Here is a 230,686-nt window from a genome sequence, read left to right on the forward strand (position 1 = left end):
TGCATGGCCGATGGCGAACAGTGGGGATGCCGCTATTGTCTCAGGTCCGACTGCCGCGCGGAGCAGCGCCTGATGAATTAATCAGTGCTTCCCTACGTTAGAATTTGCACCGGTAAACGCTGCTATACCCCTTGATAAAGTGCAGAATATTCCAGTGTTGCGCAGCTACTATACTTACGGCGGACTAGCTTGGTTAAAGAGTGATGGCTACGTCTGGGGCGAAAACATTATTCGTTATGTTGGCTTGGTCCGAACTGGTGCGGGGCTCGAAGCAGTACTCAAGGGGCGCATTATGGCGACAGCAGCATTGGATGGCGAGCTTACTCGCACAACGGTTGCGTGGCGTTGTAAGGTGGTACGGCGCAAGGTGGCAGAGCTTGACCTATGGGAAGGCAAACCGGGAACGTCAATTCAGTCCTTTCATCCTGCTAATCCGTCACGTCCGGTTGATCATCTCTAATATGTACGCTGCGCTTACCTACGATGCGGAATCGGGGCTGTGGTACAACTGGAACCGGTATTATGATGCGCAGATTGGGCGGTATGTGCAGAGCGATCCGATAGGTCTGAAAGGTGGCATCAACCGGCATTACCAGCTTTCAGTGCAACTCGGTCGGTGCGCCGGTCAAATAGACCAACAAGGCCCGCTGAAATTTTTTGTGCGTCGCACAAAAAGTGTGTTATACTTCGTTTCGTCGTGAAGTTCTCGAGTACTTCACCGCTGTAGCACCAAATACGTTGGTCACAAGCTTGCACCTCGCAGATAGCAAGGGCGAGCAGCTCCGCACCGCGCAGATAGCGCGGGCTGGGGCCGAGATTGAAGCATTGGCATTACATTGAAACGAAGCCCGCCCTAGTGCGGGCTTTTTTCCATCCTCCAGACGGCACAGTTTTCGACGCCCGTCTGCCATCACCGCAGCTTGACACGCTGCGTTCACCCTGCAACCGCACGGAAAGGCCCCATTGGCTAAAGAAGAATTGATTGAAATGAGTGGACAGGTCGTCGAGATCCTGCCAGACCAACGCTTTCGCGTAGACCTGGACAATGGCCACAAACTGATCGCCTATACGGCGGGCCGGATGAAGAAGAATTTCATCCGCATTCTTGCCGGCGACAAAGTCACGCTTGAACTGTCGCCATATGACTTGAACAAGGGGCGTATCGTTTTCCGCCATCTTGAAAAGCGCAACACGACCGGCCCAGCGCCGGCCCGCCGCCGCTAAAGGCTGCAAGAGCGTCTTCTTTTACCAGAAGGCGCAAAAAAGCCCGCTCGAAAGCGGGCTTCGTTCAATCGACCAGTCTGGCTCAGGAATCGAGTCCCTTTGCCAGCACTTCGGCGACCAGCGTGTTCATATCGACCCCGCGTTCGGTTGCCAGCGCTTGCAAGCGCTTCACCAGATCGTTATTAAGCTTGACCGCGAAGGGCACCAGACCGAGCGCCTGGTCACGCTTGCGCTGCTCGCGTTTGTCGACGGCTGCGGCACCGGTATTGCCGAAATTCGAGGCGCCTGGGCCTGCCATCTTACCCATCAGTTTCTTTGCGTCGTTCTTTGCTAAGTCTGTTTTTTTCACGTTGCCATCCTTTTAAAGACGCTATTTTACGCGTTTGCCGCCCTGTTATGCGGGTAAGCTCAAGTGCTTAGTCCTGTGGCGGGAAGTCTTCGCGGGATTTCGGCGCATATCCCCAGATCCGTGCCACGTCCCCGCTGACCTCGAACTCGAAACCGATTTCTTTCAGCACTCCCGCAATCTCCTCGGTATGGTCCTTGAATTCGGGCGGCAGCAGACGCCCTTTGCGGGGTAGAGCCTCCCAAAGCCCAATGTCGAACCATTCAACGGTGGCGAAGGGGAAGGGCAGGTGCGCAAACCATTCGACGTCCCAGCCGGTGATGGGGCCGAGCAGGGATTTTGAGCGGTAGGAGGGGCACCAGCCCTCGCGCTCGCGGAAGTACGTTATCAGCTCGTTCCATTTGGTGTTGTTGGCGCACTTGGCGAGATTCCTGTCCGCCACTGCCGCTTGAACTGCCTTGCGCAGTTTTTCATTCTGTCCGGTGCCGGCCATCGGCAGATTATTTGTTGCGGTAGTCATGGCTAAGCCCTTCCCATTTCTCGCAGCAGGTTGATGAAGGCGCGCAGCGGCGCAGGCTGGCGGCGTCCGCTGGGGTAGTAGAGGAAGAGGCTTTCCAGTGGCGGATGGCATTCTTCCAGCACGCGCAGCAGGCGGCCTTCGGCCACGGCCTGCGACACGCGACCTTCATAGACGTAGGCCAGGCCGACGCCATCGAGCGCCGCGCTCACCATCAGATCCTCGTCATCGAGCAGCAGCGGGCCATCCACCGCTACGCTGAGCATTTCGCCGTCCTGGGCGAATTCCCAGGCATACACCGCGCCGCTGGGGAAGCGGCGGCCGATACAGGCGTGATTCTTCAGCTCGCCGGGCGTGCGTGGCAGGCCGTGGTGTTCGGCATAGGCTGGCGCGGCGACCACATTCATCCGGGGCAGGGGGCGCAGAGGGATGGCGATCATGTCCTGGGCCAGGCTTTCGCCATAGCGCACGCCGGCATCGAAGCCGTCGCGCACGATGTCGACCAGGCCGTCGTCCGTCACCACTTCCAGGCGCACATCGGGACAGGCTTGGTGAAAGCGCGCAAACAGGGGCGCCAGCAACAGGGCGGCGGCGGGACGCGGTACGTTCAGGCGCAGGCTGCCGCTGGGCGTGTCGCGCAGGGCGTTGATGTCGTCGAGGCCGGCATGGATTTCATCGAGGGCGGGCATCAATCGCGTCAATAGGCGTTCGCCGGCGTCGGTCGGGGTGACGCTGCGCGTGCTGCGGTTGAGCAGGCGCAGGTCAAGACGCTGCTCCAGGGCGCGCATGGCGTGACTCAGGGCGGATGCGGAAACGCCGCGTTCCTGGGCGGCCTTGCGGAAGCTGCGGTGCTTGGCGACGCAGGCGAAGGCGGCCAGATCGTCGAGATCGGGTGTTTTCATTGGTGAATTTGGCTCAGTAGTTCATGCATAATAACCGGACTTATCGCGCATAAACAAATTCGGCACACTGGCATCCTCCTTAACCACTGAATCAAGGATGTTTTGATGAAAATGCGCAAAATGGGCCGGCAAGGCCTGGAAGTGTCGGCAATCGGCCTGGGCTGCATGGGCATGAGCTTCGCCTACGGGCCATCGAACGAGGCGGAAGCCTTGTCCACCCTGGACCGGGCGCTGGAATTGGGCGTCAGCCATTGGGATACGGCCGAGGTCTATGGTCCCTATACCAATGAGGAATTGCTGGGCCGCGCGCTCAAGGGGCGGCGCGACAAGGTGACGCTGGCGACCAAGTTCGGCTTCGGCATCCTGCCGCATGGCGAGGGCATGGCGCGCATGGCGGGCTTGAACAGCCGCCCCGAGCACGTGCGCGCCGCCACGGAGGGTTCGCTGCGTCGCCTGGGTGTGGAAACCATCGATCTGCTCTATCAGCACCGGCTCGACCCGCAAGTGCCGATCGAGGATACGGTGGGTGCGATGGCCGAACTGGTGCGTGAAGGCAAGGTGCGCTATCTGGGCCTGTCCGAGATTGGTGGTATGACCTTGCGCCGCGCCCATGCCGTGCATCCGATTGCGGCGGTGCAGTCGGAATACTCGCTGTGGAGCCGCGATGTGGAGCAGGAGGTATTGCCTGTCTGCCGCGAGCTGGGCGTGGGCTTCGTGCCATACAGTCCACTGGGACGCGGTTTCCTGACCGGCAAGCTGGAAGACGTGTCGCAATTGGCGGCTGACGATTTTCGCCACCTTCTGCCGCGCTTCCAGCGGGATGCCTTGCAGCGCAACCGCAGGCTGCTGCATACGCTGACCGAACTGGCGCGCGCTCGCCAGGCGACTCCGGCGCAACTGGCGCTGGCCTGGCTGCTGGCCCAGGGTGACGATATCGCGCCGATTCCCGGTGCACGTCGCATCGTCCACCTGCAGGAGAATTCGGCGGCGGCCGAACTTGCGCTGAGCGCCCAGGAGCTGGACGCCATCGCCGCCACTTTCACACCAGACCAGGTCGATGGCGAACGCTACAGCCCGGCCGGCATGGCCTTGGTCGGCCGTTAAGCTGAGCCGGCGGCAATCCCATGCAGGATGCCGCATTCCCTGGCCGTCAGCGTTTCGTGGCATAGGCTGCGCAGATCCAGCAACTGGCGGCGCAGCGATTCCAGCTCGGTGATGCGCTGGGCCAGGGTTTCGATATGGCGGTCGAGCAGCGCATTGACGCCGCCGCAACTGCCGTCGGGCGTGGCGCGCAGAGCCAGGAGCTGCTGAATTTCCGCCAAGCCCATATCGAGCGAGCGGCAGCGGCGGATGAACATCAGTCGCTCCGCATGGGCTTCGTCATACAAGCGGTAATTGGCCGAGGAGCGCGCGGGTGGCGGCAGCAAGCCTTCGCGCTCGTAATAGCGGATGGTCTCGACCGCGCAGCCGGTTTGCAAGGCCAGTTCGCCGATCTTGAACGTTTTATCCATGATTTCCCGCCTTGGGTATTGACCCTGTAGCCGCTACAGGGTTTCTAATGCCAATATACCCCATACACAAGGAGTCATCATGGCAGGATGTTGTGATAGCGGCTGTCCGGCGCCGAAGCAGGCGGTCAGTCCGCGCTATCGGCGTATTTTATGGATCGCACTGGTCGTGAATGCGGCGATGTTCCTGGTGGAGTTGGGCGGCGGCTGGCAGGCGGCTTCGGTGTCGCTATTTGCCGATTCCGTCGATTTCCTGGGCGACGCGGGCAACTACGGCCTGTCCTTGTTCGTGCTGGCCATGGCGCCGGTCTGGCGCTCGCGCGCGGCACTGGTCAAGGGTTTGACCATGGGCGGCTATGGCTTGCTGGTATTGGGCGTGACCCTGTGGCGGGCCAGCCATGGCGGCGTGCCGGAGGCGGCCACCATGGGCGGTATCGGCTTGCTGGCGCTGTTGGCGAACGTACTGGTGGCGGTACTGTTGTATGCCTACCGCGATGGCGATTCGAATATGCGCTCGGTCTGGCTGTGCAGCCGCAACGACGCCATTGGCAATCTCGCGGTGATGCTGGCGGCGGCGGGGGTGTTCGGCACCGGCCAAGGTTGGCCGGATATCGCGGTGGCCGCTATCATGGCCGGCTTGGGCCTGTCGGCCGCGCGCAGCGTGGTGGGCCAGGCGCGCGGCGAGCTGGCCAAAGCTTAAGGCAGCAGACGGGCGGTGAGCAAGGCGGCCAGATACAGGCCGACGCCGAACACGGTATGGTTCAGAAGGCTGCGCAGGCGCGCGATGGCCGGCGCCGGCGTGCGCGAGGCGGCAACGCCCATGCCGAAAGCCGGTTGCATGATGAGGAAGGGCGCCAGGACAGTCGCGACGCCGACCATGATGGCGGGCAGCGGAGTCGGCTGGCGCGCCCAATCCAGACCAGTCAGTCCCAGCAGCAGGGCGGCGAAGCCGACGCCGATGGCGTAGTGGGTCAGCCAGCCCAGTGGACGTTCGCCCGGAACCGGCGCCGCCTTGGCGATGCTTTCATGCACGAAGCGGCCGCTTGGGAAGTGGCCGACCCAGCGTCCCACCATGGCCCAGTTCAGCGGCACGACGCCGAGTACGCGTTTAAGCAGCTCCGACCAAAGGTCTTGCACCATCGTCGCGCCTACGCCAATTGTCAGCACGCGCAAGCTAATTTCTGACACTTCATTCATTCTCTCATTCCTTTAAAACATCATTCAATAAAATAATTGATTGATTAAAGAATAGGGCAATGCTACCATCGTGTCAATGAGCGACTCTATCCAACCCCAAATCCTTGTCGAAATCGCCGAGCTGGCCCGCACGCTGGGCCATGCGCACCGTGTTGCCTTGCTTTGCCATATCTCGGAAGAGGAAAGGCCGGTTGAAAAGTTGGCAGAGCTGGCGGGCCTGTCGCTGGCGAACGCTTCCCAGCATTTGCAGAATTTGAAGCGGGCCGGCTTTGTCGATACCCGGCGTGACGGCAAGCGCATTCTCTACCGCCTCGGTAGCGGGCCGGTGATGGTCCTGTTGGGCGGCTTGCAGCAATTCGCAGAGTTTAAGCGCGCCGAGCTGCGCCAGGTGGTGGTGGACAGCTTCGCCCAGCCCAGCCGCCTGCACGGCATTTCGCGCGAGGAATTGCTGCTGCGCCTGGCCGACGGCGGCGTGACCCTGCTCGATGTGCGTCCCGAACATGAATACGCCCTGGGCCATCTGCCCGGCGCGCTGAATATTCCGCTGGAAGAATTGCAAGGCCGCCTGGGCGAACTGCCACAGGGCCAGCAGATCGTGGCGTATTGCCGCGGCCCCTACTGCGTGTTGTCGCGCGATGCCGTGACCATGCTGCGGACTAGCGGTCTGACAGCGCGCTGCCTGGAGAGCGGCTATCCCGACTGGCTGGCGGCCGGGCTGAAAGTGGAAAAGGCGGGCTGAGCCGCCGACTGTTCGCTTGCGCACCGACGGCGCGTCCGGCCATCGCCTAGGCTGCGGTTTGTGATCCACAGCGAAGGAGGGCATTTTGAAGCGTCTGACCAATGTGATAGCAGCTGCGGCCGCTGTTTTCTTGCTTGTTCCCGGCGCCCAGGCGGCGAAAGAGAAAACCATGAGCGATGTAAAGCTGAGCTTGGCAGTACAGGCGGAGCAGGGGCGGGTGCGGGTTGGCGTGGTGCTGAAAAACGAAGGCACGCACACCGTCTACGTGCCGCGCACCCTTGCCGTGGATAAAGATCCGCCCGGCCGCCTGTTCGATGTGCGCGATGCCGATAGCGGCGAGAAGCTGGCTTATGACGGCGTGATGATCAAGCGCGGCCCGTTGAAGGCCGCCGATTTCATGGAGCTGAAACCGGGCGCCGAGCAGCAAAACAGCATCGATATCACCAATAACTATAGTTTCAAGGCGGGCAAGCGCGTCTACCAGATCGCTTATGAGGGCCTATATTGGGACGATATGGCGTCGGAGCCGGATATGGCCAAGGCCTTGACGCTGACTTCGGCGCCACTGCTGTTCACCTACGGCGGCAAATAAGGCCATCCGGCCTGCGGCACGCAGGGGATGGCCTGGGGCCGGTTTATGGCAGGGATGGGGTGTTCTCGCCGAAGTATTCGTGCGAATCGGCGTTGTCGATGGCCTGGGAAGGATTGCTGATGGCCAGGCTGGCCGCTGCCGACTGGCCATAGGCCCAGTCATCGGTGCCTGCCACCACGGTGAAGTGGCTCATCTCATGCACCAGGGTGCCGCCTTTGGAGTCGGTGCCCGTGGTTGGGGCCGGCCAGAAGGCGTTGCAGACATAGATCTTGTACGGCTGGTTCGGATATACATAAGCGTAATAGCTTTCCTTGCAGCCGCAATCGACCACCACCGCCTTGTTGGCGAAAGCATCCTTGATGGCGTTGAAGTGGGATTTCACCGTGTTGAAGCGGCTGGCATTGTAGGCGCCGAACCATTTGGTATAGCGCTGACCTGGCGTGCCCGTCAGATAGCTTACGCTGCCGTTCGCCATGTTTTTCGCAGCCGTGTAAGCGGCTTTGATCTGGGTCTGCTGCGAGCTGCTGCATTGGGTGAAGGTCAGGCTGCCGGCCAGCGCGGCTTCCTGTTCGGCCGCTTTCTGCGCCGGGCTGGCGTCGCCTTCGATCCAGATCGAGACAGCTTCCGATTGCAGCAGGCCGGCGGTTTTCTCATCGGCGGCCTGCTCGCCTTTGTCGGTGCGCACCGGCGCTGCGGTCTTGCTCAGGAAGCGGATCGAATAGTCGCCCGTCACGCTCATATCGTAGAGGTGGGACAGTTCCACCGTGGCGGTGTAAGCCTTGCCCGGCTCGATCACCAGATAATCGGCGGCGGTCGGCGCGGGGCGCTTCACCAGCTTGCCTTCATACGGCACATTCACGCCGTCGCGCGTGATCTCGAACAGCGATTGTTCGATGGCGCCGAAAGGCGTGTGCCAGCGCAGGATTTTCTCGGCTGTGTCGCCGCTGTTAAACATGGTCACGCGCACCACCACATCATCCCCCGTGCCGAGGGCTTTCTTTTCCAGGCTGACGCTGGCGACCAGGCCGCTGGCGGCCGCGCTGGCGCTGAAGCAAAGAGCAATTGCCAAGACCGAACCGCCAAGCTTGAGGCGCTGATTCAAGTTCATGCTTTGTCTCCGTGAGGTTGGTTGTTTTAACGATGAGACTGGCTTGCGGGCCAGCTCATCGATACATCCTCACACAGCAGCGGAATGGCCGTAAACGCCGATTTGCTAGAAATGCTGAAATTTCGTCAAACTCGGCATTTGCGCAACATTCTACGATTTCTTTAGCGAAATTTAGCCGAAGAAAGCGTATAGATTTAAACAGATGGCAGATTTTGTTAAGAATGGGACAGCCCCGGCAAAGCCACGGCGCTGCCGGTTTTAATGCGGTCCAGCGCCACCAGGGTGCGGAAGCGCTTCACGTTCGGATTGCCGAAAAACATGCGCCGCGTGAGGGCGTCGTATTCGGCCATGGTGGCGACCAGGATCACCAGCACGAAGTCGGCGTCGCCCGTCACGTAATAGCATTGCTGGATTTCAGGCGCGGCCACGAAGGCCGCCTTGATCGCGTCCAGCAAGTCCAGCCGCTCGCTCTCGATATACACCTCGGTGAGGATGGTGAGCGACTTGCCGACCAGGTTCGGATCGACCAGGGCCGCGTTGGCGGCGATCACGCCGGATTCTTCCATGGCCTTGATGCGGCGCTGCACGGCCGGCGCGGACAGGTGCACCCGCTCGCCGATGGTGCGCAGCGGCGTACGGTTGTCCTGTTGCAGGATGTCCAGGATCGCGTAATCGAAATTATCCAATTGCGGCACGATTGATTTACAAAGTTGCGTAGGGAGGTATATTTTAGAGAATTTTTCCATGGTCAGCGCAATAAGATTTCTCTCATCGGAATGATCGGAGGAATCATGTTTGTACTGAACCGTATGGAAGCGCTGGCGGCCGGGGACGCGGACCTGTTCAGCGACAAGGAGCTGGCGCTGGTGCGCAGCCGGCTGGCCTGCCTGCCGGATTTTGCGCCGACGCCGCTGCATGCCTTGCCGGGGCTGGCGCGCGTGGCTGGCGTTGGCGCCATCCATAGATGAGCGCCGGCGGTCGGTGGCCTGGCCGGTGCGCTGGCGGCCAGGCTGGCGCTGCGCTTCGGCCGTGGGCGGCCACGCCTGATTGTGGTCGAACCACAACGCGCCGCCTGTCTTTATGCAAGTTGCCTGGCGCGTGAGCCGGTCAGTGTGGACCCGAGCCAGCCAACCGTGATGTCCATGCTGGAGTGTTATCAGCCATCCTTGCTGGCCTGGCGCATTCTTGCCGCCACGGCCCATGCTTTCATGACGGTGGACGAGGAAATGGCTCAGGCGGCGGTACTGCGTCTGGAGCGCCCGGCGGGCGGCGATCCGCGCATTCTCAGCAGTGAAAGCGGGGCGGCGGGTGTGGCGGGCTTGCTGCATGCCGCCGCTGAACCTGCCATGCGCTCAGCTTTTGGCCTCAATCAGCATGCGCGCGTGTTGTTGATTGTCAGTGAAGGCGCCGGCGAACCGATCGAACAATTCCGCGAGCCGATGTGAGGCGAGGAAGCGCCATTTTCCAGATGTAACATGTTTTTCGAGGATAACTACTAAAAAAGACACATTGCAAAAAAGGCCAGTATCTGCGATGATTTGTAAACGCGAATCATTATCATTTAAATTTTTCCGCAGATACCCATGTCCATCTCCTCTGCTGTAGATATCCGTCAGCTTTTCATTGCCTCCCGCGCCCAATTGCGCGATGCCGCCGCCCGCATTCTGGGCTGCCGGCAGCGCGCCGAGGACGTGGTGCAGGATGCCTACCTGAAGCTGGCCGACGGCATTGAGGAGCTGCACATCCTGAACCCCGGCGCCTATCTGTTCCAGCTGGTGCGCAATCTGGCGATTGACCGCCACCGCCGCTCCGCTTTCGAGCAGCAAGTGTTTTCGCCCGGCGAGGAAGCGCTGCAGGCGGGGTCGAACGTGACACCCGAGGTCCAGGCCATCCATACCCAGCACCTGGTGCTGGTGGCGCGCGCCCTGGACAAGCTGCCGGAGCGCACCCGCGCCGCATTCGAGCTGCACCGCCTGGCCGGTAAAACCCAGCGCGAAGTGGCGGCCGACCTGGGCATCTCCACCACGCTGGTCAACTTCATGATCCGCGATGCGATGGAATGCTGCCGCGATGCTTTGCGGGCCGCCTGAAAATCCAGGCTGCGCCAGTTGATATAATGGGGCGGACGGCGTCAATGGAGACGCCGTGCTTCTTTTATCAGCAAGGCCATGACTATAAATATAAACGGCGACCAGCATTGGCAAACCGCCCTCGATTGGATACAGCGCGAACACGAACACACGCTCGATGAAGCCGCGCAAGCCGAACTGGCGGCGTGGCTGAAAGCCTCTCCGGATCATCTGAAAGCGTATGAGGAAGCGCGCCGCGTATGGCTGGCCGCGGGCCTGGTGCCGCCGGCTGGCGACAGCGTTTAAACCTCCGGATTTTTCCTTACCCACTGCATTAAATTTCGCTTTGCCTCATGCGTCATAGGGGAGAGCAGTGCCGCAGGCCTTCCATATCGGAATGCGCGGCGCTGCCTTCACCAATGATGAGGTATAGCGCATGTCCACCAGTTGCTTCGACCGTGAAGACGAAATCTTCGTCGTCCTCGTAAATCACGAAGAACAGTATTCGATCTGGCCGCAATGGAAAGCGGTTCCCGGCGGCTGGCGCGCGGTCGAGGGTGTCAGCGGCAACAAGAAGGCCGTGTTGGAATACGTCGAACGGACCTGGACCGATATGCGTCCCAAGTCCCTGCGCGACTGGATGGCTGAACAAGCCAGCGCCCACTGATACGCGGGACGTCCGATGCCGAATCAGTCGCCCGCGCGCCACTATCCCGAGAATTTTGTCGCCCATCTGCGCGCGCTTGCCGTGCAGCGCCCCGACGACACCGCCCTGATCGTGGTGGCCGAACGGGATGGCGCAGCCCTCGATACCCCGATTTCCTATGCGCTGCTGGAGCGGCGCGTGCGCGCGCTGGCGGCGCAGCTGCAGCAGCGCTTCAGTGCCGGCGAACGCGTCCTGCTATTGCTGGATAACGACGATCATTATGTGGTCAGCTTCTTTGCCTGCATGTATGCGGGACTGATCGCCGTGCCGGTGTTTCCGCCCGAATCGGCGCGGCCACAGCACCTGGCGCGCCTGGCTGGCATCGCGGAAGACGCGCAGGCGGCTTGCATCCTGACCTCAGGCGCGATCCTGGACATGGTGGGCGATGCGATGAGCGCCTTCGGCGGCGCGGCCGTGATCGCGGCCGACAGCATTGCTATCGGCATGGCGGAGGAGTGGGCCGAACGCGAGCCTTTGAGCGGCGACGTCGCTTTTCTGCAGTACACCTCGGGCTCGACTTCCACGCCCAAGGGCGTGATGGTCACGCACGGCAATCTGATGGCGAATGAGCGCGCCATTGAGGCGACCATGGATGTGCGGGACAGCGATATTTTTGTGTCCTGGCTGCCGCTGTACCACGATATGGGTTTGATCGGCGGCTTGCTGCAGCCTTTCCATCGCGGCATTCCCGTAGGTTTGATGACGCCGAGGTTCTTCCTGGAGCGGCCGGTGCGCTGGCTGCAGGCTGTCGCGCGCCTGCGCGCCACGATCAGCGGCGGGCCGGACTTCGCGTTCCGGCTTTGTCTGGAACGGGTCAGGGAAGAGCAGATCGCGCAGCTCGATTTGTCGAGCTGGCGGCTGGCGTTCTCCGGCGCGGAACCGGTGCGTTACGACACTTTGCGCGACTTCATCGCGCATGCGGCGCCAGCCGGTTTCTCCGGCTCTTCGGTCTACCCCTGCTATGGCCTGGCTGAAGCGACGCTGCTGCTGACTGGTGGCCGCCGCGCGGGCGGCATATGCGCCCAAGGCTTTTCCGCCGACAGTCTGGCGCAGGGCCGGGCGCAGGCCGATGCCCGCGGCAATATGCTGGTCGCTTGCGGCGCGATCGCGCCCGACCATGTGCTGGAGATTATCGATCCCGCCTCGGGGCGCGCGCTGGAGGCGGGATGCGCGGGCGAGATTCAAGCCAGCGGTCCAAGCATCGCCGGCGGCTATTGGCGGCGCGAGGAAGCCAGCGCCGAAACCTTTGTCGAACGGGATGGGCGGCGTTGGCTGCGTACGGGCGACCTGGGCTTTCTGCATGATGGGCAGCTGTATATCACCGGCCGCATCAAGGATTTGATTATTGTGCGCGGCCAGAATATCTATCCCCAGGATATCGAGCGCGGCATCGAGGCCGAGGTGGAAGCGGCGCGCAAGGGCCGCGTGGCCGCCTTTGCGGTCGCGACGCCCGATGGCGGCGAAGGCGTGGGCGTGGCCGTCGAGGTTTCGCGCGGCCTGCAAAAACTGGTGCCGGTCACAGTGCTGGTGGATGCCTTGAGCCAGGCGGTTGTTGCGGCATGCCGGGAGCCGGCTTCGGTCGTGGTGCTGCTGAATCCCGGTGCGTTGCCCAAGACTTCGAGCGGAAAACTGCAGCGCGGCGCCTGCCGCAAGGGATGGCAGGACGGCACGCTGGATGCGTATGGGGTCTATCAGTTTGGCGCGTTCGCCTCGGGCGGGCCGGCCGAGGCGGAAGCGCAGACGCCGCTGAGCGAAGCCGAAGCTGCACTGGCCGTCCTGTGGCGCGAAGTGCTTAAGCGCGACGCGGCGGCGGTGTTCGCGCGTGACGCGCACTTTCTGGCCAGCGGCGGCAATTCGCTGGCGGCGGTGCAATTGGCGGCGCGCATCGAAGAACGCTGGAATATAGCGTTTCCCGTGCGGCTGATATTCGAACGGCCGCAGCTTGCGGCAATGGCGGCTGCGATTGCCGGCCGGCCGCAGGGTGGTTCCGTCAACGCGGCGCTGTGGTCGATTGTGCCGCTGCCTGCGGAGCGCCGCCGCCAGGCGCTGCCCCTGTCGCATGCGCAGCAAAGGCAATGGTTCCTGTGGCAGATGGCGCCGGAGAGTTGCGCCTATCACGTCAGTGGCGCGCTGCGCTACGCCGGTGCGCTGGATAGCGTTGCCTTGCATGCGGCATTCGATGCCCTGATTGTGCGCCATGAGCCGCTGCGCACCCTGTTCCAGGCCGGCGTGGATGGCAGGGGCGAGCAGCTGATTCAGTCTGGAATGCCGCTGGACTGGTCGGAATTCGACCTGCGCGGCCTGCCCGAAAATGAGCGCCAGCCGCAGGCGCTGCGGTTGGCCGAAGAATTGAACGCGCGTCCATTCGACCTTTGCCACGGCCCGCTGCTGCGCGCGGCGCTGCTGCGCCTTGGCGACGAGACGCATATTCTGGCGGTGGTCATGCATCATATTGTGTCGGATGGGGTGTCGATGCAGGTGCTGCTGGCCGAACTGGCCGCGCATTATCGCGCCCGTCTGGCTGGCGGCACGGCGGAATTGGCCGCGCTGCCGGTGCAGTATGCGGATTACGCGGCATGGCAGCATGAATGGCTGAAAGAGGGGGCCGGAGCGCGCCAATTGGCATATTGGCGGGTGCAGTTGGGCGGCGAGCAGCCGGTGCTGGCACTGCCGGTTGACCGTGCGCGGCCACCGGTGGCGAACTACCGGGCCGCCGCCCATCGCCTGGAGCTGGAACCGCAACTGCTCGATGCCCTGAATGCATGTGCCCATCATGCCGGCGGCACGCTGTTCATGGCGCTGCTGGCGGGCTTCCAGGTGCTGCTGCACCGCTACACCGGCCAGGGCGATATCCGCGTCGGCATCCCCATCGCCAACCGCCAGCGTATCGAGACCGAAGGGCTGATCGGCTTCTTCGTCAATACCCAGGTGCTGCGCGGCGAAATCCACGGCCGCCGCAGCCTGGCCGAGGTGTTGCGCGACGCGCGCGAAACGGCGCTGGCGGCGCAATCGCATCCCGACCTGCCGTTTGAGCAGTTGGTCGATGCCTTGCAGCCGGAACGCAGCTTGAGCCATACGCCGCTGTTCCAGGTCATGTTCAACCATTTGCGCGCCGACTTCGGCACGCTGGCGCAACTGCCCGGGGTGGATGCCGAATATTTCGCCCTGCGCGAACAGGCGGCCCAGTTCGAACTGACATTGGAAACCACGGAGCTGGCCAACGGCCGATTGGGCGTGCGCTTCATCTATGCGGCGGAACTGTTCGAGGCGGCCACCATCGCCCGCATGGCGGACGATTATCTGGTCATCCTGGACGCGCTGGCGCACCAAAGCGGGCGGGCGGTGGGCGATGTCGGTCTGGTCAGCCAGCAGGAACAGATCCATCTCGAAGAGTGGGGTGTCAATCCGGTGCGCCATGCCGACGCGGAGCCGGTGCATCGCAGCTTCGAGCGCCATGCGCTGTGCCATCCCGATGCGACAGCTTTGCTGTTCGGCGATCAGATCCTCAGCTATGCGGAGCTGAACGTCCGCGCCAACCGTCTTGCGCACCGCCTGATGGCGCTGGGCGTTGGGCTGGAGAGCCGGGTCGGCATCGCCGTCGAACGTTCGCTGGATATGATGATCGGCTTGCTGGCGATTCTGAAAGCCGGTGCCGCCTACGTGCCGCTGGACACCGACTACCCGGCGGAGCGCCTGCGCTATATGGCCGAGGACAGCGGCATCAGCCTGCTGCTCACGCATGGCGCACTGAGCGCCAGCTTGCCCCTGACCGCGGTGCCGGTGCTGCTGCTCGACCAGGTCGACGTCAGCGCCGAGAGCCGTGCGAATCCTGCCGTGCCGGTGCATGGCGAGAACCTGGCCTACGTGATCTACACTTCCGGCTCGACCGGCAATCCGAAAGGCGCGGCCAACCGCCACCGTTCCCTCTCCAGCTGCATGGCGTGGATGCAGGAGACTTACCACTTGACGCCCGCCGACACGGTGCTGCACAAAGCCGCCTTTGGCTTCGACGTGTCGGTATGGGAGCAGTTCTGGCCATTGACGACGGGCGCGCGTCTGGCGCTGGCCTTGCCGGGCGACCAGCGCGACCCGGCGCGCCTGGTGGCGCTGATCCAGCAGCACCAGGTGACCACGGTCAATTTCGTGCCGCCGATGCTGCAAGCTTTCCTGGCGCACGAGGGCATCGAAGCCAGCACGCGGCTCAAGCACATTATCTGCGGCGGCGAAGCCATGCCGGCCGAAACCCAGCGCGAAACCTTCGAACGTCTGCGCCGCGCCGGCTTGCACAATCTGTATGGACCGACCGAAACCGCGATCCACGTGACGCACTGGGCCTGTCGCAACGATGGCCAAAGCCTGGTGCCGATCGGCCGTCCGATCAGCGAAACCCATACCTATGTGCTGGACGCGGAGCTGAATATGGTGCCGGCCGGCGTGGCGGGCGAGTTGTATCTGGGCGGCGTGGGACTCGGGCGGGGTTACCTGCACCGTCCGGGTCTGAGCGCCGAGCGCTTCGTGGCCGATCCCTTCGATCCGCGCGGCGGCCGCTTGTACCGCACCGGGGATCTGGTGCGCTGGAATGGCGAAGGTCAGCTGGAATACCTGGGCCGCATCGATCACCAGTTGAAGATTCGCGGCCTGCGCATCGAGCTGGGGGAGGTCGAGGCACAGCTGCTGGCGCAGCCGGAAGTGCGCGAAGCTGTGGTGCTGGCGCGCGACGGCGCGGGCGGCAAGCGCCTGGTCGGCTATGTGTCGGCGCACGAAGGCAAGCTGGCCGATGGCGCGGAACTGAAGGCCCGTCTCGCGCTGCGTCTGCCGGACTATATGGTGCCGCAGCATATTGTGGTGCTGCCTTCGCTGCCGCTGAGCGCGAACGGCAAGGTGGACCGTAAGGCGCTGCCGGATGTGGCGCTGCCGAACCGCGCCGCCAGCGAGGCGCCCCAAGGCCAGCTGGAACAGGCACTGGGCCAGCTCTGGTGCGCCCTGCTGGAACTGGAGAATGTGGACCGGCGCGACAGTTTCTTTGAACTGGGCGGCAATTCGCTGTTGCTGCTGCAGTTGCAGCGTCGTCTGGCGCAGCAGCTGGACCTGCATCCCACGGTGGTCGATCTGTTCAAGTATCCGACGCTGGAAGCGCTGGCCGCTTTCCTGGGCAGTACCGCACCGTCGGCACGTTCCACGGCGGAAGTCGATGAGCGCGCAAAGCGCCAGCGCGGCGCATTTTTACAACGTAAAGCAGTAGCGGAAAGAGCTCCGACATGAATCTCGCGGACCAAGGCCTGCCGGAGCAGGAATTCACCGGCGTGGAAATCGCTATTGTCGGCATGGCTGGGCGCTTTCCCGGTGCGGACAGCGTGGACGCCCTGTGGCGCAATATCCTGAACAGCGTGGAAGCGCGGCGCGCCTTCGACGATGAGCAGTTGCGCGCGCGCGGCGTGGCCGCCGCCGCGCTCGCCGATCCGGCTTACGTAAAAGCCGGCATGGTACTGGACGGCGTAGACCAATTCGACGCCGGCTTCTTCGGCTATTCGCCGCGCGAGGCTGAGCGGCTCGATCCGCAGCAGCGCGTATTCCTGGAGACAGCCTGGCATGCCCTGGAAAACGCGGGCTACGCGGGAAGCGCCACGCCGGCGCTGACCGGCGTGTATGCGGGCAGCGGCAGCAATCTATATTTAATGCATAATCTGCTGCCGGGCGTGGATTGGGCGGCCAGCGATATTGCTTCCCTGCTTGGTCTGATGAACGGCAATGACCAGGGATCGCTGGCGACGCGCATCGCCTACAAACTGAATCTGCGTGGCCCGGCGGTTTCGATGCAGACGGCGTGTTCGACTTCGCTGGTGGCAGTGCATATGGCTTGCCGCTCCTTGCTGAACTATGAAAGCGACCTGGCATTGGCTGGCGGCGTCTGGCTCAACCTCCTGCAGGAGATGGGCTACCGCCATCAGGCCGGGGCGATTCTGTCGGTGGACGGCCATTGCCGCGCTTTCGATGCGGCGGCGGACGGCACGGTGATCGGCAGCGGCGCGGGCGTCGTTGTGCTCAAGCGGCTGGACGAGGCGCTGCGCGATGGCGATACCATTCACGCCATTATCAAAGGCTCCGCGCTGAATAACGACGGCGCGGGCAAGATGGCGTACAGCGCGCCCAGCGTCGATGGCCAGGCCGAGGTGATCCAGTCTGCGCTGGCGATGGCCGGCGTGGATGCAGGCAGCATCGGCTATGTGGAAGCGCACGGCACCGGAACTGCCTTGGGCGATCCGGTGGAAATCGCCGCCTTGACCCAGGCCTTCCGCGCCAGCACGCAGAAAAGCGGCTACTGCGCCATCGGCTCGGTGAAGACCAATATCGGCCATCTGGATGCGGCGGCGGGCGTTGCCGGCCTGATTAAAGCAGTGCTGGCCCTTAAGCATCGCACGCTGCCGCCAAGCCTGAATTTTGAGCAGCCGAATCCGCAAATCGACTTCCCCGCCAGCCCGTTTTACGTGAATACGCAAGCCCGTCCCTGGGCGGCGGCTGGCGCACCACGCCGCGCTGGCGTCAGCTCATTCGGCATGGGTGGCACGAATGCCCATGTGGTGCTGGAAGAGGCGCCTATGCCAGAGGTGCTGCAGACGCAGACCGGGCAGACAGACCAATTACTGCTGCTGTCGGCGCGCAGCGCCACTGCTTTGGATGAAACTATCGCGCGCATGGCAAGCCATTTGGAGCACCACGCGGAGCAGGCCTTGGCTGATGTCGCTCACACACTGCATTGCGGGCGGCGTCACTTTGTGCACCGCGCCGTTGCCCTGGCCCGTGATCATACCCAGGCGGCCCAAGTGTTGGCCGGAAGCGGCGGCTCGCTGGTCCGTGGCCAGATTATGGCCGAAGCGCCGGCTATTGCCTTCCTGTTCCCTGGCCAGGGTGCGCAGCACGTCGATATGGGGCGTGACCTGTATCTGAACAATGGCGTGGTGCGCGATACCGTGGACAATTGCTGCGTGCTGCTGAAGGATCGTCTCGGTCTTGACCTGCGCGAGCTGATGTATCCGGCGGAAGGCAAGGAAGAGGAGGCTGCCGCGCAGCTGGAGCAGACCGCCTATACCCAACCGGCGCTGTTCGTGCTGGAATATGCGATGGCGCAGATGTGGCTTAGCCGTGGTGTGCGTCCCGATGCGTTGCTGGGGCATAGCATCGGCGAGTACGTGGCGGCCTGTCTGGCCAGTGTATTTACGCTGGAAGATGCGCTGGCCATCGTTGCCGAACGCGGGCGCTTGCTGCAGGCGAGCGCCGAAGGCGCCATGCTGGCCGTCAGCCTGCCGGAAGCGGAACTGACCTTCTGCCGGGATGCCGGCTGCGATATCGCGGCCGTCAACGCGGCCGACCTCTGCGTCCTGGCTGGCCCATTCGCCGCCGTGGAAGCAGTTGAGCGCCAGTTGTCTGAACGAGGTATGGGGACGCGCCGGCTGCACGTCAGCCGCGCCTTCCATTCCAAGCTGGTTGAGCCGGTGCTGGCCGAATTCGAAGCCTTGCTGCGCAAGCTTACGCTGCAAGCGCCCAAGATTCCTTTCATTTCCAATCTGAGCGGAAGCTGGATCAAGGCGGAAGAGGCCTGCGATCCAGGCTATTGGTTACGCCATATGCGCGGAGCGGTGCGTTTTGCTGATGGGCTGACAACCTTGCTGGAAAAATCCAACCGCTTGTTGCTGGAAGTCGGTCCGGGCGAAACGCTGAGTAGTCTCGCGCGCCGCCACATGTTGGCGGCGGAACGTCCGGTGCTCGCCACGCAGGCGCATCCGGCGCGGCGCAGCCAGAACGCGCGGCAGCATGCGCTTTGCCTGGCGCAGCTTTGGGTGGCCGGTGTCGAGCTGGATGCGGCGGCGCTGGGCATCGGCGGCGGGCGGCGCGTGGCTTTGCCGGGATACGCTTTCGAGCGACAGTCGTATTGGGCCGAAACCGCCCCAGCGAAGGTGGAGAATGCACGTGGCATGGACGACTGGTTCCAGCGCCCCGTGTGGAAGCGCGCCTTGCCCCTGAGTTCCACGGGCGAAGTACGCAGCGCCCCGATACTACTGCTGGCCGATGAAACCAGCTTCGCCGACAAGCTGGCGGACCGCCTACTGGCGCAAGGGCGGGAGGTGATTCGGGTCGAACGCGGTTCGGGCTTTGAGCGCATCGCGGCCAACCGCTATGCCGTGCGCCCCGGCGATGCGGGCGATCTGGCGCAAGTGCTTCATGCGCTGCAAGGTGCCATGGCCATTGATGTATGCCATATGTGGGCGCTGAATTCAGGAGGCCAGCCGGATTCCCTGGAGCGCGGCTTCCATAGCCTGGTGGCTTTGGCGCAGGCGCTGGATGGTGCCGGTGTCGGCGCCGCCGCGATTACTGTGCTGGGTGATGGTCTGGAGGATGTCACCGGCATTGAGCAACTGTATCCGCAGCAGGCGACCTTGTATGGTCCCTGCAAGGTGATTCCGCAGGAGTACCCGAACATCTCCTGCAGGCTGCTGGATATTGTTCTGCCGGCGGCTGGCGGCGAACAAGCCCTGGTAAGCCAGGTAATCGACGAAATGAACGCGCCGCAGGGTGAGACGCTGGCGGCTTATCGCGGGCCGCATCGCTGGCTCAAGGTCTACGAAGCGTTGCCACGGCCGATTGCGGCAGGCCAACGCCTGCGCCGCCAGGGCGTGTATCTGATCACGGGTGGCGCTGGCGGCGTTGGCATGGTGCTGGCCCGATATCTGGCGCGGACGTGGCAGGCAAAGCTGGTCCTTGCGAACCGCAGCGCCTTGCCGTCCGATGCACCGGTCATGCTGGAACTGGAGGCGCTGGGCGCCGAAGTGCTGGCTGTTCAAGCCGATGTCGGCGACGCGGGACAAATGGCTGCCGCAGTCGCCGCTGCCCACGCCAGGTTTGGCTCCTTGAACGGCGTGATCCACGCTGCCGGTATCGCTGGCGGAGGCTTGATCGCAACCAGGCAGCGCACCAGCGTGGAAAAGGTATTTGCGCCGAAACTGCAGGGGACCATGGTCCTGCTGGATGCAGTGAGGAACGAGGCACTGGATTTCGTTCTGCTCTGTTCTTCGCTGACGGCGGTCACGGGCGGCTTTGCGCAAGCCGACTACTGTGCCGCGAATGCTTTCCTGGACGCGTTGTCGCAGCGCGCCGTCAGCAATGGCGGTTCCTGGCTGGTTTCGGTCAACTGGGATGTCTGGCGCGATCTGGGCATGGCGGCGGGGCAGCAACTGCCGGACGACGAAGGCATAGCCGCTGCCGATGCCGGCCCGCTGCTGGAACGCATACTCTCCGGTCCGCGGCTGCCGCAAGTACTGATATCGACCATTGGGCTGGAACGGCAGATGGCGCGCGGCGCATCGATGGAGCTGGCGGATCGCCTGTTGCTTGAGCCGGTGCCGCGCCGCCAGCGGCATGCGCGTCCCGCATTGTCCGAGGCCTATGCCGAACCGGCCGGCCCTCTGGAAGAAGGACTTGCTGCGCTATGGAGCGAATTCCTCGGCATTGCATCGCTTGGGGCTAACGACAATCTGTTCGAACTCGGTGGCGACTCGCTGCTTGCCATTCAGCTGCTGGCCAAGGTGCGCACCGCGTATGGCGTTGAGCTGCATCCGGCCGGCTTTTTCAAGAATCCGACGGTTGCCGCGCTGGCGGTGATGGTCGAAACCCGAATGATAGAAGACATCGAGCGCGCTGAAGCGGCTACGGTGTCCCCACAGCTGTAAAGGTTCCTCCATGTCCGATATGAACACCCTGGCCGCGCTGCGCGCGCGGCTCAGCCCCGCGCAACTGGCGAAACTCCAGGAGCGCCTGAGTGGCGCGGGCAAACCCGCCGCCGGCGCCGCATCGGCGCAAACCATATCGCGCCGCGCTTCAGGCGGTGCGGCCGAACTCTCCTTTTCCCAGCAGCGCCAGTGGTTTTTGTGGCAGCTCGATCCAGACAGCGCGGCCTACCATCTGAGCGGCGGCTTGCGCTTAAGCGGCCGCCTGGACGCCGAGGCATTGCGCGCCAGTCTGGAGGCGCTGATTGCACGCCATCCATCCCTGCGTACGATCTTCCGCCAGGAGCAGGATGGCAGCCTGCGCCAACTGGTGCAGGCGCCTCCCTCCGTCGGACTGCCTTGCCAGACTCTGAGCGCCGGCGAGCTGGAAAAGGAAATACGCCGCATCTGCTCACAGCCCTTCGATCTGGCAAGCGGTCCTTTGTTGCGCGCGGCCTTGTTCAGGCTGGGAGAGGATGAGCACCAGCTGGTGGTGGTCATGCATCATATTGTCTCGGATGGATATTCCACCCAGCTGATCCTGGATGAGCTGGCGCAGCGATATGCCGCCCGCGTGCAGGGAAGGGTGCTGCAACTGCCTGAACCGCCAATTGAGTACGGCGATTACGCGGCATGGCAGCGCAATTTGCTGGCGGGTGCGGAAGGCGACCGGCAACTGGCCTGGTGGCGGAACCTGTTGGGAGAGCAGCAACCCGCGCTGAACCTGCAAACGGCCCGTCCGCGCCAGGCCGAGGGAGCGTATGGCGCGGCACGCCATGCTGTCCAACTGCCATTCGAGCTGGTTGCTGCATTGCGGCGCCAGGGGCAAAATCACGGAGCGACTTTTTTCACGGCGCTGCTTACGGCGTTTCAAGCCCTGTTATTTCGCTACAGCGGCCAGACTGATATCCGTGTCGGCGTCCCCGTCGCCAACCGCCATCACGCGGAAACGGCGGGTCTGGTTGGTTTTTTTGTGAATACGCAGGTGCTGCCGGCGCGTCTGGACGCGAAACTGCCGCTCCAGCGGCTGCTGGAGCAGACCCGCGACAATGCTCTCGGCGCGCAGGCGCACCAGGATTTGCCGCTGGATTGGCTGGTCGAAGCCATGCAGGTGGAGCGCAGTCTGACGGGTAATCCGCTGTTCCAGGTGATGTTCAACCATCTGCGGCTGGATCATGGCTCCCTGGCTCAATGGCCCGGTCTTGCGGTGGAACGCATCGACTTCGACGAGCAGAATGTGCAGAGCGAGCTATCGTTGACAACTTACGAAAGCTCCGATGGCAAGGTGATGGCCAGCTTCAGCTACGCGCCGGAACTGTTCGATGCGGCCTATATCGAAGGCATGGCGGAACATTATCTGGTGCTGCTGCAAGCCTTGGCAGGCAAACCGGAGCAGACCCTGAGTGACATCGAGCTGCTGAGCGAAGCGCAGCAAGCCCGCCTGGCGCAATGGGGCAACAACCGCAAACATCACGATGGCGAAGAGCCGGTGCATCGCCTTTTCGAAAAACAGGCCGAGAACCAGCCGGCATCCTGCGCGCTGCTGTTTGGCGATGCGTCGCTGAGCTATGGCGAGCTGAATGCGCGCGCCAACCGGCTGGCCCATCATCTGATCGAGCTTGGCGTGCGGCCCGAGAACAAGGTCGGCGTCGCCTTGGAGCGCTCCTTCGAGATGGTGGTCAGCCTGCTGGCTATCCTGAAGGCCGGTGGCGCCTACGTGCCGCTCGACCCGGAATATCCGGCCGAACGCCTGCGCTATATGGTCGAAGACAGCGGTATCGGCCTGCTGCTGACGCATAGCCAGTTGCTGCCGCAGTTCCGCCACGACGGCGTGACCGCGTTGGCCGTGGACCAATTGAACCTGGACGAACAGCCGGCGCACAATCCGGCAACGGCTCTGCATGGCGAGAATCTGGCGTATGTGATCTACACCTCCGGTTCGACCGGCAGGCCGAAAGGCGCGGCCAACCGCCACCGTTCCCTGTACAACCGTCTGGCGTGGATGCAGCAGGCTTACCGGCTGACGCCTGCCGATACGGTGCTGCAAAAGACCCCGTTCAGCTTCGACGTCTCGGTCTGGGAATTCTTCTGGCCGCTGATGATCGGTGCGCGGCTGGTGATTGCCGCGCCGGGCGAACATCGCGAACCGGCGCGCCTGCGCGAGCTGATTTGCCGCCATCAGGTCACCACCCTGCATTTCGTGCCGTCGATGCTGCAAGCCTTCCTGGCGCATGAGGGCGTGACGGATTGCCGCAGCCTGACGCGCATCGTCTGCAGCGGCGAGGCCCTGCCTGCCGAGGCGCAGCATGGTGTCTTCAAGTTGCTGCCGCAGGCGGCGCTCTACAACCTGTATGGCCCGACCGAAGCGGCCATCGACGTCACCCACTGGACCTGCCGTGCCGACGGCGGCAGCCAGGTGCCGATCGGCCAGCCGATCAGCCAGACCAAGACCTACGTGCTGGATGGCGAGCTGAATCTGGTCCCCGCCGGCGTGGCGGGCGAGCTGTATCTGGGCGGGATCGGCCTGGCGCGCGGCTATCTGGAGCGCTCCGCGCTGACCGCGGAGCGTTTCGCGGCCGATCCTTTCGACCCGCTGGGTGGACGGCTGTACCGTACCGGAGACCTGGTGCGCTGGAACGGCGAAGGCCAACTCGAATACCTGGGCCGTCTTGACCACCAGGTGAAGATACGCGGCCTGCGCATCGAGCTGGGAGAGATCGAAGCCCAATTGCTGGCGCAGCCGGAGCTGCGCGAGGCGGTGGTTGTGGCACGCGAAGGCGCGGCCGGGACGCGGCTGGTGGCCTATGTCTCGTCGCAAGCTGGCGCGAGCTGCGAAGCAAGCCAGATACGCGAGCGTCTGGCCAAGCTGCTGCCGGACTATATGGTGCCAAGCGCCATCGTGGTGCTGGAGACGCTGCCGCTCAACGCCAACGGGAAAATTGACCGCAAGGCCTTGCCTGAACCGGAGCAGCAGCAGGCATCCCAGTACGAAGCCCCGCAAGATGGGGCGGAAGCCGCCCTGGCCGCCCTGTGGGCCGAATTGCTGGGGATGGACAGCATTGGCCGCAACGACAACTTCTTCCAGCTGGGAGGGCATTCGCTTCTGGCCGTCCAGCTGACGGCCCGCATTCAGCGGGATATGCAGTTTGAATTGAGCGTCAAGGACGTGTTCCGCCATCCGGTTCTTGCGGAGATGGCGCGGCATATCGGCGCTCAGTGCGGAAAGTCCAATGAACAGGCCTTGGCTGACCTGGATTCCTTTATCGATAGTTTGGAGAATGTTTGATGAGTGACGTCGCAACGCGCCGTATTGCGGAGAAATTTGCGCAACTGTCCGCCGGGCAGCGCCGTGCGGTGTACCAGCGCCTGAGAGCGGATGGCATGAGCATCGGCCAGTTCCCGATCCTGAAGCGCGACGGATCGGCGGCGCAGGCCTGCGCCTTGTCATACGCCCAGGCGCGTCAATGGTTCCTATGGCAGCTGGACCCATCCAGCACGGCCTACCATATCGCTGGCGGACTTGCGTTGAAGGGCGAGCTGAATGTCGATGCTGTGCATGGCGCCTTTTCTACGCTGGTGGCGCGCCACGAAGCGCTGCGCACGGTGTTCAAGCCGGGCAGCGATGGCTTGGCCGAGCAAGTCATCCTGCCGAAGCTGGATCTGAATATTGAGCTGACCGATCTGAGCGCTCTGGCCGAAGACGTGCGCGAAGCGCGCGTGCGGCAGGAAGCCATGCGCATCAGCCAACAGACCTTTGATCTGACCCAGGGGCCGCTGTTGCGCGTTGGCCTGATCAAGTCCGCCATCGATCGGCATGTGCTGGTCGTGGTCATGCACCATATCGTTTCCGATGGCTGGTCGATGCAAATCATCGTCGACGAATTTGCGGCGCTGTACCGCGCTGCGGTGCAGGATGGCGCCGCAGAACTGTCAGAGCTGCCGATCCAGTACGCGGACTACGCCGTTTGGCAGCGCAGCTGGATGGAGGCAGGGGAGCAGGAGCGCCAACTCGCCTATTGGACAGGACAATTGGGCAAGGAGCCGGCCGTTCTGCAATTGCCGGCCGACCGGCCGCGCCGTGCCGATGGCATTTATAGCGCCGCGCGCCACAGCGCCACACTGCCATCCGAACTGGCATCCAGCCTGCGGAAACTGGCGCAAACACAGGGCGCAACCCTGTTCATGGTTTTACTGTCCGGTTTCCAGTCCTTGCTGAACCGCTATACAGGACAGACCGATGTCCGTATCGGCGTGCCGATCGCAAACCGCCACCGCGTGGAAAGCGAGAGGGTGATCGGCTTCTTCGTCAATACGCAAGTGCTGCGCAACCGGCTGCATGGCCGTATCAGCCTGGCGCAGGCGCTGGCGCAGACGCGTGACGCAGCCCTGGGCGCGCAGGAGCATCAGGATCTGCCATATGAGCAGCTGGTGGAGGCGCTGCAGCCGGAGCGCAGCTTGAGCGGCAATCCGCTGTTCCAGGTGATGTTCAATCATCAGCGCACAGATTATCGCGCCCTGCAGCATTTGCCTGGACTGGAACTGAACGATTATGCCTTGGATCGCCAGCAGGCGCAGTTCGAACTGACGCTGGATACGCGGGAGGACGAAAACGGCGTGCTGAGCGCCACCTTCAGCTATGCCGCCGACCTATTCGACGAGGCGACTGTTGCGCGCATCGCGCAGCATTACCAGGCCATTCTGCAAGCCATGAGCGGCAACCCGGAACAATTGCTGGGCGATGTCGAGCTGCTGGATGAGGAACAGCATGCCCAGTTGCAGCAATGGAGCGATAACCACGAACATCACGATGGCGAAGAGCCGGTACATCGCCTTTTCGAAAAACAGGCCGAGAACCAGCCGGCATCCTGCGCGCTGCTGTTTGGCGATGCGTCGCTGAGCTATGGCGAGCTGAATGCGCGCGCCAACCGGCTGGCCCATCATCTGATCGAGCTTGGCGTGCGGCCCGAGAACAAGGTCGGCGTCGCCTTGGAGCGCTCCTTCGAGATGGTGGTCAGCCTGCTGGCTATCCTGAAGGCCGGTGGCGCCTACGTGCCGCTCGATCCCGAATATCCGGCCGAACGCCTGCGCTATATGGTCGAAGACAGCGGTATCGGCCTGCTGCTGACGCATAGCCAGTTGCTGCCGCAGTTCCGCCACGACGGCGTGACCGCGTTGGCCGTGGACCAATTGAACCTGGACGAACAGCCGGCGCACAATCCGGCAACGGCTCTGCATGGCGAGAATCTGGCGTATGTGATCTACACCTCCGGTTCGACCGGCAGGCCGAAAGGCGCGGCCAACCGCCACCGTTCCCTGTACAACCGTCTGGCGTGGATGCAGCAGGCTTACGGGCTGACGCCTGCCGATACGGTGCTGCAAAAGACCCCGTTCAGCTTCGACGTCTCGGTCTGGGAATTCTTCTGGCCCCTGATGATGGGCGCGCGGCTGGTGATTGCCGCGCCGGGCGAACATCGCGAACCGGCGCGCCTGCGCGAGCTGATTTGCCGCCATCAGGTCACCACCCTGCATTTCGTGCCGTCGATGCTGCAAGCCTTCCTGGCGCATGAGGGCGTGACGGATTGCCGCAGCCTGACGCGCATCGTCTGCAGCGGCGAGGCCCTGCCTGCCGAGGCGCAGCATGGTGTCTTCAAGCTGCTGCCGCAGGCGGCGCTCTACAACCTGTATGGCCCGACCGAAGCGGCCATCGACGTCACCCACTGGACCTGCCGTGCCGACGGCGGCAGCCAGGTGCCGATCGGCCAGCCGATCAGCCAGACCAAGACCTACGTGCTGGATGGCGAGCTGAATCTGGTCCCCGCCGGCGTGGCGGGCGAGCTGTATCTGGGCGGGATCGGCCTGGCGCGCGGCTATCTGGAGCGTCCCGCCCTGACCTCGGAACGTTTCGTGGCCGATCCTTTCGACCCGCTGGGTGGATGGCTGTACCGTACCGGAGACCTGGTGCGCTGGAACGGCGAAGGCCAACTCGAATACCTGGGCCGTCTTGACCACCAGGTGAAGATACGCGGCCTGCGCATCGAGCTGGGAGAGATCGAAGCCCAATTGCTGGCGCAGCCGGAGCTGCGCGAGGCGGTGGTTGTGGCACGCGAAGGCGCGGCCGGGACGCGGCTGGTGGCCTATGTCTCGACGCAAGCTGGCGAGAGCTGCGAAGCAAGCCAGATACGCGAGCGTCTGGCCAAGCTGCTGCCGGACTATATGGTACCAAGCGCCATCGTGGTGCTGGAGACGCTGCCGCTCAACGCCAACGGCAAGGTGGATCGCAAGGCGCTGCCGGAGCCGGATTTCAGCTCCGCCGCATATGAGGCGCCGCAAGGCCGGATCGAAGAGAATCTGGCGGCGCTCTGGTCCGAGCTGCTGGGCGTGGAAAAAATTGGCCGCCAGGATAACTTCTTTGAACTCGGCGGCCATTCCCTGCTGGCTTTGAAACTGCTGGAGCGCATGCGTGGCCAAGGCCTGCCAGCCCAGGTGCGCAACCTGTTCCAGTATCCACAACTGGCAGCGTTTGCCAAGGTGCTGGAGCAGGATGCCTCGGCATACGGATGTGTGGCCGTACCGCCGAACGGCATTCCGAAGGGCTGCATTGCGTTGACGCCGGAGATGGTGACGCTGGCTACCCTCAATGCCGAGCATATCGCCATCATCGAATCGGCGGTTCCCGGCGGCGCTGCCAATATCCAGGATATTTACCCGCTTGCCCCGCTGCAGGAAGGCATACTCTTCCACCATGTGCTGCAAAGCGAGGGCGATGCCTATGTTACGCCGCAGATGCTCAGTTTCGACAGCGAGCAGCGTCTATCGCGATTTGTGGAGAGCCTGAACCAGGTTATCGCGCGCCACGATATTCTGCGCACAGCCGTGCTGTGGGAAGGCTTGAAGGAGCCGCTGCAGATCGTATGGCGCGAGGCGCGCCTGCAAACGCAGTGGCTGGATGCCGGGACCGACGACGCTGCCGCCGTGCTGACCGCCGCCGTCAATCCTGCCCGCTACCGCATCGATGTGCGACAGGCACCGATGATACGGGCGTTGGCCGCGCGCGACCAAGCAAGCGGACGCTATCTGCTGCAACTGCCTAGCCATCACTTGGTAGTGGATCACACCACGCTGGAGCTGCTGGTTGAGGAAATCGGCTTGATCCAGCAGGACAGGGTATTGCCGCCCGCTGTGCCGTTCCGCGATTTTGTGGCACAGGCGCGTTTCGGCGTCAGCCAGGAAGAGCAGGAGGCTTTCTTCCGCCAGATGCTGGGCGATGTCGAAGAACCGACGGCGCCGTTCAACCTGATCGACGTTCAAGGCAATGGCAGCGCGGTCGAACAAGCCAGGCTGGAATTAGCGCCGTCCCTGTCCGCCCGCTTGCGCCAGGCGGCGCAGGGCCATGGCGTGAGCGCGGCGACGCTCTTCCACCTGGCCTGGGCCGTGGTGCTGGCGAAGGCTTCCGGCAAGGATGATGTGGTCTTCGGCACTGTGCTGTTTGGCCGTATGCAGGGCGGCGAGGACGTGAGCCGCGCGCTTGGCCTGTTTATCAACACCCTGCCGCTGCGCATCCGTTTGGGAACCCAAGATGTGGTGCAATGCCTGCGCCAGACCCAGGCCGCGCTGACCGGATTGCTGCAGCACGAGCATGCCAGCCTGTCGCTGGCGCAGCGCTGCAGCGGTCTGCCGGGCGGCACGCCGCTGTTCTCGGCTCTCTTGAATTACCGCTACGGCAGCAAGCCGTCCAATGATGCGGGCATGTGGCAGGGCGTGGAACTGCTGGGCGGCGAGGAGCGCAGCAATTATCCGCTTTCCATGTCGGTGGACGATATGGACGGTGACCTCGCGCTGGTGGCCCAGGTGCCGCCAGCCATTGGCGCATTGCGTCTATGCGAAATGATGCAGGAGACTTCTGCCGCCCTGGTGGACGCGCTGGCCTTGCAGCCTGCCACGCTGGCATGCGAGCTGCCAGTGATGAGCGGGATGGAAATGGCGCTGCTGCGTCAATGGAGCGTGAATCGCCGCCGTCATGCCGACGCCGCGCCGCTGCATCGGTTGTTTGAGCGTCAGGCGGCCTTGCAGCCGCATGCCCAGGCCTTGCTGTTCGGCGAGCAGGTCTTGAGTTATGCTGAGTTGAACGCCAAGGCCAACCGTCTGGCACATCGCTTGCTGGCCCTGGGCGTCAGGCCGGAGGACAAGATCGGCGTCTGCATCGAGCGTTCCATCGATATGGTGGCCGCCTTGCTGGCGATTCTGAAAACCGGCGCGGCCTATGTGCCGCTGGACCCCGAGTATCCGCCTGACCGCCTGCAGTATATGGCCGAAGACAGCGCAATCGGCCTTTTGTTAAGCCACACCGCCCTGCAGGGCATCGCTCCGGGACTCTCACCGGAGCGCGTGCTGCTGCTCGACCAGATCGATCTGAGCGCCGAGAGCGTGGTGAATCCGGATATCCCCGTCCACGGCGAAAATCTGGCATATGTGATCTACACCTCCGGTTCGACCGGCATGCCCAAGGGCGCGGCCAACCGGCACTATGCGGTGGCAAGCTGCATGCTGTGGATGCAGGATACCTATCATTTGAATGCGGATGATACGGTGCTGCACAAGGCGCCGTTCGGCTTCGACGTATCGGTCTGGGAGCTGTTCTGGCCTTTGACCTCGGGCGCGCGCCTGGCTCTGGCTTTGCCGGGCGACCAGCGCGACCCGGCTCGACTGGTCGCACTGATACAGCAACATCAAATCACGACCGTGAACTTTGTGCCCGCGATGCTGCAGGCCTTCCTGGCGCATGAGGGCATCGAGGCCAGCACGCGCCTGAAGCACATCATCTGCGGCGGCGAAGCCATGCCGGCGGAAACGCAGAAGGAGACTTTCCAGCGCCTGCGCCAGGCGCGTCTGCACAATCTCTACGGCCCGACGGAAACCGCCATCCACGTCACCAATTGGGCCTGCCGCGACGATGGGCAGAGCCAAGTGCCAATCGGCCGCCCGATCAGCGATACCAGCGCCTATGTGCTGGATGCGGGCCTGAGCCTGACGCCGGCCGGGGTGGCGGGCGAACTGTATCTGGGTGGCGTAAGCCTGGGACGCGGCTATCTTGGCCGCCCGGGCCTAAGCGCGGAACGCTTTGTGGCCGATCCTTTCGATCCGCGCGGCGGCCGCCTGTACCGCACCGGGGATCTGGTGCGCTGGAACGAGGAAGGCCAGCTCGAATATCTGGGCCGGATCGACCACCAGGTGAAAATCCGCGGCTTCCGCGTCGAGCTGGGCGAGGTCGAGGCGCAGCTGCTGGCCCAGCCCGAGGTGCGGGAGGTGGTGGTAGTCGCCAAGCAGGGACCAGGCGGCACGCTGCTGGTGGCCTATCTGTCCGCACATGAGGGGCAGGGCGTTGACGTGGCGTTGCTGCGCGAACGCCTGCGCCGCACGCTGCCCGAGCATATGGTGCCGGGTGCGATCATGGTCATGCCAAGCCTGCCGCTGAATGCCAACGGCAAGGTGGACCGCAAGGCGCTGCCGGAGCCGGAACTGGCGGCCCGCAGCTATGAAGCGCCGCAAGGCGAACTGGAAGAGACATTGGCCGCCATCTGGTCCGATGTGCTGGGTCAGGTACGTGTGGGACGGCAGGACAATTTCTTTGAGCTGGGCGGCGATTCGATCCTGAGCCTGCAAATTGTTGCGCGTGCGCGGCGCGCGGGTTGGGACTTGAATCCCAAGCTGATGTTCGAGCGTCCAACGATTGCCGATCTGGGATGCGCGCTGCGCCCGCTGGAAGCCGTGGCGCAAGCCGCGCCGCAGCAGGCGCGTGGCCGCTTAAGCGATTATCTGAGCGGTCCGGCGCTGTCAGCTCTGCCTGTCGACCAGGCCGACATCGAGGATGTGTATCCCTTGTCGCCGCTGCAGGAAGGCATGCTGTTCCTGTCGCTGGAGGCGGCGGGCAGCGGCCTGTATATGAATCAGCTCAGCGTAGCGGTGACCGGCTTGAATGCGGCGCGCCTGGCGCAGGCTTGGCATGTGATGGTGCGACGCCACGCGGTATTGCGTACCGGTTTCGTATGGCAGGCCGGCGCCGACATGGCTTTGCAAATGGTCTGGCGCGAAGCGGATGCCTTTGTCGAAACACTGGACTGGCGCGGCCACGGCGATATTGCGGCAAGCCTGAGCGAACTGCGCTCGGCCGAACTGTTGCGCATCACCGATTTCTCGCGCCCCGCGCTGGCCCGCCTGTTCCTGCTGCGCGTGGGTGAGAACGAGCACCGCCTGCTCTTAAGCATGCACCATATTCTGCTGGATGGCTGGAGCCAGTCACGCCTGCTCGGCGAGCTGCTGCAAACCTATGGCGGCCGGACGTTGGAGCCGGTGCAGGCACATTACGGCGACTATATCCGCTGGCTCAAGCGTCAGCCCGGTGAGGCTGCGGAGGAATATTGGCGCGGCCAGTTGCAGCACCTGGACGGCCCAAGCCTGCTGGCGAGCCGCCGTCGCGAGGAGACCGGCTACGGAAAAATCTATCTGCGCTGGGACGCGGCGCAGACCCGTGTCCTGTCCGACAACGCCAGAACCCAGCATGTGACGGTGAATACGGTGGTGCAGGCGGCATGGGCAACCCTGCTGCAGCGCCATCTGGGGAAAGACACCGTTTGCTTCGGTGCGACGGTGGCCGGACGTCCGGCCGACCTGGCCGGCGCGGAGGAAATGGTCGGCCTGTTCATTAACACCATTCCGGTATTGGCCGCGCGTCAGCCGCAACTGCCAGTGGGCGAGTTCCTGCGCCGCCTGCAGGCGGCCAACCTGGATGCGCGCCAATACGAGCATACGCCGTTGGCGCAGATCCAGCGCTGGGGCGGCAGCGGCGGCCAGGCGCTGTTCGACAGCATCATCGTGTTCGAGAACTATCCGATGCACAAGGCCTTGAGCGAGCCGCTGGCGCATGGCCTGAGCTTTGGCGATGTGGGCAGCGAAGGCCTGACCGGCTACGCCATGGACTTGCAGGTCACGCTGGAAGGCGCGCTGGAAATCGAATTCTGCTACGCGCGCGCCAGCTTTGGCGAGGACGAGGTACTGGCCCTGCGCGCGGAAATGGACGAGCTGTTGCAGGCCATGAGCGGCGCGCCGGAGCTGCCGATGGGCGAGCTGAAACGGCTCAAGGCGCCGGCGGCCGAAGCGGTTCTGGCGTTGGGCCGGACCGGCTTCAGCCAGCGCCCGGCCTGGGTGCATCAGCAGATCGAGCAGCATGCGCGCCTGCGTCCGGATGCGGTAGCGCTGCGCATGGGCGATCAAACCGTCAGTTTTGCCGAGCTGAATGCGCGTGCCAACCGCCTGGCGCACTGGCTGCTGGGGCAGGGAGTGAAGCCGGAAGACCGCGTGGCGGTGCTGCTGCCGCGCTCCACGGATATGATCGTGACGTTGCTGGCGATTCTGAAGGCCGGCGCCGGTTATGTGCCGCTGGATGCGGAGTATCCGCTGGAGCGCCTGCGCTACATCATCGGCGATTGCGCGCCGGCGCTGCTGATCGGCAGCGGCGCGTACCAGCATAATCTGCCTTGCCCAACGGTCTGGCTGGAGCAATTGCAGCTCGAAGGCGGGAATGCGGCCAACCCCGGCGTTGCCCTCGGCGAGCACCAACTGGCGTATGTGATCTACACCTCGGGATCGACCGGCCAGCCGAAGGGCGTGGCTGTCGCGCATGGTCCGCTGGCCATGCATTGCGCGGCGACCAACGAGATATACGCCACGCAGCCCGATTCTTGCGAGCTGCTGTTCATGTCCTTCTCCTTTGACGGCGCGCACGAACGCTGGATCAGCGCCCTGACAGCAGGAGCGTCGGTCGCCATCCGCGATCCGGAGGTCTGGACGGCGGAACAGGCCAGCGATGCGCTGCACCGCTATGGCGTGTCCACCGTTGCCTTCCCACCGGCGTATTTGAGCCAATTGGCCGATTGGGCCGGCATCGCGGGCAATCCGCCGCCGGTGGAGTTGTATGTTTTTGGCGGCGAAGCCATGCCCAAGGCGGGATTTGAACAGGTACGCCGCCATTTGCGGCCGCAGCGCTTGATCAACGGCTACGGCCCCACCGAAACCGTGGTCACGCCGCTGATTTGGCAAGCGCGCGGCGGCGACAGCTTTGCCTGCGCCTATGCGCCGATCGGCCGTCCGGTGGGCGAGCGTACCGCCTATGTGCTGGACGCCGATATGCAATTGGTGCCGCACGGCGCGGTGGGGGAACTGTATATCGGCGGCTACGGCCTGGCGCGCGGCTATATCGGTCGCAGCGATTTGACGGCGGAGCGTTTTGTGGCCGACCCATTCAGCGTCAACGGTGGACGCCTGTACCGCACCGGTGATCTGGTGCGCTGGCTGGACGATGGCAATGCCGAATACATCGGCCGCGCCGACCATCAGGTCAAGATCCGCGGCTTCCGCATTGAATTGGGCGAGATCGAGGCGCAGTTGCGCAAGGTGGCGGGCGTTAGCGACGTTGCCGTGCTGGCCGCAGCCGGCGACGGTGGCGCCAGCCTGCAGGCCTACCTTGCCAGCGATGCGCCAGCCCAGGAGGTGATGCAGATGGCGCGCATGGCGGTAGCCGATACGCTACCGGACTTCATGCAGCCGTCCGCCTACGCGGTGTTGCCGAAACTTCCGCGTCTGCCGACCGGCAAGCTGGATCGGCATTCCCTGCCGCCGATCCAGGCTGAAAGCGCGCGGCAGTACCGCGCGCCATCCACGCCAGAAGCACAGCTCATGGCAGGCTTGTGGCAGGAAGTGCTGGGCATCGAGACGGTGGGCGAAACCGACAATTTCTTCGAACTGGGCGGCGATTCGCTGCTTTGCCTGAAGCTGATTTCGCGTATGCGCGCCCTGAAAGATGCGCGCTTTAACTTCAAGCTGCGTGATTTGACGCAAAAGCCGACCATTGCCAAACTGCTTGGCCTGGAAGCGGAAGAGCAGGCGGCGCAATCCGGCGTCACGCTTCTGAACCGCGAAGGCAGCGAGCCGCTATTCTGCCTGCACGCGGGATTCGGCACCATTTTCGATTACCAGCCGCTGGCCAGGAAACTGGATGGCGTGGCCACTGTCTACGGCATCGCCTGTCGCATGCTGGCTGACAGCACCCATGTGGATGCCTCGCTGGAGCAGATGGCGCGCGACTATGCCAGCATGATTCGCCAGACGCAGGCTGCGGGACCCTACCGCCTGCTGGGGTGGTCGCTCGGCGGCACGCTGGCGGCAATGGTGGCGGCGCTGCTGGAAGCGGACGGGCAGTCAGTCAGTTTTGCCGGTCTGGTCGATCCCTTCATCCCCGGCACCGAGCAGGCGGCAATGCCGCCGTGGCAGCAGGATTTCAGCGATTTCCTGTCCCAGGTGCTGCCGGGCGTGACGCTGGATGCCTTGCCGCCGGCTCCAGGCCCCGAGCTGGAGGCGCTGCTGGCGCAGGCTTTGGCTGGCAACCCCAGCGTCTATGGCGCAATGGGGGCGGCCGAACTGCTGCGTGGATTCGAAGTGGCGCGCCACCTGAAAGCGCTGTCGATCGAAGCCGGGCCGCTGCGCAAGCTGGCTTGCCTGCCGCATTACTGGTGGGCCGAGGGCCGGGATGCCGATCAGAAGGCGGAACTGCTGCGCCAGACCGGCGCGCCAGGGACGTCCAGTGACATCGCGGCGGGGCATTACACCATCACACGCAGCGAGCAATGGCTGGAGCAGGCGGTGCGCTTGGGAGAAGGAGTGTTGCAGGGCTAGAGAAAAGAAACCCCAGATCAAGGTCTGGGGTTTTTTTCTTAGGGCGCCTGGTTTATTGCGGCGCCCAGAACTGCTCTTCGAAGAAGCGCTGCCGAGGCAGCACGCCCAGCACGGCGCGTTTATGCGGAAAGTCGAATTCGTGCAGCAGGTCGTAGCCGGAGCGCTGCAGGTTGCGGCGCATGCGCTGGTTGTCCGAGCGCGGTTCGATGACAAGCCGGCGCGTGCGGCTGTCATCCAGGAAGAGGTAGTGGGAGATCGAAGGCAGCCAAGCCGATACAAAGGCCTTGCCCCGGCAATCGGCCTCGCCGATCAGCACATGCCAGCCGCGGTCGAAGTCCGCCGCTTCGCAAAAGGGGGAGATGCGGTCTTCCTTGGCCCAATAGACCTCGAAATAGCCGATGGGGCGCTGGTCCAGGCAGGCGATCAGCGGGATGCTGTGCGGATCGGCGCCGAGCCGGCTGAGATAGGCGCGGTGGTAATCCATATCGCCTTCCTCCTCCCAGAATTCGGCCACATGCGGGTCGTTCATCCAGCGGTGGAAATGGGGCAGGTCGGTTTCAGCGTCGGCCACGCGGAAACTCAGCGTCCGCTCCAGCCAGGGAATATAGCGGCGGTACACCACGCCGGCCGGCTGCGGCGGACGTAGGGGATGATTATGTCCGGCGCTGATGCGATAGCTCAGAGGCAGCACCAGTTGCGCCTGCGGCAGCCATAAGGAACGTTCCTGCGCATTGTGCTTGTTCAGCAGCGGCGCGGCGCAGTCCTCCACGCGGGCCAGGTTTTGGCTGTCAATCATCGGCTGTTTCGCCTACAAGAAAGGCCGCGCCGGCAAAGACGCCGGAAAGAATGCGCGCCAGATCGTCGCGCAGGGTCTCGGCATCGTCCACGATATTTCCCAGTCGGGCAAAGTCATGCACCATGCCGGGATAAATTTTCAGGGTGGTCGCCACGCCGGCATCGCGCAGCTTGGCGGCATACGCCACGCCCTCATCCAGCAGCGGATCGTATTCGGCCAGGACGATATGCGCCGGGGCCAGACCGGAGACGTCGGATGCCGCCAGCGGCGCAAAGCGCCAGTCGTTGCGCTCATCCTGGTGATTCAGGTAGTTGGCGAACATCCATTGCAAGGTCGCCGCTTCCAGCAGATAGCCGCTGCCGTGACGCTGGTGGGATTGGCTGTTTTGCTGGCTGCTGGTGCAGGGATAGATCAGCACCTGCAGCGCGGGCTGCTGCTCGCCGGACTGGCGCAGGGCGATGCACAGCGCGGCCGCCAGCGTGCCGCCGGCGCTGTCGCCGCCAACAGCCAGGCGCCGGCTGTCGATGCCATGGTCCGCCGCATGGCCGCGCAGCCAGTTCCAGGCCTCGCGCGCATCATCGAAGGCGCCCGGGAATTTGTGTTCCGGCGCCAGACGGTAGTCAACGGCCAGCACCTTGCATGGCGTGCGCTCGGCCAGGTCGCGGCAAAGCGCATCGTGGGAATCCAGGCCGCCTATGCAAAAGCCGCCGCCGTGGAAGAACAGCAGGCACGGCAGGGCGTCCGTGGCGGGCGGCGAATACAGGCGGGCGCCGATCTGGCGGCCGCCGGGGCCGGATAGGGAAAGATCCTGGGTGGCGACCGATTCGGCGCCGGGCCTATCGATCATGGGCGTGGCGGCGTCGTAGCTGGCACGGGCGGCAGCCGGCGTTTGCAGATGCATGGGCTGGCTGTCGCCGAGCTGCACCAGCTCCAGGAAAGACTCGAGATCGGGATTGAGCGGCATGGCGAACAAAAATGATGACGGTGTCTTCTTGACGATCCGCCGCGCGCTTTGTTTAACTAACTTTTTTGCGCGCTCGCTCGTCATGGAGATTAAGTCCGGCTGTCCGTTGGACGTTCGCATTGCCAGCGGGCGGAAAAGCCTGTCCGGCCCGAATAACCAATTTCTGATCGCATCCATTCTATGTCGAAGGCAAAAATCGTCTATATCTGCTCGTTGAGGAACGCCACCGCCGATCAGGCGGGGCAGTACATCGAGTATAAGGAACAGCAGCGCTATATGAAGTCGCCGCTGGAATATCTGACCGAGGCGCTCAACGAGACCAGTCTGGGCCAAGCCTATAGCCTGGAGGCCGTCATCTATGACGATGACGAGAGCTCGCCGCGCGACCGCGAAAAACTGGCCGACTACGGTTTCCGCCGCGAAGCGGGGAAAAAGTGGATCTATCCGGAAGGCCTGGCCGTGCAAGGGCGTCCGCTGGACAGCCTGCTGCAGCCGATTCCCTCCACTTACCGCATCCATGCCAAGGGTTCGCCGGAGCATGTGGCGGGCAAGCGCGATTTCGAAGCCCGCCTGCTGGCCCGGCTGAATGAGCTGGATGCCGATCTGGTGGTACTCGATGGCCTGCTGGTCATCCTGGACGAGCTGGTACGTCCCGGCGCGGCCTATCACCGCCGCATCGTGAATATCCATCCAGGCATCACGCGTCTGGAGTCGCCCTATGAGCGGCGCGGCGCATGGGCCACGCTGGACGCCTTGTATGGCGCGCGCGGCGAAAAGGTCGTGGACTGGAATACCCGCGAGACCGTAGCGGTGGAGCCGCTGCGGATGACGGGCGCCTCCTTCCACTATGTCGACAACGGCATCGATTCGGGCGAGGTGATTGTGGATGTGCTGAAGACCGAGATCGACCCGGAAGATACGATTCTGGAGCTGCGCTGGAATAACTTCAATTACAGCCTGTTCCCGGCGCTCTACCAGGGGCTGACGCTGATGGCCGGCCGCCTGCGCAAGGCTGCCTGATCCAAGCCCGGATGCGGAAAACGGGGCCGGGCCGAAAAGTCCGGCCCCGTTTTGTTCAGGCGCTTAGAACTTGTACTTCAGGGTCGCCAGCACATTGCGCGGCGCGCCGAAGGTGATGTTCTTGAACGTGTCGATCTGGTTGGCGTAGTACTTCTTGTCAAACAGATTGTTCACATTCACCTGCAGCGAGAGCTGGGGACTGAACTGGTAGTGCGCCATCAGGCTGGCCACCGCGTAGGAGTCCTGGCCCACTTGCAGCGGCTTGCCGTTGCGCGGGTCGATGAACTCGGCGTAGCTGCGGCCTTCCCAATTCACGCCGCCGCCGATGGCCAGCTTGCTCCATGCGCCAGGCAGGCGATATTTGGTGTACGCCTTCAGCATCTTGTGCGGATGCGCGGTGTTGATGTCCTTGCCGCTGGCATCCTCGCTGTCGAACTGGCTCCAGCCCAGGCTTGCGCTCCAGCCGGGGAGCAGTTCGCCGCTCAGCTCAAACTCGTAGCCCTTGGTTTTGGTGCCGCTGGTGGTCTTGTAAGCCTGTTCGCGCGTGTTGGGAATGACCTCGTTGCCGTCCGGGATGGCGAAGTTGTCCTGCTTGATCTGGAACAGCGCGAACGAGGTATTCAGTTTGCCGTCAAACAGCTCGCCTTTGACGCCGGCTTCCAGAGCCTTGCCTTTCAGCGGATCGATATAGGTGCCGCTCTTGTCGCGGTAGTTTTGCGGATCGAAGATGCTGGTATAGCTGGCGTACAGCGAGGTATGCGGCGTCAGGTCGTACAGTGCGCCGACATAGGGCGTGATCTCGCCGTTATGGCGGATTTTGAAGGCGTTGGCCGTCCACAGCGCCTGGTCGCCCTTGCGTTCCCAATTGGTGAAGCGGCTGCCGACGATGAATTTGAGCGCATCCGTCGCTTGCAGACGGGCCATGGCATAGGCGCTGGTCTGGGTGTCGCGGGTGAAGGAACCGGTCTGGTAGGGCGCCCATTTCGGCTCGGGATAATTGCCGGTCCAGGCGCGGAAGTCGCCGATCGGCGGCAGCACGCTGGCGTCGCTGGACAGCCACAGCGTCTTGTGCGTGCCATGCAGCAGGCCGACCGCCAGTTCGTGCTTGCGGCCCAGCAGTTCGAACGGGCCGGATGCGGTGAAGCCGACGTCGTTTTGTTTGTCGCTCACGCCATAACCGATGATCCATGGCTCCAGTCCCAGGCCGGTGTTGCGGTCCACCATGCCATCCATCCAGTTCAGGCGCTGGTCGCCGGTATTGCTGCGGTGGTTGGCCGTGAACTGCAGTTTCCATTGATTGGCCAGGCGGTGTTCCACGGTGGCGAAGGCGGTGCGCTGCTTGGTGTTCCAGAAGTTCCAGTTGGCGGCGGTGGTGGTGGAGCGGTCCCAGTCGGTGCGCGTGCCGTCGCTGTAGAAGATGGGCAGGCCGGCCCACTGGTTGCCGCGGTGGCGGTCGCGCTGCTCGCTGAAGCCGAAGCTCAGGCGGGTGTCCGGCGTCAGATCGGCGTCGATCACGCCATATGCCAGGGTTTTCTTGGTGTTTTCCAGGCGGATGAAGTTATCCTTGTCCTCGGCGCTGATGACCACGCGGCCCCGGATCGTGCCTTCCTTGTTCAGCGGCGAACTCAGATCCACCACGCCGTTGCGCTTGTCCCAGGAGCCCAGGCCCAGGCTGGCCGAACCGGCGAACACCTTGCTGTCCGCGTGTTTGCGGATCAGATTGATGGAGGCGGAGGGGTTGCCGGTGCCGCTCATCAGGCCCGTTGCGCCGCGCACGATCTCAACCCGGTCGTAGATTATCGTATCGGCCTTGGCTTCGCCCTCGTTGGCGCCCGGCATGGGGATCCCGTCCAGCTGGATTTTGTCGATCTGGAAGCCGCGTGCATAAAAGTAGCTGCGCACGCTGTCGATTTCCTTGGCCGATACGCCGGTGGTGCTATTGACCACGTCGAACACGGTCTGCAGGGCTTGATCGTCCAGCCTTTCGCGCGTAATCACGGTGACCGATTGCGGCGTGTCGCGGATCGAGAGATTCAGGCCGGTGGCGCTGGTGCTGCCGCTGGTGGTATACGAGCCGCTGCCTTCGGAGGGGCCGGTGGCGCCCGCGGTGACCGTGACCAGGCCAAGGGTTTGACCATCCCTTGCCGGCGCGGCCGGGGCTTGCTGGGCGTGGGCCGCACCGCCAAGGGTAAGGCTGGCAACGGCCATTTGCAGGGCCAGCGCGCCGCGCCGGAGGGGAATATGACTGAGTTTAATGTGCATTTTTGCTTGCTTTGTTGATAATAAAGGAATGCGGATGCGCGTGCTCAAAAAATGGGCGCGACAAGCCGTACCCCTCTGACGAATCAGCGGGGTAGAAATTTAATAAAAAGATGCGCCGCCGTTGCGGCGGGCCTGGCTTGCGGGGCCGGGGAGGAGGGCGGCCCCGCGGCGGGGGGTTACACGGTGGCGTGCAGCGCGGCGCCGATTTCCTGGCTGCGGATGGCGGTAATGGAGAGCAGGGTGTCGGACAGGCCATGCGACGCTTCGCAGCTGCCCTGCAGGAAGACGCGCGGTTGGAAGCGATCGTCGGCGATCAATTGGTAGTTGCGGTCCACGGCCATATTGTCCAGCCATGGCGCCAGGGGCGCGAGCAGGTTCTGATGCTGCTGGCGGCGGTAGCCGGTGGCCAGGATCACGGCGTCGTAGCGGCTGGCGAAGGTGGTGCCGCTGTCCTGGTCCTTCAGCTGCAGCTGGATGCCGCCGGCTTCGGCGTTCACCTCGATCACCTCGTGGCGGCGCAGGAACTGGTGGCGCTGATGGCCCAGCACTTTTTGCTGGTAGAAGACGTGGAAGATCTGTTCGATCAGATCCGTGTCGGCCACGGCGTAATTGGTGTTCAGGTGTTCCTCGATCAGGGCGGCGCGCTCGGACGGCGCTTGCTTGAACACATAGTCGGTGTAGTCCGCGTTGAAGATTTCATTGATGAAGGGGCTGTCGTCGGCCGGCTTCATGGCGCGCGCCCGCGTCACCAGGTCCACATTGCAGCCCTTGCCGTGCAGGTCCATGAAGATTTCGGCGGCGCTCTGGCCGGCGCCGATCACGGCGATGCGGCGCGCATCCTTTAACTGGTTCATGCTGCCCAGGTAGGCGCTGGAATGGAAGACGCGGGCATCGTTGCGGAAAGGCGCGAAGCATTCCGGAATGGAGGCGGTGCCGCCGACGCTGACCACGAGATTTTGTGCCTGGCGCTCATGCTGCTGGCCCTGGCTGTCGCGCGAGAGCACCGTCAAATGCGTCACCTGGCCATCCTTCTGCACCGGCAGGACCGCCGTCACCTCCTCGCCGTAGCGGGTCTGCGCGGCGAACTGGCGCGCGGCCCAGGCCAGGTAGTCGTTGAATTCGTAGCGGCTGGGGTAGAAGGTTTTCAGATTGATGAAATCGGGCAGGCGCTGTTGCTGATGCAGGTAGTTCAGAAAAGTGAAGCGGCTGGACGGGTTGCGCAGCGTGGCCAGATCCTTGAGGAAGGAGATTTGCATATGGGTGCCATCCAGCAGCATGCCTGGATGCCAGGCGAAGTGCTCCTGCTTTTCGAGATACAACGCGTCCGCCGCATGGCCTTGCTCTTGCAGCGCAATGGCCAGCGCCAGATTGGATGGGCCGAAGCCGATGCCGATGAGATTATGGATGTGCATGGTGTTTGTCCTGTTATTCCTGTTAATCGGTTTGGGAACCGGCGTTGTACGGTCTTGCAGGCATGACGATCCTGGCTTCAAAGTGTTTAGCCTTGCGCGCTTTTTTCCTGTGAAGGCTTAAAAAACCTTGCGCTGAAACGTCAGGAGGAAAAGAGCGCAACGGAAAGGACTGGGAATGTTAAGGAATATGAAACTGGGCATGCTGGCCATGCTGATTTGCGGCGCCGTCCAGGCGGGCAATATCGATATCCGGCGCACGGCCGACGGCATCCCGCATATCAAGGCGGACAACTGGCGCGGCCTGGGGCTGGGGTACGGCTATGTGCAGGCCGAGGATGCCTTGTGCACGATGAGCGAAGCCTTTGTAACGTTCAAGGGCCGCCGCAGCCTGCACTGGGGCGCGGCCAACCGCCCCGCGCATGAATCGATGCTGGGCAGATCCAGCAATCTGGAAATGGATATTTTCTTCGCCGGCTTCCTGACGCCCGAGCTGATTCAGTCGTACCGCCGCGAACAGCCGGCCGAACTGCAAGAGCTGGTGAACGGCTTTGCCGAGGGCTTCAACCGCTACGTGAAACTGGCGCGCAAGCAGGGCAAGGCGGCATGCGCCAGCCAGCCCTGGGTGGAAGAAATCGCGGCGGACGATATCTACCGCCGCATGTATGCGGCGACCATCAGCGCCGGTTACGCGCGCTTTATCCCCGCCATTGTGAACGCGGCGCCGCCCGGGACGAAGGAGCAGGCGCGCAGTGCGGCCCCACCATCCCTGGATCAACTGCTGGCCCATACCATCGGCAACCAGCCCGGCGTCGGCAGCAATGCCCTGGCGCTGGGTGGCGACGCAAGCGGCAAGGCACAGCCGGTCCTATTCGGTAATCCACATTGGTTCTGGCGCGGTCCGGACCGGTTTTACCAAGCCCACTTGAGCATTCCTGGCAAATTGAATGTGGCCGGCGTCTCCTTCCTTGGCGTGCCGGTGGTGATGATCGGCTTTAACGACCATGTGGCGTGGAGCCATACCGTGTCGGAGGCGCGTCGTTTCGGCCTGTTCGACCTGGTGCTATCCGGCCCCACCAGCTACCGCGTGGACCAGCAGACAGTGGCGATGCAGGCCAGGACCGTCACGGTTCCCCTGCGCGAAGCCGACGGCAAAGGTGGCAGCGCCACGCGCACCTTGTATTTCAGCCAGTTCGGCCCCGTGGTCGACTTGGGCGCCCGGTCGCCGCAACTGGCCTGGAGCGGGCAGAAAGCCTTGGCGCTGCGCGATGTCAATGGCGAGAACTTCCGCGCTTTCCGCACCTTCTTTTACTGGAATCAGGCGCGTTCGCTGGAAGAATTCGTGGCGATCCAGAAGCGTGAAGCCAGCATCCCCTGGGTGAACACCATTGCCATCGGACGCGGCGACGCGCGGGTCTGGTATGGCGACATCGGCGCCGTGCCAAACGCCCCTGACGAGCTGCGGGCGCGCTGCGCCACGCCGGTGTCCAAGGCCTTTGCCGGCATCGATGGCGGAACACCGGTACTGGACGGCAGTCGTAGCGACTGCAACTGGCTGAACGACAGCAGCGCCGCCCAGCCGGGCGCCATGCCGGTTGCGCGCCAACCGGGACTGTTCCGCACCGACTATGTGGCGAATATGAACGACAGCTACTGGCTGACGAATCCAGCCCAGCCGCTGGAAGGCTACGCCAGGCTGCTGGGCGGCGAGCGCGGCATGCCCTCGCTGCGCAGCAAGGCGGGCCACGGCATCGCTGCCGGACTGCTGGCGCGCGCGCCGCTGAAACCGGCCGATATGGTGAGCAGCTTGCGCGAACAGGTGCTGGATGCGCGCTCGCTCGCGGCGCAACGATATAAGGAGCCGCTGCTGCAATCCATCTGCAAGCTTGACGAAGTGGAGGTGAAAGCCGATCCCGAGTCGGGAAAAACCTTCGACGTCGCCCGCAAAGCGTCTTTGGCTGAGGCGTGCGCCGTGTTGCGCGCCTGGCCGGGCAGCGCCAATGCCCAGGACCGGGGCGCGCTGCTGTGGGAGCAGTTCTGGGCCAGGGTGGAGCGCATTCCCGAGGCCGAACGCTTCCAGGTTGCCTACGATCCGGCCCGTCCGCTGGAAACGCCGGCCCAGATCCGGGTCGAAGACCCGCGCATGGCGCAAAGCCTCGGCGCGGCGGTGCTGGCGATGCAGGCTGATGGCCAGCCGCTTGACGCGCCGCGCGGCCGGGATTTGTTCGCCGGAACGGGCAAGCACCACATCGCACTGTACGGCGGCTGCCACCAGGGCGGCTATTTCACGGTCGCCTGCCGTCCGCTGGGCAACCGGGGCTTGACGGAGGAATTCGTGGGCAACAGCTATCTGCAGCTGGTGCGCTTCGATGAGCAGGGCGCCGTGGCGGAGACCTTGCTGGCCCATGGCCAGAGTGAAACCGGGCTGGATGACGTGGCGCGCAACAGCGCTCTGCAGCGCTATGCGGCCAAGCGCTGGAGCGTCTTCCCCTTCCGCGATGCCCAGGTTCGGGCCGCCACCGTTTCGCGCACCGTGCTCAAACCATAAACAAGCGGCCCAGCCATTCGTCTTGCTAGCAAAACCATACACAAGGATTCAAATATGTTGCGTTTTCTGATTCAACAATCCAGGAGCCTGCTGCTGGCCGCCGCCGCCGGCAGCGTGGCGCACGGTATTTGCAGCGTCACGCTGATCGCCCTGATCAGCGAAGCGCTCAGTGCCGAAGCCTCGGTCCGTACCGGCATGGCCTGGACTTTCGCCCTGCTGGCGGTGGGGTTGATGCTGACCCATATCATCGCCTCCGTGCTGTTCGAGCGCCTGAGCCAGCACGCCCATGCCGAACTGCGACGCTATGTGAGCGCGCGCGTGATCGCCGCCGACTACCGCAACCTGGAAGCCATCGGTTCGGCGCGGGTGCAGTCGGCGCTGTCCGAGCATAGCGCCAATGTCGCTGCCTTCTTCGTGACTTTCCCGGCCATCCTGAGCAATGCGGTGGTGGTGCTGGGCTGCCTGGTCTACATGCTGCTGCTGTCCTGGCAGATTTTCCTGTTCGCGGTGGCGCTGATCGGCCTCGGTTCCTTCGGCTACCACCTTGCCAATTTGCGCGCGATCCGCCACCTGAACCGCGGCGCGGAGGAGCAGGACCGCTTGTTCGGCCATTTCCGTTCGCTGACCGACGGCGCCAAGGAATTGCGCCTGCACTTCGGCAAACGTAAGGTGTTTCAGGAGCAGGTGCTGGGCGGCTCGATCGAAACTGTGCGCAGCGAACGCGCCCTGGGCATGTCGATTTTCGTGGTCTCGGCAAGCTGGGCCAACTTCCTGATCTACGCCTTTATCGGCCTGGTGCTATTTGTCCTGCTGGGCGGCGCTTCGGACCAGGCCCGCGTGATGACGGGTTTCGCCCTGGTCTTTGTATACATGGTGACGCCGCTCGAAGTGCTGCTGTTGAACATCCCGCGCGCCAACCTGGCCAAGGCATCGGCCCTGCGCATCGACGAGATCACGGCCGGCATGAACGATTCCGAGCAGGCCGTCGGCAGCGCCCAGCCCCAGCCCTTGCAGCAACTGGCGCTGGACAAGGTCGAACACCGCTATTACCACGAGCAGAGCGACGATTTCTTCGCCCTCGGGCCGGTCAGCTTTACCTTCAAGCCGGGCGAAGTGGTGTTCCTGGTCGGCGGCAATGGCAGCGGCAAGACCACGCTGGCCAAACTGCTGGTGGGCCTGTATCCGCCGGAACGGGGCAGCATCGTCTTGAACGGCCAGGGCGTGGACGACGCCCGCCGTGACCAGTACCGGCAGTTGTTCAGCACTGTATTCTCGGACTTCCACCTGTTCGACCGCCTGCTGCACAGCGGCGAAGCCAGCGCCGACCTGGATGCGCGCGGCAACCGCCTGATCGAGCGCCTGCACTTGCAGCACAAGGTTCAGGTGCGCAACGGCGCCTTCACCACGCAGGCTTTGTCGCAAGGGCAGCGCAAGCGCCTGGCTCTGGTGGTGGCCTGCCTGGAGGACCGTCCTTTCCTCGTATTCGATGAATGGGCGGCCGACCAGGACCCCGTATTCAAGAACGTGTTCTATCTCGAAGTACTGGCGGAACTTAAGGCCCAGGGCAAAACCATCCTGGTGATTTCGCATGACGACCGCTACTTCCACGTGGCCGACCGCCTGATACGCATGGAAAACGGCCAACTCAGCGAAGACAGCGTGCCACAGCGTCCGGCGCAAGCAGCATGAGCGCGCCGATTACCTTGCTATGCCTGCCGAACGCCGGCGCTAGCTCCGCCATGTATCAACGCTGGAAGCGCCTGCTACCGGACTGGATCAGCGTGATGCCGCTGGAACTGCCGGGGCGCGGCCGGCGCAGCAGCCAGGCGCCGATATGCGACTACGGCGCCATGGTGACGCGCCTGTGCAGCGAGTATCTGCTGCTGCCGCAGCGGCCTTACGCGCTGTTCGGCCACAGCATGGGCGGCCTGCTGGCATACGGCATGGCGCAACGTCTGCGCCAACTCGGGGAAAACCGGGCGCCGCGCGCGCTGCTGGTGTCCGCCACGGCCGCGCCGACGCGGCGTGGCCCCCTTATCAGCAATCTGGACGACGCATCCTTGATTGCCGAGATGCGTCGCCAGGGTGGCACGCCGCAAGAAGCCTTTGCCAGCGCGGAGCTGATGCAGCTGGTTTTACCCTTGATGCGCGCCGACTACCGGGTTTGCGCCAGCTTCCGCGCCGATGCGCGGAGCCGGCCGCTGGAGATTCCCCTGCATGTTTTTGCCGGACGCGCCGATATCAATACGCCACAGCAGATGGAGGCATGGCGCGCCGAAACCCAGTCCGCGTTCAGCCTTGACTGGTTCGAAGGCGGGCATTTCTATCTGCGTGGAGAACAGCAGGAAAGACAGCTGATGTGCGCTCTTGAGCGGCTGCTGGCCTCAATCGGCAGCGATCAGCTCTTGGCTCCGGACACGGACCGGATCGAGCGGACAAGCGCCGCAATAGCCCTGTCCGGGCAGCAGGTGGTATAGACAGCACTGGCTGTGCAGGGCGATAAGGCCATCGGCATCGGCCTTTTCTCCCGGCTTGGCCGGCGCGCGCCGCCGCCGCATATACAAAGGATTTTCTTCTCCAGCCCACAGCGCGCTATCGATCAGATGCGCGCGGTCGGCCATCACCGCAGCCACATGCTGTTCCCCGTGCGCCGCAGCCAGCCCCTGCGCCGCATCGAACAGGAAGTTCAGCCAGCGCACCGCGTTCCCCCACAAGATTTTCTGGGCCAGCCCCGATTGGCGGCTCAGTTGCGCGAACAGCGGCGCCAGATGGCCGCGCAGCAGCGCGTCGTAGCGCTCTTCGGCATCGGCTTCCGGCAGCGATTCGCCCAAGGCAAGGATGTGGAAACCTGTCACCTCGCCATGCGGCGCCAGACTCACGGCCATCTCTTTCGCGTTGGCGGGAAAGCGGTGGCGTAGCAGTGTCGCGCCGGCGACCAGCGGCGGAAGCAGCGCGCCCAGATAGCGGTTGCTCCAGTTTGAGGCCACGGGGCGCAGGTCTTGCTGGCCCAACCTGGCGGCGCTGGCACGCAACTGCCTTGTCAGCAGTTCCGGCTCGGACAGCAGCCGCGCCACAGCTAGGGCAGAGGGGGGAAACTGGGGCGCGCAAGCCAGCGATTCGCCATAGCTGCGCATCTCTCCCTGGAATAGCGGTTCGAGCAGCGGAATCATGATGAGTGGGTGTAGTCCATGCCCGATAGACGAATGAGCCAGCGGAAAATTCTGGGCGCCAGGCTTCCTTGAGCCTTTGCGTAGGGGTTTGGATTACTACCACTTTGACCTAAAGCTAATGTTAAGGATTAATTTCAGCTAGTCACATTTTTTCTTAAAAGAAATTTTGAAAATTTTTAACTGAATAAAATACAAAAAAATGACAGAAATTTCTTGCGGTATTTTCTAAAATATCAATTGTTGCATATATTGTATGAATTTAAGCAGTGTGTTGCATCTTAGGAGAAAGTCAACTTCCAGCCTGTATAATTCCAGCAAGTTGCCACAAAAGAATGTAAAAACAGCAATCAATGCAATTTTAGCAAGCGTCCAGTTCCACTAGTTTTAGCAATGAGCACCAACTGATCACCCATTGGAGCAAGCATGTCTGACTTGGAAAACCCGGCTGCAGAGTTGTACGAAGTAGTGGTAAACGAAGAAGAGCAGTACTCGATCTGGCCGGCCAGCAAAGAGCTTCCGCTTGGCTGGAAGAAGGCCGGAAAACAAGGCAGCAAAGATGTGTGCCTTGCCTATATCAATGAAGTGTGGACCGATATGCGCCCACTTTCCCTGCGCCGAGCGATGAGCTCATCACAGCAGTAGCCCAGCCTTTCCCAGAAGGCTTTTGCCGGGAGCGGCCGCTGGACTCTCCCGCGTGCGGCAGATTCACCATGTAAAGAAAGTGCGTTGAACCGCCTATGGTGGTTCGCGTGCTCCTGCATTGACCGGAGCGGTAGCGAGGCTCCTTTGTAGCGAGTAGCGATGAATCGAACTGTTTTATCCCCTTGCGAGTCAAGCCGTGGGGGCATGCGATGAGTAAAACCGTCTTCATGTTTTCGGGGCAGGGTTCACAGTACCGGCAGATGGGCCATGAGCTGTATCGGCGCGAACCCGTGTTCCGCGACGCCATGCAGCGCCTTGATCCTTTGGTGCGGAGCCGCTGCGGCGAGTCGGTGCTGGCTGCCTTGTACGAAGATGCGAACGGCGAGCAGCTGTTGCAGCGCGTTCGCATCAGCCATCCAGCCATCTTCATGGTTGAATATGCGCTGGCCCAGACCTTGATCGCGGCGGACGTGCGGCCCGACCTGGTGCTCGGTTCCAGCCTTGGTTCCTATGCGGCAGCGGTGATTGCGGGCTGCGTCTCCGCCGAAACCGCGCTGAAAGCCGTGATCGAAAAGGCGCTGATGCTGGAGCGGCATTGCGCGCCGGGCTGCATGGTCGCCGTCATGGGCGATCCCGCGGGGTATATGACGCCGGGGTTGCAGGGTCTCTGCGAATTGGCGGCCCGTAATTTCGATGGCCATTCGGTGCTGGCCATGCGGCAAGATCAACTGGCCCGCGTTGAAAACCACTTGCGCCAGCATGGCCTGGCCTTTCAGCGGCTGGACGTGGAATTCGCCTTTCATTCGCGCTGGATCGACGCGGCGCGCCAACCCTATCTCGATTATTTGCAGGGGCTGCATTTCCAGCCGGCGGCCATTCCGCTGGCGTGCTGCGCCAGCGCGAGCACGCTGCAAACCCTGCCAACCGACTTTTTCTGGACCGTGGCGCGCGCCCCGATCCGCTTTCACGACACCGTGCAAGCGCTGGAAGCGCGGGGCAGCTACCGCTATATCGACGTTGGACCGGCCGGCACGCTCGCCACTTTTCTCAAATATGGACTGCCAGCCGGTTCACCGTCCCAGATCTACACGCTGATGTCGCCCTTCGGCAGCGACAGCGGCAATCTGGCGGCCGTAATTGGCCAATGCCGCCAGCCGGCAAGCACGACAGAGCAGCATCAACCCACTAAGGAGAGCAGGGCTATGAAGGCAGTGATTTTTCCGGGGCAGGGCGCGCAGTTCAAGGGAATGGGCAAGGACGTTTTCCCCCTTTACCCGGATCTGGTGCGGCGTGCATCCGAGATTCTTGGCTACTCCTTGGAAGAACTCTGTCTCAGCGACAGTCAGAATCAACTCTCGCAAACCCGCTATACGCAGCCGGCCCTGTTCGTGGTCAATGCGCTCAATTATTACCAGCATCAGGCGCAGCATGGCGGCGCGGCGCCCGACTTCTTTGCCGGCCATAGCTTGGGCGAGTACAACGCGCTGCATGCCGCCGGCGCGTTTTCCTTCGAAACAGGGCTGCGCCTGGTGAAGAAACGCGGTGAGCTGATGGGCGGCGCGCGTGACGGCGCCATGGCGGCGGTGCTGGGCGCTTCGGCCAGCGAAGTCCAGTCCATACTCGATCAGCACAAGTTGGATCAGATCGATATCGCGAACTACAACTCGCCGACGCAGATCGTGATCGCCGGCAGCAAGGATGCCATCGCCGCGGCGGAGCAGATTTTCGCCGGCCACACTCTGCGCTACGTGACGCTGAACGTGAGCGCCGCCTTCCACTCGCGCTATATGCAGCCGGCGCAGGCGGAATTCGCGCGTTTCTTGAGCGAGTTCACCTTCACCGCGCCAACTGTGCCGGTGATCGCCAATGCCAATGCCCGTCCATATGAGGCGGACAGAATCGCGGAAACACTGGCCGCGCAGATTGCCGGCCCGGTACGCTGGGTCGATTCGGTGCGCTACCTGATGGGGCGTGAGGTGGACGCGTTCCAGGAAATCGGCGCGGCGGTGCTGAGCAAGATGGTGCTGGAAATCCGCGGCAAGGAAACGCCGATTGTGGATGAAACGCCGGCGTTGCCTGCGGCTGCACCCGCACCCGCACCCGCTCCCGCTCCCGCCTCCCTGCCGGTGGCAAGTGGCGGGCCTGGCATCCAGTCTACCCGTCTTGGCAGTGCCTTGTTCCGCCAGCGTTTTGGGCTGCAGTACGCTTACATGGCCGGCGCGATGTATCGCGGCGTGGCGTCGGCCGAACTGGTGATTCGCATGGGCAAGGCTGGCTTCCTGTCCTTCTTTGGCGCGGGCGGCCTGCCGCCGGCGCGCGTCGAAGCAGGCATCCAGCGCATTCAGGCCGAGTTGAAAGACGGCCAGCCCTATGGCATGAATCTGCTGGCGAACTACGAGTATCCGGCTGACGAAGAGGCGGTGGTCGAGCTGTATTTGAAATATGGCGTGACCAATGTCGAGGCTGCGGCCTTTATGCAGATGACGCCAGCGCTGGTGCGTTTCCGCCTGTCCGGCCTGCGCACCGATGCGCGCGGCGCGGTGGTCTGCGATCACCGTATCGTCGCCAAGATTTCCCGGCCCGAGGTGGCGAAAGCCTTCATGAGTCCAGCGCCTGCGGCCATCGTCGGCAAGCTGCTGGAGCAAGGCAAGATCACGCCGCTGCAGGCCGAACTCGCGCAGCGCGTGCCGGTTGCCCATGATATCTGCGTCGAAGCCGATTCCGGCGGCCACACCGATGGCGGCATCGCCGCCGTGATGCTGCCGCCGATGCTGCGCATGCGCGACGAGTTGCAGACCAGTCATGGGTACGCGGAACCGATCTGCATGGGCCTCGCGGGCGGCATCGGCGGTCCGGAGGCGGCCGCCGCCGCCTTCCTGCTGGGCGCCGATTTCATCATGACCGGTTCCATCAACCAGTGCACGGTGGAAGCAGGAATGAGCGACAACGGCAAGGCCATGCTGCAAGAAATCGATATCCACGATACCGAGTACGCGCCGGCCGGCGATATGTTCGAGATCGGCGCCCAGGTGCAGGTGCTGAAGAAATCGGTCTTTTTCCCGGCGCGCGCCAACAAGCTGCTGTCGCTTTACCGCCATCACAACAGCCTGGACGAAATCCCTGAGCGTACGCGCCGCCAGCTTGAAGGCACGTATTTCAAGAAGACCTTCGAGGAAATCTGGAGCGAGACCGCAGCCTGGTTCAAGGCCCAGGGCAAGGACCATGAAGTGGTCAAGGCCGAGGCCAATCCCAAGCACAAGATGGCCCTGGTGTTCCGCTGGTACTTCGCCTACTGCACGCGCATTGCCATGGAGGGACGCAACGAGGATCAGGTCAATTACCAGATCCAGACCGGCCCGGCCCTCGGTTCCTTCAACCGCTGGGTGAAGGGCACGGCGCTGGAATCCTGGCGCAACCGGCATGTGGACGAAATAGCCATCAAGCTGCTGGACGCCACTGCCGAGCATTTGAACCGTTCCTATACACGATTCCTTCAGGCTTAAAAGGTCCGCTGCGCTATGAATAACGACAACCATAAAATTCAGGGTGAAACCGGCGCTATCGCCATCGTCGGCATGGCTTGCCGCTTTCCCGGCGCGGCGAATTATGAAGAGTATTGGAAGAACCTGAGCGCTGGCCTGTCCAGCGTCAGCGAGGTGCCGGCGAACCGCTGGGACAAAGAGGCGTTCTACTCCAGCGACAGCCAGGCGAAGAACAAGGCCGTCAGTAAATGGGGCGGCTTCATGGACGGCGTGGAGTTCTTCGACGCGGACTTCTTCGGTATTTCGGGACGCGAAGCGGTGGCCATGGATCCGCAGCAGCGCATTATGCTGGAACTGTCCTGGGCCTGCATGGAGGATGCGGGCTACGATCCTTCGGCCCTGAACGGCAGTCGCACCGGCGTGTATGTCGGCGTATTCAACTTCGACTACCAGGAGCATCTGCTGCGCACGCTCGATTCCATCGAGGCCCATGTTTCGACCGGCACGCACACGGCGCTGATCCCGAACCGCATTTCGCACTATTTCAATCTGCATGGTCCAAGCCTGCCTATCGACACGGCTTGTTCGAGCTCCCTGGTGGCGCTGCACGAGGCGGTGCATGCGATCCGCCGTGGCGAATGCGAACAGGCGCTGGTGGGCGGCGTGAGCGTCTTGTGCAGCCCGACGCATTTCATTTCCTTTTCCAAGACCGGCATGCTGTCGCCGGACGGCAGCTGCAAGACCTTCGACGAGCGCGCCAACGGCTATGTGCGCGGCGAAGGCGCGGCCATGGTGCTGCTCAAGCCTCTCGCCAAGGCGCTGGAGGATAAGGACAATATTCTTGCCGTGGTGCGCGGCACGGCGCGCAATCACGGCGGCCGTGCGCGCACGGTGACGTATCCCAGCTCGCAGGCCCAGTCGAAAGTGGTGGCGGAAGCGCTGAGCGAGGCGGATATTCCCGTCAGCACCCTGACTTATGTCGAAGCGCACGGCACCGGCACGCCAAAAGGTGACCCAATCGAGATCGAGGGCCTGAAGCTGGCTTTTGCGCGCGTGGCGCAGCAGCGCGGCGAGGCGCTGCCGGAGCACAGCTGCGGCCTGGGCAGCGTGAAGACCAATGTGGGCCACCTGGAATCGGTGGCCGGTCTGGCCGGCGTGATCAAGGTCATCCTGTCTATGCGCCGGCAAACTTTGCCGGGCCTGGTGCATTATCAAAAACTGAACCCACGCATCGAACTCGATTCCAGTCCCTTCTATATCGTCGACCGGCTGCGCGATTGGCCAGCCTTGCGCGATGAACAAGGCCAGGCCGTGCCGCGCCGCGCGGGCGTCAGTTCCTTCGGTTTTGGCGGCGTGAATTCGCATGTGGTGATTGAAGAGTATCTGCCGGCGCAGCCGCAGGAGGCTGAGGAACCGGCGAGCCACGCGCCTGCACTGATTGTTTTGTCGGCCAAGACGGCGGCGGCCTTGCGCGGCCAGGCACAAAGCCTGCTCTCCATGCTGGACTCCGCAGAGATCCAGCGTGCCGGTATCGGTGCGCTGGCCTACACGCTGCAAGTGGGGCGCCAGGCGATGGCCGAGCGTTTGACCTTGCTGGCGGACGCTCTCCCAGCCTTGAAGGAGCAGCTGCAAACCTGGTTGAATGAGCCGTCCGGCTCGCGCCACGCGCGCAGCGCCCGCGTCACCGCCGAGATGCTGACGGCGATTCAAAATGAACCGGAAAGCCTGCAAGCCGTGGCCACAGCGCTGGACGAGGGCAATCTGCCGGAGCTGGCGCAGTTTTGGCTGCACGGTTATTCCATCGACTGGGCAAGCCTGTACGGGACCAGACAAGCACGTGTCGCGCTGCCTTCCTATCCGTTCGCCAAGGTGAAATACTGGGCCGAGACGGAAGGCGGCGCCGAACCGTCCGCGCGCGCCGAGCTGCATCCCCTGCTGCATCAGAATACCTCCGACCTGAATGGGCTGCGCTTCAGCAGCCAGTTCAACGGCAAGGAGTTTTTCTTCGCCGACCATGTTGTGCAAGGAGCGAAGACCCTGCCGGGCGTGGCCCAGCTGGAGATGGCTTTGCGCGCGGCGCAGACAGTCGGTGGCCGCGCCGGAAAGCTGCGCCTCAAGGACGTGGTCTGGGCGCGCCCCATCGTGGCTGGCGATCAGCCGCTGGACCTGCACCTGGCCTTGTACCAGGAGACGGAAGAAGAAATCGGCTACGAAATCTATCGCGAATCGGACGATGGCGAGATCGTATACGGCAAGGGTTCCTTGCTGCCGGCTGGCCGCGAGCCAGTCCTCGCCAGGCACGATCTGGCGGCCTTACAGGCCCAGTGCAGCCATGGCCGGTTCAGCGCCGAGGAATGCTATGCCGCCTTTGATAAGACGGGATTGAGCTATGGCTCCGGCCATCGTGGTCTGGCCAATATCCAGCTTGGCGTGGATCTGGCCCTGGCGCAAATCCGCTTGCCTGAATCCGTGCAAGCCGCCTTTGCGCGTTTCGAGCTGCATCCCAGTTTGCTGGATGCGGCCCTGCAGGCGGCCATCTGCTTCCAGGCGAGGGACAACGGCGGATTGGCCGGAATGAGCTTGATGCTGCCGTTTGCGCTCGGCTCCCTCGATGTGTTGGCGCCTTGCGCGCCATCGATGTGGGCGCTGGTGCGCCGCAGCGCTGGCAGTGGCGCAGGCGACGTGGTGCAAAAATTCGATATCGATCTATGCGACGACGATGGCATGGTTTGCGTACGCTTTGGCGGATTCTGCATGCGTGCCGCTTCCACGGTTGCCGCGGCGGGCGGGGAGAGCATCCGCACGGCGCTGTTTCAGCCTGAATGGAAGCCGCAAGCGGCTGCGGGCGCGCAGGCGCCAGCCTTCGCTCGTCATCTCGTGTTGCTGTGTGGTGGCATGGCGGCCGGCACCGCCCAAATCGCCGCGCGGCTGCCGGGCGCGGAATGCTTGTCCGGCCAGAGTGCCGCCGATATTGCGCAGGCGTTTGAGGCTGATGCATGCATGCTGCTGGAACGTATCCAGGCATTGAGCGCCCAGCCAGGCCAGCATTTGATTCAGGTGGTGATTCCGGCCGATGGCGCGGGCCAGCTTTGGTCTGGCCTGGGCGGCATGTTGCGCTGCGCCAGCCTTGAAAATCCCCGCATCGCGGTGCAGCTTATCAGTGTCGAGCAGGGGCAGGACGTTATCCTGGCCCTGGCCGAAAATATCGGCAGCGATGCCCAGCAGCTGCGCTACCGGGGCGGTCAGCGTCTGGTCCAGGGCTGGGCTGAATTGCCGTCAACCGAGGCAAACCGTGCTTGGAAAGACCGTGGCGTCTACCTGATTACGGGGGGCGCGGGAGGCCTTGGCCTGATCTTCGCGTATGACATCGCCGGCTCGGTACGCAATGCCACGCTCATTCTGACTGGCCGCTCCGTCGTCAGCGATGTGGTGCAGGCGCAGATCCGCGAACTGGAAGCGCTGGGCGCGGTGGTGCAGTATCGCCAGCTCGATGTCGGCGATGCGCAGGCGGTGAACCAGCTGGTGCAGAGCATTCCCGAGGAATTTGAGAGCTTGGATGGCATCATCCATAGTGCGGGTGTTCTGCGCGACAGCCTGATTCAGAGTAAGACCGCGCGGCAAGTGAGCGAAGTACTGCGCGCAAAGGTCGCAGGCCTGCTGAATCTCGACCATGCCAGCCGCGAAATCGCGCTGGATTGCTTTATCTGCTTCTCCTCGACCTCCGGGGCGCTTGGCAATGTGGGGCAGGCCGATTACGCCGCCGCCAATTCTTTCATGGATGCGTATGCCCATTACCGCAACGAATTGGCGGCGCAGGGGCAGCGGCACGGCCGCGCACTGGCGCTCAACTGGCCTTTGTGGGAAGAGGGCGGCATGCAGGTCGATGCCGCGACTATCCAGGAAATGCGCCAGCGAACCGGTCTGCGGCCTCTGCACAGCATCAGTGGCCGCAACGCCTTGGCCCAGGCCTTGGTTTTGAATGCATCGCAGGTATTGGTTGCGGAAGGCGAGATAAAGCGGTTCAAGGCCAGCCTGTCGCAGCAGCGCAAGGCTGCCCCTGCCCGCACCGAGTCCATCATGACGGCGGGAGCGCAGGAGAAGGCGGTGCGTTACTTCGTGCGTCTGCTGGCCGGAACGTTGCGGCGGCAGGCCGACAGCATTGACCCGCATGCCCAGATGGAGGCGTATGGCATCGACTCGATTCTGGTAGTGGAATTGACGCGCAAGCTTGAGCAGGTATTCGGTACGCTTTCCAAAACCTTGTTCTTTGAATATCAGACCATCGCCGCATTAGCTGCCTACTTCATGGAAAATCACGGCGAAGCGTTGGCCGCGCAGCTTGGAGACAACCTGGTACAGACGGTCGCACCCGCAGCGGCGGCGAGCATGGAAGAGACAGCAGTCAGTACGGCCTTGACAAGCCGTCGCTCGGGTTTCGCTTCGCGCACTGTGCCTGCGGTATTGGCGGCACCGGTGGCAAAAGCTGCTGCCGATGTCGGCGATATCGCCATCATCGGGCTGGCGGGCCGCTATCCCCAGGCCGGCAATGTGGAAGAGTTCTGGGCCAATCTGAGCCAGGGTAAGGACTGCATTGGAGAGATTCCGTCCGAACGCTGGGACTATAAGCTGTACTTCGACGCCAACCGCGATGCGAACGGCAAGACTTACAGCAAATGGGGCGGATTTATCGATGGCGTCGACTTGTTTGACCCGCTGTTCTTCAATATCTCGCCACGCGAAGCAGAGCGCATGGACCCGCAGGAACGCTTGTTCCTGGAATGCGTGCACGCCGCGCTGGAAGATGCCGGCTATACCCGCGACACCGTTGGCCGTCAGGATCAAGCCGGCTCGGATGGCAGCGTCGGTGTCTTCGTCGGCGTGATGTATTCGGAATACCAGCTGTATGGCGCACAGGAGCAGGCGCGCGGCCGCAATCTGGCGATGCTCAACAGCCCTGCATCCATCGCCAACCGCATTTCCTACTTCTGCAATTTCAACGGCCCCAGCATGGCGCTGGATACGATGTGTTCCTCCTCGCTGACCGCGATCCATCTCGCCGTGCAGAGTTTGCAGCGCGGCGATTGCCGCGTGGCGGTTGCCGGTGGCGTGAACGTGTCTATCCACCCGAACAAGTACCTGATGCTGGCACAGGGTAAGTTCATTTCGGGGAAAGGGCGCTGCGAAAGCTTCGGCGAAGGCGGCGAGGGTTACGTTCCCGGCGAAGGCGTGGGCGCGCTGCTGCTCAAGCCGAAAGCGCAGGCCATTGCCGATGGCGACCATATCTACGGCATCATCAAAGCCACCGCGATCAACCACGGCGGAAAGACCAACGGCTACACCGTACCCAATCCGAACGCACAGGCCAAGGTGATTGAAACCGCGCTGCGCGGGGCGGGCATCGATGCCCGCAATATCGGCTATATCGAGGCGCACGGCACCGGCACCAGCCTGGGCGACCCGATCGAGATTGCCGGGCTGTCCAAGGCCTTCCAGAGCTGGACGAAGGACAAGCAGTTCTGCTCCATCGGGTCGGCCAAATCGAATATCGGCCATTGCGAAAGCGCCGCCGGCGTGGCTGGCGTGACCAAAGTACTGTTGCAGCTGAAATATCGGCAGCTCGCGCCAAGCCTGCATTCGCGCTCGTTGAATCCAAACATCGACTTCGGCAATACGCCTTTTGTGGTGCAGCAGGAGCTGGCGCCATGGCTGCGTCGAGTGGACGAGAGCAGCGGCGTTCGGCGTGAACTGCCGCGCGTGGCCGGCATTTCCTCGTTCGGCGCCGGCGGCGCGAATGCCCACGTGGTGATCGAAGAATATGCGGATGCGCGCCCGGCAACCGCTTTGCCCGGCCCGGCCCTCGTGCTGCTCTCGGCGCGCGACGGCGAGCGCCTGCAGGAACAAGTTCGCCAACTCTTGGCGGTACTTGCGCAGCCGGGCCTGATCGACCTGGCCGACCTGGCCTATACGCTGCAGGTCGGACGCGAAGCGATGGACGAACGCCTCGCATTGCTGGCCTCTTCGCTGGATGACCTGCGCGGAAAGCTGGATGCCATTCTGGCAGGTGAGACTCAGCTGGAAGACGTTTATCGTGGGCAGGTAAAACGCACGGCGGAAGCGCTGGGTGGCTTGGCTGGCGATGAGGATATGTCTGCCGCCGTCGATGCCTGGATTGAGAAAGGTAAATTTGGCAAGCTGCTCGACCTGTGGGTAAAAGGATTGGCTTTCGACTGGCGGCGCCTCTACCGCGATGGCGCAGCGCGCCCGCGCCGTATCAGCTTGCCGACTTACCCTTTTGCACGCGAGCGTTATTGGGTGCAGACCAGCGCTGTCGTTGAAGGTGAGACTGGCAGCGAGATGCGTCTGCATCCCCTGGTACAGCGCAATACCTCTGATTTGGCCGGCCTGCGCTTCAGCAGCCGCCTGAGTGGCGAGGAATTCTTCCTCTCGCAGCACGTGGTCAACGGAAACCGCGTTCTGCCAGGCGTGGCCCAGCTGGAAATGGCGCGCAGCGCTGTGGCTCTGGCTGCGGGCGGCGATTGCCGCATCACGGTGAGCGATGTAGTCTGGGCGCGGCCGGTGATCGTCGGAGCGGAAGGACTGCTGCTGCATATCGCGCTCTATCCCGAGGACGACACGGCCGTCCGCTTCGAGATCTATGCCGATGCGGCGGATGGCGAGACTTCACCGTTCAGCCAAGGCCTTGCCATCGTTGAAGACCTGGATGAAGCACCGGCCGAAACATACGATATTCAGTCTATTCGAGAGCAATGCCAGCGCGCATATCTGAGCGGTGCGGATTTTTATCCGCTTTGCCAGCGCGCCGGCCTGGAGTACGGCGCGGCGTTCCAGGGTGTTGCGGAGCTGTTCCTTGGCGAGCAACAGGTTTTGGCCCGTATTACGCTGCCCGAAGCTGCGCGCTCGGAAGCGGATTATGTCTGGCACCCCAGCCTACTGGATGCGGCTTTGCAGGCTACGCTGGCTGTGCAGGCAGATGCGGCTGGCCTGCCGCCCCTGATGCTGCCATTCGCCCTGGAAGCGGTGGAGGAACTTGCTCCCTGCAGCGCGAATATGTGGGCGCTGGTCCGCTATAGCGCGGGCAGTTCGGCCAGCCAACGCGTGCCGAAGCTGGATATAGAACTGTGCGATGAAACTGGCCAGGTTTGCCTGCGCTTCCACGCATTCAGCCTGCGTGCCGTGGTGGCGAATCAGGCCGCTGCTGCGGAAGACAAGGCCGCACCAAGCGAAGACAAGCTGCTGCTTGCCCCGGTATGGGACGTTATCGGTGAAGCCGTTTCGGCGACTGTGCCAGAGCCGAATGCGCGCCTGCTGATCGTCGGCGGAACGGCAGCCCAGCAGCAGGCAGTGGTGGCTCTGTATCCACAAGCGAAAGTGTTGCCTTTTTCCGCAGGTGCGCAAATGGACGCCATAGATGCGGCTTTGCGTGGCGCCGGTTCGTTCGATCATCTGCTGTGGATCGTTGAAGCTGGTGAGCAAAATGATGACGAGGAACTGATCGCGGCGCAGGAAACAGGCGTGATCACGGGCTTCCGGTTGGTGAAAGCGCTGCTCGCAATCGGCATGGCCGATCAGCCGCTGGGCTGGACCGTGCTCACTTGCCAGAGCCAGTCCGTGCATGCTTGCGACGCCGTTGCGCCGGCCCACGCCAGCGTGCATGGCTTTATCGCTTCCATGGCCAAGGAGTTCCGCCGCTGGCAAGTGCGCCTGCTTGACATGCAGGCTGGCGTGCCCTGGCCTTGGCAGCGGATCTTCGGCCTGCCGTTCAGCGCTGCGGGCGATGCGCTGGCATGGCGCTCGGGCCAATGGTTCCGCCAGCAGTTGCAAACGGTACAAATGGCGGCGCCGGCAGCGACAGGGGCAGTCTACCGCGAAGGCGGCGTCTACGTCATCGTCGGCGGCGCGGGTGGCATCGGGCAGGCGCTCAGCGAACATCTGATCCGCAATTACCGAGCCAATGTGTTCTGGATCGGCCGGCGCGCCCTGGATGGCGAGATTGAACAGGCGATTGCCCGCCTGGGTTCCTTCGGTCTCGCGCCAAGCTACATATCAACCGACGCGACCGACCTGCGCGCGCTGGAGGCTGCGCGCGAGACGATTCTGGCGCGCTTCCCCCGCATCAATGGCGTCGTTCACGCGGCGATCGCCTTGCTCGACAAGAGCTTGGCCCAGATGGATGAAGAACGGTTGCGCGCGGGATTGGCGGCGAAAGTCGATATCAGCGTGCGGATGGCGCAGGTCTTCGGCAAGCTGCCGCTGGACTTCATGTTGTTCTGCTCATCGCTCCTGAGTTTCATCAAGGCGGCGGGACAAAGCAATTACGCTGCCGGCTGTACTTTCAAAGACGCCTACAGCTTGCAACTGGCCAAGCGCCTGCCTTACCCGGTGAAGACGATGAACTGGGGTTATTGGGGCAGCGTGGGCGTGGTCGCCTCGCAGGCCTATCGGGAGCGGATGGCGCAGCAAGGCATAGGCTCGATCGAGCCGGAGGAAGGCATGCTGGCTATCGACGCGCTGATGGCCGCACCGTTGCCGCAACTAGGCTTCCTGAAAGTGACGTCGGCGATGCCCAAGGGCGGCATCCAGGATCTGATCGGCGCGAATCGTGTCGATATCCATCAATCCGGATATGCCTCGGTGGCTGCGGCCTTGAGCGAGCAAGACACGCTGCCGCTGCCTGCCGACGTCAGCCAAGTGGCCGCGCATCGTCAGGAAATGGACCGGCTGTCGCTGGCAATTCTCTGGGGCGAACTACGCGCCATAGGCATGTTTGGCATGACAGCCTCCTTTGGCCTGAACGATGCAATGGTTTCATCCAGCATCCGGCCCGGCTACGCGCGCTGGCTGGCGCATAGCCTACAATGCCTGGCGCAGGCAGGCTGGCTGCGGCAGACCGCCGATGTCTGGCACGTGGCGGCGCAAGGCCCGGTCCGTGAGCAGGCCTGGGCAGACTGGGAGCAGCGCAAGCACGCCTGGCTGAACGATGCGAATCTACGCGCCCAGGCCGTGCTGGTGGAAACCATGCTGCGCGCTTTGCCGGCAATGCTTAGCGGCCGCACGCCCGCCACGTCGATCATGTTCCCGAATTCTTCGATGGAGCTGGTGGAAGGCGTTTATCGCGGCAGCCCGCTCGCCGACTATTATAACGATGTGCTGGCGGCCAGCGTGCTGGCCTTTATCGCGGCCCGTCTGCGCCAGGATCCTTCCGCCCGTATCCGCATTCTGGAAATCGGCGCGGGAACGGGCGGCACCAGCGCGCGCGTGCTGGCAAAGCTGAAACCCTACGCAAGCAATATTGATCAGTACTGCTACACCGATCTCTCGCGCGCTTTCCTGCTGCACGCGGAACAGCAGTATGGTCCGCATTATCCCTATCTGGCCTATAGCCTGTTCGACGCCAGCAAGCCGCTGGCGGGGCAGAGTATTGACGCCGGCAGCTATGACCTGGTGATCGCTACCAACGTTCTCCATGCCACCCGGGATATCCGCGAAAGCCTGCGCAATGCGAAGGCGGCTTTGCGCGGCAATGGCATGTTGCTGCTGAATGAGTTGAGCAGCTGCGAACTGTGGGCGCATTTGACGTTCGGCATGCTGGACGGCTGGTGGCTGTACGAGGATGAAACCCTGCGCATTCCCGGCTGTCCAAGCCTGGCGCCCGCCATGTGGAAGGCCGTACTGCGCGAGGAAGGCTACCGCCATATCATGTTCCCGGCGGATGCCGCACATGCTCTTGGCCAGCAAGTGGTGCTGGCGGAAAGCGACGGCGTCACGCCGCAGCGCCACGTCAAACAAACACCCGCGCCGACCGCGCCGGTAGTCCGCGCCACTGCCGCAACCGGAGACGCTTCAGCTCCGGTTCGCGCAGCCGTCAAGCCAGCGCCGTCCCTGCCTGCATCGTCGCTGCGCGACGGCTGCGTGCTGCGGCTGAAGAAGCTGGTTGGACAAGTGCTGAAAATGCCGGTCGAGAAAATCGACGCCGCCAGCAACCTTGATCAATATGGTATCGACTCGATTCTTGTCCTGGAGCTGACCAATGGCCTGCGCGCGGCGCTGGCCGATGCTGGCATTACGAGCAGTTTAAGCACCGCCCTGTTCTTTGAACACCAGTCCATCGATGCGCTAGCCGATCATTTTGTGCAGACTGAAGCCGCAGCGATGGCCCGGTGGACGGGCCTGGATGCGGCAGTGGAAGCGGTTCCGGCATATCAGCCGATGCGCGCCTTGCCATCGTCCAAGGGGCGCCGGGCGCACGCTTCCCAAGCATGGAGGGGCAAGGCGTCGGCCAAGGCCGTGGAACCGGCTGGACAGTTTGACGTTGCCATCATCGGCCTTTCGGGCCGTTATCCAATGGCGGAAAACGTGGAGCAGTTCTGGGCCAACCTGAAGGACGGCCGCAATTGCATTGGCGAGATTCCGCCGGAGCGCTGGGACCATAGCCGTTATTTCGATCCGGCCAAGGACCGTCCCGGCAAAACCTATACGAAATGGGGCGGCTTCCTCAGCGATATCGACTGCTTCGATGCGCGCTTCTTCCATATCTCGCCGCGCGAGGCCGAGGCTATGAGTCCTCAGGAACGCCTGTTCTTGCAAGAAGCATACAGCAGTATTGAGGACGCGGGTTACACGCCGTCCAGCTTGAGCGCAAGCCGCAAGGTCGGCGTGTTCGTCGGCGCGATGAATGAGTATTACGGCGCCGGCAGCCGTTTCTGGTCCATCGCCAACCGGACTTCCTGGCTGTTCAACTTCCAGGGACCGAGCATGGCGGTCGATACCGCTTGTTCCTCATCGCTGACGGCGGTGCATCTGGCGCTGGAAAGCCTGCGCAGCGGCGCGAGCGAAGTCGCCTTGGCCGGTGGCGTCAATCTGATTGTGGCTCCAGATCAGCTGGTGGAACTGGCGGCGATGACCATGCTGTCCAGCGGCGACAAGTGCAAGTCCTTCAGCGCCGATGGCGATGGCTTTGTGGATGGCGAGGCCGTTGGCGCAATCGTGCTCAAACCCCTGCAGCGAGCGGTCGAGGATGGCGACCATATTTATGGCGTCATCAAAGGTAGTGCGGTCAATGCCGGCGGAAAAACCAATGGTTATATGGTGCCCAACCCGAACCAGCAGGCACGGTTGGTAAAGGATGCGCTGGAGCGGGCCGGCGTCAACGCCCGCAGCATCAGCTATCTGGAGGCACAAGGCACGGGAAGTAGTTTGGGCGACCCGATTGAAATTGCAGGTTTAAGCAAGGCATTCCGCAACTGGACGGAGGATACGCAGTTCTGCGCGCTGGGCAGCGCGAAGTCCAATGTCGGCCATTGCGAAAGCGCGAGCGGCATGGTTGGCATCAGCAAGGTGCTGATGCAGATGAAGCATAGGACGCTGGTCCCCAGCCTGCATGCGGCTGTTCTCAATCCGGACATCGACTTTGGCAATTCGCCGTTCGCGGTACAGCAGAATCTTGCGGCCTGGGAGCGTCCAAAAGTGGAGATCGACGGCCGCCGCGGCGAGCAGCCACGTATCGCGGGCATCTCGTCATTCGGCGCTGGCGGCGCCAACGCCCACCTGATTATCGAGGAGTTCATCGCTGCGCCGCTTGGCCAGGCGTTGGCGGGGCCTGCGCTGGTAGTGCTTTCCGCCCGCACTGAAGAAGGACTGCAGCAGCGTGTCCAGCGCCTTCTGGCGGCTATTGCGCCTGAGCGTATAGAACCGCAAATGACGCTGGCGAATATCGCTTACACCCTGCAAACGGGGCGCGAAGCGATGGAAGAGCGCCTGGCCATTCTGGCGGACTCGCTCGACGCACTGCGCCGGAAGCTGGGCGTCATTGCAGCAGGCGAAAGCGAAGCCGATGGCGCGTATCGCGGCCAGGCCAAGAAGAACAAGGAAGCTTTCAGTCTGTTTGCAGGCGACGAGGACATGGATGGCATTGTCGCCACATGGTTCGCCAAGGCCAAGCTGGATAAGCTGGGCGAGCTTTGGACCAGGGGCTTTGCGCTGGATTGGAATGCCTTGTATGCGGCAGACGGCGCAAGCCGGCCATCTCGCATCAGCCTTCCTTCCTACCCATTCGCCAAGGAGCGTTACTGGAAAGAGAGGGCCGTTGCGGCTCAGCCAACCACCGTTGCGCCGGTGGCTGTAGCTCGGGTATCTGCGCCAGTTCTGTCCCGCGATCCAGATTTGCAAGGCTATGTAAGGGGCTTGTTGAGGGCTAGTGTTTCCGCCACCCTGAAAGTGGCGGAGGAGGATATCGATGGTGATACACAGTGGAGCGAATACGGCTTCGATTCGATTACGCTGACCAGCTTCTGCAACTCACTCAACGATCAGTATCGCGTTGGCCTCGCGCCGACCATTTTCTTTGAATATCCAACGCTGGATGGATTGGCAAAATTCCTTGCCCAGGAACGGCGGTCGCTGTTCGAGACGAGCGTTCCCGAGCCAGCGCCAGTGCAGCATGCGGAGCCGGAGCCCGCGCCGCAACTGCGCGTGGAAAACAAGGAAGCTGTCGCCATCATCGGCATGAGCGGCCAGTTCCCGATGGCGCCCGATATGGATGCGTTCTGGCGCGTGCTGGAAGAGGGCAGGGATTGCATCGGCGAGATTCCGAAGGAGCGCTGGGATTGGAAGGCCATTTATGGTGATCCCCATCTGGAAGAGAACAAGTGCAATAACAAATGGGGCGGTTTCATCGAAGGTATCGCTGACTTCGACCCACTGTTCTTCGGCATCTCGCCGAAGGAAGCGGAGCTGATGGACCCGCAGCAGCGGCTGATGATGGTGCATGTCTGGAAGGCGCTGGAGGACGCCGGGTATGCCGGTGCGGCGCTGTCGGGTAGCGACACGGCGCTCTTTATCGGCACAATCGCCAGCGGTTACGCGGATCGCGTGCGGCGCGCAGGCATGGCGATTGAAGGCTATTCGTCGACCGGATCCGTGGCGTCGGTCGGGCCAAACCGCATGAGCTATTTCCTGGATTTCCACGGACCGAGCGAGCCGGTGGAAACCGCCTGCTCCAGCTCACTGGTGGCCTTGCGGCGCGGCGTTCAATCCATCCAGCGCGGCGAATGCGGCGTGGCGGTGGTGGGCGGCGTGAATGCAATCGTCAACCCCGACCTGCATATCAGCTTTAATAAGGCTGGCATGCTGGCCGAGGATGGGCGCTGCAAGACCTTCTCCAGCGCGGCGAACGGCTATGTGCGCGGGGAGGGCGCCGGCATGCTCGTGCTCAAGCGCCTGGGCGACGCGGAACGGGACGGCGACCATATCTATGGCCTGGTGCGCGGTACGGCGGAAAATCACGGCGGCCGAGCCAACTCGCTGACCGCACCGAATCCGAAAGCGCAAGCGGCTGTGGTCAGCATGGCGTATGAGGATGCCGGCATCGATCCGCGTACGGTAACTTACATCGAAGCGCACGGCACGGGAACCAGCCTTGGCGACCCGGTGGAGATCAATGGCCTGAAGGCAGCCTTCAAGCATCTATGCGATACGGCTGGCGTGCGCGTTGAATCGCACCACTGCGGCCTTGGCTCGGCCAAAACGAACTTTGGCCACCTGGAACTGGCGGCCGGCGTTGTCGGGGTGATGAAGGTGCTGCTGCAGATGCGGCATAAGAAGCTGGTTCGAAGCCTGCATAGCGCTGAACTGAATCCGTATATCGATCTGGAATCCAGCCCCTTCTACGTGGTTCAGGAGGCGCGCGAATGGACCGCTTTGCGCGATGCTGATGGCAAGGAAATTCCGCGCCGCGCCGGGGTAAGTTCGTTCGGCTTCGGGGGTGTCAATGCGCACGTGGTGTTGGAAGAATATATCGCTCCTTCTCGCTTGGATCATGAACCGGCCGCCCCGGTGGGCATTGTGCTGTCGGCACGGAATGAGGACCGTCTATTGGAGCAGGCGCGCCAGTTGCTGGACTTCGTAAGCTCTCCGCAAGTTCAAAAAGATGTTGCGTTGGCCGATCTGGCCTATACCTTGCAGGCCGGGCGGGAAGTGATGGAGGAACGCCTGGCCTTTGTAGCGGTATCGTTCGGCGAGTTGGTCGAGAAGCTGGCAGGTTTTGTGGGTGGGAATACGCAGGCTCATGCGATCCTGCGCGGCCACGCGAAGCGCGGCAAGGATTCTGCTTCCCATGGCGCCGGCCCGGCAGTAGGTCTTGAAGACTTGCTGGTCCAGTGGATTAATGGCAGGGATGTCAACTGGTCGTCGCTGTATGCAGGCCGCAAGCCGCGCCGGGTAAGCCTGCCGACCTATCCGTTTGCGCAGGAACGCTACTGGATCGACGTAGGCCATGGCCACCAAGCGGGTGGCTCCAGCGTGGTGCTTCATCCCTTGGTGCAGCAGAATCGCTCGAACATTTCAGGCCTGCGTTTCAGCAGCAGCTTCGATGGCGGCGAATTCTTCCTGGCTGACCATGTGGTGCGTGGCGAACGGGTTCTGCCCGGTGCAGCGCAGCTTGAAATGGCCCTTCATGCGGGCAAACTGGCAACCGAGAACGCATATGGTCTGCGGCTCAGGAATGTTGTCTGGGCGCGTCCTGCGATTGCGGGAGCTGGTGGCCTGCACTTGAATATCGCGCTCCGTCCTGCCGAAGGACAGGCTTTGGCCTTTGAAGTGCAGGGCGCCGGCCCAAGCGGCGATGGTTCTGTATTCAGCCAGGGCTTGCTGGAACCGGCCGACGCATCTATTTTGGCGGCTGTGCATGATATTGACGCCTTGCGCGCGCACTGCACGCGCCGACGGATGAGCGGCGCCGAATGCTACGCCCTGTTTGAGCGTATGGGACTGCACTATGGTCCGAGTTTCCAGGCCCTGAGCGAGTTGCTGGCCGCTGATGCGCTTGCGCTGGCCCGCATTGAGCTACCGCCCGCCGTGCAGGATTCTCTGCCGGACTTCACGCTGCATCCAGCCTTGCTCGACGCTGCCTTGCAGGCGTCCGCCGGCCTGCTCGGCGGTGCTGAGTTGATGCTGCTGTTCGCCCTTGGATCGCTGCAGATCCTGCAGCCGCCTGGCGGCGGCATGTGGGCCGTGGTGCAGCGTAGCCGAGGATGCGCCGCAGGCGACGCGGTGCAGAAATTTGACATTGATCTGTGCGGCGACGACGGCCAAGCATACATCCAGATCCGGGAGTTCAGCCTGCGCGCGGTTACAGGCGGCGGCAAACGCGATGCTGAAGCGACTACCTTGCTGCAGCCTATCTGGCGCGCGCAGCCAGTACTGACGGAAAGCGCCGGCACGGCCTACGCTCGCCATCTTGTCTTGCTGTTGGGCGCGACGGAACCGGATGCGGTTGCGATCCGCAATCGCTTGCCGGATGCGGACTGCCAGCTTTTGACTGCGGGCGCTGATGTTGCCGCTTCCTTCGAATCCGCCGCCCAGGCGCTGCTGGAACGGCTACAAGCCTTGGGCAGCGAAGCTGGAGCATCCCTGATTCAGCTGGCCGTCGTGGGAGATGGCGCGTTGCGAACCCTGAGCGGCTTGGGCGCGATGCTGCAAACCGCACAACAGGAAAATCCGCGTCTCACAGGCCAGGTAATCGAGTTCGATCACGGCCAAGACCTGCCGACCGTTTTGCTGGAGAACCGCGACAGCGCGGACAGACAAATCCGCTATCGCCATGGGGAGCGCATGGTTCGCGGCTGGAGCGAGCTGGCGACCGGCGTCCCGGCACAATGGATGGACCACGGCGTATATCTGATTACAGGAGGCGCCGGTGGCCTGGGCCTGATTTTTGCCCGCGACATTGCCAGCGCCGCGACCGGCGTCACGCTGGTTCTGGCGGGCCGTTCGCCGATGAACGACGCCATACGCGCCAGTATCCGTGAACTTGAGGCCTTGGGTGCGGTGGTGCAGTACCGTCAGCTGGATGCCGGCGATGCGGAGGCGGTTACCCAGCTTGTCCACGGCATTCAGGAAGAACACGAAGGACTGGACGGCATCATCCACAGTGCCGGCGTGTTGCGCGACAGCTTCCTTGTCAGGAAAACACCGCAGCAGCTGCGTGAAGTCCTGCGCGCCAAAGTTGCCGGCACCGTGAATCTCGACCAGGCCAGCCGTGATATTGCGCTGGACTGCTTCATCTGCTTCTCGTCCCTGTCTGGCGCGATAGGCAATATCGGGCAGGCGGACTACGCGGCGGCGAACGCCTTTATGGATAGCTTCGCTCATTACCGCAACGAGCTGGCGGCCCAAGGGAAGCGCCACGGGCGAACCTTGTCGATCAATTGGCCGCTGTGGGAGGAGGGTGGCATGCAGGTTGATGCCGCCACGCGCCGGCATCTGCTTGAACATCTCGGCATGACGCCTTTGGGCACGGCCGATGGCAGCGCGGCTTTGGCGGCGGCAATGGCCAGCGGCGCGCCGCAGGTGCTGCTGGTGCATGGAGAGGCCGAGCGCATGAAGTCAATTCTGCAAGGCCGTCTGCCGGAACGGACGGAAAATCAAAGAGAAAATGCCATGCCGATATCCGCGAATATGGAAGAAAAAGCAAGCCGCTACTTTGTGCGTCTACTGTCCACCGCGCTCAAGCTGCCGGTGCAGCGCATTAATCCACAAGCGCAGATGGAATCCTATGGCATCGATTCCATCCTCGTCCTTGATCTGACCCGCGCGCTGGAAAAAGTGTTTGGCTCCTTGCCGAAGACGCTGTTCTTCGAATACCAGACTATCGACGCGCTGAGCAAATACTTCCTGCAGCATCATGCCGCCGTCCTGGTTCCGCTGCTGGGCGAAAGCCGCAGCGTGCGCGCGATGCCGAATCCAGCTCCCGTTTCAGCCCCGGCAATCATCGGCACGCGGGATAACCTGCGGACTTCGCTCGCCCATGCAGCCCGCACCGAGGGCGATGAAATTGCAATCATCGGCCTGGCTGGCCGCTATCCTCAGGCCAGCAATATCGAGGAATTTTGGGCCAATTTGAGCCAGGGCCGGGACTGCATCGGCGAGATTCCGGCCGACCGTTGGGACCATAAGCTGTATTTCGACGCCGACCGCAATGCCGCTGGCAAGACGTACAGTAAGTGGGGCGGCTTCATGGACGGTGTCGATCTGTTCGATCCGCTGTTCTTCAATATCTCGCCGCGCGAAGCCGAACGCATCGACCCGCAAGAGCGGCTCTTCCTGGAGTGCGTGCACGCCACACTGGAAGATGCAGGTTATACGCGGGGCAATGTGGCCGACGAAGGTGAGGTTGGCGTGTTCGTCGGTGTGATGTACGAGGAGTACCAGCTTTATGGAGCGCAGGAGCAGGTACGCGGCAATAATATCGGTCTGTTCAACAGCCCCGCGTCGATAGCCAACCGCATATCCTACTACTGCAACTTCAGTGGCCCAAGTATGGCGCTGGATACGATGTGCTCTTCGTCGCTGACCGCCATTCATCTGGCGGTTCAAAGCCTGCAGCGCGGCGATTGCAGCGTTGCGGTTGCTGGTGGCGTGAATGTATCGATCCATCCGAATAAATACCTGATGCTGGCTGAGGGTAAGTTCGTATCCGCCAAAGGGCGATGCGAGAGCTTCGGCGAAGGCGGCGAAGGCTATGTTCCAGGCGAGGGCGTGGGCGCGGTGCTGCTCAAGCCCAAAGCGCAGGCCATCGCCGATGGCGACCATATTTACGGCATTATCAAGGCCACGGCGGTCAATCACGGTGGCAAAACCAACGGCTATACGGTGCCGAATCCGAACGCGCAAGCCAAGGTTATCGAGAAAGCCTTGCGTTCCGGCGGTGTGAATGCGCGCGATGTCAGCTACATCGAAGCCCACGGAACCGGCACCAGCCTGGGTGATCCTATCGAGATTGCAGGTCTTTCCAGGGCCTTCCAGCATTGGACTCCGGACACGCAGTTCTGCGCCATTGGCTCGGCCAAATCAAATATCGGCCACTGCGAAAGCGCGGCCGGCATTGCTGGCGTGAGTAAGGTTCTGTTGCAACTGAAGCATCGGCAGCTTGCGCCAAGCCTGCATTCCCGGTCGCTGAATCCGAACATCGACTTTGCAGCAACGCCGTTTGTAGTGCAGCAGGAGCTGGCTCCATGGCCTGGCGTGCAAAAGAATGGCGCCGAACTGCCGCGTATCGCCGGCATTTCCTCCTTTGGTGCCGGCGGCGCCAACGCCCATGTGGTGATCGAGGAATACATTGCGCCACCCGCAGACCGCTCCGCGGCGGGTGATCCTGCGCTGGTGCTGCTTTCGGCGCGTAATAAGCAGCAGCTGCAAGAGCAGGTGCAGTTGCTTCTGGCCGCTGTCGCCGTGCCGGCCGATATTGATCTGGCCGACCTGGCCTATACCCTGCAGGTTGGACGGGAGGCGCTGGAAGAGCGGCTTGCCTTGGTGGTCCATTCCATTGACGAACTGCAGGTAAAGCTGCAAGCCATCGCTGCAGACGAAACCTGGCCGGAGGACGCTTATCAAGGCCAGGCAAAACGCGACGAAGAGGGTATGGGTGGCCTGTCCGGCGATGACGATATGTCCGGCACCGTTGACGCATGGCTGGCGAAAGGTAAGTTCGGCAAGTTGCTGGAACTGTGGGTGAAGGGCTTTGTCTTCGACTGGCGCCGTTTGCATGCGCGTGCCGCCCGCAAGCCGCAGCGTATCAGCCTGCCGACTTATCCGTTTGCCCGTGAGCGGTATTGGATTGAGACCAGCGCCAAAGCGGCGTTGGGCCGGACGGCTGCGGTGTTGCATCCAATGGTTCACGCCAACACCTCCAACCTTGGCATTCAGCGCTTCAGCAGCCATTTCAGTGGGACTGAGTTCTTCTTCTGCGATCATAAGGTGCATGGCCGTGCCGTCCTGCCAGGCGTCGCACAGCTGGAAATGGCGCTGTTCGCCGCACGCAAGGCGGCTACGGCCCAACAGGCATTCCGTTTGCAAGAGATAAGCTGGTCTCGCGCCGCCACGGTGCATGAACAAGGCTTGGAGCTGCATATCGCGCTGACTCCGCAGGGCCGGAATGAAATCGGCTTCGAAATCTATAGCGAGGACGGTGACAATACTCTCATTTACAGCGATGGCGTGCTGGCTCCAGCGGAAGAACTGAATGCCTCCCACGACTTGACGGCTCTGCGCGAGCTTTGCTCGCTGAACCGTTTGGACCAAGAGCAATGCTATGAATTGTTTGACCGCCTCGGCATCCGGTACGGTGCCAGTTTCCGGGGGCTGACCGAAATATCGATCGGCGAAGCGCTGGCCGTTGCGCGTATTTCCGCGCCGGTGCTGGCAGGCGCAGAGAATTTTATGCTGCATCCGGGCACTTTGGATGCTGCGCTGCAAGCCACGGTGGGGCTGGCGCTGACGCCTGAAGAACCGGTGGCAATGCTGCCATATATGCTGGCGTCATTGACCGTTCTGGCGCCCTGCAGCGGCAGCATGTGGGCCGTGGTGCAGCGCCAGGCCGGTATCGCCGGCGAGCCGGTCCAGCAATTCAATATCGATCTATGCGATGACGAGGGCAAAGTCCACGTGAGAATTTCCGGACTTGAGCTGCGCGCCGCGCCCACCGCGTTCAAGCCGGAGGAATCCCGCACGCCTATGGCAGAAGTGCAGACAGCGGCAGGGGATGATTTGCCGGAGAAAACCCAGCGCTATCTTGCGCGTTTGCTCTCCACCGTTCTCAAGCTCCCGGCCGAGAAAATCGATGTGAAAGCCCAGCTTGAGGCCTATGGCATCGACTCGGTAATGGTGATGGACCTGACCCGCAGCCTGGAGAAGGTCTTCGGCCCGCTCTCCACGACGCTGTTCTATGAGTACCGCAGCATTGCGGCATTAAGCGGCTACTTCCTGAAAAAACATGAGGAAGTGCTGCGCAAGCTGCTGGACGGCCAGCGGCCAATCGCCGCGCCGCTGATCAAAGCCGCAGCCGCAAAAACATCGCCTGTCGCGAAACGCCGCTTTGAAGGGGGACGTGCACGCAACGACGATGACATCGCAATTATCGGCCTGGCAGGACGCTATCCCAAAGCCCGCAATATCGAAGAATTCTGGGCGAATCTCAGCCAAGGCAAGGACTGCATCGGCGAGATTCCGGCTGAACGCTGGGATCACAATCTGTATTTCGACGCCGACCGCAATGCCGCCGGCAAGACTTACAGCAAATGGGGCGGCTTTATCGATGGCGTGGACAACTTCGATCCGCTGTTCTTCAATATCTCTCCGCGTGAAGCCGAGTTGATGGATCCGCAAGAGCGCCTGTTCCTTGAATGCGTTCACGCCACGCTGGAAGACGCAGGCTATACGCGTGAAACGGTGGCGGGCCGGAACGGCAAGGCTGGCGTATTCGTCGGCGTGATGTACGGCGAATACCAGCTGTACGGGGCGCAGGAGCAGGCACTGGGACGGCAGGTCGCCATTTCCAGCAGCCCCGCGTCGATCGCCAACCGCATTTCCTATTTCTGCGACTTCAATGGCCCCAGCATGGCCGTCGATACCATGTGCTCGTCCTCGCTGACGGCCATCCATCTGGCGGTGCAAAGCCTGCAGCGTGGCGACTGCGCAGTGGCGGTGGCGGGTGGCGTGAACGTGTCGGTGCATCCGAATAAATATCTGCTGCTCGCCCAAGGCAAGTTCATTTCGGCTAAAGGCCGCTGCGAAAGCTTCGGCGAGGGTGGCGAAGGCTATGTGCCGGGCGAGGGTGTCGGCGCGCTGCTGCTTAAATCGAAGTCGCAGGCCATTGCGGACGGCGACCATATTTACGGTGTGATCAAGGCCAGCGCCGTCAATCACGGCGGCAAGACTAATGGCTACACCGTGCCGAATCCTGGCGCGCAAGCCGAAGTGATCGAAAGCGCCTTGCGCGAAGCACGTATCGATGCGCGCAGCATCAGCTACATTGAAGCGCACGGCACGGGGACTAGCCTGGGCGATCCGATCGAGATTGCCGGCCTCTCCCAGGCTTTCGAACATTGGACGCAGGATAAGCAGTTCTGCGCCATTGGCTCGGCCAAATCGAACATCGGCCATTGCGAAAGCGCCGCCGGTATTGCCGGCGTGACCAAGGTTCTGCTGCAGCTGAAGCACCAAAAGCTGGTTCCCAGCCTGCATTCGCATTCGCTCAATCCGAACATCGATTTTGCTGATACGCCATTCATCGTTCAACAGGAGCTGGCCGATTGGCCGCGTCCTGCGAGTGGAGCCGGCGCGGAACAGCGTGGGCTGCCGCGCCGTGCCGGCGTGTCGTCCTTCGGTGCGGGGGGCGCCAACGCGCACATCGTGATCGAGGAATATATCGCGCCACAAAGCGAGACCACGGCCTCCGGCGCACCCGCATTGATTGTGCTGTCGGCTCGCAACGATGACAGGCTGAAGGAGCAGGTGCTGCAACTGCTGGCCGCAGTCGATGACGTATCGCTGGCCGATCTGGCCTACACCCTGCAAGTCGGCCGGGAGGCGATGGAGGCGCGGTTGGCACTTGTCGTCCATTCCATTGCCGAGCTGCGCGAGAAGCTGGCGGCTCTTGCCCAAGGCAATACGCTGCCGGAAGGCGCGTATCGCGGCTTGGTCAAACGCGGCCCCGATGCCTTGGATGTTCTGGCCAGCGACGATGATATGTCGGCAGCCATCGGCGCCTGGGTTGAAAAAGGCAAGTTCGGCAAGCTGTTGGCGTTGTGGGTGAAAGGCCTGGCCTTTGATTGGCAGCAGCTCTACCCAAAAAATGCGCCGGCTCCACGCCGTATCAGTCTTCCGACATATCCGTTTGCGCGTGAACGGTATTGGATCAATACCGGCGCGGCAGGCCATGCTCCGGCTGCGGCGCTACTGCATCCACTGGTTCACCGAAATACCTCGCGTCTCTCCGTGCAGCGCTTCAGCAGCCGCTTTAGTGGTACGGAATTCTTCCTGGCCGATCACCGCGTCCAGGGCCAGGCAGTGCTGCCGGGCGTGGCGCAGCTTGAAATGGCGCTGTTCGCGGCCAAGGAGGCGATGGATGAAGCGCAGCCGCTGCGCCTGCGGAACGTGCTCTGGTCTCGCCCGGTGCAGGTGGATGCCGATGGCCCCGATCTGCATCTGGCCTTGTATCCGGAGGAGCAGGGCCGCATCGGCTTTGAGATTTATAGCGAAGGCGAAGATGGCAGTCCTTTGGTCTTCAGCGAAGGAACTCTCGCCCCGGCGACAAACGCCGCCGCCAGCCACGACCTGGAAGCCTTGCGGACGCAATGTACGATTGGCCGTTTGAGCGGAGAGCAGTGTTATGCGATCTTCGGCCAGCTTGGCATTCAATACGGCGCCAGCTTCCGTGGTCTGAAGGAGGTGTTGACCGGTGAGGCGCTTGCGTTAGCGAGCATTTCTTTGCCCGATGGCGCTTCGCAGAAGGGCTTCGCACTGCCACCCGCTTTGCTGGATGCAGCGCTGCAGGCGGTTGTCGGGCTGGTCGCCGCGCCTGGAGCGGAGCTTATGCTGCCATATGCGCTTGGCTCGCTGGACATTCTCGCACCATGCTCCAGCATTATGTGGGCCGTGGTGCGTCGTATCAGTGGCAAGGCGGATGATTCGGTGCAGCACCTGGATATCGACTTGTGCGATCAATCCGGCAAGGTATGTCTGCGATTCGGGCAGTTGGAATTGCGCGCCGTTCCCGGAGCATCGCTCCAGCCGCTGTTGGCTCCGATGGAAAGCTCCGCACCGGCTCTGCTGCTGCGTCCCGAATGGCGGATGCAGGCGGCTGCGTCGGCCGGCGCGGATCTTGCGTTCTCCCGCCGCCTGGTGCTCCTGTGCGGCATCGCAGAGGAGGAAATGGCGGCGGCGCAGCGGCAGTTGCCATCCGCCGACTTCCGCATCCTTGGCCTGGGCGGCGATTTGGCTGAGGCCTTTGGCAAAGCGGCGGAAGAACTGCTGCAGCATCTTCAGACATTGAACGCTGACACTGGGAGCGCGCTGATTCAGATCGTCTTGGGTGTCTCAGACGACAACCAGATGATGCGCGGACTCGCCGGCATGCTGCGCAGCGCGCAGCTGGAGAATCCCCGCATCAATGTCCAGCTGATTGAGGTGGAAGCTGGCCATGATTGGCCACAGGCTTTGCTCGAAAATGCGGATGGCGGCGTGCAGCATGTGCGCTATCGCGGCGGAAAGCGCATGGTTCAGGAGTGGGCGGAGCTGGATGCCCATCGCACAACGTCCTGGAAGGATCAAGGCGTTTATCTGATCACTGGTGGTGCGGGTGGCCTGGGTCTGATCTTTGCCCGCGATATTGCGGCATCGGCCCGCAGCGCCACGCTGATCCTGACCGGCCGCTCGCAGCCAAATGAAGCAGCCCTCACCGCCATGCGGGAGCTGGAAGCGCTTGGCGCCGCCGTCCACTATCGCCAGGCGGATGTCGGAAATGCAAGCGATGTGCTGCAGCTGATAGACGACATCCAGCAGCGGCAAGGCGGTCTGACCGGCATCATCCACAGCGCGGGAGTGACGCGCGACAGTCTGCTGATCCGTAAAACACCGGAGCAATTGCGTGAAGTACTGCACGCCAAGGTGGCCGGCGCCATTAATCTGGACCGCGCCAGCAGCGCCATTCCGCTGGACTGCATGATCCTGTTCTCGTCCATTTCGGGAGCGCTGGGCAATGTCGGCCAGGCCGACTATGCCGCCGCGAACGCCTTCATGGATGCCTTTGCTCAGCACCGCAAGGAGCAGGTGGCGAAAGGCGAACGCCATGGTCGCACGCTGTCGCTGAACTGGCCGTTATGGGAGGAGGGCGGCATGCAGCTCGATGCCGCAAGCCGCCAGTATCTGAAGGAGAAAACCGGCATGACGCCTCTGAGCACTGCCAACGGCCGCATGGCGCTGTCGAAAGCGCTGGCCAGCGGCGAAGCCCAGGTTCTGGTGGTGGAAGGCGATGTGGCGCGCATCAAGGCGACGCTGCTGGGTGGCGCCGTGAGCGCAGCCCCGGCGGCGGCCGCGATCCCGACCTCGGCTCAGGCCAAGCAGGTTGCGGAAAATCTGCAGGAGAAAGCTACACGTTATCTTGTGCATCTGCTGTCTGCCGCGCTCAAACTGCCCACCCAGCGCATCGACCCGCAGGCGCCGATGGAGTCCTATGGCATTGATTCCGTTCTTGTGCTTGAGTTGACGCGCACGCTGGAGAAGACTTTCGGTAGCCTGCCCAAGACCCTGTTCTATGAGTACCAGACCATCGCCAGCCTGACGGCCTACTTCCTGCGCAGTCATCTCGCGGCATTGACGGAGCTGTTGGGTGAGCAGCACGCCATGCCGTCATTGCAGGTACGGCCGTCCGCAGTTAGCCTGCCAATGTCTAAGGCGAAGCCACGCAAGCCGCGCTTCCCGGCGCGCCACACCACGTCCGATGTAAGCGAAATCGCCATTATCGGCTTGGCGGGCCGCTATCCCCAAGCCGCCAATGTGCAAGAGTTTTGGGCGAATCTGAGCCAGGGCAAGGACTGCATCGGCGAGATTCCATCGGAACGTTGGGATTACAAGCTGTACTTCGATCCTGACCGCAACGCCAGTGGAAAGACCTACAGCAAATGGGGCGGCTTTATCGATGGCGTCGACCATTTCGATCCGCTGTTCTTCAATATCTCGCCACGCGAAGCCGAGTTGATGGACCCGCAGGAGCGTATTTTCCTCGAATGCGTACACGCCACGCTGGAAGATGCCGGCTACACCCGCGACACCGTGGCAGGGAAAGACGGCAATGCGGGCGTATTCGTGGGTGTGATGTATGGCGAATACCAGCTCTATGGGGCGCAGGAACAGGCGCTCGGACGGCAGCTTGCGCTGTCCAGCAGTTCCGCTTCAATAGCCAATCGCGTGTCCTACGTCTGCAACTTCAATGGCCCCAGCATGGCGCTCGATACCATGTGCTCATCCTCGCTGATGGCCATTCATCTGGCGGTGCAAAGCCTGCAGCGTGGCGATTGCGCGGTTGCGGTGGCGGGCGGCGTCAACCTCTCGATCCATCCGAACAAGTACCTGGCGCTGGCACAGGGTAAGTTCATTTCGGCCAAGGGCCGCTGCGAAAGCTTCGGCGAGGGCGGCGAAGGCTATGTGCCAGGAGAGGGCGTGGGCGCGCTGCTGCTGAAACCCAAGGCCCAGGCCATTGCCGATGGCGACCATATTTATGGCGTGATAAAAGGTTCTGCGGTCAACCATGGCGGCAAGACCAATGGCTATACCGTGCCGAATCCAAACGCGCAGGCCGATGTAATCGAGCGTGCGTTGCGTGAAGCACGCGTGGATGCGCGCAGCATCAGCTATATCGAGGCGCATGGAACGGGCACCAGTTTAGGCGATCCGATTGAGATCGCCGGCTTGTCCAAGGCTTTCGGCGGCTGGACTGCCGAAAAGCAGTTCTGTGCCATCGGATCAGCCAAGTCGAACATCGGGCATTGCGAAAGCGCGGCCGGCATCGCGGGCATCACGAAGGTGCTGCTGCAACTGAAACATGGCCAACTCGCGCCAAGCCTGCATTCGAATACACTGAATCCGAATATCGACTTCGCGGACACGCCATTCATCGTCCAGCAGGAGCTGGCCGACTGGCCGCGTGCAGTGGTCGCGGATGGCGGCGTAGAGCGCGAATTACCGCGCCGTGCGGGCATCTCGTCTTTTGGCGCCGGCGGCTCCAATGCCCATGTAGTGATCGAAGAATACCGCAGCGAGGATGCGCAGGCCGCTATTCTCAACGGCCCGGCCCTGGTCGTTCTTTCCGCGCGCAACGAGGAACGCTTGAAAGAACAGGCGTTGCAACTGCTGGCGGCAACCGAGGCCGATGGGCGGCAGGCGCTTGCGGAGCTTGCGTACACCCTGCAGGTCGGCCGCGAAGCGATGGAGGAACGTTTGGCGTTTGCCACCGACTCGCTGGAAGACCTGCGCGTGAAGCTGCGCGCCTTCATCGAAGGTGGAAACCAGTTCGACGAGGTTTATCGCGGACAGGCCAAACGCAATAAGGAAGCCTATGCGGCGCTGAGCGATGACGAAGAACTGGCCTTGATGATCGACGGTTGGCTGGCCAAAGGCAAGAGCGGCAAAGTGCTCGATCTGTGGGTGAAAGGCCTGTCCGTGGATTGGGAGCGTCTGTACGATAAGGGGCAACTGGCCAGTCGTCGCCCATCCCGTATCAGCTTGCCGACTTATCCCTTCGCCAAACAGCGTTACTGGGTTCCTGCAGGTGCGCCAAAGCAGGCCACCGCCAGTGCGGTACTGCATCCGCTGCTGCACCGGAACACCTCGGACATCTTTGGCCTTCAGTTCAGCACCCGCTTGAGCGGTAATGAATTCTTCCTGAAGGATCATAAGGTCGAAGGCGCCTCGGTATTGCCGGGCGCCGCACAGCTTGAGATGGCGTATCGGGCTGCCTGCGAAGGGTTGCGTATGAACGGTGGCCTGACGCTCAGAAATATCGTCTGGACACGGCCAATTACAGTGGATGAGGCGGGGCTGGAAATTCACATCGCCCTGAATCCAGAGGACGATGGATCGGTCAGTTACGAAATCTTCGACAACGCCGATGCTGTATTCAGCCAAGGCAAGGTGGTGGCCAGCCGTCAGGACGTCAGCGCCCCGGCGCCAAGGCACGATCTGGCGGCGCTGCGCCAGCAGTGCGGTGGAATGCAGGTGGGCGGCAAGGAGTGTTACGCGATCTTCGAACAGGCCGGCCTGCATTATGGCCCATCCTTCCAGGCGCTGAAGGAATTGCTGATCGGCGAGCAGCAGGTCATGGCGCGTATCTCGCTGCCGCCCCTGTCTGCGGAGAGGCTGGCAACCTACGTCCTGCATCCAAGCCTGATCGATGCGGCCTTGCAGGCATCGGTCGGCATGCAGCTGCAGCCGAACAGGGAACAAGCCTTGCGTCTGATGCTGCCGTTTGCCCTCGGCTCGCTGGAAGTATTCGCCCCCTGTGAAGCTGAGATGTGGGCGCTGCTGCGCTTCTCGCCAGGCAGCGGCGCGCGTGACGCGGTGCAGAAGCTGGACATCGACCTATGCTCCGAATCCGGCGCGGTGCTGGCGAGTCTGCGCCAGTTCTCCCTGCGCGCCTTGGCCGGCGATCCCGATCCCGATCCTGCGGAAAAAATGCCGCAGATGGAGATGGCCGCGCCGAGCGGCCGGGCCGAAACCCTGCTCCTCGCTCCCGAATGGAGTGCGCCGGCATCGCACAGCGGTAATGCGCCGGACTTTGCCCGCCATGTGGTGCTTTCATGCGGAGCGGGCGGCGTCGATATTGGCGAACTTCAGCCGCATCTGGCCGCGCGCTTTGTGGCGCAAACTGGCGATTACACTGCGGCGGCCGGCGCCTTGCTGGAGGAGCTGCAGCAGCTCCAGCGCCAACCTGGTCCGCAACTGATCCAGCTGCTGCTGCCGACAGGCGCCGAAGCTCATGCCCTATGCGGCCTGGAAGGCATGCTGCGCTGCGCCCGGCTGGAAAACCCGCGCATGACCTGGCAGACCATCTGTGCGGATGACGCTGGCGAAGCCTTGCCGGCACTGATCGATGGCCGCCGCCGGGGCGTTGCGGAATTGTGCTATACGAACGGCCAGCCGCAAATCCGTACATGGCGGGAGCTGCGCCAACAAGGCAATACGGCCGCTTTCTGGAAGCCGCATGGCGTCTATCTGATTACCGGAGGTGCCGGCGGCCTTGGTCTGATCGTGGCGAGGGACATCGCCAGCCAGGCGCAGCATCCTGTTTTGATACTGACCGGTCGCTCTCCTCAGCAAGCGCCAGTTCAGCAGGCTATGCGCGAGCTGGAAGCGCTGGGCGCTGTCGTTCATTACCGCCAGCTTGACGTGGCGGATGCCGATGCCGTCACTTCGCTGGTGCAGCAGATTCCCGAGGAATTTGAAAGCCTGGACGGCATCATTCACAGCGCCGGCATTGTGCGTGATGCCCTGATCGCCCGTAAAACTCCGGAGCAGCTGCATGAAGTGCTCAGCGCCAAAGTCGTTGGGACGGTCAATCTGGACCTGGCCAGCCGCGACATCCATCTGGATTGCTTCATCTGCTTCTCCTCGCTGGCCGGAGCGCTGGGCAATGTGGGCCAGGCCGACTATGCGGCGGCCAACGCTTTCATGGATGCCTTTGCCCACTCCCGCTCGGTGCTGGTAGCGCAGGGGCAACGCCATGGCCGTACCCTGTCGCTCAACTGGCCCTTGTGGGAGCAGGGCGGCATGCAGGTCGATGCGCGTCAGCGCGAGGCCATGCTGAAGAACTTCGGCATGCAGCCGCTGACGACGGAAGAGGGGCTGCGCGCCTTGCATCAAGCGATGGCGGGCGGCCTTGATCAGGTGCTGGTACTGGCCGGCGACGGCGTCCGGTTGCGAAAAACCGTTTTGGGAATGGCGGATACGGAAGTGATCTCGCCGAACAGCCGCACCGCAGCAATTGCGGCTGCCGATCCGAATTAAAGGAGAGAACTGTGCAAGAACAACTAAAAAAACTGCTGGTCAGCTGGGTTTCCGCGCAAGTGAAGGTCAATGCACACGATATCGACGGCGATACGACCTTGAGCGAATATGGTTTCGACTCCGTGGCGCTGACCGAGCTGGCCAACACCATTGGCCAGCGCCTGAAGATCGAGATCACTCCTTCGGTGTTTTTCGAACATCCCACGCTGGATGGTCTGTCCGGCTATCTGGCGCGCGAATACGCGGTGCAGCTGGCGCCGCAATTCTCGGCTGCTGTGGAGATGGCGGCGCCACCAGCACCACGCGCAGAGTCGCATGACATCGCTCCCGCGCGCCGTCGCGGCGGCTACGCAAAACAAGGCCTGGCTTTCAGCGCGAGTGCGGCGCAGGGCGGTGTTGAACCTGTGGCGATTATCGGCATCAGCGGCCAATTCCCAATGGCGCGCGATGTCCATGAATTCTGGCGCAACCTCTCCGAAGGCAAGGACTGCATCAGCGAGATTCCACCCCAACGTTGGGATGCCAGCAAAACCGATATCAAATGGGGCGGCTTTATCGACGGCGTTGACGAATTCGATCCTAAATTCTTCGGCATCTCGCCCAAGGAGGCGGAGCTGATGGACCCGCAGCAGCGCCTTGGTATGATGCATGTCTGGAAAGCTCTCGAAGATGCCGGCTACACCGGCCACTCGCTGGCGGGCAGCGATACGGCCATTTTCATCGGCACGGGGCCTACCGGTTATGGCAATCTGCTGAACCAGGCCGGGCTGGGCGGCGAAGCATATACATCGACAGGCAGCGTGCCTTCGGTCGGCGCCAATCGCCTGAGCTATATGTTCGATTGGCATGGCCCCAGCGAACCAGTGGAGACCGCGTGCTCCAGCTCTCTGGTGGCGATACGGCGCGGCGTGCTGGCAATCCAAAGCGGCGAATCCGGCATGGCGGTGGTGGGTGGGGTCAATACCATCGTCACACCGGAAGCGCATATCAGTTTCAGCAAGGCGGGCATGCTGTGCAAGGATGGCCGCTGCAAGACCTTCTCGGACCAGGCCAACGGCTATGTGCGCGCGGAAGGCGCCGGCATGCTGGTGCTGAAAAAGCTGTCGGCCGCCGAACGCGACGGCGACCATATTTATGCCGTGGTGCGCGGCACGGCCGAGAATCATGGCGGCCGCGCCAACTCGCTGACCGCGCCAAACTCCCGGGCGCAGGCCGACCTGCTCAAGGCGGCGTATCGCCAGGCGGGGATCGATCCGCGCACGGTCGGCTATATCGAGGCGCACGGCACCGGTACGGCGCTGGGCGATCCGGTGGAAGTGACGGCCTTGAAGTCGGCCTTCAAGGAGCTATATACCGACAACGGCGGCGGCGCAGCCTTGGCCCATTGCGGCCTGGGATCGGTGAAATCCAATATCGGCCATCTTGAACTTGCGGCCGGCGCGGCTGGCGTGATCAAGGTTTTGCTGCAAATGAAGCACGGGACCCTGGCCAAAAGCCTGCATTGCGAAACGCTGAATCCGTATATTGATCTCAGCGGGAGTCCGTTTTATGTGGTGCGGCAAGCGGCGCCGTGGAAGGCCTTGCAAGATGCGGCGGGACGCGATTTGCCGCGCCGCGCCGGCGTAAGCTCTTTCGGTTTTGGCGGCGTGAATGCCCACGTGGTTCTGGAAGAATATATCGCTCCAATGCCGGCCGCGCTGCCTTCTGGACCGGCCATGGTGGTGCTTTCGGCGCGCAATGCCGAACGCCTGCAGGAACAAGTCCAACTGCTGTTGGACGCGCTCCAGCCGGGGCGGATCGACCCGGCCATGCGCCTGGCCGACCTCGCCTACACATTGCAGACCGGGCGCGAGGCGATGGAAGAGCGGCTGGCCCTGGTGGCGGATTCATTGGACGATCTGCGTTCCCGGCTCGCGGCCTACCTGCGCGGCGATATGAATGCCATCTATCGCGGCCAGCACAAACGCGGCAAGGACGCCATCGCTTCCTTTGGCGAGGATGAAGACCTGGCGCAGACCATCGACGCGTGGCTGAAGAAAGGCAAATTCGATAAAGTGCTGGAGCTATGGGTCAAAGGCCTGGCTTTCGACTGGAACACGCTTTACCGGTCTGGCGCCAAGCCACGTCGCGTCAGCCTGCCAGGCTATCCGTTTGCGCGTGAACGTTACTGGGTGCCGGAACAGACGGCGCAGGCCTTGCCGGCCGTCGTGCTGCATCCGCTTTTGCACCGTAATACATCGGACTTCTCGGCGCAGCGTTTCAGCAGCCGATTCTCCGGAAAGGAATTCTTCCTCGCCGATCATGTGGTCAACGGCGCGCAAATTCTTCCCGGCGTGGCACAGCTGGAAATGGCGTGTGGCGCTGCTGCGGCGGCACTGCGCACCGGCGGCGGCCTGGCGCTGCGCCGCATCAACTGGGCGCGACCGGTAAAGGTTGCCGAAGCCGGTCTCGATCTGCATATCGCGCTGCTGCCTCAAAACGATGGCTCGATTGGCTTTGAAATCTATAGCGAAGCGGATGATGCTACGCTGGTCCATAGCCAGGGCGAGGTTCTTCAGCCGGCGGCAGGCGGCGCGCAGCCGCGTCACGATTTGGCGGAAATACGGCAACAATGCGCTAAGGTGCAGCTCAACGCGGCGCAGTGCTATGCGGCGTTTGCTTCGATGGGACTGCAGTATGGCGAGAGCTTCCGTGGCCTGAACCTGCTGCTGGTCGGGCAGGACATCGCGCTGGCGCAAATTCATCTGCCTTCAGCCGCGCCAGCGGCGGGCTTTGTCCTGCATCCGGCATTGCTGGATGCGGCATTGCAGGCTACGCTGGGCCTGCAGGTCTCGGCGGATGGCGGCACGGTCGGCAATGGTCTCTTCCTGCCGTTCGCGCTGGAAGGGCTTGAACTCTGCGCTCCGCTCGTTCCCGTCATGTGGGCGTTTGTGCGCCGCAGCGCTGGCAGCGCGGCCAGCGACGCCGTACAGAAAATCGATATCGATCTTTGCGACGAGGACGGCGTGGTTTGCCTGCGCTTCAAGCAGTTCAGCGTCCGCGCTGCCAGCGCCCCTGTCGCGCGGGCAGTTCCTACGCCGCGCGCAACGGCAGCCCAACCAAGCCAGGCAGCGCCGGATATGCTGCGTGAGCAAAGCGTCCTGCAGTTCAAAAAGCTGATTGGCGCGGCCATCAAGGTTCCTGTTGCCGATATCGACGCCACTGTCAGTTTCGACCAGTACGGTATCGATTCCATCCTGGTGATGGAGCTGACCAGCTCCTTGCGTGAGGTTTTTGGCAACGACAGCAATATCAGCACCACAATCTTCTTTGAGTATCAAAGTATTGAAGAACTGGTCGATCATTTCCTGCGAACCGAGACTGCGGCGCTGATGCGCTGGACGGGGCAGGGCGCCGCTCCAGCGCCCACACTGGCAGCCGCGCAGGACGTGCCGCAAATACAAGCGGACGAGCCGCAGCTTACGGCCAAAATCGCCAATCCGCGCCGCTTCCTGGCCGGCGCCATTTCCGCGCCAGCTCAAACCTCCGCCAATACCGCTCCTTTCGACGTGGCCATTATCGGCCTCTCTGGCCGCTATCCGCAGGCCGACGACGTCAACCAGTTTTGGGAAAACCTGCTGGCCGAGCGGAACTGCATCTCTGAAATTCCGGCGGAACGCTGGGACAGCGCAAAGGTCTACGATGCGCGCCGCAACCAGCCTGGCAAGAGCTATAGCAAATGGGCGGGCCTGCTGAATGACGTGGCCAGCTTCGACCATCTGTTCTTCAACATCACGCCGCGCGAAGCGCAGATGATCAGCCCACAGGAACGCTTGTTCCTGCAAGAGGCCCATGCTTCCATCGAAGACGCTGGCTATACCCCGGCCGGCCTTTGCCCAAGCAAGAAGGTTGGCGTGTTTGTCGGCGTCACCCATGAATACTATGCGACCGGGAGCCGCTTCTGGTCCATCGCCAACCGCGCCTCCTATCTGTTCAACTTCCAGGGTCCAAGCATGGCGGTCGATACCGCCTGTTCCTCTTCGCTGACAGCCGTGCATCTGGCTATCGAAAGCCTGCGTTGCGGCAGCAGCGATGTCGCGCTGGCCGGCGGCGTCAATCTGATTCTGGCGCCTGGCCATATGGCGGACCTGTCCGAACTGACGCTGCTCTCGGGCGGCGACAAGTGCAAGGCCTTCGCCGCCGACGGCGACGGCTTCGTGGATGGCGAGGCGGTAGGTGCGCTCGTGCTCAAGCCTTTGCAACAAGCGATTGCCGACGGCGACCATATTTATGGCGTCATCAAGGGCAGCGCGGTGAATTCGGGCGGAAAAACCAATGGCTTCCTGGTTCCGGGGCCGAATGCGCAAGCGCGGCTGGTACAGGATGCATTGGAACGCGCAGGCGTCGATGCGCGCAGCGTCAGTTATCTGGAGGCGCAAGGCACCGGCAGCAATCTGGGCGATCCTATCGAGATCGCCGGTTTGAGCAAAGCCTTCCGCAACTGGACCGACGACAAGCAATTCTGCGCCATCGGCACGGCCAAATCCAATGTCGGCCATTGCGAGAGCGCCAGCGGCATCGTCGGTATCAGCAAGGTGCTGATGCAAATGAAGCACGCCACTCTGGTTCCCAGCCTGCACGCGGCCGAACTCAATCCGCAGATCGACTTCGCGGCTTCGCCTTTTGTTCTGCAGCAGGCGAAAGCGTCCTGGGCGCGGCCGGTACTGCAGATTGATGGCCAGCAGCGCGAGTATCCGCGCATCGCCGGAGTGTCGTCTTTCGGCGCCGGCGGCAGCAATGCCCATGTGGTGATCGAAGAGTATATTGCCCCGGTTCGGGATGCCGCACCCGCCGGCCCGGCGCTGGTGGTGTTGTCGGCGCGCGATGAGGACGGATTGCAGCGCCAGGCGCGTCGCCTGCTGAACGCCATTGCCCTGGAACGCGGCGATGCTGTACCCGCGCTGGGCGACCTGGCCTTCACGCTGCAGCTCGGCCGGGAGGCAATGGAAGAGCGCCTTGCGCTGATTGCCGATTCCATCGACGATCTTCGCACGAAACTGCAAGCGTTTGCGGACGGCCAGTCAGCACCGGACGGCGTCTATCGCGGCCAGGCGAAGCGTAGCGCCCTCGCGGCGCTGGCGGACGATGAAGACATGAGCCATACCGTGCAGGCCTGGATTACGAAGGGTAAGCACGGCAAGCTGCTCGATCTGTGGGTCAAAGGATTTTCCTTCGACTGGAATTGCTTGTACAACGCGGATGGTGCGCGCAAACCGCGCCGTATCAGCCTGCCGACCTATCCATTTGCCCGTCATCGCTTCTGGACCGATGTGCGCTACCCGGATCAGCCGGAGCTTGCGGCAACCCTGCGCGCAAGCCGGGTGCCTGCGCAGGCGAACGACAGCGCAGCCGCCGCGCCGATCAACGCCGGAACGCAAGGCGAACAAGCCATGCTGGCGGTATGGCGCGCCTTCTTCGGCCGCCCCGCGCTGCAGGCGGAAGACAACTTCTTCGACCTGGGCGGCCATTCCCTGCTGGCGACCCAGCTTGTGACCCAGATCGGCCTTGACCTGGGCCTTGAGCTGCCCGTCAACGCCGTATTCGAGGCGCCGACCGCCGCCGCCCTGCATGCCTGGGTACAGGCGCGCGGCCTGGTCAAAACAGCACCGTTTGTATCGCTGCCGCCGCCGGCCGCGCTGGAGCCTGCCGAGGCAGCGCTGCCCGCACTCGCACCGGCGCGCAGCGTGATCCCGCGCTCCCCGCGCACGGCCGAGATTTCGCTGTCGTTCGCCCAACAACGCCTCTGGTTCCTCGACCAGTTGGGCAGCCACAACCCCTTGTACAACGTCGCTGGCGCGGTGCGTATGAGCGGCAAGCTGGATCAGGCGGCGTTGCGGCATACCCTGAATACGGTGGTGCAGCGCCACGAAGCGCTGAGAACCACCTTCGTCATGGTGGACGGAAAACCCGTGCAGGCGATTGCGCCGCAACTCGATCTGGTGCTGTCGGTGACGGACCTGAGCGGTCTGCCGCCATCGGAGCGCGAAGCACGCGCCCAATGGCTGTTGCAGGACGAAGCCCAGACCCCGTTCAATCTGGCGACCGGCCCGCTGATCCGCAGCGGCCTGCTGCGCCTCAGCGCGGAAGAACACATCTTGTTGGTGACCATTCACCACATCGTGTCCGACGGCTGGTCCATGGGCGTGCTGGTGCGCGAAGTCGGCGCTCTGTATGCCGCCTATGTTCAAGGCACATCGTCGCCTTTGCCGCCGCTGCCTATCCAGTATGCCGATTTCGCTGAATGGCAGCGGCAATGGCTGAGCGGCGCGGTGCTGGATCGCCAACTGGGCTACTGGCGCAAGCGCCTGGCCGATTGTCCTGAACTGCTGAACCTTCCGACCGATCGTCCGCGTCCCGCCGTCGCCACCCATGTCGGCGCCAGCATGCCATTCTCGATTCCCGCCGAATTGGCGGCCAAGCTGCGGAAACTGAGCCGCAGCAAAGACGGCACCATGTTCATGACGCTGTGCGCGGCCTTCAATGTGCTGCTGGCGCGTTATGCAGGCCAGAACGATGTTTGCATCGGCACGCCTATCGCCAACCGCAACCACGCGGGCATTGAAGGCTTGATCGGTTTCTTCGTCAATACTTTGGTGCTGCGCACGCAAGTGGACCCGGAGCAGAGCTTCAATGCGCTGCTGGACCAGGTGCGCCAGCATACGCTGGAAGCGTATGCCCATCAGGACATTCCTTTCGAATACCTGGTCGAGACGCTGCAGCCCAAGCGCCACGCCAGCTATACGCCGCTGTTCCAGGTCATGCTGGTCCTGCATAACACGCCGATGGGTGAGCTGGTCCTGCCAGGGCTGGCCATGACCCAGCTGGAGAGCGAAGGCGTGTCCTCGAAGTTCGATCTGAGCCTGGTGTTGCGCGAAGGCGAGGGCGGCCTGCACGGCTATATCGAGTACGCCACGGACCTTTTCGACGTCGCCACCATCGCGCGTATCGGCGCTCACTTCACGCATCTGCTGCAAGCCATCGCGGCCAATCCCGATAGCGTGGTCGGTGGCCTGCCGCTGCTGGGCGAGGCCGAACGCCAACAGCTGATCCACGGATGGAACGATGGGCCACGGGACAATCCTGCCCATGCAAGCACCATTGCGCAGCTGTTTGAACAGCGCGCGGAACGTCATCCCGAGCGCATTGCGCTGGGCTTTGGCGACAGCAGCATGAGCTACGGAGAGCTGAACCAGCGCGCCAACCAGCTTGCGCATCAGTTGCGCGCCCTTGGTGTCGGGCCGGACGTGCTGGTGGGCGTCTGCGCCGAACGCTCGCTGGAAATGGTGGTGGCTTTGCTCGGGGTGCTGAAGGCGGGCGGCGCTTATCTGCCTCTGGACCCCGCCTATCCGGCCGAGCGCCTGACGCATATGCTGACCGATGCGCAGCCCACCGTGCTGCTGGCCCAGGATCATCTGGGCGGCCGGCTGCCGGCCAGCGGCATCGATGTCGTCAGCCTGAACCTGCAAAAGACTTCTTTGGCGCGCTACTCCTCGCAAAATCCTGGGCAGGCAGCCAGCGCCGAACATCTGGCGTATGTGATCTACACCTCGGGGTCGACCGGAAAGCCGAAAGGCGTGCCAGTCACGCACCGTAACGTGCTGCGCCTGGTGATCGATGCCAGCTATTGCGCGCTGAACGAAAGCGACCGCGTTCTGCAATTTGCGCCGCTTTCCTTCGATGCGGCAACCTTCGAGATATGGGGCGCGCTGCTGAACGGCGCTCGCCTGGAACTATTCCCCGCAGCCTTCGAGTCGCTGGGCCAACTGGCATCCGTGCTGGAACGCTCCACCATCACGACCTTGTGGCTGACCGCGGCAATGTTCAACCAGATGGTCGATCACCACGCGGCCAGCCTGGCGAAGCTGCGCCATGTGCTGGCCGGCGGCGAGGCGCTGTCGATGGCGCATGTGAAGCGCTTCGTGCAGGCCAGCGCGGGGCAGGTGCGCCTGACCAATGGCTATGGCCCAACCGAGAACACGACCTTCAGCTGCTGCCACGACATCAGCGGGGCGGCGCTCCGTCTCGGCTCCATCCCGATTGGCCGCGCCATCTCCGGCACGCAAGCCTATGTGCTCGACAAGAATCTGGAACCGGCGCCGGTTGGCGTGGCGGGCGAATTGTATCTGGCCGGCGACGGCCTGGCGCGCGGCTATCTGAACCGCCCGGACCTGACGGCCGAGAAATTCCTGCCCTGCCCATATGCCGATAAGGCGGGTGCGCGCATGTACCGTTCGGGCGATCTGGTGCGCCGTCTGGCCGATGGCAGCATCGAATTCCTCGGACGTATCGACCACCAGGTCAAGATTCGCGGCTTCCGCATCGAGCTGGGCGAGGTCGAAGCAGCGCTGGCGGAACTGCCTTTCGTGCGCGAAGCGGCCGTACTGGCGCGCGGGGACGATGGCAACGGCAAGCGCCTGGTGGCCTATCTGGTGCCGCATCCAGGCCAGGCGATTCCCGATACGGCGGACTTGCGCGGCATCCTGTTGCGCGCGCTGCCGGAGTATATGGCGCCGCGCCACTTCGTTATATTGGATGCGCTGCCGCTCACGCCAAACGGAAAAATCGATCGCAGCGCCTTGCCTGCGCCGGATATGGCGGGCAACGCGGATGGCTATATTGCGCCGCGCACGCCGAATGAAGAGAAAATGGCGCGCATCTGGGCCGAGGTGCTGCAAGTGGAGAAGGTCGGCATTCACGACAACTTCTTCGATCTCGGTGGCCATTCGTTGCTGGCGACCCAACTGGTGCTCCGCGTGAACGCGGGCTTCGAGGCAGAAGCGACCTTGCACGGCATCTTCGCCGCGCCGACGGTGGCCGAATTGCTGGCGCAGATTCTGCCTGAGGAAGAGACGGCGGTCCAGGAAGTCCCTGAAATCGTTGCCGCCACGGTCAGCCGGGATGCGCCGACCGATGCGGCGCCCGCGCCGGTTGGCGAAAGCTATCCCGTATCGTTCGCCCAACAGCGCCTCTGGCTGGTGGATCAGGTGGGCGGCAGCAGCGCCCTGTATAACATTCCGGTGGCGGTGCGCATGAGCGGCAAGCTCGATCGCGCCGCGCTGCAGACGGCCTTGAACGACATCGTCCAGCGCCATGATGCATTGCGCGTCTGCTTCGACAGCATCGACGGCACGCCCATGCAGCGCATCCTGCCGCAGCTGGATATCGCGCTGGAAGCAGCCGATCTGCGGCCCCTGCCGGCCAAGGAGCGCGAAGCCCGCGCCCACGGCCTGCTGATGGACGAGATCAACCAGCCCTTCAATCTGCAAACCGGTCCGCTGATCCGCGCCCGCCTGGTGCAAAAGGCCGATCAGGACTATCTGCTGCTGGTGACGATGCACCATATCGTGTCGGACGGCTGGTCGATGGGCATTCTGGTGCGCGAGATGGGCATGCTGTACGCGGCACATGCCTATGGCGCACCCGCCTCGCTGCCGCCGCTGCCGATGCGCTATGTCGATTTCTCGCAATGGCAGCGCCAATGGCTCAGCGGCGAAGTGCTGGAACGCCAATTGAATTACTGGAAGCGCCAGCTGGCCGATGGCCCCACCTTGCTCACGCTGCCTACCGACAGGCCACGTCCGGCCACCCAAAGCCATAACGGCGCGGCGCAGTTGTACGCCATCCCGGCCAAGCTGCTGGCGCGCCTGCAGACGCTGAGCCGCCAGACGCAAAGCACGCTGTTCATGACGCTGTCCGCCGCCTTCAATGTGCTGCTGGCCCGCTACGCCAACCAGAGCGATATCTGCATCGGCACGCCTATCGCCAACCGCAATAACGCGGAGATCGAAGGCTTGATCGGCTTCTTCGTCAATACGCTGGTGCTGCGCACCCAGGTCGATCTGAAGCAGGACTTCAACAGCCTGCTCAAACAGGTGCGTGACAACACCCTGGACGCTTACTCGCACCAGGACGTGCCGTTCGAGCAGTTGGTCGAAGCCGTGCAGCCGGAACGCCACGCCAGTTATGCGCCGCTGTTCCAGGTGATGCTGGTCCTGCAGAACGCGCCGATGGGCAAGCTGGAACTGCCCGGTCTGGAGCTGGAACGCATGCCGAACCAGGGCATGACCGCGAAATTCGACCTGACCCTGGCCCTGACCGAAGAGAAGAATGGCCTGAGCGGCTACTTCGAATACGCGACCGACCTGTTCGACGCCGCCACCATCGAACGTATGGGCCAGCACCTGACGCATCTGCTGGAAGCCATTGTCGCCAATCCTGCCTGCCCGCTCGGCCTCCTGCCGATGCTGGCCGACGCGGAACGCCATATGCTGCTGCAGGGATTCAACGACACCGCCACCGTATATCCCGATATTCAGGGCGATACGCAAACCCTGCACCAGCTGTTCGAAGCCCAGGCGGCGCGCACGCCGCATCACCAGGCCGTGGTGTATGAGGGCCGCAGCCTGACTTACGCCGAACTCAATGCCCGCGCCAACCAGTTGGCCCGCCATCTGCGCCAGCTCGGCGTGGGGCCGGATTCCCTGGTCGGCCTCTGCACCGAGCGTTCGCTGGAGATGATCGTCGGCCTGTATGGCATTCACAAGGCCGGCGGCGCCTACGTGCCACTGGAACCGAGCTATCCGCAGGACCGTCTCGCCACCATCGCCGAGGATGCCGCCGTCAAAGCCATCCTCACCCAGCGGCATCTGCTGGAGAATGTGCCATCGGTGCCCGGCATTCCGGTCTTCTGCCTCGACAGCGAAGCCGCGCAACTCGACGCTTACGACAGCTCAAACCCGGAAAACTTTACCCAGCCGAACAACCTGGCCTACGTGATCTACACCTCGGGCTCCACCGGCAAGCCGAAAGGCGTGGGCATCGACCAGCGCGGCATCGTCAACCGCCTGAAATGGATGCAGGCCGAGTATCTGCTGACGCCCGCCGACCGCATCATGCAGAAAACGCCGTTCAGCTTCGACGTCTCGGTCTGGGAATTCTTCTGGCCCCTGATCGAAGGCGCCACCCTGGTGGTCGCCAAGCCGGGCGGCCACCAGGACGTCATGTACCTGGCCTGGCTGATCGATGCGGAACGCATCACCACCATGCACTTCGTGCCGCCCATGCTGGAAGTCTTCCTCAACGAAGCCGCAGGCGATTGCGGCGGCACGCTGCGCCAGGTCATGTGCAGCGGCCAAGCCTTGCCGATGGACCTGCAGCAGCGCTTCTTCTCGCAGTGGCAGCACGTGGAGCTGCATAATCTGTATGGCCCGACCGAGGCCTCGGTGGACGTCACCTACTGGCAGTGCCACGCGCAAAGCCCGCTCTCCTGCGTCCCGATCGGCAAGCCGATCGCCAATATCCAGATTCACATCCTGGACGCGGAATTCAGCCCGGTGCCGGTCGGCGTGGTCGGCAATCTGTATATCGCCGGTGTCGGTCTGGCGCGCGGCTATGTGAACCGGCCCGACCTGACGGCGCAGACCTTCATTCCGAATCCCTTCAGTACGGAGCCGGGTGCGCGCATGTATCTGTCGGGCGATCTGGCCCGCTATCTGCCGGACGGGAATATCGAGTATCTGGGCCGCAGCGACCATCAGGTCAAGATTCGCGGCCTGCGCATCGAACTGGGCGAGATCGAGTCGGCCATCGCGGCGCAGGAAGCGGTGCGCGACACCGTGGTGCTGGCGCGGCCGGACGAACGCGGCATCCCGCGTCTGGTCGCTTATCTGGTGGCGCATGAAGGCCTGGCATTGCCGGATGACGCCGCGCTGCGCGCCGCACTGTTGCAAAGCCTGCCCGACTATATGGTGCCGGATTATTTCGTGCCGCTCGACGCAATGCCGCTCACTTCGAACGGCAAGGTTGACCGCAAGGCGCTGCCGGCGCCGGATATGAGCCGGGAAGAAAGCGTGTACGTGGCGCCGCGCAACCGCCGCGAAGAAGCCATGGCAGCCATCTGGGCCGACATCCTGTCGCTGGAAAAAGTCAGTGTCGAGGATGATTTCTTCGCGCTGGGCGGCCATTCGCTGCTGGCAACCCAGCTGATGTCGCGCATCAAAAAGACCTTCCAGGTCGAACTGCCTTTGCGCGAACTGTTCGACGCACCGACCGTTGCGCTGCTGTGCGCGAAACTGCCCGCCGATGAAGAGGAGGAGGTCTGCGCCGCTGAGGCAGAACCCGCCGTGGCGCAGCCTGCGCTGCCGCTGTCTTTTGCCCAGCAGCGCCTGTGGTTCCTGAACGAGTTCGAACCGGGCGGCGCATCCTACAATCTGCCTTCGGTCATGCGCATCAGCGGCATGCTCGATGCGGCGGCGCTGGAACGGGCGCTGAATGAGATCGTGCGCCGCCACGAAGCGCTGCGCACCAGCTTCCGCATGGAGGGTGGCGCGCCGGTGCAGGTAATCGCTGCGCGACTGCATGTGCCGCTGCCGCTGACGGACCTGAGCACGCTGCCAGCTTCCGAACGGCAGGCGAGGGCGCATTGGCTGACGCAGGATGAAGCCCAGACGCCTTTCAATCTGGAGACCGGCCCCGTGATGCGCAGCAGTCTGCTGCGTCTTGCACCGCAAGAGCATCTGCTGCTGCTGACCATGCACCATATCGCTTCGGATGGCTGGTCATTGGGTGTGCTGATGCGCGAAATGGGCATGCTGTACGCCGCCTTCGCGCAGGGCCAGCCTTCGCCGCTGCCCGAGCTGCCCATCCAGTATGCCGAATTCACCCGCCGCCAGCGCGAGTGGCTGAGCGGCGCGGTACTGGACCGGCAACTCGCCTACTGGACCCGCCAGCTGCATGGCATTCCCGGCATGCTGCAATTGCCGACCGACCGTCCGCGTCCGCCGATGCCAAGCCATCGCGGCGCCGAACTGCCGTTGGCCTTCCCGCCGGAGCTGAGTGCGCGGCTGCGCGCCTTCAGCCTGCAAAAGCAAAGCACGCTGTTCATGGTCCTGTGCTCCGCCTTCAGTGTGCTGCTGGCGCGCTATTCGGGCCAGAACGATATTTGCATCGGCACGCCGATCGCCAACCGCAACCGCGACGATATCGAAGGCTTGATCGGCTGCTTCGTCAATACTCTGGTGCTGCGCACGCAAGTCCAGTTGGGGCAAAGCTTCTCGGCCTTGCTGGAGCGGGTCAAGCAGAATACCCTGGATGCCTATGCCAACCAGGACATCCCGTTCGAGCAGCTGGTCGAACGCCTGCAGCCTGAGCGCAATCCCAGCTATTCCCCCATGTTCCAGGTATTGCTGGTTCTGCAGAATACGCCATCCGGTGCCTTGGAGCTGCCGGGCTTCCGCATCGAACCAGTGCCGCCGGAAAGCGGAACTGCCAAGTTCGACCTCACTTTGAGCCTGGCGGAAGGGAAAAACGGCCTGCATGGCAGCCTGGAATACGCCGCCGAGCTGTTCGACGCTACCACCATTGAACGCATGGGCCGCCATTTCATCCGGCTGCTGCAAGCCATCGTCACCGACCCGGATCGCCCGCTCGGCGATCTGCCGCTGATGCGCGAGGACGAGCTGCACCGCATGCTCCGGCAATGGAACGAGACCGATTTGTCTTCGCTGTCCACGGCCAGCGCCCAGACCATGCATGAGCTGGTGGAGGCCCAGGTTGCGCGCGCGCCGCAGCGCGTGGCCTTGATGCATGAGGGCCACGCCGTCAGCTACGCCGAACTGAATGGACAAGCCAACCGCCTGGCCCATTACCTGCGCAGCCAGGGCGTGGGGCCGGACGAACTGGTGGGCGTTTGCATCAACCGTTCGGCCGATATGGTGGTTTGCCTGCTGGCGGTGCTGAAGGCCGGCGGCGCGTATGTGCCATTGGACCCGGCCTATCCGGCCGAGCGGGTCGCCACCATGCTGGGCGACGCCCAGCCCAAGGTGCTGCTGACGCAGGAAGCGCTGCTTGCGAACCTGCCGGTGCTGGCCGGGGTCACGGTATTCTGTATGGACTCGCAAAAGCCGCAACTGGCTGGCTATAGCGATGAAAATCCCGTCAACCGCACCCTGGGCCAGCATCTCGCCTATGTGATCTATACCTCGGGATCGACGGGGCGGCCGAAGGGCGTGGCAATCCAGCACCGGAACGCGGCGGTCTTCATCCACTGGGCTATCGCGCAATTCGACGCCGCCTGGCTGGACAAAATGCTGGCTTCGACTTCGATCTGCTTCGATCTGTCGATCTTCGAAATCTTTGTTCCGCTCAGCATGGGCGGCTCGGTCTGGGTGGTGCGGAATATCCTGGACTTCGCCGAAAGAACGGCGGAATTGCCCGTCACCCTGGTCAATAGCGTCCCTTCGGCCATGGCGGAAGTCGCCCGCAGCACGACCTTGCCGGCATCGGTCAAGGTGGTGAACCTGGCCGGCGAAGCCCTGCCGAACGCCCTGGCGCAGGCGCTCTACCAGCAGGAAACGGTGCAGCGGGTATTCAATCTGTACGGCCCTTCGGAAGATACGACCTATTCCACCTGCGCCCTGGTGGCGCACGGCGGCGACACGGCCATCAGCATCGGCAAGCCGATCGCCAATACCCAGACCTACATCGTCGATGCCCGCCTCAACCCGGTGCCGCTGGGCGCTGCCGGCGAGTTGTGCATCGCGGGCGATGGCCTGGCGCGCGGCTATCTGCACCAGCCTGGCCTGACGGCGGATAAATTCATCCCCAATCCCTTCGGAAAAACCCGCGGTTCCCGCATGTACCGCACCGGAGATCTGGTGCGCTACCGGGCCGATGGCATGCTTGAATACCTTGGCCGGATCGACCACCAGGTCAAGATCCGCGGCTTCCGCATCGAGCTGGGCGAGGTTGAAGCCGCGCTGCAGGCCCTGGCTGGCGAAGCCGTGGTGCTGGCGCGCGAGGACAACATCGGCGATAAGCGCCTGGTTGCCTATCTGGCGGCGGGCGAGGGCAACACGGTGCCCGATGCCGAATTGCTGCGTGCCGGCTTGCTGCGTACCCTGCCCGAATACATGGTCCCCAGCCATTTCGTGACCCTGGACCGCATGCCGCTCAACCCGAACGGCAAGATCGACCGTAAAGCCTTGCCGGCCCCGGACATGACGCGCGTTTCGGCCGCCTATGTCGAACCGCGCGGCGCCATGGAAAAGGAGTTGGCCGCCATCTGGCACGACGTTCTCAAGGTTGAGAGGGTCGGCGCGACGGACGATTTCTTCGCCCTGGGCGGCCACTCGCTGCTGGCGGTGCACCTGATTTCGGCGATTCGCCGCAAGCTCGATGCGGACATCGCGGTGCGCGACCTGTTCGTCCACCCCAGCCTGCGGGCGCTGGCCGCCTTCCTCGACACGCATAAGCGCGCCGGACGCCACCCCAATCTGGTCCCGATCCGCCCGCACGGCAGCCAGGCGCCGCTCTTCCTGATCCACCCGGTCGGCGGCGAGGTGCAGTATGCCTACGATCTGGCGGGACATCTGGACGCTTCGCTGCCGATCTACGGCCTTGCCGCCAGCGGCTGGGCGCAAGGTGAAACGCCCCATGGCAGCATCGAAGCCATGGCCGGCGCTTATCTGGAAGCGATCCGCCAGGTCCAGCCATCCGGGCCGTATTCCCTGGCGGGATGGTCGCTGGGCGGCATGGTGGCTTACGAAATCGCCCAGCGCCTGAATGCGGCCGGCGAGGGCGTGCGCTTTGTCGGCATGATCGACAGCGGCAGCAGCCCCAATTTGCGCGGCACGATGACGCTGGGCGCCAATGGCGATTTCGACCCAACCTGCGCTTTGCTGCAGTGGGTGCGTGATTTGCACCCGGGCCTGGAGATCAACCAGCATCCTGCCCTCGCGGAGCTGTTGGAATTGGGCCGCCGCAATGAGCTGGACGCCATGATCGCCTTGTGCCAGCGCGAGCAAGTCCTCGACAGCCGCCTGGACGACGACTTCATCCGGCGCACCATCGCCATCTATCAGGCGGGCAGCCAGGCGGCACTGGCCTACGAAGCGCCAGCCCCTGTCGGCACGGTGCATCTGTTCAGCGCCGAGCGGGCGCCCGACATGGACGCCACGCTGGGCTGGCGCAAGCTGCTGGGCAAGCGCCTGCAAAACATCGCCGTCGGCGGCAGCCACGCCAGCATCGTCAAGCCGCCGCATATCGAAAAACTGGGCAAAGCCATCAGCGCCGCCCTGAACAGCGCTGCGCCTGCCGCCAGCATGAATGAAAGCCGGGTCGCATAAAAATACACAAGGAGATGCATATGTCGGATACCTCTACACTGGCCATTACCCCTGAAACCGAGCAGCCGGTCCAGCTCAAATACTCGCGCACCATTGCCGATCTGCCCGGCCCCAAGCCCAGCCCCTTCTTCGGCAACCTGCTGCAGCTGGACCGCAAGCGCATCCACGTCACCGTGGAAAACTGGATACGCCAATTCGGCCCGATCTTCCGCTTCAAGATCCTGAATCACAATGTGGTCGTGGTGTCCGACTACGCGGTGGTATCTAGCCTGCTGCGCGAAAGGCCGGCCGGCTTCCGCCGCCACCAGGCCGGCGTCACCATCATGAAGGAGCTGAAGATCGACGGTGTGTTCGGCGCGGAAGGCGAGGCCTGGCGCCGTCAGCGCAAACTGGTCATGCGCGGCATGAATGCCGAAGTGGTGCGCAATTTCTTCCCCACCATGGTGAGCATGACCGAGCGCCTGATGCTGCGCTGGAAAACGGCGCTGGAAGCGGGCAAACCGGTCAATGTGCACCGCGACTTGAAGGCGATGTCGCTGGATGTGATCGTGGCCCTGGCCATGGGCTTCGACCTGAACGCCATGGACACCGACGGCAACCAGCTGCAGCGGGATATCGACGGCCTGTTCATGCGCCTGGGCCAGCGCATGAACGCCATCTTTCCGCATTGGCGCCACGTGCGCCTGCCGCGCGACCGTGATGCCGACGCATCGGCCGGCCGCATCGAATTCGCGGTGACCGACTTTATCCAGAAAACGCGCGAACGCATCAAGAACAACCCGCATCTGCGCCAAAAACCGGGCAATATGCTGGAAGCGATGATCGTCGCCAGCGAGGAAGACGGCAATGATTTCACCGACCAGGAATTGATCGGCAACGCCATCACGGCCGTGCTGGGCGGCGAAGATACCACTGCCAACTCCATCGCATGGCTGATCAACAATCTGGTGCAGAATCCCGCCGCTGCCGCTAAATTGGCCGCCGAAGCCGACGCCGTGCTGGGCGAACACCGCTTCATCCAGGACTGGGAAATGCTGTCGGAGCTGACTTACCTTGATGCTTCGCATAACGAAAGCCAGCGCCTGAAGTCCGTGGCGCCCGTGTTTGGCCTGGTCAGCAATGAAGATTGCGTGGTGGCCGACACCTTCTTCCCGAAAAATACGGTGGTCTTCGCCTCCGCCGTTGGCGCCAGCTTCGACGAAAACCACTTCCCGCAATCCAGCCAGTTCCTGCCGGAGCGCTGGATTTTCGATGAGAAGCCGGACGAGGGCAATGACCCGAACCGCAAACTCTTCCCCTTTGGCGGCGGCACGCGTCTTTGCCCGGGGCGCTTCCTGGCGCTGACGGAAATCCGCATGGTGATCGCTATGCTGATGCGGAACTTCGAGCTGGAGCCTGATCCCAAGGCGCTGCCGGTGAAGGAGGTGATGAACTTCTTCATGGTTCCCAGCGGCGTGCCGGTGCGCCTGAAATTGCGCGCCTGACGCCGGCAGATAGACTTTGAATAGATCGGAAATGAATATGACAAGCAATCCGGCTAAGCGCGACAGCAATGCCGCCATGCCTTTTATCATGCTGACGGTGCTGATCGATATGATGTCCGTCGGCCTCACCGTGCCCGTTTTGGCGCCGCTGATGGGCAGCTTCACCACGTCGCAGGCCGACCAGGCTTTCTGGTATGGCGTGGTGGTGGTGGCTTTCGCCATCGGGAACTTCTTCGCCTCGCCGATACTGGGCGCGCTGTCCGACGCCTACGGCCGCCGTCCCGTCCTGCTGCTGGGCTTTTGTGGCCTGGCGCTGAACTTCTTCGCCACCGGTTTTGCCACGGCGCTATGGATGCTGGTCGCCGTGCGCCTGGTCGGTGGCGCCATGCAGGCCAACGGCGCGGTCGCCAATGCCTATGTTGCCGACATCACCGCCACGCCGGAAGAGAGGGCGCGCCGTTTCGGTATGCTGGGTGCGATGTTCGGCCTCGGCTTCATTCTCGGCCCGGTCGTGGGCGGCCTGCTTGGCTCTATCCATCTGCAGCTGCCTTTCATCGTGGCCGGCAGCCTGGCCTTGATTAACCTGCTGTACGGCTGCTTCGTGCTGCCGGAATCGCTGCCGCCGGAGCGCCGTCGTCCATTCGCCTGGCGCATGGCCAATCCATTTACTTCGCTGCGCGCGCTGGCGCGGCTCGATGGCAACGGCCGCCTTGTCACGGCGTTTGCATTGACCACCCTGGCCCAGACCATCGGCTTCATCATCTGGGTCATCTATGGCAACTTCAAATTCGGCTGGGGACCGCAGGAGAGCGGCTGGTCGCTGGCCGCCATCGGCGTGATGTCGGTGATCGTGCAGGGCGTGCTGCTGAAAAGCCTGCTCAAAGCCCTCGGTTCGCACCGGCTGGCGATGGCCGGCATGTTCTCGGCTTCCGTCGCCAATGTGCTGTATGGCCTGGCGAACGAGGGCTGGATGTTTTATGCGATTATCGTGGCGAATGGCCTGGGCTATATCGTCACCTCGACGATCCAGAGTATTATCTCCAGCTCGGCCGACGCGCGCAGCCAGGGCAATACCATGGGCGCGGTCAGTTCCATCGGTAGTTTGATGGCCGTGGTAGCGCCGCTGCTTGGCGCGCCGCTGTTGGCCTTGATTTCGGAAATGCCGCGCGGCGACTGGCGCATGGGCGCGCCGTTCTATTTCTGCTGTTTGCTGCAGGCCAGCGCGGCGGCGTTTGCGCTGTGGCAGTTCCGGCGTGACCGGGGACGGGGGGCCGCACCGAAGCCGGCGGCTGAAGCGGCTGGTTAATATGAAGGAGAGGGATGTTAGCTGTTGAAACAGAATGGAAGGCCGCCAGCGCCGGGCCGCAAACTTTGCCCGGCTTCAGCGGCCACTCGCAGCTGCGCTTGCGGCTCGCGGGCCGCGATTGCAACGCGCAACTGCTGCGCTATGATGCCGCGGCCTTTGACGCATCGGCTTTTGTCGCCGCAGGCATCGCCATGCCGGCGACGATACAAAGAAGCGTGCAAAAGCGCCAGGCCGAGTTCTTTTTCGGCCGCCTGGCCGCCGCTCTGGCGATCCAGGCACACGGCCACGCGGCTGCGGAGGTGACGATAGGGGCCATGAGGGAACCTGTATTTCCAGCCGCGCTGGCAGGAACGATTACTCATACCGGTACGGTTGCCGCCGCCGCCGTGCTGCCCGCGCACTGCTGCAAGGGCCTTGGCATCGACATCGAGCAGCCGATTGCCGCCGGCTCCATCGACAGCGTGGAACAGCTGGTGCTTGGCCCGTCTGAACGCATCTTGCTGGAGGGCGTGGCGCAACTGCCGTATCCAACGGCGCTGGCCCTGGTTTTTTCCGCCAAGGAGAGCTTTTACAAGGCCTTGGCGCTCGCAGTGGGCCGCATTTTCGACTTTTCCGCCTTGCGTCTGGAAGCCATCGACCTGTCCGCGCAGCGCCTGCGCTTCGTGACGCAAGAGGCGCTGTGCGCGGACTGGCCTATCGGCAGCCGATGCGAAATCGGTTTCAGCCTGCTGGCCGGCGGCGAGGTGTTGACGGCCTTCAGCTGGTAGCGGGCCGCTGCTCAGGCACGGGCGCTTCTCAGTTTGATGCCCAGTCGCCGCCAGCCGATAACCACGCCGGTCACGCTGAGCAGCGTTCCGCCCAGGCTCAGCGCGATCAGGACCATGTCCCATAGTGGACGGCGTTCCAGCAATGGCAGCCAATCCCAGCTATGCAGCATCGCGAATAGCCAGCGGCTCCAGCGCTTGCCACGGTCGCTGCGCGCCACCACCGCGCCAGTGTGGGGATCGATATAGACCCAGGTTTCATGCGCATCCGCGAAGGCGATGCGCCAGACGGGCAGCGGTTTCGCAGCGCCGCCCGTCATTGTGTGGGCCTCGCGGCTGTAGTAATAGAGGTCGTAAGCGCTCAGAAGCTCGCTGCTTCGCACCGGCTGCGGCAAAAGGCGTGTTGCGGCCGCGTGCAGCGCGGCGTCGTCGATGGCGAAAGGCTGCGCGCTCCGACTGTCCAGCAGCAAGGGCCGCCCGGCGGCGGCATGGGCCAGGACCACGGTCTTGCCCAGGGAACGGGACCAGCGCAATTCCCGCGTGCCGCCGCCGGCCGCCGACAGCAGTACCGCCGGCGCCGCATCGAGGGCGGTGAATTGCAGCGGGCCGCCTTCCAGCGCTTCCATTTTCAGCGGTGCCGCACCGCTATCGAAAATCCGCCAGGGATTCATCGACATCAGGCCGCTGAAAACCCAGGTGATGGCGATCAAGGCAAACAGCAGGCCGCCGATATGGTGCCAGCGCATGACGCCATGGTAGGGCGAGCGCGAACCGCTGCGGTAGGTGCGCGTGAAACGCCAGCGCTGGATGCCGACGATGGTTCCGCTCAAGGCTGCGGCGATGCCCGCGATCGACAGCCAGTTGACGATATCGGTCCAGTAACGGTCGAAGAGATTACCGCGAAACGGATACAGCCAATGTATCCAGGCGCCGGCGTAATTCCATATCCTCTCGGCGCGCGGTGCATCGCGCACCACCTCGGCGGTGCGGCCCGACACATACAGCAAGGTGGCATCTGCATCGTCCAGCTGCACGCGATGCAGCGGCCGGTGCGCATCCAGGCCGCGCGAATGGGTGAACGCGTCTTCCTCGACCGTACCGAGGTAATGCAGGCCGATGCCGGGACCGGCGTAAGCGGCGGCGCTGGCCATGGCGTGCGCCTCGTCCGCCCGCGGGATGCGCGCGCCGCTCACGGCGTCCACCACGACCGTCCCGCTACCCGGTGCGGCCTTCGTTCCCTTCGCATGGGCCGCGCCAAGCGGCACCGCAAAGTAGGCGGGCCGCCCGGCACTGGCGGCGGCCAGGCGCAATTCCTTCAGCGGTCCTGTCACCCCGGCATTGGCCAACGCCTGCTGCGGCGCCAGCAGCGCGGCATCGGCCGCCAGCTCGGGCAGATGCTGCAGGCGCTCGGCGGCGGTCAGTTTCGGATAGCCGACATACATCATGACGATGCCCGACACAAACCACATCGCAAAGAAAGCGCACAGCACCACGCCCAGCCAGCGGTGGAGCAGGAACAACAGGCGTTTGGTATGCATGCCCATAGTCCGGCTCAGAAGGCAAATCGCAGCGCGACGTCGGCCGTGCGCGGCGCGCCAAGATAGGCCATGGTGGACGTCATGTTCAGCGCATGCACCTTATCGCCGGCATTGCGCAGGCGGGCGACCAGCGAGACATTACGCTGGACCTGGTAGCTGAGGCCAAGATCGACCAGGGTATAGGACGGCCATTTGAGCGTATTCGCCGCATCCGCATAGACGGCGCCGACGTGGCGCACGCCCACGCTGGCCTTCAAGGCCGGCGTGAAGGAGTACGACAGCCAGATGTTCGCCACCGTTTCCGGGGTATTGGTCGGCGTCTTGCCGGCCAGCGAAACGCCGCCCTGGCGGTAGTTTTCGTACTCCGCGTTGACGCGGGTGACATTGGCCTGGATCGATATCGCCTTCGTCGGCTGCAATCCAACCGCCAGCTCCACGCCCTTGGCCGACTGCTCGCCGACCAGCACTGTGAGCGAGCTGTTGTTCGGGTCTTGCGTGGAAATATTCTTGCGCGTGATGCTGTACGCGGCCAGCGTCGCGGAACCTTTGCCTTGCCAGAAGTCCAGCTTGGCGCCGATTTCACCCTGGCGACCCGAGGTCAGTTCGCTGTTATTGCGCACGTCCGCAAACGAGGCGGTGGACAGCACGCCGGATGGCGGATCGGCCGCCGTCGCATACTGGGCGTAGGCGGTGGCGCCCGGCGCCACATCCCATACCAGGCCCGCGCGGCCGGTGGTCGGGCTGTAGCTGCGCTGGAAGCTGGCCGGATTGGCGGCCGTGATTTCGCGGCGGTTGGTCAAGTCCAGGTCAATGCGTTCGTGGCGCAGCGCCGTTACCAGGTTAAGCGATGGGATCAGCGTGGTGCGGTTCTCCAGATAGATCGCGCTGGTTTTCACGCGGTTGTCGCGGTCCGGGCGGAAACCGGGCGACATGCCGGGTATATCGAAGAAGCGTTCGGTGACGAAGTGATAGGGATCGACCGTGCTGACCGTGGTCGAAAGGCTGTTCGGGAAGCGCGTCTGCTTATTGACGCTGATGTCCAGGCCAAACGCCCAATCGCTGCGGTGTCCAGCGAGCGAGCCTTTATAAGTACCGTCGAGACGGTCACCGACCACGCGTTGGTCGTGGCGCTGCAGCAGGGTGCTGGAGCGGATCACCGCCGTATTGGCGGGGTTGAAGCGATAGCTCTCGACGTTGCGGTAATCGCGCAGCGCATCGTAGGTATACAGGGTGTTGGTGAACTGCAGCGCGTCGCTGGCGCGCCAAGTGGCGACGGAGCGCAGCCAGTGCACGCGCTGGGCGTAGACGCCATCGGCGCTGTTGTAGTTCTTGAAGCGCGTGCCTTCGTCAACACGCGCCTTGCCGGCGATGGGATTCAGCAGCGGCGTGCCCCAGTAGGGCCGCGTCACGTCTTCATCCTGGAATTCATAAGCCAGGATGTGGTTGAAACGCGCGCCGAAGTCGGAGCGCAGCGATACGGCAAGCTGAGTCGACTTGCTGCCGACGCCTTCGATGCGGCTGTCGGCCTCGCGGTGGTTGACGTCGACGCGAACATGATGGTCGGCCTGGCCACTGCCGTCGCCGGCAAGGCGCCGGTTCAAGCCGAACGAGCCTTCCTTCAGGCCATGACCGCCCAGGCGCAGCTGGGCCTCGCCGAATTCGCCGCGCTCGGCCACCTTGGTGATGTAGTTGATCGAGCCGCCCACCGCGCCGGAGCCGTACAGGAAGCTCGACGGGCCGCCGATGGCTTCCACCCGGTCGTAGATCCAGCTGTCCACCGGCCGCGCGGCGATCGCGTATTGCACATTGATGCCGTTGAACAGCTGGCTGATGGAACCGCTGCCGAAGCCGCGGTAGCTGACGCCGATATTGCCGGGCGCATTATGCGCGGTCACGCCAGGGATGGCGCGCAGGATCTCCTGCGTATCCTGGGCGCCGCGCTCTTCGATCAGGGCGCGGTCCACCAGCGTCACGCTGGCCGGCGTTTCGCGCAGCGTCAGGCCAAGGCGGCTGCCGGTGCTGGACGTGGTATCGAGATCGAGCACGCCGCCGCTGCGCAGCGTCGTAGCGCTGACTTCCACCGTGGGCAAGGTGGCGTCCGTCTCGGCGTGAGCCGGCAGGGCGATGAAGGCGCAGGCGATTGCATAGGGCAGGGCGCGCAGGCGTGGGAATACGGGATGGCGGCGCGCAGCAGCGCCGTCACGGGATGCGAATGACATCATGACAAACTCTCTTACGGTTGCCCAGGCATGGGCGAATCTGATCGGAATATTAAAAAGGGAACTGCCGGATCAGGCCTGGGGCGGGCCGCGAGGGTTTGCCGCGTTCCAGGCAAAGAGCGGAACGGAGGCTTGATAGAACAGCGAAGGGCGCAGTGCGGAAGCTGCAATGACAGGCAGCTCGTATGCGCTGGTCGGCAAGGCTGCCAGTGAAACGCCCATATGACAGAAGGGACAATGGTCCAGCACAGCCGCATGCTCCTGGGCCGGCGCTTCTTCGGTCGCGAAGATTTTCTGCATTCTTCCGGCATTGCTTGCCGAGCAGATGGTCGTGGTGATGAAACGGGCTTCGCGGGCGAACACCTGCGAAAGCGTGGGCGTCAATACGGCCAGCAGCAGGGCGCATAAAGCCACCCATGATGCGATCGAAAATGTATTGCGTCCCATATTCATGGCGGGATTGTAGCATGGGGCTAGTGAGGCGCGGAGGCTCTTCCTCCGCGTTTGGCAATCCAGATCAAGATGGTAAACTGCTGCCTTCGTCAATGAAGGGAACTGGCATGGCAGCACCTCAGGACTTGCGCATACGCGCTTTGGAATGTCTGGTCGAAACCGATCCGGCACGAAAAGCCGCGGCGGTGGCGGCGCTGGCCAGCGCTGCGCGGGCCGGCCTCTGCACGCTGGATACGCAGGCGGAGCTGACGGCGGCAGGCGGCATTCCGGGCCGGCCGCTCAAGCCCGAGCTGGTGCCGCCACGCCTGGTCGGACGGCGCTCCATGGTGACGGTGGAAGGCCGCGCCATGCTGATTCACGCCCTGGCCCATATCGAATTCAACGCCGTCAACCTGGCGCTGGATGCTGTCTGGCGCTTTGCCGGCATGCCGGCCGAATACTACAGCGACTGGCTGCGCGTGGCGGATGAGGAAGCCCTGCATTTCTCGCTGCTTGACGCGCATCTGCGCGCGCTGGGCAGCCATTATGGCGAATATCCCGCCCACGGCAGCCTGTGGGAGATGGTGGAAAAGACCAGCGGCGATGTGCTGGCACGCATGGCGCTGGTACCGCGCACGATGGAGGCGCGCGGACTCGATGCCAATCCCGCCTTGCGTGCCAAGCTGGCCCAGGCCGGTGACCAGGACGCCGCCAACATCCTCGACATCATCCTGCGCGACGAAATCGGCCATGTGGAAGTGGGCAACCGCTGGTATGGCTATCTATGCCGCCAGCGCGGTCTGGAACCGCGCTCCACCTACGCCGAACTGACGGTGCAATACAAGGCGCCGGTGATGCGCGGCCCCTTCAATCTGGAAGCGCGCCGGCAGGCCGGCTTCACCGAGGAAGAGCTGGACGACCTGCGTTACGCGGTGGACCGGATCTCGAATTCGCCGGACGAATAGTCCAGTGCCGCGTCGTCGCTGACACTGATCTTGCTAACGCGCGCGGCGGGCGGCCCCGATTGCGCCCAGCGCACGATGGCGTCCACGCTGGCGGTGTCGCCATCGACGCAAGCTTCCACCGACCGTCGCGCCGGTTGCGCACCCAGCCGGACAGGCCCAGTCTCCGGGCCTGCTCCGAGAAAGCGTAGCGGTATCCCACGCCCTGCACCAGGCCTTCAACAAGTATGCGTTTGCTCATGGCTCTCCCGCAAAGTATCAACGCAGCAGCGGCCGCACTTTCGTGGTCAGCACCTTGTGCTGCGCTTCAAGCATGATGTGATTGTGATCGTGGCCGGTGCGCGGCAGCAGGAAGTATTCTTTCTGCGGCGCGCTGATCGAATCGAAATAGCGCTTCGCCACTTCGGGCACGCTGGTCAGGTCTTCCGCGCCCATGATTATAAATACCGGAATCTGGAAATCGCTGCCAAGTCTGGGTAAGTCGACGCTGTAGCGCATGCCGTCGCCCTTCATGCCCACGTACTGCAGCCAGGAGAAGTCCTCGCCCTTGCCGTAATTGATCAGCGCCTCGTCATTCGAATACTGCGGGGAGCGAGACCACCAGGACGGCGGCGCGGGATCGGTGGTTTTTGCCTCGTAAATGCGCGAGATGCGGCGCAGCAGGCCGGGCGTGCGCGGCTTGGTCCAAGGCGGCATGCCAAAGCCTTCCAGCATTTCCACCGTTTTCTTGTCGCCCGACGCGCGCGCCAGTTCCAGGGTTTTTCGGTAGCTTTCCTTGTCGTTGTCCGGGCCGACCAACTGGCCGGTGCCGACATAGGCCACGAACAGATCCGGCCGCCGCTTGGCCATATGCACGCCCAGCACCGATCCCCAGGAGCCGCCGAACAGAATCAGCTTCCTGGCGTTCAGGTGCTTCGTCGCGAAGGCCGCAACCTCCACGCCATCGGTCGCCAGGCCTTCCACGCTGAGGATATGTTCTTCGGTTTCCGGTTCGATGGGGTTGCGGCCGTAAGTCTGGCCCGCGCCGCGCTGATCCCAATGGACGAAGGTGAACTCTTTTTCCCAGGGCCGATATGGACTGTTGACGTAGGGCGTCATGGGATTGCCCGGCCCGCCGTGCACAAACAGGATGACCGGATTCTTGCAGTCATCACCCTTGATCGTCACCCATTGCTCGATGCCGCCGATCTTGACGAAACCTTCTTCGTTGATCGGCTTGCCGCTGGCGCATTCGATGGGTGCCGCGCCGATAGCATTGGCCTGGGGGGCGATCGTCTGAGCGCCAAGGCTCAAGGGCAGCAGCAAAGACAGGGAGGCGATACAGGAGCGGGACAGGTAGCGCATGGAAGTCAGCGAAATATTGGCGACTTGGCACTATAGCATGGGGCGGCATCCGCTCATGCCGCCACTTCCGGCCCCGGCGCGGCAATCAGTAGCGGCGCACGATCAGCTGCTTAAGCTGTCCCGGCGTTTTGATTTCCCAGCCCAGCGGCACGGGAGAACCGAAGGCGGTCCAGATTTCCGTGCCGACCGGCAGGGTCTTGACCTTGGTGATCTCGTTTTTCAGGCTGCCGGCGGTGGTAACGACCCAGCCGTCGGGAATCGGCGAGCCGATCGTCACCCAGATGGCGGTGTAGTTCGGCACGTCCTTCACCTTGGTGATGGTGTTTTTGACGCTGCCTGCCGTGGTGATAACCCAGTCTTTCGGAATGGGGGAGCCCAGATTGACATACGCCGTCGAGTAATCCGGCACGCCGTTGACATTGGTGATCTGGTTGCGAATGCTGCCGGCCTCGGTGATGACCCAGCCGTCTGGGATCGGCGAACCGTAGGCCGCCATATAAGTCGTCCAGGGTGCGGAACCGACGATTTTGGTAATCTGGTTGGTCACGCTGCCGGCTTGCGAAATGATCCAGCCATCGGGGACGGCGACCACAGGAAAGCCCGTACTGAAATACACATACACGATTTCCCCGGTCGAGGCGGAGGTGACGTCGCTAATGAGCCAGCTCGTGCTATTGAAGTTGGTGACGACCCATCCGGCCGGCACGGAGGAATAGGCCGGTACCCAGCGGGTGGGGTAGCTGCCGCTGAGGGCTTTTGCGGTGGGTTTTTCGACGGCGGCTGCGGGCAGGGAGCAGGCGCCAATGGCGCCGGCGATGAAGAGGGAATGGGCTGCGATCTTCCAATACGATTTCGACATAAACCTCCCTATGGTGATGGATTTTTACGCAAATGCGTGCTTTTATACTAACACGACCATTTGAGCCGTCAGCGCCCGATTAATCAGGAGGCGGTCAGCCGCCGCAGCCATTGCAGCAGCGCGGCAGGCAGCAGATCCGGCTCTGGCAGCAGGCAGTAGCCGTGCGGACCGAATATCTGCGGCAGGTAGCCGGCCGCCTGGCGGTCGATGGTCAGACAGAAGGGGGATATGCCCTGGAGGCGGCATTCATTGACTGCCTGGCGCATGTCTTCGATGCCATAACGGCCCTCGTACTGGTCGCAGTCGTTTGGCTTGCCATCTGATAGCAGGATCAGCAAACGATGCTGCGCGCCCTGGGCCATCAGCTGGGCCGCGGCGTGGCGCAGCGCGGCGCCGGCCCGCGTGTAGCGCTCCGGCTCAAGGCCGGCGATTCTGCGCGCGATAGCCGGGGTGTAGCTTTCGCCAAAGCCTTTGACGGCGCGCATCGTGACGCCTTGTGGGCCTTCGCCGGAAAATGCCTGCACCGCAAAGCGTTCCCGCATGCCCTGCAATGCGATGCAGACCAGCAGTAAGGCCTCGCGTTCGATGTCGATCACGCGGCGCGAACTGCCTAGCCAACTGTCGGTGGAGCCGCTGACGTCGGCCAACAGCATGATCGCCATATCGCGCCGCGCGCGGATTTCGCGCTGGTAAAGACGCTGTTCCGGCGACAGGCCCGCCATCCTGTCGGCGCGGCTGTCCATCCAGGCTTGCAGATCGATTTCATCGCCTTCCGGCTGCCGCTGCACGCGCAGTCGCTGCGCACGCAGCATGTCAAAGCGCCGCCGTACTTCGGCCAGCATGCCGCCGTAACTCCGCAGGGTTTGCGCCACCCAGCTTTCCGGGCCGGATTCCGCCGTGACGGTATGCACCGCCGCGTAGCGTTCCCGGTACGACTGGCTGCCGTAGTCCCATTCCGGGTAAAGCGTGGTCGTGCCGCCGGCGCCATGCGCGGCCGACGGCGGCAAGGCAGTGCGCGGCGCGCGTTCAGGAAGGTCGTCCGCCAGCAGGTATTCCTTCGGGTGGCCAGGCGCGACGATCAGGCGCGCCTCGGCCAGTTCGGAGAGGGCGTCGGCATAGTCTTCGGCAGCGCTGTCGGCATCACGGTCCAGCGGACGCTGCAAGCCCATAGGATCTTCGGCTTTTTCTTGCGGCTGTGCGGTTTGCACCATGGATGGACCTTGGCCGCTGGTATCGTCTTCGCCATCCGACGCCTGGCGTGCGGTGGGACGGCGCGGCAGGCGCGCGCTGCGGCTTTTTCCAGGCGCTTGGCCATCGGCCTGCGATCCTGCAGCGGAAAGCAGGACAGCAGGCCTGCGCAGCTCACCGCTCCAGGCGTCCAACCACAGTGCCGGTGCGCGCAAACCATTGGACTGCGCCGTCAGGCGTCCGGCCAGAGCCTCGGCCAGACGCAAGACCTCGGGCGCTGTCGGCGCTTGCGCCGCTTGCTCCAATGGTCGCGCCAGCGTATCGCGCAGTATCTGCTCGATGGCGCGGGCCGGCGGCGCGAAGGCCGAAAGCTGCGGACGGGTGGATAGCGCTTGGGCGCGCCAGGCGTTCAGTGGCTGCTGCATGCCGGGGGCCAGCTGCGCCAAGGCGCGGTCGGCGGCATCGGCCTCCAGCAGCTGATAGAGAGCCAGCAGCAAGGGCGACGCACCGGTGGGCAGGCTGGCGGCGCTGCCGCGCGCCGCGCGCATGGCCTGCTGCAAGGCCATCGCCCGGTATTGGGCCAATGCGGCTTGCTCATCGCCTGCCGGCAGCGCGGGCGGCAGCCAGATATGGCAGCCATCGGTCGCAGGCAGGGCCGCGCTGCGCGATGGAAGCTGAGGGCGCTGAAAGAGACGGCTTAGAACTGTCGCAGGCAATGGAACTTGCGCGGGACGAAAAACGAAGGCCGCACCAAACAAGCTATGGCAAAGCAGTTCCAGGCGACGCGACACGTCGGCCAGTGCCAGTAGCGGTGCTCCAGTCTTGGCGCGATGGCGCCGCCAATGGGCCTGCATATAGCTCGCCGCGTGCATGGCGGCGTCGGTGATGACGTCTTCCGCTTCGGCCATGTGTTCAGATCAAGGTGGCGTCCAGCAGATCGCGCATGGCGCCCAGCAGCGGACCGTCGTCTGACAGCGGCGCAATGATGGCGCTGTTGCAGGCCTCCCGCACCGGTATGCCGCTGCCGATCAGGCGCGCCGCCGCGATCAGCAGCCGCGTGCTGGGCACTTCGGCCAGACCGCGCTCCTGCAGCGTGCGCAGGCGCTGCGCCAGCGTGACCAGAGCATGCGCCTGCGCGCGCTCGATCCCGCCCTCGCGCTGCACGATGTCGCATTCGCGTTCAGGCGGCGGAAAGTCGAAATCGAGCGCCACGAAGCGCTGGCGGGTGCTGGGTTTCATATCCTTGAGCATGCGCTGGTAGCCCGGGTTGTACGACACCACCAGCTGAAAACCCGGCGCCGCCGCCAGCACCTCGCCGGTCTTGTCGATCGGCAGGATGCGGCGGTGGTCGGTCAGCGGATGCAGCACCACTACCGTATCCTGGCGCGCCTCCACGATTTCGTCCAGATAGCAGATGGCGCCGCTGCGCACGGCGCGCGTCAGCGGGCCGTCCTGCCAGAGCGTTCCCTCATGCCCGATCAGGAAGCGGCCAATCAGGTCGCTCGCGCTCAAATCATCGTGGCAGGCGATGGTGATCAGCGGCCGCCCCAGCTTCCACGCCATATACTCCACAAAACGCGTCTTGCCGCAGCCGGTCGGGCCTTTCAGCATCACGGCCAGCTGGCGCGCATGGCATTGTTCGAACAGCGCCACCTCGTTGCCGCCCGCCAGATAGTAGGGTGCTTCCGGCGGGCGCATATCCATTACGGCTGCATTCAAATCAGGCTCCCCTCGGCTGCGTCGCTGGCGCCGCCGTCTCCAGCTCGATTTCAAAGCGCGGCGCGTGGCGGAAGAAGTCGATGATGAAGAGCGCCACCCCGCAGGCGAACAGCGAGGCGGTCGCCAGCAGCATCAGGAAGTGGACCTGGATCTTGAGCTGGGCATCGAGGAAGCCAAGTCCCATGATGCGCTCCAGATAAACCTGGCCGATACCCGCCGTGGCGAAGGAAAGCGTCATGCCGAACATGCCCGCGATCTGCATCCAGAAGGCCCAGTAGCCGAGCGGGGTTCCCTCGTCGGGGCGCTTGGTCAGCGAAGGCAGGGCGAAACTGATCATCGCCATCACGATCATGGCGTAGGCGCCGTAGAAGGCGGCGTGGCCGTGCATGGCGGTGATCAGCGTCCCGTGCGTCCACTTGTTCACTTGCGGGAAGGTGTGGGCCAGTCCCAGCAAACCCGCGCCAAACAGGGTGAATACGGCGCTGCCAACGGTCCAGTGCAAGGCCAGCTTGTTGGGATGGGCCATGCCGCTGCGGCGGATGCTGGAATAGGCATACACCGCCATGCCCACCAGGGCCACCGGCTCGAGCGCGCTGAAAATGCCGCCGATGGGCAGCCAGTAGGACGGCACGCCCACCCAGTAATAGTGGTGCGCCGTGCCGAGAATGCCCGCGATGAAGACCAGGCCGACGATCACGTACAGCCATTTCTCCATCACCTCGCGGTCGGCGCCGGAGAGGCGGATCAGCAGATAGGCCAGGAAACCGCCCTGTATCATTTCCCATACGCCCTCGACCCACAGGTGAATCGTCCACCAGCGGTAGAAGATCGATACCGTATAGTTTTCGTAGTGGAGCAGCGCCGGTAGATACAGTACGGCGGCCAGTCCCAGGCCGCCAATCAGCACGCCTTCCGTGGTGGTGAAGCGTCCGGATTTGCGGATCGTCATGCCGACGTTGTACAGGAAGATCAGCATCACGATCACAATCACGATTTTGTGCGGCAGCGGTTGTTCCAGCAGCTTGTTGCCCGTGCCCCAGCGGAACAGGTAGCCGATGATCGCGGTCACGCCCATCACCACCCACAGCACCAGCTGGACGATGGCCAGCCGCACGCTATGCAATTCGGTGCGCGATTCGTCGGGCACCATCCAGTAAGTCGCGCCCATGAAGCCGGTGAGCACCCATACGATCAGCAGATTGGTGTGGATCACCTTGGTCACGTCGAAGGGCAGTATATGTAGCAAAGGGTCGGGACCAAGATATTTGGCCGCAGACAGCAGGCCAAACACCAGTTGCAGGCCAAACAGGGCGACGGCGACGGCGAAATACCAATAGGCGACGGATTGCGATTTGTATCTCATCTGGCGGCTCCTTATTTCAATGAGCTTAAATAGGCGGCCAACTGCTCGACCTCCTGCGGCGACATCGATTTGCCGTAGGTGGTGGGCATGAAGGACACGCCATTGGCCGAGAACATGGCTCCCGGCACCAGATGCGCGCTCGGCTCCGTGATCGATTCGCGGATATAGCCAGCCAGATCCTTCGCCTGGCCGCGATAGCTGCCGCTGGCCAGCAAGGTCTGCGTGCGGCCGGCCAGCCCGGCCAGGCTGGGGCCGGCCATATTCACGCCGGGCGCGATCGAATGGCAGGCGGCGCAGGCCGGCGTGGCGCTGCGGAATACGCGCTCGCCCAATGCCACCGGGTCTTCCGCTCCGCTGACCGGGCGCGCGGCGGGCGGCGTGGCCGCCGCCGTGGCCGTGGACTGGTCGGTGCCGGGGAAGGTCGATCCCGTCACCAGGATGGGGCGCGGCGGCCAGCCTTGGTTGTCCACATTGCTGACCCAGTCGAGGAAGGCATACAGGTCGGCGATATCGCCGTCGCTCAGATTCTGCTTGGGCATCAGGCGGCGGTGGCGCGTCTCGTCGTAGAACTTGGAGGGGTCGCGCATATAGGCCGTCAGGTAAGCCTCGCCGCGCAGCTTGGTGATTTTGGTCAGATCGGGGGCATAGTAGGCGCCTTCGCCGAACAGGGTATGGCAGTTGATGCAGTTATTGTTATGCCAGACGTCCTTGCCGCGGGTGACGGCGGGGGTGATTTTGTCGGCGTTGGTAAGCTTGCCGAATTGACGGTGGCTGTCCAGGGTCAAGCCGATGAAAGCCACGCTGGCCAGAAGGGTCGATGTTATCGCGAAAAGCCGCGCCTGCCGTTTATTCATATCGTCTCCTAAACGCTGATGTCCGGCCAATAGCGCAGGGCCGTCCATCCGCCGTAGGCCATCGCTACTGCCAGCAAGACTAAGACCAGGTAAGCAAGTCCTTTAAGTGCCGCAAGCCATCCTTGCATTCTTCAACCTCCTGTTTCAGTGTTTTACTTCACCTCGGACATATCCGGCAAAGTGTGGGCAATCCCCTTGTGACAATCGATGCAGGTCTTTTCGCCGCTGGCCAGCTTGGTCGAGTGCGCGTCGACGGCGCGCTTGCTCTGGCGCGTGAAGTCCATCGATTCGAACTGGTGGCAGTTGCGGCATTCCAGCGAGTTATTGGCCTTCAGGCGGCGCCATTCATTGCCGGCCAGCTGCCGCCGGTGGGCTTCGAATTTTTCGCGTGTATCGATGGTGCCGAAGACTTTGCCCCAGACTTCCTTGGAGGCCTGCATCTTGCGCGCGATTTTGCTGGTCCACTCATGCGGCACATGGCAGTCGGAACACTTGGCGCGCACCCCGCTGCGGTTGGCGAAGTGGATGGTGCGCTGCAGTTCGGGATACACGTTGTCGCGCATCTCGTGGCAGCCGGTGCAGAATTTCTCGGTATTGGTCGCTTCCATGGCGGTGTTGAAGCCGCCCCAGAAAATCACGCCGGCCACGAAGGAGCCGATCACCAGCAAGCCCAGGCTCAGATGCAGGCTGGGTTGCCACAGGATGCGCCAGTAGTACTTGAGCTTTGCGATCATGGCATCCCCTTATTTTTTCTTGGCCGGGGCATTGGGTGCCGAGGGCGTATTCAGCATCGTGTCCACGTCCTTGAACTGGTTGTCCACCAGCGGCGTCAGATTCGCCTGCGGCACATGGCATTGCAGGCAGAAGTAGCGGCGCGGCGACAGTTCGGCCAGGAAGTTGCCATCGCGGTTCTGGAAGTGGGTGACGCTGATCATCGGCGCCTGGCTTTCCTGGGTGCGGGTGCGGGCGTGGCACATCATGCAGCGGTTCGCGCTCTTGTCGATCTGGTAGCCCTCGATCTTGTGCGGAATCACGGGCGGCTGCATGGCGTAGTTGCGCACCCGGCGGATGTCGCTGTTGTCGGGATTGACCATGGGCGCCGGCTTGGTGGTTTCGGCCAGCGGCGTCGGGCCGCGCATATTGTCCAGCGCGCGCTGGGCCTGCGCTGGCAGCGCGGCTGCCAGCGCGGCGGCCAGCAGAACGGGGATGAGGAATCGGTTCATGGCCTGCCTCCCTAAATTTTGCGGATGCTCACCGCGCACTTCTTGTAATCGGTCTGGAACGAAATGGGGTCGGTCGCGTCCAGCGTCACCTTGTTCACCAATTGGCTGGCGTCGAAGAATGGGATGAAGACCAGGCCGCGCGGCGGCCGGTTGCGGCCCCGCGTTTCCACCCTTGTCTGGATCACGCCGCGCCGCGATTTGACCTCGATGACGTCGCCGCGCCGCGTGCCGAGCGCCTTGGCGTCTTCCGGGTGCATGAAGCAGACCGCGTTCGGCACCGCCCGGTACAGTTCCGGCACGCGGCGCGTCATGGTGCCGGTGTGCCAGTGCTCCAGCACGCGGCCTGTGGACAGCCAGAACGGATATTCCTTGTCCGGCTCCTCGGCCGCCGGTTCGTAGGGCAGGGCGAAGATCACCGCCTTCCCGTCCGGGTTGCCGTAGAAGCGCACGCCTTCGCCGGCCTTCACATACGGATCGCTGCCTTCGCGGTAGCGCCAGCGCGTCTCCTTGCCGTCCACCACCGGCCAGCGCAGGCCGCGCACCTGGTGGTAGGTATCGAAAGGCGCCAGGTCGTGGCCGTGGCCGCGCCCGAACTGCGCATACTCCTCGAACAGGCCTTTCTGGAGATAGAAGCCGAAGGCCTTGGCCTCGTCGTTCTGGTAGCCGGCCTGCATCTGCGAGAGCGGGAACTTGTCCACCTGGCCGTTGCGGAACAGGACATCGAAAAGGGTCTTGCCGCGATACTGGGGCATGGCCGCCAGCAGCGGCGCCGGCCACACTTCCTCGACCTTGAAACGCTTGGAGAATTCGGCCAGCTGCCATAGGTCCGAGCGCGCCTCGCCTGGCGCCTGCACCAGCTGATGCCAGAACTGCGTCCGCCTTTCCGCATTGCCGTAAGCGCCTTCCTTCTCCACCCACATCGCGGTCGGCAGGATCAGGTCGGCCGCCGTGGTGCTGGCCGTCGGGTAGACGTCGGAGACCACCACAAAGGCATTCGGGTTGCGGAAGCCCGGCAGGATCTCGCCCATGATGTTCGGGCCGGCCTGCATATTGTTATTGCACATGACCCAGTAGGCATTCAGCTTGCCGTCCTTCAGGGCGCGGCTTTGCACGACGGCGTGCAGGCCCGGCTTGTCGGGCACCGTCCCTGCGGGCAGCTTCCAGATTTTTTCCGCCGTTTCGCGGTGCTTGGGATTGGTCACCAGCATATCGGCCGGCAACCGGTGCGAGAACGTGCCGACCTCGCGCGCCGTGCCGCAGGCTGAAGGCTGGCCGGTCAACGAGAAGGGGCTGTTGCCGGGCTGGGAGATTTTCCCGGTCAGCAGGTGCAGGTTGTACAGCAGGTTGCTGCACCAGGTGCCGCGCGTATGCTGGTTGAAGCCCATGGTAAACAGCGACATCACCTTGATCTTCGGATCGGCGTACAGCTCCGCCAGGCGTTCCAGCCGGTCGCGCGTGACCCCGCTCAGCTTCGCCACCGTGTCCACATCGTAGGCGCTGACGAATTTGGCGTATTCCTCGAAGGTCATGGGCTTGCCGCCGCTGGCGTCGGCCGCGTTCTTGGCGGCGCGCTGCAGCGGATGCTCGGGCCGCAGGCCATAGCCGATGCTGGTATTACCCAAGACGAAGCGGGTGTGCTTGTTGACGAAGTCGCGCTGCACACGGTTGGTCTTGATGATGTGGTGGGCGATGAAGTTGAGGATGGCCAGATCGGTCTGCGGCCGGAAGATCACCGGCTGGTCGGCCAGCTCGAAGCTGCGGTGCTCGTACACCGACAGCACGGCCACCTTCACGTTGGGATTGGACAGGCGGCGGTCGGTAATGCGGGTCCACAGGATCGGATGCATCTCCGCCATATTCGAGCCCCACAGCACGAAGGCGTCGGCCTGCTCGATATCGTCGTAGCAGCCCATCGGCTCGTCCATGCCGAAGGTGCGCATGAAGCCCGCCACGGCCGAGGCCATGCAGTGGCGCGCGTTCGGGTCCAGGTTATTGGTGCGGAAGCCGGCCTTCATCAGCTTGACGGCGGCGTAGCCTTCCCACACCGTCCATTGGCCCGAACCGAACATGCCGAGCGCGTTCGGCCCCTTGTCGCGCAAGACCTGCTTGAACTGCGCCGCCATGACGTCGAAGGCGGTGGCCCAGGAGACGGGCGTGAACTCGCCGTTCTTGTCGTATTTGCCGCCGCTCATGCGCAGCAGGGGCTGGGTCAGGCGGTCGGCCCCGTACATGATCTTGGACAGGAAATAGCCCTTGACGCAGTTGACCCCGCGATTGACTTCGGCGTTAATGTCGCCATGGGTGGCAACCACCCGGCCGTCCTTCACGCCCACGTTCACGCCGCAGCCCACGCCGCAGAAGCGGCAGGGCGCCTTGCTCCAATTGAGCTGAGTGCGCGCGGCGTCGGTGACGACGTTGGATGCGTCAGCCGCCAGGGGAATGCCGGCGGTGGCCGCCGCCGTGATGGCGGCAGTCTGGGTGATGAAATCCCGGCGTGTCTGTTTCATTCGACCTCCTCATCCATGGCAGCGGCAGGCTCCGCGTGTTGATAAACCAATGCGACGTTTAATACGCCGGGCAGGGCGCGCAGTGCATCCATGCAGTCCAGCGCGCGCTGGCTGGAATCGGTTTCAAGGGTGACGACCATGCGGCCATCGGCATCGGCGGCGTGCACGATGGCCCTGGGCAGCAGGGCAATATGGGAACGCACCGCCGCAAGCTCGGTGCGGCTGGCGTGGACGATCAGGCCGGCGATGTGGATGTCCGTGTCGTCCTGCGCGGACCTGGCGACGCTTGGCGGCAGCATGGCGTCAGGCCGTGGGTAGGGAGCCGGTCAACAGCTGGTACATCCAGATAGTGAAGCCGTAGCCGCCCACTACGGCGACCGCTAGCACGGGGGCTAGCACGACGGTCAGGAACAGAAAAACCTTTAACTCATCCGCCTTGCTGGCGGCTGGCTGCCTGGGTTCCATGTAATCACCTTGGTCGATGAATTGCGTTTAACGTTAGCCTAGTTTCTTGCGAGTGTCCAATCTTGCTCAATTGTGTGGCGGCGGCGCCGCAGCCACGCGCCGCCCGATTTCAAGCTGTACCCCTTGCGCCGACGGGACCAGCGGAGCGCTGTCGCCTTCCAGATCGCCAGCCTGCGGCATGGCTTTGCCGGAGCGGGAGATGCGCGCCGTCACGATCACGCGGGCGTGTGCCGAGAGCGGCGTGCCGCCCTGCATGGCCAGGCTGTCATCCAGCGTGAAATCGAAGGGCAGGTCGCTGGCCTGGCGGCGCAGGATGGCGATCGGCTGGCGCGGCCCTTCGGCGGCGCGCGCGTAAATGAAGAGGGTATCGTCCGGCCGCACGCCCTGCACGCCAGGAGCCAGCCGCACGGTGCCGGACAAGGCCGGCGCGCTGGCGGGCCTGCCGCGCGCAGCGTTGCTTTGGGCCGGGCCGCCGTCCAGGCGCGCTTGCGCCGTCGCGATGCCGGCCCGCGTGGATTCGGCGAACGGCGAATCCGGCGGCACAAAGGGCAGGAGCGCCTGCCATTGGCGCACAGCCGCGGCAAAGTCGGCGCGCGCAAAGGCCGCGCTGCCCGACAGAGCCAGCGCCTTGACGTGCTTCGGATCGATCGCCAGCGCGCGCGCGATCAAGCGTTCCGGCTGGCCGGCCAGCTTGCCGTCTTCGGCCGATGCCAGGGCGTCGGCGTAATCGGCCAGGGTATCGGCATCGTTCGGCTGCAGTGTGTTCAGACGCGAATAGGCCTGTGCCGCTTCGCGATAGCGTCCCAGCGCGGTGTAGGAGCGCGCCAGCATCCGCCAGCCATCGCTGTCCTCGGGTTGGTGGCGCAGGCGCTCGGCCAGGCCTTGCACCAGCGCGTTCATATCCGGACCGCCATCGTCCGCATGGCCTTGCTCGACGACAGTGGGCGGCGGTACGGCCGGCAGCGCAGCGACGGGGCGGCCAACCTGGAAATACAGGGCCGCCGCGCCCAGCGGCAACAGAAGGGCCAGCAGCAAGGCGGTCCAGCGCTGCGGCGGCATGGCCCGGGGCGCTGGATTGGCCTGGGTTTCTTCCGCCACGCGCCGTTCCAGTTCTCGCAGCGCGGCGCGGTGTGCGGCCTGTGGCAGGGTGCCGTTCTGCCGGTCGATTTCCAGCTCCTTCATCTGGGCGCGCAGGACGGCGAGATTGACCTGCTGCGGCGAAGCGCCATTCGCCCGCCCGCGGCCCTGGCGCAGCAAGGGCGGCAGGATGCACAGCAAGGTGGCGGCGGTCAGCAGCACGGTGACGATCAGGAAAACGCTCATGGCAGCTCCTCGCGACCCGCCAGCAGGCTGGCGGCGCGCGTCCGTTCAACCTCGGACAAAGCGCGGCGGCGTTTTCCTTGGCCCGGCTTGCGAAGGCGCAGGAGCAGAGCCAGCGCGCCGCCCAGCACAAGCACTGGCGGCGCAAACCATAGCAGCAAGGTGCTGGCCTTGAACGGCGGCCGGTACAGGATGAAGTCGCCGTAACGCTGTACCATGAAATCAGCCACCTGGGCCTCGCTGCGGCCGGCCCGCATCTGTTCGCGGATCTGGCGGCGCAGATCGACGGCCAGTTCGGCCTGCGAATCGGCCAGGGTCTGGTTCTGGCAGACCAGGCAGCGCAATTCTGCCGACAGCGCCGCCACCCTAGCTTCCAATTGCACCTCCGGCGGCGCTGCGCCGCTGCCGGCAGGCGCTGCCAGCGGGCTGGCCAGGATGCAGGCCAGGGCGCACGTGGCAAGCAGCTTCGCGGTGGGCGCTGCACCCGGATGCAGACGCCTAGCCATTTTCCAGTTCCTTCAGCAAAGGCAGGATTTTCCGTTGCAGCACTTCCTCGCTAAGCGGCCCTGCATGGCGCAGGCGGATCACACCGCGCTTATCGATCACGAAGGTTTCGGGCACGCCGTATACGCCGAAATCCATGCCCAGCCGCCCCTCGGGGTCGAACGCCGATTGCCAATAAGGATTGCCGTGCTGCGCCAGCCATTCGCGGGCGTCTTCGCGGCCATCCTTGTAATTCAGGCCGACCAGTGGCGCGCCTTGGCGCTGCGCGAACTGCATCAGCAGCGGATGCTCGATGCGGCAGGAGGCGCACCACGAGGCCCAGACGTTGAGCAGCCATGCGCGGCCAGCCATATCGGCCGGGGAAATGCGGCCGGCCGCATCGTCCAGCCGTACCGCGCTGAAAGCCGGTGTGGGCTTGCCCACCAGCGGCGACGGCAGCTCGCGCGGATTGAGGGTCAGCCCCGCGCCCAGGAACAGCAGCAGGACGGAAAAACCAGCAAGCGGCAGCAGGAAACGTTTCATGGCGCCTCCTGCCGTAGCGCGGCACCCGGCATCAGTACCGGGTTGGCGGCTGGCGCGGAAAGAGGCGCAGCCGCCGTATTACGGCGCGCCAACCGGTAGCGCCGGTCGCCGGCCGCCAACAGGCCGCCGATCGCCAGCAGCACGCCGCCGGCCCAGATCCACAGCACGAAGGGCTTGAGCTGGATGCGCACCAGCCAGCGCCCATCCGCCGTTTCCTCTCCCAGCGAAAGATACAGGTCGCGCGTCAAGCCATGCTCGATGGCCGCCTCGGTCATGATGGTCTGCTGCACCGGATAGTTGCGTCTTTCCGGGTACAGCGTGGCGACGCGCCGGCCGTCCTGCCGCACCTCGAAGGTGGCGCGCACCGCCTCGTAATTCGGCCCGTCCACCTCGCGCACGCCATTCAGGGCGAATTGATAGCCGCCCACCGCCACCGCACCGCCGGGCGCCAGGCTGATATCGCGCGCCTCCTCATAACCCTTGACCAGCGTGACGCCGATGACAAACACGCCCAGGCCCGCATGCGCCAGGACCATGCCCCAGTAACTGAGCGGCTCACGCGCGATGCGGCGCGGCAGCGATGTCCCCGGCGCGGCATGGCGCAAGCGCTGCCAGGCCTGCCAGCCGGTGCCCACGATGATCCAGGCCGCCAGCGCCAGGCCAAGCAGCACCGGCGGCGACGCCGCTATCGATAGTCCCGTGCCAAGGCCGATTCCGGCAGCCAGGGCGGCCGGCCAGCGCAGGCGGCGCAGCAGGTCCGGCAGCGCCGCGCGCTTCCATTGTGCGAAGGGGGCGACAGCCAGCAGAAGCAGCATGGGCGCCATCAGGGGCACGAAGACCGTCTCGAAATAGGGTGGTCCCACCGAAATCTTGCCCAGGCCGAGGGCATCGAGGAAGAGCGGATAGAGCGTGCCGAGCAGCACCGTGCCGCAGGCCGCGAGCAGGATCACATTATTCGTCAGCAGCAGCGATTCGCGCGACAGCAGGGCAAAACGTCCGCCGCCGCCCACCTTTGGCGCGCGCCAGGCATACAAGGCCAGCGAAGCGCCGATGACCAGGGCCAGGAAGGCCAGGATGAAGGCGCCGCGGCGCGGATCGGTGGCAAAGGCATGCACCGATGTCAGCACGCCGGAGCGCACCAGGAAGGTGCCAAGCAGGGAAAGCGAAAACGTCAGGATCGCCAGCAGCACGGTCCAGCTCTTGAAACTGCCGCGCTTTTCCGTCACGGCCAGCGAATGCAGCAGGGCGGTGCCGGCCAGCCAAGGCATGAAGGACGCGTTCTCGACCGCGTCCCAGAACCACCAGCCGCCCCAGCCCAGCTCATAATAGGCCCAGTAGCTGCCCATCAGGATGCCCAGACCGAGGAAGCTCCAGGCCAGCAAGGCCCAGGGCCGCGACCAGCGCGCCCACGCCGCGTCGAGGCGGCCGCCCAGCAGGGCCGCGATGGCGAAGGCGAAAGTCACGGCAAAACCCACATAGCCCATATATAAAAGCGGAGGGTGGATGATCATGCCGGCGTCCTGCAGCAGGGGATTCAGGTCGCGGCCTTCCAGCGCGGCGGGCAGCAGGCGCGCAAAGGGGTTGGACGCCAGCAGCAGGAACAGCAGGAAACCCGCCGCCAGCAGACCCAGGACGCCGAGCAGGCGCGCCCGCGTATCCTGCGGCAATTGGCGGCTTAACAGCGTCACGGCGCTGGTCCAGGCGGCCAGCATCCAGCACCACAGCAGCAGCGAGCCTTCGTGTCCGCCCCAGCTGGCGGTCAGGCGGTACTGCCAGGGCAGCAGCGAATTCGAATTCTGCGCCACATAGCGCACCGAAAAATCGTGGTTCCAGAAGCTGAGCAGCAGGCAGCCGAAGGCCAGCGTCAAGAGCAGGAACTGGCCGCGCGCCGCCGGCTGCGCCAGCGCCATCCAGCGTTCATTACCGCGCTGCGCTCCGAACAGCGGCAGCACGCCCTGCACCAGGGCCAGCAAGAGCGCCAGCACCAGGGCGTAATTGCCAGTCTCTGGGATCACCGTTCCACTCCCGCCAAGGTGCGCATGGCCGCCTGGCCCTGGGCCTGGCCCTTCTGCAGAGCGTAGGCCGCTTCGGCCGGCATATAGTTTTCATCGTGCTTGGCGAGCACCTGCTGCGCCACGAACAACCGGCCCTCGGCCAGCCGGCCTTGCACCACCGCGCCACGGCCTTCCTTGAACAGGTCGGGCAGGGCGCCCCGGTACTGCACCTGGACCTTGCGCGCATGGTCGCTGACCACGAAGGCCACGGTCACGCCATCGGCCTGGCGCCGCACGCTGCCCGGCTCCACCAGGCCACCGACGCGGAAGATGCCGGTGCGCGGCGCCTGCCCGGCCGCCACCTGCGACGGCGTGAAGAAGAACACCAGATTCTGGCGGAAGGCCGTCAGCACCAGTGCGGCGCCGATGCCCAGCACGGCCAGGCTGGCCCCGATCAGAATAAGACGCTGATGGCGCGCCTTCATGCGTCCACCCGCGCGGTGCGGCGCGTCGCCAGATGGCGGGCCTGGCGCATGCGTCGGCCCAGCAGCCAGCTCTCAAGCACCAGCGCGGCAAACACTACGCCGCACGAACCCCATACATACGCGCCATAACCGCCCATGACGAGGAAGTCCTGCACGCTGTTCCATACCATTATCCGCCCTCCATTTTCGCGTTCAGCCAGTCCGCGCTACCCTCCCGTTCCAGCATGATGCAGCGTAGGCGGCGCAGCACCGCCGCCACCGCATAGGCCCAGAAGGCGAGCGTCATCAGCAGCATGCCCGCCAGCACCGGCGCGGCCATCGACGGCGCGCTATTGAGCGAGACCGAGGCGCCCTGGTGCAGCGTGTTCCACCAGATGACGGAAAAATAGATGACCGGCACATTGACCACCCCGGCCAGCGCCAGGATCGCGGCGGCGCGGTCGGCGCGGCGCGGCTCGTCGATGGCGGCATGCAGGGCCATGAAGCCGAAGTAGAGGAAGAGCAGAATCAGCTCGGAAGTCAGGCGCGCATCCCAGACCCACCAGGCGCCCCAGGTCGGCTTGCCCCACAGCGCGCCCGTCCACAGGGCCAGGAAGGTGAACAGGGCGCCGGTGGGCGCCAGGGCGCTTGCCATCATGGCTGAAAGTCGCGTGTTATACACCAGGCCCACGCCGGCCCATGCGGCCATCGCCAGATAGATCAACATCGACATCCAGGCCGCCGGCACGTGAACGAAGATGATGCGGAAGGCGTCGTGTTGCTGCGCATCGGCGGGAACCAGCAGCAGGCCGATATACAGTCCTGTCAGGCCAGTCACGACGGCAAGGGCGGCAAACCAGGGAATGAGCTTGCCGGCCAGCGGGAAGAAATGGCGCGGCGCAGCATACGCAAACACGCGCGGCGCATGCGGTGCGCGCCGGTTCGCGGCAGCAGAGGAATACGGAAGGTTCATCGTTGCCATTTGCCCCCAAGAGTGATACGTCCTGAGTGTCCAGCGCCGCGCCGATTACTCCAGCGCCACGCGCAAAGCCGCTACCGTGGCCCACGGCGCCAATGCCGCGGTGCCGCACAACAGACCCGCCAGCAAAAGCAGGTGGGCGCTGCTGCCTAAACCTTGAGCCTCGGCATGGACTGAGCTACTGCCAAGAATCAGTAAAGGAATATACAGGGGCGCCAACATGAGTGCAAGGAGCACGCTGCCGCCGCGTGCATTCAAGGCCAGCGCCGCGCCGAGCGCGCCCAACAGGCTGAGGACCGGCGTGCCAAGCAGCAGGCTGGCCAGCAGCACGCCTAATGCCTGCGGCGCCATATCGTATTGGATGGCCAGCAGCGGCGCTACCGCCACCAGCGGCAAGCCGGCCAGCAGCCAATGCGCGCCGACCTTGGCCCACACGGTCAACAGCAGCGGATGCGGCGCGAGCAGCGCCTGCTCCAGCGTGCCGTCGGCGAAATCGGCGGCGAACAGGCGTTGCAGGCCAAGCAGGGCGGCCAGCAGCGCCGACACCCACAGCACGCCCGGCCCGATGGCGCGCAACAGCTCCTGGTCCGGGCCGATGGCCAGCGGGTAGAGCATGGCCGCGAGCAGGAAGAACAGCGGCGGCATCACAATTTCGGCGGGGCGGCGCAAGGCCAGCAGCAATTCGCGCCGCATAGTCAGCGCCAATATGCTCAGCATGCGCCCTCGCGGCCCAGGCGCAGCGTTTGCGTGGGCGCCGGCCCGGCATCCTGGTGGGTGGTGTAGACCAGCAGGCCGCCGCCGGCAAGATGATCGCCGAGCAGCTGCGTCACGCTGGACAGCGCATGCTGGTCCAGCGCGGAAAACGGTTCATCCAGTATCCACAAGGGCCGCTGGCGCGCCAGATGCAGCCGCGCCAGCGCCACCCGCTTGCGCTGGCCCTGCGACAGCAGGCGCACCGGCAGCTCGGCTTCGGCCGCCAGTCCCATCTGCTCCAGGCAGGAATACGCTTGCGCGCGGCTGTGGCGGATGCCCGGCAAGCCGCCGTAGGCCAGGTTTTCCCAGGCCAGCAGTTCGGGCTTGAGCGCCTCGGCATGGCCGGCATACAGCAGATTGGCGTGGAAGAGGGGACGGCAGCGCGCCAGCGTCTCGCCCTGCCAGCACACCTCGCCCTGGTCGGGACGGGCCAAGCCGCACAACAGGCGCAGCAAACTGGTTTTGCCGCTGCCATTGCCGCCCTGGACCCGCAAGGCGTCGCCGCCACCAAGGCTGAAGCCGATATCGGAAAACAGCGTGGCCGCGCCACGCACACACGCCAAATGCCGACAGCTCAAACCCATTGCGCCTCCGTCACCGTGTTGGCCATAGTTGTTGGCCATATCGTAGATCATGGGCGCAAATGCGCGCAACTTCCAGATTTATATTGACTTTTAAATGAGAATCGTTATCATTTGTATTTCAGTTACAGCTTCTAGAAGAAAATGCATCCACAACGCCGCCCCCAATTGAAGCGCCTGGCCGTCCTCGTGAGCCTGGCCCTGCCGCTGGCCGCCCAAGCCGAAAACGCCGCCGAACAAACCGTCCTGCCGCAGATCGAAGTGCTGGCCAATAAGCTGGGCGACACCACCGAAGGCACCGGCTCCTACACCACCGGCAAGGCCAAAACGGCCACGCCACTGAGCATGTCGCTGCGCGATACGCCGCAATCGATTTCCGTGGTGACGCAGCAGCGCATCGAAGACCAGGGCATGCTGACGGTGACGGATGTGGTCAACAACAGCACCGGCGTTTCGGTCAACCAGTATGAAACCCACCGCGCCGGCTTCACCGCGCGCGGCTTCGACATCGACAATCTGCAGATCGACGGCATCCCCACCACCTGGTCCCAGCCTTGGAGCTCGGGCGAAGTGCAGGGCAGCCTGGCTATCTACGACCGCGTGGAAATCGTGCGCGGCGCCACCGGTCTGATGACGGGCGCCGGCAATCCATCGGCCGCCATCAATCTGGTGCGCAAGCGCGCCGCCAGCAAGGCGTTCGAAGGCTCCGCCGAAGTGGGTATCGGCCGCTGGGACGAGCGCCGCGCCCAGGTCGACCTGTCGACGCCACTGAACAAGGACGGCACGGTGCGTGCCCGCGTGGTCGGCGAATACAAGCAGGCCGACAGCTGGGTGAGCCGCATGAAGAGCAAGGATCAGACGCTGTACGCCACCGTGGAAGCGGACCTGGATCCGCGCACCCTGCTGTCGGCAGGCGCCAGCCGCCAGGAAACCGATCCGACCGCGCCGATGTGGGGCGGCCTGCCATACTGGTACACCGACGGCTCGAAAACCAACTGGGACCGTTCCAAGACCACCTCCGCCGACTGGGCGCGCTGGGAAACCGAATACAACAACTACTTCGCCAACCTGGAACATGGCTTTGACAACGGCTGGAAGCTGCGCGCCACCTACACCCACGGCGAGCGCAAGGCCGATTCCAAGCTGCTTTACCTGTCCGGCATGCCCGACCGTGTGAACGGCTTGGGCGTGGGCGCATTCGCCGGCTCCTACCTGACCAGCACCAAACAGGACGACTTCGGCCTGCACGCCAGCGGCCCGTTCAAGCTGGCCGGCCGCAAGCATGAGGCGGCGTTCGGCTATATGCACTCCAAGCAGAAGTTCAATGCCGACAGCCGCATGGCCGATTTCGGCGGCGACGTGCCATCAGTTGGCAACTTCAATACCTGGAATCCTTCCGCCTATCCAGAACCGAAATGGAACGCACCGTCCTTCTACGAGTCCAGCGTGACCAAGCAGCAAGCCTTGTACGGCGTGGCGCGCTTCTCGCTGAGCGATCCGCTGACCATGATCGTCGGCGCGCGCGCCACCAAGTACGACAAGGACACCAAGGGCCAGGCGCCGCAGCACGAAAGCGAGCTGACGCCATATGCCGGCCTGGTATACGACCTGGGCGAGAACTATTCGGTCTACGCCAGCTACACCGACATCTTCCAGCCACAAAGCCTGAAGGACAAGCAAGGCAAATACCTTGAGCCGGTAATCGGCAAGAGCGCCGAAGCGGGCGTGAAGGGCGAGTTCTTCGACGGCCGCCTGAACGCATCGTTCGCCGTGTTCAAGATCAAGCAGGACAATCTGGGCCAGGAAGCGGGCAACAACCCCGGTGCAGGCGGGCTGCCGGAAGCCTATTACCGCGCCGCCAAAGGCGCAACGAGCGATGGCTTCGAGTTCGACGTGTCCGGCGAACTGGCGCGCGGCTGGAATGCCAGCGCCGGCTACAGCCAGTTCAAAGCCGAAGACGTCAGCGGCAAGGACATCAACAGCGTCTATCCGCGCAAGCTGCTGCGCGTGTTCACCACCTACCGCATGCCGGGCGAATTGAAAGCCCTGACCGTGGGCGGCGGCGTGAACTGGGAAAGCCGCACTTATACGCCCGATTCCAACGCGCCTGCCAACAGCAGCGGTATCATCGAGCAGAAGTCCCACAGCATGGTGAACCTGATGGCGCGCTACGATATCAGCAAGCAGTGGTCGGCCCAGCTGAACATCGATAATGTGTTCGACAAAACCGCCTTCGGCATGTTCTCCGCGTATGGCGCGATCACCTACAAGCAGCCGCGCAGCGCTTCGCTGACGCTGAAGTACCGCTTCTAAGCATCACAGGCTGCGGGCCGGAACGCCATCGTTCCGGCCCGCGTTTCACTTCAAAATATCGAATAGTTGAGGTCAGGTGTGCGCGCCTTCTGGACTGTCATTCATCGTTACGCCGGCTTGCTCACCGCCGGCTTTTTGTTCATCAGCGGCCTGACCGGCGCCATCATCTCCTGGGACCACGAGCTGGACGATCTGCTCAATCCCCATCTGATGCACGCCAGCACCCGCGGCCCGGCCCTGGCCCCGCTCGACCTCGCGCGCCAGGTCGAGGCGCGCTATCCGGACGTGCGCGTCAGCTTCGTGCCGCTGCATGCGGAACCGGGCGAGTCCATCTCCTTCGGCATCAGCGGCCGGGTTGACCCGGTCAGCAAAAAACTGATCGAACCGGGCTTCAACCAGGTCTTCGTCGATCCCGCCAGCGGCGCCGAATTGGGCAAGCGCGAATGGGGCGCGGTCTGGCCGATCACCAAGGAGACCTTCGTCTCCTTCCTATACCGCCTGCACTACACCCTGCATATTCCCGAGATGTGGGGCATCGACCAATGGGGCTTGTGGCTGATGGGCGGCATCGCCATGATCTGGACTTTCGACAGCTTTGTCGGCTTCTACCTGACCTTGCCGGTAAGCCGCCGCAAGGAGCTGGGACGCGTGCCAGCCGCCAAATCCTGGTGGCAGCGCTGGCAGCCGGCGTGGAAAGTGCGCTGGAAAGGCGGCAGTGCCAAGCTCAATTTCGACTTGCACCGCGCTTTCAGCCTGTGGACCTTCCTGCTGCTGTTCATCCTGGCCTTCACCGCCTTCTCGCTGAACCTGTACCGCGAAATCTTCTATCCCGTGATGAAGACCGTCTCGCAAGTGACGCCAACGCCGTTCGATACGCGCACGCCGGCCGACAAGCATCATCCGATCGAGCCGCGCTTCGCCTTCGCCGACATCATCCAGCGCGCCAGCGCCGAGGCGGCGCAGCGCCAATGGACGGAACCGGCCGGCAGCATCTTCTATTCACAGGATTTCGGCATCTACGGCGTGAGCTTCTTCAAGCCGGGCGATGACCACGGTTCCGGCGGCGTCGGCCCGGCCGTGCTGTACTTCGACGGCGAGGACGGCCGCCTGCTGGGCGACCGCCAGCCGTGGAAAGGCACGGCGGCCGATATCTTCGTGCAAGCCCAGTTCCCGCTGCACTCCGGCCGCATCCTCGGCCTGCCGGGCCGCGTGCTGATTTCCTTCATGGGCATTGTGGTCGCCATGCTGAGCGTGACTGGCGTCATCATCTGGTGGCGCAAGCGCGCCTCGCGTGTCGTCAGCGCGCAAAGACAAGCCTTGGTGGCTTCGTAACTCCCTCCCGCGGCGGCCTTCCGTGCCGCCGCGCTTTCCCTTCCCGGCCTGTTTGTCATCGCGCGTGACAATTGGATATCTTTTGGCCGCCTTCGCGGGCATATGCTAGTCAGGTAGTGCGTTTTCACTTGGAGTGAGTGGCGCCAGGAGACGTCCCAATGAAGACCATCTTCAGGCTGGTATGTATTGCGTTGGCCGGCTACTGCTTATGTGCGATGCCGGTCAGCGCGCACAATCAGGTGATCCATCAAAAGATGACGGACCTGTCTTATCAAATGATGGTGTTCGTCCAAAATTCGGGACTTGACCAGGTCGAGGGCAACGATCCCAAATGGAGAGCGTTCTTGCAGCGTGTCAAAGCCGCTCCGGACAAATATAAGACCCGTTCCTCGCAGCTGGGTGAGTTGAAGCCGCCCAAGTGGGCCAATTGTGCGCTGGAACCGGTGAACTGGAACACGACATTGGCCGGCGTTCCCTATCCGCCGAGCTGGGACTTCAATGGCAATGGAGGCTGTGGTGTTGATATGAAATGGGCACTTAGTCTCGACGGAGTAGGCGCCAGCAATCATATCGGCACGGTCCTCGGTCTATGGGCCGCCATGCCCGATGAAGAGAACGATAACACCCATCTATGGATCCGCCTTACGAACGCGGCGTGGGCTGGCGCCGTTCGGAATGTGATCAAAGATGCGGCCGAAGAGACCTTGACCGTGATCTTGTTGCCGATTGTCTGTTTTATCGATGTGCTTCGGGGTGACAGCAAACACTGTGGCAAGCATGCGAAAGGGTGGCGAATAGCGTCGATCTGGTGGATGAAGTCGACAGCTGGATCCCAGGCTTTGGTGATATCAGCAATGGCGATTGGGTGGGGGTCTGGCATTTCATCGATATGAAGCCCTCGGTATCCAACGATTTTGACGCACACCAGGGAAAGCTGTGGGATGAAGCCGGCGTTCCCGGCATGCCGATGGACCCGCTTGAACTGGTCTTGATGGCCGCCTTTGATGCTGCCGGCCTGTCGGTAAACCACGACAAGAGCACCGGCATTGCCAACTATACGATTGGCGAGGTCAATGACGGCGTTGCTGCCACGGTTCGCCGCGACAAGGGGCAATGGCAGTACACCAGCGTGTCTCACATAGCTTTTGAGCCGGTAAGCAATTTGGCGTACTACGGCTGGTCGCACTTCCGCGATGAGCAGCGCCATCCGATCCGCATGCTGGCCTGGCCGCTGCACGCTATTGGCGATGCCACGGTACCCATGCATGTCGTCGGTACGTCCGCCTGGGGGCATAGGCCTTATGAGGACTCGCAGGAATACTTGGTGTCGAAAATCTGGAAATTCGATGGTCAGATGGCGAACCAGGTGCCCGCTGTCCTACGCGTCATGCGCCGGGCTTTCTACTGGCATACGAAGATCGAGGATTGGCGGGCCTCACACAATGGAAACAAGGACGTGCCAATTCGTCAAATCATTACCGAGCTTGCCCGGAACACGTATGAATACGCGATGCTCCAGCACCAGCTTCCGGACAGCCGGTGGCCGTTCTCCATCACCGCTTCCACAAAATACCAGCTGAAAAAGGACGATGCGGTCAACGACTACGTAGAAATTCCTGCGGCTGCGGATCTTGCCCGTCCGCTGTATGACGACGGCATGGGCGCAACGGTGGCGCTCTTGGTGGCGGCCTCTGACCATTTCTGATCATCACACGCAAGAATATCCTTGTACTGATGCTGATACTGGTGTTGCTGCTGATCTGGTGGTTTTGGCCGGAACGACAAGTTCTCATTAGCGATGCGAACGCCACCAATTGTCTGGACCATATTAGTGCGATGGTGGAAAAATGGCGGAAAGAAGGCCGGACTCCAACAGCGATTGAGAGCTTGCGTCAAGCCGAAATCGCGAAATGCAATGGCGTGCCGGGCAAGTGCGCCGCCATGATCGGCGCCATCAATGCCGATCTGGCCTTTCTCGGCCGGGCGGTATTGTCCGGTTCTATGGCGCCCTCGGATTATCTTTTGCATATGAGAGACCGCAAGCTCAAGATGCATGCCCTGCACAGGGACCCCACAGTCTGCGAGGCCTACTCCCATGGTGACGCCGACAGCGATTTGGTGCCGGACGAATTGGATGGCTGTCCGTGCGCACGGTCAACGGAAATGGCTACACCCAGGGCTGGGGGGCATCAGCCCTGGTGCAATCGAGCCCATTTTGAGCCTCGCCATGGCTTGATGCGCTAAGCCTTCCCTGGCAGCCATGAACAGGGCGCCCGGCTTGACCTCGCGGATCGCCGCCTTCGATGTAATTTCCCCGTGAATCGTAGCGCGCGCGGCGGCATCCACCCGCGCCTGCCGCAAGCCACGTAGAGGAAGGCCTTATGCGGATAAGGCCGATGCCGCTTCCGGATTTGTAGATTTCCTCTAATTCCTCATCCCTCAAAAACCGGCTGGGTACTCCTATCGCTTGTATCAGTTACTATCAGTGTAATTTTTTACTAATTAAATGGAAATTTTCATTTCCATTTGACACTAAAGCGATGCCTGGAATCTCAAACCACAAACCATCCCATCCAGTCGCTCCAACGCTTGCATGAAACTGCAGCGCGGCAGTGCTCCATGCTTTCTAGCCCTGTGCTACCGGCCGCCAAGCTTGATGGCCCAGGGATGTATTTCATTTCACAAGTTAAAAGGCCGTCGTCTTTTCCCCTGCGTAGTCTAAATAATCCATAAACTTCATTTTTAAAAGCTAATAACTAGAATATTGCAAGTTAATTATCACGGTTGACGCTGCTCTTGCCGAAGATGTACTATTAATGAAATATCTAATTATTAATTTTGATAACGCGGCCAAGAAACGCCAGTCCACACAGCGTTTCCAAAGCATTGGGTGATTATATTTGTTGGTCCCATTGCGCGAATAGCGGAATGATACTTATGAAAATAGAGATGATTAATAAGGTGAGTCGCCACCCCGGCAATAGCGGTTTGCGCAGCAGTGTTTCCCTTACTCCGGCCACCGCTTCCCCCTTGCGTTTTGTTTCCACAGGCCATCGGCTACTAGCTCTTCCCGACCACTGATGTAGTTCCACTACTGGACTGGGACTCCGCGCAGCCTTTCCGGCGGTGCCTGTCTTCGTCCGTCCATCGCGGCAAGCGCCGCCCTGTGACTGCGCTGGTGTTTTCCCCCGGCCGCAAGCGATAAGCGAACTTTGGAGAGAGCAGATGGCACACGGTTTTTTCGATCTGAATCAGCGAGCTTCATTGACCATCCAGTTTTTGGGCGCGTGCGGCAAAGAGCTGGCGCACATGGCTGAGGGCGTGCGCGAGCAATGCGTCGCGCTGTTTGGCGGCTTTTCGCGGGTTGACATGGATGCGGCAAAAACGGCATCCGGCAGCGCGATCCGCTTGCGCGTCAATGCCGGCGACGCCCCCGTCAAGCCCGGCGTCGATGTGGTCGTGGCGATGGAGCACCACCACATCCTGGAAAATGCGGACTTGCTGCGGGAGGGCGTCATGTGCCTGGTGGCCGACACCGGCCTGGAACACGGTGCGGCGCGCGCCACGTCCAGCGCCGAAAGGGCGCAGGTGGAGGAGGCGCTGCGGCGTTGCAAGGCTTGGGGCTATTGGGTGCCGATTTTCGAAGAATTGCTGGGCGCCGGCCTGCCGCCGGCGGCAGGCGCGATCGCCATGCAGTCGGTGCTCAATAATCTGCTGGGGATCAACGAGATGCAGAGCGATCTCAGTCTACAGCCGCTGGGGGCGGCGCAGCCCAAGGCCTTTGCCCGGCTCGAGCGCTGATGCAGGCGCTCTTCAATCCCCTCATACCGCAGCATTCCTGGCCGCCAGGCGTCGATCTTTGGTGCAGCGGCTGGCAGGTGCTGGGCGACAGCGTGCGCCAAGCCTGCGCGGCGGCCCTGTCCGCCGAGGAGCGTGAGCGGATGAAGGCTTTCCTGCTCCCCGGCGCCGCCGACCAGTTCCTGCTTGCGCGGGCTTTGCTGCGCACCGCGCTGAGCCACTATACCGGCCTGCCGGCGGCAGACTGGCGTTTTCGGGCCGGGGAGCATGGCAAGCCCTACCTGTGCGGCCCCGCGCACGGCGGCCCGGCTCTGCATTTCAATCTTTCGCACTGCAACGGCATGGTGGCCTGCGCCGTCACCACCATCAGCGCGGGCCTCGGCGTCGACGTCGAGCATACCGGCCGCACCCTGGATTTCACGGCGGTGGCCTCAATGGTGTTTTCGCCGGAGGAAATGGCGCAGCTGCAAGCGCTGCCCGCCGCCGAGCGGCGCGGCTATTTCTTCTCGATCTGGACCTTGAAGGAAGCCTACGCCAAGGCGCGCGGCCTGGGTTTCCACCTGCCGCTCGACGCCTTGTCCTTCGACCGCGCGCCGGCGTCGCTGGGCGTGCGCTTTTCCGAACGCTGGCCCGACCGTGCCGAGGGCTGGAGTTTTTCGCAACATCGTTTAAGCGCCAGCCACCTGCTGTCGGTCGCGATCGACCGCCATCGGGAGGAGACCATTCCGCTGCGCTTTCAATGGCGTTCGCCGCAATCGCTGCCCGCCGCGGCCGGGCTGACTGGTGAGGGATGATATGAACGGCCCGGCATCTGAACTGGAAGCACGTTACCGCCGCGGCATCAGCGAAGCGGCCGGCCCGGCGCTGTTGAACGGCACCCAGGCCCTGGTCCGGATGCTGTTGGCGCAGGCGGAAAAGGACCGGCGCGACGGCCTTGCCACGGCCGGTTTCGTTTCCGGCTACCGCGGCTCGCCGCTGGGCGGCGTGGACCAGGAGCTGTGGCGCGCCGGCGCGCTGCTGAAGGAGGCGGACGTCCATTTCACGCCGGCCATCAACGAGGACCTGGCCGCCACCGCCATCATCGGCACGCAGAAGGTGGCAAGCGATCCGGAACGCCTGCGCGACGGCGTATTTGCCATGTGGTACGGCAAGGGGCCGGGCGTGGACCGCTCCGGCGACGCGCTCAAACACGGTAATTTCTACGGCGCCTCGCCCCATGGCGGCGTGCTGGTGGTGGCGGGCGATGACCATGGCTGCGTCTCCTCGTCCATGTCGCACCAGTCCGATATGGCCTTGATGGCATGGGGCATGCCGGTGATCCACCCCGCCTCGGTGGACGATTATGTCCGTTTCGGCCTGTGGGGCTGGGCCCTGTCGCGCTGTTCGGGACTATGGGTGGGATTCAAGGCCATCTCGGAGACGGTGGAGTCTTCGGTCAGCATGGCCGGCCCGCAGCTGGACGAAATCGAAGCCTGCCGCTTTGTCGCGCCGGAGGCCAAGCCCGGGCCGGACGGCCTGCATTGGCGCTGGCCGGACCTGCCGGGGCCGCAACTGGAGCAGCGCATGCGCCACAAGCGCGCGGCGGCGATCGAGTTCGCCAGCCGCAATCCGCTCGACCAGCTGTTGGCGCCCGTGTCCCAGCCGCGCCTGCTGATCGCGGCGGTGGGCAAGGCGTATGGCGATGTCATGGAGGCCCTGCGGCTGGCCGGGCTGCCGCTGCGCAAACTGGCCGAGCATGGCGTGGCGATCGCCAAGATCGGCCTGGTCAGCCCGCTTTCTCCGCAACTGCAGCAGTGGGCGCGCGCCGCGGTGGAAGTGTTCGTGGTCGAGGAAAAGGCGGCCGTGGTGGAAGGCTTGCTGAAAGACAGCCTGTACAACCTGCCGCTGCTGGAGCGGCCGCAAATCATCGGCAAGTACGATGAAAAGCACGATCCGCTGCTGCCGGACGACGTCGAGCTGAATCCCGAGCTGCTGCGCACGGCGTTGGCGCGCCTGCTGGGCCGCCTCGGCGTGCCCTTGGCCGCCGCGCTGCGCCCGCAACTGCATATCGTCGATTCCGGACTGCCCAAGCGCACGCCGTATTTCTGCTCCGGTTGCCCGCACAACACGTCCACCCAGCTTCCCGCCGGCAGCAGGGCGCAGCTGGGGATAGGCTGCCATGCGCTCGCGGCCCAGATCCCCGAACGCAATACCTCGGGCAGCGTGCAGATGGGCGGCGAGGGCGTGGACTGGATCGGCCATTCGCCTTTCGTCTCGGGCGAGCATATTTTCCAGAATCTGGGCGACGGCACGTTCTTCCATTCGGGGCAACTGGCCATTCGCCAGGCGGTGGCCGTGGGCGTCAACATCACCTACAAGATCCTGTACAACGATGCGGTGGCGATGACCGGCGGCCAGCCCGTGGACGGCAGCCTGAGCGTGGCGCAGCTCACCCGCCTGGTCGAAGCGGAGGGCGTCAGGCATATCTACCTGATGTCGCCGACGCCGCAGCTGTACCGCCTGGACCAAGGCTACGCGGCCGGTGTGCAGGTGCGCCACCGCGACCAGCTGGACGCGGTGCAGCGCGAGCTGCGCGCACTGCCTGGCGTCAGTGTGTTGATCTACGACCAAGTCTGCGCGATGGAGGAGCGGCGCCGCCGCAAGAAGGCGCGCCCGGCGCCGGCGCGCGTGAAAATGCTGATCAACGAACAGGTGTGCGAAGGCTGCGGCGATTGCCAGAAGAAGTCCAATTGCATGGCCATTGTGCCGCAGGAAACGGCGTTCGGACGCAAACGCAAGATCGACCAGGAATCCTGCAACAGCGACCTGAGTTGCCTGCGCGGTTTCTGCCCCAGTTTCGTCAGCATCCGCAACGCGGCGGAGGCGCCGCCGCCGGCACGGGCCTTGGCGCCGCGCATACTGGAACTGGCCGGCGCGCTGGCGCGGCCGGAGACCAGCATCGGGGACGCCCCCTACGAGATCCTGGTGGCCGGCGTCGGCGGCACCGGCGTGGTCACCATCGGCGGCCTGATTGCGCTGGCGGGCCATATCGAGGGACTCGGCGTGCGCAGCCTGAATTTCACCGGCTTTTCGCAAAAAGGCGGCGCGGTGCGCTCCCATGTGCGCCTGGCCCGCGACCGGAGCACGCTGTACCAGGCGCGCGTCGGCCATGGCCGCGCCGACGCCCTGATCGCGGCCGACCTGCTGGTGGCCGCCTCGCAGGAGACGCTGGGCGTCATCCAGTCCGGCCGCACCCGCATCGTCGCCAATCTGCAGGAACTGCAGATCGGCGCCATGCTGCGCGATGAAGCCAAGCGCATCGACGTCGAGCATTTGCGCGCCATTCTGCAGCGCCAGGCCGGCGGCGTGCCGCTGCAGGCTTTGCAGGCGCACCAGCTGGCGGCGCGCACGGTCGGCGTGAAATATGTCAATGTCCTGCTGTTCGGCTATGCCTGGCAGCAGGGACTGGTGCCGCTGGCCTGCGAGGCGATCCTGAAGGCGATAGAGCAGCATGGCGTGGAAGCGGCCAGCAACGCGCTGGCCTTCGCCTGCGGCCGCCTGGCCGCCGCCGCGCCGGACGCGCTGGAACTGCTGCTGTCCCCGCGTGCGCCGTCCGCGCCGGACGCGGGCGGCGCCCTTGAACGCTACGCCGCCTATCTGGAAGCCTATCAGGATGCGGCCTATGCCCAGCGTTTCCGCGACTGGGTGGCGCGGGCGGCGCAAGCCGGCCAGCGGCTCGGCTCGGACCTGCTGGCGCCGGCGGTGGCGGAAAACCTGTTCAAGCTGCTGGCTTATAAGGACGAGTATGAAGTGGCGCGTCTGCTGAGCAGCACGGCTTTCCGCGACGACATCCGGCGCCAGTTCGGCCCGCGCGCGCAGGCGGTGCTGCATTTGCGTCCGCCCCTGCTGCCGGAACGCTGGCGCCGCCATGAACAGCCGCGCACCATCGCTTTCGGCGCCTGGGTGTTTCCCCTGCTGCGCCTGCTGAGCGGGATGCGGCGCTGGCGCGGCAGCTGGGCCGACCCTTTCCGCTACCTGCGCGACCATCGGGCCGAGCGCGAGTGGCAGCAGGATTACCTGCGTCTGCTGGCGCAACTGCTGGAGCGGACCACCGCGGCCACCTTGCCGCGCGCGCTGGAACTGATCGCGTTGCCGCAACTGGTGCGCGGCTACGGGCCGGTGCGGCGCCAGGCGATGGCGCTGGCGCGGCAGCGCAGGCTCACGCTGCTGGCGCAGTACGAGGCGCCCGAGACGCCGCCCGCCAAGATCATTCCCATCAAGACCGCCACCCCGAGGCAATCGCCATGAAGCTGATGGACGCGCGCACGCTCGACCAGGGAGCGCCGGCGGCTTCGCCGCTCCCAAGCGTCTGGATGTTTTCCGGACAGGGTAGCCAGTACCGTGGCATGGGCCGCCAGCTGTTCCAGCATGAACCGGTCTTCCGCGGCTGGCTGGAACGCTTCGACGCGCTGGCCAGGCAGGATGCGGGCATCGCCCTGATCGACGAGCTATACCAGGTCGCGCCGCAGCAAGCGTTCGAGCGCCTGGCCCTGACCCATCCCGCCATCTTTGCCGTGGAATACGCGTTGGCGCAAACCTTGTTCGCCAAGGGGCTGCGTCCGGACCTGCTGCTGGGCGCGAGCCTGGGCGACTTCACCGCCGCCGCCGTGGCCGGCGTGCTGCCGGCGGACGCGGTCATCGGCCTGCTGGGCCGGCACGCCAGGCTGGTGGAGGCGCGCTGCGAACCCGGTTTCATGCTGGCCGTGTTCGGCCCGGCCTCCTTACACCAGGAATTGCCTGCCTTGCGCCGCTATAGCGACCTGGTGGGCGTCAACTACGATGCCCATTTTGTGGTCGCCGGCCATGCGCGCGAGCTGCCCCATGTCGAGCAGGCGCTGCGCGCCGCCGGCGTCCAGGCCTTCCGCCTGCCGGTCGGCTTTGGCTTCCACTCGCGCAATGTGGCGCCGGTGGCGGCGGCTTGGAGCGAGCTGCTGGCCGGCGCGCCGCCAAGCAGCGCACCCGCCATCCCCTGGGTGTCCTGCGCCACGGGGGGACTGGTCGGCGCCATGGGCGGCGGATTTTTCGCCAACGTCGCCCAGGCGCCCATCCAGTTCGCCGAGGCGCTGGCCTTCACCCGCGGCCTGCTGGGCGGCGCGGCGTGCTGGATCGATCTGGGTCCCTCGGGCACGCTGGCGAACTTCGCCGGCAAGCTCCTCGCTGCGGGACACACGGTGCTGCCGGCCATGTCCCAATTCGGCAACGAGCGCGCGCTGCTGGAGCGGATCCTGCAGTCCGTTCCGCCGCGCGCCGCCGCTTCCACTTCCAATCAAACGGGAACCACCACGATGAAAGCTTATCTCTTCCCCGGGCAAGGCGCGCAAAGCACCGGCATGGGCGCGGAACTGTTCGACCGCTATCCGGACTACGTGGCGCGCGCCGACCGCGTGCTGGGTTATTCGGTGCGCGCGCTATGCCTCGACAATCCGGACAACCGGCTGGGCCGCACCGACTATACGCAGCCGGCCTTGTACGTGGTCAATGCGCTGGCCTATCTGGCCGCCGTCGAGCAGGGCGGGGAACCGCAGTATCTGGCCGGCCACAGCCTGGGGGAATACAGCGCGCTGTTCGCCGCCGGCGTGCTGAGCTTCGAAACCGGCTTGCAGATCGTGATGCGGCGCGGCGCGCTGATGGCGGCCAGCCGCGACGGCGCCATGGCGGCGGTGATCGGTCTGGAGGAGGCGGCGGTGCGCCAGATCATTCTGCAGGCGGGGCTGGCGAATATCGACATCGCCAATCTGAACGCGCCCACGCAGATCGTCATTTCCGGTCCGGTCGCCGATATCGTGGACGCCCAGGCCGTGTTCGAGAAAAACGGCTGCTTCACCTATGTCCGGCTGCCGGTGTCCGGCGCTTTCCATTCGCGGCTGATGGCCGAGGCAAGCCAGGAGTTTGCCCGCTTCCTCGACCAGTTCACCTTTGCCGCGCCGCGCATTCCGGTGCTCAGCAACGTCACCGCCCAGCCGCACCGGCCCGAGAATATCCGCGCCATGATGGTGGAACAGATGGTGGGCAGCGTGCGCTGGACCGATTCCATCCGCTACCTGGCGGCGCAAGGCGTGGCCGACTTTGTCGAAGTCGGTCCGGGCAAGGTGCTGGCGCAGCTGCTGAAGAAAATCCTCCCTGCCGGCGCGGCTCCCGCGCCCATTCCCGTGCCCATTCCCGTATCCGCGCCGGTTCCGGTGTCCGTGCCGGCGCCGGTCATCGCGCCTGCCCCGCTTCCGGCGCCGCCGGCGCCGTATGCACCAGCCGGCGCCGCTGCCGCGCCGGCGGCGATCGGCATCGACGCTTTGGGTTGTCCGGAGTTCCGGGCCGACTACGGCCTGCGCTATGCCTACGTCGGCGGCGCGATGGTGCACGGCATCGCCTCGACGGCCCTGGTGGCCGCGCTGGCGCGCGGCGGCATGCTCGGCTATTTCGGCACCGGCGGCTTGCCGCTGGAACGGATCGAGGAAGCCATCCTCACGCTGCAGCGCACCTTGACGCCGCAGCAGCCCTACGGCATGAACCTGCTGCATGGGGCGCTGGAAGAAAAAACCGTCGATCTCTATCTGGCGCATGGCGTGTGCAATATCGAAGCGGCGGCGTTCATGCAGATCACTCCCGCGCTGGCGCGCTTCCGCCTGCGCGGCCTGCGCCGCCAGCCGGACGGCACGCTCGTCCGTGGCCACCGGGTGCTGGCCAAGGTGTCGCGGCCGGAAGTGGCGGCGGCTTTCCTGGCGCCGGTGCCGGCCGCCCTGGTTGCCGAGCTGCTGCGCCAGGGGAAAATCAGCGAGGAGCAGGCCGCGCTGGCGCAGCGCGTGCCGGTGGCGGACGACATCTGTGTCGAATCCGATTCGGGCGGCCATACCGATATGGGCGTGATGACGACCCTGCTGCCCACCATCCAGCTGCAGCGCGACCAGGCGGCCAGACAGTTCGGCTATGCGAAAAAAATCCGTATCGGCGCCGCTGGCGGCATCGGCACGCCGCCGGCGGCGGCCGCCGCCTTCATGCTGGGCGCCGACTTCATCCTGACCGGATCGATCAACCAGTGCTCGGTGGAGTCGGGCGCCAGCGACATGGTCAAGGACCTGCTGCAGGAATTGAATGTGCAGGATACCGACTATGCCCCGGCCGGCGACATGTTCGAGATGGGCGCCAAAGTGCAGGTGATGCGGCGCGGCCTGTTCTTCCCCGCGCGCGCCAACAAGCTGTATGAACTCTACAAGTATTACGACTCGCTCGACGACTTGCCGGCCAAGGTGCGGCAACAGCTCGAGGACAAGTATTTCGGCCGCTCCTTCGAGTCGATTTTCGATGAGTGCCGCCGCTATTACCCGGCCGCCGACATCGCGCTGGCCGAGCAGCAGCCGAAACAGAAGATGGCCTATGTGTTCCGCTGGTACTTCGGCCACGCTACCCGGGCGGCGCTGCGCGGCGACGCCGAGCAGAAAGTCAATTTCCAGGTGCAATGCGGTCCGGCCCTGGGTGCCTTCAACCAATGGGTGAAAGGCGGGGCCATGGAGCATTGGCGCCAGCGCCATGTCGACCAGATGGCCTTGGCCATTCTGCGCGGCGCGTGCGATGTGCTCAACACGCGCTACCGCGCCTTGCTGGGCGCGGGCTGAGAAACGGCGGGACGCCGTCCAGCATTGCAATCCCTATCACACGAAGAGGAACCGGAATGGCCGAGAGTGGGCGCAACAAGACAGCAGCTTCAAACGATATTGCCGTCATCGGCATGGCGTGCCGCTTTCCGGGTGCGCAAGACCTGGCGCAATTCTGGGACAACCTGGTCCGCGGTGAGGTGAGCATCGGCGAGATCCCCGCCGAACGCTGGGACTGGCGGACTTACTGGGGCGACCCGCAGCAGCAGCCCAACCGCTGCAACAGCCGCTGGGGCGGTTTTATCGGCGGCGTCGACGCCTTCGACAGGGAGTTCTTCGGCCTGTCCACGCGCGAAGTCGAAGCCATGGATCCGCAACAGCGCCTGGCGCTGGAGCTGGCCTGGACCTGCATCGAAGACGCCGGCATTGCGCCCTCGCGCCTGGCCGGCGCCAATGTCGGCGTGTTTACCGGGATTGCCAACCTCGATTACAAGGAGCTGGTGGAGGAACGCATCGAGGAGGTCGACGCCTACTACGCCACCGGCGTGGCGGCCTCGGTCCTGGCGAACCGGATTTCCTTCCTGTTCAACCTGCGCGGACCCAGCATGTCGGTGGACACGGCCTGTTCCAGCTCCCTGTATGCGCTGCACCTGGCTTGCCAGGCCTTGCTGCGCGGCGATTGCGAGCTGGCCATCGCCGGCGGCGTCAGCCTGCTGTTGACGCCGCGCCGTTTCCTCGGCTTTGCCAAGGCGCGCATGCTGTCGCCGAGCGGCGCCGTGCGCACTTTCGACGACGCCGCCGACGGCATGCTGCGCGGCGAGGGCGGCGGCCTGCTGCTGTTGAAGCCCTTGGCGCAGGCCGAGGCCAGCGGCGACCGTATTTTAGGCGTGATCGCCGGCAGCGCCATCAACCACAGCGGCAAGACCCGTTCGCTGACCTATCCCGATTCGCTGGCGCAGGCCGAAGTGATCCGCGCCGCGCAGGCCGCCGCCGGCGTCGGCGCCGCCGACCTGTCGTATATCGAGGCGCACGGCACCGGTACGCCGAAAGGCGACCCGATCGAGCTGGATGGGCTGATGCAGGTGTTCGCGGCGCGGGACGGCGCCGCGCCGGTCTGCCATGTGGGCAGCGTGAAACCGAATATCGGCCACCTGGAGGCGGCCGCCGGCATCGCGGGCCTGGCCAAGGTCTTGCTGGCCCTGCAGCACCGGCAACTGCCGCCTTTGCCGCATTTTCGCCAGCTTAACAGCCGCGTCGACGCGCAGCGGCTGGCCGCCAGCGGCTTGCGCATGGTCGAGCGCAGCGCCGATTGGCCGTCCCGCAGCGATGCCGAGGGACGGCCCTTGCCGCGCATCGCCGGGGTCAGCGCTTTCGGTTTTGCCGGCACCAACGCCCACGTGGTGGTGCGGGAAGCGCCGCCGCGGCCGGTGCCGGCGCCGGCACCGGCGCGCGAGATCGAGGTACTGTGCCTGTCCGCCAAGACCGACGCCGCGCTGGCGCAAAAGCGCGCCGACCTGCTGGCCTGGCTGGAACGCCATGGCCAGGAATATGCCTTGTCCGACATCTGCGCGGCCGCGCTGCGGCAGCGCGAGCATTTCAGCCAGCGCCAGGCGCTGCTGGCCGGCGATCTGGCGCAGCTGAAGGCCGCGCTGCGCCAGCCCGCGGTCGAACTGCCGCAGGATGTGGCGCCGGACACGCCGCTGGCGGCCGCCGTGGCGCTGGCGCGCGCCTACCTGGAGGATGCGGCGCCGGCGCACGCCTGGTCCGGCACGCAGCCGGTGCGCCATGTGCCCTTGCCGGGATATCCCTTCGCCGCCACCCGTTGCTGGCTGCCGGGAACGGCCGCGCTGCCGGCCGACGCGATGCCGGCCCTGTTCTACCAGGAAGCGTGGGCCGCCATGCCGCTGCCGGCGGCCACGGCGCCGCAGGGCAAGGTGGTCTGCTTCAGCGCCGGCCGCGCGCAGGCCGAAGCCTGGGAGCGCGCAGCGCGCGCGCAAGGCTTGTCCCTGCACGGAGTCTGGCCCGGAAGCCCGGCGCAGGCGCTGGAAAGCGGGCAGCGGCAAGTGGACTTCGACGATGTCGCGGCCTTGACCCGCTTGCTCGATGCGCTGGGCGGGGCGGAAGACGCGCCGCTGACGCTGTGGTATTGCGCCCAGCTGGAAACTCCCCGCACCGACACCTCCGGCGCGGCGGCGTTTGCCGGCGTCCTGCGCCTGTTGCAGGCGGCCGCCGCCAGCAAGGCGAAATTGGGACGGCTGGTCCTGGCGGTTCCGGCCTCCGCCTCCAGCCTGTCGGACGCCTGGCGCGGCCTGCGCTTTGCCTTGGAACGTGCCCGGCCGGCCCTGGCCGTGCATGTGGTTCAGGCCGGACCGCAGGCCGGCATCGAGGACTGGCTGGGATGGCTGATGCGTGAAGAAAACGCCGCCCCCGGCGTCGCCCGTTATGCAGAAGGACGGCGCCTGGCCAGCGTACTGGCGCCGCAAGCGCCGCAGCCTTCGGCGCGGCCGGTGGCGCTGCGTCACGGCGGCTGCTATCTGATCACCGGCGGCATGGGCGGGCTGGGCCAGCGCTTCGCCATGTATCTGGCGGCCAGTTACCGCGCGCGCGTGGTGCTGGTCGGCCGCTCTCGCGTCGATGCGGCGCTGACGGCGGCGCTGGCCCGCCTGCAACTGGCCTGCGGCGGCGAGCTGCGCTACCGCAGCGCCGATGTGGCCGACCGCGCCCAGTTGCAGGCGGTGCTGGACGAGACGCGGGCCGACTGGGGCCAGCTGCATGGTGTGATCCACGCGGCCGGCGTCGCCGACCAGCGCTGCCTGACGGAGAAATCGCTGGAAGAAATCGAGCGCATCCTGCGTCCCAAAATCGATGGCGCGCAAGCGCTGGACGCGCTGTTGGGCGGGCAGGCGCTCGACTTCATCTGCCACTTTTCCTCGTTGGCGGCGGTGGCGGGCGATTTCGGCGCCGCCGCCTATGCGCTGGGCAACCGCTATCTGCTGGCCCATGCCGGTCACGCGCTTGCAGCCCCGGGGCGACCTAAAGTGCTGACGCTGGCCTGGCCGCTGTGGCGCGAAGGCGCAATGGGGTTCGCCAGCGACGCCGAGCGCGACCGCTATCTGGCGGCCACCGGCCAGCGCATGCTGGAAACCAAGGAAGGATTCGCGTTGTTCGAACGCGCCCTGGGACAGGAAGCCAATGCCGCCGTCATCATCGCCGGCGACGTCGCGCGGGTGAACCACTGGTTGGGCGCGCGCGGCCTGCTGGCGGCCGAGGGCGCACAACCGGAAGAAGCGGGCCAGCCGGCGCCGGTGGAAGCGGCTGCAGTCCGCGCTGACGCCGCGCTGGCGCCGGCGCGCGCCACCATGCCGGCGCCGGACACGCTCGGCGCCTTCCTCGGCGAACTGCTGGTCCACGCCGGCCGTGTCGTCAAAGTCGCGCCAGAGCAGCTTGGCGGCGACTCGGTGCTGGCCGACTGCGGCTTCGATTCGATCGCGCTGATGGATCTGGCCCAGGCCCTCGGAACCTGGCTGCACAGCGCCATCCAACCGGGCGTGTTCTTCAACTATCCGACTTTTGGCGCCTTGGCCGCGCAGCTGCTGTCACAGCACGGCGCGGCCTGGGTTGCGGCGCGGGGCGCGGCCGCGCCAACCAGCGCCGCCGTGTCCGGCCAGACCGAAACTCCAGCCGCTGCCGCCATGGCGGACACGCCGCCTGCGGCCATCAACGACGCCGATGAACAGGCCATCGCCATCATCGGCTATAGCGGCCGCTTCCCCGGCGCGCGCGACGCGGCGGCGTTCTGGCGGCAGTTGCGGGACGGCGACAGCGCCGTGGCAGCCGCCACCCGGCCATGGCTGGCGCGTTCCGGACAGCGGCGCTGGCTGGCCGGCGTGGACGGCCTGGATGAATTCGACCCGCAGTTCTTCGACATTTCGGCGCTGGAGGCGGAGCGCATGGATCCGCGCGAACGGCTGCTGCTGCAAGAGGCCTGGCATGCGCTGGAGGACGCCGGCTGCGGCGCCGAGGCGCTGCGCCGCCACAGCATCGGCATGTTTGTCGGCGCCGAAGCCTGCGAGTACGGCGCCCAGAGCGCCGACGCCGGCAGCATCATCAGCGGCCACAATGGCATTCTGGCGGCCCGGCTGTCCTACTTCCTGGACCTGAAAGGCCCCAATATTTCGCTCAACACCGCCTGCTCCTCGGGACTGGTCGCCTTGCATCAGGCCTGTCTCAGCCTGCGCGCCGGCGAGTGCGGCATGGCGCTCGCCGCCGCCGTCAATCTGATGCTCTCGCCGCGCCTGTATGTCAAGATGGAGCGCGCCGGCATGCTGGCGCCGGACGGTCTTTGCCGCGCTTTCGACGAACAGGCGGAAGGCATCGTCCCGGGCGAGGCCGTGGTGGCATTGGTGCTCAAGCCGCTGCGCCAGGCGCAACGCGACGGCGACACCGTCCACGCCGTCATCCGCGCCAGCGGCTTGAATTACGATGGCCGCACCAACGGCATTACCGCGCCGAGCGGCCTGGCCCAGGCGGAGCTGATCGCCGCCACCTACCGCCGCCACGCCATCGACGCGGCCAGAATCGCTTACGTGGTCACGCACGGCACCGGCACGCGCCTGGGCGATCCGGTCGAGCTGAACGCCCTGGACAGCGCCTTCCAGCAGTTGACGGAGCGGCGCGCCTTCTGCGCCCTGACCTCGAACAAGCCGAATAGCGGCCACACCTTTGCCGTCTCCGGCCTGGTCAGCGTGGTCAATCTGATCGAATCCATGCGCCACGACCTGATTCCGGCCAGCTTGAACTGGACGCGCGGGAATGCCTACGCCGACTGGGCCGGCAGCGCTTTCTTCGTCAACCAGGCGCCGCGCCCGTGGCCGGCCGGCCAGGACAAATGGGGCGCGGTCAGCGCCTTCGGCATGAGCGGCACCAATGCCCACGTGGTGCTGCAGCAAGGGCCGCGGACCCCGGCCGGCGCCGGCGCCGGACCGGTGCTGCTGACGGTGGCGGCCAAGACCCCGGCGGCCCTGCGCGAGATGCTGGCCAAGCTGGCCGAGGCGCTGGAGCAGCCGGGCTGGCGCGACGCGGATCTGCCGGATGTCGCCCACACGCTGCTGCGCGGCCGCATGCATTTTGCCTGCCGCCAGGCGGTGGTGGCGGCCACGCTGGGCGAGGCCGCCGCGCGCCTGCGCGACGCGGCGGCCGCACCGCCCGCCACGCCGCGGCCGCCGGCCTTCCTGGATGGCTATCTGGATTATCTGGGCGGCCAATACCGGCAGGCCGCGCAGGGCGGCGGCGCGGCGCAAACGACGCAGTTGTTGGCCGCGCTGGGCCAGGCGTATACCGAGGGAGCGCCGGCGGAACGCCTGCCGCTGCCTGCCGGGCGCATCGTCCGCCTGCCGGGCTACGCATTTGCCCGCGTGCGCTACTGGCGCGACGACGCGGTGGAAAACGGACCGGCCGCCACTGCGCTGCAGGCCTTGCCGGCCGCCAGCCTGGCGGCGCCGGACAGCGCCGGCTTTGTCCTGCACCTGGACGGCGATGAAGCCTTCCTGCGCGACCACGTGCTGGCGGGGCGGCGCATCCTGCCCGCCAGCGCCATGCTGGAACTGGCGCGCGCCGCCTTCGAGGCCGCGCAGCCGGGTGGCGATGGCGCCATTGTGCTGCGCGACGTCAGCTGGAGCGCGCCGCTGGCCGCCGCCGGCCCGTGCCAGGTACAACTGCTGCTGGCGCCCGGCCAGCAAGGCATGCGTTATCGCCTGCTTGGCGCGCAGGGGCTGTTGCATAGCAGCGGCCAGATCGCGCGCGCGACGGCGCGGCCGGCGCCGGCCGACCTGGTCCAGCTGCGCCAAGCCTGCCAACATGGACGCCTGGACGGCGCCCAGCTGTATCAGCGCTTCGCGGCGCTCGGCATCGAGTACGGCCCGAGCCATCGCGGCGTGGCCGAAATCCTGATCGGCGATCAGCGCGTGCTGGCCCGGCTGGAGCTGGCGCCGGCGCAGCCGGGGTTCGGCGGCAAGCCCGGCATCCATCCCGGCCTGCTGGACGCCGCCTTCCAGGCATCCTTCCCGTTGACGGCGGCGGCGGCCGGCGGCCCGGCGGCGGTGCCTTTCGCCTTGCGCGACATGCATATTTACGGCCCGACGGAAGAGCGCATGTGGGCCGCGGTCGCCGTGGCCGGACGCGATGCCGCTGGCCAGGCGCGTGAATTCGACATCGATCTGTACGGCGACCAGGGCCGGCTTTGCGCCAGCCTGCGTGGCTGGTGCTCGGCCCCGATGGCCGCGCTGGAACCGGCCGCCGCGCTGGACTTATACCGCTGGACCTGGCAGGCGCGCGAAGCCGCCGCGTCGGGCGCCGCGGCAACGCAGATCTGGCTGGCGCCGTGTTTTGCCGCGCTGGCACCCGAACTGGCGGGCGGCGCCGCTTGCCGTGTGCTGCCGGTCCAAGCCGCCGGCTCGGCGGCCGAGGCGTTCGAGGACTTGGCCGCTTATCTGCTGGGCGAACTGCGGCGGCAACTGGCCGGGACCGCGCCGGCGCCGGTGCGCTGGCAACTGGCCTGGCCGCTGGAGCAAGCCGGACAGGCCCATGGCCTGCTTGGCCTGTTCAAGACGGCGGCATTGGAACACCCGCGCTTCAGCGCACAATTGATCGAAGCGCCGGCCGCGCTGGCGGCATCCGAGCTGCGCGCCATGCTCGATGGCGCCGGCAGCGATGGCCTGGTGCGCTATCAGGATGGACGGCGCCTGGTCTTGCGGCCCGCGCCGCTGCCGCCGGCCGGACCGGCGCCCCAGCCCTGGATGGCGCAGGGGACTTACGCGCTGGTCGGCGGTCTGGGCGGCATTGGCCGCGCCATCGCCGCCGATATTCTGGCGGCCAGCAGCCAGGCCCGCGTGGTATTGCTGGGTCGCAGGCCGCCTTCGCCGGACAGCGCCGCCGTCCTGGCGGCGCTCGATCCGCAGGGCGAACGGTTGCGCTATGCGCAGCTGGACGCGGCCGATGCCGGCCAGGTCAGCCTATGGACGGCGCGCCTGGTCGCCACCGGCGAACGCCTGCGCGGCATCGTGCATTGCGCCGGCATCCTGGACGACCGGGCCCTGCTCGACAAGCAGGAAACGGACTTCCGCCGCGTGCTGCAGTCCAAAGCGCGGGCGCTGGTCAATCTGGACCAGGCCACGGCGGCGCTGCCGCTGGATTTCCTGGTCTGCTGCTCCTCGCTCTCGGGCGCCTTCGGCAATCACGGACAGGCCGACTATGCGGCGGCCAACGCCTTCCTGGACGCGTATATGGTGCAGCGCGCCGCGCGCGTGGCCGCCGGGCAGGCGCATGGCCTGTCCATCAGCGTGCAATGGCCGCTGTGGGAAGAGGGCGGCATGCGCATGGCGCCGGCGCTGGTGGACGCCATGCGCGCGCGCCAGGGACTGCTGCCCCTGCCGCGGCAAAGCGCCCTGGAAGCGCTGCGCCAGGCCATTGCGCTGGGCGAACCGGTGCTGATGCCGCTGTATGGCCAGCGCCAGGCCATGGCGGCCTGGCTGGAAACGGCGTTCGGCGTTCCGGCGTCGGCGCCAGTCGCATTTGGCCGGGAAGCGCTGTGCCGCGAGATCGCCCGCCTGGCGGGCGTGACGGCGGCCGAGATCGACGCCGATACGGCGCTGGCCGAGTATGGACTGGATGCGGTTGCGCTGGCCGCGCTGGCGCGTTGGCTGGCGCACCAGCCGGAAGCCGGCGCGGACCTGGCGGCCGCCGTCACGCTGCAGAGCAGCGCCGCCGACTTGCTGCGCCGCGCGGCGCCGGACGCGGCGGCGGCCGATCTTGGCCCGGCCCAGGCCGAGCAGGTCTTGCGCGACGTGCTGGCCAAGGCGCTGGGCGTGCCGGCGGCGACGCTGGACGCCCATAGTCCGTTCGAGAAGTTCGGCATCAATTCGCTGCTGGTGGCGGAGCTGAACGGTGTACTGGAAGCGAGCTTCGGCAGCCTGCCGAAAACCCTGTTCTTCGAGTACCAGACCATCGGCCAGATGGCCGCTTACTTCCTGCGCCGCCATGCCGCGCGCCTGCGCCAGCTGTTGGGGCAGGGCGCGGCGCCAGCGCTGCCCGCGGCGCAGGCGGACGTGCCGGCCCTGGTCGTGCCGTCTGCCGTGCCGCAGGCCGCGCCGCAGGCGCCGCCGCGCCAGGTGGCCGGCGCCGCGCCAGGCGAGCGCTTCGAGGTTGCCATCGTCGGCATGGCCGGCCGCTATCCGCAGGCGGCCGATCTGGATGCGTTCTGGCGCAATCTGCGCGACGGCGTGGACAGCATCACGGAAATTCCGGCAGAACGCTGGTCGCTCGACGGTTTCTACGATCCGGCCAAGGCCAAAGCGGGCAGCAGCTATGGCAAGTGGGGCGGCTTCATTGACGGCATGGACGAATTCGATCCGCTGTTCTTCAACATCGCCCCGCGCGAGGCTGAATTGATGGATCCGCAGGAAAGGCTGTTCCTGCAGACGGCCTACGGCGCCATGGAGCATGCCGGTTATACCCGCGCCACCCTGGGCGGCATGGGCGAGGTCGGCGTATTTGCCGGCGTGATGTACCAGGAATACCAATTGCATGGCGTGCAGGAAAGCGCGCAGGGCCGTCCGCTGTCGATCGCCGGCAGCGCCGCCTCGGTTGCCAACCGGGTGTCCTACCATCTGAATCTGTATGGACCGAGCATGTCGGTCGATACCATGTGCTCGTCCTCGCTGACGGCCATCCACCTGGCCTGCCAAAGCCTGCGCAACGGCGACTGCCAGGCGGCGCTGGCAGGCGGGGTGAATCTGTCGATCCATCCCAATAAGTACATTTTGCTGTCGCAGAACCGCTTCGTGTCGAGCAAAGGCCGCTGCGAAAGCTTCGGCGAGGGCGGCGACGGCTATGTCCCGGCCGAAGGCGTGGGCGTGGTGCTGCTCAAGCCCTTGCAGCGCGCCATCGCCGACGGCGACCAGATTCATGGCGTGATCTGCGGCAGCGCCATCAACCATGGCGGCAGAACCCATGGCTACACCGTGCCGCACCCGCAGCGCCAGGCCGCCGCCATCGCGCGCGCGCTGAGCGTGGCGGGCGTGGCGCCGCAGGCGGTCAGCTATGTGGAAGCGCACGGCACCGGCACCGCGCTGGGCGACCCGATCGAAGTGGCGGGGCTGATGCAGGCATATGGCGCCGCGCCGCGCCAGACGCCATGCGCCCTGGGTTCGGTCAAATCGAATATCGGCCACGCCGAGAGCGCGGCCGGCGTCGCGGGGCTGAGCAAGATCCTGTTGCAATTCAAGCACGGCCAGCTGGCGCCGTCGCTGCACGCGCAGCAGATGAATCCCGATCTGGCCCTGGATCCGGCCAGCTTTGTGCTGCAACGGCAACTGGCCCCATGGCCGCGCCCGCAGCAGTATCGGGAGGGGCAGGTAGCGGCCGGCGAACGCATCGCCGGACTCTCGTCTTTCGGCGCCGGCGGCGCCAATGCCCACCTCATCGTGCGGGAATACCTGGAGCAGGGCGCGGCGGGGGCGGCCGGCGTCCCCGCCTTTGCGCCTGCGGCCTGGCTGCTGTCCGCGCGCGACGAGGCCCGTTTGCGCGAACGCGCCGCCCAACTGCTGGCGGCCATCGAGCATGGCGAATATGCGCAGGCCGACGTGGCGCGCATCGCCTATACGCTGCAGGTTGGCAAGGAGGGCATGGAGCAGCGCCTGGCATTCGGCGCCGCCACGCTGGACGAGGCCCAGCACTGCCTGCAGGCCTTCCTGCGGCGGGAGGCGCCGCCTTCCCTGCATACCGGCAAGGTTGATGCGCGCACGGCCGCCGCTCCTGCCGATGGCGCCCTGTCGGCGCAATTGGCGCAGCAGCTGGGCGCCGGCCGGCTCGACCAGGTACTGGCGGCATGGTGCGCCGGCGCCGCCATCGATTGGCAGGCTTTCTACGGCGCGGACGCCGTGCTGGGGGAGCAACCGCGCCGTCTGGTCTTGCCGGGCTATCCGTTCGCGCGCACGCGCTACTGGTACGCCGCGCCGGCCGCCGCGCAGCCGGCGCCGCGCCGCTTCGCCTCGCACTGGAGCGGCGGCGAAGCCTGCTTGCGCGACCATCAGATCGGCGGCGCGCCGGTTCTGCCCGGCGTCGCCTATCTGCACATCGTTTCCGACGCCTGGCGCCAGGCCAGGCCGGAGCGTCCGGCCCTGCCGCTGCGCCTGGAACGCGTGCTTTGGCGCCAGCCATGCGGCATCGGTGCGGAAGGCGCCACGCTGACCACGACCTTGACCGATACCGGGACGGAATATGAATTCGCCGTCGGCGGCGCGGATGGCGCGGTGTATTGCAGCGGCCAGGTGGCGGCGCTGGAACAGGCCGCGCCGTGCATCGACCTGGATGAACAGCGCCGCCTGTGCGGCGACGCCGGCCCCGCGCCGGCCGACTGCTATGCGTTTTTTGCCCGCCATGGCGCGGCATATGGCCCCAGCCACCGCACGCTGGAGCGGCTCTGGACCGGACCGGAACGGGTGCTGGCGCGCCTGCGCGGCAGCGCGTCCGGCGAGACCCTCGACCTGGGACTGCTGGACGGCGCGCTGCAAGCCGTGATCGCGCTCGGTCCGCTGCGCGATGCGCAGATGGAAGCGCCATTCATGCTGGCCAGCGCGCAACTGTTTGCTCCGTGCAGCCAAACCATGTGGGCGCTGGTGACACGCGACGCGGCGCGCCGCGTCGATATCTTGCTGTGCAGCGAGGAGGGCGAAGTGTGCGTGGCGCTGCGCGGTTTTGCCTCGCGTGCCTTGCCGGGCATGGCGCGCCAGGACGGCGCCACCGGCGACCTGTTGTTTGCTCCGCAGTGGCAGCCATGCCCGGCGGCCGCGCCGGCGCCATCCCCCGTGCGGCTGCTGCTGGCGGCGGGCGCCACGCCGGAACAGCTGGCGCGCCTGCGGCGCGACTATCCCCAGGCGCAGCTGCACGACTGCGAAGACGGCGTACGGGCGGCGCAACTTGCCGCTTCCCTGCGCCCGGACGGCGTGCTGCTGTTCGCGCCGCAGCCGCAGCCCGACCTGATTGCCTGCCAGGAGCAGGGCGTGCTGGCCCTGCTGCAGTTGGCCAAGGCCCTGGCCCAGGCCAGCCTGACGCCGGCTTTGACGGTGGTGACGGAAAATGCCGCCGCCGTTTCTCCGGACGAGACGGTGCAGCCGGCCCATGCCGCCATGCTTGGCCTGGCCGGCGTGCTGGCCCGCGAGCATCCCAACTGGCAGGTGCGCGCGCTCGACGTCGAAGCCGGCCATGGCTGGCCGATGGATGAAGCTTTCAGCCTGCCCTGCGGCGCGCAAGACGGGCCTTGGGCCCACCGCGCGCAGCGCTGGATGCGGCGCAGCCTGGGGCCGGTGCACGTGGCCGCCGCGGCCCCCGCGCCTTACCGCCAACACGGCGTTTACCTGATCGTGGGCGGCGCCGGCGGCGTCGGACGCGAACTGAGCGCGCACCTGATCCGCAACTTCCAGGCAAGCGTGGTATGGGTGGGGCGGCGCGAGCTGGACGACACGATCCGCCAAGCGATTGAAGAAGTGGCCGTGGACGGCGTCGCGCCCCTGTACTTCAGCGCCGACGCGGCCGATGCGGCCGCGCTGGCGCGGGTGCGCGGCGCCGTGCTGGAGCGCTTCGGTGCGCTGCATGGCGTGGTGCACTCGGCGCTGCTGCTGAAAGACCAGAGCGCCGCCGCCATCAGCGCGCAGGACTTCCGCCGCGTGCTGGCGGCCAAGGTCGATACCAGCGTGCGCCTGGCCGAGTGCTTTGGCGACGACGGTCTCGATTTCCTGCTGTTCTTCTCGTCGTTCGCCTGCTTCTCGCATGTCGCGGGACAGGGCAATTACACGGCAGGCTCGTATTTCCAGGACGCGTACGCCCATAGCCTGGCTAGTACCTTGAAATGCAAGGTGAAAGTGATCAACTGGGGCTATTGGGGCCATACCGGCATCGTCTCCACGCCGGCGCACCGCAGTCATATGGCCAGCCTTGGCATCGGCTCGATCGGCGTGCCGGCCGCGATGGCGGCACTGGATGCGCTGCTGGGCGCCGCCCCCAGCCAGCTGGCATTGATCAATCTGCAGCGCGCCGATGCGCTGGCAGCCTTCCGCCTGGCCCCGCCGCGCATGCTGGACGCCAGGCCGCAGCCGCCCGCCGGCGCGGCGCTGGCGCACGGGGTTCCGGCGCCGCAGGCGCTGGCGGCGGCGCGCGCGGCCGGCGGCCTGCAAAGGGAGGAATGGCAAACCGTCCTGCTTGGCCTGCTGCGCCATACCCTGCAGCAGCTGGAGCGGGATGGCGCCGATATCGTGCCGCGCCATGAACGCTGGCTGGCCGAGGCGCTCGTCATGCTGGCCGGGCACGAACCGGTGGCGCGGGACGCGCAGTCGCTCTGGCGCGACTGGGAGCGCGCCGGCGCCGCCTGCGCCGGCAGAAGCGATCTGCAGGCGCAGTACCGCCTGGTGGACACCATGCTGCGCGCCTTGCCCGCGATCCTGAGCGGCAAGCAGCAGGCGACCAGCGTGATGTTCCCCGGCGGCGGCTTCGCCCTGGTGGACGGCGTCTACCGCGACAACGCGGTGGCCGACTTGTTCAACCACAGCCTGGCGGCCCTGGTATGCGCCCGTTGGCGCGAGCTGGGCCAAGGCGCCGGTCTGCGCATCCTGGAGGTGGGCGCGGGCACCGGCGGCACCACCGGCGGCGTGCTGGCGGCCCTGCGCGAGCACGCGGTGCCGTTGGCGGAATATTGTTTTACCGACGTATCGCAGGCCTTCCTGGCCCAGGCGCGCCAGCGTTTTGGCGAACAGGGACTGAACTACCGCCTGTTCGACGTCACGCGCGCGCCGCAGGCGCAAGGCCTGGCGCCCGCCAGCTACGACCTGGTGCTGGCCACCAATGTGCTGCACGCCACGCCCGATATCGCCATGGCGCTGCGCCATTGCAAAGCGGTTCTGGCGGCCGGCGGTCTGTTGCTGATCAATGAAATCAGCGACAAATCGCTATTTACCCACCTGACTTTCGGCCTGCTCGACGGCTGGTGGCAGTACGCCGACGAGGCGTTGCGCATTCCAGGCTCGCCGGCGTTGTCGGCGGCCGGCTGGAACACGGTGCTGCGCATGGAGGGTTTCCAGCGCATCGGCTTCCCGCTGGCAGCCGCCCATAATCTGGGCCAGCAGCTGATCGTGGCCCAGAGCGATGGCCTGTGGCCGTCGCCGGGCGCGGAAGCGGAAGCGCCCGCGCCGGCGCTCCCTTCGGCGCCGCAGCCGGCCGTCGTGGCGGCCGCGGCGTCCAGCGCCGCCCCGGCGGTGCGCGCCGGCGGCGCGGCGCTGGCGACCCTGATCGCGCAGCAGCTGGCGCGCACGCTGAAGGTGCCGGCCGACCTGATCGGCAACAGCGAGACCTTCTCCGACTACGGCATGGATTCGATCAACGGCATGGAGTTTGCCGAGCAATTGCAGAACACGCTGGGCATGACGGTGGACATCACCAGCGTGTTCGAGCATAGCTCGGTCGACGCGCTGGCGGCGTATCTGGCTCCGCGCCTGCCCGCCTTGCCTGAGGAGCCGGCGGCGCAAGCCGCCCCGCCGGCCAGCGCGGCGCCAAGCGCGCCGGCGCCGCTTGCGTCCTCCAACGATGCGGCGGACGGTGTGGCCATCATTGGCCTGAGCTGCCAGTTTGCCGGCGGCGATGGCCTGGATGCGCTATGGGCCGCGCTGGAGCAGGGGCGCGACTGCAGCCGCGTGGCGACGGCGCAATGGCTGCGTACGCGCGACGGCGCGCCGGACGCCGGGACGGGCCAGCGCTATCGCGCCGGCTTCATGGACGGCGCGGACCAGTTCGCGGCCGAATTCTTCCGCATCTCGCCGATGGAGGCGGCGCAGATAGACCCGCAGCAAAGGCTGCTGCTGACCCATGCCTGGCGCGCGCTGCAAGATAGCGGCGTGGACGCCGCGGCGCTGGCGGCCGCGCGCACCGGCGTGTTTGTCGCGGCCGGCGCGCATGAATACGCCGAGCCGGGCCAACTGCCGCCGGACAGCCCGTTTGCGATGACCGCGCTGGCGCCGGCACTGGTCCCCAACCGCATCTCGTATTGCCTCGACCTGGCCGGCCCCAGCGAATACCACGACACCGCCTGTTCGTCCTCCCTGGTGGCGCTGCACCGGGCCGTGCAGAGTCTGCAGCGCGGCGAGTGCGGCCTGGCCGTGGTCGGCGCGGTCAACCTGCTGCTGTCGGACGCGCGCTTCCACGGGTTCGAACAAATGGGCTTCCTGAGCCGGCAGGGGCGCGCGCGCAGCTTCGACGCCAGCGCCGACGGCTTCGTGCGCAGCGAAGGCGTGGCGGCGGCGGTCCTGAAGCCGTTGCGCCAGGCCCTGGCGGACGGCGACGCGATTTATGGCGTCATCAAGGGCAGCGCGGTCGGTCACGGCGGACGCGGCATGGCGCTGACCGCGCCCCACGGCGCCGGGATCGGCGCCGCCATGCGCCAGGCCTACACGGCCGCCGGCGTCGACCCGCGCACCGTGTCCTATATCGAGGCGCATGGCGTGGCCACGCCGGTGGCCGACGCGATCGAAGTGCATGCCCTGCGCGACGCCTACCAGGCGCTGTGCGCCGACACGCCATCGCCGCTGGCCGGTCCGGCCCGGTGCCTGATCGGCAGCGCCAAGCCGGTGCTGGGCCATGCCGAACTGGCCTCCGGCATGCTGGCCCTGTGCAAGGTCTTGCTGGCGATGCGCCAGCGGGTCCTGCCCGGGGTGCCGGGCCTGCAGACGCTGCACAGCGGTATTGCGCTGCATGGCACGCCGCTGGCGATCAGCGGCGCGGACCGCGCCTGGAGCGTGCTGCACGACACGGCCGGCCGGCCGCTGCCGCGCCGCGCCAGCATCAGCAGCTTCGGCTTCGGCGGCGTGAACGCCCATCTGGTGCTGGAAGAGGCGCCGCCGCACGCGCCGGCCGCCGCCGGCGCGCGCCGCGCGCCGCCCACGCTGTCCAGCCGCAGGCACTGGCTGGCCGCCGGCGCCGCGCCGCAGGCAGCGGCCAGCGTACCGGCGGCCGAGGCGGAAAGCGATGCGCGGGTCGAAAGCGTGGTGCGCGCCGCCATCGGCGCGGCCCTGGCCTGCGATCACAGCCTGCTGGAGGCCGATGTGCCGCTGGCCGAGTATGGCGCCGATTCCATGCTCGACGTCTACCTTGCCAGCAAGCTGGAGGTGGAATTCGGCGTCCGCCTGGCGGTGAGCGATCTATTCCGCCACCGCACGCTGCGGGCGCTGTGCACCCATATCGCCGCCGTGCTGCGCGACACGCCGGCAGCAGCGCCGGGCGCCGCCGCCGCTGCCACGGCCGCCGGCGGCAACGACGACGGCGATGTCGGCGCGCTGTTATTGCGTTTGCGGCAAGGCGAGGTCGCCCTGGCCGACGTTCTCAATCTGTTGTGATGAGCCATTCATGAAAAAAGAAGACATCCTCATCTTGTTCCAGCAGCAAAAACTGTCCCTGGACAGCGCGCGCCTGGCGCTGGAGCGCGCCCGGCAGGCGCGCCCGCTGCCGCTGTCGGCGATGCAGCGCGATATCTGGGCCCTGCAGCAGGGCGCGCCCGGCAATACCGCCTACCAGGTGCCGCTCGTGCTGCGGCTGCGGCGCGCCCTCGATATGCCGGCGCTGGAAGCGGCCTGCCTTGACCTGGCGCTGCGCTTCCCTATCCTGGGCAGCACCTTCCGCGCAGCCGAGGGTCAGCCCTGGCGCCATGAGTACAGCGCAGCCGCGCCGGTGATCGCGGCGCAGGCCAGCGGCCCGTTGTCCGACGCCGCGCTGGTCCAGGTCTTGCGGGACTTGAAAGCGGCGCCGCTGGATCTGGCGGCCGGCGCGCCCTGGCGGCTGCATGTGCTGCAACTGGCGCCGGACGAGCATATCCTGATGCTGGTGGTGCACCATATCGTCTACGATGGCGCCTCCACCTTGCCGCTGGCTGCCACGCTGCTCGATTACCATGAGCAACGCCGCCGCGGCGAGCTGCCGCTGTGCGTGCCGGACCATGCCGGCTTCGAGGAGTATGTGGCGGCCGAGCGCAGCTGGATGGACAGCGCCGCCGCCGCGCAGGCGCTGGCGTACTGGCAGCGGCAGCTGGACGGCGAATTGCCGATCCTGGAGCTGCCCTGCGACGCGCCGCGTCCGGCGGTACGCTCCAGCGAAGGCGCCGTCGTCAGCGCCCGTCTGGACGATGGCGTCGCCGCCGCGCTGGCCGCCGCCGCCGCCGGCGCCGGCGTCAACCGCTCGGTGCTGTTCCTGGCCGCCTTCCAGCTCATGCTCGTCAGGTATAGCGGCCAGCAGGATCTGGTGCTGGGCCTGCCGATGTCGAACCGCGCCCCGCAGCAGCACGGCGCGGTCGGCAATTTCATCAATATGGTGCCGTTGCGTGGCGCCCCGCGCCCGGACGAGATCGGCGCCGACTACCTGCGCCGCCTGCAACAGGACATGAATCTGGCGCGCGACCATGCGCGCTATCCGTTGGCAGCGCTGGTGCGCCACCTGAACGTGCCGCGCAGCGCCAGTGTCGCGCCGGTGTTCCAGGCCGTTTTCTCGTACCAGAATTTTGCCCGCCAGGGCGAGGAGGCGGCCTTCGGCGCGCGCCACCAGGCGCAGTTCCTGAATATCGTGCACCAGGAAGGGGAGGCCGATATCGGCCTGGAAGTGTTCGAGCGCGAGGACGCTTGCCGCGTCAATCTGAAATACAGCAGCGTGCTGTTCCAGGCGGCGACGGCGGACCGCATGCTGCAGCACTTCCTGCACCTGCTGGCGCAACTGGCGGCCGAACCGCAGCGTCCGATGGGCGATTGCGACATGCTGCTGCCGGCCGAGCGGGCGCTGATGCTGGGCGCCTGGAACGACACGGCCGCCGCCTGTCCCGAGCAGCCCTTGGCCGTGCTGTTCGAACAGCAGGCCGCGCGCCAGCCCGATGCCCCGGCCGTCACGGCGCAGGGAGAAACGCTGAGCTATGCGCAGCTGAGCCAGCGCAGCAGCGCCCTGGCCAGCCGGCTGGCCGGCGGCGCGGGCCGCTTGGTCGGCGTCTGCATGGAGCGCAGCACCGACCTGCTGGTTGCGCTGCTGGGCGTGATGAAGGCGGGAGCGGCGTATGTGCCGATCGACCCGTCCTATCCGGCCGAGCGCATGCGCGCCATCGCCATGGATAGCGGCGCCGCCTGCTTCCTGGCGGATGCGGCTTCGCTGCCGGCCTTGCGCGCCGCCGCCGGCGCCTCGGCGCAACTGCTCGACATCGCCGATCTGGGCCTGGACCGGCCGGCGCCGGCACCGGCCGTGGCGCCGCATGCTCTGGCTTATGTGATTTACACCTCGGGCACCACCGGCAAGCCGAAAGGGGTGATGGTACCGCAGCGCGCCCTGGTCAACCTGCTGGCGTCCATGGCGCGCCAGCCCGGCATGGCGGCGGGCCAGCGCATGCTGGCCCTGGCCACGTTTGCCTTCGACATGTCGATACCAGAACTGTTCCTGCCGCTGCTGACGGGCGGCCACTGCATCCTGGCCGAAGCGCAAGCCGCGCGCGATCCGCAGCGCCTGATGGCGGCGCTGGAAAGGCACCAGCCGCACCTGATGCAGGCCACGCCCACCACCTGCGCCATGCTGTTCGAGGCCGGCTGGCGCAATCCGCAAGGCACCATGATCCTGTGCGGCGCCGAGGCGCTGACCGAGCGCGTGCGCCAGCAATTGATCGACAGCGGCAGCGTGGCATGGAATATGTACGGTCCCACCGAGACCACCGTCTGGTCCACCATGGCGCCGATCGGCGCCGGCTTGCCGATCACGCTCGGCCGTCCGCTGGCCAATACCCAGGTGTATATCGTCGACGAGCGCATGCGCCTGGTGCCGCCCGGCCTGGATGGGGAGCTGTGCATCGCCGGCGCCGGCGTCACGGCCGGCTACCTGGGCCAGCCGGAGCTGAGCGCGGGCCGTTTCGTGGACGACCCCTTCGCCGGCGCCGGCAAGCTGTATCGCACCGGCGATATCGCGCGCTGGCTGCCCGACGGCCAGATCGCCTTTGTCGGCCGCAACGACTACCAGGTCAAGCTGCGCGGCTACCGCATCGAGCTGGAGGAGGTGGAAAACCGGCTGAAGGCGCATGCCGACGTGGAAGACGCGCTGGTGGTCGTCAACCAGCAGGGGAAACTGCGGCGCCTGGTGGCGTATATCGTGCCGCGCCGCGCGGTGGAACCGGCGCGGCTGCGCGCCTGGCTGCTGGCGGCGTTGCCGGCCTACGCGGTGCCCTCCCTGTATGTGGACCTGGCCGCGATACCGCTCAACAGCAACGGCAAGGCCGACCGCAAGGCGCTGATGGCTTTGCCGGTGGCGCTGGAGGCGCCGGCGCCGGTGGCCGACGGCATCGAAGCGGAGGTGCTGGCGATCTGGCGCCGCGTCCTGAAGCTGGACGGCATCGGCGCCGAACATGGTTTCTTCGATGTCGGCGGCGATTCGCTGGTCGCGGTGGAGCTGGCGGCGGCCATCAGCGAAGGCATGGGCCTGCCGTTTTCCGTGACCCGCCTGTTCCAGTATGCCTGCGTGCGCGACATCGCCCAGTACGTGGCGCAGCAGCGCGCCCAGGCCGGCGTTGCCGCCGCCGGGCCGGCGCAGCAGGCGGCGCGCCCGGCGCCGGAGGCCGATGGGCTGGCCATCATCGGCATGTCGCTGCAAGTGCCGGGCGCCGACAGCGCCGCCGCCTTCTGGTCCAATCTGGCCGCCGGGGTGGAAAGCGTGGAACGCCTGGAGCGCGAGCAGCTGGCGGCCCTGGGCTTGCCGGCGCCCCTGCTGCAGCATGAGCGCATGGTCGGCGTACGCGCCCCGGTCGCGCACAAGCACAGTTTCGACGCCGAATTCTTCGGCATCTCCGCGCGCGACGCGCGCCTGATGGACCCGCAGTTCCGGCGCCTGCTGCAGCATGCCTGGCTGGCGGTGGAGGACGCCGGCTACGTGCCGGCGGCGCTGCGCGACGCGGCGGTGTTCGTGTCGGCCAGCCACAGCGAACACGGGGCGCTGGCCGCGGCCGCGCACGGCGGCGAGCATGCGGCCCTGGACGACGAGGGCGATTACGTGCGCTGGATCCTGTCCCAGGGCGGCAGTATCCCGACCATGATCTCGCACAAGCTGGGATTGACCGGTCCCAGCCTGTATGTGCACAGCAACTGCTCTTCGTCGCTGTCCGCGCTGTACGCCGCCTGGCACAGCATCCGCAGCGGCGAGGCGCGCCATGCGCTGGTGGCCGCCGCCACCCTGTATGCGCAGGAGCGGGTCGGCTACGTGCACCAGCGCGGCCTGAATTTTTCCAGCGACGGCAAGCTGAAGGCCTTCGACCAGGACGCCGACGGCATGGTGCCGGGCGAGGGCGTGGTGGTGCTGCTGGTGAAACGGCTGGCCGACGCCATCGCCGACGATGACCACATCTACGCCGCCATCCGCGGCGTGGCCCTGAACAACGACGGCGCCGACAAGGCCGGCTATTACGCGCCCAGCGTCGGCGGCCAGAGCGCGGTGATCGAGGGCTTGCTGCGTTCCACCGCGACCGACCCGAACTCGGTGGTGTACGTCGAGGCGCATGGCACGGGCACCCGCATCGGCGACCCGATCGAAGTGGCGGCGCTGACGGCGGCCTACCAGCGGCTCGGCGCGGGCCAGAACTATTGCGGCCTGGGCTCGGTGAAGTCGAACCTCGGCCATCTGGACACGGCGGCCGGACTGGCCGGGCTGGCCAAGGTGGCGTTGAGCCTGTACCACGGCAGCCTGCCGCCGACGCTGCACTTCCGCCAGGCCAATCCGGCGCTGGAGCTGGCCGGTTCGCCGTTCTACATCGCCGAGCGGCTGACGCCGATCGCCGGCGCCGGCGGCCCGGTACGCGCGGCCGTCAGCGCCTTCGGTGTGGGCGGCACCAACGGCCATGCGCTGCTGGAGCAGCGGCGCCGCGCTGCGGTGCCGGCGCCGCTTGGCGCGGCCAGCCATATCGTGCCGCTGTCGGCCAAGTCGGCGCAGCGCCTACTGGCCCAGGTGAGCCAGCTGGAAAGCTGGCTGGCGACGCCGGCGGGACAGGGCGCGGCGCTGGCCGATATCGCCGCCACCTTGCAGCGCGGACGGGTGGCGATGGCGCGGCGGGTGGCCCTGGTGGCGCATTCCCACGCCGACCTGGCGGCGCAGCTGGCCGCCCTGGCCGGCGGCGGCCTGGCCGCGCGCGCCGCGCCGGAAGACGCCGAGCAGGGCAGCCTGGCCTGGACCGCCTGGGAATGGGAAAGCGGCCGCCTGAGCGACTGGCAGACATTGCCGGCGGCCGGCCAGCGTATCAGCCTGCCCGGCTATCCGTTCGAAAATGTCGACTATCCGCCACCGCGCCGCGCCCTGGCCGCCGCGCGCCTGCACCCCCTGCTGCATGAAAACATCTCCACCGTGCAGCAAACGGCGTTCCGCAGCCGTTTCGACGGCAGCGAGCCATTCCTGCGCGACCACGTCCTGCATGGGCAGCGCGTGCTGCCGGGCGCCGCCTACCTGGAAATGGTGCGCGAGGCGGCCAGCCGCGCCGTTGCCGCCACAGGCCAGGAGGTCAGCCTGCGCAATGTGGTCTGGCTGCGGCCATTGGCCGTGACGCAGGCCAGCGTGGACGTGAAGCTCGCTTTCAAGCGCCTGGTCGACGGCGCGCTGGCGTTCACGGTCAGCGCGCTGGCCGATGGGGCGCCGTATTGCCAAGGCCAGATCGCCGTCGCCGCGCCGGCAGCGGCGGCGGCGGCGCTGGATCTGGCGCATTTGCGCGCACGCTGCCAGACGCCGCGGCTCGACGCGCAGTCCTGCTACCGGCGCTATGCGCAGTTGGGCCTGCGCTACGGCGCGGCCCATCGCGGCGTGCGCCAGGTGTGGGGCGATGGCGATGAACTGCTGGCGCAACTGGAGCTGCCGGTCCTCGATCCCGGCTGCATGCTCGATCCCGGCATGCTCGATTCGGCCTTCCAGGCCACCATCGCGATCCATGACGGCAGCGCTGCGCAGCAGGCGGCCGTGCCGTTCGCCCTGGAAGCCTTGCATGTCCATCGCGCCTGCGCCCCGCGCATGTGGGCGCATATCCGCTTCGGCCCCATACCGGCCGCCGCCGGCGCCTTCCGCAAGATCGACATCGATCTGTACGACGATGAAGGACGCCTGTGCGCCGCCGTGCGCCAACTGGCGGCGCGCCAGCTGGCCGTGCTGCCGGCGGCGCCCGATGCTCCGGTCCTGGAGGACGAAGCCACGCTGCTGGTGGCGCAAGCGCGCTGGGCGCCGCTGGCCGTGGCGCCGCAGCCGGCGCCGCTGGCCGTCCACCGCCACGTGATCCTGGCCGGAATGACGGCGGCGCGCGCGCAGCGTCTGGAAACGGCCTTGCAGGGCAGGGCGGACCTGGGATGCACGCTGTGGCCGGCCGGCGGCGCCGGCGTGGCGGCGCGCCTGCACCAGAACACCCTGGCGCTGGTGGCTTGGCTCAAGCAACTGATTGGCCAGCGCCGCGCCGGCGCGCAGCTGCTTCAACTCTGCGTGGAAGCGGGCGAAGCGCAATGGGCGCAAGCGGCCCTGGCCGCCGTGCTCAAGAGCGCGATGCTGGAGTATCCCGCCCTGCGCGCGCAGTTGCTGCTGTTGGAGGACGGCGCCGACGCCGCCTTGCCGGCCATGCTGGAGCAGGCGGCCGCGCAGCCGGATGCGCTGCAGCTGCGCTGGCGCGGCGGCGTGGCCGAACGCCGCGCGCTGGCGAAGCTGGCGCCATGGGCCGCCGCCCCGGCCCCCTGGCGCGCCGACGGCGTGTATCTGATCACCGGCGCGGGCGGCCGCATTGCCGCCTTGCTGGCGCATGAAATCGCGCGCCTGGCGCGCGGCGCCACGCTGGTGCTGGCAGGACGCGCCGCGCAGGGACCGCGCGCCCTGCTCGACAGCCTGGCGCAAGCCGGCGCGCGCACCGATTACGTGCGCCTGGCCCTGGAGGACGGAGCCCAGGTCGGCGCCGCGCTGGCCGGGGTGGCGGCGCGCCATGGCGGCCTGCATGGCGTGCTGCATTGCGCCGGCGCGCTCGGCGACAGCTTCATCCTGAACAAGAGCGAGGCCGAGGTGGCGCGCGTGCTGGCGCCCAAGGTCGACGGCACGCTGCACCTGGACGCCGCCACCGCCGCCATGCCGCTCGACCTCTTCCTGCTGTTCTCCTCGGCCGGCGCCTTCCTGGGCAATGAGGGCCAGGCGGATTATTGCGCCGCCAACGCCTTCCTGGACGCCTTCGCCGCCGAACGCGAGGAATGGCGCCTGCGCGGCCGGCGTCATGGGCGCAGCTTGTCGCTCGGCTGGCCCTTGTGGGCAGAAGGCGGCATGCGGCCCGACGCCGCCAGCCTGCGGCGCATCGAAAGGCAGTTGGGGATGAAGCCGCTGCCAAGCCAGGGCGCGTTTGCCGCGCTGTATGCGGCGCTGGCGACGCCGCACCCGTCCTTGCTGTTGCTGTACGGGAAAGCCGATCTGCTGCAGCGGGCGCTGGAAGCGGCCGCCGCGCCGGCCCCGCTGCAGCCCAACGAACAGGCCGAAACGGCCGGAAAGATGACCATGCAAGCTGTCGCGTACCCACCGCCCGCCGCCCACGGCCCGCAGTTGCAGGAGGCGGCGGAGGACTATTTCAAGGCCCTGCTGTCGGACGTGCTGCAAACCCCGGCCGCGCGCATCGACGCCCAGGCGCCGCTGGAAAACTACGGCATCGATTCCATCATTGTCGTCAAGCTCAACGAGCGGCTGGAACAGGTCTTCGGCGCGCTGTCGAAGACCCTGTTCTTCGAATACCAGACGCTGCGCGCCCTGGCAAGTTACTTCGTCGAGGCCCACCGCGGCGCGCTCGAAACGCTGCTGGGCCGGACGTCGGCGGCAGCCATGCCAGTCCAGGCCACGCCGCCCGCCATCGCGCTGGCGCCGGCGTTGGCCGCCGTGTCGGCCACGACGGCGCAGCCGATACCGGCGCCAGTGCCGGCCTTGGCCGTGGCCGACATCGCCATCGTCGGCCTGGCCGGGCGCTATCCCGGCGCCGAGACGGTGGACGCGTTCTGGCGCAACCTGCGCGACGGCGTCGACAGCATTCGCGAGGTGCCCGCCGAGCGCTGGGACCATGCCGCCTATTTCCATCCCGATCCCGGCCATGCCGGCACCTGCTATACCAAGTGGGGCGGCTTCCTGGACGGCGTGGACTGCTTCGATGCCGGCTTCTTCAATATTTCACCGCGCGAAGCGGCCATCCTCGACCCGCAGGAGCGCGTCTTCCTGGAAACGGCGCATGCCGCCATCGAGGACGCGGGCTATACGCGCCATAGCCTGGGCGGCGCCGCCCGGGGCCGCCCAGGCCGCGTCGGCGTCTACGTGGGCGTGATGTACCAGGAATACCAGTTGTACGGCGCCCAGGCGACGGCCCTGGGCCAGGTGACGGCCTTGCCCAGCAGCCCTTCGTCGATCGCCAACCGCGTCTCGTACTTCTGCAATTTCCAGGGGCCAAGCATGGCGGTCGACACCATGTGCTCGTCGTCGCTGAGCGCCATCCACCTTGCCTGCCAGAGCCTGCGCCTGGGCGAATGCAGCGTGGCGCTGGCGGGCGGGGTGAACCTGTCGATCCATCCCAACAAATACCTGCTGCTCTCGCTGGGCAAGTTCGCCTCCACCAAGGGCCGTTGCGAAAGCTTCGGCGCCGGCGGCGACGGCTACGTGCCGGGCGAGGGCGTGGGTGCGGTGGTGCTCAAGCCGCTGGCGCACGCGCTGGCCGACGGCGACCATATTTACGGCGTGATCAAGGGATCGGCGCTGAACCACGGCGGCAAGACCAATGGCTTCTCGGTGCCCAACCCGGTGGCCCAGGCCGACGTCATCGGGCTGGCGCTGGAACAGGCCGCGCTCGCGCCGCGCGCCTTGGACTATATCGAGGCGCACGGGACCGGAACCTCGCTCGGCGATCCGATCGAGATCAGCGGCTTGAGCAAGGTGTTCGCGGCCGCTACGCAGGAGCGCCAGTTCTGTCCCATCGGCTCGGTCAAATCGAATATCGGCCATTGCGAAAGCGCGGCTGGCATGGCGGCGCTGAGCAAGGTGCTGATGCAGCTGCGCCACAACGCGCTGGCACCGTCGCTGCATTCGGCGCAGCTGAATCCGAACATCGATTTCGCGGCCTCGCCGTTTTACGTGCAGCGTGAACTCAGCGCCTGGCCGCGTCCCGTCGACGCGGCCAGCGGCACGCAGCGCGCGCGCAACTGCGCCATTTCCTCCTTCGGCGCGGGCGGCTCGAACGCGCACCTGATCGTGCAGGAATATGTGGCGCCGGCGGTGCAAGCCGCGCCGGCGGGCGCGCCACAACTGATCGTGCTGTCGGCGCGCACGGCGGCGCAATTGGCCGAACAGGCGGGCCGCCTGCTTGGCTGGCTGCGCGCCGAGGCGTCCGCCCCGGACCTGGCCAGCCTGGCCTACACCTTGCAGACCGGGCGCGAAGCCCTGGCGCACCGCTACGCCGTGGTGGTGGCCTCGCCGGCGCAGCTGGCGGCGGCGCTGGAACGCTGCAGCGCCGGCCAGCCCGCCGCCGGCAAGGAATTCCGCCATGAGGTGGACGGCCCGGACGAGACCCTGGCCATGCTGGGCCGCGACGAATTGTTCGACCAACTGGTCGCCGGCTGGCTGCAAGCCGGCCGTCTCGACCGCCTGGGCCATTTGTGGACGCGCGGCCTGGCGCTCAACTGGACGCTGCTGCACCCGGCCGGCGCGCCCGGCCGGCTCAGCCTGCCGACCTATCCCTTCCGCCGCGACCGCCATTGGGGCGTGCCGGCCATCGTCGGCCGCCACGGCGCGGCAGCGGCGCCTGCCGCTGCCGCGCTGCCCGCGCCCGTGCCGGCGTCCCTACCGGCGGCGGCATCCGGGCCGCTTGCTGCCGCCATGCCGGCAGCGGTATCGCCGCCCAGGCCTGCGCCCGCCGCCGTGCCGGCAACGGCTGCGGCGCCGGACGCGGCGCAGGTGCGCGCCGCGCTGCGCCAGTCCTTCGCGGCCGCGCTCTGCATGGACGAGCAGGACGTCAAACTCGACCTGCCGCTGGTCGATATGGGCATGGACTCCATCGTCGGCGTCGAATGGGTGGGCACGATCAACAAGCGGTATGCGCTGGACCTGCAGGCCGCGCTGATCTATGACCATCCGACCATCCGCGCCATGGCCGCTTTCGTGGCGGCGCGGCTGGGCGCGGCGGCGCCTCCGGCCGCGGCGCAGCCCGCCGCGCGGCCGGCCATCCGCCTGCCGGAGCCGGGCGCCACACCGGCCGCCACCGCGCCCGCCGCCTTGACGCCGCCGCCGGTGCGCCTGCAGACGGCGGCGGCGGGCGCGGCGCCCGCCCCGGCAGCGCTGGCCGCCCCGGTCGCGGCCACCGCTGCCGCCACGGCGGCAATGGCGCGGCCTACCGACGCCGCGCCAAGCCAGGCGGCCGTGCGCACCTTCCTGACCGCCAGCCTGGCCGAGGCGCTGTATCTGCCGCAGGAGGAGATCAAGCCGCATACGGCCCTGGTGGATCTGGGCCTGGACTCGATTGTCGGCGTCGAATGGATGCGTGAAGTGAACCGGCATTTCGGCCTCAGCCTGCCGGCCACGGCGGTGTACGACCATCCCAGCATCGTCGCGCTGGCCAGCCACGTCGGCGCGCTGCTGGCGCCGGCGGCGGCCGAACCGGCGGATCTCGACAGCCTGCTGCGCGCGGTGGAGCAGGGCGCCATCGACGTGGCCGAGGCCGACGCCCGATGGCGCCGGCTGGCCCAGGCCGATGGCGCGGCGCCGCAGCCGGAAAGTTCTGTTTAACCAAGTACTTTGCATCAAAAATTAAAAAGGATCATTACCATGCCACACAATCCAGGCCAGATTTTCGAACTGCTCGTGCAGCACACGCGGGAAGTCATCCCCGAACTCGAAGCGCATGAGTTCGTCCCGGCCGACAGCCTGAAGGCCCTGGGGGCCAATTCGATGGACCGGGCCGACATCATCATGATGACGATGAGCGCCATCTCCCTGCGCTGCGCGTTGATCGACCTGGCGCGCGCGGCCAATATGGGCGAGCTGGCCGCCCTGATGCATGAAAAGCTGGCCCATGCATAAGGCCCTGATCAGCGGCATCGGCGTGGTGTCGGCGATCGGCGTGGGGCGCGCGGCCTTTGCCGACGCGCTGTGGCAAGGGCGCAGCAATTTCGGCGTGATGCGGCGGCCCGGCCGCCAGAGCGCCGAATCGGCCTTCCTCGGGGCCGAAATCGCCGCCTTGCCGGAGTTGCGCAATGGGCGCGGCCAGCCTTACCGCAAGCTGTCGCTGTCGACCCATGCGGCGCTGGCCACCGCCGACGAGGCCTGGACCGATGCCGGCCTGGCCGCGCTGGACCCGCAACGGATCGGCCTGGTGCTGGGCGGTTCCAATCTGCAGCAGCGCGCCGCCTTGCTGGCGCTCGACCCGGTGCGCGAGCAGCCGTGGTATACGCCGCCGCACTACGCCGCCAGCTACTGCGACAGCGATATCGCGGCCTGGTGCGCCGAGCATCTGGGCGTGCAGGGCCCGGTCTGGACCGCCGGCGCGGCCTCGGCCAGCGGCCTGCTGGCCGTGGTCGAAGCCGCGCGCGCGGTGGTCAGCGGCGAGCTCGACGCCTGCATCGCGGTCGGCGGCCTGAGCGATCTGTCGCACCTGGAATGCCAGGCCTTCCGCTCGCTGGGCGCGATGGGCTCGGCCCAGTATGCCGACCAGCCGCAGCGCGCCTGCCGCCCGTTCGACACGGCGCGCGATGGCTTCATCTATGGCGAAGCCTGCGCCGCGCTGGTGGTGGAATCGGTGGACTCGGCGCGGCGGCGCGGCGCGTCCGCCTATATGGCCATCAACGGCTGGAGCGCGGTCAGCGACGCCAGCCGCCAGCCCCATCCCTCGCAGCAGGGCGAAATGCGGGCCGTCGGCCAGGCCCTGGCGCACGCCGGCTGGCGCGCCGCCGAGATCGACTACGTCAACCCGCATGGCAGCGGTTCGCCGCTGGGCGACGAAACCGAGCTGGCGGCCCTGCGCGCCAGCGGCCTGGGCGACGCCTGGATCAACACCACCAAATCGCTGGCCGGCCATGGCCTGACCGCCGCCGGCGCCGTGGAAACCGTGGCCCTGGCCTTGCAGATGCGCGCGCAGCGCCTGCACCCTTGCGCCAACCTGGAACAGCCCATCGGCGGCGCGCGCTGGGTGCCGGCGCAGGGCAGTCCGGCCCGCATCGGCAAGGCGCTCAAGCTGAGCATGGGCTTTGGCGGCATCAATATCGCCATGTGTTTCCAGCATCCTTCGCAGTTCAATTAAGAATGGAGTAGCTCTATGATGTCCGTGGGTATTGAATCGATGAATGTGTTCGGCGGCAGCGCCGCGCTCGACGTGGCGGCCCTGGCCGAGCACCGCAAGCTCGATACGACGCGCTTTGCCAATCTGCTCATGCGCGAAAAGGCGGTGGCGCTGCCGTATGAGGATCCGGTGACCTTCGGCGTGAACGCCGCCTTGCCGCTGGTGCGCGCGCTGTCGGAGGCCGAGCGCGACCGCATTGAGCTGCTGATCACCTGCACCGAATCGGGCATCGACTTCGGCAAGTCGCTCAGCACCTATATCCACCATCACCTGGGGCTGGGCCGCAATTGCCGCCTGTTCGAGATCAAGCAAGCCTGCTATTCAGGCACGGCCGGCTTCCAGATGGCGGTCAGCTTCATCCTGTCGCAGGCCTCGCCGGGCGCCAAGGCGCTGGTGGTGGCCACCGACATCTCGCGCTTCATGGTGGTGGAGGGCGGGGAGGCGATCAGCGAGGACTGGTCCTTCGCCGAGCCGAGCGCCGGCGCCGGCGCCGTGGCCATGCTGGTGAGCGACCAGCCGCACATCTTCCAGGTGGACGTCGGCGCCAATGGCTATTACGGCTACGAGGTGATGGACACCTGCCGTCCGATCCCGGACAGCGAGGCCGGCGATTCCGACCTGTCGCTGATGTCCTATCTCGATTGCTGCGAAAACGCCTACCGCGAATATGCGCGCCGTGTGCTGGACAGCAACTTCGGCAACACCTTCCAGTACCTGGCCTTCCATACGCCGTTCGGCGGCATGGTCAAGGGCGCCCACCGCACCATGATGCGCAAGCTGCTGCAGGCCCGCCCGTCGGACGCGGAGGCCGATTTCGCCCAGCGCATGCAGCCCGGCCTGAATTACTGCCAGCGGGTGGCCAATATCATGGGCGCCACCGTGTTCCTGGCGCTGGCCAGCACCATCGACCATGGCGATTTTTCCAGCCCGCGGCGCGTCGGCCTGTTTTCCTACGGTTCCGGCTGCTGCTCGGAGTTCTACAGCGGCGTGGTGACGGCCGAGGGCCAGGCCCGCCTGGGGCGCATGGAAATCGGGCGCCGGCTCGACCAGCGCTACCAGCTCTCGCTGGCCGAATACGACGCCCTGCTGATGGGCAGCGGCATGGTGCGCTTCGGCACCCGCAACGTCACCATCGACCCGGCGCTGCTGGGCGGGGCGCGCGCCGCCATCGCCGGCAAGGGCTTGCTGACGCTGAGCGCCATCCGCGAATTCCACCGCGAGTACAGCTGGTCATGACGCGCTATTCGAGCATCGCAGTCAGCCGCCAGGGGCCGGTGTGCCTGATCCAGTTCGCGCGCGAGGCGGCCGGCAACACCATCAACGCCACCCTGGTCAGCGAATGCCTGGCCGCGCTCGATGGCCTCGACGCCGGCTGCACCGTGGTGGTGCTGCGCGGCCATGCCGGCACCTTCTGCAACGGCGCCGATTTCGCCGCCGTGCAGGGCGCCACCGACGCGCGCGAACAGGCGCCCGAGGCCTTGTACGCCTTGTGGACCCGGCTCGCCTACGGCCCCTTCGTCTCGGTCGCGCTGGTGGAAGGGCGCGCCAATGCCGGCGGCATCGGTTTCGTCGCCGCCTGCAATATCGTGCTGGCCGGGCCGCGCGCCGAATTCAGCCTGTCGGAAATGCTGTTTGGCCTGCTGCCGGCCTGCGTCATGCCCTTCCTGGCGCGGCGCGTCGGCTGGCAGCGGGCGCAGTACATGACGCTGATGACGCGCGCCTTCGATGCGCCGCAGGCCCTGCAATGGGGCCTGGTCGATGCGCTCGACGAGCGCTGCGAGGTCTTGTTGAGCAAGCACCTGAGCCGCCTGCGCTGCCTGCCGGCGGCCGCTATCGTGCGCTACAAGCGCTACCTGGCCGAGTTGCCGGCCGGGATCGAGGCGGCCCGCCCCCTGGCGCTGGCGACCAACCGCGAAGTGTTCGCCGACCCGGACAACCTGGCGGCGATCGAGCAATACGTGAGCCATGGCCGCCTGCGCTGGGAGCGGCCGAACCAATGAGCGAGACCATTATGGAGCATGGCATGACAGAGGCAGTCCAATTGACCGAGCATGGCGGCGGCGTGGTGCAGATCACGATGCAGGACCGGAGCGAGAAAAATACCTTTTCGCACGCCCTGGTCGGCGGCCTGATCGAGGTCTACGCGCGCATCGCGGCGCGCCCCGACTACAAGGCCGTGGTGCTGACCGGCTACGACACCTATTTCGCCTCGGGCGGCACGCAGCAGGGCCTGCTCGCCATCCACGAGGGCAAGATGACTTTCGCCGACGTCAATATGTACAGCCTGGCGCTGGACTGCCCGATTCCGGTGGTGGCTGCGATGCAGGGCCACGGCATCGGCGGCGGCTTCGTGATGGGGCTGTACAGCGATATCGTGCTGCTGAGCCGGGAAAGCATCTACACCACCAATTTCATGAAATACGGCTTCACGCCGGGCATGGGGGCGACCGCCGTGGTGCCTTACCGCCTGGGCGAGAGCCTGGCGCACGAGATGCTGATGACGGCGGCCAATTTCCGCGGCGCCGAGCTGGAACGGCGCGGCGTGGCCTGCCAGGTGCTGCCGCGGGCCGAGGTGCTGCCGCGCGCGCTGGAGATCGCCGCCGGGCTGGCGCAAAAACCGCGCGCCGCCCTGGTGCTGCTGAAGCGGCACATGACGCGCGCGCTGCGCGAGCGCCTGCCGCAATGCATCAGCGAGGAAATCGCCATGCACGAACATACCTTCCACCAGCAGGCGGTCGCCGACCGCATCGCCACCGCCTTCGGCCGTTAGGGAGAGCGCCATGAACGACAGCCAATCCATCCTGGCCGCGCTGCGCGACGGCCGCATCGCGCGCGACGCCGCGCTGCAAGGCCTACGCGCGGCCGCCGCCGGCGCGCGCCCGGACCCGGACCCGGACCCGGACCCGCAGCCGCGCCCGGCGCCGGCCGAGCCGGACGCCATTGCCATCGTCGGCGCTTCCGGCCGCTATCCCGAAGCGCCCGACCTCGACAGCTTCTGGCGCAATCTGGCGGCCGCGCGCGACTCGGTGGGCACCATCCCGCCCGAGCGCTGGGACAGCCTGGCCAGTTTCGACCCCAGCGGCCAGCGGCCGGATAGCATCTACAGCCGGGCGCTGGGCGTGCTGGACGACGCCGATTGCTTCGACGCCGCCTTCTTCCAGATTTCGCCCGCCGAGGCCGAGTACATGGACCCGCAGCACCGCCTGTTCCTGCAGGAGGCCTACCGCAGCTTCGAGGACGCCGGCTACGGGCCGCAGCGCCTGGCGGGGCGCAATTGCGGCGTCTACCTGGGCATCATGAGCAGCGAGTACAGCAGCCTGCTGATGCAGAGCGGGGCGCCGGTCGCCAACGCCACCGGCAACGCGCTGTCGATCGCCGCCTCGCGCATCGCCTACCTGCTGAACCTGAAGGGGCCGGCCATCGCCATCGACACCGCGTGTTCCTCTTCGCTGGTGGCGGTGCACCTGGCCTGCCAGGCCCTGCGCAGCGGCGAGATCGACATGGCGCTGGCGGGCGGCGTCACGCTCTACCTGAGCCGCGAAGCGTATCTGGCCATGTGCGGCGCCGGCATGCTCTCGCCGGACGGGCGCTGCAAGGCCTTCGACGACAGCGCCAACGGCTTTGTGCCGGGCGAGGGCGTGGGCGCGGTCGTGCTCAAGCGCCTGGCCGACGCGCGCCGCGACGGCGACCGCGTGCTGGGCACCATCCTGGCCAGCGGCATCAACCAGGACGGCCGCACCAACGGCATCACCGCGCCCAGCGGCGCCAGCCAGGCCGCGCTGCTGCGCACGGTCTACCAGCGGCATGGCATCGATGCGGCCAGCATCGGCTACTGCGAGCTGCACGGCACCGGCACCCGGCTCGGCGATCCGGTCGAACTGAATGCCATCGCCCAGGTATACGGCGCGGCCGGCGCGGCGCGCCAGAGCTGCCTGATCGGTTCCGTCAAATCGAATATCGGCCACACCTCGGCCGCCGCCGGCGTGGCCGGCCTGCATAAGCTGCTGTTGGCGCTGCGCCATGGCCACATCCCGCCCAGCCTGCATTTCCGGCGGCCCAACGCGCATTTCGATTTCAGCCAATCGCCTTTCCGCGTGGCCACCGAGCTGACGCCCTGGACGGCGCCGCGCCGCGCCGCGCTCAGTTCCTTTGGCCTGAGCGGCACCAATGCCCACCTGGTGCTGCAGGAAGACAGCGGCGCCGCGCCGCGCGCCGGCGGCGGCGCCGGCCTGGTCGTGCTGTCGGCCCAAAGCCAGAGCGCGCTGCGCGCGCAGGCCGCCGCGCTGGCGCGCCAGCTGGAAGCCGATCCCGGCCTGTGCCTGGCCGACCTGGCTTACACGCTGCAGGTCGGGCGCGCCGCGCTGCGCCACCGGCTGGCCGTGGTGGCCAGCGGCGCCGCGCCGCTGCGCGCAGCCCTGCTGGCCGCCGCGCAGGGCCTGCCGCATCCCGCGCTGCTGACCGGCCGCGCCGAAACGGAGGCGCCACAGGGCGATGCCGCCGCGCTGGCGGCCGATTTCGCGGCCGGCCGCTGGACGGCGCTGGCCCAGGCCTGGGTGGCGGGCGCCGACTGCGACTGGCTGCAGTGGCAGCAGGGCGGCGGCCGCCGTACCGTGGCGGCGCCGACTTATCCCTTCGCCCGCAGCCGCTACTGGTTGCCGGGCCAACCGACGCTGGCGCCGGCCGCGCCGCAGCTGTGGCAATGGCAATGGCGGCCGGCGCCCCTGGCCGCCGCGGCCGCCATGCCGCCGGCCGTGCTGCTGTACGTGGCCGCCTGCGCCGCCAACCGCGCCCTGGCCGAAGCGCTGGCGGCGCTGTGGCCGCAGGCCGAGCTGCGCGCGCTGGACGCCACGGCCCCCGGCCAGGACGGGCCGGCGCGCGCCACCATCATCGACCTGACGGCACACGCCGAACCGCGGCTGGCCCGCGCCCAGTGGCTGGCCCAGTTGCAAAACCTGCTGGGCCGGCTGCCCGCGGACGGCGGCGCCATGCTGCTGGGCCTGGGATTCGGCCGGCCGCGCGCCGACGCCCTGCATGCCGGGCTGTACGGCACCCTGCAAAGCGAGTATCCGCGCCTGCGCGCGCGCTATGTCGATCTCGGCGCCGGGCTGCCGGCGGCGGCGCTGGCGCCGCTGCTGGCGGCTGAATGCGCCGCGGACGAGCGCGCCGCGCGCTGCCGCTACCGCGACGGCGCGCGCAGCGTGCCCCAGTTGGCGTCCTGGCCGGCGCCGGCCGGCGCGGCGGACGCGGTCTTGCCGGGTCCGGCCGACGTCTGGTGGATCAGCGGCGGCACGCGCGGCCTGGGCCTGCTGTGCGCGCGCCACCTGGCGCGCCGCTACGGCGTGCGCAAGATGCTGCTGTCGAGCAGGACGGCGCTGCCGGCGCGCGCGCAGTGGCCGGCCGCCACGGCCGAAGGCATCGCCGAGCTCGAGGCGCTGGGCGTGCAGCTCGCATTTTCGGCCGTGGCGCTGAACGATCCGGCCGCGCTGCGCGCCGAGCAGGCGCGCGTGGCCGCCGTGCTGGGCCCGGTCAGCGGCCTGCTGCATGCCGCCGGGGTCAGCGACTGGAGCGTGCCGGCGCTGCTGGACAAGTCCGCCGCCGCCATGCAGGCCGTGTTCGAACCCAAGCAGGAAGGGCTGGACCATCTGGCCGCCGTGCTCGACCACGGCGCCTTGCGCCATCTGCTGCTGTTCTCCTCGGTCGCGGCGGCCCTGCCGGCGCTGGGCGCGGGCCAGATCGACTACGCCATGGCCAACGCCTACCTGGACGGCTACGCCCAGGAATACGCCGGCCCGGCGCACTGCGTCAGCATCCAGTGGCCGAGCTGGGCCGAGTCGGGCATGGGCGCGGTGCGCAGCCAGGCTTACCAGGACAGCGGACTGCTGACGCTGAGCGATGCGCAGGGCCTGGACTGCCTGGACCGGATTCTGGCCTGGCGCGCCGGGCCGCTCGTCCTGCCGGCGGCGGTCGACCCGGCGCGCTGGCAGCCCGAGCGCGCGCTGCTGGAAAAGCCCGCGCCCCGGCCTGCGGCGGCGCCTGCCGCCAGCGGCGCGCCCGTCCAGGCCACTGTCGCGCCGGCCGGCGGGGAGGCGGCCGCGGCACTGCTGGCCTGGCTGCAGAACCTGTTCGCGCGCGAACTCAAACTGGCGCCGCAAGCCATCGAAGCCCAGCTCGGTTTCCAGGACTACGGCGTCGATTCCATCATGCTGACCCGCATCATGCGCCCGCTTAACCAACTGGCCGAGCAGCCGCTGGAGCCGTCGCTGCTGTTCGAATACGCCACGCTGGACAGCCTGGCCGGCTGGCTCATGCGCGAACGCCCGGGCCTGGTGCAAAAAGTGCTGGCGACCGCCGCGCCGGCGCCGGCCCCGGCCCCGGCGCCGCCCCTTGCGGCGCCGGCCGCGGCATCCCCCGCATCCGGCGCGGCGCCGGCCGGCGGCGGCGACATCGCCATCATCGGCCTGTCCTGCCGCTTGCCCGGCGCGCCCGACAGCGACGCCTATTGGCGCCTGTTGCGCGAAGGCCGCAGCGGCATCGTGCCGGTGCCCGAAGCGCGCTGGGGCTACCGCAGCGGCTTCCACGCGGGCGTGCTGGAGACCCCGGCCGGCGGCGATGCGGCCGCTTTCGGCATCGACGCCGACGACGCGGCCGCCATGGACCCGCAGGCGCTGCTGCTGCTCGAACTGGGGCTGCAGGCGGTCTGCCACGCCGGCTACACGCCGCCGGAACTCAAAGGCCGGGCGCTCGGCGTCTTCCTCGGCGCGCGCAGCCAGCACCGGCCGTCGGCCGAGCTGATCGAACGGGCGCGCAATCCCATCGTCGCCGCCGGGCCGAACTACCTGGCGGCCAATCTGTCCCAGCATTTCGACTGGCAAGGCCCGAGCCTGGTGGTCGATACCGCCTGCTCGTCGGCGCTGGTGGCGCTGAAGCTGGCGGCGCAGGCGCTGCGCGACGGCGAGATCGAGGCGGCCATGGTGGGCGGCGTCAGCCTGCTGCAATCGGACGCCGGCCACCGCCTGTTCGCGCAGCGCGGCCTGCTGGCGCCGCAAGGCGAGTTCCACATCTTCGACGGCCGCGCCCAGGGCGTGGTGCTGGGCGAGGGCGGCGGCATGGTGCTGCTCAAGCCGCTGGCGGCGGCCGAGGCCGACGGCGACCGCATCTACGCGGTGCTGAAGGCGGTGGCGGTCAATAACGATGGCCGCACGGCCGGGCCGGCCAGCCCCAATCTGGCCGCCCACAAGCGGCTGCTCGAACAAACCCTGCGGCGCAGCGGCCTGGACGCGGCCGACATCGGCCATATCGAGGCCAACGGCTCGGGAACGGCGATGACGGACCTGCTGGAACTGAAGGCGATCAGCGCCGTGTATGGCGGCGCGGCCCGGCGCTGCAGCCTCGGCTCGGTCAAGCCGAATATCGGCCATCCGCTGTGCGCCGAAGGCATCGCCGCCCTGATCAAGGTGGTGCTGATGCTGCACCACCGCCAGGGCGTGCCTTTCCTGTCGGGCCAGGTGCCGCTGCCGCATTTCGCGTTGGCCGATTCGCCGTTCTTCTTCCACCGCGCCGCCGCCGCGCTGGACGGCGCCTTGCCGGCCGCGGCCCTCAATTGCTTCGCCGATGGCGGCACCAATGTCCACGCCATTTTGCAGGCCTGGCGCGCGGACGCGCCGGCGCGGCGCGCGCCGTTGCCGCCGCCGCGGCAAGGCCGTCCAGCCGCGCCGCCGGCCCGGCCGGGCGGCAATGTCTGGAAACGCTACTCCTCTCAAGAAAGCCTGGAAAACGCATGAACATGATGCTCAAGAAAGCAGTGATGGAAGACGAGATTTTCTTCGACGCGGCGCACCCGCTGCTGAGCCAGCATGTGGTGCAGGGCCAGCCCTGCCTGCCGGGGCTGGCCTATATCGACCTGATCTTCCAGCTGGCGCGCGACCACGACCTGGATTTCCGCCAATACCGCTTGCGCGATCTGACGATTTTCGCGCCGTTGCCGGGCCTGGCCGAAGGGCTTTGGCTACGGGTGCAATGGCGTCCCGGCGCGGCCGGCTGGCAATTGAGCCTGGATGGCCGCGACAACGGCCAGCGCTACGCCGAGGCGGCGCTGGACTTGGCCCCGGCGCCCGCTTTCAGCGCCGTCTTGCCGGCCGTGGAGCCGGGCGGCGGCGAGGAGCTGGCCGCCAGCTATGCGCGCTACCGCGCGCTGGGCCTGGTGCATGGCGCCGCGCTGCGCGCCAGCGGCAGCCTGCACAGCACGGACGCGGGCCTGCTGCTGCGCTTGCGCCCAGAGGACGGCAACCCGGAGGAGCAGGCGCAATACATGTTCCACCCGGCCCTGCTCGACGGCGCCGGCGTCGGCGCGGCGGTGCTGTTCGAGCGCGTCTTCGGCGCGGCGCCGCAGCTGTACCTGCCGGTCGGCTATGGCGCCTTCCAGGCCAGCGCGCTGCTGCAGCACGCCTGCCAGGCCAGCGTGCTGGCCGGCTCGGTGCAGCGGCGCGGGGAGCTGGCTTCACTCAGCATCGGCTTTTTCGACGCCGCCGGCGTCCAGGTCGCCGCGCTGGACGAGGTACGCTGCAAACTGCTGCGCCAGCAGGGCGCCGCGCCGGCCGCCGCCGGGGACAGCGCCGGTGGCGCGGCCGTCGGCGAGGCCGAACAGCTGGTGCTGGCCTTGCTGGCGAATCTGCTGGGTCAGGAAGCCGCCGAGATCGACGTCGAAGCCGGCTTTTACCAGCTTGGCCTGGTATCGGTCCAGCTGATGGACCTGAGCCAGCGCCTGGGCCAGGCGCTGGGCGCGGCGCTGCCGCCGACCCTGTTGTTCGAATACGTCAACGTGCGCGCGCTGGCCGGCTGGCTGGACCGCGAGCACGGCGCGGCGCTGCGCTCGGCGGCGCCACAGGCGGCGGACGGCCCCGTCCCACGCGCGCCGGCCGCCGCCGCGCCGGCCGACATCGCCATCGTCGGCATGGCCGGCCGCTACCCGGGCGCCGCCAACCTGGACCAGCTCTGGGCCAATCTCAAGGCTGGCATCAACAGCGTGACCGAGGTGCCGGCCACGCGCTGGTCCTGGCAGGACTATAGCCATGTGCGTTCGCCTTCAGGCCGGCCCATGTCGCGCTGGGGGGGGTTCCTCGAGGACCCCGACTGCTTCGATGCGCGCTTTTTCCGCATCACCGCGCGCGAAGCGCAGGTGATGGACCCGCAGGAACGGCTCTTCCTGGAAACGGCGTGGAGCGCGGTGGAGGACGCCGGCTACACGCCCGACACCCTGGCGCCGGCCGCGGCGGTGGGGGTGTTTGTCGGCGTCATGCAGAAGGACTACGCGCTGCTGCAGAGCGCGGCGCAAGCGCCCGGCGGCACGCCGCTGGCCACCAATTACGCGCCGATCGCCAACCGGGTCTCGTTTGTCGGCAATTTCCACGGCCCCAGCGTGGCGCTCGACACGGCTTGTTCCTCGTCCCTGGTGGCGGTGCACCTGGCGCTGCAAAGCCTGGCCGCCGGCGAATGCGCCGTGGCCATCGCCGGCGGCGTCAACCTGTCGCTGCACCCGGGCAAGTACATTTCCTGCACCTTGCTCGATATGCACGCCTCGGACGGCCGCTGCAACAGCTTCGGCGCCGGCGGCGACGGCTATGTCTCGGCCGAGGGCGTGGGCGCCGTGGTGCTCAAGCCGCTGGCCCAGGCCCTGGCCGACCATGACCATGTGTATGCCGTCATCAAGGCCAGCAGCAGCAACCATGTGGGCACGGTCAGCGGCATCACGGTGCCCAGCCCGGCCGCGCACGCCGAATTGATCGGCCGCAGCCTGCGCCAGGCCGCCATCGATGCCGCCAGCATCGGCTGCGTCGAGGCGCACGGCACCGGCACGGCGCTGGGCGACCCGATCGAAATCGAGGGCTTGACGCGCGCCTACCGCGCCCACACCGGGCGCCGCCAGTACTGCGCCATCGGTTCCATCAAATCGAATATCGGCCATGCCGAAGGCGCCGCCGGCATCAGCGGCCTGACCAAGGCCGCGCTGCAGCTGCACCACCGCACCCTGGTGCCTTCGCTGCACGCCGAGCCGGTCAATCCGCTTCTGGCGCTGGACGAGACGCCCTTCGTCCTGCAGCGCAATACCGTCGAATGGCCGCAGCCGGACGGGGCGCCGCGCCGGGCCGCGGTCAGCGCCTTCGGCGCCTCGGGCACCAACGCGCACCTGATCCTGGAGGAATTCGTGGCCGCGCCGCGTCCGGCCGCGCCGGCCCAGGCGGCGCTGGTTGTGCTGTCGGCGGCCGACGAGGAGGCGCTGCAGCGCTATGCGCGCGGCTTGCGCGCGGCCCTGGCCGGCGCGCCGCAGCCAGCGGCGGCGGGGCAACTGGCCGCCTTGCTGGCCGAGCTATTGCAGGTGGCGGCCGAACAGATCGATCCGCAGGCCGAGCTGAGCGAACTGGGCATGGATGCCTTCCAGCGCGAGCGCTTCGCGCAACAGGCGCGGCAACGCTTCGGCATCGAGTTGCCGGCCGCATTGCCGTCACTGGCGGCGCTGGCGCGCGAGCTGGCCGCACCGGCCTGGCCGCTGCGCGATCTGGCCTACACCTTGCAAGTGGGCCGCAAGGCCTTGGCGCAGCGCGCCGCCTTCGTGGCGCCGGATCAGGCCACGCTGCTGCGCCAGCTCGATCATTTCATCCAGGGCGGACGCAGCATGCCGGGCGTGCACACCGGGCGCGCGCCGCGCCGGCCGCGGGAGGCGCCGGACGCGCCGCCAACGGTGCCGGACGAGCGTCTGCAATGGCTGGCCGCGCACTGGGTGGCGGGCGGCCGCGCCGACTGGGCGCAGCTGTACCACGAGGACGACCTGCCATGGCGCATCAGCCTGCCGACCTACCCCTTCGCGCGCGAGCGCCATTGGATCGATGGCGCCGCCATGGCGCCGGCGCTGGCGCGCACCGCAGCCCCGGCCGCTATGATGGTCCCGGTCCCGGTCCCGGTCCCGGCCGTGGCCGCCGCGGCCGGCGCCGCGCCGGGCGAGGATATGCTGACGCTGCTGATCGCGGCCCTGAGCGAGGTCACGGCCATGCCGGTCCGGCAATTCGGCGCCGACATGGCCATCGAGGACATCGGCCTCGACTCGCTGATGAACACCGCGCTGAATCAGCGCATGGCCGCTTTTGCCGGCAATAGCGACGCCACGCTGCTGTTCCGCTGTGCCACCGTGGGCGAGCTGGCGCAGCGGCTGGCCGCCACGCGCGCGGCCGCTGCCGAGGCGCCTGGGTCCGCCCCGCCTGCCCCGGCATCGCCGGCTCCGGCACCGGCGGCGCAGGCCGCTGTTCCGGCCGTCTCCGGCCACGAGCTGATCGCCGTGGTGGGATTGGCCGGGCGCTATCCGCAGGCCGACAGTCTGGAACAGTTGTGGCGCAACCTGCTCGACGGCCGCGACAGCATCGAAACCATTCCGCCCGGCCGCTGGCCGCTGGCCGGGTTCTACGAAGCCGACCCGGCCCGCGCGGCCGCCGGCGGCAAGAGCTACAGCCAGTGGGGTGGCTTCCTGTCCGGCGTGGACCGCTTCGATCCGCTGTTCTTCAATATCACGCCGCGCGAAGCGGCGCTGATGGACCCGCACGAACGGTTGTTCCTGCAGACGGCCTGGCATTGCATGGAGGAGGCCGGCTACACCCGCGCCGCGCTGCGCCAGGCCAGCGGCCCGGCCGGCCTGGGCGTGTTTGTCGGCACCACCTTCAATAATTACCAGCTCATCATGAGCGATGCCGCCCACCACGGCGGCGCCGACCATTATCCGGCCTCGAGCCAGGTCTTCTCGATCGCCAACCGGGTTTCCTATGTGCTCAATGCCAGCGGCCCCAGCGTCACCGTCGACACCGCCTGCTCGTCCTCGCTGTACGCCGTGCAGATGGCCTGCGACAGCATCCGCAGCGGCCAGTGCGGCATGGCGCTGGCGGGCGGCGTCAACCTGACGCTGCATCCCAGCAAATACGTCTCGCTCTCGCTGGGCCGCTTCCTGGCCGAGGACGGCCGCTGCCGCGCCTTCGATGCCGGCGGCAGCGGCTATGTGCCGGGCGAGGCGGTGGGCGCGGTGCTGCTCAAGCCGCTGGCCGCGGCGCTGCGCGACGGCGACCATATCCACGGCCTGATCCGTGGCGGCGCCATCGCGCATGGCGGCCGCAGCAACGGCTATTCAGTTCCCAGCCCGGCGGCCCAGGCCGACACGATCCGGCGCGCGCTGCGCCAGGCCGGCGTGGCGGCGCGCAGCATCAGCTGCGTCGAGGCGCACGGCACCGGCACGGCCCTGGGCGACCCGGTGGAAGTGGCCGGCTTGGTGGAGGCCTTTGGCGCCGAGACGGCCGATACCGGCTACTGCAGCCTGTCCTCGGTGAAAACCAATATCGGCCATGCCGAGGCGGCCGCCGGCATCGCCCAGCTGACCAAGGTGCTGCTGCAGATGCGGCACCGCACCCTGGTGGCCAATGTCTCGCATGGCGGCGGCCCGAATCCGGCGATCGACTTCGAGCATAGCCCCTTCCGGGTACAGCGCGCGGCGGCGGCCTGGCCGGCGCCGCTGGTGGACGGCGCCGCCGTGCCGCGGCGCGCCGGCATCAGCAGCTTCGGCGCGGGCGGCGCCAACGCGCACCTGGTGGTCGAGGAAGCGCCGGCGCCGGCGCCGGAAGCGCGACGCCAGGGTCCGCTGCTGTTGGTGGTGTCGGCCAAGGACCCGGCCGGATTGCGGCGCCAGGCGGCGCAGCTGGCGCGGCATTTGCGCGGGCCGGACGGCGCGGTTGATCTGGCCGGGGTCGCCTATACCCTGCAAGCCGGCCGCGAGGCGATGGCGCAGCGCTGTGCCTTTGTGGCGCAAGACGCGGCCGCGGCGCTACATATCTTGGAGCAACTGGCCGACGGCATCAATCCGCCCGAGGCCGCGCTGGGCCGGCTGACGCTGTCGGTGCATGGCCAGGCGCAGGAGCCGGCGCCGGACGCGGCGCGCGTGGAGGCGGCACTGGCCGCATGGCCGGCGGCGGGCGCCGAGCTGGCCGCGCTCTGGTGCGCCGGCGCCGCCATCGACTGGAGCGCGCTGTACGAGGGGCGGCCGCCGCGCCGTCTGAGCCTGCCGCAGTATCCGTTTGCCGAGGAATCGTACTGGGTGCCGGGCGTGCCGCCGGGGGCGGCGCGCGCGCCGGCAGCGGCCGTTGCGCTCCCGGCCCTGGCGCCAGCCGTGCCAGTCGCCCCAGCCGAGCCAGTGGCGGCGGCAGCCGGCGACACGGTACTGCTGTTCGCGCCGCGCTGGGTGGCCGGCGCCGCCAGCGGCGTGGCGCCAGCCTATGCGCGCCACGTCGTGGCCGGCTGCGGCGTGCCGGAAGCGCTGGCCGCCGTGCTGGCGGCGCAAGCGCAGCCGCAGCGCGCCTGGCTTGCGCTGGACGGCGAGGCGGAAGCCGGCGCCGGCGTCGAGGCGCGCTACCGCGCCTATGTGGGCCGGCTGCTGGCCCTGGTCCAGGATGAATTCTCCCGCCTTGGCGCCGGTCGCACGCTGCTGCAGCTGGTGACGCCGTGGCAGGGCGACGCGCGCACCCTGTCCGGCCTGGCCGCGCTGCTGAAGACCGCGGCGCAGGAGCAGCCCGGCCTGGTCGTGCAGTGGCTGGGTCTGGACCGCTGGCCCGAAGCCGCGGCGCTGAACGCGCTGCTCGAAGAGAACCGCCGCGCCCCCGGCGAGACCATGGTGCGCTACCAGGACGGCGTGCGCTCGGTCTTGCAGTGGGAGGAGCTGGCGGCGCCCGCCGGGCAGGCGTTGCGCGCCGACGGCGTGTTCCTGATCACCGGCGGCGGCGGCGCGCTGGGCATGGCGGTGGCGCGCGCCATTGCGGCCCGGGCCGAGCGGCCGCGCCTGCTGCTGGCGGGCCGTTCGCCGCTCGGCGCGCGCCAGCAGGACTGCCTGGCGGACTTGCGCGCCCTGGGCGCGCAGGCCGAATACCGCCAGTTGGACGTCGCCTCGGCGGCGGATTGCCAAACCATGGTGGCCGACTGCCTCGGCGCCTGGGGCGGCCTGCACGGCGTGGTCCATTGCGCCGGCGTGGTGCGCGACAGCTTTATCGTGCGCAAGCCGGCCGCCGACCTGGACCAGGTACTGCCGCCCAAAGTGGCCGGCCTCGTCAATCTCGACCGCGCCAGCGCCGCCCTGACGCTGGATTTCCTGCTCGCCTTTTCCTCGGGCGCGGGCGCCATGGGCAATATCGGCCAGGCCGACTATGCGGCCGCCAACGGTTTCATGGATGGCTTTGCCCATTACCGCGCGCGGCGGGCAGGGGCGGGCCGCACCTGCTCGATCAACTGGCCTTTGTGGCAGGACGGCGGCATGCAGGTCGACCGCGCCACCATTGCCGCCATGCGCCGGCTGGGCGGCATGGCGCCGCTGTCCCTGGCCGATGGCATGCGCACGCTGTTCGCGTGCCTGGCGCTGGACGAGCCGCAGGTGCTGGTGGCCGCCGGCGAGGCCGCCACTTTGCGCCGCCTGATCCTGGCGCGGCCTTCGGCCCCGGCCGGCGCGCCGGCCCCGGCCGCCCCGGCCGCCGCGCCGCTGCCGGCCAAGCTGCTGGCGGCCACGGCGAGCGCGTTGCAGCACTTGTTTGCCGAGAAGACCGGCTTCCCGCCGGCCCGGCTGGAACTGGACGAGCCGCTGGAAACCTACGGCATCGACTCCACCCTGATCATGCAGCTCAACCAGGCGCTCGGCGAGATTTTCGGCGAGCTGTCGCAAACCCTGTTTTTCGAGCACCAGACCCTGGGCGCGCTGGCCACCTACCTGGCCACGGCGCACGCGCGCCAATGCGCCGCCTGGACCCATTGCGAAACCGATATGCCTCCTATTCCTGAAGCAGTTATTGCCGCGGTGCCCGCCGCCGGCGCGGCACCGCTTGCCGCCGCCATTTCCAGCGCCGCCGCCGCGCCGATGGCGCGCGAACCGATCGCCATCATCGGCCTGAGCGGCCGCTACCCGGGCGCGCCCGACCTGGACGCGTTCTGGGACAATCTGGCCGCCGGCCGCGATAGTATTTCGACCATTCCGACCGACCGCTGGCCCTTGCGGGACTTTTTCGAAGCCGACCGCGCCAAGGCCTTGCGCGAAGGGCGCAGCTATTCCAAATGGGGCGGCTTCCTGGACGACTGGGATTGCTTCGACTCGCTGTTCTTCAATATGTCGCCGCTGGAAGCCATCAATCTCGACCCGCAGGCGCGCCTGTTCGTCGAAACTTGCTGGGCGGCGCTGGAGGATGCCGGCTACACCCGCGCCATGCTGGCCGCGCGCTACCAGAAGCGGGTGGGCGTGTTCGCCGGCGTGACCAAGACCGGCTACGCGCTGCACGGCCCCGCGGTCTGGCCGCTCAAGCAGGGCTACAATCCGCAAACCTCGTTCAGCGCCGTGGCCAACCGGGTGTCCTATCTCTTCGACCTGCAAGGCCCCAGCGTGCCGGTCGACACCATGTGCTCGTCCTCGCTGACGGCGCTGCACCAGGCCTGTGAAAGCATCTGGTCGGGCGCCTGCCGGCTGGCCATCGCCGGCGGCGTCAACCTCTATCTGCATCCCGCGCAGTATCTGGAGCTGTGCGGCATGCAGATGCTGGCCGCCGACGGCCGCTGCAAGAGCTTCGGCGCGGGCGCCGACGGTTTCGTGCCGGGCGAAGGGGTGGGCGCGGTGCTGCTCAAGCCGCTGTCGGCGGCGTTGGCCGACAATGACAATATCCATGGCGTGCTGCGCGCCGCCGCCGTCAACCATGGCGGCAAGGTGAATGGCTTCACCGTGCCGAATCCGGCCGCCCAGCGCGCCCTGATCCGCCAGGCCCTGGACCAGGCCGGCGTCCCGGCCAGCGCCGTCGGCTATGTCGAGGCGCACGGCACCGGCACCGACTTGGGCGACCCGATCGAAGTCAGCGGCCTGACGCAGGCCTTCCAGGAGGACACGGATCAGCTGGGCTATTGCGGACTGGGATCGGTCAAATCGAATATCGGCCACCTGGAAGCCGCCGCCGGCATCGCCGGCCTGACCAAGGTCTTGCTGCAATTGCGCCACGGCGAGCGCGTGCCGACCCTGCATGCCGGCGAGATCAATCCGCGCCTGCGGCTGGCGGCCACCCCGTTCGTCCTGCAGCGCGCCGGCGCCGCCTGGCCCCGTCCGGCGGCGGGCGGCCGCATCGCGACCGTATCGTCCTTCGGCGCCGGCGGCGCCAACGCCTTCGTCGTGGTGGAGGAGGCGCCGCCGCGGCCGGCGCCGGCCGCCCACGCCCCGCTCCAGCTGGTGCCGCTGTCGGCCCGCAGCGAGGAAAGGCTGGCCGCGCGCGCCGCGCAGTTGCGGCGCGCCCTGCGGCAGGGCCGGGTCGACGGCAGCCTGGCCGACCTGGCCTACACCCTGCAGACCGGACGCGAAGCGATGAGCGCGCGGCTGGCCCTGGTGGCCAGCTCGCTGGCCGACCTGGAAGCGCAGTTGGACGGCCTGCTGGACGAGCGCGATGGCTGGCGCGACGGCGCCACGCAGGCGGCCTGTTTCGGCGATTGCCAGCAGCGCCAGGCGGGCCTGGGCATGCTGTCCGGCGAAACCGAACTCAAGCTGGCCATTTCGGCCTGGGTCGCCAACGGCAAGCTGGCGCCGCTGGCCAGCCTCTGGCTCGGCGGCGTGGACATCGACTGGAGCTTGCTGCATGGCGAAGCGCCGCCGCGGCGCATCAGCCTGCCGACCTATCCCTTCCTGCGCGACCGCCAGCGGCTGCCGGCGGCGGCGCCCACGCCCGCGCCGGGCCGCCTGCACCCGCTGTTGCACGCCAATACCTCCACGCTGGACGGCGTCCGGTTTACTTCGCATTTCGACGGCAGCGAAGTCTTCCTGCGCGACCACCGCATCCTGGCGCAGCCGGTATTGCCGGCGACGGCCTATCTGGCGCTGCTGGCCGGCGCCTGCGCCCAATTGCGGCCGGGCCTGGCCGCCTGGCATATTGCCGGCATGAGCTGGCTGCAGCCGGCGCGCTGGCAGGCGCCGCTGCTGGAATTGCACCTGACGCTGGCGCAGGCCGACGCGGCCGGCTGCGGCTTCGAGATCCACAGCGGCCCGGAGACCGACCGGGTGCTGCATGCCAGCGGCCGGCTGGTGTGGGACGGGGCGCCGCTGCCCGCGGTATCGGCGCCGGCGGCGGCGCGCCGCGATTGCAGCGGCGCGCTTTCGGCCGAAGAATGCTATGCCTTGTTCGACGCCTGCGGCCTGGAATACGGCCCGGCCTTCCGCACGCTCGGCCGGCTCGAATTCGGCGCCCAGACCGTGGTGGCCGATCTGCTGCCGCCGGACGATGGCTGGCCTGACGCGCTGCATCCGGGCCTGCTCGATGGCGCGCTGCAGGCCACGCTCGGCCTGGCCGCCGGCACCGGCGCCGGCGCGCCGTTGCTGCCGTTCGCGCTGTCCTCCTTCCGCATCCAGGGAACGCGTCCGGCCCAGCCGCGCTGCGTCGTGCGGCGCGCCGCGCCCGGCGCGCCCATCGATATCGACATCTGCGACGAGCAGGGCGCCGTATGGCTGGCCTTGCGCGGTTACATCGCGCGGCCGCTGAAGGTGGCCAAGCCGGCGCCGGCCATGCCCGCCGCCGGCCTGCTGCGCCTGGTGCCTGCCTGGCGCGAAGCGGCGGCGGACGCCGCAGCGCCATGGCAGCGGCAGCGCCATGCGGTGCTGCTGTGTCAGCCGCAGGCGCTGGACCTGGGGCCGGACATCGACGTGCTGGCGGCGCCCGATGCCGGCGGCATCGAGCAGCGCTACGCGCAGGCCTTGGCCGCTCTGCAGGCCTATGCCGCGCCGCTGTTGCGCCAGTCGCCGGTGCCGCGCACCCTGATCCAGGTGGTGCTGCACGACAGCGCGGCGCAAGCGCCGCTGGCCGGCCTGGCCGGTTGGTGCCGCACGCTGATGATGGAGCAGCCGGCATTGCGCTGCCAGCTCATCTTGGTGCCCGACATGGGGGATGGCGCGCGCCTGCCGGCACTGCTGCGGGAGAATGCCGTGCGGCCGCAGGACAGCCTGGTACGCCACGACGGCGGACGCCGCCTGCTGGGCGGCTGGCGCGAATGGCTGCCGCGCGCTGCGGCGCCAGCGCTCTGGCGCGACGGCGAGGTGTACCTGCTCACCGGCGCCGGCGGCGGGCTGGCGCGCCTGTTCGCCCGCGATATCGTGGCCCATGCCCCGCGCAGCCGCTTGCTGCTACTGGGCCGTTCCGCCGCATCCCGCGAGCTGCTGGCCGATATCGAGGCCTGGCGCGGCGCGGGCGCGAGCGTCGAATACCACCAGGCCGATTGCAGCGACCGGCCGGCGCTGGATGCGCTGGTGGCCGATGCGCTGCGGCGCCATGGCCGCCTGGACGGCGTACTGCACGCCGCCGGCGTGATGCGCGACAGCTTCCTGCAATACAAGACGGCGGAAGACTACCGGCAAGTGCTGGCCGCCAAGGTTGATGGCCTGGTCAATCTCGACCTGGCCACGCGCCAGGCCGGCTTGCGCTGGATGGTGCTGTTCTCGTCGGTGGCGGGCCAGACCGGCAATCCCGGCCAGGCCGATTACGCCGCCGCCAATGGCTTCATGGATGGCTATGCGCGCTACCGCAATGTGCTGGCCGACGCCGGCGAGCGCCCGGGACGTACGCTCAGCATCAACTGGCCGCTGTGGCAGGAAGGCGGCATGCAGGTCGACGCCGGCACGCGCGCAATGCTGCGGCGCGGCGCCGGCATGGAGGCGCTGCGGAGCGCGGACGGCCTGCAACTGTTCCACGCGGCGCTGACCGAGGGCCTGGAGCAGGTAATGCTGCTGAGCGGCGACCTGGCGCGCCTGAAAGCGGCGCTGCTGGGCGAAGCCAGCCAGGCCAGCGCAGCGGAAACCCAGTTATCCGGTCTGCTGGGCGAACTGCTAAGCGTACCGGCGAAAGAGATCGACTGCCAAGCGCCATTGACGGAACTGGGCGTGGACGCGCTGCTGCTGGAACAACTGCGCCAGCGCCTGGCCGCGTTGATGCCGCAGGCGCCGAACCTGGCGCAATTGCTGTCCGATCCGGGCCAGTCGGTGGCCGTATTGGCGCAACGCCTGCCTTGGACGCCGTCGGCCGTGCCGCCGGCGCCAGCCTTGCCGCTGCCGCCGCAGACCGCGGCGCAGCCGCCGGGACCAGCTGCCGCGCCGGCCGGCGAAGCGCTGGCTGGCCTGGCACTGGCGCTGCTGATGGAGCTGGTCAGCAATGCGCTCAAGCTGCCGCTGGAGCGCCTGAAAGCCGATGCCGAGATGGACAGTTATGGCATCGACTCGGTGCTCGTGATGCAGATGACGGCGCAGCTGGAAACAATCTTCGGTCCGCTGTCCAAAACCCTGTTCTTCGAATATACGACGCTGCGCCAGCTGTCCGGCCACTTCGTGCGCGAACATGCCGACGTGCTCGCGCGCCGCTTGCGCGCCGCCGCGCCGGCGCAGGAAAGCCCGAATACGCCGGTGGTGCAGCCAGCCGCCGTGGCGGCCGAGGCACGCGCCGAGCAGCCGGCAACGGCCTCCGTTCCCGTGGTAATGGCGGCGCCGCTTGCGGCATCGGCTGCGGGACCGGCGATACCCGCTCAAACCGGAACTGAAGACGGACTTGCGCCCGCGAAGCGCCGGCATGGCGCCACCGATGTGGCCATTGTCGGTGTGGCGGGCCGCTATCCGAAGGCGGCGGACCTGGCCGAGTTCTGGACCAATCTGCTGGCCGGCCGCGACTGCGTCAGCGACATTCCCGCCTCGCGCTGGGACTTCAGCCAGAGCTTCCACCCTGAAAAGGGCGTGGTGGGCAAGACCTACTGCAAAGCCGGCGGGTTCCTCGACGACGTGGACCGCTTCGACGCCGCCTTCTTCAATATTTCGCCGCGCGAGGCGCAGATCATGGATCCGCAGGAGCGGCTCTTCCTCGAATGCGTGTATCACACGCTGGAGGATGCCGGCTACACCCGCGACAGCGTCAGCGCCAGCCGGGCGGTTGGCGTCTACGTCGGCGTGATGTACGAGGAATACCAGTTCTACGGCCGGGAGCGGACCCTGGAAGGCTATCCGGTGGCCTTGACCGGCAATCCCGCCGCGATCGCCAACCGGGTATCGTATTTCTGCAATTTCCATGGCCCGAGCATGGCGGTCGACACCATGTGCTCATCGTCGCTCACCTCGATCCATCTGGCCTGCCAAAGCCTGCTGCAGGGGGAATGCGAGGTGGCGGTGGCCGGCGGCGTCAACCTGTCGCTGCACCCGAACAAGTACCTGATGCTGTCGCAGGGGCGTTTCGCCTCCAGCACCGGCCATTGCGAAAGCTTCGGCGAAGGCGGCGACGGTTACGTGCCGGGCGAGGGCGTGGGCGCGGTGCTGCTGAAGCCATTGGCCGACGCCGAGCGCGATGGCGATCACATTTACGGCGTGATCAAGGCCAGCGCCATCAACCATGGCGGCAGGAGCAATGGCTATACCGTGCCCAATCCAAATGCCCAGGCCGACGTGATCGGCGCGGCGCTGGCGCGTGCCGGCGTCGATGCGCGCAGCATCAATTACATCGAAGCGCATGGCACCGGGACGGCGCTGGGCGACCCGATCGAGATCGCCGGCCTGACCAGGGCGTTCCGCGTCCACACGGGCGAGCGCGGCTTTTGCGCCATCGGCTCGGTCAAATCGAATATCGGCCACTGCGAAAGCGCGGCCGGGGTGGCGGGCCTGACCAAGGTGCTGCTGCAGATGCGGCATCGCCGGCTGGCGCCGTCGCTGCACGCCGATCCGCGCAATCCGAATATCGATTTCGCGGCCACGCCCTTCGTGGTCCAGACCGAGGCGGCGCGCTGGGAAGCCGTGCCGCTGGGCGACGGGACGTCGGCGCGGCATCCGCTGCGGGCCGGCGTCTCCTCGTTCGGCGCGGGCGGCGCCAACGCGCATGTGATTGTCGAGGAATACCGCGCCCTGCCGCTGCATCCGGCGGCGGGCGCGGTGGAGCTGGTGGTGCTGTCGGCGCGCAAGAGCGAGGGATTGGTGCGCCAGGCGCAGGCCCTGCGCTCGGCGCTGCGGCGCGAAGCGTATGGCGACGACGCCTTGGCGTCGATTGCCTGGACGCTGCAAACCGGCCGGGAAGCGATGGACGAACGCCTATGCCTGGCCGTGCGCAGCATCGATGAGCTGCTGCGCGGCCTCGATGCGGTGCTGGCGGGCCAGGCCGAGGGCGTCTTGCGGGCCCGCGCGCAAGCGCGGGAAGGCGAGGACAGCGTCCAGGCCGAGACCTTGTGGCGGGAAGGGCGTCTCGCGGAATTGGCGGCGGCCTGGGTTGCCGGCGCGTTCTCGGACTGGCGCTGGCGCGCGCGCGCGGGCGCGGGCGCGGGCGCGCTGCGGCGGCTGCCGCTGCCGGGCTACGCCTTTGCGCCGACGCGCTACTGGGTGCCGAGCATCGAACAATTGGGCGGTTTGGCGGCGAGGCAAGGCGGGGGCGGGGGCGCGGCCACGCCCGCCCTGGCACCGCCAATGCCTGCGCCCGCGGTGGCGCCGCATGCCGCTCCTGCCGTCGCCGCCGCGCCAGCCGTGGCCGGCGCGGCGGCGGCCGGGATGTTGAAGGTAAGACTGCAACCGGCCGTTGCCAGCGCCAGTGCCAGCGCGCCGGGCGGGGCGAAACCGCACCAGAGCATTGTGCTGGCGCCGGTGCAGGCCGCGCCAGCCAAGCCGGTCCCGGCGCCGCAAGTGGCTGCCGCTGCCGTCACCGCGCCCATTGCCGGCGGTCCCGGCGCGGAGCAAATCGAAGACAAGCTGCGCGCCTTGCTGGCCGAGGCCTTGTTCATGGCGCCGGACGAGATTGACCGCAGCCAGACCTTCGTTGAAATGGGCATGGACTCGATCCTCGGAATTGAGTGGATCAAGGCGGTCAACGAGTCTTTCAAGCTGGCCATCAGCGCCACGTCGGTATACGACCATCCGACGCTGGAATCGTTTGCCGGGTATGTGGCCGGGCAGTTGGCGGCACCGGCCGGCGCCAGCGCGGCGGCGCCCGCCATGGCCGACGCGCCGGCTGTGTCCCTGCCGCCGCAACCGGCGGCGGCATCCGCGCCCGCCGCCCCGCGCGCTTCCGCGGCCGACCAGGCCGCGTTGATGGTGGTGTTGGCGGCGGAGTTGGCCAATGCCCTGTTCGCACAGCCGGAGGAGCTCGACCCGGATACCACCTTCAGCGAGCTGGGCATGGATTCCATCATCGGCATCGAGTGGCTGCAGGCGGTCAACCGGCGCTACGGCACGGATATCGCGGCCACCAAGATCTACGACTATCCGACCCTGCGCACATTCAGCGCCTTCATCGCGGGCCTGCTGGTGGCCGACGCCGCGCCCGCCACGCCGGCGGCGCCGGGCAGTGAGCCGGACAGTGAGCTGGACGCCGTGCTGGCGCAGGTGCGCGATGGGGCGCTGGACGTCGCGGCCGCCAGCCGCCTGCTGGAGGCCGCGCTGAACACGCCCGGCTAGCATTTCTTTCAATTTTGTAATATTTTAATAAATATAATATTGAATAATAAATAATGAAACTATTTTAATGTAAGGCACTTTTCCGTGGCTCCTCCCAGCCGCCATGCGGCGTGGAGGCGGCCCGTGTTCATGTAAATGGAACGAGAACGATATGTCAGTGCAAAACTTGCAGGCGGTATTGCGGCAGCTGAGTGCCGGTGAAATCTCCCCCGAAAGGGCCAAACAACTGCTGCGCGACGCCGCCCGACAGGACGCGCCGCTGCCGCGCAACCGGCAGGACGCCATTGCCATCGTCGGCATGGCGGGACGCTATCCGGGCAGCCCCGATATGGCGGCTTACTGGGATCTGCTGGCCTCCGGCACGAACGCCGTGCGCGAAATCCCGGCCAGCCGCTGGGATGTCTCGCACTATTTCGATCCGGTGCCGGGGCGGCCCGGCAAGGTCTACTGCAAATGGCTTGGCATGCTGGACGGCGCCGAGTCCTTCGACCCGATGTTTTTCCGCATCCCGCCGGCCGAAGCCGCGCTGATCGATCCTCAGCACCGGCTCTTCCTGCAGACCGCCTACCACGCTTTCGAGGACGCCGGCCTGCACAGCGCCATGCTCGATGGCGCGAACTGCGGCGTGTACATGGGCATCATGAGCAGCGAGTATGGCGCGGCCATGGCGCGCGCCATGCCCGACGCGGGCTTCAGCAGCAGCAATCCCTTCTCCATCGGCGTGGCGCGCATTGCCTACCACCTCAATCTGAAAGGGCCGGCGATCCCCATCGACACCGCGTGTTCCTCCTCGCTGGTCGCCGTGCACCTGGCATGCCAGGCCTTGCGCGCCGGTGAAATCGACTTGGCGTTGGCGGGCGGGGTCAGCCTGTATCTGAGCGCGGACGCCTATATCGGCATGTGCGCCGCCGGCATGCTGTCGCCGCGCGGCGCCTGCAGCACCTTCGACCGCGAGGCGGACGGTTTCGTGCCGGGCGAAGGCGTCGGCGCGCTGGTGCTGAAGCGCCTGGCCGACGCCGAGCGCGACGGCGACAATATCGTGGGCCTGATCGCCGCTTCCGGCATCAACCAGGATGGACGCACGAATGGCATTACCGCGCCCAGCGCCGCGGCGCAAACGGCGCTGCAGCGCGACGTCTACCAGCGCCACGCCATCGATGCGGCCACCATCCAGTATGCCGAGATGCACGGCACCGGCACCAAGCTTGGCGATCCGGTGGAGCTGGAAGCGCTGAGCGCCGCCTTCCGCGCCGACAGCGATGCCCTGCAATACTGCGCCATCGGATCGGTCAAGACCAATCTGGGCCACACCTCGGCGGCGGCCGGCGTGGCCAGCGTCCAGAAAGTCCTGCTGTCGATGCGGCATGGGCAGATACCGCCTTCGCTGCATTTCAAGAACCCGAACGAGCACTTCGACTTTGCCGCGTCGCCGCTGTACGTCAACACGGCCCTGAGTCCTTGGCAGGCGCCGGCCGGGCAGGCGCGCCGGGCCTGCGTCAGCTCCTTCGGCTTCAGCGGCACCAATGCCCACCTGGTGCTGGAACAGTACCAGGCGCCGCCGCGCCAGCCCGCGCGCGACGATGGCGCCCAGCTGGTGCTGCTGTCGGCCCGCACCGGCGCCCAGCTGGACGCCCTGATACAGGCTTACCTGCCGCTGGCGCGCGGCGACCAGGCCAGCCTGGCCGAACTGGCCTACGCCAGCCAGACCACGCGCGCGCCCATGGCGCAGCGGCTGGCATTGCGCGCGGACTCGCTGGCGCAGCTGGCGCGGCAGCTGGCGGCCGCGGCGCAGGGCGATGTGGCGCCGGGCAGCTGGCGCGGACCGGGGAAGGCCAGGCCCAAGCTGGATGTGGCAGCCGCGCTGAAGGCGCGCGACCTGGATGCGCTGGGCGCATACTGGGCGGGCGGCGGCGCCGTCGATTGGCAGGCGTGGTACGGGGGGGCGCAGCGGCCTGCGCGGCAGCGCCTGCCGCTGTATCCCTTTGCGCAGGAGCGCCATTGGTTCAGCGCTCCCGCGCCGGAGGCCGGGCCGGCGCCGCTCGCGCATCCCTGGCTGGGACGCCGCACCCGTATTGGCGAGGAGGAAAGGATCGAATGCCGTATCGAACGGCATGCCGCTTTCCTGGTCGACCACCGGGTCGGCGGCCAGGCGGTGGTGCCGGGCGCCTGGTATCTGGAACTGGTGCGCGCCGCGCTCTGCCAGTCATCGCTGCTGCAGGCCGCCCCCGGCGCCGCGCCCAGCTTGCGCGATGTGCGTTGGCACCGGCCGCTGGACGGCAGCCAGGGCGCGGCGCTGGTTTTGACGCTGACCTTGGATGCCGGCGCCGGCGAGCTGGTGTTCCGCGTGAACGACGATGCCTTGCCCGGCGCCGCGGGCCTGTACTGTTCCGGCCGCGCCAGCTTCGCCGGCATGCCGGACGAATCGATCGATATTGCGCAATGGCGCCAGCAGCACTGCGCGCCCGACCGTGTGGCCGAGGGCGCCGAATGCTACGCCCTGTTCGACGCCATGGGGCTGCATTACGGCCCCTCGCACCGCCTGCTCGGCAGTCTGCAGCACGGCGCGACGCATGTGCTGGCGCGCCTGGCGCTGGCGCCAGGAATGCCGGCCGACGATGGCGCCGTCCTGATGCCACCGGGGATCGTCGATGCCGCCCTGCAGGGCGTGCTCGGGCTGGCGCTCGGCACGGCCGGCGACGGCGCCGCGCGCCTGCCTGCCGGGATAGACCGGCTGGACGTGCTGGCATCCTGCCGCGACGCGGCCTGGATTGCCATCGAGCGCGAGGACGCTTCCGGCGACCGCTTCAGCGTCGCCATCCGCATCTGCCGGGAGGACGGCCGCGTCTGCGCGCGTCTGCAAGGCCTGGTCCTGGCCGAGACGGCTGCCGCGCCCGCCACCGTGCTGCTGCAAGCCGGCTGGGCGGCGCCGCGCCAGCCTTCCAGCGCGCCCGCCGCGCCGGCCAGCCTGCAACATGTGATCTTGCTGGGCCGGCTGGCGCGCCACGCCGAACGCTTGCCCGGCTGCCTGCCGGACGCCCTGGTCAGCGCCTATCCCATCGGCGCGACCGAGACCGGCGAAGCGTATGCCGCCCTGGTGCAGCGCCTGGCCGACATCGGCCGCGAAGTGATGCGCACGCCGGGCGAACACTGCCTGCTGCAGATCGTGCTGGACCAGGACCCTGCCAGCCAGGCGTTGGCCGGCGTGGCGGGCCTGCTGCGCACGGCGGCGCTGGAAACGCCGCGCTTGCGCGGCCAAGTGATTGAACTCGACGCGGAAACGGCCGCCGACGCCGAACGCGTCGCCGCCGCCGTCCAGGCGGCCGCGCGCTGCGGCGCCGACACGCTGCGCTACGCGGATGCGGTTCTGCGCCAGCGCGAACTGCATACCTTGCCGGCCGATGAGGCGCCGGCGCCCTGGCGCGACGACGGCCATTACTGGATCACCGGCGGCATGGGCGCGTTGGGGGCGCTGCTGGCGGACGAGATCCTGGCGCATGCGCCGCGCGCCCGCATCCTGCTCAGCGGCCGTTCGGCGCCGGCGCCGCAGGGCGCGCAGCGTCTGGCCGAATGGCGCGCACGCGGCGCCAGCGTCGACTACCGCCAGCTCGATATCAGCGACGGGGATGCGGTACAGGCCCTGGTCGGCGAATATTGCCAGGCCTATGGGCCGTTCAGCGGCGTGGTGCACGCGGCCGGCACGCGGCGCGACGCCTTGCTGCTCAATAAACAGGATGGCGACATCGCGGCGGTGCTGCGGCCGAAGGTGGCCGGCCTGCTGAACATCGACCGCGCGACGGCCGGCATGCGGCTCGATTTCCTGCTGATGTTCTCTTCGGTGGCGGCCTGGTTCGGCAATGCCGGACAGGCCGATTATGCCGCCGCCAACGGCTTCCTCGACGCCCATGCCGCGCTGCGCAAGGCGCTGGTGGCGCGCGGCGAGCGCAGCGGCCTGGCTTGCTCGATCGCCTGGCCGCTGTGGGACGCGGCCGGCATGCAACCCGATCCCGACAGCCTGGCGGCCATGGCGGCCGCCGGTCTGCGGCCGCTGCCGCCGGCCGCCGCCTGGCGTTGCCTGTACGCGGCGCTGCGGGCGGGCGCCGCCAGCGTGGCGGTGCTGCACGGCGACGCGGCGCGCTTGGCCGCCTGGCAGCGGCACGGTTCCGCGCCGCTTGCAGGGACGGCGGAAGACAGCGCCGCAGCCGCGCCGGATGAGGCGCAGCTGGCTGGCGGCCTGGCGTATTTCAAGGCGGCGTTTGCCGACGCGTTCGGCATTCCGGCCGACGACATCGTTGAAACCAGCGGTTTTGACGAGTATGGCGTGGACTCCATTGTCGTCATGCGCCTGACGCGCCAGCTCGAACAGCTGTTCGGCCCCTTGCCCAAGACCCTGTTCTTCGAATACCGGCGGCTGGACGAGCTGACCGCCTACTTCCTGCAGGCCCATGCCGGCCGCTGCGCGCAGCTGTTCGGCGGGCCGGCGCCGCTGGCAGGGCAGGAAATCCAGGCGCCGGACCGCGCGCCAAGCGCCAATGCCCCGCTATCCGCGCCGCAGCCGGCGGCGCCGGCGTCCGCCCACGCCGCCACCGCGATGCCGATTGCGGTCATCGGCATCGCGGGCCGCTATCCCAAGGCCAACGACCTGGAACAGTTCTGGAGCAATCTGGCGGCTGGACTCGACTGCATCGAGCCGATTCCAGCCGGGCGCTGGGATGCGCAACGCTTCGACACATACGCCAAGTGGGGCGGCTTCATCGACGGCCACGATGAATTCGACCCGTTGTTTTTCAATCTGTCGCCGAAGGAGGCGCGCATCATGGATCCGCAGGAGCGCCTGTTCCTGCAGTGCGCCAGCGCGGCGCTGGAAGACGCCGGCTACCCGCGCGCGGCCCTGGGCGCGGCCCGGCCGCACGGCAAGGAGCGCAATATCGGCGTTTTTGCCGGCGTGATGTACGAGGAATACCAGTTGTACGGCGCGCAGCATACACTGGCCGGACGGCAGATGGCCTTGCCCGGCAATGCGGCTTCGGTGGCCAACCGCGTATCGCACTTTTTCGACCTGCACGGCCCCAGCATGGCGGTCGACAGCATGTGCTCTTCGTCGCTGACGGCGCTTAGCCTGGCGTGCGACAGCCTGGCTTCGGGCGCCTGCCGGATAGCCCTGGCCGGCGGCGTCAATCTGTCGGTGCATCCGAATAAATTCATCGCCTTGGCCCAGGGCCGCTTCGCTTCCAGCAGCGGGCGCTGCGCCAGCTTCGGCGAAGGCGGCGACGGTTATGTGCCGGGCGAGGGCGTGGGCGTGGTGCTGCTCAAGCCGCTGGCGCAGGCCGAAGCCGACGGCGACCGCATCCACGGCGTGATCCGCGCGGTCGCGATCAACCATGGCGGCAAGGCGAACGGCTTTACGGTGCCCAATCCGGATGCCCAGGCCGAGGTCATTGGGCGCGCTTACCGCCGCGCGGGCGTCGAGCCGCGCCTGGTCAGTTATGTGGAAGCGCACGGCACCGGCACGGCGCTGGGCGATCCGATCGAGCTGGCGGGGCTGAACAAGGCGTTCCGCGACTTTACCGACCAGCGCCGTTTCTGCGCCATCGGTTCGGTCAAGTCCATGATCGGCCATTGCGAGAGCGCGGCCGGCATCAGCGCCCTGACCAAGGTGCTGCTGCAGATGCGGCATGGCAAACTGGCGCCTTCGCTGCACGCGGCGACGGTCAATCCCCATCTGGCCTGGGAAGACAGTCCCTTCTTCCTGCAGCGGGAGCTGACGGACTGGGTGGCGCCGGAGTACACCGACGCCAGCGGCCAGCGCCGCGTGGCCCCGCGCATTGCCGGCATCTCTTCGTTCGGCGCGGGCGGCGCCAACGCCCACGTGGTGGTGGAGCAGTATCAAGGCCGGCCGGCGCCGGAACAACCCACGCAACAGCGGGAATTTGCGGTCTTGCTGACGGCACGCGATCCGGCGCGCCTGCAAGAGGCGGCGCGGCAGTTGCGGGCGGCGCTGGCGGCGGGACGTTTCGATGCCGCGGCCTTGCCGGACCTGGCATACACCCTGCAGACCGGACGCGATCACTGGGAATGCCGCTTGGCCCTGGTGGTGCGTTCGCTGCAGGAGCTGGAAACCCAGCTGGACGACTACCTTACCCGGCCCGGCCAAGCCGGCCATGCCAGCACGCTGGCCAAGCTGCCCGCCGTGCAGGCGCCGCAGGCGTTTGCCGGCCTGGCGCCGGCGCTGGCGGCCTGGCTGGATGGCGCGGCGGTGGATTGGTTGTCGCTGCCCGGCGCGCGGCGCGCGCGCCGCATCGGCGCGCCGACCTATCCGTTCGCGCGCGAACGCTATTGGATCGATGCGCCGGCCATGGCCGCGCCGGGCGCGGGGGCCTGGCTGCATCCCCTCCTGCAGCGCAACCACTCCACGTTCGCGCAGCACTGCTTCATATCGCATTTCAGCGGCGACGAAGCCTGGTTCGCGGACCACCGCGTGGCCGGCCGCAAGCTGCTGTCGGGCGCGGCCCAACTGGAACTGGCGCGCGCGGCCATCGAGCAAGCCAGCGCGCAGGCAACGCCGGCGCTGCAGTTGCAGAATATCGCGTGGCTGCGGCCGCTCGCCGCCGATGCGGGAACGACGCTGCGCGTCACCTTGAACAAGCGCGGCGCCGAGCGCGTGCTGTGGCAGATCGAGACCGAGAACGCCGGCGGCTGGCAGGCATGCAGCAGCGGCGAGGCCGTATTGACGGCGCCGGCGCCGATGGCGGCGGCCGACCTTGGCGCGCTGCTGCAGACTTGCGGCCAGCGGCAGCTCGACAGCGATACGGCTTACCGCACGTTCGAGAGCATGGGGATCGAGTACGGTCCCTTCCATCGCGGACTGGCGCGCCTGCACCTGGGCGATGGCATGGCCGTGGCGCGGCTGGACTTGCCGCAGGCGGCCGGTTCCGGCTTCGTTCTGCACCCCGGCCTGCTTGATGCGGCGTTCCAGGCCGCGCTGGGCGTATTCGCCGGAAACGGCGGCGGCGGGGCGACGATGCCGTTCTCGCTCGACGCGCTCGACATCCACGGGCCGCTGACGCCAAGCATGTATGCGGTACTGCGCGTGAGCGAACTGGCCGCCGCGCGGCCGGAACTGCAGGTCCTGGACATCGATCTGTACGACCAGCATGGCGCCGCTTGCGCCAGCGCGCGCAATCTCTGCCTGCGCGCCAGCCAGCCGGCCGCGTTGCCGGCGGCGCCGGTCCTGGCTGCGCGCGCGGAGCCGGCGCGCATGCCGGGCGCCACGGGCGATCTGCTGTTCGCGCCGCGCTGGGAAATCGCGGCTGTGCCGCCATCGGACGGTTTCGTCCCCGATCTGATCGTCGGCGCCGGCCCCTATACGGAACAAGAGCTGCGCCGGTCCTTCGGCGCGGCGCGCCTGGCAGGAATGGGCGGCTGGGCCGATCCGGCGCTGGCTGGAACGCTGGCCGCCACCCGGGCCTTGCTGTGGCTTGCGCCGGAAGGAGAGGCGGGCGACTGCGTGATGGCCTGCTTCCATTGGATCAAGGCGCTGCTCGCGGCCGGGGCCGGCCGGCACCGCCTCGATTGCCTGTTCGTGACGCGCAACGCGGTGGCTTGCGGCGCGGCGCAGCGCGCCGACCCGGCGCAGGCGGCCATTCACGGGCTGGTCGGCGCGCTGGCCAAGGAGTATCCGCATTGGCAGGTCCGTCTGGCCGACCTGGCGGCGGAAGCGCCGCCCGCGGTGGAAGAAATGCTGCGCCTGCCCGCCAGCGCGGCGGGCGACGCCCTGGCGCATCGCCAGGGCCTGTGGCTGCGCGCCGGTCTGCTGCCGGTGGCGCCGCATGCCGTGGTCCAAAGCGCATACCGCCAAGGCGGCGTGTATTTGCTGATCGGCGGCGCCGGTGGTCTGGGCGTGGCATACAGCGAATACCTGATCCGCCAGTATGACGCCCAGGTGGTGTGGCTGGGCCGGCGTCCCGCCGATGCCGCGATCCAGGCGCAGTTGGCGCGCCTGGCGCAGCTCGGGCGGGCGCCCCTGTATCTGCCGGTCGACGCCGCCGATGCCGAGGCTCTGTGCCGGGCGGGCGCCGAAGTGGCGGCGCGCTTTGGCGCGTTGCACGGGGTGGTGCACGCGGCCATGGTGCTGCAGGACAGTTCGCTGGCGGAACTGGACGAGACCGGCTTTGCGCGTGTGCTGCATGCCAAGGTGCAGGTGGCGCATGGCCTTGCCGCGCTGGCGCGCCAGCAGCGGGGACTCGACTTTGTGCTGTTCTTCTCCTCGTTCAACGCCTTTGCGCGCAACGCGGGGCAGAGCAATTACGCCGCCGGCTGCACCTACGCCGACGCTTTCGCCCAGGCGCTGCGCGGCGAGCTGGCGTGCCGGGTCAAGGTGATCAACTGGGGTTACTGGGGCAGCATCGGTGCGGTGGCCACCCCGGCCTACCGCAAGCGGATGGCGGAACTGGGAATCGGTTCCATCGAGACCGGGCCGGCGATGGCGGCGCTGGAATTGCTGCTGGCGTCCGCGCACGAGCAGCTGGCCATGGTGCACGCCTTGCGGCCGCATGCGCCGGCGCCGGTCTACCGCGGCTGGCTGCTGGCCGCAGACCAGGCCGCGCCGGTGCGCGGCTGGCGCGCGCCGCCGGCAACCCGCAGCTTGGACTGGGACGCGGCCGGCATGGCGGAGCTGGAACAGGCCCTGCTCGAACGCATGGCGGCGCAACTGCGCCTGCTGGACTGGCCCGCCGAAGGCGTGCCGCAGACGGCGCTGGCAGCGCGGCTGGGCATCGCCGGCCGCTACCGGCGCTGGTTCGACGCCAGCGTCAGCCTGTTGCTGCGGCAAGGCTACCTGGGCCGGCAGGGCGCGGACACCGTGCTGCCGCCGGCGCAGACGGCGGACACGGGGCGGCGCTGGCCGGAGCTGCGCCAGCGCTGGAGCGCCGGCGCGGGCAGCGGCGAGCAACTGGCCCTGGTCGACGCCACGCTGGAAGCCTTGCCGGCGATTCTGCGCGGCGACACGCTGGCGACCGACATCATGTTCCCCGGCGGATCGATGGCGATGGTGGCGGGCGTATACCAAGGCAGCGCCGTTGCCGACCACTTCAACGCCGTGCTGGGCGACACCCTGCTGGCTTACCTGGAGCAGTGCCGCCAGGCCGTACCGGCGGCCCGTCTGCGCATCCTGGAAATCGGCGCGGGTTCCGGCGCGACCACGGCAGCCCTGCTGGCGCGCCTGCAACCCTTTGCCGCCCAGATCGAGGAATACTGCTATACCGACCTGTCGAAGGCATTCCTGGCGCACGGCCGCAACAGTTTCGGCGCGGCGTGGCCGCAGCTGGAGTGCCGCATCTTCGACGTGGAGCAAGCCCCCACGGCCCAGGGCCTGGCGGCGGGACACTACGATGTGGTGATCGCCGCCAATGTCCTGCACGCGACCCGCAAGATGCAGACCACGCTGGCCCATGCGCACGCCTTGCTGAAACAGGGCGGCCTATTGCTGCTCAATGAGCTGAGCACCTTCCAGGCCTACACCCACCTGACCTTCGGCCTGCTCGACGGCTGGTGGCGCTTTGACGACGACGAAGTCCGCCTGGCGGGAAGTCCGGGGCTGGCGCCCCGGCAGTGGCAAGCGGTGCTGGAACTGAGCGGTTTCCAGCAGGTGGCCTTCCCGGCCGCCGCCGCGCATGCGGCCGGCCAGCAGGTGGTGGCGGCCTTCAGCGACGGCGTTGTCTTGCTGCCGGCCGCCGTGGAAACGCCGGCCGCGCCCCAGGCCCCATCCGTTGCCGCAGCCGTGGTGCCGCCCAGAAGCGTCGCCACGGCCGGCCAGCGCGACAGCCTGCTGAACTGGCTGCGCCAGTTGATCGGCGCAACCCTGGAGATCGACCCTGCGCGGATTGCCGGCGACCAGACGCTGGAGCGCTATGGCATCGATTCGATCACGGTGCAGCAGATCACCAGCGGCTTGCGCGCGGTGTTCGACGATGTGCCGGCCTCGCTGCTGTTCGAGCACAATACCCTCGACGCGCTGGCCGGGCACTTCCTGGCGCGCCATGCGGCGGCGGTGGCGGCATTGCTGGGCGAGCCGGCCGGCGCGCCGGCGCAGACCGCGCCGGCCGCACCGGTGGCCGCCGGCGTGTCCGACGGCGCGGCGTCCTGGCTGGCCGGCGCGGCGGCCCAGGACGATGCCGTTGCCGACAACGGCGAAATTGCCGTGATCGGCCTGGCCGGGCGCTATCCGCACGCCGCCACGCTGGACGAATTGTGGCAGTTGCTGCGTTCGGGCCGCAGCGCCATCGGCGAAATCCCCGCCGCGCGCTGGAACTGGCGCGACTATGCGCCGGGCGCGGCCGGGGGACTGGCGCCGATCAGTTCCCGCTACGGCGGTTTTATCGACGAGATCGACCGCTTCGACCCGCTCTTCTTCCAGATCGCCATGGCCGAAGCGCACAATATGGACCCGCAAGAGCGGCTCTTCGTCGAACAGGCCTATTGCTGCATCGAGGACGCCGGCCATGTGCCGGCAACGCTCAGCCGCGACAAGCGGGTCGGTGTGTACGTCGGCGTGATGAACGCCAATTATCCGACCGGCGTAAGGCATTGGTCGATCGCCAACCGCATCTCCTACCTGTTCGATTTCCGCGGTCCGAGCATGGCGGTTGACAGCGCCTGTTCCTCCTCGCTGACGGCGCTGCACCTGGCGCTGGACGCGCTGCGTTCAGGCAGTATCGACTGCGCCCTGGTCGGCGGCGTCAATCTGGTCACGGATCCGGCGCACTATCAGCGCTTGTCGGCCATGAATATGCTGAGCGACGGCCCGCAGGTGCGCGCTTTCGGCGCGCATGCGAACGGCTTTGTGGACGGCGAAGGCGTCGGCGCCATGCTGCTCAAGCCGCTGCGCCAGGCCCTGGCCGACGGCGACGACATTCACGGCGTGTTGCTGGGCAGCGCCCTCAACGCCGGCGGCAAGACCCACGGCTATACGGTGCCCAGCCCGCAGGCGCAGGCCGACGTGCTGGCCCAGGCCTACCAGCGGGCCGGCGTGACGCCGCGCATGGTCAGCTATGTGGAAGCGCATGGCACCGGCACCGCGCTGGGCGATCCGATCGAGGTGCGCGGGCTGACGCTGGCCTTTGAGCGGCATACGCAGGAACGCCAGTTCTGCGCCCTGGGATCGGTCAAGACGAATATCGGCCATACCGAGAGCGCGGCGGGCATCGCCGGCGTGACCAAGGTGCTGCTGCAGATGAAGCACCGCATGCTGGCGCCGACCCTGCATGCCGAGCAGGCCAATCCCGAGATCGACTTTACGCGCACCCCGTTCCGCCTGCAGCACAGCCTGCAGGCCTGGGATGTCCCGGTGGGCGGCGCAAGGATCGCCAGCGTGTCTTCGTTCGGCGCCGGTGGCGCCAACGCGGCGGTGGTGCTGCGCGAGCATGTCAGCCCGGCGCCGGCCGGCGCCGGAAGCCGGCGCGAGGTACTGGTACTGCTGTCGGCGCGTGATCCTGAGCGCCTGCTGGCGCGCGCGCGCCAGTTGCTGGCCTTGCTGGCACAGGACGATCTGCCTTCCGATGCGCTGGAGCGCATCGCGTACACCTTGCAGGCAGGACGGCTGCCGATGGACGAAAGACTGGCCCTGCGCGCGGCGACGCCGGAGCAATTGCGCGCCGGCCTGAGAGCCTTTATTTCCGGCGCGGCCTTGCCGCCAGGCTGTTTCAGGGCCTCGCTCAAGGAGCAAAGGCAGGCCGCGCCGGTGCCGGTGGACGCGGCGCGCGTTCAGGCATGGTTCGACGGCGGCGATTGGGAGCAGCTGGGACTGGCCTGGAGCCAGGGCCTGGCGGTCGATTGGGTAGGCTTGCATGGGACGGTCCATCCGCAGCGCCTGCATTTGCCGGCCTATCCATTCCAGGGCGAACGCTATGGTGTGACGCGCCTGGCGGCGACGCCTGGCGCGCCTGCGGCCCAAGCACGGCAGCCGCTTGCGCCGCAGGACATAGCCGGGCGCGAGGCGCCGGCCATGCTGTCGCTGCTGGCCCAAGGGCAGCCCGCCACGCCGCCGCCGGCCGCGCCGCTGACGTTACTGCAGCCGGTGTGGCGCGCGACGCCGCAGGCCGGGCGGCCTGGAGCCGCGCAAGCGACGCTGCTGCTGGGCAGCGACGCGGCACGGCTGGCCGCCTTGCAGGCCGGCGCGCCGCATGCGCGCGTCCACGTTTGCGCGCCGGACGCGCCGGTCGAGGAGATCGGCGCCGCCTTGGCCGGCGCTCCCGCCCTGCAGCGCCTGGTGTGGCTGGCGCCGCAGGGCGCGGCGCTGGCGTCCACCGATCCGGCCTTGGCCCAGGCGCAGCGGCAGCGCGTCATCGCCTTGCTGCGCTGCTGCAAGGCCTTGCTGGCGGCCGGCTACGGCACGCGGCCGCTGACCTTGACGGTACTGACGCGCCAGGCGGTGGCGATCGGCGACGATGACGAGCTGCGGCCAGAAGACGCGGCCGTGCACGGCCTGGCGGCGACCCTGGCGGCGGAATATCCGCATTGGCGGATCGAGTTGCTGGACTTGCCCGCGCGGCAGGAGCTGGCGTGGGACAGCCTGCAAGGGCTGGAGCTGCCAGGGCAGGGCAAGGCGCTGGCTTACCGCGCCGGACGCTGGTACCGGCAACACCTGGCGCCTGGCCACGCCCTGCCCGAAGCGGCGACACCGTACCGCCAGGGCGGCGTCTACGTGGTGGCCGGCGGCGCCGGCGGCATCGGCGCAGCCTGGTCGGCCGCGCTGATACGCAGCCATCGCGCCCGCATCGTCTGGCTGGGACGGCGCGCGCCGGACGCCGGCATCGAAGCGGCCATCGCCGCCGCCGCCGATGGCGGGCTGGCGCCGGAGTACTGGCAGGTCGACGCCGCGGATGTTCCGGCCATGCGCGCGGCCTGCGCCGCGATCAAGGCGCGGCATGGCGCCATCCATGGCGTGCTGCACTCGGCCCTGGTGCTGGCCGACCAGAGCGTGGCCGAGATGAGCGAGGCGCGCTTTATCTCCGCCTTGCACGCCAAGGCTGGCGTGGCGCTCGGCCTGGCGGCCGCGCTGGCCGGCGAGCCGCTCGATTTCATGCTGTTCTTCTCCTCGATGATCGCGTTCGGCGGCGCTCCGGGCCAAGCCAATTATGCGGCCGGCTGCACCTTCCAGGACGCGCTGGCGCGCAAGCTGGATCGCGAACTGCCGTATCCCGTGAAAACGGTCAATTGGGGATATTGGGGCAGTGTGGGCGCTGTCGCCCATGAAGCTTACCGCCTGCGCATGGCCAGCCTCGGCATCGGCTCGATCGAAGTGGCGGAAGGGCTGGGCCTGCTGCGCCGCTTCCTGGGCGGGGCGGCGGGCCAGCTCGGCGTGCTGAAGACGCTGGAGCAGGACAACACCGGTACCGCCGTGGCCGACGAAGCGCCGGCGCTGCTCGACTTGCTGGGATCGCAACAAGGCGGAATGCTGGAGACCCTGCAGCGGCTGGCGGGGCAGCGCATCGGCGTGGCGCCGCCGCAGCTCGACGCCGACTGTCCGCTGCTGGAATACGGCTTCGACGCCGCCGGCTTCGAGTGGCTGGCGCGGGCATGCAATGAATTGACCGGCAACGCCGAAGTGCTGACCGGCGCGGATTGCGCGCGGTGCGGCACATTGCGCGCCATTGCCGCGTGGCTTGAGGCCCGGCGCCGCCCCGATGCGGCACGGCGGGCCTTGTTTCAAACGATGACTTGATGGCGCGCGCTTGCGCCTTTTACCTGGGACGAGATCGAGACGATGGAACAAAATGAAATGAAGGCGGCGGCAATGGATGGCCTGCTGCGGCAATGGCTGCTGGCGCAACTGCAAACGATCGGCATTCTGGCGCCCGGCGCGGGCGGGCAGGCGCCGCAGGCGCTGGCTGCGTGCGTGCAGCCTCCCTTCCGGCGCTGGCTCGACGCGAGCCTGGCGCAGCTGCAGGAGGCGGGCCTGGTTCGCCTGGAAGGGGGATTGTGGCATGCGGACGCCACGCTGCAAGCAGCCGAGGTGGCGCGCCAATGGCGCCAGGGCCGGGAGCAGTGGCGCATGCCGCCGGAGCTGGCCGCCTATGTCACGCTGCTGGAAGCGACGCTGGAAGTCTTGCCGGCGATCCTGACGGGCAGGGTGCGCGCCACCGATGTGCTGTTCCCGAACGGCTCGATGGCACGCGTGCAGGACATCTACAAGAACAACCATGTGGCCGACCACTTCAACCAGGTTCTGACCGAGAACCTGGTGCGCTACGTCGAGGCGCGCATCGCCCATGATCCCGCCGTGCGCTTGCGCATGGTGGAAATCGGCGCGGGCACGGGCGGCACCAGCGGCCGCCTGCTGGAAGCGCTGCGCCCCTACAGCGGCCATATTGCCGAATATGCCTATACCGACCTGTCGAAGGCGTTCCTGCAGGTGGGCGAAAGCCAGTTCGGCGCGCTGGCGCCTTACCTGAAGACCGCGCTGCTCGATATCGAGCAGCCGCCTGCGGCGCAGGGCTTCGAGACCGGCGTATATGACATCGCCCTTGCCACCAACGTGCTGCACGCAACCCGCGATATCCGCGGCACGGTGGGACACGCCAAGAGCCTGCTGCGGCGCAATGGCCTGTTCTTCATCAACGAGATGATCGGCAGCAGCATCTACCTGCACCTCACCTTCGGCCTGCTCGACGGCTGGTGGCGCTTTGAAGACGATGAACTGCGCTTGCCCGGCTCACCCGGGCTGAGTCCCGAAAACTGGGAGGCCGTGCTGCGCGGTGAAGGATATTCAGGCGTGCTGTTCCCCGCCAAGGACGTGCACCATCTGGGCCAGCAGCTGATCATCGCGCAGAGCGATGGCGTGCTACGGACACAGCGCGCCGCCGCTCCGGCGCAGGCGCCAGCGGCGGTCCCGGGCGCAACGGCGGATGTCGCCGTTGCGCCGGGCGTGGCGGCGGATGCCGCGCTGGCCTTTGTCACCGCGCAGATCGCGCACGTATTGCGCATGCCGGCGCAGCAGATCCTGCCGGAGGAATCCTTGAGCAGCTACGGGCTCGATTCCATCCTGGCCACGCAGCTGGCGGCGCGGCTGGCCGAAACGCTGGGCGACATCGACAGCACGGCGTTTTTCGAGCACAGGACGGCGGCAGCCCTGTGCGGCTATCTTTTGCAGCACCACGGCGCGCGGCTGGCCGCCGCCTGCGGCGTGGCGCCGCCGCCCAGCGCCGCAGCCACGGCGGCAGTGCCATCATCGGCGCCAGCACCAGCACCAGCACCAGCACCAGCATTCCCGCCATCCGGCGCCGCCGCAGCTGCCGTGGCAAGGGAGCCGGCGCGCGGCAACGACTGGGAGCCGATCGCCATCATTGGCTTGGCGGGCCGCTATGCCGGCGCCGCCAATGTGGCCGAGTTCTGGGCCAATCTGCTGGCCGGCCGGCGCAGCACCGGTGAAATCCCGGCCACGCGCTGGGATTGGCGGCGGCATTACGAAGCCGATCCGGCCAAAGCGGTGCAGCAACTGAGCAGCTACGGCAAATGGGGTGGATTCCTGGACCATGCCGGAGAGTTCGACACCAGCCTGTTCACCATGCCGCCGCGCGAGGCGGAGATGACCGATCCGCAGGAGTTGCTGTTTCTTGAAACATGCTGGAGCGCCATGCGCGACGCCGGCTGCCCGCCATCCAGCCTGACGCCCGAGCAGCGCCGGGGCGCCGGTGTGTTCGCGGCCATCACCAAGCAGTATGCTTTCCCGCCCACTTCCTTCGCTTCGCTTGCCAACCGCGTTTCCTACCAGCTGAACTTCCAGGGCAAAAGCCTGGCGATCGACACGATGTGCTCATCGTCCCTGGTCGCCCTGCACGAGGCATGCGCCTATCTGCAGGGAGAAGGGCGGCTGGCCCTGGTGGGCGGCGTCAATCTGTATCTGGAACCCGCAAAGTACGTGCATCTGTCAGCCAGCCGCTTCCTGGCCAAGGGCGAGTCCTGCAACGCTTTCGGCGCCGGCGGCGAAGGTTTCGTGCCGGGCGAAGGCGTCGGCGCCGTCGTGCTGAAGCCTCTACGCCTCGCGCTGGAGGACGGCGACAGCATCTATGCGGTGATACGCGGCAGCGCCGTCAACCATAACGGACGGTCGGCCGGCTACACCAGCTCCGATCCGGCGCGCCAGGCCGACGTGGTGCGCGGCGCGCTGGAGCGGGCTGCCGTCGATCCGCGCTCGGTCGCTTATATCGAGGCGGCGGCCAACGGCATCGAACTGGGCGACGCGATTGAAATGTCGGCGCTGGGGAAAGTGTTCGGCGACGGTACGGGCGCCAGCGGTGCGCGCCGTATCGGTTCGGTCAAGCCCAATATCGGCCATTGCGAGGCCGCATCCGGGATGTCGCAGCTGACCAAGGTAATCATGTCGCTGCACCAGCGCGTGCTGGCGCCAACGCTGCTGGAAGGTGAGCGAAACCGCCATGTCGATTTCACGCGCCTGCCGTTTGAAGTGCAACTGGCGGCGGAACCCTGGCAGCCGTTGCAGATCGATGGACTGGACGTGCCGCGCCGCGCCGGCATCACCGGCATCGGCGGCGGCGGCGTCAACGCCCACGTGGTGCTGGAGGAGTGGGTTGCGCCGCCACGCGCCGCCGCGCCGGCGCAACCCAGCCTGTTGCTGCTGTCGGCCCATACGCAGGAGGCCTTGCGGCGCACCGCCGCCGACTGGATCGCGCATCTGCCGCAGCTGGCCGAAAGCGATCTGGCGGACCTGGCCTGGACCCTGCGCCGCGGCCGCGAGGCCATGAGCAAGCGCTTGGCGGTGGTGGCCGGCAGCATGGCCGAATTCGCCGAAGTGCTGCAGCTCTGGCTTCAGGGGGAGGGCAGCGGCGGGCGCTGGTTCAGCGGCGACACCCAGGCCCCGGCGCTCTCGCTGTCGCCGCAACTGGTGGCGCTGGCGGCGCAGGGCGACCCGCGCGACCAGGCGCAGCTTTGGGCGCTTGGCCATGCCCTGCCGCTGCCGCAATCGCCGGCCGGCGCGCCGCGCAAGCTGCTGCAGCTGCCGATGTATGCCTTCGAGCGCCAGGTGGTATGGCGTCCGCGCGCCGCGTTGGCGGCACCGGCGCAGCCGCCGGTAGCGCAGATGGCGGCGCCTGCGGCGCAAGCGCCGGCAGCCGATGCGGGCGCCGCGTATGCCAACAATGCCGAGGCGTTCTATTCGCTCAGCACGATGGGCGCCTCCGAGGAGTTCCGCGAACAATACCTGACCTTATGCCCTTACCCGGAGCGGCTGCCAGGCCATTCGATGACGCGCATGTTCATCGATCCATCCAAATGTCCGGAGCAGTTCGCGTATATGCAGTCGCGCCAGATCGAAATGCGCCAGGTGCTCTTCAGCCAGCAGGACTTCGAGCGCACCGGCCGCGTTTTCGATATCGGCTGCGGCCTGGGCACCGATGTGATCCAGATCGCCGCCCAGTATCCGCGCATCCATACCGAGGGATACACCATCACCGGTTCGCAGGCGCGCCTGGCGAACCAGCGCATCGCCCGCAGCGGCCTGGCCGGCCGGGCGCTGGTGCACCACCGCGACAGCGCCAAGGATCGCTTCCCCGGCCGTTACGACCTGGTCATCGGGATTGAAGTCACCTGCCACATCAGCGACAAGGAGGGCGTGTTCTCGAATATCGCCAATGCGCTGGAGGATGATGGCCGGGTACTGCTGATGGACTTCATCGCCAACGGGCGGGGGCGCATCACCGCGCCGAATATCGATATCGATATCTCGACCCGCCAGGACTGGATCGACGTTTGCGCGGACCAGGGCCTGGTGATCGATGAGCTGATCGACGTTTCGCCGCAGATCGCCAACTTCCTGTACGACCCGGAGGCGGAAGCGAATATCGCCGAGCTGCCGCAGGTGGCCAAGGAATCGTTCCGCAACTTCGCCAACAACTATATTTCGCTGGAGCGCGGCTGGGTCAGTTATTGCCTGTTCCGGCTGCGCAAGGAGCCGGGCCTGAGCCGCGCGCAGCGCGCGCGCATCAACGCCGAACGGATCGCGCAACCGACGCCGTATCCGGTGGCGCTGCAAAGGATGCGGGCCAGCGGCCGCTCCGGCTACCCCTTGCAGCAGGCCTCCGCCAGGCCGGAATCGCCGCCAGCCGTAGCCGCAGCCGAGCCGATGGCCGCGGTGAGGGATGCGTTGGCGCAGATCTTCCTGGACGTGCTGGGCATCGAACGCGCCCAGGTGGAGCAGGCGCCGGACCTGGCGGCGCTGGGCGTGAATTCCATCCACGCGGTGCAGCTGGCGGAGGCGATCAACACGCGCTTCGACCTGCGCCTGCCGTCTTCCCTGCTGTCGGAATATCCAAGTTTCAATGCGCTGGCCGCCGCCAGTGCACGGCCGGCGGCCAGCGCGCCGCCGGCGCCTGCCATGGCGACGACGGCAACCGCGGCCAACCATGCCGCCACCACACCATCGTCCGTGCGCCAGGCGGTCGAAGCGGCGCTGATCGAGACGCAGGGTTATTCGCTGGCGCAGCTGCGTGGCGCCGGCAGCCTGGCCGAACTGGGACTCAATTCCATCCACGCGGTGGCGGTGGCCGAGGCGATCAATGCCGCGCTGGATCTGACGCTGCCGTCGAGCATCCTGTTCGAGTTCCCGACGCTGGACTTGCTGGTGGCGGCGATCGCGGCGCAAGCGCCGGATCGGCCGCGCCCGGTGCCATCCGCCCCGTCCTGGAGCGCGCCTCCCGCGGCCGTGCCGACCGCCGCGCCGGCCCAGGCCGCGCTACCGGCGGCCCCCGCCGCCGCGCAGCACGCCGGCTACGCCATCGTCGGCATGAGCGCGCTGTTTCCCGGCGCGGACAGTCCGCAGGCCTTCTGGCGCCATATCGAACAGGGTAGCTCCCGCATCTCGGCGCCTCCGGCAACGCGCGCCGAATGGCGGCTGCATGACGGCGCCACGTACTGGGGGGCTTTCCTGGAGCGCATCGATGGCTTCGACCCCCTGTGCTTTGGCGTGACGCCCAAGGAAGCGGTCTGGATGAGTCCCGAGCAGCGTCTGCTCATGACCCAGGTATGGCGGGCTTTCGAAGCCGCCGGCATTGCCTGGGACGGTGGACAGCGCACCGGCGTCTTCATCGCTTCCGGCCCCAGCGACTATCCGGCCATCCTGGCGCGGCAAGGGCACCATATTCCGAAGCTCGTGCCTTCGATGCTGCCGAACCGGATTTCCCACGCCTTCGACCTGAAAGGCCCGAGCGAAAACTGCGAGGCGGCATGCGCTTCCGCGCTGCTGGCAGTGCACCGCGCGCTGCAGTCGATGGAGGCCGGCGAGTGCGAACAGGTGGTGGTCGCCGCCGCCAACCTGATCATGGACGCGGGCGCCTACCAGGATCTGGAAGCGTTCAACGCCCTGAGCCGGAACGGCGAATGCCATCCCTTCCAGACCAACGCGGGCGGCTATGTGCGCGGCGAAGGCCTCGGCGCGCTGATCATCAAGCCGCTGGCGCGCGCCGAAGCGGATGGCGACCGCATCTACGCCGTCATCCGCGGCACCGGCATTGCCCATGCCGGCCAAGGCAAATCAGCCATGGCCGCCGACGAACGCGGCATGGCCGCCGCCATCGGCGCCGCGCTGGCGCGGGCCGGCACGGCGCCGGCATCGGTCAGTTATGTGGAAGTGCAGGGGATGGGTTCGGCCGCCTGCGACCAGGCGGAAATACGGGCATTGGCGCAGTATTACGCCGCCACGCCCGATGCGTCCGATTGCGTCATCGGCACGCTGAAGCCGGTCTTCGGCCATTGCGAGTATGCGGCCAGCATGGCGTCCATACTCAAAGTGGTCATGGCGCTGCAGCACCATGTGCGCCCGGGGATCCCCGGTTTCGGCGTGCTGGAACCGTCGTTGCCGCTGCCGCCGCGCTTCCGCCTGGGCGCGGAGAACCTGCCATGGCCGGCCACGGCCGGCGCCGATGGGCGTCCGCTGCCGCGCCGCGCCGCGGTGCATGCCTTCGGCATCGGCGGCGTAAACGGCCACATGATCCTGGAAGAATATATCGCCGCCGCGCCACGGGAACCGCTCAAGGCGGCCGTGCCGGAAGGCCGCGAAGCGCAGGCATTCCCGCTGTCGGCGCGCGATCCGCAGGCGCTGCGCGGCGCCGCGCAGGCGCTGCTGGCCCACCTGGAAAGCAATGCGCAAACAGCGCTGGACAGCGTGGCGCGCACGCTGCAAACCGGACGTGTGGCCATGCGCGAAAGACTGGCGCTGGTGGCCGACGATCGAAGCGGCCTGCTGGAAGGGCTGCGCCATTACCTGGCGCAGGCGGACGCAGCCACCGGCGCGCGCCTGTACCTGCACGGCCGGCCGGCGCCGGCCAGCGCCGCCCAGGCGCCAGGGCATGCGGCGGCGCAGCTGCTGGCCAGCCGCTGGCTGGCAGGGCAAAGCGTGTCGTGGGCAGGCTTGCACGGCACGCGCCCGCCGCCGCCTCTCGCTTTGCCAGGATATCCGCTGCGCGAGTCCGGTTTCTGGCCCGCCGCCACGGCGCCTGCCGCGCCGGGACAGGTGCAGGGGACCGTCTCGCTGGCCCCGGCCCTGCGCGCCTGCGTGGCCGAATTCCTGGCGCCGGGAGCCGTTCCTCGGCCGGAGCAGACCTTGGCCGAGCTGGGCCTGGACTCGATGGCGCGCCTGATGCTGCTGCAGTCGCTGCGCGCGGCGCTGCGCATCGACCTGGATGCGCACGCGCTGGCCGACAACACCACGCTGGCCGCGCTGTCGGCGCGCTTGCCGGCGCCGCCCAGCGCGCCCGCCGCGCCGGACCAGGCCTACCAGCAATGGCTGGTGCCGCCGCTGCGCGCCGCCATGATCGGCGTCAAGCACGGCGTGGCCGAGGTATTCCGGGGCGGCCAGGGACCGAGGCTGCTGCTCATTCCCGGTCTGGGCATGAGCGGCAGCGTCTTCCTCGATCATCTGGCGGCGCTGACCGCGCAGTACGAGGTGATGGTCTACCACTATCCGGGGCTGGGCCGCAGCAGCAGCATCGGCAGCGGCGATCTGGACGCCGTGGCGGCGCACCTGTTCGAGGTGCTGGACGCCGCCGCCTGGGGCGAGACGGCCATTCTGGGCTGGTCCTTTGGCGGCTTGATCGCGCAAAAGGCGGCGCTGTTGCGGCCGCGGCAATGCCGCGCGCTGATGCTGGTCAGTACCATGGGCGCCTTCGAAGCGGCGGCCCCCGCGCAGCGGCCGCCGGCATCGCTGCGCCGGCTGTACGAGGACGATCTGGAGCAGGTCTTCGCCGAACCGGGCTGCAAGGCCGGGCCGCAACGGCAACGGCACATCCGCGCGGTGCTGGACGGCAGCCAGGTGTTGGGCGCGCTCGACGGGGTGGCCTATCTGGACGCCTTGACCCGCTTCGACGTGAGCGCGGCGCTGCCGCATCTCGCGCTGCCGGTGCTGATTGTGGCCGGAACGCTGGACCGCTTCGACCAGCCGCGCCATAGCGAACGGCTGGTGTCGCTGATCCCGGGGGCCAAGCTGGTGCGGCTCAAGGGCGCGGGCCATGTGCCGTTCCTGACCCATCCCGAGGCCTTCCGCAAGGCACTGCTGCGCTTCCTGGACAAGACGCATCCAGGCCGTTCGCAGCCGGCGGCGGACGATCAAGAGCAGGAAGCGGCACTACCTTGAGGGAGGCGCCGGACGGCGGTACGCGTCCGCCGGAAAAACCGCGCGGCGGCAGGGCGCGCTGGCGGCGGTAGGGCGGAGGGCTCCGCCCTGGACGGTTTAGCCGTTGCTGCCGCCGTCCTGAACCCGGAACTCGCCGAAGCTGAGCAGGCGCTCATGGCGGCGGTCGAGCAGTTCACGGACAGGCATATTGTCGAGCTGGCGCAAGCCTTCGAGCAGGGTCTTTTTGACGGACTGGGCCGCCTCCTTGTGGCTGCGGTGGGCGCCGCCCAGCGGCTCGTTGATGATGCGGTCCACCAGCTTCAACGCCTTCAGCCGGTGCGCGGTCAAGCCCAGGGCTTCGGCCGCGTCGACCTGGCGCTCGGTATTGCGCCACAGGATGGACGAACAGGCTTCCGGCGAAATCACCGAATACGTCGCGAACTGCATCATGTTCAGCGTATCGCAGACGCCGATCGCCAGCGCGCCGCCCGAGCCGCCTTCGCCGATCACGGTGGAAATGATCGGCACCCTGAGCTTGGCCATTTCATACAGATTGTGGCCGATCGCTTCCGACTGGCCGCGTTCTTCGGCGTCGATGCCGGGCCAGGCGCCGGGCGTGTCGATAAAGGTGAAAACGGGAATCGAGAATTTCTCGGCCAGTTTCATCAGCCGCAAGGCCTTGCGGTAGCCTTCCGGGCGCGGGTAGCCGAAATTGCGCAGCGTACGCTCTTTGGTGTCGCGGCCTTTCTGATTGCCGATCACCATGCACGCCTTGCCATTCAGGCGGGCCAGGCCGCCGACAATCGACTGGTCGTCGGCGAAAACACGGTCGCCGTGCAGTTCATGGTAGTCGGTGAATATATGTTCGACATAATCCAGCGTATATGGCCGCTGCGGATGGCGCGCCACCTGCACGATTTGCCAGGGCGTGAGCTTGGCGTAAATATCCTTGGTCAGTTTATTCGCCTTACTGACTAGCTTATCGATATTCTCAGACAAGTCGACGGCCGAATCGTCTTCGACGAAACGGAGGGTTTCGATCTTGCCGGTCAACTCCGCAAGATTGGATTCAAAATCAAGAAAGATGGGATTGGTCATCTGATTGCACTCTTTGTAAGGCACATCATAGAAGTGGAAGGAATGCTTCCTGCATATCACTTCTGTCTGAATGCCAGCGGATTCGCTTAGATGTGATGTGGAGGAGGGCCGGAACCGGCGCAAGGCTGTCTGCTGCTCCTCCCCAGGCGGCGCCTGTTATCGTCAATTTAATCCTGGCAATTGTAATCCAAGTCCTTACTGTAGGCAATTCGCGGCAGGCCGTCCGGCGGTCCGGCACTCCAGTTATCACGCAAGGTGTTGACATCCACATAATTACAAATGTAACATCGCCACCTCATGCTGGATTATGGGTGAATTAATTTCATTAGGAGACGCCATTGATTGAGTCGGTACTGAATCGCGCTTTTCCCGGATTGATCGTGCCTTTATCGGGCGCCATGCTAGAGCAAGCCGAAATATTGGAAGTGGCAGGCGAGTTTGTTACACAAAATTATTCGGCCAGCGACTGCGCCTTTCTCTTTGGTTCTTTCGCGCGTGGAAACCCCGGCGCATTCTCTGACCTGGATATTCTGGTCCTGCTGCCCCAGATGGCGGCCGGCGCCAAGCCCGAGCTGAAACTGCAGATATACCGTGGCTTGCGTCTGGAAATATTTATTTTCGACCGCGCCAGCTTGACCGAAGCCTTGCATATTCAGGAAAAAATGGGCTTGCGCGTATTCAGTTCCGCCATCGAGGACAGCATCCTGCTGCATGGCAGCGCCGACGTGCTGGAAGAGTTCAAGGAGCTGGTGCGCGAGCAGGTCAGCCGGCGCGTGCTGCCGCAGACCGACGAAATCGCCCCCATCGCGCGCATCCGCATGACTTACTGCCTGGCTAAACTGACGCTGACGGAAGGCCACTTCGACCGCGTTTATCTGGCGTCCACGCTGTTTTCCCTGGTCGGCAACGCCCTGGTGCGGCGCGCCAGCGGCGCCGCGGCGCCGGTGGACCGCCTGTATGAGGCAATGGCCGCGCACGACCGGCCCTTTGCCCAGGCCTACCAGCAGGCGTATATGCTGCTGTGCCAGCACAACGATTGCAGCGAATTCGTCAGGCAAACCAGCATTTTCCTGGAACGCAGCGGCGGAGCGCTTTGGCATAACGAGTCCCTGAATCTGGCCGCGGTGGCCTAGCAGGTGAGTTCTTCCGCCGCTCCGGTGCAGCCGGTTAAGCCTGCCGAATCCCGCTTCGCCCTTTGGGCCGACAGGAATTTCCGCCGCCTGGTTGGCGGCGGTTTCGTTTCCATGCTGGGCGACCAGATCACTTTGCTGGCCTTGCCTTGGCTGGTCTTGCGCATCACCGGCGATGCCCTGGCCCTGGGGACGGTCTTTGCGGCGCTGGGTTTGCCGCGCGCCTTGCTGATTCTGTTCGGCGGCGTCGCCGTTGACCGCTATCTGCCGAAAACCGTCCTGCTGTGGACCAAGTATTTAAGCGCCGCCATGCTGGGCGTGTTCAGCATTCTGATTTTCACCTCCACCGTCAAGCTGTGGATGATCCACGTGCTGGTGTTGGGCATGGGGCTGTGCTCGGCCTTCAGTTTGCCGGCCGGCAGCAGCCTGTTGCCCCGGATCTTGCCGCGCGAGTCGCTCATGGCCGCGAATGGCGCGCTGATGAGCTTACGCCAGGTGACCCTGTTGCTGGGGCCGCTGGCCGGCAGCGCCCTGATCCTCGTCTTTGCCGGCGACAAGCACGCCGGCGATCTCTCCAATGCCGGCCTGGGCGTGGTCTTTGCGCTCGATTGCCTGAGTTTCCTCCTTTCCGCCTGGACCTTGCATGGCGTGCAGGTGGCGCAGGATGGCGCCCATCCGCCGCCGCCGGCGAAAGCGCTGTGGGAAGGCTTGGCCGCCGTATGGCAGGACCGGCCCTTGCGCACCCTGTACCTGTATTTCGGCCTGGTCACGTTTTTCGTGGGCGGCCCGATCCAGGTTGCCTTGCCGACCCTGGTATATGGCTGGCCGCAATCCGATGTCGCCTCGCTGGGACTGCTGATGTCCGGCTATGGCGCGGGGGCGCTGTGCGGCTCGCTGCTATCGACCTGGCGGCCCAATTGGCGCTTGCGCACGCTTGGCCTCAGCCTGCTATGCGCCGATGCCGTCATTGCCATGCTGTTCATGGCGTTTTCCCTAGTGCGGCAAACCGGCGCCGGCATACCACTGCTGCTGCTGGTGGGGCTGCTGGGCGGCTTCGTCCAGGTCGCCGTCTTCAGTTGGATCCAGCGGCGCGTGCCGTTGGCCATGCTGGGGCGGGCCATGGGCTTCTTTACCTTTATTCTGGTCGGCGTGGCGCCGCTCTCGGCGGTGCTGTTTGGCCTGGCCTTGCGCATGCTTTCACCCCAGTTGCTGTTCCTGCTGTCGGGATTGGCCTTGTTGGTATTGTCGTTGACGGCGATGCTGGCGACGCCGATCCGGCGTATCGAGGATTAGGCGCCGGTTTTCTTGCTCCACCCAACGGCGCCAGCACGCGTAAAACGGGGCGGAAAATCATGCTTTTTTAACACTGGAAAGATGCTATCCTTGGCGCCGGCAAGCCATCGCGTGATCCATTTTTCCAGGACGATCAATGCATCCTCTTTCCACCCAAAGCCGCGTTCCGGCAATCTTCCGCCTGCTGGCGTTTGCAGGTTTCATCGGCATGGCTGGCCACGCATCGACGCAACCCGCCAGTGCGCCAACTGACAAGCGATGGTTCGTCACGGGTTCGCTGCTCTACGTAGCGCCGGACCGGCCGCCGCTCGCCAATGCGTGGCTGCTGGTAAACGGCGACAAGATCGAGGCCGTCGGCACCGGCACACCGCCGGTGGCGGGCAGCGCAGGCGCCAAGGCCTGCAACGGCGGCGTCATCGCGGCAGGTTTCCAGAATAGCCATGTGCATTTCACGGACGATTCCTTCGCCAATGCGGCCACGCGGACGCCAGGGGAGCTCGAACAATCGCTGACCAGGATGCTGACGCGCTTTGGCTACACCACGGTGGTCGATACCGGTTCGCAGCTTGCCAACACCTCGGCGCTGAGGCAGCGCATTGCCAGCGGCGCCGTGCTTGGGCCGGAAATCTTGACGGCAGGTTCGCCGCTCTATCCGCACAACGGCATTCCTTTCTATCTTCGCCAGCTTCCGCCGGCGGTTCTGCGCCAGCTGGCCCAGCCGGCGAGCGCCGAGGAAGCAATCTCCACGGTGCTCCGCAATTTTGCCGACGGCGCCAATGGAACCAAGCTGTTCGTCGCGGCGCCAATGGGCCAGGGCGAGATAAGGCGCATGAACCCGCAGATCGCCAGCGCGGCGGCGGATGAGACGCACAGGCTCGGCGGCCTCGTGATGGCCCATCCGACCGATCCCGAGGGCGTGCGTAGCGCCGTTGCGGCTGGCGCCGACATCATCGTGCACACCACCATCGATCCCGCCGGCTCATCCTGGGATGCGCAGCTGATCGCCGGGATGGTGGCGCGCAAGGTGTCCGTTGTGCCGACCCTGAAGCTATGGCGCTACGAGCTGGATAAGGAGCACGTTCCAGCCGAGGTGCGCGAGAAGATCGTCGGCCTGGCCGAGCGGCAGCTCAAAGCCTATATCGATGCCGGCGGCCAGGTGCTCTTTGGTACGGATGTGGGCTATATGACGGACTTCGACCCGGCCGACGAATACAGCCTGATGGCGCAAGCGGGCATGACGCCGATGCAGATCCTCGCCTCGCTCACCACCGGACCGGCTGCCCGCTGGCGCAAGCAAGCGCGGCGCGGCCGGCTCGAAGCGGGAATGGCTGCCGATCTTGTGGTCCTGAATGGCGATCCCGCCGCCGACGTAAAGCGATTCGCCGACGTGAAGTGCACATTTGGCGCGGGCCGGCTGCTGTTCCAGCGCGAAGGGTTTTGACCGCAGGGACCATCGATGCAGCGATTCGGGATTAATGCTAGGCTATCGGCCTGACATTCACGGAGAGCTCGTCTTGGCGACCATCGACCTCGCATTGATCGAACGCTGGCTTACCGGCTGGAGCCTGTCCCGCGGCGTGCCCGCACCGCTGCCCTATGGCGAAGGCCTGGTCGTTGAAGTCTGCATGCCGACGCAATTGCGGCGTTACGTTTTCGCCGATGCCGGACATGCGCTGCAAGCCTGCGCCGAGGGCATACACGAGCCCTACATCTTTCTCAAAGCCGCGGTCGAACCTGGGATGTTGAGAGACGCGCTGCCGGCGCGCTGGAGCATTGAAAGCCCCGGCTATCTCATGGCCGGACCGGCGCAGGCGAAGGACCGGATCGCGCCGCCGCCAGGGTATCGAATAGTCCGCGAGCGGCAGCACGGCGCGCAGGTCGTGCGCATCCTGCACGAAAATCAGGAGCAGGCCGCGTCGGGCCGCGTGGTACTGCATGGCGGCTGCGCGGTATTCGACCAGATCGAAACAGCGGATTCCCATCGCCGCCGAGGCCTTGGCAGCATCGTCATGCAGGCGCTCGACGCCATCGCCGAAGAAGCCGGCATAGGTGAGCGGCTGCTCGTGGCGACGGAGGATGGCCGCGCGCTCTATACGCGCCTTGGCTGGCGTGTCATTGCCCCCTGGTCTAGCGCCGTGCTAGTTACCGCTTAACCATTTGCCCCGAGTCGAAAACAATATTCGAATTGGTAAGCGCCAGAGACTCCTCAATTGCATGGAATTGCCGTGACATTTGGAGAATATCTTCATATTTTGGTCTGCTATTGTGAATTGTGCCTTTTTCCCGAGGCGCCATTGATCATGCAAGTAAACCAACCCTTTCATGGAGATATTATGGAAATCCGAGTGACACATCAGGGACGCGTGCTGCATGAAATTGAAATAACCCCCGATGCCCAAGTGCATGTGCGGTCGCTGCTGCCCAGCGCCGAATATGCCGGCCTACCGCCCGCAGCGCAATATGTCTGGGGCTCGCAGGCTTCCGGGCCACCTCCTGCGGCCCAATACGTGTGGGGCTCCCAGGCCGCCGCACCGCAACCGCCTGCCGCGCAATATGTATGGGGTGCGACCAATCACCAGGCCGGTGGCATGAGCCAGTCGCCGGTGGAAATTGATCGCGGCGACGCCGCGCCCTGCCTGGAAGTGCAGGACGACCGCAAGGTTGCGGACGGCTTGCTGAAACGGCCAGCGAAATAGGCCACTGTCCATTGCTGCATATGGCGCCAGCCTTGCGTGCCGCTTGTTGCACGCGGGCTGGTATTGGCATCCTGGAATAAGGACATCTCGGAAATGAAATCCGCCCTGATACGCACGCTGGCTGAAGAGTCCATCGCTCAATTCAACGCTGACGACAGCCATCTGGCCGTCGTCAAAGAGAATATAAAGTGGTATTCATCGATCAACATGATGTACGGGGCCTTGCCGGCAGAGCCGCTGCCGCCTTTGCCAGCCACCGCAAACGGCCCGATCGATCCGCGCGCAGCCGAAGCCGAAGACAAGCGGCGCCAGCTCGAAGCCGGGCCGGCGGAGGCGGCGAAACCCGAACCGGAGACCTTGCCCTCGCTACAGGCATTGCTGGAGGAAAATCGCTATGCCCCGTTCGACGTCGCGCGCAACGTCGCCAACCAGGTGCGCGCGATTGTGGCCATCACCGGCTATCTGCCCGAGGCGGCATCGTTGAAGCGCAGCTATATTGCCAGTCTCAATGCCATTCAGAAAACATCGATTCCATGCAAAGAAGAGATTGTCGTCTCATTCCATAACCCGGTATTGCAGGAGGAGTTGCGCCGCGAAGGCCTGATTTCCTACGCGCAGCAGCAATACTATTCGCCCGATGAGGAACAGCACATTGCCGGCCGCATCAGCGATGCCCTGAGTTTTATCAAGGCCGTCGATGAGCGCTTGCACGATGCGATCCAGTCCATGCTGGGCGCCATCGTCTGCGTCCGGCGCGAGGGCAGCAGCGGGACGGTCTCATCCATGGTGGGGCTGATATGGCTGAATCCGAACCCTTCCTGGACGATGCTGGACTTCGCCGAAAACATTGTCCATGAATATATTCACAACACAATCTTCCTGGCGGACCTGGTTGAGAAAATATTCATTACGCCGCACTGGTATGCGCCCGACGATGGTCTGGTGGTGTCGGCCATAAAAAAATACCCGCGCGGCGTGAATATCGCCTTCCATTCCCTGTATGTGGCAATAGGCTTGGCAATCTTCATGGCCAACGCCAAACAATTGGGACGGGCGGAGCAACTGACCTCGGGCTTGCGGGAAACCATGCGCGGTTTGAAAGAAAAATCGGAACGTTTCCTGTCCGGATTTGGCCACCAGCTGCTGGAGCGCGTTGACGTTTATGCGCCTGCGCATGCATGAGCTATTTCGACCTGCCGCGACTATATTTCCATGGGCGGTTCTTTACGAATCCCAGCACGATTAACAATAAGCTGGCCAATTTTTCGCCGGACGTGAGGTTGCTGCCCATGAATGAGCGCCGCCAGAGCGCTAAAATGACCGAGGAGTATGCGGGCTTTCAATACATCAATCCATACGGCCTGCATAATTTTTTGCTGGACAATTGCGTTGTCAGTGGCGCGCATGGCATGGCGGCGTCGCCGGTAGGCGGGCAGGCATTCGGGGCGATCCATTCCGGCGTCCCGTACGCCAAGATGGTGGACCTCGACCCGGACCAGCAATCGCTCTCCCAGATATTCGGCTTGGCGCTGCGCGTCCTGCTGCAGGATGGCTCGGGCTTTGAGGGCCGCCTTGAGCCCGCCACGCTGTTTGACCTGTGGTACGGCAGGGTGCCGAGCGAGAGGGGCGACCAGATGGCGGCTGGTGTCTTCCAGTCGCTGATGCGGCTGGAAAACATTCAATGGCTGGGGCCGCAGGACGGCTTGGTCCAGGGCTTGCGCGAACGCTGCCAGAGCGGCGTATCGGTCAAATTCATGCTCGACGCCTACCAGGGCAAGCCGGAATTGGCGGGTTTTAACTATGGCCGCATCGTGGGCGTGATCGGCCCGGGAAGAAACGGCGAAGCAATCAATTTCCCGTCTGAGCGGCGTCTTAACCCCGCCGGCTCGGTTTGCGGTCCCGCCTATTACAAGCTGCATAGCGATGAGTTGAAATTGACGCTGGACCTGGGTAATTCCATGCCGCTGCTGCATCCTGCGGGGGAATCGAAGGACCTGGGTATCCTGCGGCTCGTGGCGCTGAGCGACGACGGCCCGGTGGCACTGCATGAACACGCCCTCGATTACAGCCGCGCGGCGCTGGAGCGGAATGGCGGTCTGGTTGATTTGGCGATCAGCGAAGCCCAGCACGCACTGCTGTGTCGCCATCCTCTGGCAATCCAGGCCATGCGCCTCGGCGCCTCGGCATTGCTGTTGCAGGAGCATGCTTCGCTGAAGTGGATCCATTGCGAGCCGACGTCGCTCCGGCTGGCGCCGGGAGAAAGCGCAACCGTCAAGTTTCACGCGCGCCATGCCGGCCAAGCGATGCCGGACGAAGCCATCGATTTACGCCTGACTGCGCATGAAGGCAACAACCGTCCACGCAGCGGCGTCGAGTTCCCGGCGCAAGTGCTCACGGACGCGGATGGCGTCGGACTGCTGCGCGTCGAGGCCCGCAGTCCGCAGCCGCTGCCGCCCAGGCGCGCGGTTATCGACTCGCAGCTATACTACCTCGGTGGCGGCGCCTGGCAGGAAGCCGGCGAGCTGACGCGCCAGTCCGGCGGCGGCGTGCTCTCCATCCTGGTGTTCAACCAGGTGGCGGAAGTGGCCGAGCCTGTTTGGGCGGACCATATCGAACCCATCTTGTCGTACTACGCGCGCATCTACCCCGGCGTGGCGGCAGTGCTGGGAATCGATAGCCATGATGGCGTGCGCGCCAACGCCACCTTGCTGCACCGCTGGCTGAGCCTGCCCCGCGAAGATCCCTTGCACTTCCCGCCCTCACGCGATCTGGCGCCGGCCAAGGCGAAAATGATCTGCCGCTGGCTGGAGACAGGCATGCGCGATGACTAGGCCGCCTACCTTCCCCGCGCGCCTGGCAACGGCGCGCCTGGTACTGCGGCGCTACCGCCAGGACGACGCGGCGCAACTGCTGCAAATGGTTGAGGAAGAGCGCCGCCGCCTGGCCGAGGTGCTGGTCGACCCGGTCTTCAAGCTGCAAGGCGTGGACAACGCGGCCGGGCTGGTGGCATTCCTCGCCAAAGAGTGGCAGGGCGGCCGACGATTTATCATTTCGCTGTGGGATCGCAGCGGCTCACTGGCCGGAGAGTGCTACGTCGGCGGCGTGGTGGACGGCGAGATCGAAGTGGGCATATTTTTGCGGCAGCGCTATGAGCGCTGCGGACTCGCCGAAGAGGCCTTGAACGCCTGCATCCAGGCAGTCCACGCCCGCTGGCCGCATGCGCGCCTGAATTATCGCTGCGATACCGACAATGTCCGCAGCTGCGCCTTGGCGCTGCGTTGCGGATTCCAGCGGCAAAGCACGACCGCGGGCGGACGCCGCCGCCGCGACGGCAGCATGGCCGACGTTGTGCTGTATAGCCTCGCTCCGCCGGCAGCCGAGTGAGGCCGAGCGAGGCCGTGCGTGGATAGGCAGGGCGCTCAAACGGGAACACCTCCAGGGAGGCAGACTCAAACGCTGCCGCCGCCAGCCAGCGCGCTATGCACGGTCACGAAGGCCATGACGAACATGATTGCCGCGATCGTGAAGTCGAGCACCTTCCACATGACCGGCATCCGGAACAGCGGCGCGACCACGCGCGCGCCGCCAATCAGCAGCGAGAACCAGATCACGGAAGCGCTGATGGCCCCGACCGCGAAGCCAAGGCGCTCGCTTTCAGGCTTGGTGCCGCTGATGACACCGATCAGCAGCCCGCTGTCGAGCAATGCGAGCGGATTCAGGAACGACATCACGCAAGTGCCCCTGACGATTTGCCGCAAGCTGATGTCGGACCCGTTCGACAGGTCCGGCACGGCAATCTCGCCCAGCGCGGAGCGCAGCGCCGCCAGGCCGTGCCAGCACAGGAACAGGGCGCCGCCTATCGCGGCTGCCTGCATGACCCAGTCATGCCGCGCCACGACGGTGCCGAGGCCCAGCGTGCCCAAGGCGATCAGCACGATATCGGCCCCAACGCAGATCCCCATCATCACCAGCAGATGCCGCCCCAGCAGGCTTTGGCGAATGACATACGCGTCTTTCGGCCCGATGGCGATGATCAGCCCCATACCCAACGTCAACCCTTGCAAATAGCCGCTAGCAGATAACATGTTTTTCCTGCGCAATAAATCGCCGCGACCAGCGCGGCGAATACATCGATATGATGGCTGAGAAACTCCGCCGAGTTTATGCCTCGGCCGTCACGGTAAAGGGAATATTGCCGAAACTCTCGTGGTTTTCATTGGCAATTTTTTCCAGGTCGAGATGGCGCCGCTCGATAAAACTCGTATATTTTCGCTTCAGCTCCGGAATAACGAAATAAACCAGGGAAGAACGCTCGACCTGGACGGCGGGATTGAGTACCGCGTGGTCCATATAAGGAATGCGCTTATCCGACATTTCGGTGAGCAACGATCCCGTGAATACGATGATTTCATCGTCGGCCAATATCACACGCTGCTGCTCGCCGTTCGGGAATATCACGAGTCCATCGCGCGTGGCCTTGACGAAGGTAATCAGGTGGCCGTCTTCGTGGCGGTCCTGCAGATATTCCCGGTCTTGCTTGCGGTATTCCTTATTATAGGCGCAGAACTGCAGATAGGAACTGCTGCGGGTTTCCAAGGGCTCGGCGATCGAGAATTTTTGCATGATATTGGCGAGGACCAGCTCGGCAATCGCCGAGATGCCGCTTTCGAAGTCGACGATGTGACGGTAGAACTGGTGGTCGGCAAACGCATGCTGGCGATGATCGGAGCGGTACTTGTCGCGGTAGCAGAAGCGCTCGCACAGGTCGACATTGTTGGTCGAGTTGGCATACTCCATGCCGAAGGGCATGAAGCCGTCGGTTCTATCGGGATAGGCAAACTCACGTTTGCTGGTCCCGGAGATGGTGGGGTACAGCTCGACCGTTTTCCAGAAATCCTTTTGCAAGTGGACCGGGATGGTCAGGATCGAATAACCATGATCGATCAGCTCTTGCGAGCACTTGTCGTAATCGATATTCGAGACACCAATCTGTCGCGTATGAGCGAGCGTTGCATCCAGCTGTGCGGCGGTAAGCAATTTCATTGAGTTTCCTTTTCGTGGTTAGTGTTGAGGTCGGCAGGTATTAATTGACTAAACCGGAAGCGCTTACAACTTGAAGAAATTTCAATTACCATGATCCCTAAAAATATTGATTTAATAGTGCGCATTTGGCTATGCCGAGAATCGCAATAACACTAACACAACGATTTCATGAAAATCTCTCAGAAAATAACGATCCCGCATTATTTCGCCTCCTTCGATAAAAATTTTATATTCTTATTAAAAATAAATGCCATGCACGATTTACCCCGTTTGATAAACTGCGAAAAATGGGGGGGGATTAAGTCAGCTATATGCCTCTTTATTACATTCTTATTACAGCCAGTGATATTGGCGGAGTGGATTGCTTTCACATGACTGCTGGCGGGTCATGTCAGACGCAAGGCCAGGGCGGAAAGGGAGGACGAACAGCACGTGCCGATCGAGGAGATGTTCGGTGTCGAAATCTTGTACCCGCGCGCCGCCGCCAGAAAGAGCAGGGCGGCATCATCCCCGCGACAGCGCTGACCGGCACGCCGAGCTGTTCGAACTTGTGTACTTGCACGATCTGTTGATGCCGGGTTACATTTAATTTAGTGGAAATATTTTTTATGCGTGGTTTGACGGTTTCCGGCGCATGCCCAGGGAGGTTCCAGTAGTAGCAGGACGATAGTGTGATGTTGCGTTAATTGCAATTTGCGTTTAAACGTTGTAAATTTTGCCAATAAAACCATTATGAAAAAACTGAACATTTATGCGCCGGATTCACACCAACAGGGAAGGGACATACCTACAAGGAATCGCCGGGTATCGATCGTAGTTGCCGGCGCAATGGCCCTGACCCTCGGCGCCTGCGGCAACAATGACCTCTCCATCGAACAAAACGGGCTGCTTGCCGCCCACAACGGAAATCCCGCAGCCGCCTGTTCCATGCTGGCCGGCCACGCAATTTCCGCATCTTTGATCGGGCTGCCGACGACCGGCGCGGGCATCGTATCCGCTTCAATGATTTCAGCCACCGCCAGCGGCAATACGAACGGCGAATACTGCATGGTCAAAGGCGCGATTAAGCCGGTCGATCCGACCGCTCCGGATATCCAGTTCCAACTGAATATCCCAAGGAACTGGAACCATCGCGCCCTGCAAATGGGCGGCGGCGGGTACAACGGGGCTATTGTGACTGGCTTGGCCGGCATCCCCTTCGCACCAAGCGATGTAACGCCCCTGGCGCAAGGCTATGCCACCTACGGTAGCGACTCGGGACACCAAAGCGTCAACGGCATTGTCGATGCTTCGTTCGCAAGTAACGACGAGGCACTCATCAATTACGGTTACGCCCATATCAAGAAAACCCATGACGCGGTTGCCGTCGTCCTGCGGCGCTATTTTGGCCAAAAGGTGGATTTCAAGAGTTACTTTGCCGGAGCCTCTACCGGAGGACGCGAAAGCCTCACTGCCATTCAGCGCTTTCCCGCCGACTACGACGGCGCCTTTGTTGGCGCGCCCACTGCTTTCTTCTCCGGGGTTCGAATGATTGGCTTTCCTGTTGGCAAAGCGAACTATAAAGTGGCGGGCGGCTATCTCAACCCGGCCAAACAAGTGCTGGTCAAGCAGGCAGCAACCTCCGCTTGCGATGCTCTCGACGGCGCGAACGACGGAATCATCTCGAATATTGCCGCCTGCAAATCGCTTGCCGCAACAACGCGCGCCTCGCTTCGTTGCCCAGACGGCCAGGATACCGGCGATACCTGCTTGTCCGATGCGCAATTGGCGGTGATCGATATTCTGTATAAAGGATTAGAACTTCCATACGCCTTGGCTGACGATGTCACGCGGTATGCTGGTTACAATGCCTTCGAAGGCGCTGACTTCAGCCTGATCAGCACCGCAGGGCTAGGTCTCGGCACCTCGGAAGTATTACTCGACACACCGGCGGCGATTCCGAACGGCTATCTCTTTGCCCAAGGCGTGCAATGGCTGCGCTATTTCGTTACCCGCGATGTAAACTATCCGGCGCTCGGTTTTGATCCAATCAATCCAGGAAAATACCAGCAACGCGTGGTCGATCTTTCCAAAATCATTGGCGCAAGCAATCCTGATCTATCGGCATTCAATGCCCGCGGCGGCAAGCTGATACTGCTGCATGGCGCTGCCGATACGGCAGTCAGTCCGAATGCGACAACGGATTATGTCAAGACTGTTGTGGCGCGCATGGGCCAACAGACGGTGAATAGCTTCATGCGGTATTACAGCGTCCCCGGCTTCGGGCATGGCGTTGGCGTGTATGTTCCTTCATGGGACGCGATGAAGGCGCTGGACAACTGGGTCACCAACGGCGTAGCGCCGGATGCGCTCGCGAGCACGGACACGGTATCCGCAACCCGTGGCCGCTCGCGCCCGCTTTGCCCATATCCCTCCTGGCCGAAGTACAAGGGCAGCGGCGATATCAACGCGGCCTCCAGCTTTACATGCAGCAATTCCTGATGGTTTATAACTGACCGCCCCACGGCCTCAGCGCGACACAAGTCCGGCGCGCTGAGGAATGGCGGTATGCGGCGGTGTCGGCATTTATCGCGCCAGGAAACGCTGCGGAGAGTAGCCTCGCGCATCGATAAAGGGCGGTACACCGTCAATCAAGTCCGCCAGTAGGCGCGCGCTTGCCGGCCCCAGGGTGAAGCCTTGATGGCCATGCCCGAAGTTGAACCACAGCTTGGCGTGCCAGCCGGCGCCGCCGATGACGGGCAGCATGTCGGCGACGCAAGGGCGGCTGCCCATCCAGGGCGTGGGTTCGACAGGCGTGCCCAGATCCAGCAACTGGCGGGCGGATTGTTCGGCCAACGCCAGTTGCTGCGGCGTTGGCCGGGCATCGATCCTGGCGATTTCAGCGCCCGTTGTAATGCGCAGGCCGCGGCTTTGTGGCGACATGACGTAACCGCGTTCCGCGTCCAGGGTCGGGACGGCTGGCTGGGCGCCGCCTGCGTAGTGGCGGTGATAGCCGCGCTTGACGAACAGCGGTAGGCGATAGCCGAGGCGACGGGTGAGGGTTTCAGCCCACGGACCCAGGGCAATGACTGCGTGCGCGGCATCGATGCGGCCTTCCACGCTGTCGGCCTGCCACGCGGCGCCGCACTGCCGCAGGGTCAATCCATCGCCCTGCACCAGACGTCCTCCACGTTGTTGGAACAGGGCGGCATAGCGCTCCACCAGCTTGCCGGGGTCCGATACGCTCCATGAATCCAGCCAATCCACAGCGCCGGCCAAGGGCGTGTGGAAAGCCGGCTCTGCGCGCGCCAGTTCTGTGCTGTCGAGGGCACGGAAGCCAATGCCGTATCGACGCTCAAGCCGGGCCGCGTCCTGCAAGGCGGCGGCGAACGGTTTGCCGGTACGGAACGCCAGACGCAGCCCTTCGCGCCGCACCAACGCATCCGCGCCAGCCATCTGCATCAGGCGCGCGTGCTCACTCGTGGCGTGTGCGATCAGGGCGGCGTAATCACGGCTGATCGCGGCGTGGCGGCCTGGCGCCGACGCGCGCCAGTATTGCCACAGCCGGGGCAGCGCCGCCAGCACAGCCGAGGGATGATAGCTGACGCTGGGATCGCGGCCGAGCGCCGCCGATAACAGAAAGCCCAGCTTGCGCGGCATCGGATAGGGTTCCACCGCTTCGCGCTGGATGACGCCCGCATTGCCGTATGAGGTTTCCTGGCCTGGCGCGCGGCGGTCCAGCAAAGTCACCGTGTGCCCGCGCAGGGCCAGTTCGAGCGCGGTGCAGGTGCCGACCATGCCCGCGCCGATCACCAGGATTTCACTTTTCATTGTTGCTCCGCGCCGGCGTGCGGCGGCTTGTCTTCGGCAACCACGGTGATTTCCACGCGGGCGCCGGGAAGCACCAGGGGCGCGACCACGGTGGTACGGACGGGATAGGGCGCGGCGAAATGGCGCTGGTAAGTGGCGTTAAAGGCGGCGAAGTCCTCGGCGTGCGTCAGATAGACCGTGACCTGGACGATGTCTTGCAAACCCAGGCCGATGCCGGACAGCGTACCGCCGATGCGTTCAAGTACCAGGCTGGTCTGGGCTTCGATGCCGGCGGGGATGGCGCCGTCCGGCCCCAGCGGCAATTCGCCCGACAGGAAGACGAGGCCACCGGCGCGGCAGTATTTGGAAAAGGGCAGAGGGTTCATGTGCATGAAAGTCCTTGGGGTTCGTGTGAGGTAATCATCATGCGCCTGCGGATCGCAGGCCGACGCGGGCGGGCGCGCCAAGCAGGATGGCGCCCAAGGCGCTTTGCAGACGATGGATGTCCGAGGCCTGATGGTCGGCAAAGGCGGCAACGCGCAGCACGCCTTCCGCACCGGCGCCGACGTATTGGGAGTAGGTGATAAAAATGTCTTCCTGCATAAGGGCTTCCTGTATGCTGCGCATGCGGCCCGCATCGCCGACGATGAAGGCACTGACCGGACTGTCGTTGTCGTCGATGGCCAGGCCCAACTGGCGCAGGCTGCGTTTCAGTAATCGGGTATTGGTGCGCAGGCGCTCGCGCAGTTCGGGTTGGCTGCGCACGAGTTGCAGGCTGCAGGCCGTCATCGCCGCGCCGGCCGAACTGCCCAGGGCGGCGCCGCGCGCGGCGGGAGCGCGCCACAGCAGGTCGATGATGCGGGCCGGCCCGAGTGCAATGCCGCCGTGTGCGCCGAACGCCTTGGACATGGAGCCGCCAGCCACCACGCGGTCCGGCGCGATGCCGCAGGCTTCCACCGCGCCACGGCCTTGCGCGCCGAGGACGCCGAAGGCGTGCGATTCGTCCACCACCAGCCAGCCCGCGTGGCGCCGCAGCAGGCGCTCGTAGTCGGCCAGCGGCGCTATCGTGCCCCGGGTGGCGAACATGCCATCGGTGACGACCATGGGCCGGGCGCCAGCCGTTGGCTTATGCGCCAGTTGCCGGCCGAGGTCGGCGGCGTCGCAGTGCCGGAAGGTATGGATGGGCCTGCCGGATGCGCGGGCGCCGTCGTACAAGCTGTAATGCGCAGCTTCGTCGATGAAGATCGCGTCGCAGCATTCCGCCAGGGCGGGAATCGCGATCAGGCCGAACAAGTAGCCCGTCCCGAAATACATTGCGCCGTCGACGCCGAAATACGCGCGGGCGGCTTGCTCCGCTTCGAGGTTCGGAGCCAGTGCATAGCCATAATGGCGCCCCAGCTGCGAATGGACGCCAAAGCGGCGCAGGGCCGCCGCCCCGGCGTCGAGCAGGGCCGCGTTGCCGCCCAGCCCGAGGTAGGCCGATCCACCGAAGTTGAGCAGGCTGCGTCCGTCCACTTCGATCCGGGCGCAACTTGGCGAACTTACGCGGCGCAGGGAAGCGGTCTCGACGGCCATCATGCCAGCTCCGGGGCCGGATCGGCCACCGCCGGGTAGTAGGCCTTGCCGCGCTTGCGATAGGGCAGGTGGGCAAAGTCCATGGACAGCGCCGCGCCCGTTTCTATCACGTGACAATTGGTGGAAAGCCGGGAGAACTCGGCGTAATAGTGATGGCTGGATTTGACTGCGATCACGGTGGCCTCGTGCAGCGGCACGCCCAGGCCCGTGAAAGCCGTGGGCGACAGGACTTGCTGGCGCCGGCTGACCAGGACGATGTCCACCGCGCCGCAGCGGACCCAGGCGGCACGTCCCAGCGGGTCGCTCATGGTGCCGAACTGCTGGCTATGCTGCTCGGCCAAGCCGCACACGGTCAGCTGGAGCTGCAGCGGCGTGCCGGAAGCGGGACTGGTTTTGCCGCCGATGGCCAGCTGGATCACGGCGCCGATGCCGGCCAGATGGCAGGCGTCGACCGCAGCCGGGTCCCACAACATGCCAAAGGCGCAACGCAGCGCGGGGCGGCGCAGCAGCTCGGCCAGCAGGCCGGTATGGTCGCAGGGCGCACCGCCGCCGGGGTTGTCGCCGGCATCGGCCAGGATCACGGGGAACGGACCGGCCGGCGCCGGGTCGAGCACCTGGGCGGCACTTTCCAGGCGCGGCAACAGTTCGCGGCGCACGCGGTACAGCGCCTGCGCCAGTTCGTGCGCGGTGCGCGCCGCCAGCGCGCGGTCCTGGTCCGCCACCACCACGACCTTGGTCCCCGCGTCCGGCACATCGGCCCATGGGAAACCGTGGACATAGCTTGCCGACAGGATGCCGGGGCGGCGCTCGACCTCGGCCAGCAAGTCGACCAGGCCGCGCATCGGTTGCGCCGTGGTGGGATAAAAGCCGACCATGGCGCAGTCGGCCACTTCCATGACCGGCCGGGTCTTGCCGGCCGCGGCTGCACGGCACAGTTCGAATAGCTCGATGGCGCGCTCTTCATAGTCGATGTGCGGATACTCGCGCATCAGGATCAGGGCGTCGGCTTGCCTGGTCATGGCGTGACTCATGTGGCAATGGGGATCGAGTTCGACGCCGATGACGCAATCGGGGCCGGCGAGCGCGCGCACGGCGGCGATCAGCTCGCCTTCACAATCGTCCACACCCTCGGCGACCATGGCGCCGTGCAAGAACAGCAGCACCATGTTGACCGGCATGGCTTGTTCCAGCGCGGCCAGGATTTCGCCGCGCAATTGCCGGTACGCGGCGGCGTCCACCGTACCGGCGGGCTGGGCAATTGCGTAGATCCCTTCATGCACGGTATCGCCATATTCTCCGGCCAGGCGGCGCCACTGTTTGACGATAGGGCCTACGTCGTTCAGCGCATCGTCAGTGACCGGGCCGCGCACGATGCCCAATTCCTCAAACGAGCCCAGCGTGGTGGGAAAGGCGGAAAACGTATTGGTTTCTGTGACCAGGGCGGAAGTAAAGATTTTCATGCCTGATACTCCTTGATCGATTGTGCGCCGCCGCGTGCCGCCAGCGTTGTCAAAGGCAGCAGGGCCAGCAGCGCCGCCAGCAGCGCGGCGGCCGGCAGCCCGATGAATAATTACCCAGGCGCTGCAGCGCCGCTGCCGCCGGCGCGCCTTGCAGCGGCCCCACCCATTCCAGGCCGAAGCCGACCACGATGCCCCCCAGCGACTGGCCCAGCTTTTCCGCGGAAAACAGGATGCCCAGATACAGGCCCAGGCTTTCGCCTTGACTGGAGGAGCTGGTGGCCGCTTCCATGGCCAGCGTAGAAATCAGCACCGTCAGCACACCGCAGGACAGGCCGAACAGCGCGCCGCCGGCAATCATCGAGCCATTCTCACGTGGCCCGGCGGTAAGCCAGAGCGTGCCTATGAAGGCCAGCAGCAGGGCGGCCGCAAGCAGGACGCTGGGACGACAGCGGCGCGTCAGCATGGGCGCAGCGGTGACGCCAACCAGCAGCGACAGGAAAATCGACGTGAGCAGCGCCGACAGATTGGCCGGTCCGGCTTTCAGCAGGTGCTGGTTGGCGTAGGGCAGCGCCGCGAACAGGGCGGCTGAAGCCATGCCAAGCAGGACCAGGACCAGCACGACGCAATAGAAAGTACGGTTGCGCAAGGTGCCCCGCAGCGCTGTCCGCAATGGCACGGCGGCTTTGGCCTCGACGCCTGCGCGCAGAGGAATGCGGCGCACGGCCAGCCAGCACAGGCTGAGCGACAGCGCCGCTCCCCCCGCGAGCACGCCCGCCATGCCAAGGTAGCCGGCGCTGCCGGAGCCGAAGGCCGCCACCAGTTGCGGGGCAAGGATGGAGACCAGCAAGCCGGCCAGGGTCTGGCCCAGCGCCCGGGCCGCCATCAGCGTGCTGCGGCCGGCGATGGTGTCGGTGATATCGCCGGCAAGCGCCGTATGCGCGACTGAAAAGACGGTCAGCATCAGCGATTGTGCCACCAGCAGCACGCCGACCAGGAAGGCGCGCAAGGATAAGGGCAGGCTGGCGAGCGGTATGAACAACAGCAACAGCAAGAGCGGCAGCAGCAGGGCGCTGGCTGCCAGGAGGGCGCCGCGGCTGCCCGCCTTGCGTGCCCAGCCGTCGGTACAGCGCCCGATCCACGGATCGAGCAGCACGTCGGACACTTTGGGAATCGCCAGCAAGACCCCCGCCAGCGCGGGCGGCACGTGGGCAAATTCGGTCAGGTAGAACAGGAACAGCAGTGGAACGACGCCGGCACTCAGCGTCGAACCGAGCGTCCCCGCGCCAAAGCCGGCCGCCAGCGTGCGCTTGGGGAAAGAGGTGTCAGCCATGGACAGGGTACTCCTGCAAGCGCAAGCAGCGGGTGCGTGAGGTGTCGAGTAGCAGCTCGCGCTTGCCGGCCGCGTTGTGGCGGAGCCGCAAAGTTCCATGCATGGGCAGATGCGGATCCTGGCTGAGCAGCAGGCAGACGTCGCCGCGCAGCCCTTGCAGCTTGAAGGTGTTGCGGCCATACAGGCCAACGATGCGCAGCATGTCGGGTTCGCCGGCTTCGACCACGATATCGGCGCCCAGTTCGTCGCAGCGCCATTTGCCGTAGAAGGGCGCAATACTGCTGGCCGCCTTCAGTGGGGCCGCAACGCGTTCGCAAACATGGGTGCTGCCTTGCTCCATGACCTTGATGGCGGTGACGGCGCCATGGCTGTCGGATACCGCCTCGACCGCGAGCACAATGACCGACAAGAGGTTGACGCGCAGTATGCCGTCAGCGCCCCCCAGCAGGGGCAGCGGCATGCCGAAGCTGTTCAGATACAGGACGCCATCGCGCGCTTCGATGGCAAAATACCGGCCGCTGTCGGCGCAGTAATAGTCGCCGCCCAGCGATTCAACCAGGCGCGGATCGGCCGGCGTTTGTTCTGCCGTCAATTCCTCTTCGACCAGGGTGGCCAGCAGCTTTTGCGCGATCTCGGCCGAGTTGAGATCGCTGCGGTTGCTGATCACGATGACCTGGATGTCATGCTCCGGCGCGGCCAGCATCTGGCAGTTTCCGCCGACAACGCCGCCGGCGTGGTGCAGCACGGTAATGCCGCGCCAGCGATCGCGGATCAGCCCAAGGCCATAGGGGCTGATGTAGCCATTGGCCAGCGTGGTTGGCGCCATCATTTCTTCGGACAGCGAGTGCGGCCACAGTGTCGGCGCGATCAGATGCTTCAGCCAGCGCTGCATATCGTCCAGCGTGGAAGCGATCCCGCCTTCGCCCAGGATCACAGCCGGGAACAGGCTCTTGGTGAAATTGCCGTTGGCTTGGGCCAGATGGGTCATTGCGCTGCCGGGCAGCGGCTCAAGGTCGCTGGCCCACAGAACCGTGTCGTACATCGACAGCGGTTCGAACAGCCGTTCGTACATCGCCTGCGCCAGTGGCTGGCCGAGCACGCGCTCGATCACCATGGACAGCAGACGGTAGCCGCCATTGTTGTAGATGAACTGCTCATTTGGCGTGAAATTTTCCTCCTGCTGGCGGCACTGGTAGTCAAAGGCGGCCTCCGCCGGAGCGATGGTCAAGCCATTGGAGAGCAGCGACAGGTCCAGGTAATCGCGCATGCCGCCGGTATGGTTCATCAGCTGGCGCAACGTGCGGCGGCCCTGCGATGCCGGCAGTTCTGGCAGCCAGCGCGCAATCGGCTCGTCGATGGACAGCTTGCCCTCATCGCGCAGCATGAGCGCCAGGGCGCAGCAGAAATGCTTGGTGGTGGAACCTATCCGCATCTTGGTGGCGGGGCTGTTGACAAGGCCCGAATCCAGGCTGGCCAGCCCGCAGCCGCGCCGCAGCAGCGAGATGCCGCCGCGCTGCACGCTGGCGATGAGGCCAGGGCTGGCATTGTTTGCGAGGCCGGACAGCACTGCTTCGAGCTTTTCCGTAACGTTACTGGTCATTGCGGTCTCCTTCACTATAAAATGAATAAACAATCGTTCTTTTTTAAATCATGCCTAAACGCGATCCCAGCCATATGGCCGCAGTACGCCAACAAATCCTGACCGCCGCCCGCGCGGTGTTTGAACGCAAGGGCCTGTATGAAGCATCGGTAAGCGACGTCAGCAAGGAAGCTGGTTTGTCGGTAGGCTCGCTCTACGTGCATTTCCGTTCGAAGGAAGCCATTCTGGTAGCGCTCATCGAGACGGCGGACTTCAATGGCGTGCCGCTGGCCGGCTGCAACAACACCGCCGACCTGCTAGCACTGGTTGAAACCATCCTGCGCCAGCAGGAAGTGCCTGATACTGCCGGGCAGGCCGCCCGTACCGCGCTGGAAGTCGCGGCCATTGCCCGCCGCAGCCCTGAAGTGCAAGCGGTGGTCATCCAAAACTATGAAAAACTGCGCAGCGCCCTGTTCGATGCCGTGCTGCGTGTGGGCGAGCGGGCCGCCAAGCGCAACAAGGACGAAGTGCTGGCGATCGGGGAGAGCCTGTTGTCGCTCCTGATTGCCGCCCAGGCCCAGATGCTGATTG

101 protein-coding genes and 1 pseudogene (1 of these 102 cut by a window edge) are annotated in these 230,686 nt (G+C 65.8%); 57 read left to right on the plus strand and 45 right to left on the minus strand.

The genetic code is table 11. The features are described from left to right. Window positions 1-461: 461 nt before the first annotated feature. Together FHS03_RS28235 and infA are read left to right on the plus strand one after the other, a co-directional pair. Complete coding sequence (locus FHS03_RS28235) at window positions 462-701, plus strand: RHS repeat-associated core domain-containing protein (protein WP_229426310.1); 240 nt, start codon at window positions 462-464, stop codon at window positions 699-701. A 262-nt stretch (window positions 702-963) separates the two neighbouring features. Next, window positions 964-1,224 carry a translation initiation factor IF-1 gene (gene infA / locus FHS03_RS19720; RefSeq protein WP_183442652.1) on the plus strand — a complete coding sequence of 87 codons (261 nt, stop codon included), beginning with the start codon at window positions 964-966 and terminating at the stop codon, window positions 1,222-1,224. Between the two features lie 82 nt (window positions 1,225-1,306). Here the strand turns inward: infA and FHS03_RS19725 are convergent, their stop codons facing one another. The 3 genes from FHS03_RS19725 to FHS03_RS19735 all read right to left on the minus strand — a co-directional run bounded on the left by FHS03_RS19725 (window position 1,307) and on the right by FHS03_RS19735 (window position 2,989). Beyond that, window positions 1,307-1,573: a hypothetical protein gene (locus FHS03_RS19725; protein ID WP_183442653.1), complete on the minus strand. Its 267-nt coding sequence runs from the start codon at window positions 1,571-1,573 to the stop codon at window positions 1,307-1,309. Window positions 1,574-1,640: 67 nt separating this feature from the next. Next, the gene (locus tag FHS03_RS19730) at window positions 1,641-2,090 is read right to left on the minus strand and encodes a DUF6678 family protein (protein ID WP_229426302.1); all 450 of its coding nucleotides are present in this window, start codon (window positions 2,088-2,090) and stop codon (window positions 1,641-1,643) included. A gap of 2 nt (window positions 2,091-2,092) precedes the next feature. Beyond that, entirely contained in the window at window positions 2,093-2,989 is an 897-nt protein-coding gene (locus tag FHS03_RS19735) for a LysR family transcriptional regulator (RefSeq protein ID WP_183442654.1), read from the minus strand. Between the two features lie 105 nt (window positions 2,990-3,094). Between FHS03_RS19735 and FHS03_RS19740 the strand changes: the two genes are divergently transcribed. Beyond that, window positions 3,095-4,093: an aldo/keto reductase gene (locus tag FHS03_RS19740; RefSeq protein ID WP_183442655.1), complete on the plus strand. Its 999-nt coding sequence runs from the start codon at window positions 3,095-3,097 to the stop codon at window positions 4,091-4,093. On the opposite strand, the gene cadR is transcribed toward FHS03_RS19740, so the two are convergent. Further along, window positions 4,090-4,500, minus strand: a complete 411-nt coding sequence (gene cadR, locus FHS03_RS19745; protein WP_183442656.1) for a Cd(II)/Pb(II)-responsive transcriptional regulator — start codon at window positions 4,498-4,500, stop codon at window positions 4,090-4,092. The genes FHS03_RS19740 and cadR overlap by 4 nt on opposite strands. Window positions 4,501-4,579: 79 nt before the next feature. On the opposite strand from cadR, the gene FHS03_RS19750 reads away from it, so the two are divergent. Next, the gene (locus FHS03_RS19750; RefSeq protein ID WP_183442657.1) at window positions 4,580-5,197 is read left to right on the plus strand and encodes a cation efflux transmembrane domain-containing protein; all 618 of its coding nucleotides are present in this window, start codon (window positions 4,580-4,582) and stop codon (window positions 5,195-5,197) included. Here FHS03_RS19750 and FHS03_RS19755 read toward each other — a convergent pair. Beyond that, window positions 5,194-5,694 carry a DUF2938 domain-containing protein gene (locus FHS03_RS19755; protein WP_183442658.1) on the minus strand — a complete coding sequence of 167 codons (501 nt, stop codon included), beginning with the start codon at window positions 5,692-5,694 and terminating at the stop codon, window positions 5,194-5,196. The genes FHS03_RS19750 and FHS03_RS19755 overlap by 4 nt on opposite strands. 76 nt (window positions 5,695-5,770) lie before the next feature. Here FHS03_RS19755 and FHS03_RS19760 point away from each other — a divergent pair, with 76 nt between their 5' ends. Together FHS03_RS19760 and FHS03_RS19765 are read left to right on the plus strand one after the other, a co-directional pair. Next, on the plus strand, window positions 5,771-6,433 hold the full coding sequence (locus FHS03_RS19760; RefSeq protein ID WP_183442659.1) for an ArsR/SmtB family transcription factor: 663 nt from the start codon (window positions 5,771-5,773) through the stop codon (window positions 6,431-6,433). Window positions 6,434-6,602: 169 nt separating this feature from the next. Further along, on the plus strand, window positions 6,603-7,025 hold the full coding sequence (locus FHS03_RS19765) for a hypothetical protein (protein ID WP_183442660.1): 423 nt from the start codon (window positions 6,603-6,605) through the stop codon (window positions 7,023-7,025). Between the two features lie 43 nt (window positions 7,026-7,068). On the opposite strand, the gene FHS03_RS19770 is transcribed toward FHS03_RS19765, so the two are convergent. Further along, window positions 7,069-8,133 (minus strand): M35 family metalloendopeptidase, encoded by a 1,065-nt coding sequence (locus FHS03_RS19770; protein ID WP_183442661.1) that lies wholly within the window; start codon window positions 8,131-8,133, stop codon window positions 7,069-7,071. A 215-nt stretch (window positions 8,134-8,348) separates the two neighbouring features. Beyond that, window positions 8,349-8,828, minus strand: coding sequence for an Lrp/AsnC family transcriptional regulator (locus FHS03_RS19775; RefSeq protein WP_371871744.1), 480 nt, complete (start codon window positions 8,826-8,828; stop codon window positions 8,349-8,351). 96 nt (window positions 8,829-8,924) lie between these two features. Between FHS03_RS19775 and FHS03_RS19780 the strand changes: the two genes are divergently transcribed. The 9 genes from FHS03_RS19780 to FHS03_RS19820 all read left to right on the plus strand — a co-directional run bounded on the left by FHS03_RS19780 (window position 8,925) and on the right by FHS03_RS19820 (window position 34,391). Beyond that, on the plus strand, window positions 8,925-9,101 hold the full coding sequence (locus FHS03_RS19780) for a hypothetical protein (RefSeq protein WP_183442663.1): 177 nt from the start codon (window positions 8,925-8,927) through the stop codon (window positions 9,099-9,101). 18 nt (window positions 9,102-9,119) lie between these two features. Further along, window positions 9,120-9,578: a pyridoxal-phosphate dependent enzyme gene (locus FHS03_RS19785; protein ID WP_183442743.1), complete on the plus strand. Its 459-nt coding sequence runs from the start codon at window positions 9,120-9,122 to the stop codon at window positions 9,576-9,578. A gap of 138 nt (window positions 9,579-9,716) precedes the next feature. Continuing rightward, entirely contained in the window at window positions 9,717-10,223 is a 507-nt protein-coding gene (locus FHS03_RS19790) for an RNA polymerase factor sigma-70 (protein ID WP_050407840.1), read from the plus strand. Window positions 10,224-10,301: 78 nt separating this feature from the next. Next, window positions 10,302-10,508, plus strand: a complete 207-nt coding sequence (locus FHS03_RS19795) for a FecR/PupR family sigma factor regulator (protein WP_183442664.1) — start codon at window positions 10,302-10,304, stop codon at window positions 10,506-10,508. Window positions 10,509-10,638: 130 nt separating this feature from the next. Then, entirely contained in the window at window positions 10,639-10,869 is a 231-nt protein-coding gene (locus FHS03_RS19800) for an MbtH family protein (protein ID WP_183442665.1), read from the plus strand. 15 nt (window positions 10,870-10,884) lie between these two features. Next, complete coding sequence (locus FHS03_RS19805; protein ID WP_183442666.1) at window positions 10,885-16,170, plus strand: non-ribosomal peptide synthetase; 5,286 nt, start codon at window positions 10,885-10,887, stop codon at window positions 16,168-16,170. Then, window positions 16,167-20,630 carry a type I polyketide synthase gene (locus FHS03_RS19810; RefSeq protein ID WP_183442667.1) on the plus strand — a complete coding sequence of 1,488 codons (4,464 nt, stop codon included), beginning with the start codon at window positions 16,167-16,169 and terminating at the stop codon, window positions 20,628-20,630. Before FHS03_RS19805 ends, FHS03_RS19810 begins: the two co-directional genes overlap by 4 nt. A 10-nt stretch (window positions 20,631-20,640) precedes the next feature. After that, window positions 20,641-23,952 (plus strand): non-ribosomal peptide synthetase, encoded by a 3,312-nt coding sequence (locus tag FHS03_RS19815; RefSeq protein ID WP_183442668.1) that lies wholly within the window; start codon window positions 20,641-20,643, stop codon window positions 23,950-23,952. Next, a complete protein-coding gene (locus FHS03_RS19820; RefSeq protein WP_183442669.1) occupies window positions 23,952-34,391 on the plus strand; it encodes a non-ribosomal peptide synthetase in 10,440 nt (3,479 codons plus the stop codon). The genes FHS03_RS19815 and FHS03_RS19820 overlap by 1 nt, the downstream gene beginning before the upstream one ends. Before the next feature lie 52 nt (window positions 34,392-34,443). On the opposite strand, the gene FHS03_RS19825 is transcribed toward FHS03_RS19820, so the two are convergent. Both FHS03_RS19825 and FHS03_RS19830 read right to left on the minus strand, forming a co-directional pair. Next, window positions 34,444-35,187, minus strand: coding sequence for a GNAT family N-acetyltransferase (locus FHS03_RS19825; protein WP_229426303.1), 744 nt, complete (start codon window positions 35,185-35,187; stop codon window positions 34,444-34,446). Continuing rightward, the gene (locus FHS03_RS19830; RefSeq protein WP_183442670.1) at window positions 35,180-36,151 is read right to left on the minus strand and encodes an alpha/beta hydrolase; all 972 of its coding nucleotides are present in this window, start codon (window positions 36,149-36,151) and stop codon (window positions 35,180-35,182) included. The genes FHS03_RS19825 and FHS03_RS19830 overlap by 8 nt, the downstream gene beginning before the upstream one ends. Window positions 36,152-36,331: 180 nt before the next feature. Here FHS03_RS19830 and FHS03_RS19835 point away from each other — a divergent pair, with 180 nt between their 5' ends. Beyond that, complete coding sequence (locus FHS03_RS19835) at window positions 36,332-37,171, plus strand: formyltransferase family protein (RefSeq protein ID WP_183442671.1); 840 nt, start codon at window positions 36,332-36,334, stop codon at window positions 37,169-37,171. A 63-nt stretch (window positions 37,172-37,234) separates the two neighbouring features. On the opposite strand, the gene FHS03_RS19840 is transcribed toward FHS03_RS19835, so the two are convergent. Next, a complete protein-coding gene (locus FHS03_RS19840; RefSeq protein WP_183442672.1) occupies window positions 37,235-39,433 on the minus strand; it encodes a TonB-dependent siderophore receptor in 2,199 nt (732 codons plus the stop codon). Window positions 39,434-39,609: 176 nt separating this feature from the next. Further along, the gene (locus FHS03_RS19845) at window positions 39,610-40,845 is read right to left on the minus strand and encodes a lysine N(6)-hydroxylase/L-ornithine N(5)-oxygenase family protein (RefSeq protein ID WP_183442673.1); all 1,236 of its coding nucleotides are present in this window, start codon (window positions 40,843-40,845) and stop codon (window positions 39,610-39,612) included. A gap of 175 nt (window positions 40,846-41,020) precedes the next feature. Here FHS03_RS19845 and FHS03_RS19850 point away from each other — a divergent pair, with 175 nt between their 5' ends. The 3 genes from FHS03_RS19850 to FHS03_RS19860 are packed head-to-tail and all read left to right on the plus strand — an operon-like array spanning window position 41,021 to window position 45,867. Beyond that, on the plus strand, window positions 41,021-43,390 hold the full coding sequence (locus FHS03_RS19850; RefSeq protein WP_229426304.1) for a penicillin acylase family protein: 2,370 nt from the start codon (window positions 41,021-41,023) through the stop codon (window positions 43,388-43,390). Window positions 43,391-43,444: 54 nt separating this feature from the next. Next, window positions 43,445-45,079 (plus strand): cyclic peptide export ABC transporter, encoded by a 1,635-nt coding sequence (locus FHS03_RS19855; RefSeq protein ID WP_183442674.1) that lies wholly within the window; start codon window positions 43,445-43,447, stop codon window positions 45,077-45,079. Further along, window positions 45,076-45,867 carry a thioesterase II family protein gene (locus tag FHS03_RS19860; protein WP_183442675.1) on the plus strand — a complete coding sequence of 264 codons (792 nt, stop codon included), beginning with the start codon at window positions 45,076-45,078 and terminating at the stop codon, window positions 45,865-45,867. The genes FHS03_RS19855 and FHS03_RS19860 overlap by 4 nt, the downstream gene beginning before the upstream one ends. Here the strand turns inward: FHS03_RS19860 and fhuF are convergent. After that, a complete protein-coding gene (gene fhuF / locus FHS03_RS19865) occupies window positions 45,775-46,560 on the minus strand; it encodes a siderophore-iron reductase FhuF (protein ID WP_183442676.1) in 786 nt (261 codons plus the stop codon). The two genes, FHS03_RS19860 and fhuF, sit on opposite strands and share 93 nt — an antisense overlap. Window positions 46,561-46,983: 423 nt before the next feature. Here fhuF and FHS03_RS19870 point away from each other — a divergent pair, with 423 nt between their 5' ends. From FHS03_RS19870 to FHS03_RS19900, 7 genes are all read left to right on the plus strand, one after another. Next, a complete protein-coding gene (locus FHS03_RS19870) occupies window positions 46,984-47,202 on the plus strand; it encodes an MbtH family protein (RefSeq protein WP_176346392.1) in 219 nt (72 codons plus the stop codon). Between the two features lie 209 nt (window positions 47,203-47,411). Beyond that, window positions 47,412-50,705: an ACP S-malonyltransferase gene (gene fabD / locus FHS03_RS19875; protein WP_183442677.1), complete on the plus strand. Its 3,294-nt coding sequence runs from the start codon at window positions 47,412-47,414 to the stop codon at window positions 50,703-50,705. 15 nt (window positions 50,706-50,720) lie between these two features. Beyond that, on the plus strand, window positions 50,721-79,037 hold the full coding sequence (locus tag FHS03_RS19880; RefSeq protein ID WP_183442678.1) for an SDR family NAD(P)-dependent oxidoreductase: 28,317 nt from the start codon (window positions 50,721-50,723) through the stop codon (window positions 79,035-79,037). A gap of 11 nt (window positions 79,038-79,048) precedes the next feature. Further along, window positions 79,049-95,200 (plus strand): non-ribosomal peptide synthetase, encoded by a 16,152-nt coding sequence (locus FHS03_RS19885; RefSeq protein ID WP_183442679.1) that lies wholly within the window; start codon window positions 79,049-79,051, stop codon window positions 95,198-95,200. A gap of 20 nt (window positions 95,201-95,220) precedes the next feature. Then, window positions 95,221-96,684, plus strand: a complete 1,464-nt coding sequence (locus tag FHS03_RS19890; protein WP_183442680.1) for a cytochrome P450 — start codon at window positions 95,221-95,223, stop codon at window positions 96,682-96,684. A gap of 37 nt (window positions 96,685-96,721) precedes the next feature. After that, window positions 96,722-97,990 (plus strand): MFS transporter, encoded by a 1,269-nt coding sequence (locus FHS03_RS19895; RefSeq protein WP_221208195.1) that lies wholly within the window; start codon window positions 96,722-96,724, stop codon window positions 97,988-97,990. 14 nt (window positions 97,991-98,004) lie between these two features. Further along, on the plus strand, window positions 98,005-98,757 hold the full coding sequence (locus FHS03_RS19900) for a 4'-phosphopantetheinyl transferase family protein (protein ID WP_183442681.1): 753 nt from the start codon (window positions 98,005-98,007) through the stop codon (window positions 98,755-98,757). 11 nt (window positions 98,758-98,768) lie between these two features. Here the strand turns inward: FHS03_RS19900 and FHS03_RS19905 are convergent, their stop codons facing one another. The 3 genes from FHS03_RS19905 to FHS03_RS19915 form a co-directional block, all read right to left on the minus strand. After that, the gene (locus tag FHS03_RS19905) at window positions 98,769-100,298 is read right to left on the minus strand and encodes a PepSY domain-containing protein (protein ID WP_183442682.1); all 1,530 of its coding nucleotides are present in this window, start codon (window positions 100,296-100,298) and stop codon (window positions 98,769-98,771) included. Between the two features lie 8 nt (window positions 100,299-100,306). After that, on the minus strand, window positions 100,307-102,514 hold the full coding sequence (locus tag FHS03_RS19910) for a TonB-dependent receptor (protein ID WP_229426305.1): 2,208 nt from the start codon (window positions 102,512-102,514) through the stop codon (window positions 100,307-100,309). Between the two features lie 69 nt (window positions 102,515-102,583). Next, complete coding sequence (locus tag FHS03_RS19915; RefSeq protein WP_183442683.1) at window positions 102,584-102,964, minus strand: DUF2946 family protein; 381 nt, start codon at window positions 102,962-102,964, stop codon at window positions 102,584-102,586. A 107-nt stretch (window positions 102,965-103,071) separates the two neighbouring features. Here FHS03_RS19915 and FHS03_RS19920 point away from each other — a divergent pair, with 107 nt between their 5' ends. Continuing rightward, the gene (locus FHS03_RS19920; RefSeq protein WP_183442684.1) at window positions 103,072-103,908 is read left to right on the plus strand and encodes a ferritin-like domain-containing protein; all 837 of its coding nucleotides are present in this window, start codon (window positions 103,072-103,074) and stop codon (window positions 103,906-103,908) included. Here the strand turns inward: FHS03_RS19920 and FHS03_RS19925 are convergent. From FHS03_RS19925 to ccmA, 21 genes and pseudogenes are all read right to left on the minus strand, one after another. Continuing rightward, window positions 103,869-104,146: pseudogene (locus tag FHS03_RS19925) on the minus strand (acylphosphatase). The gene FHS03_RS19920 and the pseudogene FHS03_RS19925 overlap by 40 nt on opposite strands. Before the next feature lie 17 nt (window positions 104,147-104,163). Continuing rightward, window positions 104,164-105,249 (minus strand): alpha/beta fold hydrolase, encoded by a 1,086-nt coding sequence (locus FHS03_RS19930; protein WP_183442685.1) that lies wholly within the window; start codon window positions 105,247-105,249, stop codon window positions 104,164-104,166. A gap of 85 nt (window positions 105,250-105,334) precedes the next feature. Further along, window positions 105,335-106,108: a hypothetical protein gene (locus FHS03_RS19935; RefSeq protein WP_183442686.1), complete on the minus strand. Its 774-nt coding sequence runs from the start codon at window positions 106,106-106,108 to the stop codon at window positions 105,335-105,337. A gap of 83 nt (window positions 106,109-106,191) precedes the next feature. Next, window positions 106,192-108,204, minus strand: coding sequence for a nitric oxide reductase activation protein NorD (locus tag FHS03_RS19940; protein WP_183442687.1), 2,013 nt, complete (start codon window positions 108,202-108,204; stop codon window positions 106,192-106,194). A 4-nt stretch (window positions 108,205-108,208) separates the two neighbouring features. Beyond that, a complete protein-coding gene (locus FHS03_RS19945) occupies window positions 108,209-109,000 on the minus strand; it encodes a CbbQ/NirQ/NorQ/GpvN family protein (protein WP_183442688.1) in 792 nt (263 codons plus the stop codon). 16 nt (window positions 109,001-109,016) lie between these two features. Then, window positions 109,017-110,378: a cbb3-type cytochrome c oxidase subunit I gene (locus FHS03_RS19950; RefSeq protein ID WP_183442689.1), complete on the minus strand. Its 1,362-nt coding sequence runs from the start codon at window positions 110,376-110,378 to the stop codon at window positions 109,017-109,019. A gap of 11 nt (window positions 110,379-110,389) precedes the next feature. Then, window positions 110,390-111,232, minus strand: a complete 843-nt coding sequence (locus FHS03_RS19955) for a c-type cytochrome (RefSeq protein ID WP_183442690.1) — start codon at window positions 111,230-111,232, stop codon at window positions 110,390-110,392. A gap of 152 nt (window positions 111,233-111,384) precedes the next feature. Beyond that, on the minus strand, window positions 111,385-111,966 hold the full coding sequence (locus tag FHS03_RS19960) for a NapC/NirT family cytochrome c (protein ID WP_183442691.1): 582 nt from the start codon (window positions 111,964-111,966) through the stop codon (window positions 111,385-111,387). Window positions 111,967-111,975: 9 nt separating this feature from the next. Further along, a complete protein-coding gene (locus FHS03_RS19965; RefSeq protein ID WP_183442692.1) occupies window positions 111,976-112,455 on the minus strand; it encodes a nitrate reductase cytochrome c-type subunit in 480 nt (159 codons plus the stop codon). An 11-nt stretch (window positions 112,456-112,466) separates the two neighbouring features. After that, complete coding sequence (napA, locus tag FHS03_RS19970; RefSeq protein ID WP_183442693.1) at window positions 112,467-114,962, minus strand: periplasmic nitrate reductase subunit alpha; 2,496 nt, start codon at window positions 114,960-114,962, stop codon at window positions 112,467-112,469. Beyond that, a complete protein-coding gene (locus FHS03_RS19975; protein ID WP_183442694.1) occupies window positions 114,959-115,261 on the minus strand; it encodes a chaperone NapD in 303 nt (100 codons plus the stop codon). The genes napA and FHS03_RS19975 overlap by 4 nt, the downstream gene beginning before the upstream one ends. Window positions 115,262-115,265: 4 nt before the next feature. After that, window positions 115,266-115,427 (minus strand): periplasmic nitrate reductase, NapE protein, encoded by a 162-nt coding sequence (gene napE, locus FHS03_RS19980; protein WP_050407808.1) that lies wholly within the window; start codon window positions 115,425-115,427, stop codon window positions 115,266-115,268. A 66-nt stretch (window positions 115,428-115,493) separates the two neighbouring features. After that, window positions 115,494-116,750, minus strand: a complete 1,257-nt coding sequence (gene ccmI / locus FHS03_RS19985; protein ID WP_183442695.1) for a c-type cytochrome biogenesis protein CcmI — start codon at window positions 116,748-116,750, stop codon at window positions 115,494-115,496. Beyond that, window positions 116,747-117,253 (minus strand): cytochrome c-type biogenesis protein, encoded by a 507-nt coding sequence (locus tag FHS03_RS19990; RefSeq protein ID WP_183442696.1) that lies wholly within the window; start codon window positions 117,251-117,253, stop codon window positions 116,747-116,749. The genes ccmI and FHS03_RS19990 overlap by 4 nt, the downstream gene beginning before the upstream one ends. Then, window positions 117,246-117,773, minus strand: coding sequence for a DsbE family thiol:disulfide interchange protein (locus tag FHS03_RS19995; protein ID WP_183442697.1), 528 nt, complete (start codon window positions 117,771-117,773; stop codon window positions 117,246-117,248). The genes FHS03_RS19990 and FHS03_RS19995 overlap by 8 nt, the downstream gene beginning before the upstream one ends. Continuing rightward, a complete protein-coding gene (locus FHS03_RS20000) occupies window positions 117,770-119,788 on the minus strand; it encodes a heme lyase CcmF/NrfE family subunit (RefSeq protein ID WP_183442698.1) in 2,019 nt (672 codons plus the stop codon). The genes FHS03_RS19995 and FHS03_RS20000 overlap by 4 nt, the downstream gene beginning before the upstream one ends. After that, window positions 119,785-120,252, minus strand: a complete 468-nt coding sequence (gene ccmE, locus FHS03_RS20005) for a cytochrome c maturation protein CcmE (RefSeq protein WP_183442699.1) — start codon at window positions 120,250-120,252, stop codon at window positions 119,785-119,787. Before ccmE ends, FHS03_RS20000 begins: the two co-directional genes overlap by 4 nt. Then, complete coding sequence (locus tag FHS03_RS20010; RefSeq protein ID WP_183442700.1) at window positions 120,249-120,422, minus strand: heme exporter protein CcmD; 174 nt, start codon at window positions 120,420-120,422, stop codon at window positions 120,249-120,251. Before FHS03_RS20010 ends, ccmE begins: the two co-directional genes overlap by 4 nt. After that, complete coding sequence (gene ccmC, locus FHS03_RS20015) at window positions 120,422-121,204, minus strand: heme ABC transporter permease CcmC (protein ID WP_183442748.1); 783 nt, start codon at window positions 121,202-121,204, stop codon at window positions 120,422-120,424. Before ccmC ends, FHS03_RS20010 begins: the two co-directional genes overlap by 1 nt. Before the next feature lie 54 nt (window positions 121,205-121,258). Beyond that, window positions 121,259-121,927, minus strand: coding sequence for a heme exporter protein CcmB (ccmB, locus tag FHS03_RS20020; protein WP_183442701.1), 669 nt, complete (start codon window positions 121,925-121,927; stop codon window positions 121,259-121,261). Next, window positions 121,921-122,547 (minus strand): cytochrome c biogenesis heme-transporting ATPase CcmA, encoded by a 627-nt coding sequence (ccmA, locus tag FHS03_RS20025; RefSeq protein ID WP_183442702.1) that lies wholly within the window; start codon window positions 122,545-122,547, stop codon window positions 121,921-121,923. The genes ccmB and ccmA overlap by 7 nt, the downstream gene beginning before the upstream one ends. A 141-nt stretch (window positions 122,548-122,688) precedes the next feature. Here ccmA and fhuE point away from each other — a divergent pair, with 141 nt between their 5' ends. From fhuE to FHS03_RS20125, 20 genes are all read left to right on the plus strand, one after another. Beyond that, complete coding sequence (gene fhuE, locus FHS03_RS20030; protein ID WP_183442703.1) at window positions 122,689-124,857, plus strand: ferric-rhodotorulic acid/ferric-coprogen receptor FhuE; 2,169 nt, start codon at window positions 122,689-122,691, stop codon at window positions 124,855-124,857. A 78-nt stretch (window positions 124,858-124,935) separates the two neighbouring features. Continuing rightward, window positions 124,936-126,189 carry a PepSY-associated TM helix domain-containing protein gene (locus FHS03_RS20035; protein WP_183442704.1) on the plus strand — a complete coding sequence of 418 codons (1,254 nt, stop codon included), beginning with the start codon at window positions 124,936-124,938 and terminating at the stop codon, window positions 126,187-126,189. Window positions 126,190-126,347: 158 nt separating this feature from the next. Further along, a complete protein-coding gene (locus FHS03_RS20040) occupies window positions 126,348-127,082 on the plus strand; it encodes a hypothetical protein (RefSeq protein ID WP_183442705.1) in 735 nt (244 codons plus the stop codon). After that, window positions 126,998-127,894 (plus strand): hypothetical protein, encoded by an 897-nt coding sequence (locus FHS03_RS20045; RefSeq protein ID WP_183442706.1) that lies wholly within the window; start codon window positions 126,998-127,000, stop codon window positions 127,892-127,894. The genes FHS03_RS20040 and FHS03_RS20045 overlap by 85 nt, the downstream gene beginning before the upstream one ends. A 29-nt stretch (window positions 127,895-127,923) precedes the next feature. Further along, on the plus strand, window positions 127,924-128,433 hold the full coding sequence (locus FHS03_RS20050; RefSeq protein WP_183442707.1) for a hypothetical protein: 510 nt from the start codon (window positions 127,924-127,926) through the stop codon (window positions 128,431-128,433). A 981-nt stretch (window positions 128,434-129,414) separates the two neighbouring features. Beyond that, on the plus strand, window positions 129,415-129,990 hold the full coding sequence (locus FHS03_RS20055) for a hypothetical protein (protein ID WP_183442708.1): 576 nt from the start codon (window positions 129,415-129,417) through the stop codon (window positions 129,988-129,990). Beyond that, on the plus strand, window positions 129,990-130,781 hold the full coding sequence (locus FHS03_RS20060) for a 4'-phosphopantetheinyl transferase family protein (protein ID WP_183442709.1): 792 nt from the start codon (window positions 129,990-129,992) through the stop codon (window positions 130,779-130,781). The genes FHS03_RS20055 and FHS03_RS20060 overlap by 1 nt, the downstream gene beginning before the upstream one ends. Window position 130,782: 1 nt before the next feature. Then, window positions 130,783-134,274 (plus strand): indolepyruvate ferredoxin oxidoreductase family protein, encoded by a 3,492-nt coding sequence (locus FHS03_RS20065; RefSeq protein WP_183442710.1) that lies wholly within the window; start codon window positions 130,783-130,785, stop codon window positions 134,272-134,274. After that, window positions 134,271-137,633 (plus strand): ACP S-malonyltransferase, encoded by a 3,363-nt coding sequence (fabD, locus tag FHS03_RS20070; RefSeq protein WP_229426306.1) that lies wholly within the window; start codon window positions 134,271-134,273, stop codon window positions 137,631-137,633. Before FHS03_RS20065 ends, fabD (FHS03_RS20070) begins: the two co-directional genes overlap by 4 nt. A 56-nt stretch (window positions 137,634-137,689) precedes the next feature. Then, window positions 137,690-153,043 (plus strand): SDR family NAD(P)-dependent oxidoreductase, encoded by a 15,354-nt coding sequence (locus tag FHS03_RS20075; protein ID WP_183442711.1) that lies wholly within the window; start codon window positions 137,690-137,692, stop codon window positions 153,041-153,043. A 10-nt stretch (window positions 153,044-153,053) separates the two neighbouring features. Beyond that, window positions 153,054-163,457 (plus strand): non-ribosomal peptide synthetase, encoded by a 10,404-nt coding sequence (locus tag FHS03_RS20080; RefSeq protein ID WP_183442712.1) that lies wholly within the window; start codon window positions 153,054-153,056, stop codon window positions 163,455-163,457. Between the two features lie 39 nt (window positions 163,458-163,496). Next, the gene (locus FHS03_RS20085; RefSeq protein ID WP_183442713.1) at window positions 163,497-163,751 is read left to right on the plus strand and encodes an acyl carrier protein; all 255 of its coding nucleotides are present in this window, start codon (window positions 163,497-163,499) and stop codon (window positions 163,749-163,751) included. Further along, window positions 163,729-164,967, plus strand: coding sequence for a beta-ketoacyl synthase N-terminal-like domain-containing protein (locus FHS03_RS20090; RefSeq protein ID WP_221208198.1), 1,239 nt, complete (start codon window positions 163,729-163,731; stop codon window positions 164,965-164,967). Before FHS03_RS20085 ends, FHS03_RS20090 begins: the two co-directional genes overlap by 23 nt. Window positions 164,968-164,982: 15 nt before the next feature. Continuing rightward, entirely contained in the window at window positions 164,983-166,242 is a 1,260-nt protein-coding gene (locus tag FHS03_RS20095) for a hydroxymethylglutaryl-CoA synthase family protein (RefSeq protein ID WP_183442715.1), read from the plus strand. Then, window positions 166,239-167,006, plus strand: a complete 768-nt coding sequence (locus FHS03_RS20100) for an enoyl-CoA hydratase/isomerase (protein ID WP_183442716.1) — start codon at window positions 166,239-166,241, stop codon at window positions 167,004-167,006. The genes FHS03_RS20095 and FHS03_RS20100 overlap by 4 nt, the downstream gene beginning before the upstream one ends. A gap of 23 nt (window positions 167,007-167,029) precedes the next feature. Then, window positions 167,030-167,776: a polyketide synthase gene (locus FHS03_RS20105; protein WP_221208199.1), complete on the plus strand. Its 747-nt coding sequence runs from the start codon at window positions 167,030-167,032 to the stop codon at window positions 167,774-167,776. A 10-nt stretch (window positions 167,777-167,786) separates the two neighbouring features. Then, window positions 167,787-172,787: a type I polyketide synthase gene (locus FHS03_RS20110; RefSeq protein WP_183442717.1), complete on the plus strand. Its 5,001-nt coding sequence runs from the start codon at window positions 167,787-167,789 to the stop codon at window positions 172,785-172,787. Next, window positions 172,784-187,486 (plus strand): SDR family NAD(P)-dependent oxidoreductase, encoded by a 14,703-nt coding sequence (locus FHS03_RS20115; RefSeq protein WP_229426307.1) that lies wholly within the window; start codon window positions 172,784-172,786, stop codon window positions 187,484-187,486. The genes FHS03_RS20110 and FHS03_RS20115 overlap by 4 nt, the downstream gene beginning before the upstream one ends. A gap of 151 nt (window positions 187,487-187,637) precedes the next feature. Continuing rightward, window positions 187,638-201,203 carry an SDR family NAD(P)-dependent oxidoreductase gene (locus tag FHS03_RS20120; RefSeq protein ID WP_183442718.1) on the plus strand — a complete coding sequence of 4,522 codons (13,566 nt, stop codon included), beginning with the start codon at window positions 187,638-187,640 and terminating at the stop codon, window positions 201,201-201,203. A gap of 42 nt (window positions 201,204-201,245) precedes the next feature. Next, window positions 201,246-209,123 carry an alpha/beta fold hydrolase gene (locus FHS03_RS20125; protein WP_183442719.1) on the plus strand — a complete coding sequence of 2,626 codons (7,878 nt, stop codon included), beginning with the start codon at window positions 201,246-201,248 and terminating at the stop codon, window positions 209,121-209,123. Between the two features lie 96 nt (window positions 209,124-209,219). Here FHS03_RS20125 and FHS03_RS20130 read toward each other — a convergent pair whose 3' ends face one another. Further along, window positions 209,220-210,200: an acetyl-CoA carboxylase carboxyltransferase subunit alpha gene (locus FHS03_RS20130; protein ID WP_183442720.1), complete on the minus strand. Its 981-nt coding sequence runs from the start codon at window positions 210,198-210,200 to the stop codon at window positions 209,220-209,222. A gap of 398 nt (window positions 210,201-210,598) precedes the next feature. Between FHS03_RS20130 and FHS03_RS20135 the strand changes: the two genes are divergently transcribed. The 8 genes from FHS03_RS20135 (at window position 210,599) to FHS03_RS20170 (ending at window position 218,703) form a co-directional block, all read left to right on the plus strand. Continuing rightward, window positions 210,599-211,333 carry a nucleotidyltransferase domain-containing protein gene (locus tag FHS03_RS20135; RefSeq protein WP_260110504.1) on the plus strand — a complete coding sequence of 245 codons (735 nt, stop codon included), beginning with the start codon at window positions 210,599-210,601 and terminating at the stop codon, window positions 211,331-211,333. A 3-nt stretch (window positions 211,334-211,336) separates the two neighbouring features. Beyond that, window positions 211,337-212,623, plus strand: coding sequence for an MFS transporter (locus tag FHS03_RS20140; RefSeq protein ID WP_183442722.1), 1,287 nt, complete (start codon window positions 211,337-211,339; stop codon window positions 212,621-212,623). A gap of 136 nt (window positions 212,624-212,759) precedes the next feature. Further along, window positions 212,760-214,064 carry an amidohydrolase family protein gene (locus FHS03_RS20145; protein WP_183442723.1) on the plus strand — a complete coding sequence of 435 codons (1,305 nt, stop codon included), beginning with the start codon at window positions 212,760-212,762 and terminating at the stop codon, window positions 214,062-214,064. A gap of 73 nt (window positions 214,065-214,137) precedes the next feature. Continuing rightward, complete coding sequence (locus FHS03_RS20150; protein WP_229426309.1) at window positions 214,138-214,776, plus strand: GNAT family N-acetyltransferase; 639 nt, start codon at window positions 214,138-214,140, stop codon at window positions 214,774-214,776. Between the two features lie 72 nt (window positions 214,777-214,848). Next, entirely contained in the window at window positions 214,849-215,319 is a 471-nt protein-coding gene (locus tag FHS03_RS20155; RefSeq protein ID WP_183442725.1) for a hypothetical protein, read from the plus strand. Window positions 215,320-215,412: 93 nt separating this feature from the next. Continuing rightward, window positions 215,413-216,501, plus strand: coding sequence for an aKG-HExxH-type peptide beta-hydroxylase (locus FHS03_RS20160; protein ID WP_183442726.1), 1,089 nt, complete (start codon window positions 215,413-215,415; stop codon window positions 216,499-216,501). Continuing rightward, a complete protein-coding gene (locus FHS03_RS20165) occupies window positions 216,498-218,150 on the plus strand; it encodes a hypothetical protein (RefSeq protein WP_183442727.1) in 1,653 nt (550 codons plus the stop codon). Before FHS03_RS20160 ends, FHS03_RS20165 begins: the two co-directional genes overlap by 4 nt. After that, window positions 218,143-218,703, plus strand: a complete 561-nt coding sequence (locus tag FHS03_RS20170) for a GNAT family N-acetyltransferase (RefSeq protein ID WP_183442728.1) — start codon at window positions 218,143-218,145, stop codon at window positions 218,701-218,703. Before FHS03_RS20165 ends, FHS03_RS20170 begins: the two co-directional genes overlap by 8 nt. Before the next feature lie 65 nt (window positions 218,704-218,768). Here FHS03_RS20170 and FHS03_RS20175 read toward each other — a convergent pair whose 3' ends face one another. Beyond that, on the minus strand, window positions 218,769-219,404 hold the full coding sequence (locus FHS03_RS20175; RefSeq protein ID WP_183442729.1) for a LysE/ArgO family amino acid transporter: 636 nt from the start codon (window positions 219,402-219,404) through the stop codon (window positions 218,769-218,771). A gap of 76 nt (window positions 219,405-219,480) precedes the next feature. Then, window positions 219,481-220,362 (minus strand): 2OG-Fe(II) oxygenase family protein, encoded by an 882-nt coding sequence (locus FHS03_RS20180; protein ID WP_183442730.1) that lies wholly within the window; start codon window positions 220,360-220,362, stop codon window positions 219,481-219,483. Window positions 220,363-221,094: 732 nt separating this feature from the next. On the opposite strand from FHS03_RS20180, the gene FHS03_RS20185 reads away from it, so the two are divergent. After that, window positions 221,095-222,843 (plus strand): tannase/feruloyl esterase family alpha/beta hydrolase, encoded by a 1,749-nt coding sequence (locus FHS03_RS20185; RefSeq protein WP_183442731.1) that lies wholly within the window; start codon window positions 221,095-221,097, stop codon window positions 222,841-222,843. 84 nt (window positions 222,844-222,927) lie between these two features. On the opposite strand, the gene FHS03_RS20190 is transcribed toward FHS03_RS20185, so the two are convergent. The 6 genes from FHS03_RS20190 to FHS03_RS20215 are packed head-to-tail and all read right to left on the minus strand — an operon-like array spanning window position 222,928 to window position 230,116. Beyond that, window positions 222,928-224,172: an NAD(P)/FAD-dependent oxidoreductase gene (locus FHS03_RS20190; RefSeq protein WP_183442732.1), complete on the minus strand. Its 1,245-nt coding sequence runs from the start codon at window positions 224,170-224,172 to the stop codon at window positions 222,928-222,930. Further along, window positions 224,169-224,543, minus strand: coding sequence for a RidA family protein (locus tag FHS03_RS20195; protein WP_183442733.1), 375 nt, complete (start codon window positions 224,541-224,543; stop codon window positions 224,169-224,171). The genes FHS03_RS20190 and FHS03_RS20195 overlap by 4 nt, the downstream gene beginning before the upstream one ends. A 31-nt stretch (window positions 224,544-224,574) precedes the next feature. After that, complete coding sequence (locus tag FHS03_RS20200) at window positions 224,575-225,729, minus strand: aminotransferase class I/II-fold pyridoxal phosphate-dependent enzyme (RefSeq protein ID WP_183442734.1); 1,155 nt, start codon at window positions 225,727-225,729, stop codon at window positions 224,575-224,577. Then, a complete protein-coding gene (locus FHS03_RS20205) occupies window positions 225,726-227,186 on the minus strand; it encodes a M81 family metallopeptidase (RefSeq protein ID WP_183442735.1) in 1,461 nt (486 codons plus the stop codon). Before FHS03_RS20205 ends, FHS03_RS20200 begins: the two co-directional genes overlap by 4 nt. Window positions 227,187-227,235: 49 nt before the next feature. Continuing rightward, the gene (locus FHS03_RS20210; RefSeq protein WP_183442736.1) at window positions 227,236-228,516 is read right to left on the minus strand and encodes an MFS transporter; all 1,281 of its coding nucleotides are present in this window, start codon (window positions 228,514-228,516) and stop codon (window positions 227,236-227,238) included. Further along, a complete protein-coding gene (locus FHS03_RS20215; protein WP_183442737.1) occupies window positions 228,509-230,116 on the minus strand; it encodes a serine hydrolase domain-containing protein in 1,608 nt (535 codons plus the stop codon). Before FHS03_RS20215 ends, FHS03_RS20210 begins: the two co-directional genes overlap by 8 nt. Before the next feature lie 50 nt (window positions 230,117-230,166). Here FHS03_RS20215 and FHS03_RS20220 point away from each other — a divergent pair, with 50 nt between their 5' ends. Then, a protein-coding gene (locus FHS03_RS20220) for a TetR/AcrR family transcriptional regulator (protein WP_183442738.1) crosses the window boundary here: on the plus strand, window positions 230,167-230,686 show its 5' portion. The gene runs 86 nt beyond the window's last position; the window shows 520 of its 606 coding nt (coding positions 1-520); its start codon is at window positions 230,167-230,169; the stop codon falls past the right edge of the window.

This window comes from Pseudoduganella violacea (genome assembly GCF_014191875.1).
Classification (GTDB): domain Bacteria; phylum Pseudomonadota; class Gammaproteobacteria; order Burkholderiales; family Burkholderiaceae_D; genus Rugamonas; species Rugamonas violacea_A.

What these genes read in the sequence shown, in the direction of transcription:
- FHS03_RS20100 (WP_183442716.1), top strand. Translation starts at nt 166,239, where the DNA reads ATGACGCGCTATTCGAGCATCGCAGTCAGCCGCCAGGGGCCGGTGTGC.
- FHS03_RS20165 (WP_183442727.1), top strand. Translation starts at nt 216,498, where the DNA reads ATGAGCTATTTCGACCTGCCGCGACTATATTTCCATGGGCGGTTCTTT.
- FHS03_RS19780 (WP_183442663.1), top strand. Translation starts at nt 8,925, where the DNA reads ATGTTTGTACTGAACCGTATGGAAGCGCTGGCGGCCGGGGACGCGGAC.
- FHS03_RS19975 (WP_183442694.1), bottom strand. Translation starts at nt 115,261, where the DNA reads ATGCTGCCGCCAAGCGTCGCCAGGTCCGCGCAGGACGACACGGACATC.
- fabD (WP_183442677.1), top strand. Translation starts at nt 47,412, where the DNA reads ATGAGTAAAACCGTCTTCATGTTTTCGGGGCAGGGTTCACAGTACCGG.
- cadR (WP_183442656.1), bottom strand. Translation starts at nt 4,500, where the DNA reads ATGGATAAAACGTTCAAGATCGGCGAACTGGCCTTGCAAACCGGCTGC.
- FHS03_RS20085 (WP_183442713.1), top strand. Translation starts at nt 163,497, where the DNA reads ATGCCACACAATCCAGGCCAGATTTTCGAACTGCTCGTGCAGCACACG.
- FHS03_RS20130 (WP_183442720.1), bottom strand. Translation starts at nt 210,200, where the DNA reads ATGACCAATCCCATCTTTCTTGATTTTGAATCCAATCTTGCGGAGTTG.
- FHS03_RS19935 (WP_183442686.1), bottom strand. Translation starts at nt 106,108, where the DNA reads ATGTCGAAATCGTATTGGAAGATCGCAGCCCATTCCCTCTTCATCGCC.
- FHS03_RS19870 (WP_176346392.1), top strand. Translation starts at nt 46,984, where the DNA reads ATGTCTGACTTGGAAAACCCGGCTGCAGAGTTGTACGAAGTAGTGGTA.
- FHS03_RS19860 (WP_183442675.1), top strand. Translation starts at nt 45,076, where the DNA reads ATGAGCGCGCCGATTACCTTGCTATGCCTGCCGAACGCCGGCGCTAGC.
- FHS03_RS19810 (WP_183442667.1), top strand. Translation starts at nt 16,167, where the DNA reads ATGAATCTCGCGGACCAAGGCCTGCCGGAGCAGGAATTCACCGGCGTG.
- FHS03_RS19990 (WP_183442696.1), bottom strand. Translation starts at nt 117,253, where the DNA reads ATGGCTAGGCGTCTGCATCCGGGTGCAGCGCCCACCGCGAAGCTGCTT.
- FHS03_RS20120 (WP_183442718.1), top strand. Translation starts at nt 187,638, where the DNA reads ATGTCAGTGCAAAACTTGCAGGCGGTATTGCGGCAGCTGAGTGCCGGT.
- FHS03_RS19730 (WP_229426302.1), bottom strand. Translation starts at nt 2,090, where the DNA reads ATGACTACCGCAACAAATAATCTGCCGATGGCCGGCACCGGACAGAAT.
- FHS03_RS19910 (WP_229426305.1), bottom strand. Translation starts at nt 102,514, where the DNA reads ATGATGTCATTCGCATCCCGTGACGGCGCTGCTGCGCGCCGCCATCCC.
- FHS03_RS19905 (WP_183442682.1), bottom strand. Translation starts at nt 100,298, where the DNA reads ATGGGCATGCATACCAAACGCCTGTTGTTCCTGCTCCACCGCTGGCTG.
- FHS03_RS19800 (WP_183442665.1), top strand. Translation starts at nt 10,639, where the DNA reads ATGTCCACCAGTTGCTTCGACCGTGAAGACGAAATCTTCGTCGTCCTC.
- FHS03_RS19735 (WP_183442654.1), bottom strand. Translation starts at nt 2,989, where the DNA reads ATGAAAACACCCGATCTCGACGATCTGGCCGCCTTCGCCTGCGTCGCC.
- FHS03_RS19805 (WP_183442666.1), top strand. Translation starts at nt 10,885, where the DNA reads ATGCCGAATCAGTCGCCCGCGCGCCACTATCCCGAGAATTTTGTCGCC.
- FHS03_RS20195 (WP_183442733.1), bottom strand. Translation starts at nt 224,543, where the DNA reads ATGCACATGAACCCTCTGCCCTTTTCCAAATACTGCCGCGCCGGTGGC.
- FHS03_RS19965 (WP_183442692.1), bottom strand. Translation starts at nt 112,455, where the DNA reads ATGAACCGATTCCTCATCCCCGTTCTGCTGGCCGCCGCGCTGGCAGCC.
- FHS03_RS19815 (WP_183442668.1), top strand. Translation starts at nt 20,641, where the DNA reads ATGTCCGATATGAACACCCTGGCCGCGCTGCGCGCGCGGCTCAGCCCC.
- FHS03_RS20095 (WP_183442715.1), top strand. Translation starts at nt 164,983, where the DNA reads ATGATGTCCGTGGGTATTGAATCGATGAATGTGTTCGGCGGCAGCGCC.
- FHS03_RS19750 (WP_183442657.1), top strand. Translation starts at nt 4,580, where the DNA reads ATGGCAGGATGTTGTGATAGCGGCTGTCCGGCGCCGAAGCAGGCGGTC.
- napA (WP_183442693.1), bottom strand. Translation starts at nt 114,962, where the DNA reads ATGAAACAGACACGCCGGGATTTCATCACCCAGACTGCCGCCATCACG.
- FHS03_RS19830 (WP_183442670.1), bottom strand. Translation starts at nt 36,151, where the DNA reads ATGCCGCTCAATCCCGATCTCGAGTCTTTCCTGGAGCTGGTGCAGCTC.
- FHS03_RS19880 (WP_183442678.1), top strand. Translation starts at nt 50,721, where the DNA reads ATGAATAACGACAACCATAAAATTCAGGGTGAAACCGGCGCTATCGCC.
- FHS03_RS20145 (WP_183442723.1), top strand. Translation starts at nt 212,760, where the DNA reads ATGCATCCTCTTTCCACCCAAAGCCGCGTTCCGGCAATCTTCCGCCTG.
- FHS03_RS20185 (WP_183442731.1), top strand. Translation starts at nt 221,095, where the DNA reads ATGAAAAAACTGAACATTTATGCGCCGGATTCACACCAACAGGGAAGG.
- ccmA (WP_183442702.1), bottom strand. Translation starts at nt 122,547, where the DNA reads ATGGGTTTGAGCTGTCGGCATTTGGCGTGTGTGCGTGGCGCGGCCACG.
- FHS03_RS19920 (WP_183442684.1), top strand. Translation starts at nt 103,072, where the DNA reads ATGGCAGCACCTCAGGACTTGCGCATACGCGCTTTGGAATGTCTGGTC.
- FHS03_RS20205 (WP_183442735.1), bottom strand. Translation starts at nt 227,186, where the DNA reads ATGAAAATCTTTACTTCCGCCCTGGTCACAGAAACCAATACGTTTTCC.
- FHS03_RS20215 (WP_183442737.1), bottom strand. Translation starts at nt 230,116, where the DNA reads ATGACCAGTAACGTTACGGAAAAGCTCGAAGCAGTGCTGTCCGGCCTC.
- FHS03_RS19845 (WP_183442673.1), bottom strand. Translation starts at nt 40,845, where the DNA reads ATGCACATCCATAATCTCATCGGCATCGGCTTCGGCCCATCCAATCTG.
- FHS03_RS19995 (WP_183442697.1), bottom strand. Translation starts at nt 117,773, where the DNA reads ATGAAACGTTTCCTGCTGCCGCTTGCTGGTTTTTCCGTCCTGCTGCTG.
- FHS03_RS19955 (WP_183442690.1), bottom strand. Translation starts at nt 111,232, where the DNA reads ATGAATAAACGGCAGGCGCGGCTTTTCGCGATAACATCGACCCTTCTG.
- FHS03_RS20135 (WP_260110504.1), top strand. Translation starts at nt 210,599, where the DNA reads ATGCTAGAGCAAGCCGAAATATTGGAAGTGGCAGGCGAGTTTGTTACA.
- FHS03_RS20180 (WP_183442730.1), bottom strand. Translation starts at nt 220,362, where the DNA reads ATGAAATTGCTTACCGCCGCACAGCTGGATGCAACGCTCGCTCATACG.
- fhuF (WP_183442676.1), bottom strand. Translation starts at nt 46,560, where the DNA reads ATGATTCCGCTGCTCGAACCGCTATTCCAGGGAGAGATGCGCAGCTAT.
- FHS03_RS19900 (WP_183442681.1), top strand. Translation starts at nt 98,005, where the DNA reads ATGTTAGCTGTTGAAACAGAATGGAAGGCCGCCAGCGCCGGGCCGCAA.
- FHS03_RS20090 (WP_221208198.1), top strand. Translation starts at nt 163,729, where the DNA reads ATGAAAAGCTGGCCCATGCATAAGGCCCTGATCAGCGGCATCGGCGTG.
- FHS03_RS19835 (WP_183442671.1), top strand. Translation starts at nt 36,332, where the DNA reads ATGTCGAAGGCAAAAATCGTCTATATCTGCTCGTTGAGGAACGCCACC.
- FHS03_RS28235 (WP_229426310.1), top strand. Translation starts at nt 462, where the DNA reads ATGTACGCTGCGCTTACCTACGATGCGGAATCGGGGCTGTGGTACAAC.
- FHS03_RS19740 (WP_183442655.1), top strand. Translation starts at nt 3,095, where the DNA reads ATGAAAATGCGCAAAATGGGCCGGCAAGGCCTGGAAGTGTCGGCAATC.
- FHS03_RS20040 (WP_183442705.1), top strand. Translation starts at nt 126,348, where the DNA reads ATGAAGACCATCTTCAGGCTGGTATGTATTGCGTTGGCCGGCTACTGC.
- FHS03_RS19840 (WP_183442672.1), bottom strand. Translation starts at nt 39,433, where the DNA reads ATGCACATTAAACTCAGTCATATTCCCCTCCGGCGCGGCGCGCTGGCC.
- FHS03_RS19890 (WP_183442680.1), top strand. Translation starts at nt 95,221, where the DNA reads ATGTCGGATACCTCTACACTGGCCATTACCCCTGAAACCGAGCAGCCG.
- FHS03_RS19825 (WP_229426303.1), bottom strand. Translation starts at nt 35,187, where the DNA reads ATGATTGACAGCCAAAACCTGGCCCGCGTGGAGGACTGCGCCGCGCCG.
- FHS03_RS20055 (WP_183442708.1), top strand. Translation starts at nt 129,415, where the DNA reads ATGGCACACGGTTTTTTCGATCTGAATCAGCGAGCTTCATTGACCATC.
- FHS03_RS20170 (WP_183442728.1), top strand. Translation starts at nt 218,143, where the DNA reads ATGACTAGGCCGCCTACCTTCCCCGCGCGCCTGGCAACGGCGCGCCTG.
- FHS03_RS19820 (WP_183442669.1), top strand. Translation starts at nt 23,952, where the DNA reads ATGAGTGACGTCGCAACGCGCCGTATTGCGGAGAAATTTGCGCAACTG.
- ccmC (WP_183442748.1), bottom strand. Translation starts at nt 121,204, where the DNA reads ATGAACCTTCCGTATTCCTCTGCTGCCGCGAACCGGCGCGCACCGCAT.
- FHS03_RS19770 (WP_183442661.1), bottom strand. Translation starts at nt 8,133, where the DNA reads ATGAACTTGAATCAGCGCCTCAAGCTTGGCGGTTCGGTCTTGGCAATT.
- FHS03_RS19850 (WP_229426304.1), top strand. Translation starts at nt 41,021, where the DNA reads ATGTTAAGGAATATGAAACTGGGCATGCTGGCCATGCTGATTTGCGGC.
- FHS03_RS20200 (WP_183442734.1), bottom strand. Translation starts at nt 225,729, where the DNA reads ATGATGGCCGTCGAGACCGCTTCCCTGCGCCGCGTAAGTTCGCCAAGT.
- FHS03_RS20065 (WP_183442710.1), top strand. Translation starts at nt 130,783, where the DNA reads ATGAACGGCCCGGCATCTGAACTGGAAGCACGTTACCGCCGCGGCATC.
- FHS03_RS19790 (WP_050407840.1), top strand. Translation starts at nt 9,717, where the DNA reads ATGTCCATCTCCTCTGCTGTAGATATCCGTCAGCTTTTCATTGCCTCC.
- FHS03_RS19895 (WP_221208195.1), top strand. Translation starts at nt 96,722, where the DNA reads ATGACAAGCAATCCGGCTAAGCGCGACAGCAATGCCGCCATGCCTTTT.
- FHS03_RS19765 (WP_183442660.1), top strand. Translation starts at nt 6,603, where the DNA reads ATGAGCGATGTAAAGCTGAGCTTGGCAGTACAGGCGGAGCAGGGGCGG.
- FHS03_RS20175 (WP_183442729.1), bottom strand. Translation starts at nt 219,404, where the DNA reads ATGTTATCTGCTAGCGGCTATTTGCAAGGGTTGACGTTGGGTATGGGG.
- FHS03_RS20110 (WP_183442717.1), top strand. Translation starts at nt 167,787, where the DNA reads ATGAACGACAGCCAATCCATCCTGGCCGCGCTGCGCGACGGCCGCATC.
- FHS03_RS20010 (WP_183442700.1), bottom strand. Translation starts at nt 120,422, where the DNA reads ATGGTATGGAACAGCGTGCAGGACTTCCTCGTCATGGGCGGTTATGGC.
- FHS03_RS19960 (WP_183442691.1), bottom strand. Translation starts at nt 111,966, where the DNA reads ATGATCGCAAAGCTCAAGTACTACTGGCGCATCCTGTGGCAACCCAGC.
- fhuE (WP_183442703.1), top strand. Translation starts at nt 122,689, where the DNA reads ATGCATCCACAACGCCGCCCCCAATTGAAGCGCCTGGCCGTCCTCGTG.
- FHS03_RS20060 (WP_183442709.1), top strand. Translation starts at nt 129,990, where the DNA reads ATGCAGGCGCTCTTCAATCCCCTCATACCGCAGCATTCCTGGCCGCCA.
- FHS03_RS20105 (WP_221208199.1), top strand. Translation starts at nt 167,030, where the DNA reads ATGACAGAGGCAGTCCAATTGACCGAGCATGGCGGCGGCGTGGTGCAG.
- napE (WP_050407808.1), bottom strand. Translation starts at nt 115,427, where the DNA reads ATGGAACCCAGGCAGCCAGCCGCCAGCAAGGCGGATGAGTTAAAGGTT.
- FHS03_RS19915 (WP_183442683.1), bottom strand. Translation starts at nt 102,964, where the DNA reads ATGAATATGGGACGCAATACATTTTCGATCGCATCATGGGTGGCTTTA.
- FHS03_RS20115 (WP_229426307.1), top strand. Translation starts at nt 172,784, where the DNA reads ATGAACATGATGCTCAAGAAAGCAGTGATGGAAGACGAGATTTTCTTC.
- FHS03_RS19930 (WP_183442685.1), bottom strand. Translation starts at nt 105,249, where the DNA reads ATGCGCTACCTGTCCCGCTCCTGTATCGCCTCCCTGTCTTTGCTGCTG.
- FHS03_RS19760 (WP_183442659.1), top strand. Translation starts at nt 5,771, where the DNA reads ATGAGCGACTCTATCCAACCCCAAATCCTTGTCGAAATCGCCGAGCTG.
- FHS03_RS20160 (WP_183442726.1), top strand. Translation starts at nt 215,413, where the DNA reads ATGAAATCCGCCCTGATACGCACGCTGGCTGAAGAGTCCATCGCTCAA.
- FHS03_RS20080 (WP_183442712.1), top strand. Translation starts at nt 153,054, where the DNA reads ATGAAAAAAGAAGACATCCTCATCTTGTTCCAGCAGCAAAAACTGTCC.
- FHS03_RS19950 (WP_183442689.1), bottom strand. Translation starts at nt 110,378, where the DNA reads ATGAGATACAAATCGCAATCCGTCGCCTATTGGTATTTCGCCGTCGCC.
- FHS03_RS20125 (WP_183442719.1), top strand. Translation starts at nt 201,246, where the DNA reads ATGGAACAAAATGAAATGAAGGCGGCGGCAATGGATGGCCTGCTGCGG.
- FHS03_RS19940 (WP_183442687.1), bottom strand. Translation starts at nt 108,204, where the DNA reads ATGGCCGAAGCGGAAGACGTCATCACCGACGCCGCCATGCACGCGGCG.
- ccmB (WP_183442701.1), bottom strand. Translation starts at nt 121,927, where the DNA reads ATGCTGAGCATATTGGCGCTGACTATGCGGCGCGAATTGCTGCTGGCC.
- FHS03_RS19945 (WP_183442688.1), bottom strand. Translation starts at nt 109,000, where the DNA reads ATGGATATGCGCCCGCCGGAAGCACCCTACTATCTGGCGGGCGGCAAC.
- FHS03_RS20075 (WP_183442711.1), top strand. Translation starts at nt 137,690, where the DNA reads ATGGCCGAGAGTGGGCGCAACAAGACAGCAGCTTCAAACGATATTGCC.
- FHS03_RS20190 (WP_183442732.1), bottom strand. Translation starts at nt 224,172, where the DNA reads ATGAAAAGTGAAATCCTGGTGATCGGCGCGGGCATGGTCGGCACCTGC.
- fabD (WP_229426306.1), top strand. Translation starts at nt 134,271, where the DNA reads ATGAAGCTGATGGACGCGCGCACGCTCGACCAGGGAGCGCCGGCGGCT.
- ccmE (WP_183442699.1), bottom strand. Translation starts at nt 120,252, where the DNA reads ATGAAGGCGCGCCATCAGCGTCTTATTCTGATCGGGGCCAGCCTGGCC.
- ccmI (WP_183442695.1), bottom strand. Translation starts at nt 116,750, where the DNA reads ATGAGCGTTTTCCTGATCGTCACCGTGCTGCTGACCGCCGCCACCTTG.
- FHS03_RS19795 (WP_183442664.1), top strand. Translation starts at nt 10,302, where the DNA reads ATGACTATAAATATAAACGGCGACCAGCATTGGCAAACCGCCCTCGAT.
- FHS03_RS20210 (WP_183442736.1), bottom strand. Translation starts at nt 228,516, where the DNA reads ATGGCTGACACCTCTTTCCCCAAGCGCACGCTGGCGGCCGGCTTTGGC.
- FHS03_RS20050 (WP_183442707.1), top strand. Translation starts at nt 127,924, where the DNA reads ATGCTGATACTGGTGTTGCTGCTGATCTGGTGGTTTTGGCCGGAACGA.
- FHS03_RS19755 (WP_183442658.1), bottom strand. Translation starts at nt 5,694, where the DNA reads ATGAATGAAGTGTCAGAAATTAGCTTGCGCGTGCTGACAATTGGCGTA.
- FHS03_RS19855 (WP_183442674.1), top strand. Translation starts at nt 43,445, where the DNA reads ATGTTGCGTTTTCTGATTCAACAATCCAGGAGCCTGCTGCTGGCCGCC.